The 228850-nt window shown below is 51.9% G+C and carries 228 protein-coding genes, 1 rRNA gene and 2 pseudogenes (1 of these 231 cut by a window edge); 134 read left to right on the plus strand and 97 right to left on the minus strand.

What is annotated here, in order from left to right:
• The 8 genes from EVJ21_RS10530 to dnaA form a co-directional block, all read right to left on the minus strand.
• Window positions 1-64: ribosomal RNA gene (locus EVJ21_RS10530) — 16S ribosomal RNA — on the minus strand; the annotation flags it as partial.
• A gap of 225 nt (window positions 65-289) precedes the next feature.
• A complete protein-coding gene (locus EVJ21_RS10535; protein ID WP_131466034.1) occupies window positions 290-1279 on the minus strand; it encodes an HD-GYP domain-containing protein in 990 nt (329 codons plus the stop codon).
• A 61-nt stretch (window positions 1280-1340) separates the two neighbouring features.
• Entirely contained in the window at window positions 1341-3926 is a 2586-nt protein-coding gene (gene gyrA / locus EVJ21_RS10540; RefSeq protein ID WP_131490457.1) for a DNA gyrase subunit A, read from the minus strand.
• 22 nt (window positions 3927-3948) lie between these two features.
• A complete protein-coding gene (gyrB, locus tag EVJ21_RS10545; RefSeq protein WP_071398677.1) occupies window positions 3949-5877 on the minus strand; it encodes a DNA topoisomerase (ATP-hydrolyzing) subunit B in 1929 nt (642 codons plus the stop codon).
• A 54-nt stretch (window positions 5878-5931) separates the two neighbouring features.
• Complete coding sequence (gene recF / locus EVJ21_RS10550; protein ID WP_070329327.1) at window positions 5932-7050, minus strand: DNA replication/repair protein RecF; 1119 nt, start codon at window positions 7048-7050, stop codon at window positions 5932-5934.
• Window position 7051: 1 nt separating this feature from the next.
• Entirely contained in the window at window positions 7052-7267 is a 216-nt protein-coding gene (gene yaaA, locus EVJ21_RS10555) for a S4 domain-containing protein YaaA (protein ID WP_070329328.1), read from the minus strand.
• Window positions 7268-7401: 134 nt separating this feature from the next.
• Window positions 7402-8541: a DNA polymerase III subunit beta gene (dnaN, locus tag EVJ21_RS10560; RefSeq protein WP_070329329.1), complete on the minus strand. Its 1140-nt coding sequence runs from the start codon at window positions 8539-8541 to the stop codon at window positions 7402-7404.
• Window positions 8542-8738: 197 nt separating this feature from the next.
• Window positions 8739-10112: a chromosomal replication initiator protein DnaA gene (dnaA, locus tag EVJ21_RS10565; protein ID WP_070329330.1), complete on the minus strand. Its 1374-nt coding sequence runs from the start codon at window positions 10110-10112 to the stop codon at window positions 8739-8741.
• A 778-nt stretch (window positions 10113-10890) separates the two neighbouring features.
• Between dnaA and rpmH the strand changes: the two genes are divergently transcribed.
• The 4 genes from rpmH to EVJ21_RS10585 all read left to right on the plus strand — a co-directional run bounded on the left by rpmH (window position 10891) and on the right by EVJ21_RS10585 (window position 13162).
• Window positions 10891-11025, plus strand: a complete 135-nt coding sequence (rpmH, locus tag EVJ21_RS10570) for a 50S ribosomal protein L34 (RefSeq protein WP_083274156.1) — start codon at window positions 10891-10893, stop codon at window positions 11023-11025.
• Between the two features lie 157 nt (window positions 11026-11182).
• Complete coding sequence (gene rnpA, locus EVJ21_RS10575) at window positions 11183-11536, plus strand: ribonuclease P protein component (RefSeq protein WP_070329331.1); 354 nt, start codon at window positions 11183-11185, stop codon at window positions 11534-11536.
• Window positions 11537-11639: 103 nt separating this feature from the next.
• Window positions 11640-12500 (plus strand): membrane protein insertase YidC, encoded by an 861-nt coding sequence (yidC, locus tag EVJ21_RS10580; RefSeq protein WP_070329332.1) that lies wholly within the window; start codon window positions 11640-11642, stop codon window positions 12498-12500.
• A 119-nt stretch (window positions 12501-12619) separates the two neighbouring features.
• Window positions 12620-13162, plus strand: coding sequence for an HdeD family acid-resistance protein (locus tag EVJ21_RS10585; protein WP_131490458.1), 543 nt, complete (start codon window positions 12620-12622; stop codon window positions 13160-13162).
• 18 nt (window positions 13163-13180) lie between these two features.
• Here the strand turns inward: EVJ21_RS10585 and EVJ21_RS10590 are convergent, their stop codons facing one another.
• Window positions 13181-13933: a nucleotidyltransferase domain-containing protein gene (locus tag EVJ21_RS10590; RefSeq protein ID WP_131490460.1), complete on the minus strand. Its 753-nt coding sequence runs from the start codon at window positions 13931-13933 to the stop codon at window positions 13181-13183.
• A gap of 170 nt (window positions 13934-14103) precedes the next feature.
• Between EVJ21_RS10590 and mnmE the strand changes: the two genes are divergently transcribed.
• The 5 genes from mnmE to EVJ21_RS10615 all read left to right on the plus strand — a co-directional run bounded on the left by mnmE (window position 14104) and on the right by EVJ21_RS10615 (window position 19889).
• Window positions 14104-15483 (plus strand): tRNA uridine-5-carboxymethylaminomethyl(34) synthesis GTPase MnmE, encoded by a 1380-nt coding sequence (gene mnmE / locus EVJ21_RS10595; RefSeq protein ID WP_070329335.1) that lies wholly within the window; start codon window positions 14104-14106, stop codon window positions 15481-15483.
• Between the two features lie 15 nt (window positions 15484-15498).
• The gene (gene mnmG, locus EVJ21_RS10600) at window positions 15499-17385 is read left to right on the plus strand and encodes a tRNA uridine-5-carboxymethylaminomethyl(34) synthesis enzyme MnmG (RefSeq protein WP_016509084.1); all 1887 of its coding nucleotides are present in this window, start codon (window positions 15499-15501) and stop codon (window positions 17383-17385) included.
• 4 nt (window positions 17386-17389) lie between these two features.
• Window positions 17390-18106 carry a 16S rRNA (guanine(527)-N(7))-methyltransferase RsmG gene (rsmG, locus tag EVJ21_RS10605; protein ID WP_071398682.1) on the plus strand — a complete coding sequence of 239 codons (717 nt, stop codon included), beginning with the start codon at window positions 17390-17392 and terminating at the stop codon, window positions 18104-18106.
• Window positions 18107-18185: 79 nt separating this feature from the next.
• On the plus strand, window positions 18186-19064 hold the full coding sequence (noc, locus tag EVJ21_RS10610) for a nucleoid occlusion protein (protein WP_070329337.1): 879 nt from the start codon (window positions 18186-18188) through the stop codon (window positions 19062-19064).
• Between the two features lie 42 nt (window positions 19065-19106).
• Entirely contained in the window at window positions 19107-19889 is a 783-nt protein-coding gene (locus EVJ21_RS10615) for a ParB/RepB/Spo0J family partition protein (protein WP_131490462.1), read from the plus strand.
• Here the strand turns inward: EVJ21_RS10615 and yyaC are convergent.
• On the minus strand, window positions 19862-20488 hold the full coding sequence (gene yyaC / locus EVJ21_RS10620) for a spore protease YyaC (protein WP_070329339.1): 627 nt from the start codon (window positions 20486-20488) through the stop codon (window positions 19862-19864). The two genes, EVJ21_RS10615 and yyaC, sit on opposite strands and share 28 nt — an antisense overlap.
• A 170-nt stretch (window positions 20489-20658) precedes the next feature.
• Between yyaC and EVJ21_RS10625 the strand changes: the two genes are divergently transcribed.
• The 19 genes from EVJ21_RS10625 to EVJ21_RS10715 all read left to right on the plus strand — a co-directional run bounded on the left by EVJ21_RS10625 (window position 20659) and on the right by EVJ21_RS10715 (window position 38419).
• Window positions 20659-21597: a mechanosensitive ion channel family protein gene (locus EVJ21_RS10625; protein ID WP_131466042.1), complete on the plus strand. Its 939-nt coding sequence runs from the start codon at window positions 20659-20661 to the stop codon at window positions 21595-21597.
• Complete coding sequence (locus EVJ21_RS10630; RefSeq protein WP_016509068.1) at window positions 21587-21790, plus strand: DUF951 domain-containing protein; 204 nt, start codon at window positions 21587-21589, stop codon at window positions 21788-21790. The genes EVJ21_RS10625 and EVJ21_RS10630 overlap by 11 nt, the downstream gene beginning before the upstream one ends.
• A 153-nt stretch (window positions 21791-21943) precedes the next feature.
• Window positions 21944-23044: a redox-regulated ATPase YchF gene (gene ychF / locus EVJ21_RS10635; protein WP_131466044.1), complete on the plus strand. Its 1101-nt coding sequence runs from the start codon at window positions 21944-21946 to the stop codon at window positions 23042-23044.
• Between the two features lie 130 nt (window positions 23045-23174).
• The gene (rpsF, locus tag EVJ21_RS10640; protein ID WP_016509090.1) at window positions 23175-23462 is read left to right on the plus strand and encodes a 30S ribosomal protein S6; all 288 of its coding nucleotides are present in this window, start codon (window positions 23175-23177) and stop codon (window positions 23460-23462) included.
• A gap of 37 nt (window positions 23463-23499) precedes the next feature.
• A complete protein-coding gene (gene ssb / locus EVJ21_RS10645; RefSeq protein ID WP_131466046.1) occupies window positions 23500-24015 on the plus strand; it encodes a single-stranded DNA-binding protein in 516 nt (171 codons plus the stop codon).
• Window positions 24016-24056: 41 nt separating this feature from the next.
• Window positions 24057-24287, plus strand: a complete 231-nt coding sequence (rpsR, locus tag EVJ21_RS10650; RefSeq protein ID WP_015880232.1) for a 30S ribosomal protein S18 — start codon at window positions 24057-24059, stop codon at window positions 24285-24287.
• Window positions 24288-24437: 150 nt separating this feature from the next.
• Entirely contained in the window at window positions 24438-26429 is a 1992-nt protein-coding gene (locus tag EVJ21_RS10655; RefSeq protein ID WP_070329343.1) for a DHH family phosphoesterase, read from the plus strand.
• Window positions 26426-26869 carry a 50S ribosomal protein L9 gene (rplI, locus tag EVJ21_RS10660; RefSeq protein WP_070329344.1) on the plus strand — a complete coding sequence of 148 codons (444 nt, stop codon included), beginning with the start codon at window positions 26426-26428 and terminating at the stop codon, window positions 26867-26869. The genes EVJ21_RS10655 and rplI overlap by 4 nt, the downstream gene beginning before the upstream one ends.
• A 17-nt stretch (window positions 26870-26886) precedes the next feature.
• Window positions 26887-28239 carry a replicative DNA helicase gene (gene dnaB / locus EVJ21_RS10665; protein WP_070329345.1) on the plus strand — a complete coding sequence of 451 codons (1353 nt, stop codon included), beginning with the start codon at window positions 26887-26889 and terminating at the stop codon, window positions 28237-28239.
• Between the two features lie 173 nt (window positions 28240-28412).
• Entirely contained in the window at window positions 28413-29702 is a 1290-nt protein-coding gene (locus EVJ21_RS10670; RefSeq protein ID WP_070329346.1) for an adenylosuccinate synthase, read from the plus strand.
• 118 nt (window positions 29703-29820) lie between these two features.
• Entirely contained in the window at window positions 29821-30531 is a 711-nt protein-coding gene (gene yycF, locus EVJ21_RS10675) for a response regulator YycF (RefSeq protein ID WP_070329347.1), read from the plus strand.
• Window positions 30532-30534: 3 nt separating this feature from the next.
• Complete coding sequence (gene walK / locus EVJ21_RS10680; RefSeq protein WP_071398690.1) at window positions 30535-32376, plus strand: cell wall metabolism sensor histidine kinase WalK; 1842 nt, start codon at window positions 30535-30537, stop codon at window positions 32374-32376.
• Window positions 32376-33761, plus strand: a complete 1386-nt coding sequence (gene yycH, locus EVJ21_RS10685) for a two-component system activity regulator YycH (RefSeq protein WP_131466048.1) — start codon at window positions 32376-32378, stop codon at window positions 33759-33761. Before walK ends, yycH begins: the two co-directional genes overlap by 1 nt.
• Window positions 33748-34572, plus strand: a complete 825-nt coding sequence (locus EVJ21_RS10690) for a two-component system regulatory protein YycI (protein WP_070329350.1) — start codon at window positions 33748-33750, stop codon at window positions 34570-34572. Before yycH ends, EVJ21_RS10690 begins: the two co-directional genes overlap by 14 nt.
• Before the next feature lie 13 nt (window positions 34573-34585).
• Entirely contained in the window at window positions 34586-35377 is a 792-nt protein-coding gene (locus EVJ21_RS10695) for an MBL fold metallo-hydrolase (RefSeq protein WP_070329351.1), read from the plus strand.
• A 49-nt stretch (window positions 35378-35426) separates the two neighbouring features.
• Entirely contained in the window at window positions 35427-36695 is a 1269-nt protein-coding gene (locus tag EVJ21_RS10700; protein WP_070329352.1) for a S1C family serine protease, read from the plus strand.
• A 37-nt stretch (window positions 36696-36732) separates the two neighbouring features.
• On the plus strand, window positions 36733-36894 hold the full coding sequence (locus EVJ21_RS10705; RefSeq protein WP_070329353.1) for a CxxH/CxxC protein: 162 nt from the start codon (window positions 36733-36735) through the stop codon (window positions 36892-36894).
• 83 nt (window positions 36895-36977) lie between these two features.
• Window positions 36978-37457 (plus strand): 23S rRNA (pseudouridine(1915)-N(3))-methyltransferase RlmH, encoded by a 480-nt coding sequence (rlmH, locus tag EVJ21_RS10710; protein ID WP_016509065.1) that lies wholly within the window; start codon window positions 36978-36980, stop codon window positions 37455-37457.
• A gap of 104 nt (window positions 37458-37561) precedes the next feature.
• Window positions 37562-38419: a DMT family transporter gene (locus EVJ21_RS10715; protein ID WP_070329354.1), complete on the plus strand. Its 858-nt coding sequence runs from the start codon at window positions 37562-37564 to the stop codon at window positions 38417-38419.
• A gap of 260 nt (window positions 38420-38679) precedes the next feature.
• Here the strand turns inward: EVJ21_RS10715 and EVJ21_RS10720 are convergent, their stop codons facing one another.
• Entirely contained in the window at window positions 38680-39771 is a 1092-nt protein-coding gene (locus EVJ21_RS10720; RefSeq protein WP_131466050.1) for an RNA-guided endonuclease TnpB family protein, read from the minus strand.
• 210 nt (window positions 39772-39981) lie between these two features.
• On the opposite strand from EVJ21_RS10720, the gene EVJ21_RS10725 reads away from it, so the two are divergent.
• Together EVJ21_RS10725 and EVJ21_RS10730 are read left to right on the plus strand one after the other, a co-directional pair.
• Window positions 39982-40926, plus strand: a complete 945-nt coding sequence (locus EVJ21_RS10725) for an aldo/keto reductase (RefSeq protein WP_236636583.1) — start codon at window positions 39982-39984, stop codon at window positions 40924-40926.
• Window positions 40927-41201: 275 nt separating this feature from the next.
• Window positions 41202-41795: a DUF4230 domain-containing protein gene (locus EVJ21_RS10730; RefSeq protein WP_236633561.1), complete on the plus strand. Its 594-nt coding sequence runs from the start codon at window positions 41202-41204 to the stop codon at window positions 41793-41795.
• A gap of 85 nt (window positions 41796-41880) precedes the next feature.
• On the opposite strand, the gene EVJ21_RS10735 is transcribed toward EVJ21_RS10730, so the two are convergent.
• Both EVJ21_RS10735 and EVJ21_RS10740 read right to left on the minus strand, forming a co-directional pair.
• The gene (locus tag EVJ21_RS10735) at window positions 41881-42246 is read right to left on the minus strand and encodes an NUDIX domain-containing protein (protein ID WP_131490467.1); all 366 of its coding nucleotides are present in this window, start codon (window positions 42244-42246) and stop codon (window positions 41881-41883) included.
• Between the two features lie 133 nt (window positions 42247-42379).
• Window positions 42380-42643 carry a hypothetical protein gene (locus EVJ21_RS10740; protein WP_131490469.1) on the minus strand — a complete coding sequence of 88 codons (264 nt, stop codon included), beginning with the start codon at window positions 42641-42643 and terminating at the stop codon, window positions 42380-42382.
• 82 nt (window positions 42644-42725) lie between these two features.
• Between EVJ21_RS10740 and EVJ21_RS10745 the strand changes: the two genes are divergently transcribed.
• Window positions 42726-43196, plus strand: a complete 471-nt coding sequence (locus EVJ21_RS10745; protein ID WP_131490626.1) for a peptide-methionine (S)-S-oxide reductase — start codon at window positions 42726-42728, stop codon at window positions 43194-43196.
• Between the two features lie 33 nt (window positions 43197-43229).
• Here EVJ21_RS10745 and EVJ21_RS10750 read toward each other — a convergent pair whose 3' ends face one another.
• Complete coding sequence (locus EVJ21_RS10750; protein ID WP_131490471.1) at window positions 43230-43472, minus strand: hypothetical protein; 243 nt, start codon at window positions 43470-43472, stop codon at window positions 43230-43232.
• Between the two features lie 18 nt (window positions 43473-43490).
• A complete protein-coding gene (locus tag EVJ21_RS10755) occupies window positions 43491-44123 on the minus strand; it encodes an HNH endonuclease family protein (RefSeq protein WP_131490473.1) in 633 nt (210 codons plus the stop codon).
• A 255-nt stretch (window positions 44124-44378) separates the two neighbouring features.
• Here EVJ21_RS10755 and EVJ21_RS10760 point away from each other — a divergent pair, with 255 nt between their 5' ends.
• On the plus strand, window positions 44379-45572 hold the full coding sequence (locus tag EVJ21_RS10760; protein ID WP_131490475.1) for a DUF4317 domain-containing protein: 1194 nt from the start codon (window positions 44379-44381) through the stop codon (window positions 45570-45572).
• Window positions 45573-45871: 299 nt separating this feature from the next.
• Here the strand turns inward: EVJ21_RS10760 and EVJ21_RS10765 are convergent, their stop codons facing one another.
• Complete coding sequence (locus tag EVJ21_RS10765) at window positions 45872-47317, minus strand: DEAD/DEAH box helicase (protein ID WP_131490477.1); 1446 nt, start codon at window positions 47315-47317, stop codon at window positions 45872-45874.
• A gap of 290 nt (window positions 47318-47607) precedes the next feature.
• On the opposite strand from EVJ21_RS10765, the gene EVJ21_RS10770 reads away from it, so the two are divergent.
• Together EVJ21_RS10770 and EVJ21_RS10775 are read left to right on the plus strand one after the other, a co-directional pair.
• Window positions 47608-48690, plus strand: coding sequence for an alpha/beta hydrolase (locus tag EVJ21_RS10770; RefSeq protein WP_201739022.1), 1083 nt, complete (start codon window positions 47608-47610; stop codon window positions 48688-48690).
• Window positions 48687-51464 (plus strand): glycoside hydrolase family 3 C-terminal domain-containing protein, encoded by a 2778-nt coding sequence (locus EVJ21_RS10775; RefSeq protein ID WP_131490480.1) that lies wholly within the window; start codon window positions 48687-48689, stop codon window positions 51462-51464. The genes EVJ21_RS10770 and EVJ21_RS10775 overlap by 4 nt, the downstream gene beginning before the upstream one ends.
• A gap of 90 nt (window positions 51465-51554) precedes the next feature.
• Here the strand turns inward: EVJ21_RS10775 and hepT are convergent, their stop codons facing one another.
• Together hepT and mntA are read right to left on the minus strand one after the other, a co-directional pair.
• Window positions 51555-51962 (minus strand): type VII toxin-antitoxin system HepT family RNase toxin, encoded by a 408-nt coding sequence (gene hepT / locus EVJ21_RS10780; RefSeq protein WP_131441330.1) that lies wholly within the window; start codon window positions 51960-51962, stop codon window positions 51555-51557.
• Window positions 51955-52362, minus strand: coding sequence for a type VII toxin-antitoxin system MntA family adenylyltransferase antitoxin (gene mntA, locus EVJ21_RS10785; RefSeq protein WP_131441329.1), 408 nt, complete (start codon window positions 52360-52362; stop codon window positions 51955-51957). The genes hepT and mntA overlap by 8 nt, the downstream gene beginning before the upstream one ends.
• A 129-nt stretch (window positions 52363-52491) precedes the next feature.
• Here mntA and EVJ21_RS10790 point away from each other — a divergent pair, with 129 nt between their 5' ends.
• From EVJ21_RS10790 to EVJ21_RS10805, 4 genes are all read left to right on the plus strand, one after another.
• Entirely contained in the window at window positions 52492-52983 is a 492-nt protein-coding gene (locus tag EVJ21_RS10790; protein WP_131441328.1) for an LURP-one-related/scramblase family protein, read from the plus strand.
• A gap of 13 nt (window positions 52984-52996) precedes the next feature.
• Window positions 52997-53539: an NUDIX hydrolase gene (locus tag EVJ21_RS10795; RefSeq protein ID WP_131441327.1), complete on the plus strand. Its 543-nt coding sequence runs from the start codon at window positions 52997-52999 to the stop codon at window positions 53537-53539.
• Window positions 53511-53819: a DUF1349 domain-containing protein gene (locus EVJ21_RS10800; protein ID WP_131441326.1), complete on the plus strand. Its 309-nt coding sequence runs from the start codon at window positions 53511-53513 to the stop codon at window positions 53817-53819. Before EVJ21_RS10795 ends, EVJ21_RS10800 begins: the two co-directional genes overlap by 29 nt.
• Before the next feature lie 218 nt (window positions 53820-54037).
• On the plus strand, window positions 54038-56428 hold the full coding sequence (locus tag EVJ21_RS10805) for a carbohydrate binding domain-containing protein (RefSeq protein ID WP_201739021.1): 2391 nt from the start codon (window positions 54038-54040) through the stop codon (window positions 56426-56428).
• A gap of 47 nt (window positions 56429-56475) precedes the next feature.
• On the opposite strand, the gene mprF is transcribed toward EVJ21_RS10805, so the two are convergent.
• On the minus strand, window positions 56476-58974 hold the full coding sequence (gene mprF / locus EVJ21_RS10810; RefSeq protein WP_236636584.1) for a bifunctional lysylphosphatidylglycerol flippase/synthetase MprF: 2499 nt from the start codon (window positions 58972-58974) through the stop codon (window positions 56476-56478).
• A gap of 259 nt (window positions 58975-59233) precedes the next feature.
• On the opposite strand from mprF, the gene EVJ21_RS10815 reads away from it, so the two are divergent.
• A complete protein-coding gene (locus EVJ21_RS10815) occupies window positions 59234-60097 on the plus strand; it encodes a DegV family protein (protein WP_070327997.1) in 864 nt (287 codons plus the stop codon).
• 47 nt (window positions 60098-60144) lie between these two features.
• On the opposite strand, the gene EVJ21_RS10820 is transcribed toward EVJ21_RS10815, so the two are convergent.
• Window positions 60145-60687: a histidine phosphatase family protein gene (locus EVJ21_RS10820; protein ID WP_131490486.1), complete on the minus strand. Its 543-nt coding sequence runs from the start codon at window positions 60685-60687 to the stop codon at window positions 60145-60147.
• Between the two features lie 112 nt (window positions 60688-60799).
• On the opposite strand from EVJ21_RS10820, the gene EVJ21_RS10825 reads away from it, so the two are divergent.
• Window positions 60800-63679 (plus strand): DEAD/DEAH box helicase, encoded by a 2880-nt coding sequence (locus EVJ21_RS10825; RefSeq protein ID WP_131490488.1) that lies wholly within the window; start codon window positions 60800-60802, stop codon window positions 63677-63679.
• Window positions 63680-63699: 20 nt separating this feature from the next.
• Here the strand turns inward: EVJ21_RS10825 and EVJ21_RS10830 are convergent, their stop codons facing one another.
• Window positions 63700-64113: a (deoxy)nucleoside triphosphate pyrophosphohydrolase gene (locus EVJ21_RS10830; RefSeq protein WP_070328000.1), complete on the minus strand. Its 414-nt coding sequence runs from the start codon at window positions 64111-64113 to the stop codon at window positions 63700-63702.
• Between the two features lie 242 nt (window positions 64114-64355).
• On the opposite strand from EVJ21_RS10830, the gene mqo reads away from it, so the two are divergent.
• The 3 genes from mqo to EVJ21_RS10845 all read left to right on the plus strand — a co-directional run bounded on the left by mqo (window position 64356) and on the right by EVJ21_RS10845 (window position 67169).
• Window positions 64356-65855 (plus strand): malate dehydrogenase (quinone), encoded by a 1500-nt coding sequence (mqo, locus tag EVJ21_RS10835; protein WP_131490490.1) that lies wholly within the window; start codon window positions 64356-64358, stop codon window positions 65853-65855.
• A 115-nt stretch (window positions 65856-65970) separates the two neighbouring features.
• Window positions 65971-66459 (plus strand): hypothetical protein, encoded by a 489-nt coding sequence (locus EVJ21_RS10840; RefSeq protein ID WP_131490492.1) that lies wholly within the window; start codon window positions 65971-65973, stop codon window positions 66457-66459.
• A 14-nt stretch (window positions 66460-66473) separates the two neighbouring features.
• Complete coding sequence (locus tag EVJ21_RS10845; RefSeq protein ID WP_131490494.1) at window positions 66474-67169, plus strand: hypothetical protein; 696 nt, start codon at window positions 66474-66476, stop codon at window positions 67167-67169.
• A gap of 30 nt (window positions 67170-67199) precedes the next feature.
• On the opposite strand, the gene EVJ21_RS10850 is transcribed toward EVJ21_RS10845, so the two are convergent.
• The 3 genes from EVJ21_RS10850 to adhP form a co-directional block, all read right to left on the minus strand.
• Complete coding sequence (locus tag EVJ21_RS10850) at window positions 67200-67724, minus strand: CarD family transcriptional regulator (RefSeq protein WP_016510581.1); 525 nt, start codon at window positions 67722-67724, stop codon at window positions 67200-67202.
• Between the two features lie 104 nt (window positions 67725-67828).
• Window positions 67829-68263: a MarR family winged helix-turn-helix transcriptional regulator gene (locus EVJ21_RS10855; RefSeq protein WP_070328004.1), complete on the minus strand. Its 435-nt coding sequence runs from the start codon at window positions 68261-68263 to the stop codon at window positions 67829-67831.
• A 160-nt stretch (window positions 68264-68423) separates the two neighbouring features.
• Window positions 68424-69455 carry an alcohol dehydrogenase AdhP gene (adhP, locus tag EVJ21_RS10860; RefSeq protein WP_070328005.1) on the minus strand — a complete coding sequence of 344 codons (1032 nt, stop codon included), beginning with the start codon at window positions 69453-69455 and terminating at the stop codon, window positions 68424-68426.
• A gap of 192 nt (window positions 69456-69647) precedes the next feature.
• Between adhP and EVJ21_RS10865 the strand changes: the two genes are divergently transcribed.
• On the plus strand, window positions 69648-70391 hold the full coding sequence (locus EVJ21_RS10865; protein ID WP_131490496.1) for a hypothetical protein: 744 nt from the start codon (window positions 69648-69650) through the stop codon (window positions 70389-70391).
• A gap of 48 nt (window positions 70392-70439) precedes the next feature.
• Here the strand turns inward: EVJ21_RS10865 and EVJ21_RS10870 are convergent, their stop codons facing one another.
• Window positions 70440-72224, minus strand: coding sequence for an SLC13 family permease (locus EVJ21_RS10870; protein WP_131490498.1), 1785 nt, complete (start codon window positions 72222-72224; stop codon window positions 70440-70442).
• 190 nt (window positions 72225-72414) lie between these two features.
• Between EVJ21_RS10870 and EVJ21_RS10875 the strand changes: the two genes are divergently transcribed.
• The 3 genes from EVJ21_RS10875 to EVJ21_RS10885 are packed head-to-tail and all read left to right on the plus strand — an operon-like array spanning window position 72415 to window position 74657.
• On the plus strand, window positions 72415-73161 hold the full coding sequence (locus tag EVJ21_RS10875) for a methionine ABC transporter ATP-binding protein (RefSeq protein WP_131490505.1): 747 nt from the start codon (window positions 72415-72417) through the stop codon (window positions 73159-73161).
• On the plus strand, window positions 73154-73816 hold the full coding sequence (locus tag EVJ21_RS10880) for a methionine ABC transporter permease (RefSeq protein WP_131490507.1): 663 nt from the start codon (window positions 73154-73156) through the stop codon (window positions 73814-73816). The genes EVJ21_RS10875 and EVJ21_RS10880 overlap by 8 nt, the downstream gene beginning before the upstream one ends.
• A 25-nt stretch (window positions 73817-73841) precedes the next feature.
• The gene (locus EVJ21_RS10885; protein ID WP_131490509.1) at window positions 73842-74657 is read left to right on the plus strand and encodes a MetQ/NlpA family ABC transporter substrate-binding protein; all 816 of its coding nucleotides are present in this window, start codon (window positions 73842-73844) and stop codon (window positions 74655-74657) included.
• Here the strand turns inward: EVJ21_RS10885 and EVJ21_RS10890 are convergent, their stop codons facing one another.
• From EVJ21_RS10890 to EVJ21_RS10905, 4 genes are all read right to left on the minus strand, one after another.
• Entirely contained in the window at window positions 74658-75071 is a 414-nt protein-coding gene (locus tag EVJ21_RS10890) for a DUF4304 domain-containing protein (RefSeq protein WP_161568956.1), read from the minus strand.
• Between the two features lie 73 nt (window positions 75072-75144).
• Window positions 75145-75981, minus strand: coding sequence for an aldo/keto reductase (locus EVJ21_RS10895; protein WP_071398723.1), 837 nt, complete (start codon window positions 75979-75981; stop codon window positions 75145-75147).
• Between the two features lie 90 nt (window positions 75982-76071).
• Window positions 76072-77034, minus strand: a complete 963-nt coding sequence (locus EVJ21_RS10900; RefSeq protein ID WP_131490513.1) for an HAAS signaling domain-containing protein — start codon at window positions 77032-77034, stop codon at window positions 76072-76074.
• Window positions 77021-77368 carry a PadR family transcriptional regulator gene (locus EVJ21_RS10905; protein WP_035386661.1) on the minus strand — a complete coding sequence of 116 codons (348 nt, stop codon included), beginning with the start codon at window positions 77366-77368 and terminating at the stop codon, window positions 77021-77023. Before EVJ21_RS10905 ends, EVJ21_RS10900 begins: the two co-directional genes overlap by 14 nt.
• 143 nt (window positions 77369-77511) lie before the next feature.
• Here EVJ21_RS10905 and EVJ21_RS10910 point away from each other — a divergent pair, with 143 nt between their 5' ends.
• On the plus strand, window positions 77512-77913 hold the full coding sequence (locus EVJ21_RS10910; RefSeq protein WP_131490515.1) for a hypothetical protein: 402 nt from the start codon (window positions 77512-77514) through the stop codon (window positions 77911-77913).
• 35 nt (window positions 77914-77948) lie between these two features.
• Here EVJ21_RS10910 and ahpF read toward each other — a convergent pair whose 3' ends face one another.
• The 3 genes from ahpF to EVJ21_RS10925 all read right to left on the minus strand — a co-directional run bounded on the left by ahpF (window position 77949) and on the right by EVJ21_RS10925 (window position 81183).
• Entirely contained in the window at window positions 77949-79472 is a 1524-nt protein-coding gene (ahpF, locus tag EVJ21_RS10915) for an alkyl hydroperoxide reductase subunit F (protein ID WP_131490517.1), read from the minus strand.
• Window positions 79473-79484: 12 nt separating this feature from the next.
• Window positions 79485-80048, minus strand: coding sequence for an alkyl hydroperoxide reductase subunit C (gene ahpC, locus EVJ21_RS10920; protein WP_016510347.1), 564 nt, complete (start codon window positions 80046-80048; stop codon window positions 79485-79487).
• A gap of 340 nt (window positions 80049-80388) precedes the next feature.
• Window positions 80389-81183 carry an SRA domain-containing endonuclease gene (locus EVJ21_RS10925; RefSeq protein WP_070328017.1) on the minus strand — a complete coding sequence of 265 codons (795 nt, stop codon included), beginning with the start codon at window positions 81181-81183 and terminating at the stop codon, window positions 80389-80391.
• A 175-nt stretch (window positions 81184-81358) separates the two neighbouring features.
• Between EVJ21_RS10925 and EVJ21_RS15455 the strand changes: the two genes are divergently transcribed.
• Window positions 81359-81820, plus strand: coding sequence for a cation-transporting P-type ATPase (locus EVJ21_RS15455; RefSeq protein WP_201739990.1), 462 nt, complete (start codon window positions 81359-81361; stop codon window positions 81818-81820).
• Entirely contained in the window at window positions 81810-83879 is a 2070-nt protein-coding gene (gene mgtA / locus EVJ21_RS10930) for a magnesium-translocating P-type ATPase (protein ID WP_201739991.1), read from the plus strand. Before EVJ21_RS15455 ends, mgtA begins: the two co-directional genes overlap by 11 nt.
• A gap of 31 nt (window positions 83880-83910) precedes the next feature.
• On the opposite strand, the gene htpG is transcribed toward mgtA, so the two are convergent.
• Together htpG and EVJ21_RS10940 are read right to left on the minus strand one after the other, a co-directional pair.
• The gene (htpG, locus tag EVJ21_RS10935; RefSeq protein WP_131490519.1) at window positions 83911-85779 is read right to left on the minus strand and encodes a molecular chaperone HtpG; all 1869 of its coding nucleotides are present in this window, start codon (window positions 85777-85779) and stop codon (window positions 83911-83913) included.
• Between the two features lie 301 nt (window positions 85780-86080).
• Window positions 86081-86707 (minus strand): TetR/AcrR family transcriptional regulator, encoded by a 627-nt coding sequence (locus EVJ21_RS10940; RefSeq protein WP_070328019.1) that lies wholly within the window; start codon window positions 86705-86707, stop codon window positions 86081-86083.
• Window positions 86708-86829: 122 nt separating this feature from the next.
• Here EVJ21_RS10940 and EVJ21_RS10945 point away from each other — a divergent pair, with 122 nt between their 5' ends.
• Complete coding sequence (locus EVJ21_RS10945; protein ID WP_131490521.1) at window positions 86830-87579, plus strand: SDR family NAD(P)-dependent oxidoreductase; 750 nt, start codon at window positions 86830-86832, stop codon at window positions 87577-87579.
• Window positions 87580-87681: 102 nt separating this feature from the next.
• Complete coding sequence (locus EVJ21_RS10950) at window positions 87682-88311, plus strand: immunity protein Imm33 domain-containing protein (protein ID WP_071398731.1); 630 nt, start codon at window positions 87682-87684, stop codon at window positions 88309-88311.
• 28 nt (window positions 88312-88339) lie between these two features.
• Here EVJ21_RS10950 and EVJ21_RS10955 read toward each other — a convergent pair whose 3' ends face one another.
• The 4 genes from EVJ21_RS10955 to EVJ21_RS10970 all read right to left on the minus strand — a co-directional run bounded on the left by EVJ21_RS10955 (window position 88340) and on the right by EVJ21_RS10970 (window position 91704).
• Window positions 88340-88666, minus strand: a complete 327-nt coding sequence (locus EVJ21_RS10955) for a hypothetical protein (RefSeq protein ID WP_131490523.1) — start codon at window positions 88664-88666, stop codon at window positions 88340-88342.
• Window positions 88667-88834: 168 nt separating this feature from the next.
• Window positions 88835-89545 carry a 23S rRNA pseudouridine(2604) synthase RluF gene (gene rluF / locus EVJ21_RS10960; protein ID WP_071398733.1) on the minus strand — a complete coding sequence of 237 codons (711 nt, stop codon included), beginning with the start codon at window positions 89543-89545 and terminating at the stop codon, window positions 88835-88837.
• 59 nt (window positions 89546-89604) lie between these two features.
• Window positions 89605-90252, minus strand: coding sequence for a C39 family peptidase (locus EVJ21_RS10965; protein WP_131490524.1), 648 nt, complete (start codon window positions 90250-90252; stop codon window positions 89605-89607).
• A gap of 75 nt (window positions 90253-90327) precedes the next feature.
• A complete protein-coding gene (locus EVJ21_RS10970; protein ID WP_131466085.1) occupies window positions 90328-91704 on the minus strand; it encodes a YjiH family protein in 1377 nt (458 codons plus the stop codon).
• A 275-nt stretch (window positions 91705-91979) separates the two neighbouring features.
• On the opposite strand from EVJ21_RS10970, the gene EVJ21_RS10975 reads away from it, so the two are divergent.
• On the plus strand, window positions 91980-92972 hold the full coding sequence (locus EVJ21_RS10975) for an MsnO8 family LLM class oxidoreductase (RefSeq protein WP_131490525.1): 993 nt from the start codon (window positions 91980-91982) through the stop codon (window positions 92970-92972).
• 39 nt (window positions 92973-93011) lie between these two features.
• Here EVJ21_RS10975 and EVJ21_RS10980 read toward each other — a convergent pair whose 3' ends face one another.
• On the minus strand, window positions 93012-93323 hold the full coding sequence (locus tag EVJ21_RS10980; protein ID WP_070328026.1) for a hypothetical protein: 312 nt from the start codon (window positions 93321-93323) through the stop codon (window positions 93012-93014).
• Between the two features lie 155 nt (window positions 93324-93478).
• Between EVJ21_RS10980 and EVJ21_RS10985 the strand changes: the two genes are divergently transcribed.
• From EVJ21_RS10985 to EVJ21_RS15555, 4 genes are all read left to right on the plus strand, one after another.
• Window positions 93479-96673, plus strand: a complete 3195-nt coding sequence (locus EVJ21_RS10985; RefSeq protein ID WP_131490526.1) for an EAL domain-containing protein — start codon at window positions 93479-93481, stop codon at window positions 96671-96673.
• 11 nt (window positions 96674-96684) lie between these two features.
• Window positions 96685-97431 (plus strand): P-loop NTPase family protein, encoded by a 747-nt coding sequence (locus tag EVJ21_RS10990; RefSeq protein WP_131466091.1) that lies wholly within the window; start codon window positions 96685-96687, stop codon window positions 97429-97431.
• Between the two features lie 2 nt (window positions 97432-97433).
• A complete protein-coding gene (locus tag EVJ21_RS10995; RefSeq protein ID WP_131466093.1) occupies window positions 97434-98294 on the plus strand; it encodes an MBL fold metallo-hydrolase in 861 nt (286 codons plus the stop codon).
• Window positions 98295-98388: 94 nt separating this feature from the next.
• The gene (locus EVJ21_RS15555) at window positions 98389-98523 is read left to right on the plus strand and encodes an N-acetyltransferase (RefSeq protein ID WP_255570030.1); all 135 of its coding nucleotides are present in this window, start codon (window positions 98389-98391) and stop codon (window positions 98521-98523) included.
• A 28-nt stretch (window positions 98524-98551) separates the two neighbouring features.
• On the opposite strand, the gene guaC is transcribed toward EVJ21_RS15555, so the two are convergent.
• From guaC to EVJ21_RS11045, 9 genes are all read right to left on the minus strand, one after another.
• A complete protein-coding gene (gene guaC / locus EVJ21_RS11005) occupies window positions 98552-99535 on the minus strand; it encodes a GMP reductase (RefSeq protein WP_070328030.1) in 984 nt (327 codons plus the stop codon).
• A 202-nt stretch (window positions 99536-99737) separates the two neighbouring features.
• Window positions 99738-101792 carry a PAS domain S-box protein gene (locus EVJ21_RS11010; protein ID WP_131490628.1) on the minus strand — a complete coding sequence of 685 codons (2055 nt, stop codon included), beginning with the start codon at window positions 101790-101792 and terminating at the stop codon, window positions 99738-99740.
• Between the two features lie 105 nt (window positions 101793-101897).
• Window positions 101898-103082, minus strand: a complete 1185-nt coding sequence (locus tag EVJ21_RS11015; protein WP_131490528.1) for an MFS transporter — start codon at window positions 103080-103082, stop codon at window positions 101898-101900.
• Window positions 103083-103222: 140 nt separating this feature from the next.
• A complete protein-coding gene (locus EVJ21_RS11020) occupies window positions 103223-104479 on the minus strand; it encodes an MFS transporter (RefSeq protein ID WP_131490530.1) in 1257 nt (418 codons plus the stop codon).
• Window positions 104480-104605: 126 nt separating this feature from the next.
• Window positions 104606-106615, minus strand: a complete 2010-nt coding sequence (locus EVJ21_RS11025) for a catalase (protein WP_131490531.1) — start codon at window positions 106613-106615, stop codon at window positions 104606-104608.
• 112 nt (window positions 106616-106727) lie between these two features.
• On the minus strand, window positions 106728-108812 hold the full coding sequence (locus EVJ21_RS11030; protein ID WP_131490532.1) for a heparinase II/III family protein: 2085 nt from the start codon (window positions 108810-108812) through the stop codon (window positions 106728-106730).
• Between the two features lie 102 nt (window positions 108813-108914).
• Window positions 108915-109565: a hypothetical protein gene (locus tag EVJ21_RS11035; protein WP_131490534.1), complete on the minus strand. Its 651-nt coding sequence runs from the start codon at window positions 109563-109565 to the stop codon at window positions 108915-108917.
• 51 nt (window positions 109566-109616) lie between these two features.
• Entirely contained in the window at window positions 109617-110822 is a 1206-nt protein-coding gene (locus tag EVJ21_RS11040; RefSeq protein WP_131490536.1) for an NAD(P)/FAD-dependent oxidoreductase, read from the minus strand.
• A gap of 98 nt (window positions 110823-110920) precedes the next feature.
• Window positions 110921-114427, minus strand: coding sequence for a chitobiase/beta-hexosaminidase C-terminal domain-containing protein (locus tag EVJ21_RS11045; protein ID WP_131490538.1), 3507 nt, complete (start codon window positions 114425-114427; stop codon window positions 110921-110923).
• 387 nt (window positions 114428-114814) lie between these two features.
• Between EVJ21_RS11045 and EVJ21_RS11050 the strand changes: the two genes are divergently transcribed.
• From EVJ21_RS11050 to EVJ21_RS11070, 6 genes are all read left to right on the plus strand, one after another.
• Window positions 114815-115570 carry an alpha/beta hydrolase gene (locus EVJ21_RS11050; protein WP_131490539.1) on the plus strand — a complete coding sequence of 252 codons (756 nt, stop codon included), beginning with the start codon at window positions 114815-114817 and terminating at the stop codon, window positions 115568-115570.
• 168 nt (window positions 115571-115738) lie between these two features.
• On the plus strand, window positions 115739-117394 hold the full coding sequence (locus EVJ21_RS11055) for a glycoside hydrolase family 13 protein (protein WP_131490629.1): 1656 nt from the start codon (window positions 115739-115741) through the stop codon (window positions 117392-117394).
• 48 nt (window positions 117395-117442) lie between these two features.
• Complete coding sequence (locus EVJ21_RS11060; RefSeq protein ID WP_131490541.1) at window positions 117443-117775, plus strand: hypothetical protein; 333 nt, start codon at window positions 117443-117445, stop codon at window positions 117773-117775.
• Between the two features lie 64 nt (window positions 117776-117839).
• A complete protein-coding gene (locus EVJ21_RS11065; protein WP_016508010.1) occupies window positions 117840-118043 on the plus strand; it encodes a YwbE family protein in 204 nt (67 codons plus the stop codon).
• Window position 118044: 1 nt separating this feature from the next.
• The gene (locus EVJ21_RS15460; RefSeq protein ID WP_016507944.1) at window positions 118045-118212 is read left to right on the plus strand and encodes a hypothetical protein; all 168 of its coding nucleotides are present in this window, start codon (window positions 118045-118047) and stop codon (window positions 118210-118212) included.
• 346 nt (window positions 118213-118558) lie between these two features.
• Window positions 118559-120019, plus strand: coding sequence for an alanine/glycine:cation symporter family protein (locus EVJ21_RS11070; RefSeq protein WP_070328047.1), 1461 nt, complete (start codon window positions 118559-118561; stop codon window positions 120017-120019).
• 45 nt (window positions 120020-120064) lie between these two features.
• Here EVJ21_RS11070 and EVJ21_RS11075 read toward each other — a convergent pair whose 3' ends face one another.
• Both EVJ21_RS11075 and EVJ21_RS11080 read right to left on the minus strand, forming a co-directional pair.
• The gene (locus EVJ21_RS11075) at window positions 120065-120865 is read right to left on the minus strand and encodes a formate/nitrite transporter family protein (RefSeq protein WP_070328048.1); all 801 of its coding nucleotides are present in this window, start codon (window positions 120863-120865) and stop codon (window positions 120065-120067) included.
• Between the two features lie 96 nt (window positions 120866-120961).
• Entirely contained in the window at window positions 120962-121348 is a 387-nt protein-coding gene (locus EVJ21_RS11080; RefSeq protein ID WP_070328049.1) for a VOC family protein, read from the minus strand.
• Window positions 121349-121428: 80 nt separating this feature from the next.
• Between EVJ21_RS11080 and EVJ21_RS11085 the strand changes: the two genes are divergently transcribed.
• The 3 genes from EVJ21_RS11085 to EVJ21_RS11095 are packed head-to-tail and all read left to right on the plus strand — an operon-like array spanning window position 121429 to window position 124704.
• A complete protein-coding gene (locus tag EVJ21_RS11085; protein WP_131490542.1) occupies window positions 121429-122547 on the plus strand; it encodes a GTPase in 1119 nt (372 codons plus the stop codon).
• Window positions 122548-122559: 12 nt separating this feature from the next.
• Window positions 122560-123702 carry a YcjF family protein gene (locus tag EVJ21_RS11090; RefSeq protein WP_016507890.1) on the plus strand — a complete coding sequence of 381 codons (1143 nt, stop codon included), beginning with the start codon at window positions 122560-122562 and terminating at the stop codon, window positions 123700-123702.
• 39 nt (window positions 123703-123741) lie between these two features.
• The gene (locus tag EVJ21_RS11095) at window positions 123742-124704 is read left to right on the plus strand and encodes a 2-hydroxyacid dehydrogenase (protein WP_035385822.1); all 963 of its coding nucleotides are present in this window, start codon (window positions 123742-123744) and stop codon (window positions 124702-124704) included.
• A 48-nt stretch (window positions 124705-124752) separates the two neighbouring features.
• Here EVJ21_RS11095 and EVJ21_RS11100 read toward each other — a convergent pair whose 3' ends face one another.
• The 4 genes from EVJ21_RS11100 to EVJ21_RS11115 all read right to left on the minus strand — a co-directional run bounded on the left by EVJ21_RS11100 (window position 124753) and on the right by EVJ21_RS11115 (window position 127323).
• Entirely contained in the window at window positions 124753-125364 is a 612-nt protein-coding gene (locus EVJ21_RS11100) for a YflT domain-containing protein (protein WP_016507964.1), read from the minus strand.
• Window positions 125365-125377: 13 nt separating this feature from the next.
• A complete protein-coding gene (locus tag EVJ21_RS11105) occupies window positions 125378-125893 on the minus strand; it encodes a YflT domain-containing protein (RefSeq protein WP_131490544.1) in 516 nt (171 codons plus the stop codon).
• A 115-nt stretch (window positions 125894-126008) separates the two neighbouring features.
• Entirely contained in the window at window positions 126009-126830 is an 822-nt protein-coding gene (locus EVJ21_RS11110; protein WP_016507933.1) for a hypothetical protein, read from the minus strand.
• A gap of 79 nt (window positions 126831-126909) precedes the next feature.
• Window positions 126910-127323, minus strand: coding sequence for a methylglyoxal synthase (locus tag EVJ21_RS11115; RefSeq protein WP_071398760.1), 414 nt, complete (start codon window positions 127321-127323; stop codon window positions 126910-126912).
• Between the two features lie 224 nt (window positions 127324-127547).
• Between EVJ21_RS11115 and EVJ21_RS11120 the strand changes: the two genes are divergently transcribed.
• Window positions 127548-129320 carry a mechanosensitive ion channel gene (locus EVJ21_RS11120; RefSeq protein ID WP_131490547.1) on the plus strand — a complete coding sequence of 591 codons (1773 nt, stop codon included), beginning with the start codon at window positions 127548-127550 and terminating at the stop codon, window positions 129318-129320.
• Window positions 129321-129436: 116 nt separating this feature from the next.
• Entirely contained in the window at window positions 129437-130915 is a 1479-nt protein-coding gene (locus EVJ21_RS11125) for an HD domain-containing phosphohydrolase (protein ID WP_131465826.1), read from the plus strand.
• 39 nt (window positions 130916-130954) lie between these two features.
• On the opposite strand, the gene EVJ21_RS11130 is transcribed toward EVJ21_RS11125, so the two are convergent.
• Together EVJ21_RS11130 and EVJ21_RS11135 are read right to left on the minus strand one after the other, a co-directional pair.
• Window positions 130955-131257, minus strand: a complete 303-nt coding sequence (locus EVJ21_RS11130; protein WP_070328058.1) for an AzlD domain-containing protein — start codon at window positions 131255-131257, stop codon at window positions 130955-130957.
• Window positions 131254-131985, minus strand: coding sequence for an AzlC family ABC transporter permease (locus tag EVJ21_RS11135; RefSeq protein WP_131457852.1), 732 nt, complete (start codon window positions 131983-131985; stop codon window positions 131254-131256). Before EVJ21_RS11135 ends, EVJ21_RS11130 begins: the two co-directional genes overlap by 4 nt.
• A 113-nt stretch (window positions 131986-132098) precedes the next feature.
• On the opposite strand from EVJ21_RS11135, the gene EVJ21_RS11140 reads away from it, so the two are divergent.
• Complete coding sequence (locus EVJ21_RS11140; protein ID WP_131457851.1) at window positions 132099-132800, plus strand: CBS domain-containing protein; 702 nt, start codon at window positions 132099-132101, stop codon at window positions 132798-132800.
• On the opposite strand, the gene EVJ21_RS11145 is transcribed toward EVJ21_RS11140, so the two are convergent.
• Together EVJ21_RS11145 and EVJ21_RS11150 are read right to left on the minus strand one after the other, a co-directional pair.
• The gene (locus tag EVJ21_RS11145; RefSeq protein WP_070328061.1) at window positions 132783-133118 is read right to left on the minus strand and encodes an antibiotic biosynthesis monooxygenase; all 336 of its coding nucleotides are present in this window, start codon (window positions 133116-133118) and stop codon (window positions 132783-132785) included. The genes EVJ21_RS11140 and EVJ21_RS11145 overlap by 18 nt on opposite strands.
• Window positions 133119-133197: 79 nt before the next feature.
• Window positions 133198-134037, minus strand: coding sequence for a M15 family metallopeptidase (locus EVJ21_RS11150; RefSeq protein ID WP_131465828.1), 840 nt, complete (start codon window positions 134035-134037; stop codon window positions 133198-133200).
• 207 nt (window positions 134038-134244) lie between these two features.
• On the opposite strand from EVJ21_RS11150, the gene EVJ21_RS11155 reads away from it, so the two are divergent.
• Window positions 134245-134463, plus strand: coding sequence for a hypothetical protein (locus tag EVJ21_RS11155; RefSeq protein WP_016507949.1), 219 nt, complete (start codon window positions 134245-134247; stop codon window positions 134461-134463).
• Between the two features lie 59 nt (window positions 134464-134522).
• Window positions 134523-134990: a hypothetical protein gene (locus EVJ21_RS11160; protein WP_070328063.1), complete on the plus strand. Its 468-nt coding sequence runs from the start codon at window positions 134523-134525 to the stop codon at window positions 134988-134990.
• A gap of 15 nt (window positions 134991-135005) precedes the next feature.
• Here the strand turns inward: EVJ21_RS11160 and EVJ21_RS11165 are convergent, their stop codons facing one another.
• Entirely contained in the window at window positions 135006-136112 is a 1107-nt protein-coding gene (locus EVJ21_RS11165) for a glycerol dehydrogenase (protein WP_070328064.1), read from the minus strand.
• A 382-nt stretch (window positions 136113-136494) separates the two neighbouring features.
• On the opposite strand from EVJ21_RS11165, the gene EVJ21_RS11170 reads away from it, so the two are divergent.
• The 5 genes from EVJ21_RS11170 to EVJ21_RS11190 all read left to right on the plus strand — a co-directional run bounded on the left by EVJ21_RS11170 (window position 136495) and on the right by EVJ21_RS11190 (window position 140277).
• Entirely contained in the window at window positions 136495-137154 is a 660-nt protein-coding gene (locus EVJ21_RS11170) for a type 1 glutamine amidotransferase domain-containing protein (protein WP_071398770.1), read from the plus strand.
• A gap of 110 nt (window positions 137155-137264) precedes the next feature.
• Entirely contained in the window at window positions 137265-137690 is a 426-nt protein-coding gene (locus tag EVJ21_RS11175) for a DMT family transporter (protein ID WP_070328066.1), read from the plus strand.
• An 11-nt stretch (window positions 137691-137701) separates the two neighbouring features.
• Window positions 137702-138373 (plus strand): Crp/Fnr family transcriptional regulator, encoded by a 672-nt coding sequence (locus EVJ21_RS11180; protein WP_083274036.1) that lies wholly within the window; start codon window positions 137702-137704, stop codon window positions 138371-138373.
• Between the two features lie 11 nt (window positions 138374-138384).
• A complete protein-coding gene (locus tag EVJ21_RS11185; RefSeq protein ID WP_131490548.1) occupies window positions 138385-138861 on the plus strand; it encodes a DMT family transporter in 477 nt (158 codons plus the stop codon).
• A 90-nt stretch (window positions 138862-138951) separates the two neighbouring features.
• The gene (locus EVJ21_RS11190) at window positions 138952-140277 is read left to right on the plus strand and encodes a hemolysin family protein (RefSeq protein ID WP_131490549.1); all 1326 of its coding nucleotides are present in this window, start codon (window positions 138952-138954) and stop codon (window positions 140275-140277) included.
• 12 nt (window positions 140278-140289) lie between these two features.
• On the opposite strand, the gene EVJ21_RS11195 is transcribed toward EVJ21_RS11190, so the two are convergent.
• Window positions 140290-141474 (minus strand): M20 metallopeptidase family protein, encoded by a 1185-nt coding sequence (locus EVJ21_RS11195; protein ID WP_131490550.1) that lies wholly within the window; start codon window positions 141472-141474, stop codon window positions 140290-140292.
• Between the two features lie 14 nt (window positions 141475-141488).
• Window positions 141489-141917, minus strand: a complete 429-nt coding sequence (locus tag EVJ21_RS11200) for an NUDIX hydrolase (RefSeq protein ID WP_131490551.1) — start codon at window positions 141915-141917, stop codon at window positions 141489-141491.
• A gap of 138 nt (window positions 141918-142055) precedes the next feature.
• Between EVJ21_RS11200 and EVJ21_RS11205 the strand changes: the two genes are divergently transcribed.
• A complete protein-coding gene (locus EVJ21_RS11205; protein ID WP_131470230.1) occupies window positions 142056-142604 on the plus strand; it encodes a LemA family protein in 549 nt (182 codons plus the stop codon).
• 21 nt (window positions 142605-142625) lie between these two features.
• A complete protein-coding gene (gene htpX / locus EVJ21_RS11210; RefSeq protein ID WP_070328297.1) occupies window positions 142626-143507 on the plus strand; it encodes a zinc metalloprotease HtpX in 882 nt (293 codons plus the stop codon).
• A 36-nt stretch (window positions 143508-143543) separates the two neighbouring features.
• On the opposite strand, the gene nagE is transcribed toward htpX, so the two are convergent.
• Genes nagE through EVJ21_RS11225 form a run of 3 tightly spaced genes read right to left on the minus strand, consistent with a single transcriptional unit; the run spans window position 143544 to window position 146384 of the window.
• Complete coding sequence (gene nagE, locus EVJ21_RS11215) at window positions 143544-145031, minus strand: N-acetylglucosamine-specific PTS transporter subunit IIBC (protein ID WP_131490552.1); 1488 nt, start codon at window positions 145029-145031, stop codon at window positions 143544-143546.
• A complete protein-coding gene (locus EVJ21_RS11220) occupies window positions 145028-145876 on the minus strand; it encodes a PRD domain-containing protein (RefSeq protein WP_131441252.1) in 849 nt (282 codons plus the stop codon). Before EVJ21_RS11220 ends, nagE begins: the two co-directional genes overlap by 4 nt.
• Before the next feature lie 19 nt (window positions 145877-145895).
• Window positions 145896-146384, minus strand: a complete 489-nt coding sequence (locus EVJ21_RS11225; RefSeq protein ID WP_236636585.1) for a PTS sugar transporter subunit IIA — start codon at window positions 146382-146384, stop codon at window positions 145896-145898.
• Between the two features lie 458 nt (window positions 146385-146842).
• On the opposite strand from EVJ21_RS11225, the gene EVJ21_RS11230 reads away from it, so the two are divergent.
• Window positions 146843-148753: an endonuclease MutS2 gene (locus EVJ21_RS11230; RefSeq protein WP_131490553.1), complete on the plus strand. Its 1911-nt coding sequence runs from the start codon at window positions 146843-146845 to the stop codon at window positions 148751-148753.
• 94 nt (window positions 148754-148847) lie between these two features.
• The gene (locus EVJ21_RS11235) at window positions 148848-149555 is read left to right on the plus strand and encodes a hypothetical protein (protein ID WP_131490554.1); all 708 of its coding nucleotides are present in this window, start codon (window positions 148848-148850) and stop codon (window positions 149553-149555) included.
• Window positions 149556-149586: 31 nt separating this feature from the next.
• On the opposite strand, the gene EVJ21_RS11240 is transcribed toward EVJ21_RS11235, so the two are convergent.
• The gene (locus EVJ21_RS11240; RefSeq protein WP_131490555.1) at window positions 149587-150150 is read right to left on the minus strand and encodes a hypothetical protein; all 564 of its coding nucleotides are present in this window, start codon (window positions 150148-150150) and stop codon (window positions 149587-149589) included.
• 143 nt (window positions 150151-150293) lie between these two features.
• Between EVJ21_RS11240 and EVJ21_RS11245 the strand changes: the two genes are divergently transcribed.
• The 5 genes from EVJ21_RS11245 to EVJ21_RS11265 all read left to right on the plus strand — a co-directional run bounded on the left by EVJ21_RS11245 (window position 150294) and on the right by EVJ21_RS11265 (window position 155302).
• A complete protein-coding gene (locus EVJ21_RS11245) occupies window positions 150294-150941 on the plus strand; it encodes a response regulator transcription factor (protein WP_131490556.1) in 648 nt (215 codons plus the stop codon).
• Window positions 150941-152209: a HAMP domain-containing sensor histidine kinase gene (locus tag EVJ21_RS11250; RefSeq protein WP_131465846.1), complete on the plus strand. Its 1269-nt coding sequence runs from the start codon at window positions 150941-150943 to the stop codon at window positions 152207-152209. The genes EVJ21_RS11245 and EVJ21_RS11250 overlap by 1 nt, the downstream gene beginning before the upstream one ends.
• Entirely contained in the window at window positions 152200-152940 is a 741-nt protein-coding gene (locus EVJ21_RS11255; RefSeq protein ID WP_131490630.1) for an AAA family ATPase, read from the plus strand. The genes EVJ21_RS11250 and EVJ21_RS11255 overlap by 10 nt, the downstream gene beginning before the upstream one ends.
• Window positions 152941-153293: 353 nt before the next feature.
• Window positions 153294-154811, plus strand: a complete 1518-nt coding sequence (locus tag EVJ21_RS11260) for a diguanylate cyclase (protein WP_131465848.1) — start codon at window positions 153294-153296, stop codon at window positions 154809-154811.
• On the plus strand, window positions 154808-155302 hold the full coding sequence (locus EVJ21_RS11265) for a hypothetical protein (RefSeq protein WP_131490557.1): 495 nt from the start codon (window positions 154808-154810) through the stop codon (window positions 155300-155302). The genes EVJ21_RS11260 and EVJ21_RS11265 overlap by 4 nt, the downstream gene beginning before the upstream one ends.
• 42 nt (window positions 155303-155344) lie before the next feature.
• Here EVJ21_RS11265 and EVJ21_RS11270 read toward each other — a convergent pair whose 3' ends face one another.
• Entirely contained in the window at window positions 155345-156217 is an 873-nt protein-coding gene (locus EVJ21_RS11270) for an ROK family protein (RefSeq protein WP_131443988.1), read from the minus strand.
• Between the two features lie 136 nt (window positions 156218-156353).
• Between EVJ21_RS11270 and EVJ21_RS15560 the strand changes: the two genes are divergently transcribed.
• The 4 genes from EVJ21_RS15560 to EVJ21_RS11285 are packed head-to-tail and all read left to right on the plus strand — an operon-like array spanning window position 156354 to window position 158457.
• Complete coding sequence (locus EVJ21_RS15560; protein WP_255417728.1) at window positions 156354-156476, plus strand: hypothetical protein; 123 nt, start codon at window positions 156354-156356, stop codon at window positions 156474-156476.
• Entirely contained in the window at window positions 156473-157174 is a 702-nt protein-coding gene (locus tag EVJ21_RS11275) for an ABC transporter permease (protein WP_131465854.1), read from the plus strand. Before EVJ21_RS15560 ends, EVJ21_RS11275 begins: the two co-directional genes overlap by 4 nt.
• Entirely contained in the window at window positions 157167-157778 is a 612-nt protein-coding gene (locus tag EVJ21_RS11280; protein WP_070328084.1) for a class I SAM-dependent methyltransferase, read from the plus strand. Before EVJ21_RS11275 ends, EVJ21_RS11280 begins: the two co-directional genes overlap by 8 nt.
• Before the next feature lie 16 nt (window positions 157779-157794).
• Window positions 157795-158457, plus strand: coding sequence for an NAD(P)H-dependent oxidoreductase (locus tag EVJ21_RS11285; RefSeq protein WP_070328085.1), 663 nt, complete (start codon window positions 157795-157797; stop codon window positions 158455-158457).
• Between the two features lie 38 nt (window positions 158458-158495).
• On the opposite strand, the gene EVJ21_RS11290 is transcribed toward EVJ21_RS11285, so the two are convergent.
• Window positions 158496-159131: a nitroreductase family protein gene (locus EVJ21_RS11290; protein ID WP_131441238.1), complete on the minus strand. Its 636-nt coding sequence runs from the start codon at window positions 159129-159131 to the stop codon at window positions 158496-158498.
• Entirely contained in the window at window positions 159128-159574 is a 447-nt protein-coding gene (locus tag EVJ21_RS11295) for a MarR family winged helix-turn-helix transcriptional regulator (RefSeq protein WP_131490558.1), read from the minus strand. The genes EVJ21_RS11290 and EVJ21_RS11295 overlap by 4 nt, the downstream gene beginning before the upstream one ends.
• Window positions 159575-159754: 180 nt before the next feature.
• Here EVJ21_RS11295 and EVJ21_RS11300 point away from each other — a divergent pair, with 180 nt between their 5' ends.
• The 6 genes from EVJ21_RS11300 to modB all read left to right on the plus strand — a co-directional run bounded on the left by EVJ21_RS11300 (window position 159755) and on the right by modB (window position 165929).
• Window positions 159755-161947, plus strand: a complete 2193-nt coding sequence (locus EVJ21_RS11300; protein WP_131490559.1) for a malate synthase G — start codon at window positions 159755-159757, stop codon at window positions 161945-161947.
• The gene (locus tag EVJ21_RS11305; protein WP_070328089.1) at window positions 161944-162240 is read left to right on the plus strand and encodes a hypothetical protein; all 297 of its coding nucleotides are present in this window, start codon (window positions 161944-161946) and stop codon (window positions 162238-162240) included. Before EVJ21_RS11300 ends, EVJ21_RS11305 begins: the two co-directional genes overlap by 4 nt.
• A gap of 66 nt (window positions 162241-162306) precedes the next feature.
• Complete coding sequence (aceA, locus tag EVJ21_RS11310; RefSeq protein ID WP_070328090.1) at window positions 162307-163587, plus strand: isocitrate lyase; 1281 nt, start codon at window positions 162307-162309, stop codon at window positions 163585-163587.
• Window positions 163588-163735: 148 nt separating this feature from the next.
• Complete coding sequence (gene ric / locus EVJ21_RS11315) at window positions 163736-164443, plus strand: iron-sulfur cluster repair di-iron protein (protein ID WP_070328091.1); 708 nt, start codon at window positions 163736-163738, stop codon at window positions 164441-164443.
• Between the two features lie 110 nt (window positions 164444-164553).
• Entirely contained in the window at window positions 164554-165291 is a 738-nt protein-coding gene (gene modA, locus EVJ21_RS11320; RefSeq protein WP_070328092.1) for a molybdate ABC transporter substrate-binding protein, read from the plus strand.
• Window positions 165288-165929: a molybdate ABC transporter permease subunit gene (modB, locus tag EVJ21_RS11325; RefSeq protein ID WP_131465861.1), complete on the plus strand. Its 642-nt coding sequence runs from the start codon at window positions 165288-165290 to the stop codon at window positions 165927-165929. Before modA ends, modB begins: the two co-directional genes overlap by 4 nt.
• Here the strand turns inward: modB and EVJ21_RS11330 are convergent.
• Entirely contained in the window at window positions 165926-166297 is a 372-nt protein-coding gene (locus tag EVJ21_RS11330; protein WP_131465863.1) for a DUF3221 domain-containing protein, read from the minus strand. The genes modB and EVJ21_RS11330 overlap by 4 nt on opposite strands.
• Window positions 166298-166430: 133 nt before the next feature.
• On the opposite strand from EVJ21_RS11330, the gene EVJ21_RS11335 reads away from it, so the two are divergent.
• The 6 genes from EVJ21_RS11335 (at window position 166431) to EVJ21_RS11365 (ending at window position 172115) form a co-directional block, all read left to right on the plus strand.
• The gene (locus EVJ21_RS11335; protein ID WP_131490560.1) at window positions 166431-167546 is read left to right on the plus strand and encodes an MFS transporter; all 1116 of its coding nucleotides are present in this window, start codon (window positions 166431-166433) and stop codon (window positions 167544-167546) included.
• Entirely contained in the window at window positions 167527-167814 is a 288-nt protein-coding gene (locus tag EVJ21_RS11340) for a hypothetical protein (RefSeq protein WP_141737228.1), read from the plus strand. Before EVJ21_RS11335 ends, EVJ21_RS11340 begins: the two co-directional genes overlap by 20 nt.
• Entirely contained in the window at window positions 167807-170053 is a 2247-nt protein-coding gene (locus tag EVJ21_RS11345) for a molybdopterin oxidoreductase family protein (RefSeq protein ID WP_070328097.1), read from the plus strand. Before EVJ21_RS11340 ends, EVJ21_RS11345 begins: the two co-directional genes overlap by 8 nt.
• A complete protein-coding gene (locus tag EVJ21_RS11350; protein ID WP_070328098.1) occupies window positions 170050-170592 on the plus strand; it encodes a 4Fe-4S dicluster domain-containing protein in 543 nt (180 codons plus the stop codon). Before EVJ21_RS11345 ends, EVJ21_RS11350 begins: the two co-directional genes overlap by 4 nt.
• Before the next feature lie 20 nt (window positions 170593-170612).
• Entirely contained in the window at window positions 170613-171119 is a 507-nt protein-coding gene (locus EVJ21_RS11355) for a QcrA and Rieske domain-containing protein (RefSeq protein WP_070328099.1), read from the plus strand.
• Window positions 171120-171422: 303 nt separating this feature from the next.
• Complete coding sequence (locus EVJ21_RS11365) at window positions 171423-172115, plus strand: Crp/Fnr family transcriptional regulator (protein ID WP_070328101.1); 693 nt, start codon at window positions 171423-171425, stop codon at window positions 172113-172115.
• On the opposite strand, the gene EVJ21_RS11370 is transcribed toward EVJ21_RS11365, so the two are convergent.
• Entirely contained in the window at window positions 172116-172628 is a 513-nt protein-coding gene (locus tag EVJ21_RS11370) for a hypothetical protein (RefSeq protein WP_236633528.1), read from the minus strand.
• 222 nt (window positions 172629-172850) lie between these two features.
• Here EVJ21_RS11370 and EVJ21_RS11375 point away from each other — a divergent pair, with 222 nt between their 5' ends.
• From EVJ21_RS11375 to EVJ21_RS11420, 10 genes are read left to right on the plus strand one after another with little or no spacing between them, the layout of a single operon-like run.
• Window positions 172851-174167, plus strand: a complete 1317-nt coding sequence (locus EVJ21_RS11375; protein WP_131490561.1) for an MFS transporter — start codon at window positions 172851-172853, stop codon at window positions 174165-174167.
• 59 nt (window positions 174168-174226) lie between these two features.
• Window positions 174227-175237, plus strand: a complete 1011-nt coding sequence (gene moaA, locus EVJ21_RS11380) for a GTP 3',8-cyclase MoaA (protein ID WP_131490562.1) — start codon at window positions 174227-174229, stop codon at window positions 175235-175237.
• A 4-nt stretch (window positions 175238-175241) separates the two neighbouring features.
• Entirely contained in the window at window positions 175242-175745 is a 504-nt protein-coding gene (locus EVJ21_RS11385) for a MogA/MoaB family molybdenum cofactor biosynthesis protein (protein WP_131490563.1), read from the plus strand.
• A complete protein-coding gene (locus EVJ21_RS11390) occupies window positions 175742-176290 on the plus strand; it encodes a molybdenum cofactor guanylyltransferase (protein ID WP_131465873.1) in 549 nt (182 codons plus the stop codon). Before EVJ21_RS11385 ends, EVJ21_RS11390 begins: the two co-directional genes overlap by 4 nt.
• Complete coding sequence (locus tag EVJ21_RS11395) at window positions 176290-177525, plus strand: molybdopterin molybdotransferase MoeA (protein WP_131490564.1); 1236 nt, start codon at window positions 176290-176292, stop codon at window positions 177523-177525. The genes EVJ21_RS11390 and EVJ21_RS11395 overlap by 1 nt, the downstream gene beginning before the upstream one ends.
• On the plus strand, window positions 177501-177980 hold the full coding sequence (gene mobB, locus EVJ21_RS11400) for a molybdopterin-guanine dinucleotide biosynthesis protein B (RefSeq protein WP_131490565.1): 480 nt from the start codon (window positions 177501-177503) through the stop codon (window positions 177978-177980). Before EVJ21_RS11395 ends, mobB begins: the two co-directional genes overlap by 25 nt.
• On the plus strand, window positions 177958-178413 hold the full coding sequence (locus EVJ21_RS11405; protein WP_070328109.1) for a molybdenum cofactor biosynthesis protein MoaE: 456 nt from the start codon (window positions 177958-177960) through the stop codon (window positions 178411-178413). Before mobB ends, EVJ21_RS11405 begins: the two co-directional genes overlap by 23 nt.
• A complete protein-coding gene (locus tag EVJ21_RS11410; protein WP_035385838.1) occupies window positions 178410-178637 on the plus strand; it encodes a MoaD/ThiS family protein in 228 nt (75 codons plus the stop codon). Before EVJ21_RS11405 ends, EVJ21_RS11410 begins: the two co-directional genes overlap by 4 nt.
• Before the next feature lie 4 nt (window positions 178638-178641).
• Window positions 178642-179106: a cyclic pyranopterin monophosphate synthase MoaC gene (gene moaC, locus EVJ21_RS11415; protein WP_131441220.1), complete on the plus strand. Its 465-nt coding sequence runs from the start codon at window positions 178642-178644 to the stop codon at window positions 179104-179106.
• Window positions 179103-180113 carry a ThiF family adenylyltransferase gene (locus tag EVJ21_RS11420; RefSeq protein WP_131490566.1) on the plus strand — a complete coding sequence of 337 codons (1011 nt, stop codon included), beginning with the start codon at window positions 179103-179105 and terminating at the stop codon, window positions 180111-180113. Before moaC ends, EVJ21_RS11420 begins: the two co-directional genes overlap by 4 nt.
• Window positions 180114-180147: 34 nt before the next feature.
• On the opposite strand, the gene EVJ21_RS11425 is transcribed toward EVJ21_RS11420, so the two are convergent.
• Together EVJ21_RS11425 and EVJ21_RS11430 are read right to left on the minus strand one after the other, a co-directional pair.
• Window positions 180148-180432 carry an LlsX family protein gene (locus EVJ21_RS11425; protein ID WP_131490567.1) on the minus strand — a complete coding sequence of 95 codons (285 nt, stop codon included), beginning with the start codon at window positions 180430-180432 and terminating at the stop codon, window positions 180148-180150.
• An 89-nt stretch (window positions 180433-180521) separates the two neighbouring features.
• Window positions 180522-181718, minus strand: a complete 1197-nt coding sequence (locus tag EVJ21_RS11430; protein WP_071398801.1) for a LysM peptidoglycan-binding domain-containing protein — start codon at window positions 181716-181718, stop codon at window positions 180522-180524.
• Window positions 181719-181997: 279 nt separating this feature from the next.
• Between EVJ21_RS11430 and EVJ21_RS11435 the strand changes: the two genes are divergently transcribed.
• A complete protein-coding gene (locus EVJ21_RS11435; RefSeq protein WP_131490568.1) occupies window positions 181998-182741 on the plus strand; it encodes a FixH family protein in 744 nt (247 codons plus the stop codon).
• A 34-nt stretch (window positions 182742-182775) separates the two neighbouring features.
• Here EVJ21_RS11435 and EVJ21_RS11440 read toward each other — a convergent pair whose 3' ends face one another.
• Window positions 182776-184401, minus strand: a complete 1626-nt coding sequence (locus EVJ21_RS11440) for an ABC-F family ATP-binding cassette domain-containing protein (protein WP_070328113.1) — start codon at window positions 184399-184401, stop codon at window positions 182776-182778.
• A gap of 132 nt (window positions 184402-184533) precedes the next feature.
• On the opposite strand from EVJ21_RS11440, the gene EVJ21_RS11445 reads away from it, so the two are divergent.
• Window positions 184534-185145, plus strand: coding sequence for a stage II sporulation protein M (locus EVJ21_RS11445; RefSeq protein ID WP_161568957.1), 612 nt, complete (start codon window positions 184534-184536; stop codon window positions 185143-185145).
• 22 nt (window positions 185146-185167) lie between these two features.
• Here the strand turns inward: EVJ21_RS11445 and EVJ21_RS11450 are convergent, their stop codons facing one another.
• From EVJ21_RS11450 to EVJ21_RS11465, 4 genes and pseudogenes are all read right to left on the minus strand, one after another.
• A complete protein-coding gene (locus EVJ21_RS11450) occupies window positions 185168-185890 on the minus strand; it encodes a DNA/RNA nuclease SfsA (RefSeq protein ID WP_131490570.1) in 723 nt (240 codons plus the stop codon).
• A gap of 2 nt (window positions 185891-185892) precedes the next feature.
• Window positions 185893-186339, minus strand: a complete 447-nt coding sequence (locus EVJ21_RS11455; protein WP_131490571.1) for an SACOL1771 family peroxiredoxin — start codon at window positions 186337-186339, stop codon at window positions 185893-185895.
• Between the two features lie 54 nt (window positions 186340-186393).
• Window positions 186394-187632, minus strand: a complete 1239-nt coding sequence (gene pepT, locus EVJ21_RS11460; RefSeq protein WP_131490572.1) for a peptidase T — start codon at window positions 187630-187632, stop codon at window positions 186394-186396.
• Window positions 187633-187747: 115 nt separating this feature from the next.
• Window positions 187748-187873: pseudogene (locus EVJ21_RS11465) on the minus strand (SDR family oxidoreductase); the annotation flags it as partial.
• 296 nt (window positions 187874-188169) lie between these two features.
• Here EVJ21_RS11465 and EVJ21_RS11470 point away from each other — a divergent pair.
• Window positions 188170-189261 carry an RNA-guided endonuclease TnpB family protein gene (locus EVJ21_RS11470; protein WP_131490573.1) on the plus strand — a complete coding sequence of 364 codons (1092 nt, stop codon included), beginning with the start codon at window positions 188170-188172 and terminating at the stop codon, window positions 189259-189261.
• Window positions 189262-189429: 168 nt separating this feature from the next.
• Here the strand turns inward: EVJ21_RS11470 and EVJ21_RS11475 are convergent, their stop codons facing one another.
• Both EVJ21_RS11475 and EVJ21_RS11480 read right to left on the minus strand, forming a co-directional pair.
• On the minus strand, window positions 189430-190104 hold the full coding sequence (locus tag EVJ21_RS11475; RefSeq protein ID WP_070328373.1) for an LrgB family protein: 675 nt from the start codon (window positions 190102-190104) through the stop codon (window positions 189430-189432).
• A complete protein-coding gene (locus EVJ21_RS11480) occupies window positions 190101-190457 on the minus strand; it encodes a CidA/LrgA family protein (RefSeq protein ID WP_070328372.1) in 357 nt (118 codons plus the stop codon). Before EVJ21_RS11480 ends, EVJ21_RS11475 begins: the two co-directional genes overlap by 4 nt.
• Before the next feature lie 151 nt (window positions 190458-190608).
• Here EVJ21_RS11480 and EVJ21_RS11485 point away from each other — a divergent pair, with 151 nt between their 5' ends.
• Window positions 190609-191346 (plus strand): YwqG family protein, encoded by a 738-nt coding sequence (locus EVJ21_RS11485; protein ID WP_131490574.1) that lies wholly within the window; start codon window positions 190609-190611, stop codon window positions 191344-191346.
• A gap of 49 nt (window positions 191347-191395) precedes the next feature.
• On the opposite strand, the gene EVJ21_RS11490 is transcribed toward EVJ21_RS11485, so the two are convergent.
• Together EVJ21_RS11490 and EVJ21_RS11495 are read right to left on the minus strand one after the other, a co-directional pair.
• Window positions 191396-194539: an efflux RND transporter permease subunit gene (locus EVJ21_RS11490; protein ID WP_131490575.1), complete on the minus strand. Its 3144-nt coding sequence runs from the start codon at window positions 194537-194539 to the stop codon at window positions 191396-191398.
• Window positions 194540-194568: 29 nt separating this feature from the next.
• Window positions 194569-195135, minus strand: a complete 567-nt coding sequence (locus EVJ21_RS11495) for a TetR/AcrR family transcriptional regulator (protein ID WP_131490576.1) — start codon at window positions 195133-195135, stop codon at window positions 194569-194571.
• A 227-nt stretch (window positions 195136-195362) separates the two neighbouring features.
• Here EVJ21_RS11495 and EVJ21_RS11500 point away from each other — a divergent pair, with 227 nt between their 5' ends.
• The 3 genes from EVJ21_RS11500 to EVJ21_RS11510 all read left to right on the plus strand — a co-directional run bounded on the left by EVJ21_RS11500 (window position 195363) and on the right by EVJ21_RS11510 (window position 198909).
• Entirely contained in the window at window positions 195363-196433 is a 1071-nt protein-coding gene (locus EVJ21_RS11500; protein WP_131465902.1) for a Fe(3+) ABC transporter substrate-binding protein, read from the plus strand.
• Window positions 196434-196564: 131 nt separating this feature from the next.
• Window positions 196565-198202 carry an ABC transporter permease gene (locus tag EVJ21_RS11505; protein ID WP_131465904.1) on the plus strand — a complete coding sequence of 546 codons (1638 nt, stop codon included), beginning with the start codon at window positions 196565-196567 and terminating at the stop codon, window positions 198200-198202.
• Window positions 198202-198909: an ABC transporter ATP-binding protein gene (locus EVJ21_RS11510; RefSeq protein ID WP_131465906.1), complete on the plus strand. Its 708-nt coding sequence runs from the start codon at window positions 198202-198204 to the stop codon at window positions 198907-198909. The genes EVJ21_RS11505 and EVJ21_RS11510 overlap by 1 nt, the downstream gene beginning before the upstream one ends.
• Before the next feature lie 52 nt (window positions 198910-198961).
• On the opposite strand, the gene EVJ21_RS11515 is transcribed toward EVJ21_RS11510, so the two are convergent.
• The 4 genes from EVJ21_RS11515 to EVJ21_RS11530 form a co-directional block, all read right to left on the minus strand.
• Complete coding sequence (locus EVJ21_RS11515; protein ID WP_131490577.1) at window positions 198962-199408, minus strand: hypothetical protein; 447 nt, start codon at window positions 199406-199408, stop codon at window positions 198962-198964.
• A gap of 105 nt (window positions 199409-199513) precedes the next feature.
• Window positions 199514-200410: a class F sortase gene (locus EVJ21_RS11520; RefSeq protein WP_131490578.1), complete on the minus strand. Its 897-nt coding sequence runs from the start codon at window positions 200408-200410 to the stop codon at window positions 199514-199516.
• Between the two features lie 18 nt (window positions 200411-200428).
• Window positions 200429-201766, minus strand: a complete 1338-nt coding sequence (locus EVJ21_RS11525; protein WP_131490579.1) for a globin family protein — start codon at window positions 201764-201766, stop codon at window positions 200429-200431.
• An 83-nt stretch (window positions 201767-201849) separates the two neighbouring features.
• On the minus strand, window positions 201850-202629 hold the full coding sequence (locus EVJ21_RS11530; RefSeq protein ID WP_131490580.1) for an AraC family transcriptional regulator: 780 nt from the start codon (window positions 202627-202629) through the stop codon (window positions 201850-201852).
• A 123-nt stretch (window positions 202630-202752) separates the two neighbouring features.
• Between EVJ21_RS11530 and EVJ21_RS11535 the strand changes: the two genes are divergently transcribed.
• Window positions 202753-204402, plus strand: coding sequence for a glycoside hydrolase family 13 protein (locus EVJ21_RS11535; RefSeq protein ID WP_131465914.1), 1650 nt, complete (start codon window positions 202753-202755; stop codon window positions 204400-204402).
• A 102-nt stretch (window positions 204403-204504) separates the two neighbouring features.
• Window positions 204505-205011, plus strand: coding sequence for a flavodoxin domain-containing protein (locus tag EVJ21_RS11540; RefSeq protein ID WP_131457933.1), 507 nt, complete (start codon window positions 204505-204507; stop codon window positions 205009-205011).
• Here EVJ21_RS11540 and EVJ21_RS11545 read toward each other — a convergent pair.
• Window positions 204975-206573 (minus strand): glycoside hydrolase family 55 protein, encoded by a 1599-nt coding sequence (locus tag EVJ21_RS11545; RefSeq protein WP_131490581.1) that lies wholly within the window; start codon window positions 206571-206573, stop codon window positions 204975-204977. The two genes, EVJ21_RS11540 and EVJ21_RS11545, sit on opposite strands and share 37 nt — an antisense overlap.
• 265 nt (window positions 206574-206838) lie before the next feature.
• Here EVJ21_RS11545 and EVJ21_RS11550 point away from each other — a divergent pair, with 265 nt between their 5' ends.
• The 4 genes from EVJ21_RS11550 (at window position 206839) to EVJ21_RS11565 (ending at window position 208655) form a co-directional block, all read left to right on the plus strand.
• Window positions 206839-207039: a cold-shock protein gene (locus EVJ21_RS11550; RefSeq protein ID WP_016507985.1), complete on the plus strand. Its 201-nt coding sequence runs from the start codon at window positions 206839-206841 to the stop codon at window positions 207037-207039.
• 125 nt (window positions 207040-207164) lie between these two features.
• Window positions 207165-207578, plus strand: a complete 414-nt coding sequence (locus tag EVJ21_RS11555; RefSeq protein WP_070328358.1) for a pyridoxamine 5'-phosphate oxidase family protein — start codon at window positions 207165-207167, stop codon at window positions 207576-207578.
• A gap of 194 nt (window positions 207579-207772) precedes the next feature.
• Window positions 207773-208276, plus strand: coding sequence for a DoxX family membrane protein (locus tag EVJ21_RS11560; protein ID WP_131490582.1), 504 nt, complete (start codon window positions 207773-207775; stop codon window positions 208274-208276).
• A gap of 82 nt (window positions 208277-208358) precedes the next feature.
• Window positions 208359-208655, plus strand: coding sequence for a DUF3817 domain-containing protein (locus tag EVJ21_RS11565; RefSeq protein WP_021068057.1), 297 nt, complete (start codon window positions 208359-208361; stop codon window positions 208653-208655).
• A gap of 25 nt (window positions 208656-208680) precedes the next feature.
• On the opposite strand, the gene EVJ21_RS11570 is transcribed toward EVJ21_RS11565, so the two are convergent.
• Window positions 208681-209946: an MFS transporter gene (locus EVJ21_RS11570; protein ID WP_131490583.1), complete on the minus strand. Its 1266-nt coding sequence runs from the start codon at window positions 209944-209946 to the stop codon at window positions 208681-208683.
• A 110-nt stretch (window positions 209947-210056) separates the two neighbouring features.
• Between EVJ21_RS11570 and EVJ21_RS11575 the strand changes: the two genes are divergently transcribed.
• Window positions 210057-211247, plus strand: a complete 1191-nt coding sequence (locus EVJ21_RS11575) for a helix-turn-helix domain-containing protein (RefSeq protein ID WP_131490584.1) — start codon at window positions 210057-210059, stop codon at window positions 211245-211247.
• Window positions 211248-211251: 4 nt separating this feature from the next.
• Here the strand turns inward: EVJ21_RS11575 and EVJ21_RS11580 are convergent, their stop codons facing one another.
• Complete coding sequence (locus tag EVJ21_RS11580; protein ID WP_131490585.1) at window positions 211252-212259, minus strand: S66 family peptidase; 1008 nt, start codon at window positions 212257-212259, stop codon at window positions 211252-211254.
• A gap of 64 nt (window positions 212260-212323) precedes the next feature.
• Window positions 212324-212649, minus strand: a pseudogene (locus tag EVJ21_RS11585) (winged helix-turn-helix transcriptional regulator).
• Window positions 212650-212755: 106 nt separating this feature from the next.
• Between EVJ21_RS11585 and EVJ21_RS11590 the strand changes: the two are divergent.
• Window positions 212756-213556 (plus strand): VOC family protein, encoded by an 801-nt coding sequence (locus EVJ21_RS11590; RefSeq protein WP_131465929.1) that lies wholly within the window; start codon window positions 212756-212758, stop codon window positions 213554-213556.
• A gap of 12 nt (window positions 213557-213568) precedes the next feature.
• Here the strand turns inward: EVJ21_RS11590 and EVJ21_RS11595 are convergent, their stop codons facing one another.
• Window positions 213569-214561, minus strand: a complete 993-nt coding sequence (locus tag EVJ21_RS11595; RefSeq protein WP_070328350.1) for a 5'-3' exonuclease — start codon at window positions 214559-214561, stop codon at window positions 213569-213571.
• Window positions 214562-214754: 193 nt separating this feature from the next.
• On the minus strand, window positions 214755-216065 hold the full coding sequence (locus EVJ21_RS11600) for a hemolysin family protein (protein ID WP_070328349.1): 1311 nt from the start codon (window positions 216063-216065) through the stop codon (window positions 214755-214757).
• Between the two features lie 201 nt (window positions 216066-216266).
• Between EVJ21_RS11600 and EVJ21_RS11605 the strand changes: the two genes are divergently transcribed.
• Window positions 216267-217064 (plus strand): glucose 1-dehydrogenase, encoded by a 798-nt coding sequence (locus EVJ21_RS11605; protein ID WP_131490586.1) that lies wholly within the window; start codon window positions 216267-216269, stop codon window positions 217062-217064.
• Between the two features lie 41 nt (window positions 217065-217105).
• On the opposite strand, the gene EVJ21_RS11610 is transcribed toward EVJ21_RS11605, so the two are convergent.
• Window positions 217106-219061: an ATP-binding protein gene (locus EVJ21_RS11610; protein WP_131465933.1), complete on the minus strand. Its 1956-nt coding sequence runs from the start codon at window positions 219059-219061 to the stop codon at window positions 217106-217108.
• Window positions 219062-219256: 195 nt separating this feature from the next.
• Here EVJ21_RS11610 and EVJ21_RS11615 point away from each other — a divergent pair, with 195 nt between their 5' ends.
• Window positions 219257-219577, plus strand: coding sequence for a PadR family transcriptional regulator (locus EVJ21_RS11615; protein ID WP_131465935.1), 321 nt, complete (start codon window positions 219257-219259; stop codon window positions 219575-219577).
• Window positions 219574-220602: a DUF4097 family beta strand repeat-containing protein gene (locus tag EVJ21_RS11620; RefSeq protein ID WP_131490587.1), complete on the plus strand. Its 1029-nt coding sequence runs from the start codon at window positions 219574-219576 to the stop codon at window positions 220600-220602. The genes EVJ21_RS11615 and EVJ21_RS11620 overlap by 4 nt, the downstream gene beginning before the upstream one ends.
• 41 nt (window positions 220603-220643) lie before the next feature.
• Here EVJ21_RS11620 and EVJ21_RS11625 read toward each other — a convergent pair whose 3' ends face one another.
• The 4 genes from EVJ21_RS11625 to EVJ21_RS11640 all read right to left on the minus strand — a co-directional run bounded on the left by EVJ21_RS11625 (window position 220644) and on the right by EVJ21_RS11640 (window position 225007).
• Window positions 220644-221339 (minus strand): LutC/YkgG family protein, encoded by a 696-nt coding sequence (locus tag EVJ21_RS11625; protein WP_131469344.1) that lies wholly within the window; start codon window positions 221337-221339, stop codon window positions 220644-220646.
• Window positions 221336-222739, minus strand: coding sequence for a LutB/LldF family L-lactate oxidation iron-sulfur protein (locus tag EVJ21_RS11630; protein ID WP_070328570.1), 1404 nt, complete (start codon window positions 222737-222739; stop codon window positions 221336-221338). Before EVJ21_RS11630 ends, EVJ21_RS11625 begins: the two co-directional genes overlap by 4 nt.
• Window positions 222740-222741: 2 nt before the next feature.
• On the minus strand, window positions 222742-223479 hold the full coding sequence (locus tag EVJ21_RS11635; RefSeq protein ID WP_070328569.1) for a (Fe-S)-binding protein: 738 nt from the start codon (window positions 223477-223479) through the stop codon (window positions 222742-222744).
• A 238-nt stretch (window positions 223480-223717) separates the two neighbouring features.
• Window positions 223718-225007, minus strand: coding sequence for an NCS2 family permease (locus tag EVJ21_RS11640; RefSeq protein ID WP_131490588.1), 1290 nt, complete (start codon window positions 225005-225007; stop codon window positions 223718-223720).
• Between the two features lie 236 nt (window positions 225008-225243).
• On the opposite strand from EVJ21_RS11640, the gene EVJ21_RS11645 reads away from it, so the two are divergent.
• From EVJ21_RS11645 to EVJ21_RS11665, 5 genes are all read left to right on the plus strand, one after another.
• On the plus strand, window positions 225244-225477 hold the full coding sequence (locus EVJ21_RS11645) for a hypothetical protein (RefSeq protein WP_131444158.1): 234 nt from the start codon (window positions 225244-225246) through the stop codon (window positions 225475-225477).
• Between the two features lie 11 nt (window positions 225478-225488).
• Window positions 225489-226448, plus strand: a complete 960-nt coding sequence (locus EVJ21_RS11650) for a LacI family DNA-binding transcriptional regulator (protein ID WP_131490589.1) — start codon at window positions 225489-225491, stop codon at window positions 226446-226448.
• 67 nt (window positions 226449-226515) lie between these two features.
• Window positions 226516-226800, plus strand: coding sequence for a HesB/YadR/YfhF family protein (locus EVJ21_RS11655; protein WP_016507928.1), 285 nt, complete (start codon window positions 226516-226518; stop codon window positions 226798-226800).
• A 96-nt stretch (window positions 226801-226896) separates the two neighbouring features.
• Window positions 226897-227031 carry a hypothetical protein gene (locus EVJ21_RS15565; protein ID WP_016507966.1) on the plus strand — a complete coding sequence of 45 codons (135 nt, stop codon included), beginning with the start codon at window positions 226897-226899 and terminating at the stop codon, window positions 227029-227031.
• Between the two features lie 97 nt (window positions 227032-227128).
• Complete coding sequence (locus EVJ21_RS11665; protein WP_131465941.1) at window positions 227129-228058, plus strand: manganese-dependent inorganic pyrophosphatase; 930 nt, start codon at window positions 227129-227131, stop codon at window positions 228056-228058.
• A gap of 46 nt (window positions 228059-228104) precedes the next feature.
• Here the strand turns inward: EVJ21_RS11665 and EVJ21_RS11670 are convergent, their stop codons facing one another.
• Window positions 228105-228850, minus strand: partial view of a DUF418 domain-containing protein gene (locus EVJ21_RS11670; RefSeq protein WP_131490591.1) — the 3' portion only. The gene runs 376 nt beyond the window's last position; 746 of the gene's 1122 nt are visible here — the last part of the coding sequence; the start codon falls outside the window, past its right edge; the stop codon is at window positions 228105-228107.

The raw sequence follows: 228850 nt of genomic DNA on the forward strand, positions 1-228850 counted from the left end.
CGACTTGCATGTATTAGGCACGCCGCCAGCGTTCGTCCTGAGCCAGGATCAAACTCTCCAAAGAATTTGATATAGCTCTTGAAAATGACGAAGCTTGCGCTTCAATCAAAACTTGTAAAACTTTTTTTGCCTCATCGTTCAGTTTTCAAAGTTCGTCTGTCGCTCTTAACGACTCATTAATAATATCATCTGTAATTATATTCGTCAACTATAAAAATAAAATATTTTAAAAGAATAATATCTAGCGTATTCTTTCAACGGCACTATATAGAAGGAACACGCTAGACGGTCATTGAAAAGCGACGATTCGAACCTCATCAAGTTGAGACAAATCGTACGTTTCTTGCGTTGGTTCAGCGATCACGACCGGTTGTTCCACGCTCGGCGTGTAACCTTGAATCGTTCCTCGCACACCGCTGCTCAGTAAGACAGTCCGTCCTACATCGTAAAAACCGAGCAGTGTAGCTAAAAGCGTCAACGCTTCCCCATCGTATGCCTCATTTTGCCACATATAAAAATAAGCCTCTTCTGCTGTCAACGCTGACCTGAACGTACGTGGGGCTGTCAATTGGCAGAACCGATCAGCGACGATAAACAACGGTGATGCAGGATGGAGGGCTCGTTCTTCTAGCCGATTCGGAAAACCTGACCCGTCTAAGCGTTCATGATGTTCGGCAATCAATTTACCGACCCTGGCTCTAAGTGTCTGATCTTGCGGTAACATCGCAAACGAGACGACCGGGTGCTGATACAACAGCTCTCGTTCCATTTTTGTGAAATAGCGCATGTGGGACCATTTTCGTATTTTAGCGTAGCTCGCATCTGCGAAATAAGAAGCCACGCCATAATCGAATTGAATGCGGTGTTCATCTCCTCGGTATTTCGATAGCGTCTTGGCTACTAAGGCTCGATAAATCGCATGATGAATCACATGATTTTTTCGAAGTGGTTGATTCGTAAAGAACGTGACGATGGCCGATAGCGGATATTCACGTTTAAACAGTTGATGGACGAATTCAAGCGCTTCGTAAGGGTTGGGGGCAATCCGTTCTTCCCATTGATTGTAATGCCGTTCATATTGGAGCACTTTTGCACATAGTTCGATTTCCTCGTCGCGGGTAAGATGGCGACATTCGACCGGAGCGACATCAATCGCTCCCACCTTTAAAAAACGGAGCAAGCGTAAATGTTCGTTTGTCAGTTTCGTTCCTGCCTCTAACGAAGAAACTGACGTCAAAAGCGTCATCCCAACGTGAACGTTTGAAATGGCAAGTCGCATGCTCATCCCTCCTGATTGTATGAAAAAAGGTCGAACGGAAGCACCGTTCAACCTTTTCGCCTTACTCAGTCTCTTCAGACGATGGGCCAACTTCGGGTGCTTCATCAACAAACCCATTCTCCACATCAACTGTCGATTCCTCTTCTAATTCATCTTCTAATTCATCTTTTTTCAGTTTAGCAATTGTCGCCAAGCGGTCGCCATCTTCGATATTCATGACTTTGACACCGCGCGTGCTACGACCCATTTGCGAAATTGTTTGGGCATCGATTCGAATCGCGACACCGAGCTCGGTCATGAGCATGATGTCATCATCTTCATCGACTACGCGCATCCCGACGACAGTTCCGCGGTCTGTCTTGATTCCGATAATTCCAGAACCGCCTCGACCTTGCGTACGGAATTGTTCCATCGCCGTGCGTTTGCCATATCCTTTTTCCGTGATGATGAGCACGTCTTGCGTCGGGCGTACGATTTCCATCGAAACGACTCGATCATCATCTTTCTTCAGTCGAATCGCACGTACACCGCGAGCGGTACGGCCCATCGAACGGACCTCACCTTCGAGCGGGAAGCGAATCGACATCCCTGCGTGTGTCACGATCAACATCTCGTCATCGCTCTTCGCGAGACGTACGGTAACGAGCTCATCGCTATCATTTAAGCTGATGGCACGCAACCCGTTTTTGTTGATGCGAGCATAGGCAGAAAGCGGTGACCGTTTGACAAGTCCGTGCTTCGTGACAAACACGAGTGACAATTGCTCATCAGCCACTTCTTCTTCTTCTGAACCTTCACCAACGTCCTCAACGATGGCTTTGTCCGCCAAATAGCTATTAAAGTCGACCGGGATCATCGTTTCGACCTTCTCACCCTTATCGACTTGGAGCAAGTTGATAATCGGCATCCCTTTCGCGGTTCGGCTCATCTCAGGAATCTCATATCCTTTCAAGCGGAACACGCGACCGAAGTTCGTGAAGAACAAGATCGTATCGTGCGTTGAAGCAGATAAGAGGCGCAATACGAAGTCTTCGTCATTCGTACCCATTCCTTGTTTCCCTCGACCGCCGCGACGTTGTGTGCGATACGAGTCACTCGGAATCGATTTGATGTAGCCTTCGCTCGTCAGTGCGATCATCATGTCCCGAACTGGGATCAAATCCTCATCCTCAAGCTCGATGATGTCGGTACGAATCACGGTACGACGTGCATCGCCGTAACGCTCTTTGATTTCAGTCAACTCATTGCGAATGATTTCGAGAAGGAGTTCCTCGTCCCCCAAAATCGCACGCAATTCTTCGATCAACGTACGGATCTCGCGATACTCGCCTTCGATCTTCTCGCGTTCAAGACCGGTCAACCGTTGGAGACGCATATCGAGAATGGCTTGCGTCTGCTCTGTTGATAGCCCGAAGCGGGTAATCAACTTTTCACGGGCCTCGTCACCGGTCCGCGTGCTGCGGATGATGGCGATGACTTCATCGAGGTGGTCGAGCGCGACACGGAGACCTTCGAGAATATGCGCACGCGCTTCTGCCTTATCGAGGTCGAACTGCGTCCGACGACGAACGACTTCTTTTTGGTGCTCGATGTAATAATAGATCGCTTGTTTCAAGTTGAGCGTCTTCGGACGTCCTCCGACGAGCGCGAGCATGTTCACCCCGAACGTCGTTTGCATCGGCGTCTGTTTATACAAGTTGTTCAAAATGACGCTTGCGTTCGCATCGCGGCGTACCTCGATGACGACGCGCATTCCGTTTCGGTCCGACTCGTCACGAAGGTCTGTGATGCCCTCGATTTTCTTATCGCGAACTAGGTCAGCAATCTTTTCAACGAGACGTGCCTTGTTCACTTGATACGGAATTTCATGGATGAGGATGCGTTCACGGCCGTTCTTCAACACTTGGATCTCGGCTTTCGCGCGCATCGTGATCGATCCGCGACCTGTCTCATACGCCCGGCGAATACCGCTGCGTCCTAAAATCTCACCAGACGTCGGAAAGTCCGGACCCGGAATGTACTGCATGAGCTCTGAAATCGTGATGTCCGGATTGTGCGTGAGCGCAAGCACGCCATCGATTACTTCGTTCAAGTTATGTGGTGGTACGTTCGTCGCCATCCCGACCGCGATCCCGCTCGTACCATTGACGAGGAAGTTCGGGAAACGGGCCGGCATAACGACTGGTTCTTTCTCTTCACCATCAAAGTTTGCTTGATAGTCGATCGTGTTTTTACCGATATCGCGCACGAGTTCCATCGCGATTTTCGACATCCGGGCTTCCGTGTAACGCATTGCCGCTGCCGAGTCTCCATCGACGGACCCGAAGTTTCCGTGGCCATCGACGAGTTCATAGCGATAACTGAAATCTTGGGCCATCCGGACCATCGTCTCGTAAACGGCTGAATCACCGTGTGGGTGATATTTACCGATGACGTCACCGACGACACGGGCAGACTTCTTGTGGGGCTTGTCGGCACGAATCCCGAGCTCGTTCATCGCATAAAGGATACGGCGGTGAACCGGCTTGAGACCGTCTCGCACGTCCGGGAGGGCACGCGACACGATGACGCTCATCGCATAGTCCATGAACGACGTCCGCATCTCTTGGCTAATATTTATATCCTTGATATTTTCTTGTTCTGCCATTCGTTATTGCCTACCCTTCTTTTTAAATATCGAGGTTTTTCACGTAGTGTGCGTGTGACTGGATAAAGTCACGGCGCGGCTCGACATTGTCGCCCATGAGCGTCTCAAAGACCTCATCTGCCTCGATGGCGTCTTGAAGGTCGACACGAAGCATCGAGCGAGACTCTGGATTCATCGTCGTGCTCCAAAGTTGTTCCGGGTCCATCTCACCGAGACCCTTGTAGCGCTGTACACTATAGCGCGCGTTCTCAGGAAGTCGTTTGATTGCTTCTTGGAGTTCGCGGTCGTTTTGGACGTAAACAATCTCTTTACCATGTTTTACACCGTAGAGTGGCGGCTGGGCGATGTAGACGTAGCCGCTCTCAATAAGTGGCCGCATGTAACGATAGAAGAACGTCAGCAACAGTGTCCGGATGTGGGCACCATCGACGTCGGCATCGGTCATGATGATCAACTTATGGTAACGCGCCTTGCCGAGATCGAATTCGTCGGCGATCCCGGTCCCAAGTGCCGTGATGATTGTCCGGACTTCTTGGTTGGCTAAGATTTTATCGAGTCTTGCTTTCTCGACGTTGATGATCTTACCTCGGATTGGCAAAATCGCTTGGAAATGACGGTCGCGTCCTGACTTGGCTGATCCACCGGCCGAGTCACCCTCGACGATGTACAGTTCAGATTTTGATGCGTCCTTCGATGAACAGTCGGCCAGCTTACCTGGCAACGAGCTGACTTCAAGGATGCCTTTACGACGTGTCATTTCACGGGCGCGTTTGGCCGCGAGGCGGGCACGGGCTGCCATGAGCCCTTTGTCGACGATGAGTCGGCCGACCGACGGGTTCTCAAGTAAGAACTGTTCGAACGTCTCGCTAAAGAGTGAATCTGTCACCGTACGGGCGTCAGCGTTACCGAGCTTCGTCTTCGTCTGTCCCTCGAACTGCGGTGACGGGTGTTTGACCGAGACGATCGCGGTCATCCCCTCACGCACGTCGTCGCCAGAAAGGCTGCCATCAGCCTCTTTCATCAATCCAAAGCGTTTGGCGTAATCGTTGATCGCCCGTGTCAGTGCCGTTTTGAATCCGGTCTCGTGCGTTCCGCCTTCGTGTGTCGGAATGTTGTTTGTGAACGAGTAAATATTGCTAGAGAACCCTTCGTTGTACTGCAGCGCGATCTCTACTTCGATCCCGTCTTTCGTACCGTGTACATAAACCGGTTCCTCGTGGATCGAAGACTTCGAACGGTTCAAATGCTCGACGTAAGACTTGATCCCGCCTTCGTAATAATAGTTTCGCTCGATCGTTTCATCGCCCCGCTCATCTTTTGCGATGATACGGAGTCCTTTGTTCAAGAAAGCAAGTTCACGCAAGCGCGTTGCGAGAAGATCAAAATCGTATTCGAGTGTTTCGTCGAAGATGTCTCCATCTGGGAAGAAACGAACCGTCGTACCGGTCGTGTCTGTCGTGCCGACAATCTCGAGCTCACCTTGAGGTGCGCCGCGTTTGAACGATTGATAGTAAACGTTACCGTTTCGGCGTACGAACACTTCGAGTTTCTTCGACAAGGCGTTAACGACGGACGCCCCGACTCCGTGCAAACCACCCGACACTTTATATCCACCGCCGCCAAATTTACCTCCGGCGTGGAGAACGGTGAAGATGACTTCGACGGCAGGACGTCCTGTCTTTTTCTGAATGTCGACCGGAATCCCCCGGCCATCATCTTCGACAACGACAGAGTTGCCTGGTTCGACCGTCACGGTAATCGTTTCACAATGACCGGCTAGCGCTTCATCAATCGAGTTGTCGACGACTTCCCACACTAAGTGATGGAGCCCGCGTGAACTCGTCGAACCGATATACATCCCTGGGCGTTTACGAACGGCTTCTAACCCTTCAAGCACTTGAATCTGATCGGCACCGTAATCTTGCATTTGTTTTTCGTTTTCGTTACTCATCGGTTTCATTCACCTACTATACATGAATTGGTGTTCATAAGGATTGGTCGTACGTTAGACAGATTCCGTCTCAACTTTACCTTGTTTCACGTGAAACAACTTGGCTTGTTGAATCGTTTCGTGAGCAATTCCATCGATATTGGTCGTCGTAATAATCGTTTGGACTTTCTGCCCCATCGTATCAAGCAGATGGGTTTGGCGATGATCATCTAATTCAGATAAGACGTCGTCTAACAACAGCAGCGGATACTCCCCGACCTCTTCGTGGATCAGTTCAATCTCCGCTAGTTTTAACGACAAGGCCGCCGTGCGTTGCTGGCCCTGTGAACCGAACGTTTGGACGTTCCGATCATTGACGTACAATTCGAAGTCGTCGCGATGGGGACCGAACAGGGTCACACCTCTTCTTCGTTCGTTCTCTCTTATTTTATCAAACTTTTGCCGATACGTTTCAAACATCTGTTCTTTCGTGTGACGTTCTTTTTGAAACGTGTCCGAGACGTATTGAATCGTCAACGTTTCTAAGTTCCGAGTGATTCCTGCATGGATCGGTCCGGCCCATTTCTCGAGTTGATCGATAAAATGGTGGCGCCTGGAGACGATTTTGACGGCAAGCTCAATCAGTTGGTCGGTGAGCACTTCGAGCAATGTCTCGTCCCCACCTTTGATCGACAGTTGTTTTAAAAATGCATTCCGTTGCTTCAGTGTTTTCAAATACTGATTCAAGTCATGTAAGTAAATCGGACTGACTTGTCCGATTTCCATATCTAAAAAACGTCTTCTTCCTTGAGGGCTGCCTTTGACGATCGCAAGATCTTCTGGCGCGAACAAGACGACGTTGAACGCTCCGACGTAGTCACTGAGCCGTCGTTGCTCGAGGTGGTTCAGTTTCGCTTTTTTCCCTTTCGGAGAAAAGCTCAGCGACTGTACCGTTTCACCGGTACGTTTATGGATCCGACCCTCGACGATGGCCGTTTCCGCTTCCCATCCGATCAGTTCACGGTCTTGCGTCGTCCGATGCGACTTTGCGAGCGCAAGTACGTAAATCGATTCGAGCAGATTCGTTTTGCCTTGGGCGTTCTCACCGATGAGAACATTCGTCTGTTCTGAAAAATTTAGCTCAAGGGCTTCGTAGTTGCGGTAGTTTTGCAGTCGAATCGACAATAAGTGCACGTTAGTTCCCCTCGATTTGGAAGTCCCCGTAGCCCTCGACTTCAATCTTGTCTCCGTCGCGGAGTTTACGGCCGCGGCGTTGATCGACCTCGCCGTTCACTTTGATCTCAACGTCTTCCAAAAAGAATTTCGCTTGGCCTCCGCTTGAAATAATATCAGCTAATTTTAAAAATTGTCCGAGTGTTACATACTCGGTCGTAATCGACACTTTTTCCATGTCGTCACTTCCTTTCCTTCATACTTTTCACAAAAAATCGCCATACATATTAGTTTATCGAAAAACGTCGAATAAGGCAAAAATAGGGATGATAAGGTGAAACACCTCATCATCCCCGATTCGCTCCATCTTGATTACGATGTGCGGACTGGCAAAATCAACTGAAGGACACTATCTTGTTCGACCGGACGCAAAATGAACGGGCGCATCGAACCTGTGAATTGAACCTCGATTTCCGTCGCATCGAGCGCACGAAGCGCATCCATGACAAATTTCGAGTTGAACGAAATTTTGAGTTCTTCACCTTCGAGCGATAAGATGCTGACCCGCTCGGACACTTTCCCGACTTCAGGCGAGTGTGAAGAGACTTCGACCGTGTTCGCTTCTTCAGCCACGAACTTGATGACATTGTTGCGATCCGAACGTGCCAACAGCGATGCACGATCAATCGCCTGTAAGAAATCTTTCGCATTCAAACGAACTGCAGTCCGATATTCTTCTGGGATCAAGCGAGACGTATCTGGGTACGCTCCATCAAGAAGACGTGAAAAGAACGAAATGTTTTTCAGACGGAATAGAATCTGTTGGTCCGTCAAGACGATTTCAATCGGCAACTCTTCACGGTCAAGTAATTTTGCGAGCTCATTGAGCGAACGACCCGGCACGACGACGTTTTGGAACGTCAAATCGTCATCTGTTTCAAAACGGGCCCGGCGCAGTGCCAACCGATGGCTATCCGTCGCGACGCATGTCAAAAATCCTTTTTCAGCTGAGAAATTCACACCTGTCAGGACTGGACGTGTCTCTTGCGACGAGACGGCAAAGCTTGTTTGGCGAATGATCGTCTTCAACAAATCGGCCGGAAGATAGAACCGGCGGTCGCTCGCTAGTTCAGGGAGACGTGGATACTCGTCTGGGTCGAGTCCGTTCAGATGGAACTCCGCTTGACCTGATTCGATACGCGTCATGAAGTTTGGTGAGACTTCGAGTGTGACTTCGTTCGTCGGGAGCTTCTTGACGATTTCACCAAGGAAACGGGCGTTCAAGACGACGCTACCGGCACGTTGGATTTGGATGAGTTCGATTCCACCCTCTTCGACCGGGATCAATCGTTCGATCGAAATTTCCGTATCACTTCCTGTGAGCGTCAATCCATCCGCATGGGCTTCAAGTTTTAATCCTGTCAAAATTGGGATCGTCGTTCTAGAAGCAACAGCTTTTGATACATCTTGTACGGCTTGCATGAATACATCGCGCTGAATCGTTAAGTGCATGTGGATAATTCCTCCTAAGTGAAATGAGTCATATAGTTTAATAATAATAGTATTATTTAAGTCATAATAGTAATAAGGGCTGTGGATAGTGGGGATAACTCACTTGAACAACTGGTGTTGAGCCAATCTGCCTGTGAATAACATGTGGATAACTCGGCTTGTTTATCCACAGGATATCCACAGGAGGAATGAGACGGTTACGACAACGCCTTCTTCAATGTTTTAATCGTCTCTTGCATCTCCGGATCATGCTTGAGTAACGTGCTAATCTTCTCATGCGCGTGGATAACTGTCGTGTGATCCCGCCCACCGAACTCTTCTCCGATTTTAGGGAGTGAGCTCTCGGTCATCTCGCGTGATAAATACATCGCGATCTGTCTCGGGAAAGCGAGCGTCTTCGTCCGTTTTTTCGCTTTGAGCTCATCGACCTCGATATTAAAGTGATGACCGACGATCTCTTGGATGTCACGGATGACAATCTTCTTCGCCTCTTGCACCGGCATGATGTTGTGGAGCGCTTCGGCAGCGACATCAGGGTCAATCGGCCGGGCGACGAGCTTCGCATAGGCGACGACGCGGGTAAGTGCGCCTTCAAGCTCACGAATGTTCGTGTCGATTTGATTCGCGATGTAGAGCATGACATCATTGGCGATATCAAGCCCTTCAGCTGTCGCTTTCTTCCGTAAAATCGCGATCCGCGTCTCGAGGTCAGGCGGCGTGATATCCGTGATCAGTCCCCATTCGAACCGAGACCGGAGACGATCTTCTAACGTCGGAATCTCTTTAGGCGGCCGATCGCTCGAGATGACGATTTGCTTTTGATCGTTATGGAGCGCATTGAACGTGTGGAAGAACTCTTCTTGCGTCTGTTCTTTCCCGGCCAAGAACTGAATGTCATCTATTAATAGAACATCGATGTTCCGGTAACGGTTACGGAACTCCTCTGTCTTGTTGTCGCGGATTGAGTTAATGAACTCGTTTGTAAACTTTTCCGACGAAACGTAGGCGATTCGTGCGCCTGGCTTCTGCCCTTTCACGTAATGACCGATCGCATGCATCAAGTGTGTCTTTCCAAGTCCGACTCCCCCATAGATGAAGAGCGGGTTGTAAGCTCTCGCAGGCGCTTCGGCCACAGCCAGTGAGGCAGCGTGGGCAAACCGGTTGCCCGAACCGATGACGAACGTTTCAAAGATATACTTATCGTTTAATTGACCGAGGTTCCCTTCCTCTTTTGATCGTACTGGAACCGGCTGCTCTCTCGTTTCTGTAGCGGCAATCGCTTCTTTTGATCCCTCTGCAGGAGCATACTTGTGCGCTTGCGACTCCTCGATAAAATGAATCTCAAGTCGATTGTTCGTCACTTCCTCAACCGTATCTTGCAGTAATGACAAGTACTGACGTTCGAGCCAAGTGACAATGAAACTAGCGGGGGCGGATACGACGAGTGTCGTTCCCATCAATGAAATTCCTTCCGTTGACTTCAACCACATGTCAAAGCTAGCTTTTGGTGTTCGTTCTTCTTCGTCGATTAGAGATAAAACATTTCTCCAAATCTCGCGAGCATTTTTCAATGAAAGACCTCCTTTACTCACATATTGGCGAAACTTATTCACATGATATACACATTCACTATTCTTATAGTAGAAACTAGGCTTATCCCCAGGAAACAAAAACTGTGGATAACGTTATCCACAAGGTGTTAACTATGGGGATAACAGTTATCCACAGGCTGTGTATATCTCGGAATTGATGAAATATCATCCACGAGTTGTGCACATTTAGTTTAGCAAAATAAAATAGACGTGGCAACGGTTTTTGACATTTATCCACAGATTAAAAAAACAATCCACAGGCACTTATCCACATGCTGTGGACAGTGTGGATAAGCTGTGGATATGTTGTGGATAAACTTAAAGTGAACGAGCCGTCATGAAAAAGTTATGCACAAAAGAGGGAGAAGGAAAATATCGTATTGTTTTTGTAAGAGAAGAAAGTGGAATTTTAAGAAACCGCACGTTACAATTGTTGAAAAAGATGGAGTTATACACATATAAGTGTGGATAAGTAGGTGGATATGTGGATAAAACGGCTTTATTAAGCTATTTGTAAAAGAATGACGGCTCAAATGTAAAGGTTGCGTCTCGTTTAGTCCCCTATTTTATCGATGTCTAGCCTGATCCGTCTAGCTGGGAAGATCAAGTCCATCGCTGCCAACTATTCGTGCCCGATTCGAAAACCTCTTGAAATGCCATTGACAATCGGTAGAACAGTTTATATAATCTTAAAGACTGCCTTAAATGAAACTATAACTTGCTAATAGAGCGTTAACCTTGAGGAGGTGCTTTAACCATGAAACCAACTTTTAATCCTAACAACCGTAAGCGTAAAAAAGTTCACGGATTCCGTTCGCGTATGGCGACTAAAAACGGCCGCAACATTCTTGCAGCTCGTCGTCGTAAAGGCCGCAAAGCCTTGACTGTCTAATAAAAATCAAAAGATTGCCCGGGGAACTGATCCTCGGGCAATCTTTTTTTATCGTCACAGAATCGAACGGAAAAAATCGATTCTCACTCGTTGAAATGAATGGGATATGATATGATGTTAGGTGACGATTTTTGAAGCGAAGGATGGAGTGAGAATTTTGAAAAAAGAATACCGCCTCCAAAAGAATGAAGAGTTCCAAGCGGTGTTTCGCGAAGGACGCTCCGTGGCTAATCGTCAGTTTGTCGTCTACACGCAAAAGGCGGATCAAGCGCATTTCCGGGTTGGACTTTCTGTCAGCAAAAAGTTAGGGAACGCAGTGGAACGAAACCGAATGAAACGATTGATGCGTGAATCGCTTCGCTTGCTCGAACCGAACGTAGCTCCGCATAATTATGTCATCATCGCTCGTAAACCGGCGACGTCGCTCTCGCAAGATGAAGTGACGGAGAGTTTGAAACATGTGTTCAAACGAGCTAAAGTTTGGCAACAGAGACAAGTCGATCGATCATAACAATCCGAGCTCGTTCTTTCATATATAACGCGAACTAATTAGGATTGACCGATAGACGTGTGACGCAACTAAAAGAATCGATACAGAAAGCGTAGGAGGAATTATGAGCAAAAACCTGAAATTAGGATTATTGGCCGTCATGACTGGTGTCATCTTGTTGATGGCCGGATGTGTCGATCCATCGACAATCCAAGGAGAGCCGATCACGGCTGAAACGGAAGGCTTCTGGTCTCAATACTTTGTATGGCCACTAGCATGGTTGTTAAAAGAAGCGGCTTATTTAATCGGCGGCACTTGGCAGTACGGGTATTCGATCATCGTTGCGACGATCATCGTCCGCCTCTTGATCTTACCGCTCATGATCAAGCAGACGAAGAGTATGGGTGCGATGCAAGTGTTGCAACCGGAAATGCTCAAGCTTCGTGAGAAGTATAGCTCGAAAGACCAAGAGACACAGCGTAAACTGCAAGAAGAAATGATGAAGATGTATCAAGACTACCAAATCAACCCGCTCGCAGGGTGTTTGCCAATCTTGATTCAAATGCCGATCTTATTCGCATTCTATGATGCGATTCGTCGGACACCTGAAATCTTTGAAGCAAGTTTCCTTTGGTTCGACCTTGGTGCGCCGGATCCGACGTTCATCTTGCCGATCCTTGCTGCGATCTTGACGTACGCCCAACAAAAAATCTCAATGGCGGGGCAAGAACAAAACCCGCAGTTGAAGATGATGCTTTATATCTTCCCGGTCATGATCTTCGTCATGTCGATCACCCTCCCGGCAGCCCTCTCGATGTACTGGGTCGTCGGTTACATCATCTCAATCATCGTGACGATGGCGATCATGTTGCCGATGCGTGAGAAGATGAAAGTTCAAGCTGAAGCGAAAATCGCTGCGAAAGAAGCAGAGCGCGCGGTACTCGCAGAAGAAGAAAAACAGAACAAAAAGAAAAAACGTAAATAAACGTTGAGGCTGTGGATAAATAATCCACAGTCTTTTTTTATGACAAGAGAAGTATTGTGGATAAAATGCGGGAATAGGATTAAGGACCAATCATCTGAATCAAGAAGGGAGCTTTCCGTATGGAGACGCTGATCAAACGGCTTGAACGTTCGACATTAGTCCAAGCCGGTATTTATTTGGTGATCGGGTTACTGATTTTATTCAATCCGCGCTTTTTCTTTGACGTCATCGTTTATCTCGTCGCCGGTTATTTTGCTGTACTCGGTCTTTGGGTGTTGTTCCAAGGTCTTCGCCAACGAAAAGATGGGTTGCCGCCATCGTTCTTTATGGGGATCGTCTATATCTTGATTGCCTTGATCGTCTTTTTCTTCGCTGAAACGTTAGCCAGCCTCTTGCCGCTCTTCATCGGTTTCTTGTTCTTGTTTGGCGGGCTCATCCGGCTCATTCAAGCCGTTGGTTTTCGCAAGACGATTGCGAGTCGCTGGATGTTCTTTCTATTGAGCAGCTTGTTGTGGATCGGGATCGGGCTACTCATGCTGGCGAACCCGTTCGACAGCTTACTCGTCTTGTTTCAATTGTTCGGCGGCTTTTTAATTGCCGTCGGTCTCATCGAAGTAGTACTCTATTTCACGCTTCGGTCTGCAAGACGCCAGCATGGATGAACGAAGAGCCGCCTGATTTCACAGGCGGCTCTTTTCGCGTTGCAGCAAATTTATGAGAAACGGTCGGATTGTTGCGAACCCTTCGATCGTCTCCAAAAATCGACGTTCCTCCTCTAGGCGAGCGACGTACAGTCGCGCTGCCGTGGCATGTTTTGTCGGGGTCAACGACTCATACCACGCACGCAAATCAATGCGGGCGCGTGCAGCCACGTCTTTCAACCCGAGGACGCTACGATGCGGCTCGTAATGGGCTGCAAGGACGTAGGCGAAATGGTTCATCCCTTGGCGCAACATCTCGACGGCCCAAATGTCGTTTCCGCGGTCGCGTGCTTTCGTATATTGAAAGAAAAACCAAATCGCATCGAAGGCGTGCCCGTATAAGTCATCTGTAGCCAAGGTGAGCGAACGGGGATGATGTTCAAGCCGGTTGCCGGGGTCGAACAGCACCATAATTTCGTCGTGCCCGTTCAACGTCTCCGACGTGACGGTGAACAAGTCGACGTGTAAGAAGTCATCGTAGACGACAATCAGTTGCGGGGCGACGATGTCGATGTCGTCCTCGAGCAAGATTGGACGGTACGCCGACAAGTGCTGGCGCCGTCGGCTTAAAAAGTCAGCGACCTTCTCCGGGGCGACCATGACATAAAGGTCGACGTCCGAATGCTCATCGCCTTCCCCGCGTCCAAACGATCCTTTAAGAAAAATCGCTTGAACGGCTTCGTCTTGCTGTAACACGTCCGTCAGTTTAGAAATGGCCTCACATTGTCTCATTCCGTCGTGCCTCCTTTGGAAATATATTCCGCTATTGTACAAAAGTAAAAGCTGAAAAAGCAACTCGTGATGGAAAGGTCGGACCCTTTCGTTCGAGCTAAATATCGTGTATAGTAGGTGCGTTATGCATATGATAGATAAAGATGTTTGAAGTATGGGAGGGGAAGATTATGCTAGAGTTTGACACGATTACAGCCATTTCGACGCCGATGGGTGAAGGGGCAATCGGAATCGTCCGTTTGTCCGGTGATAAGGCTGTCGAGACGACGGCGAACGTGTTCGCGGGCAAAGACTTGACGGAAGTGGACTCGCACACGATTCATTACGGAAAACTGAAACGGCCTGGCACAGACGAGGTCATCGATGAAGTGATGGTCAGCGTCATGCGGGCGCCGAAGACGTTCACGCGAGAAGACGTCGTCGAAATCAACTGTCACGGAGGAATCGTCGCGGTCAATCGTGTCCTCGAGCTGATCCTCGAACAACCGAACATTCGATTGGCAGAACCAGGCGAGTTCACGAAGCGCGCCTTTTTGAATGGCCGCATCGACTTGTCACAAGCGGAAGCGGTCATGGATTTGATTCGGGCGAAGACCGACCGCGCCATGACCGTGGCGATGTCACAGATGGAAGGTCGTTTGTCGCGGCTCGTCCGCGATTTGCGTCAACTGTTGCTTGAAACGATCGCAGCCGTCGAGGTCAATATCGATTACCCAGAGTACGATGCTGAAGAGATGACGCAAGCGATCGTTGAAGAGAAGGCGGGCGAAGTGAAACGTGTGCTCGAACAACTGCTCGAAACGGCTCGCCAAGGAAAGATTTTGCGCGAAGGTCTCGCGACAGCGATCATCGGACGGCCGAACGTCGGCAAGTCCTCGCTGTTGAACACGCTCGTCCAGGAAACGAAGGCGATCGTCACGGAAATCGCGGGAACGACGCGCGACACGATCGAAGAGTACGTGAACGTCAAAGGCGTTCCGCTCAAGCTGATCGATACGGCCGGGATTCGCGAGACGGAAGACATCGTCGAACGGATCGGTGTTGAAAAATCGCGGAAGGCGCTTGCGGGCGCCGATCTCATCTTGCTCGTCTTGAACGGTCATGAGGGCTTGACGGTCGAAGATGAGGCGCTATTCGAGGCGATTGCCGGCATGAATGCGATTATCATCATCAACAAGACGGACTTGCCACAAAACATGGATTCTTCTAAGCTAGAGAAATTAGCGGCAGGGCGCCCGATTGTGGCTACATCGCTATTATTGGAAGAAGGGATCGATGCGCTTGAAAAGGCGATTTCGAACTTGTTCTTCGCCAAAGGCGTCGAGTCGCAAGATATGACATATATCTCGAACGCACGACACATTCAACTCATTAAACGGACGATCGAGCAAATCGATGAGGCGCTCGGTAGCGCCGGCATGAACATGCCGATTGACATGGTCCAAATTGATTTACGTCGGGCGTGGGATACGCTCGGGGAAATCAATGGGGACACGGTCCAGGAAAGTTTGATCGATCAACTGTTTTCACAGTTTTGTCTTGGGAAATAAGAAGGAGGAAACACTATGGCTTACACGGCAGGCGAGTTTGACGTCATCGTCATCGGAGCCGGTCACGCGGGGATCGAAGCGGCACTTGCGTCGGCGCGCATGGGCGCGAAGACAGCGATGCTCACGATGAACCCGGACATGGTCGGGTTTATGTATTGCAATCCGTCGATCGGAGGTCCCGCTAAAGGGATCGTCGTTCGTGAAATCGATGCCCTCGGAGGCGAGATGGCGAAAGCGATTGACGCGACATATATTCAAATGAAAATGCTCAACACATCAAAAGGTCCAGCGGTGCGTGCGTTACGGGCGCAAGCGGACAAATTCCAATATCAAAATCACATGAAGAAAGTACTTGAAGACGAGCCGAACCTGTTGCTTCGTCAAGCACTCGTCGAGCGTCTCATCGTCGAAGACGGGCAAGTGCGAGGCGTCATCACGAACACAGGCTCGGAGTATCGGGCGAACGCGGTCATCGTCACGACCGGTACGTTCATGCGCGGACAGATCATCATCGGAGAACTGTCTTATGAGAGCGGTCCGAACAACCAAATGCCTTCTGTCGAGCTGTCGAAGCATCTCGAAGAACTCGGGCTTGAACTTGTTCGTTTCAAGACGGGTACGCCGCCGCGAATCGACGGGAAGACGATCGATTATTCAAAAACGGAGATTCAGCCGGGGGACGAGAACCCGTCGCTCTTCTCTTACACGTCGACCGATCTCAATCCGATCGAACAGATCCCATGCTGGCTCACGTATACGAGCGAGCGGACGCACCAGTTGATCGACGAGAACTTGCATCGTTCGCCGATGTATTCGGGCGCGATCAAAGGGACAGGGCCACGCTACTGTCCGTCGATTGAAGATAAAGTCGTTCGTTTCAACGACAAGCCGCGTCATCAAATCTTCCTCGAGCCAGAAGGCCGCGACACGGAAGAAATCTACGTCCAAGGCTTCTCGACGAGCATGCCGGAAGACGTTCAGCACCAGATGCTTCGGACAATCCCGGGTCTTGAGAACTCAGAGATGATGCGCCCCGGTTACGCGATCGAATACGACGCGGTCGTACCGACGCAACTTTGGCCGACACTCGAGACGAAGACGGTCAGCGGTCTGTTCACGGCTGGGCAGATCAACGGGACGAGCGGATACGAGGAGGCAGCCGGGCAAGGTATCATGGCCGGTATGAACGCCGCCTGCAAAGTGCTCGGGAAAGACCCGGTCATTTTGGACCGGTCGCAAGCGTATATCGGTGTCTTGATCGACGACCTTGTGACGAAAGGGACGAACGAGCCGTATCGTCTGCTGACGTCACGTGCCGAATATCGCTTGCTCCTTCGCCACGATAACGCCGATCTTCGCCTCAGCGACATCGGACACGAAGTCGGTTTGTTGTCGGCTGAGCGCCATGCAAATCTTGAAGACAAACGTACAGCCATCGCTGCGGAAGTGAAGCGGCTCCAGTCGCTCGTGATCAAACCGTCTGCTGAAGTGAATGCGATTTTGGAAGAAGTCGGGGCGAACCCGCTCAAAGAAGCAGCACATGCCAACATCTTGTTGAAGCGGCCCGAAGTGACGTACGCGACGCTGACGCGGTTTGCACCGGCTCCGGTCGAAGTGCCGTTCGAAGTAGCTGAACAAGTCGAGATTCAAGTGAAATATGAAGGCTACATCTCGAAACAGCTCGAGCAAGTCGAAAAAATGCGTCGTATGGAAGAGAAGCGCATCCCTGAGAAGCTCGACTATGACGCGATCAGTGGTCTTGCGACGGAAGCGCAACAAAAATTGAAACAAGTTCGTCCGCTCTCGATTGGACAAGCGTCACGTATTTCTGGGGTGAACCCGGCCGACGTATCGATTCTTCTTGTCTATATCGAGCAGGGACAATACGCAACGGTGGAGTGAAACGATGAATCAATCCCAATTTATTGAAGCCTTACAGGCAGAAGGGTTCGAACTGAGCGAGAAACAACTCGCCCAGTTCGAACGGTATTTCGAGATGCTCGTCGAATGGAACGAGAAGATGAATTTGACGGCAATCACGGATAAAGAAGAAGTCTATTTGAAGCATTTCTACGATTCGCTGAGCGCTGCGTTTCATTTCGACTTCACGACCGTCGAGACGGTATGTGACGTCGGCGCCGGGGCAGGATTCCCGAGCTTACCGCTCAAAATCTTGTTCCCGCACTTACATGTGACGATTGTCGATTCGCTCAACAAGCGCATCACGTTCTTGAACGAACTCGCCCTCGCTCTCGAGCTAGATGGCGTCGCGTTCCACCACGGACGCGCTGAAGAGTTCGGGAAAAATAAAAAATTCCGTGAGCAATTTGATGTCGTGACGGCCCGTGCCGTCGCGCGGATGACGGTGCTCGCCGAGTACTGTCTACCGCTCGCAAAAGTCGGCGGAACGTTCGTGGCGCTCAAAGCCGCGAAAGTTTCCGACGAACTTGTGGACGCGAAGAATGCCTTGGCGGTGCTCGGTGGGAAAGTAAAAGCGACACACCAGTTCCTATTGCCAGGAGAGATGAGTGAGCGTAATATCGTAATTGTAGATAAATTACGTAAAACGCCCGGGAAATATCCGCGTAAAGCGGGAACGCCTGCGAAAGAGCCGCTAATCTGAGTATTCTTGTTTCACGTGAAACTAAAAGCAGATTCCAGTGGTGGAATCTGCTTATTTTTTACATAAAGGGGTGCCGACGTTGAAGAAAACATTTGCTAAACTGTTCGGAAGTCGTCAAGAAGTGGCCGTCACGGAAATGACGCAAGTTAAACCGAACGACACGGTCCAAGAAATCGCTTTAGCATTACTTCTTCCAAACCGTTATCAACCGCGTAAAGTATTTGAACCGGCTAAGATTGAAGAGTTGGCCGTCACGATCGAAGAGCACGGATTGCTTCAGCCGATCGTTGTTCGTAAGGCGGAAGGGGACCGCTATGAGATCATCGCTGGGGAGCGTCGTTTTCGTGCGGTCAAATCGTTAGGATGGTCCGTCATTCCGGCTATCGTCCGTGACATGGATGACGATACAACGGCCGCCTTGGCGCTCATCGAAAACTTACAACGCGAACAGCTTAGCCCGATTGAAGAAGCGGAAGCGTATGACCGGTTGTTGTCGATGAAACAGTTGACGCAAGACGCGCTCGCGAAGAGCCTTGGTAAGAGCCAGTCGACAATCGCGAACAAGTTACGCCTCTTGAAGCTGCCGAACGACGTCAAACAATGTTTACGTGACCGTCAAATCAACGAACGACATGCCCGGGCGCTCTTGCCGCTCAAAGAAGAGTTGCTGCAAATTCAAGTACTCACGGAGATCCTTGAAGAAGACTATAACGTCAAAGAGACGGAACAGCGTGTCGCGTTCTTGACGACACCGATCGAAGAAGAAAAACGGAAACCGAAGAAGCAACGCCGGCGGACGAAAAGTTTTGCCCGAGACACTCGAATCGCGATCAACACGATCCGTGACTCGATTGATTTGATCGGGAAAACCGGTATCGAAGTTCAAACCGAAGAAGTCGATGAAGAAGAGTTTGTTGAAATTCGAATCCGAATCCCAAAAGCGCGGCCACAAAAGTGAGCTCGTGCTTTTTTTATAAATCATGAACAAGGAGGCGTCACGATGGAAAAGTTAGCGCTCAAATTTATCCGTCCCAACCCGAACCAACCAAGGAAGCAATTCGAAGCCGAGAAGCTAGAAGAGTTGCGACAATCGATTGAACGGTACGGTGTCTTACAGCCCATCGTCGTCCGTAAGGCGAGCGGCTATTATGAGATCATCGCTGGGGAGCGGCGCTATCAGGCGGCGCGGCTTGCCGGGAAGGAAGACATTCCGGCGCTCGTCGTTACGGCCGACTCGGATCGGGTCATGGAGCTCGCGCTAATCGAGAACATCCAACGGGCTGATTTGAACGCGATCGAAGAAGCGCTCGCCTATGAGCAACTCATGCAGACATTAGGGCTGACGCAACAACAGCTCGCCGCACGTGTCGGGAAGAGCCGGAGCCATGTGACGAACAGCCTCCGGCTCCTGAGACTGCCGAGCGCGGTCCAACACGCGGTCATGGTCGGAGAACTGACGATGGGTCATGCCCGTGCCATCACCGGCATGAAGTCGGAGGCGGCGATGGAACAAATCGCGCGACGTGTCATTGCTGAGCAGTGGACGGTCCGCCGGCTCGAGCGCCATTTGCAAAAAGAGCGCACAGAAAAAAAGACGCTCAAACGCTCAGACTCAGACGTCGAAGCCGTCGAGGCCGTGCTTGCGGAACGTCTTCAAATGGATGTCTCGATTCGGTCACGTCGAAAAGGCGGCGTCCTCGAGTTGAAATATTTTTCGCAGGAAGACTTGGAACATTTGTTGACGCTGTTGTCACCTCAAGATTTTGATTCGTCACGTGATTGACGAAGTCTTGTGAACGCAGCCTCTTCATGGTGGATGTTTCCGATTCGCGAATCGAATTCGACGAATCCGGCGGTGACGAAGCGCGCCAGTTCGTAAACGAGGTGGAGACGCGTGTTTTGTAGAATCATCATCTCCATGAAGCCGCTCACGTTGACGACCGCCTTGATGTTGTATTCGCCGACCGAGGGGAGTTCTTTTTGAACGCCAGCGCCCGGTGCGAGCGGGCCTTCCGAGAAGAAGACGTAACCTACGCTCGATAAGCGGCCGAGGCAGGCATCGATGGCGATGATGAGCGGACGGTGAAAGCGTGTCTGAATCTCATGGAGTGTTTCTACTAGGTTTAATGCGTGGACCGGTTTCGTGAGTGTCCCGTAGACGTGCAAGTTCCGAACCATTTTTTCCTCGAGAAACGTACCGACGAGGGGACCGAGCGAATCTCCGGTCGAACGGTCGGATCCGATGCAGACGAGAACGATCGGACGGTGTGTCTCGCTCGCCAACTGTTCGTGAAGCTGGTCAGCAAAAAGTTTGGATCCACTCCGTTCAGTATGTTCGATGAAGAAAGAGTATGGTTTATGAGGTTTTAGGCGAAACGGCATGAATCTCATCCTCTCTTCTAAGCTGTTTGTGATCTAGTTGCATTTGCGGAAGGATATCGTATTAACCCATTCCCGGAACAAGGAAACTTATAACGTCCGGATGTAGGGTTTGAGAAAAGTCATCAATTGTGGTTTGATGGGTTAGAATATATGACTTTAGAGGTGACAACATGGCTTCACAGAATACAGAAACAGATTTAAGTACGGTGGCCGACGAGACGATTAATAACGTCAACCGCTTCGTCGCGTATTTTCAAGATACAGAGATGTGGATCGCCCTTGGGATTAAGCTGACCGGGGTCGTGCTCATCATCGTGGCGTTGTATGCGGCGACAAGAATATTGACGTCGATGGTCCAGCGCGTTTTCACGTTACGTAAAATCCATGAAGATAACATCGTGGCGCAACGACAAAATGAAACGCTTTTGAAACTGGCGCAAAACACGATCCGTTATGTGATCGGGCTCATTATGATTTTGACCGTACTCGGTCAATTCGGGGTCAATATCGCTGGTTTGATCGCATCGGCCGGGGTCGCGGGTCTCGCCATCTCGTTCGGTGCCCAAAACTTGGTCAAAGACGTCATCACAGGCGCGTTCATTATTTTTGAGAACCAGTACAAGAACGGGGACTATGTGAACTTGAACCAACAAGTCGACGGGACCGTCATTGAAGTCGGCATCCGGACGACGAAACTTAGAGGATTGAACGGACAAGTGACGATCATTCCGAACGGTCAAATCATGCAAGTGACGAACTACTCGCTTGAGAACAGCGTCGCTGTCGTCGATATCGGGGTCGCTTATGAGGAAGAGGTAGAAGGGGTCGAAAAAGCGCTGAAAGAAATCGCGAAAGCGGTCGAGGAAAAGTATTACGATCTGTTCATCGAACCGATCACACTCGCAGGCGTGCAGTCGCTCGGACCGTCGGAAGTCGTGTACCGTCTCATGGCCGAAGTGCCGCCGACGCAACATTTCGCGGCAGGCCGGATTTTGCATAAAGAGTTGAAGGCCGGACTTGATGAGCGCGGGATTGAAATTCCATATCCACGCACGGTCATGATGCCTCCAACCACTTCGACTAAAGGAGCGCCCGAAAATGCAGGCTAAATCGTATGAGTTAAACGATTTTGTAGAGATGAAGAAACCACACGCTTGTCAGACGAACCGTTGGCAAGTCACACGGGTCGGGATGGACATCAGAATCAAATGTCAAGGCTGCGGAGCGAGCGTCTTAATGCCGCGACGTGACTTTGACAAACGTTTGAAAAAAGTGCTTAAACAAGAGAACGCCGCTGAATAAGTGGCGTTCTTCTCTATGTTGCAACCGTGAGTTGCGGTTTAATCGAGGACTATCTATAATTGTGAAGGATGTGACGGTGTGGTGTACTGAACGTACCCACTCCACAGACGGATCAACATTTCCCGGGAAACGCCGGATGAGGAGGAAATATAAGTGGGATTAACAGCAGGAATCGTCGGGTTACCGAACGTCGGGAAATCGACATTATTTAACGCTATCACGCAAGCAGGTGTAGAAGCGGCCAACTATCCGTTTGCTACAATCGACCCGAACGTCGGAGTCGTCGAAGTACCGGACACACGTCTGGACCGGTTGACGGAACTCGTCAAACCGAAGAAGACGGTACCGACAGCGTTCGAATTTACAGATATCGCTGGAATCGTCAAAGGAGCATCAAAAGGAGAAGGGCTCGGGAACAAGTTCCTAGCCAACATCCGTGAAGTGGACGCGATTTGCCAAGTCGTCCGTTGTTTTGAAGATGACAACATCACCCACGTCGCCGGTAAAGTATCGCCGATCGATGACATCACGACAATCAACCTCGAGCTCATCTTGGCGGACCTCGAACTTGTCGACAAGCGCATCACGCGCGTTCAAAAAATGGTGAAGTCAAAAGATAAAGGGGCCGCCCAAGAACTTGAAGCACTCGAGATTGTCCAAGCGGTCCTCGAATCAGAGCGCCCGGCCCGTGTAGCCGAATTGACGGAAGACCAACTCGCGATCGTCAAACACTTCCAACTGTTGACGATGAAACCGATGCTTTACGTCGCGAACGTGAGCGAAGACGAAGTCGCAGATTCGGACAACAACAAGTACGTGCAAGCCGTACGTGAACACGCCGCGACGGAAGATGCGAAAGTGATCGTCATCTGCGCGCGCATCGAGGAAGAAATTTCTGAGCTTGAGCCAGAAGAGCGCCTTGAGTTCTTACAAGACCTCGGGATTGAAGAGTCTGGCCTCGATCAGCTGATCCATGCCGCGTACTCGACGCTAGGTCTCGCCACATACTTCACGGCAGGTGAGAAAGAAGTCCGTGCTTGGACGTTCAAACAAGGGATGAAGGCTCCTCAGTGTGCCGGCGTCATCCATTCGGATTTTGAGCGCGGATTCATCCGGGCAGAAGTCGTCTCGTACGAAGACTTGTCGGCTGCCGGCAACATGGCACTCGTCAAAGAGCAAGGCAAGTTGCGTTCAGAAGGTAAAGAATATGTGTTCGAAGATGGCGACGTAGTCACGTTCCGCTTCAATGTTTAAGACATTTCCTTGAAACGTATTGTAAAATGCAAATAAGTTTGATATTATATTATGACGTGAGTAAAACAATTGTTTGCTCCTTGCTCCTGCAACCGGTAGGAGCCGCTAGTCCAAGAGGAGGTGAAAGATAATGCGTAAATATGAACTACTTTACATTATCCGTCCATCAGTTGATGAGGAAGCTAAAAAAGCGTTGGTTGAACGTTTTAACAACGTCATCACTGAAAACGGAGGTACTGTTGAAAAAACAACAGATATGGGTAAACGTCGTTTCGCTTACGAGATCAACAAAATGCGCGAAGGATACTATGTTCTTCTTAGCATCACTGCTGAACCTAAAGCGATCCAAGAAACAGAGCGTCTCATGAAGATCTCTGATGACGTTGTCCGTCAAATGACAACTAAAGATGAGCGTTGATTCTTGACGCTTCATATTGTGAAAGGGGAGCTTTGAGATGATTAACCGAGTTGTGTTAGTTGGTCGATTGACACGCGATCCAGAAATGCGTTATACGCAGAGCGGAATCGCCGTAACTCGCTTCACTCTCGCTTGCGATCGTCCATTTACTGGACAAGATGGGAAGCGTGAGGCGGACTTTATTGATTGTGTCGTTTGGCGCAAACAAGCAGAGAACGTGGCGCAATATTTGAAAAAAGGCAGCATGGCCGGCGTAGACGGTCGCCTTCAAATCAGTAGTTACGAGGGTCAAGATGGCCAACGTCGTTACCGGGCAGAAGTCGTAGCAGATAGCGTACGCTTCCTTGAACCACGCGGTGCCTCAGCGCAACGTGATACAGCACCAGCGGGAGATGTTTTCGGTGGTGGTGAGTCAAGTGGATCAGGATGGGGCGCAGCCGCTTCTTCGACTTCATCTCAGTCCTCAAACCAATCTTCAAACAAAGGTTTTGAAGCAGATCCGTTCTCGGGTGGCGGCAAAATCGACTTATCGGATGACGATCTACCATTTTGATCGCGTCGATTCGAAACTAAACTAATAAAGGAGGTCTTCACATGGCACGTCGTCCAGGAGGTCGTCGTCGTCGTAAAGTATGTTTCTTTACGTCGAACAACATCACTCATATCGATTATAAAGACGTAGAATTGCTCAAGCGCTTCGTTTCAGAGCGTGGGAAAATTCTTCCACGTCGTGTGACTGGTACTTCAGCGAAATACCAACGTCCACTTACTGTCGCTATCAAGCGTTCACGTCAAATGGCTTTGCTTCCATACGTTGCAGAGTAATGTTTGACACACGGCTTATCCTTTGGGGTAAGTCGTTTTTTTGTTTTCTGTCTCCACGTAGGAGTGTAAGTGAAACCGGCAGATATGGTATGATAGAGCAGAAACCATTTAGACATCATGAGTGCTCGGCACTCATTTTAGGAGGCACACATGCACAGTGGTGAAGCAATAACATCAGTGAAGAACCAATACGCACGTTACGCGATTCCGTATGTGATTGGAATGCTCGTTTCGTTAGGATTGGCGTTCTACAGCATTGTGGCGGCAATCACCCTGTTCGTGGGCACGCTGATCTTCTTCACGTATCAGCAAGTGACGATCCGGCGAGAACGCAAAGCGTGGGAACGTTATGTCCACTCGCTCTCACATCGGATTGAGGATGTCGGCAAAGAAGCGCTCACGAGTATGCCGATCGGGATTCTAATATTCGATGAGACCCGGCGCATCAGTTGGTTCAATGAACAGTCCCGACTCATCTTTGAACTTGAGATGGAACTGGGCATCTCGATCGACTCGATTCATTCGGCCTTTACGGAGTTGATCGAGGAGGAAGAGGACGAGGCGACGATTGAAGTCGGGGACCGTGTATACCGTGTCTTGTACAATAAGGAATATCAAACGCTGTACTTGTTCGATATGACGGACGAGGCGGAGATTGAACAGAAGTACTCTGAAACGCAGACAGTGATCGGCGTCCTCTACTTAGACAACTACGATGAGATGTCGACTGCTGTCGATGAACAGGTCCGCAGCGAAATCAACCGCCGTGTGACCGTTCTCTTGAACCAGTGGGCGCAAAAATATCACATTTATATGCGGCGGACGGCTGCCGACCGGTTTTTCCTCGTCATGAACGAACGAACGCTCTCGGAACTCGAGAACAATCGCTTCTCGATTCTTGATGAGGTACGGGAAGCGACGAAGGAACATAAAATTCCGCTCACGCTCTCGATCGGTATCGGCTGCGGCGAGACGACGCTGACCGAACTCGGCAACTTGTCCCAATCGAGCCTCGATTTAGGGCTCGGACGCGGTGGTGACCAAGTCGTCGTCAAACGTCATAACGGAAAAGTCCGCTTCTTCGGCGGCAAGACGAATCCGACCGAGAAACGGACGCGGGTACGTGCCCGCGTCATCTCGAACTCGATGCGTGATTTGATTCGAGAGTCGAGCCGTGTCCTCATCATGGGACATAAAAACCCGGACATGGATTCGCTCGGCGCATCGATTGGAATCATGAAGCTCGCTGAGTTTGTCGGTCGTGAGGCGTACGTCGTCATCCCGGCCGGCGAGACGAGTGTCGGGATTCAACGGCTCGTCCATGAAGTCGAGAATGATGAAGACTTGTACAGCCGCTTTTTGACGGAGTTTGAGGCGCAACCGCTCATCGATGACCAAACACTTCTCGTCATCGTTGACACGCATCGTCCCTCACTCGTCATCTCACGGGATCTTTTAGACCGGGCCGAACGAGTCGTCGTCATCGACCATCATCGTCGCGGCGAAGAGTTTATCGAGGACCCGGTGCTCGTCTACATGGAACCTTACGCGTCGTCGACGTGTGAACTCGTGACAGAGTTGATTGAATATCAAGCGGGTACCCGCAAACTGTCGATTTTAGAGGCGACGTCGCTCCTTGCCGGAATCATGGTCGATACGAAAGGGTTCACGCTCCGGACCGGGTCGCGGACGTTTGATGCCGCTTCATTCCTCCGGATTCAAGGAGCGGACACCGTGCTCGTCCAACATTTCATGCGGCAAGACCTCGATTCTTATATCGAACAGTCGCATATTCTAGAGAATACCGACATTTATGCAGGCGGTATGGCAATCGCGGTCGCTTCAGACGACGAGGCCCATCATCAAGTGTTGATCGCCCAATCGGCGGACCAACTCCTGAACATGGAAGGCGTCAAGGCGTCGTTCGTCATCGCCATCTTGCCAGACGGTCGGACCGGGATCAGTGCCCGTTCGCTCGGTGACGTCAACGTTCAAGTCATCATGGAGATGCTCGACGGAGGCGGCCACTTGACGAACGCGGCCACGCAGTTGAACGTGGGTCGCGACGAGGCGAAGCAGCTGTTAAAAGAAGCGATCGATCATTACACGACAGATGAAAACGAGGGAGAGGAATCGGAATGAAAGTCATTTTAAAAGTAGATGTTAAAGGTCAAGGACAGGCAGGGGACGTGAAAAACGTCGCCGATGCTTACGCAAAAAACGTACTCTTCAAGCAAAACTTGGCAGTCGAGGCGACACCAGGCAACTTGAAGGCGTTTCAAGCGAAAGAACGCCGTGCCGAGGAAGCAGCCGAAGAAGAGCTGAAAGCCGCGCAACAGTTGAAAGACAAGCTTGAAAAAGAGACAATCGTCGTCAAGACGAAATCAGGCGAAGGCGGCCGTGTCTTCGGCTCGGTAACGAGCAAACAGATTGGTGAAGCGCTCAAGGGGATGGGCTACAAGATCGATAAGCGTAAAATCGAACTTGAACATCCGATCAAAGCGCTCGGTTTCACAAAAGTGCCCGTGAAGTTGCACCATGACGTCACGGCACTGTTAAACGTACATGTTCAAGAAGCTTGAAGGCGAGGTAGAAACGAATGAGTGATGCGATTCAAGTCAATACTCCGCCACATAGCGTTGAGGCGGAACAAGCCGTCCTTGGGGCAGTTATTCTCGATTCTGACCGGCTGATCACGGCCTCGGAACGAGTCGACCCGGACGACTTTTATCGTGTCAGCCATCAACGGATCTTCGAAGCGATGCTGAAGATCAACGACCGCGGGGAACTCGTCGACTTGGTCACGCTCAGTTCGGAGCTCCAATCACAAGGAATCCTCGATGAGATCGGTGGATTGAACTACTTGGCCGAAATCGCCGAGGCGGTTCCTGCCATCGGGAACATCGGGTACTATTTGAACGTCGTCGATCAAAAGGCGGCGCTCCGGCGTCTCATCCGGACGGCGACGAATATCGTCTCGGACGGATACGAGCGTCAAGACGAAGTCGATGCGGTGCTATCTGATGCCGAGCGAAACATTTTAAAAGTTTCGCAACGGAAAGGCCAATCGAGTTTCCATTCGATCGGTTCGGTTTTGTCGGATGCCTATTCGACGATTGAGAAGCTGCATCAATCGAGCGGTGAGATCACGGGGATCGCGACCGGCTTTAGTGACCTCGACAAGATGACGGCCGGGTTCCAGCGTAACGACCTCATCATCGTGGCTGCCCGTCCTTCTGTCGGGAAGACGGCCTTCGCCCTCAACATCTCGCAAAACGTCGCGGTTCGTACGGGCGAGAACGTCGCCATCTTTAGTCTTGAGATGGGTGCTGAACAACTCGTCATGCGGATGCTCTGTGCGGAAGGCAATATCGACGCGCAGCGTCTGCGGACCGGTCGACTCGAGTCTGAGGACTGGGGACGGCTATCGCTCGCGATGTCGTCGTTATCACAGGCCGGTATCTTTATCGACGATACACCAGGTCTTCGCGTCAACGAGATTCGGGCCAAATGCCGCCGCTTGAAGCAAGAGTACGGTCTCGGCATGATCATGATCGACTACTTGCAGCTCATTGTCGGGACCGGCAAACCGGGCGAGAACCGGCAACAAGAAGTCTCTGAGATCTCGCGTACGCTCAAAGCGATCGCCCGGGAACTCCAAGTACCGGTCATCGCCTTGTCGCAGCTCTCGCGTGGCGTAGAGAGCCGTCAAGACAAACGGCCGATGATGTCGGATATCCGGGAATCCGGAGCGATCGAGCAAGATGCCGATATCGTCGCCTTCTTGTACCGGGACGACTATTACGATAAAGAGAGTGAAGATGCCAACACGATCGAGATCATCATCGCCAAACAGCGTAACGGTCCGACCGGGACGGTCAAACTCTCGTTCCGGAAAGAGTACAACAAGTTCGTCAACATGGAGACGCAAGCTTTCGCACCACCGATGTGAGATCGGTGGTGTTTTTTTGTAGAATCGGGGAAATAGTAATTGAATGCGAGTCAATAACGAACGAAAGGGTAATACATAAAATTATCGTTCGGTATTAGGTTGACTTTCTGAAGTGGCAAGTGTACACTTACCAATGGTTTGAACAGAACGTTTATCTACAAGGAGGATTCATTATGTCATCAGTAGTCGTAGTGGGAACGCAGTGGGGCGATGAAGGAAAAGGGAAGATCACCGATTTCTTGTCTAAACAAGCCGACGTCGTCGCGCGTTATCAAGGGGGAGACAACGCTGGTCATACGATCGTCTTCAATGATACGAAGTATAAACTTCACTTGATTCCATCGGGGATCTTCTATTCGGACAAGACATGTGTCATCGGGAACGGAATGGTCGTCAACCCGAAGTCACTCATTACAGAGCTTGCATACTTACATGAGCGCGGCGTGAGCACGGACAACCTCCGCATCTCAAACCGGGCCCACGTCATCTTGCCGTATCACCAGCTTCAAGACAAGCTTGAAGAAGATGCGAAAGGTGACGCGAAAGTCGGGACGACACTCAAAGGGATCGGCCCTTGTTACATGGACAAAGCGGCACGGATCGGGATCCGGATCGCTGACCTGCTCGACAAGGAAGTGTTCGCCGAGAAACTGAAGACGGTCCTCGCAATTAAAAACCGGATGTTCGTCAAGATGTATGAAGTCGACGCGGTCGAGTTCGATGATATCTTTGAAGAATACTATGCGTATGGCCAACAGTTTGCCAAGTACGTGTGTGATACATCGGTCGTGTTGAACGATGCGCTCGACGAAGAACAGAAAATCCTATTCGAAGGCGCACAAGGTGTGCTGTTAGACATCGATCACGGGACGTACCCGTTCGTCACATCGTCGAACGCGGCGTCAGGCGGGGTATCGAGCGGTGCCGGAATCGGACCTTCGAAGATCGACCACGTCGTCGGCGTCTGTAAAGCGTACACGTCGCGCGTCGGAGACGGCCCGTTCCCGACCCAGCTCGATGACGAGATCGGTCACATGATTCGTGAAGTCGGTAAGGAGTACGGTACGACGACAGGACGTCCGCGCCGTGTCGGTTGGTTCGACTCGGTCGTCGTCCGCCACTCGCGTCGTGTCAGCGGCATCACTGACCTATGCCTCAACTCGATCGACGTGTTGACAGGTCTTGAGACGCTTAAAATTTGTACGGCGTACGAGTACGAAGGTAAGCTCCTCGATGAGTACCCGCCTAACTTCCGCGTCCTCGAGAAGTGTGAGCCGGTGTTTGAAGAGCTCCCGGGCTGGACGGAAGACATCACAGGGGTTCGCAAGTTCGAAGACTTGCCGGTGAACGCACAGCGCTATGTCAAGCGCATCGAAGCGTTGACGGGCATCGAACTGTTGACGTTCTCGGTCGGACCGGCGCGTGAACAGACAGTCATCTTGCGTGACATCTACGAAGCATAAGACTAAGAGCCCTCGCGGCTCTTTTTTCATTTCCGTGGAAATGGACCACGCTTTCTAACCCATTGAAAAAGAGTTACAATAGGACGTGTACGTTTAACGATAGAGGAGGACTCACTGAATGGATCGTACGATTTTAGTGGTAGATGACGAACAACCAATCGCTGATATATTGAAGTTTAAACTTGAAAAAGAGGGCTATGTCGTCCACGTCGCTTATGACGGGGAAGAGGCACTCGTGAAAGTCGAGGAGGTCAAACCTGATTTGATCTTGCTCGACATCATGCTCCCGCTCAAAGACGGCATGGAAGTGTGTCGTGAAGTGCGTAAGAAGTATGATATGCCGATCATCATGTTGACGGCGAAAGACTCAGAGATCGACAAAGTACTCGGCCTCGAACTCGGCGCCGACGACTACGTCACGAAGCCGTTCAGCTCACGCGAGCTCTTAGCCCGCGTCAAAGCGAACATGCGTCGTCACGCGACGGCACCGGCTGTCGAAGCGAAAGGCGCCAACGCGAACGATATCGTGATCGGTGACTTGACGATTCATCCGGATTCATACATGGTCACGAAACGCGAAGAGAAGATTGAACTGACGCACCGTGAATTCGAGCTCATCCATTACCTGGCCCAAAACATCGGCCAAGTGATGACGCGCGAGCATTTGCTTCAGACGGTGTGGGGTTACGACTACTTCGGAGACGTGCGTACGGTCGACGTTACGGTCCGCCGTTTGCGGGAGAAGGTCGAAGACAGCCCGAGCACGCCGACGTATATTATTACGCGCCGCGGTGTCGGGTACTATTTAAAAGCGGGAGAAGAAGACTAAACGATGAAACGGACGAACTTCTTTAAATCTATCCAGTGGAAGCTCGTCGTCATCTATGCGCTGCTCATCCTTGTTGCGATGCAAGTCATCGGAGTGTACTTCGTACGCTCCCTCGAACGACAATACATCAACAACTTCTCGCAGTCGCTCGTCGATCGGGCCAACCTTCTGAGCTACAACGTCAGTGAAGGGATCGCATCGAACGGCGGTGACTCGACTACTGATCAGCAGTTGAACCAGGTACTGGATCAACTGCTGTCTGAGTTTACGGAGAGCACGACGCTAGCTGACGATATTCGCGAAGTCCAAATTATCGACACGAACAGTGTCGTCCGGGCGACTTCGAACCAAAACAACCAAAGCCTCGTCGGACAACGGACGGCGAGTTCGTTCATTCAAAAATCGTTCGCGACAAGCGGTGCGCAAGAGACGCTCGTCTATGAGGACTCGAACGAGCGGATGCGCGTCGTCGCCGTCCCGATCAAATCCGAGGTCGATGGGACGACGACCGGGATGATCTATATCGAGGCGTCGATGCAATCGATTTACAACCAGATGGAGCAAGTGACGAGGATCCTTGCGACCGGTACACTCATCGCCTTGATCATCACGTCCATCCTCGGAATTTTGCTGTCACGGACGATCACGCGGCCGATTGCGGACATGCGTCGTCAAGCCGTCGAGATGCGAAAAGGAAACTTCTCGCGGAAAGTTAAAGTCTATTCCGACGATGAGGTCGGGCAACTCGCCTACGCCTTTAACGAACTGACCGACGAACTGATGGAGGCGAACGCGACGACCGAGGCCGAACGACGCCGCTTGACGAGTGTGTTAGAGAACATGTCGGACGGTGTCGTCGCGACCGACCGTTCGCTCCGCGTCATCCTCATGAACGACCAGGCCCGCGATATGATCGGTGTCGCCGAAGAAGAGGCGATGGGGTCGAACCTGCAGAGCCTGCTCGAGTTTGATGATGAGATCGTCATCCCGGAAGACGGGACGATGCCGGCGAAATTGATCGATCTCAGTACGGACGAAGAATTGTTCCTCGTCCGCGCCTACTTCTCACCAATTCAAAAACATAGCGGTCCGATCACTGGTCTCATCGTCGTCTTGCACGACGTGACCGAGCAAGAGCAAGTCGAACAAGACCGCCGTGAGTTCGTCGCCAACGTCAGCCACGAGCTGCGGACGCCGCTCACGACGATGCGGAGCTATCTCGAAGTGCTCGCCGAAGGCGCGTACAAAGATGATGAGCTCGCACCGCGGTTCCTTGAGACGACTCAAAACGAGACCGAACGGATGATTCGTCTCGTCAACGACTTACTCCAGCTCTCGAAGATGGACAGTAAAGAGTATACGATGCAAAAAGTGAAGTTTGACTTCATCCAATTCTTCAACGATATCATCGAGCGCCATGAGATGACGAAAGGCGAAACGATCCAGTTCCGCCGGAAGCTCATGAAGCGTCGCGTCTACGTGCACGCCGATCAAGATAAGATGACCCAAGTAATCGACAACATCATCACGAACGCGGTCAAGTTCTCGCCAGAAGGCGGGACGATCACGTTCCGGACGATGCTGCGGGCGAAACGTCTCGTCATCGGTATCAAAGATGAAGGTGTCGGAATTCCGAAGTCGAACTTGAAGAAAATCTTTGAACGGTTCTATCGGGTCGACAAGGCCCGAGCGCGAAATATCGGCGGGACCGGACTCGGTCTGTCGATTGCCAAGGAAGTCGTTTCAGCCCACGGTGGCGACATTTGGGCGGAGAGCGAGTTTGGACGTGGGACGACGATTTACTTCACCATCCCGTTCGATACGATCGTGGAGGTGAATGACTGATGGGACGAAAACGTTTCTGGGCGAAGCCAGAGCTGGTGAAATCGCTCGTCTTGCTTACCTTGATCGTCACGTCCATCGTCCAAACGGTCATCCTTTGGGATTACCATCCGAAGTATCAATCGGTCCAATCCGAGACCCAAGTGGCGACGGTGGACGAGTCGCTGCAACGTCAGGCGAGGCAAATTATTGTGCCAACCCAGACGGTCGTCCACGAGAACAACGCTGTCTTTGCGACGAAGAACACGCCGAAGCAAATCGCTCGGGTCATTCGCGACGCATTCGAGGCGAACGAGTTTAAACCGCTCGCCGCCAAAAACGTACCGAGCTTGTATGCCGGTGTCAACGAGGCAGTTGAACTGATTTTACCGGAACCATACTATGCGGACACGCTCAGTTACATTCTGCCCGGGTCTTACAGCCTGTCAGGGAAAGTACCGCAACGGGCGCTCATCTTCATGGACGACAACGTCTGGAAAGTCCGGGCGATCATGAGCGATCAGTCGCTGTGGGAAGGTCGGCTCTCTAAAGCCGGACAAGGGGACGTCAACAGTTTGTTCTTAAAAGATTCGAACCGTGCGATGCAACGGGTCACGTACACGGACGAGCGGGTCAACTATATCCCGGTCGTCGGGCCTGAGATGAACGAGCTGTTCGCGTATGACGTCTCACAAATCCAAATCTCGGCACGCCTTGATTGGATGCGCGATACGTTCTTCCCTGGTGACCCGAACGTTCAAGAAGTCGATCCAGCGAGTTCGATCGGCGCACTCACGAACGGGATCAGCGTCGCCGAGTATGACGCGACGTTGAACGCGAGCCGCTATCGCAACTTGTCACGCAATAGCACCGAGCGCGAGTCGGCGATCGGGCTTGATACGATCGTCGACTTCGTCAACTTTCATGGCGGCTGGGTCGATGAGACGTCAGAGAGTCAAGGTCTGTCCCTTCGTTTCGATGCGATCACACCAGCGAACAAAGGCTTTGAGACGACCGTGTTTCGGTTTCACGTGAAAGGGCACCCTGTCTTTAGCCAACGTGATGCGTTTATCAACAACGATGCGATCGACTTATCCACACTGCGCGTTGAAAACGACGGGGCACAAGTCCGGTCCATCACGCGTCATCATCTCGAAATCGACCGGTTGATCTCGGTCGGGACGACACAGCTTGCAGACGGGCAAGACGTCATCGATACGCTCGTCAACGCAGACCGGTTCGAAAACGTGACTGAGATTCGTCTCGGTTATGAGATCGAATACAATGAAGACGCGAGTCGTTACGTCACGTTCTCCCCGAACTGGTTCGTCCGTGAAGCCGGGAGATGGATCCCTTACGACAAGCCGGAAGATTGGACAGAGAGGATGATGTACCGTGGATTGGAGTAAAGCGAAAACGATTTTAATCTTCGCCTTCCTCGCGCTGAACATCTACTTGTTGTTCCAGCTCTTGACGGAAACGTGGGCGACCGAGGTTGTGACGAGCGATAACACGTCAATCGCCCAAATCTTGGACCAACGTGACGTCGACGCATCGAAATTGCCACGGATGGGACGGGATATTGGTTATTTGACCGGCTCGTCTGAGCAGATGTCGGCGTCGATGATCACGAAAAATCGTGAAGTACAATTAGCGACGACGCTCGACAACATGCAGCTTGAAGTCGAGCTCAAACAAGCCGTCCCACTCGACGAGAACGACTTGCGGACGACGGCGTCGACATTCGTCACCGATTACGTGCCGTTCGGGTCAGAGTACGCCTACTGGCGGTTTGACCAAGAGACGCGCCAACTCGCGTTCGTTCAGACGTATGAAAACAATAAGATTTTCTCGAACCCGGAAATCGAGGCGGACACGGAGACATATATCGGTCCGTCCCTGTTATTGCTTCAATTGAATGAAAACTACGAAGTGACGGACTACAAGCAGCGCCATTTGACGAACTTGTCGTCGAAATCGCAAGACGACCTCGTCTTGACGGCGAGCGAGGCGATCTCACAACTCGCGGCCCGGAAGTACTTCCAGCCGAACCAAGAGATGCGCGCCATCAACACCGGGTTTTATAGCTTACCGCTCGATAGTTCCGGCAGTTTGATCATCATGCCGCCGCTCTGGTCGATCGCTATCGACGACAACGTATATTTCGTCAATGCCATCGATGGGACGGTCGAACGGGTTGAATTTAATTTAGAAGACTGAAAGGAGTGATCGAGTGACTTTACGCTACAGTGTGCTCGCGAGCGGTTCGACCGGTAACGCGCTCTATATTGAGACGGACCGGGCGAAATTGCTCGTCGACGCCGGATTGACCGGCAAGGCGATGCAGCAACGCATCACAGACATCGGCCAGTCGTTCGAGGGTATCGACGCACTGCTCGTCACACATGAGCACTCCGACCATATTAAAGGAGTCGGGATCCTCGCCCGAAAGTACAACTTGCCGATCTACGCGAACACGAAGACGTGGGCAGCGATGGAAGACAAAATCGGGAAGATCGATCCGGCCTTGAAGTTTCATTTCGAGGTCGGTGACGTCAAACAGTTCGGGGACATCGAGATCGAGTCGTTCAACGTCAGCCACGATGCGGCCGACCCGATGTTTTATCAGTTCGCCCATGACGGCAAGCGGCTGGCCCACATCACCGACACCGGGTACGTCTCGGACCGGATGAAAGGGCTCATCCGCGGCGCGGACGACTTCATCTTTGAGTCGAACCATGATGTCTCGATGCTACAGATGGGTCGGTACCCGTGGAGCGTCAAACGGCGCATCCTCGGGGACTATGGCCACGTCTCGAACGAAGACGCCGCCATCGCGATGAGCGAGGTCATCGGTGAGCGGACGAAACGGATCTTTTTGGCCCACCTCAGTAAAGACAACAATATGAAAGAACTCGCGCAGATGAGCGTCGCACAGACGCTCGGCATGCGTGACGTCGATCTTGGACGCATCAAATTGCATGACACCGACCCATTAATCCCATGTCCGCTCGTTTCTTTATAAGCGAACTTGGGAAAAGACAGGTAACACTGTCCTGAAGGGGGGGCGCGTCGTGAACGAAGAGAGACACCATGAGTATGAACCTCAAGACGTCGAACCTTTAGAGCACGAAGCAGCATCAATGAACGATTCACCATCGACTTATCCATCCCGAAGCGAGTGGCGTCCAAAGCAAGAGGAACACGTGCGCCATAAGCCACGGCTGAATGTAAAACCGTTATTACTCGGAGGGGTTGGCGGATTCTTAGGAGCGGCGTTATTCTTTTTCGCGATGATGCTCTGGGATTCGCCGACCTCTCGTTTTGTTACAAACGAGCTGGTCCGTACCGAGCAAGCCGTCACCGTCACGGAGTCGGACATCACGGCCGCCGTCACGGGCGCGAAGACGTCCGTCGTCAGCATCACGAACATCCAGCGTGCCTTCACCTCGGACTCGCAATGGGAGGCCGGTGCGGGCTCTGGTGTCGTTTATAAAGTCGACGGGGACACGGCGTACATCGTCACGAACTTCCACGTCATCGAGGAAGCGGACGAGATCAACGTCGCCTTCGCGGACGGGCAAGTCGCACCGGCCACGATTTTAGGAGAAGACCCGCTCAACGACTTGGCGGTCGCCTCCGTGAAACTTCCGGAGAATATCGACGTCAATCCGATCGTGCTCGGCGATTCGACGGTGCTACAGGCCGGCGAGACCGTGATGGCGATCGGCAACCCGCTCGGCGTCTTTTCAAACTCGGTCACGCGTGGTATCGTCAGTGGTGTCGAACGGACCGTGCCGGTTGATACGAACGCGGACGGTCTCATGGACTATAACGCCGAAGTCATCCAGACCGACGCCGCCATCAATCCCGGCAACTCAGGCGGGGCACTCATCAACATCCGCGGTGAGCTCGTCGGCATCAACTCGATGAAGATCGCCGAAGCGAGCGTCGAAGGGGTCGGCTTCTCGATCCCGGTCAACGTGGCGCTACCGGTCATCGACATGCTCGAGCGTGACGGACGGGTGACACGGGCTCAGCTCGGCGTCACGATCCAAGAAGTCATCGCCGTCCCGGGCAATGTCCGGGAAGAATACGGCATCAGTTTTGACAAAGAGGACGGGGTGTTCGTCGAAGCGATCACACCCGGTAGTCCGGCCGAACAAGCGGGGCTTCGCGTCGGGGACGTCATCACGAAGATCGGCGACCGTGAGATTAAACGTTACGTCGATTTACGTGACGCTTTGTACCGAGACGCCGCGGTCGGGGATAACATCGTCATCGAATATACACGGCGAGGCAAGGCAGAAACGACCGAGGCCACATTAACAGAAGCAACGTAAAGGAGCGGCGACGCTTCTTTTTTAAGGAGGAAAATTTGTGGAAAAAAAAGTATGCAAGGAACATGTTGAAATCGCTTTAGACATCATTGTCGATGAGACGGGGGAGTACCCGTTACTCGAAGAACTATCCACAAGTGGACAAGTCAAATGTGAGTTCTGCGAAGCCGACGCAACATATGTTGTGTCAAGCAAAAAATGATTGTCAACATGTGGATTTGTGGATAACTCTGTGGATAACCCTATGGATAACTCCGAAAAAACTGTGGAAAAAGGAAGAATTGGATGAATATTTCAATTATCACGGTCGGCAAATTAAAAGAAAAATATTTGAAACTAGGAATTGCGGAGTACACGAAGCGTCTGTCGGCATACGCGAAAGTGCATGAAATCGAGGTTGCGGACGAGAAAGCGCCCGAACATTTGAGTGAAGCCGACATGTTTCTAGTAAAACAAAAAGAAGGCGAGCGGATTTTGGCGAAAATCAGTCCGGACACGCACGTCATCGCTCTCGCCATCGATGCCAAGCAGCGGACGAGTGAAGAATTCGCCCGTGAGCTCGACAAGTTGGCAACGTACGGCAAGAGCAAAATCGCCTTCGTCATCGGTGGGTCGCTTGGCTTATCCGACGACGTCATGAAACGGTCGGACGATACGATCTCGTTCTCGAAGATGACGTTCCCGCATCAATTGATGAAGCTCGTCTTGTGTGAGCAGATTTACCGGGCGTATCGGATCAATCGGAATGAACCGTACCATAAATAAATGAGAATTTAGTCGTAAACTGCACCAAAATCAAGTTATAAATTTTTGATTAAAAGGTATAGTTACCTCCACATAGATTAAATGAGGAATGTGGAGGTAATAATATGCTTAATAAGGGCCTGTTGTTAGTGGCTTTATCGGCAATTTTATGGGGTATCTCCGGTGGACTTGGCAGTTTTTTAATGGATAAAGGTTGGGACCCTTTGGTCGTTTCTTTTTACAGAGGAACTGTAGGGTTAATATGTCTTCTAATTTGGTTTGCATTTCGACCAGTCCGGTTAAACAAGCGTTTATGCCTTTGGGCCGTCGTAGCAGGCATTGGGATAGTAGGAAACTTTGTTTTTTACTTTGTTAGCATCTCAGAATCAAGCGTCGCCGTAGCGGCGGCCTTGATGTACACGGCACCTATCTTTGTTCTCCTTATCTCGTTTATATTTCATCTGGAAAAACCGTCTCTCTTCAAATTCATAGCAATCGCTTTCGTGATGGTTGGTGTCGTCTTGCTGACGGAAGTTTACAATGTCGGCTCTGATCAGGTTACAACGATTGGACTTCTAGCGGGCCTAGGCGCTGGACTATCATATGCGTTGTTTATTTTTGGTTTTAAATATGCTTCAAAGCATGGAGAACCACAAGGGATTTTGGCAATCGCTTTTCTTACGTTTACGTTCATCATGTTGTTCTTCACAGATTTGAATGAAGCAGTATCCGTCATTTACTCACCAGACTGGTTCTGGATGATTCTATTAGGGATCTTTGGTGCGGGTTTATCCTTCTTTTTATACGTAGTAGGTTTGGAGAAAACGTCGCCAACTTCAGCTTCTGTTATTGCCATGGTCGAGCCAGTCACTGCGTCCTCTTTTGGATTTTTTCTCCTCAGTGAAACACTCAACGTTGTTCAACTATGTGGAATGGCGATCATATTGATAACTGTGACCGTCTTAAGCGTGAAGAAAGGCTAGAGTGAATTCATAGACATCGTAGCCGTCGCTAGGAGTTATCTGAAGTAATTATGTGTATTGAAACACCAAAAATCAGTCACTATAATAAATTGAAAACCCACATTTGATGATAACTCTTTCTAGACAGAAAGGTTGGAAGGGTGAACTACTCACCACTTATTTGCTTCGCAACTTGAAGTGGGAGCTTCTTGGGAAGACCGTGCTTTGACCAGCCACGGTTGTGGACCAAGCTCGTCGGGCAGTCCCTACCCTGGAGTGTTTCAGTCGGCGAGGCGCAACAGGTTGAGGCTCGCGTTGACGTCGCGGTCATGGTGCGTGCCGCATACGGCGCATGTCCACTCGCGGACGTGCAGGTCCTTCTTGCCGCCGTTCTCGCCACAGGCCGAACAAACCTGGGTCGAGGCGAACCACGGGTCGGCCTGGATCAGTGTGCGGCCGTGGAACCTGCATTTGTAGGCGAGCTGGCGGACGAACTCGCCCCATCCGGCGTCCCCGATCGACCTCGCCAGGCGGCGGTCCTGCATCATCTCCCTCGGTTTCAGCGTCTCGACGACGACGACTTGGTTCTCGTCGACGATGCGTCGTGACAGCTTGTGGAGGAAGTCATGTCGGCGGTTCCGTACCTTTTCATGCTTTTTGGCCAATAGGAGCCGCGCCTTCTCGCGGTTCCGGCTGCCGGGCTTCTTGCGGGAGAGCGAGCGCTGCGCCCGTCTCAGCCGTTCCTCGGCCTCGCGCAGGTTGCGCGGGTTCGGGACCTTCTCCGTCACGAGCGCGTCGTTCGTCATGACGGCGAAGTGCCCGAGGCCGAGGTCGATCCCGATCTTGTGCTCGGCCGGGACCCAGGGCTCGTCGGGCTGCTCGACGAGGAGCGACACGAAGAACTTGCCCGTCTTCGTCATCGACACGGTCGCCGAGCGGATCTCGCCGTCGAAAATTCGGTGCTGTGTGAAGCGGATGAACCCGACCTTCGGGAGCCGGACCCGGTCCCCCTCGATGCGGATCGTGCCGTGCTGGTTGTTCGTCGTGTAGGAGGCGCGCGATTTCCGTCTCGACTTGAACACCGGGAAGCCGGCCGTCCCGGCGAAGAACTTCGCGAACGCCGCGTCGAGGTGAAGCTTCGCGTTCGCGAGCGCGAGGCTGTCCGCCTCGGCGAGGAACGGGAACAGGGGCTTGTACGAGGCGGGTGTCGGCAGTTTTCGCTTCGGGCCGGTCCCAGCCTTCGCCTCCTCGTGGATGGTGATGCGGTCCTCGAGCAGCTTGTTGTAGACGAAGCGGGCGCAGCCGATCGTCCTGACGAGGAACTCGGCCTGTGCCGCCGTCGGGTGGAGCCTGTATTTGTAGCCCTTCAGCATGTCTCCGCCTCCTCTCGGCCGATGATCGTGATGAACGTCTTCCTCATCCGATACCCGCGGCGGGGGAAGGGAAATCTGACGGAATCACGAACTTCTGTTCGTCATATCTGTCACAGGGGTGGCCAAGAGGTTTATGTACGGGCGATTCATCTCCCACCTACGCTGGGCTTCGCCCCAGACGCTTAGAGGTGGGAGAATTCTCGCTTAATTATGTTAAAAATGAAAAAACGACCATTGGGACATTCAGGGATTGAAGTATCGGAGATCGGCTTTGGAGCATGGCAGTTAGGTAATGAAAAAGACTGGGGCAAGATGACGGATGAAGAAGCGATCCATTTAGTGGAACAAGCAATGGATGAAGATTGCACGTTTTTTGATACGGCACCAAACTATGGAGCCGGGAAAAGTGAAGAGTTGATCGGAAAAGCCGTTAGAGGAAAACGAGATCAAGTCGTCATTAGTAGTAAGGGCGGCCATCATTCAAATGGAGAGCTGAACTTTGAACCAGAGCAGTTACGGTTATCTGTCGAAAGTAGTTTACGCAGATTACAGACCGATTATTTAGACTGCCTCTTACTACATAATCCTCCGTTCTCAACGCTAACTAGTGAATCTCCGCAGTTTGAGTTACTAGAACAGCTAAAAGCTGAAGGGAAAATTAAATCGTATGGGGCTTCGGTTGATACGGGAAAAGAAGTGACCGAATTAATCAAGCATACCGACAGTCAGGTGATTGAGGTCATGTTCAATATGTTTCATCAGGAACCAGCCGAGTCAATCAAGCTGGCATACCAACAAGGCGTCGGAATCATTGCCAAGATTCCACTCGATTCAGGTTGGCTAACTGGAAAGTATGATCGTTATAGTAAATTTAGCGGGATTCGGGACAGATGGAGTAAAGAAGAAATTCAGAGAAGAGCTCGATTGGTAGAAAAAGTTCGTCTCATTCTTGGAGAAGAACGCTCGATGGTACAAGCGGCACTCCAATATGTTCTCTCTTTCGAAGAAGTGTCTACCACCATTCCTGGGGCGAGAAATATTGCACAACTGCAACACAATATTTCTGCATCAGAAGGTGAGCTGTCGATGAAGGTGTTAAATGAGCTCCATAAACTATGGGAAGAAGAAATAAGTGGTTCGAAGCTGCCGTGGTAATTGAAGAAGGTCGGCGGATGTGTCGGTCATATCGGATCAATCGGAATGAATCATAGCATAAATAAACGAAATGGCGGACAGATTTACAATTACGATATCGTAGATCTGTTTTGGCTGTTTTTAGCTAAAGAATAATTCTGCATTGATTTAAACAAACCTCATAAAATCTATTTTAACTTATTAAAATTTGTATTTATTTATAAAAGATAAAAAATGTATACTTGATATAAGGATAAAAATTACATATTTTATGAGGAGATATGAACGTGAAAAAAATGATGGTAACGAGTCTGGTTTTAGTGCTGATTATTGTAATAGCCGGTTCGATTATTCTATTCCAATTTAAACCGTTTGAACTCACAACGAATAAGAGCTCTGATACATCTTTAGTTCAGGACAAAATCGTAGAATTGTCAGAACTGGCAACATTGAAATATGAATATAGCCAAGTCATTGTGAGTCGAACTAATAGAGAGGTTTCTCTTGTGGGATTATCGGACATAAAATTTGCTGAAGCAATTAGGCTAATTGAGTATTCTGGGTATTTGAAAGCAGGGACTGATTTCTCCAATATTCAATTGTCATACGACGATGCAGATGACCGCATGTTAGTACGAGTTCCAAAATCTAAAATTCTTGATAACGTTGCCGAAACTGAGAAAGCTAAAGTAGAAGATGTAAAAGGTAATATTTTTTCAGACTATCCTACTCAGACGATATTTGATGAGATCAATGCTGAGAAAGAAAAGGTTGAAAAGAAAAAGGTTGATCAGGGATTCTTAGAAGAGGCAGACAAAGCAGCGGAAAAATTATTGACTTCTTTTTTGAACTCTAACGGATATGAGAATGTTACGGTTAAGTTTTATTAAAATACAAACTAACTTCATAAATGTATTAATGCTCACGCTAAAAGGGAAATCTACGTTGTAAGTGTAGATTTCCCTTTTTTATCTATCATTTTTCATCTACTAAGAGCGCCAACAATGGAGCTGTAAAGTTATCAAATTTAGCCTTGTCATTAAGTGAAATCCAGGCTACATCAATAATGTCGTTATTAACTTCATTATCCAAGTCAATGCAAAGGTCTCCGCTAATAATTTCCGCAACGAAAGTGTATTTGCTTGAGTTTTTAAATAGTAGTCTATTTATTTTCACATCGTATCCTGTTTCTTCTTTTACTTCTCTGATACAAGCTTGTTCATGAGTTTCAGTTCGTTCAACACCACCGCCAGGAAAATTCCAAACAATATCTCCTCTTTGAACGTATTGCTTGACCATCAAAACTCTATTTTCTTGTATTACAACGGCTTGAGCAATCATCATATTATCTCCTTTTGGCGAGCAAGTTTTAACCGATTTACAGTTGTATAACTTGATTTTTGACATGCTGAAATAAGATTTTCTCGACTTTTCTTTAATTAAGTAGCACAGTTCTTCCATATTTATTTGATGTTTAACGGACTCGTCGGATGTTTTGAACCGTAATCAATCCAAGTACTATGATGGCAGTGAGACCGAAAAACGTTAACATGAAATAGAGAGGAGCTCCCGTCGTTCCGATAACGACCTCGTTTTGAAGCATTTCGACGTTGTTCGCTTGTGACACGATGTCAGGCTCATACCGGGCCGTCCGAATGAGTCCGATTGTGAACGTTCCAACGAAGTAAAGCAGGTGGAGCAGGGTAGATATGAGAACCCCAAGTTTGATTGTTTTCAAAAGGACACTCCTTTTTGTAAAATCATGTATAACGATAGTATAGCGAGGATTTCCTGAAACTTACAGATGGGGAGTGAGGACAATCGAGACGATTTACTTAGCAGGAGGTTGCCTATGGGGCGTCCAGGCGTTCATCAAGACGCTACCTGGTGTCATTGAAACGGAAGCTGGACGTGCGAACGGGACGACGAACACGCTTGATGGGGACTATGATGGCTACGCCGAATGCGTCAAAACAACGTTTGACCCAGAAGTCGTTACGATGGATGAATTGATGGATTACTTGTTTGAGATCATCGACCCGTATAGCGTCAATCGTCAAGGCGAGGACGTCGGGGAGAAGTATCGGACCGGTGTCTATAGCGAGGATCTTCGGCATGTGGATGCGGCCCGTGCGTTTATCCACAGACGGCGTGATGTCGACCGGATTGCGCTCGAGGTGTTGCCGCTCACGAACTACGTACGGAGTGCGGACGAGCATCAAGACCGGTTAGAACGCTGTCCGGACGATTATTGCCATATCCCGCAAACGTTGCTCGATAAATACAAATAAGAGCCGACACAGCGTTGTGTCGGCTCTGTTTCGTTAATCGCGTGTGAGGACGTTGACGAGCAACTGATGCACGACGTCATGGTCGCGCACGTCATGCAGTTTGTAGTCTTTCCCGGGCAATGTGTACCATTCGGCCGCCCCGACGTATGTGATGGCGAGTTCGAGCGTGCCGTCTTCCTGACACGTCGTCCGTAATTCGAGTTCGCCGCTGATGACGCCGACTTCTTCAGTCATAACGCCATGTGAGGCTTTAAATGTAGAGGAATGTTGATTCATAGCAGACTCCTTTCTGAATCAGTAAATGCAAGCGTTGATGGCGGTTTGAAGGGCCGCTTTCTCCGACGACTGCAGGCTTAGTCCCCAACGGCTCTTCGTCTCGACCCACATCTTCGCATAAGCGCAGCGTGCCCCGGTCCGTGTCGGCTGCCATGTTGACGGATCTTGGTCACCTTTTGAGCGGTTCGAGCTAGCTGAGACGGCAATGAGCTGCGGGCCAGTTAAATCGTTGGCGAAACTTTGACGTTTCGTCGTCGTCCAACTGTTCGCGCCTGAACGCCATGCTTCAGCCAAAGGTACGACGTGGTCGACATCGAGGCTAGATGGCGACGTGAATGTCACCCCATCATAGTAACTGTACCATGACCCTGACGTGACCGGGCAGTCGCCGACGTAGGAGTCCGCGTCGCGTTTCAAGACGATTTGACGTGTATCACAACCGTTGCCTTGACCGCTCCAGTGCGGGAACAAGTCACGGCTATAACCGGTCATCGTACCTTCAGTCTTGACCGTTAACGCGTTCAGCTTCGTGAGGGCGTTCGACTTCGACGGGATGCCCGGCGGGAGCGCCGAAGCGGTCGGTGTGGTTAAGTGAAGCGACGTGACGACTAGAACGATGGCGAACAAAGAACTGATGCATTTTTTGAGCATGTTTGTGCCTCCTAGTATGTATGACGACTGGGTGAATCACATCCAGAATTGCTTGATGCACATCGAATATACATGGCGAAACATGAAGAAATACTGAAATTTACAAAAATGAATCAAAAGATTAGAAAAGTTGAGGTTTTAGACATAAGACATGACATCAGACGTCCCGGCTTTAGAACTACTGACATACGCGCGAGCAACAACTATTGGTATAATGAAGTCGGTTTGTAGTCAAGAACGAAGGAGTTGGGACAGATGAATCAAAAAGATATCGCGGCAATCCGCAAGCATTTCAAGTTGAATGCGGAAGCGGTCAAAATCGCTGAAATTTATAATATTTATATCCGCCAAGACAGTAACGAGATCTTTCACGAAGAGATGCGTTCGTTCCCGTTTTTGGAGCAAGAGCATCAGGAACTGTTTTTGACGAGTTTTAAGAAAGTACTCGGCGGCAAGCTCGACGAGAAGCTGTTTGAAGTGAAGTTCCAGACGCCGGAAGCGGGGCAGACGGACCATACGCAAACGTTGTTGTACAAAGGATTGAAAACGGAAGACACAGAAGACTGGGCAGCCTCGATGCAGAAAGTCGCATTAAAGATGGTCCAAGACGCTCCGTTTGAGAAAGATGTCGTCGTCACGTTTATTCGCTTCCAATACAATAAACCGACACGTCGTCATTCCGAAGAGACGGAAATCGACATGCGCGACGAAGTATACACGTCGCGGTTCATCCTCGGCAGCATCAACCAGACCGAACTGCCGAAACAGTCGCTCGTGTTCGACTTTATCGAGCGGGAGTACAAATCGAACGTCTTCATCAATCCTGTCATCAAACTCGACGCACCCGTCGGCGGTTTCTTGTTCCCGTGTTTCACCGACAACGCGGCCGACGTCAACCATATCTTGTATGCGGCCCAGAAGGCGCACCAACCGGACTTCCGTTTCATCGAGAATGTGTTGAACGGCACCGAGATCGTGACGGCCGTCGAAGAGAAGGCGATGTTCGAAGAAGTCGTCAAAGCTGTCATCGGCGAAGAAGTCAACTTGGCGACGCTTGCGACGGTGTATGACGAGATCAATCAAATCATCGTCGCCGAAGCCGAGCGCGAAGAGGAAGACCAGACGGTGCCGATGATGGATGCCCGCACGGTCGAGATCGTGTTGAAAGCGAGCGGCGTCGAGGACGTAACGACAGAAAAAGTCGAAGCGGCGTTCCAGCAAGTCGTCGACGACCGGCAGTACGAGATGAAGGCGAGTAGCGTCATCCCGAAATACACGTCGAAATCGATCAAAATCAATACGAAAGTGGCCAACATCGCCATTAGTCCGCAAGACTTGAAATATGTGAAGCAAGTGAACTATAAAGGGAGACCGTGTCTATTGATCGAAGTAGAAGACGACACGGAGATTGAGGGGTTCAAGTTGATCTCTGAAGAACTGCTCGACTAATTCATTCTGGTTGAAGGAAATCGATGGCTCCCGACAGATCGGATTGAACATAGGCTGGTAGCGTTCAATAGATGGATGTTCTACATTAGAGAAGATAAAGGCTCAGGCGCAATCGCCTGAGCTATTTTTATGACAATCAGGTGAGGAAGGTTGAATTCAAGACGTGTTATCGGTATGATTCTGTTGAAAGCGTTCTCTCGAAACCGTTATTTTTTTACTGTTTTCCGAAAGCGCTTTCGATAACGTGGTCAAAACACAAAAAGGCCCGGAGAAATCAAACTCTCCGAGACCTGGATTGGTTATTTATGTGCTTTACTCACTTTTAGCTTTTTGCCTTTAATCGGTGTCGACTCCATCGCCTGGAGGACGACTGAGCCTTTCCCGTTTAAGATGTCGACGTACGTCATCTGATCGGTGATCGTAATGATGCCGATGTCTTCAACGGTCACACCTGGGATTTTGGCGATCGTGCCGACGAAGTCGATGGCACGGAGTTTTTTCTTCTTCCCGCCGCTGAAGTGAAGCTTCAGGATGTCTTGGTTGATGCGCGCTGTCTTGTTGTTACGGACGACGCGTCGACCGCTCAACTTCTCTTCGAACGCCGCTTTGCCGCGAGCGACTTGTGCTTCGGTCGGGGCGTCCATCGTCGGAATCTCGAACTTGATGAACGCTTCGATGGCGCGAACGAATTTACCTTCATAAGGAGTCGCGAGCGTAAGGGCTTTCCCTTTGTTACCGGCGCGGCCTGTCCGTCCGGTCCGGTGCACGTAGCTCTCTTTTTCCATCGGGACGTCATAGTTGATGACGAGATTGACGTTATCGATATCGATGCCGCGTGCCGCGACGTCTGTCGCTACGAGATAACGGAAGTTGCCCGTCTTGAACCCTTCCATGACGGCGAACCGGTCTTCTTGCTCAAGTCCACCGTGGAGCCGTTCACAAGAATAGCCGGCCTTATCGAGCTCGCCATACACGGTGTCGACATGTTCTTTCGTCCGGCAGAAGATGAGACAGCTGTCAGGATTTTCGACGACAGTGATGTTTTGTAACACCGACAACTTGTCTTCATTGCGGACTTCGATCAAGCCGTGCTCGATCGTCGAGGCCGTGACGCCAGCAGACTCGATCGAGATGCGGGTCGGCTCGTTCATGTGTTGTTTGCACAGACGCTCGATGTCGTTCGGGAACGTGGCCGAGAACACCATCGTCACGCGGTCGGTCGGTAGCTTTTGAATGATGGCTTCGACGTCGGCGAGGAAGCCGCGGTTCAACATCTCGTCCGCCTCATCGATGATCAAGTACTTGATCTGGTCCAAGACGAGCGTTTCGCGTTCGATATGGTCCATGACGCGTCCCGGTGTCCCGACGACGATATGCGTCTTCTGTTTCAAGTCTTCACGTTGTTTTGAGAACGGTTCTTTCCCGTAAACGGCAGTCGCCTTGATTCGTTTGAAGCGGCCGATGTTCGTCATGTCTTCCCGGACTTGGACGGCGAGCTCGCGTGTCGGTGTGAGAATTAACACTTGTGGTTTGTTTTCTTCCCACGCGATCATTTCAGTGATAGGAATGCCGAATGCGGCCGTCTTGCCGCTCCCGGTCTGCGCTTTAACGACTAAATCTTGGTGCTCAAGTGCGAGCGGGATGACTTTCTGTTGCACTTCTGTCGGTGCCACGTACTTCATGATACCGAGTGCGCGTTGGATGTCTTCACTTAAGCGGTAGTCCGCAAAGTTTGGTTGATTCATATGTTTACCTCGTTTTCGTGTAAGAAACTTCTGTTGTAGAAATTTTCATTAGCAATTTAGTTTACGTCTCATTATACACGAAAGGGAGCGGTTCGTCGTTCATCCGTGAAATCGAGCGAGAGCGAAGGGGGAGAGGTCGAACTGACTTTTACCGTCTAACGCTAGTTACGTCAACACTTCACCGATGATACTGTCGAATTTGAAGCCGTGTCTGAAAAAGTAAGATTTAAGTCAACAGGTAAAGTTGTCATCAGCAAGGTAGCGGTGATTGAGAAAGGAGCATTCAGTTCATGTCGACTCAAAGTAACTCATACGAACGGTTAGTTGACGAGTTAAGTGCAGTACATATTCGTGAGACGATTGATGGCGTCGAGACGACAATCAAACCGATCCCGGACTTAAACAAACAAGGCGACCTCGACCCGCGTGTGTTGGCGAACAAAAATCAACACGTAACGGGCGATGAGACACCGGCACCGTTTGACCTTGAGGCCGTCCGCGCAAGTATGGGCTGGCCGAACCGTGACGTGACGACACGTCCGATCACGACGGAATCAATCTCGATTCCAAGTCTTGAAGGCGACATCCCGGCCCGACTCTATCGGCCCGAGTCAGACGAGCCGTTACCGGCCGTCCTGTTCTTCCATGGCGGCGGCTTCTTTGGCGGGACACTCGATACGGTCGAGAACCCGTGCAAAGCGCTCGCTGAGAAAGCGAACGCGGTCGTCGTCTCGGTCGACTATCGGCTCGCGCCGGAGCATCCGTTCCCGGCTGGCTTACATGATTGCTTTCAAGCGGTCAAATGGGTATACGACCAGGCCGATGAGCTCGGGGTGTTGCGAGACAATATCGCCGTCGCGGGCGACAGTGCCGGGGGAAATTTGGCGACCGGCTGCTGTTTACTCGATCGTGCGCAACAGACGAGCATGATCAGCTTCCAGGCACTCATCTATCCGGTCGTCAATTTAGGTTCGGTCCCGACAGATGATTACGCATGGGACATCGCACAATACGATATCCGACATCATCACGACTTGATTCGCGGGATGGTGCTAGCGTTCAGCGACGCGGATTCGATGTTCAACAACATTTATTTACAAGGTGCGACCGACGTGACGCATCCGCTCGTATCGCCCTTGTTGGCGGACGACTTGAAGAACCTCCCGCCCGCGCTTATCGTGACGGCGGAGTACGATTATTTGCGCTTAGAAGGCGAGGCGTATGCGCGGAAACTCGCGCGCGACGGCGTGAAGACGAGACTGATCCAATACCGAGGGATGGACCACGCCTTCATCGATAAAATCGGGGACTATCCGCAAGCTGAAGACTGTATGAACGAAATCGCAAACGAAATGAAGGAGCTGACAACATGAAACTTTACACTTTGAACTGGGATACGTATAAACAACTGGCGCGAACGGCGGTCGCCGAAGGGGCTGTCCTCTTAAAGAACGAACAGACGCTGCCGATCCAGGCGGGGACGACCGTGTCCGTGTTCGGCCGCAGCCAATTCAATTACTATAAGAGCGGGACCGGCTCAGGTGGGATGGTCAACGTCTCCCACGTGACGAGTCCGCTCGAGGCGCTCCAAGCGAGTGAAGGCATCCAGCTGAACGAGTCGCTCCTTCAGACGTATGAGGCGTGGGTCGAAGAAAACCCGTTCGACAAAGGTGTCGGCTGGGCCGGGGAACCGTGGTCACAGCCGGAGATGGCCGTCACGGACGCGCTCGTCGCGGAAGCGGCAGCCAAGTCAGATATGGCGCTCATCATGATCGGGCGTACGGCGGGTGAGGACCGTGACAACACGGCCGACCCGGGCAGCTACTTGTTGACCGAGATCGAGCACGAGTTGATTGAGAAAGTGTCGAAGGCGTTTACGAAGACGGCCGTCGTCTTGAACGTCGGCAACATCATCGACATGAAGTGGGCGACGGACTATGAGCCGAGCGCGATTCTTTACGCATGGCAAGGGGGATTAGAAGGCGGGACGGGACTCGTCGATGTACTCACAGGCAAAGTCAGCCCGTCCGGCAAGTTGACAGACACGATCGCCCGGTCGATTGACGACTATCCGTCGACGAAAAACTTCGGTCATGCCGACAAAGGAATTTATCAAGAAGATATTTATGTCGGCTATCGCTATTTCGAGACGTTCGCGAAAGACGAGGTGCTCTATCCATTCGGTTTCGGGTTGTCGTATACAAGTTTCAGCACGGAAGTCGTTGAAGCGAGTGAACAGAACAGTTTGATTACGATCAACGTCGCGGTGACGAACACCGGGGCAGTTGACGGGAAAGAAGTCGTGCAACTGTATGTCGAGAAGCCGCAAGGCGTCCTCGGTAACCCGGCGCGCGCCCTCGTCGCGTTCGATAAGACAGGTCTGCTTGCACCAGGAGAGCGGCAAACGCTCGAATTCTCCGTCCCGGTCACGGACTTTGCGAGCTATGACGATCGTGGCGTCACCGGACACGCATCGAGCTTTGTCTTAGAAGCAGGGACGTACCGGATTCACGCTGGGACGGACGTCCGTTCAGCTGTCGCGGTCTTCGACTATGAGCTCGCCGAACTACAAGTCGTCGAGACGCTCAGCGAGAACATGGCGCCGGTCACACCGTTTGACCGCATCAAGCCGGTCGCAAGCGGTCAAGGATATGAAGTCAGCTATGAAGAAACACCGCTGCGCCAGGTTGACGTCGAGGCACGTTATCTCGCCGAACGTCCGATGCAGCGCCATCAGACAAGCGACAACGGCTTGAAGCTGACGGACGTCTATCACGGGAAAGCCGAGCTTGAGACGTTCCTCGACCAGTTGACGGATGAGGACCTCGCCTGTATCGTCCGCGGACAAGGCATGAATTCGCCTCGCGTGACACCAGGGACGGCCGCCGCGTTCGGCGGCGTGTCGGACCGTTTGAACGAGCTCGACATTCCGGCCGCTTGTTGCGCGGACGGTCCGTCTGGTATCCGGATGGACATCGGCACGAAGGCGTTCGCGTTGCCGAACGGGACGCTGTTGGCGTCAAGCTTCAACGTGGCGTTGATCGAAGACCTGTTCGAGATGACGGGACTCGAGATGCGGAAAAACCGCGTCGACACGTTGCTCGGACCAGGGATGAACATCCATCGTAATCCGCTTAACGGACGGAACTTCGAGTACTTCTCGGAAGATCCGCACGTGACGGGCAAGATGGCGATCGCCCAGTTGAACGGGATGCACCGCGTCGGCGTGACCGGTACGCTCAAACACTTCAGCGCCAACAACCAAGAAGCGCACCGCCACGACATCGACTCGGTCGTCTCGGAACGGGCGTTACGCGAGATTTATTTGAAAGGGTTCGAGATGGCGGTCAAAGAAGGCAAGGCGACGTCGATCATGACGACGTACGGTGCCGTCAACGGCGTCTGGACGGCCGGGCTATATGATCAGAACACACGTGTCCTTCGCGACGAGTGGGGCTTTGAAGGCATCGTCATGACCGACTGGTGGGCGAAAGTGAACCACCATGAAGATGAGCCGGCGAACCGTCAGAACACGGCGGCGATGGTCCAGTCGCAGAACGACTTGTACATGGTCGTCGACCGTCCGGATACGAACTCGTTCGACGACAATACGGGAGCGGCACTCGCTGCCGGTACGTTGACGCGGGCGGAACTGTTGCGGAGTGCGGCGAACATTTGCCGCTTCGTCTTGCAGTCTCCGGCGATGGAGCGTCTGCTCGGGCTTCATGACGGTTCAGTCGAAGTGATCGGACTCGACGAAGAAGCAGGACAAACGATCGATTTCGATGTGACGTATCAGCATCTTGCGAACGGAGAGAGCGTCAGCTTGATCGACGCGGACACATCGACGGGGAACACACACGTCTTCGCCGTCTCGGTCGATGAGACGGGCACGTACGACGTGACGATCACGGCCCGTTCAGAAGCAGGAGAGCTCGCTCAAATGCCGGTGACGCTATTTGCGAACAACATCCCGGGTCCGACGTTCACGTTTAACGGAACGGGCGGGGAATGGGTGACGCAGACGAAGCAACTGTTCTTCTTGAACCAACACAACTACTTGCAACTCTACTTCACACTCGGCGGTCTCGACGTGAAAGACATCACGTTCACGCTCGCTGACTCGTTCAGCATGAAGAACGGATAATTGGAAAACGCCGTCTCGGAAACGAGGCGGCGTTTTAATATACTTTTAAGGATTACTGTGGTGATTCATGGCACTGAGAAGCCACGATTGTCACACATCCAGTTGCAGGATAATTTTTGTGAACGTTTTAAAATCATCGATGTGCTTTTCGAGAATCGCTTCAAGAATTTCGAGTTGGAGTGCTTGGTAGTCGTGGACGGCGATATTACGGAATCCGACCATGTTCATGAGCGTCTTCGCTAAGGCATTATCAATGATACCTGCTTCCTCGAGCATGATGAACCCGTCCCGGCTCGCTTTGGGTACGCCCAACTTCTTTTGACTGACTAGGTACATCGCGATATCGATACTCGCTTCACAGGCGCGTTGGATGTTGAGAATGATACTGTCTTGCTTCGTGAAATCGTTTAGGTGATCTGGATTATCGTCATACACGTCATGGATTCGCTGAAGACAGCGCTCGATTGTCGTCACTTTGTTCAACACAACATCATTCATCGAATACACTTCCTCTAGCTTTGATTTCTTTCAAGACGATGTCTCGTTGTTCGTTCAATTCGGCATACATCCGAAAGGCTTTCATCTGTTGTCGCGTAAATTCGTTCTGATCTTGAATCGATAATGGAACGCCCTCTGAGAAAATTTGCATGGCAAAGACGGTGTCGACTTCACGGATATCGATCAAGTCGACGTCTCGCCCGCATAGAAGCGCTAATTCGCTCGCCAAGGCAAAGCGATTATATGGTGAGAGTCGCTTCTGACCGAAGTATGCTAAATCGACATCACTATCCTCACGATCTGTTCCTTTGGCGAATGACCCGAACAACAAGATGAAATCCGCGTCTGTTTCACGTTGAAGCGTTTCAATGATCGTTTGTCTTACTTTTTCAGAAATCATACTCTCACCTCCTCATTTCATTATACGCTCTCGAGTATAAGCCTGAACATTTATTCAATCATAAAAAACGAACCATAATCGGGTAAAGAGCCGTATAGAGAATAACACGTAAAAAATGGAGGGATGATAATGAACACGCTTTACATGAAACAGAAAGTCTTCAGCTTGCGCGGACGGTTCACGATCAAGGACGCGGATGAAAACGATATGTATTTCGTCGAAGGGAGCTTTATGAAGCTGCCGAAGTCGTTCACCATCTCGGACAAGGATGGGCGCGAGATCACGACCATTACGAAAAAGACGTTCAGTTTCTTACCGAAGTTTTACGTCGACGTCGAGGGCGAAGAGACGATGACGATCTCAAAAGAGTTCACCTTCTTCAAACCGCGTTATACGATTGACGCAGCAGGGATTGAAATCGATGGCGACTGGTGGGATATGGACTTCGAGGTGACACAGAACGGGCAAGTCATCGGCAGCGTCCAGAAGAAATGGTTGTCATGGGGCGACACGTATGAGATTCAAGTGATCGACGAGACGATGGAGGACATGCTCATCTCAATCGTCGTTGCCATCGATTGTGTGAAATCAGATCAAGCGGCAGCGAGTGCGGCCACATAAAGGAGATTGAACGATGGAGTTTTGGGACGTCTATAACGTTGACCGAGAAAAGACAGGGCGGACGTGGCAGCGGGGCAATCGTCTCGAGAATGGCGATTACCATCTTGTCATCCACGTCTGTATCTTTAACAAGCAAGGACAGATGTTGATTCAACAGCGCCAGACGTTCAAAGACGGCTGGTCAAACATGTGGGACATCACGGTCGGCGGCAGTGCCACGGTCGGCGATACGAGTCAACAGGCGGCGATGCGCGAGCTTGAAGAAGAGATCGGTCTGACACTAGACTTAAAAGATACGCGACCACATTTGACGATCAACTTTGACGAAGGGTTCGACGACATCTATCTTGTCGAAATGGATGTCGATTTGAATAAGTTGACGCTTCAAGAATCAGAAGTGCAGGCGGTGCAGTGGGCGGATGAGGCGACCATCCTCGACATGATCCGATCAGGAGAATTCATCCCGTACCACGAACCGATGATTCCACTTTTGTTCGCGATGCGAGGCCAATGGGGAGGAATCAATCATGTGGCAGCAGTACACGTGGATCAATGAGCCGAAAGCAATAAATGTACGGGAGAGACTTACCTTCGAGACAGAAGCGGACACCGATTTTTGGCGCAATACCCACTACGGTTTCAACCGGATGACGGCGCACGTCCTGTTGACGGATGTGTCGACCGAACAGTTCACGTGTCGCGCGACTGTAGAGATGAAGCCGAGCCATACATACGAACAGGCTGGCATTTTGTTGTATGTGAATGACGACCATTGGCTCAAGACGTCGATCGAATACATTCAGGATTTTCAGTCACATTTTCAGATTGGACAGTGAGGAAAACCTAAGCATCGACCTGATTATGGGTTGGTGTTTTTTATGTGTCATTTTCATTTCACTTCAAGAAAATGGTTGAATCTAGGTAGGCGAAAAAATTATAATAGACATAACGAAAGCGCTTTCGGAAAACGCTTTCAATGTTCGTGCGTTGTTAGAGGAGAGGCAGGTACGACTGGAGTGTGTCTGCCTTCATTTATGTCAAAGGAGGAATTTTGATGAAGAAATGGGTAGCACTTGCTCTCGGTACCGGACTTGTCTTGTCAGCCGCACAAGGCGCATATGCCGAAAAGCCAGAGAAAAAAGACAATACGAAATGGAAGCTAGTCTGGGCGGATGAGTTCAGCAAGAAAGAGATCGACCAGGCAAAATGGAATTTCGATACGGGGAACTGGTTGAAAGATAACGACGGCAATCCGGTCGCACCGGGTTGGGGAAACAATGAGAAGCAATTTTATACGGACAAAAACGAAAACGCTTTCGTAAAAGACGGCAAGCTCGTCATCCGCGCCAAACGGGAACAAACGATGGATGAACTCGGGACGTATGACTTTACGTCGGCGAAGCTGACGACGAAAGGCAAGTTCAGTAAAACATACGGTCGCTATGAGATGCGGGCAAAACTACCGACAGGGAAAGGCTTGTGGCCGGCGTTTTGGATGTTGCCGGAACAAGACCGGTACGGTGCCTGGGCATCGTCTGGCGAAATCGACATCATGGAATCATGGGGCAGCCAGCCTGACAAAGTCGCTGGGACGATTCACTATGGCGAGAACTGGCCGAACAACAAATATACAGGCAAAGATTATCACTTTGAAGAAGGTGACGGCATCAATCAATGGCATACATATGCCGTCGAGTGGGAGCCTGGCGAGTTGCGCTGGTACGTTGATGGAGAGCTCTATCAGACGCAAAACGACTGGTACTCGAAAGGGTTGAACCAGGCGACGAAGTACAGCTACCCAGCGCCGTTTGACCAAAACTTCTACCTCGTGATGAACTTGGCCGTCGGCGGTTGGTTTGACGGGGATGTCGATGCGACGACACCGTTCCCGGCCGAGATGGAAGTCGATTACGTTCGTGTCTTCGATTTGAAAAACCGCGATTACCGTGAAGCAGTCGAACCAGTCTATACGGACGAAGAAATCGTATTGCCGGACGGAGCGAAACAACCGTCTGAAGACGGAAACCTCGTCTACGACCAAGATTACACGGAGCCGATCACGACCGTGACGAACGGTTCGCAAGCGCTCGATCCGACGTACTGGAACTATGTGGCCTTGCCAGACTTTGGCGGCGTCGGGACGGTTGATGTCATCGAACAAGCAGGCTCACACTTTGCCGACATCTCGATCACTCAAGCCGGCAGTCAGCCATATTCGCACCAATTGATTCAAAACGTCTCACTCGGTAAAGGCGGCCACTACAAAGTGACGTTCGACGCGAGTGCCGATTCGGCCCGTTCGATCGCCGTGAAAGTCGGCGGCGGACCAGACCGCGGCTACGCGAAATATTCGGATGAAGGTTCATTCGATTTGACGACAGACGTACAGACATATTCGATGACGTTTGATATGGCGGAAGACACGGATCTCGCGGCACGTCTCGAGTTCAATGTCGGACTCAGCACGGCCGGCGTTCAAATCGGGAACGTCCGTGTCGAACAGACCGAGCGTGCAGCGCTAGACCCGAACGCTACGAAACCAGCGCTCGGCGACGGGAACTTGGTCTACAACGGAACGTTTGACCAAGGCGCGATGGACCGCTTGACATACTGGCAGTTCGACCCGGGCGCAACGAAAGGGACGGCTACAGTTGACGAGAAGTTGCGTCACTTCAAGTTCGTGACGAACCCGAAAAAGGGCGAACCGGCAACGCTCGTCCAAAACGGGATTCAACTGACGGAAGGTCATGACTACGTGTTGCGCTTTAAAGCGAGAGCGGAACGCATCAAAGCACTTCAAGTCGGTTTGAATGGAGCGGACGGCAACGCGTATCTCCCGCTTCAAGACGTCGCGTTGACGCGCGAGTTTGAAACGATCGAGATCCCGTTCACGATGGGACAAGCGACAGACCTGTTGAGCCAGCTCCAGTTCGTGCTCGGCTCGGCGAAAGGCTCGATTGAGCTTGACGACGTCAAACTGTTCGATGTGACACCGATCGCGATCGACCCGTCTCCGCTGAAGAACGGATCGTTCACGGACGGGTTGACACATTGGGGCTCTTACGTGCACTTCGATGCGCAAGCCGCGGTTGAAGCGGTGAACGAAGCCGCTCAAATCTCGATCGGGCAAGAAGGACAGGAACCTTGGAGCGTCTTGCTTGAGCAAGGCGGTCTCGAACTGCACCAGGGACAGACGTATGTCGTCCGTTTCGATGCTTCTTCGACAGTCGCGCGCAACATGGAAGTGACGGTCGAGAACGCGGCGTACACACGTTACTTGAGCCAAATCGTTCAAGTCGGACCTGAGACGAAAACGTATGAGTTTGAGCTCACGATGGGTCAAACCGATATGACAGGATTGAAATTCTTGCTCGGACGCACGGACGGTTCGCCGCTCGGCGCGCACGATGTGAACATCGATAATGTCAGTGTGACAACGAAATAATGTAAACAAGGAGCGTCTCGACATTTTCGAGGCGCTCCTTTCGCGTGTCATTGAACGTTTTTTCGACTGATGAGCCGGGCCGTGCGCAACAAGGAAGGCAGGAGCGTCCGTCGTTGCCGGAACGCCAAGTAGCGGCCTTCCCACGTCGGTTTGAACTTGTTCTTAAATTGCCTTAACCCACTGAACGGATAAATGTAGCTGATGTTCTCGAAGATGTCCGCCGCGATCCGCTCGGGCCAGTAAGCGAACGTATGCTCACCGACCGATGCGAGTGGGGCGACTCCGAGCCCGACATCGGCATACTCATTCTCCCGCGCCCACTCGATTACGTGAAGAATCAGTACTTCGATTGAGCCGGGCGGGGCGTCACAACACGAGCGCATCAAGTCAATCGATACGGTACCATGCCCGCGGAGCAGCGTGATGAAGGCGACAATTTGCCCATCGACGTCCTTCAGCAGCGCCGTCGGATAATGGGATAGGGACTGCTCGTTGAAAAATCCGAGCGAGAAGCCTTTCTCACTGCGATTACCGATCCATTCTTCGGAAATATCTTTTAACGAGGTGATGATCGCCTCGTTCGGTCGCGTGATCACGTCCACGGTAAAGCCTTTTTTTATGAACTGGTTGTTTAGGGAGCGCATGTTCGCGCGCTTTTTACCTGTCAGTGAGAACGTATCGACATTGATCGTCGCCTCTTCGCCGAGCTTGAAAAACGTGAAGCCAGCGTCATGCAGGCGCGGCATCCAGTTCGGTGTGGCTTGATAGAACAACGGGACATAGCCGAGATGATCGGTCGCCTCAATGAACTGAATCAACAGCTCGGAGGCGGCACTCGTCTCACCTTGTATGTCTCCTAAAACGATTGCGTGATTACCAGATAACGCGAACAACAGGCAGGCGTTGTCATCAGGCCCATAATAGACGCGCTTGTCATTCATGTAAGCCAAATCAAACGTGTGTGATGTCGCATGCGTCGTCTGGAACCGTTCAAAGCGCATCGGTTCGAACGCCTCACCAAGACGGGGACGCTTCAGACGGTTAAACAAGACGAACAGGACACTCAATAGCAGGCCTGATATCATAACAGCACTCACGCTTAACAGGGCAGCTTGATCCGGTTCAAAGAAAATCGTGTCGCTTTGACTGAATGACTGGAGCAAAATCGCATGTGTCCCGACATATAGACTGACGTACAACACGTTTCGGAAGAAGCGGCTGATGGTCAGGATCGAGCGATACCGCGTGTGCTGGTTTCGGGTCAGCCAAACGAACAAGGCAAATCCGACCACGACCAACGCTTCGAACAAATTGAACCCGCGTGCGAATATACCAAGCGTCGCGAAGAAGAACGACACAGCCGTGATCCACAGCACCCGTTTCGTGCGGATATACATGCCGTAGGTGCTCACTAACGTCAGGAGTCCGGCAACGAACAGACAAAGCGTCCCGATCCATTGCATCCAAGGGGCTGTCACATAAAGCGGGGCCACACTCGGGAGCAGCGTTTGAAACCAGAGGACGAGACTCGTCATCAAAGCGATCAGACTGCCGGCGATCCGACCGGTCTTGGCGAGTGTCCGCAACACGGTGCGCCAGACGACCGTCCCGATTTCATACGATGAGCCGATGATCGGTTTGTATTCGATTTGTTTGACGACCTGGTCCCCGAAGGCGATCGCGGCTAAAAACAAACCAATCATGAACGGGACGATGAAGTAGACGAACCGATAGACGATCAAGGACGACAACACAATCTCTTGGTTGATGCCGAGCTGCGTCATCCCGACCAAATACAATAGATCAAATGAGCCGGCTCCGCCTGGGACGAGTGAAACGACCCCAACGATTGTGGCGACGATGAATACGCCCAGCATACTAGCAATCGGGGCGTCCCCGCCGAGGAGATACAAGGCGTACAAGGCGACGAGTCCTGCTGTCACCCATTCCGCGAATGATGTGGCGATGTAGCCGAGTAACGTCGACCAGCTCAAGTTCGATCGTTTGCGGGTCATATAGATGTAAAGTGGCAAGACGGCTAGCGTTGCCAGCAATATGGGCCAAATCCACTGCTTCGTCGATATCAGCGTTGTAGCCGGAAATAGGCCGGAGAGGACCCCGATCGACAGTAGAGACAGTCCGCTGATCAGCGTCGGTGTCATCCAACCGATAGCCCGGAGCAGTCGCAATGTATCCGTGTACGGACGATACAGCGAGGTCCTGAGTGCGATGCCGATGACGCCGCCGAACCCGAGCATGCCGTTCATCGAGTTGGTGATCCAAGCCGCACGAAGCAGCTTATGGACCGGGATATGAACGTTCAATGAGCGGAGTAAAAAGTAGTCGTATCCGGTCATCGTCAGGACAGCGAGCAAGCCAAGAAGGATCAAGCTGGATTGTTCGAATCCTGTCAGTTTTTCTAACGCCGAGAAGGCGGCTGCGAGCGATAAGTTTTGTAGTTCTTGCCCGCTCTGATAAAGAATCAAGCCAATCAATAGGAATGGAACCAACCATTTCAGCTGCTTCCAAGAAAGTCGTTTTTGCATCATGTCTTCTCCTTACGGCTACAAGCTTAGTGTTAGCATTATATGCTGTTTTGCATGTGAGGAATAGTGAATCCTGTAGTGTATACGACCCGAATTCGCACATCGATTCAAAAACATGAATAAGTCGCACATTGAGCCTAGTAAAAAAACATCAAACCCTCTATATTTGGTACACTAAAGGTGTCCTGTCTTGACGTCTTAATCGGCGTAGTGAACTAGGACGATTCCCGTCACCTTAGGAGACAATTTGGAGGATACTATGATTAAATTACTAGCCGACTCAACTTGCGATTTATCAGACGACATTTTAGCAAAATATGATATCGGTGTAGCTCCGCTCATCATCACGATGAACAATAAGTCGTATGAAGACCGCGTCGATATTCAGCCCGATGAGTTTTACGGAATGTTGGAAGCGTTACCGGAATTTCCGACGACGGCGATGCCGAGCCCGGCGACGTTTTTGAAGCTGATGGAAGATGCCGTCACGGCCGGCCATCACGAAATTTTATGTATCTGCATGTCGAGTGGGACGAGTGGTTCGTATCAATCGGCCGTGCTCGGCAAAGAATATTTTGAAGAGGCGCATCCGGATTCGACGGTGAAGATTCATATCGTCGATTCCCGTTCGATGAGCCACGGCAGCGGTTGGTTACTTATGAAGAGCGCGCAGATGCGTGAAGCGGGTGCGACGTTCGAGGAACTCGTCGACTTCAATGAGGCGTATAAGATGAAAGTGAAACACTTCTTGTCGGTCGACGACTTGGATCATTTGATCAAGAGTGGCCGTATCTCGAACGCGAGCGCGATCATCGGCAAGCTATTGATGGTCAAGCCGATCATGAGCATGAAGAACGGGAAAGGTGCAATCGTCGCCAAAGAACGCGGAACTCGGAAAGTGCTCAAGCACTACACGGACGAGTTCATTAAACGCTACGACAAAGACGTCACGAACTTCATCATCATCGGTTATACATCGGACCAAAAAATCGCTGAGAACTTGAAAGTGAAAATCCAAGCCGAATCGGACTTCGAAGGTGAGATTTATCTGATGCAGATGGGTGTCTCAGTCGGGACGCACGTCGGTCTAGGCGCCATCTCGATGTTCTTTGTGGAAAAGTGAAGCAGTGAAGCCGTCTCGTGATGAGACGGTTTTTTCTGTGGATAACGTTATCCACAGGCAGGGTCTGACCAGACGCGTTTGACTGAAAAAAAGTTATCCACAATTTCCAACTGATAGACGTCCGGATTACTAAGATTCCGCCACGTCTCGAAATCAAACTGGTTATCCACATGTTGTAACAAGAGCGCGAGCAGATTGCCGTGCGTCACGAGAATCGTTGGACCGTTTATTTGAGTGACGACGTCCAAAATCCGAGCAGTTGCGTCTAGGCCCGATTCAGCTTCGGGTAACTTGAACGAAGGCTTGTCGAACGAGTGGCGGAGTAGGTCGAACCAATCAGCCCGTGGTTCGAGCGAGAGGATACGCTCACGAAGCTTCGGTTCCTGTTCAATCGTTAAGTTCCGCTCGTTAGCGACAGGTGTGATTGAAGCGACGGCCCGAGTGTAATCGCTCGAGATGATGCGCTCGATCGGGACGTCTTGAAAGAAAGCAGAAAGGTCGAGCGCTTGCTGTTCACCGGCTTCCGTGAGCGGAGCGTCCGGCTCTTGACCGGTGGCCGAACAGTGACGGACGAGGTAGATGGTTGGCATGGTGGATTCTCCTTGATCATTTTTGATGAGAAGATAATAATGAAATATATGTAAAACGATTTCATGTAATAGGAATTATTTCAATTTATTATAATTCAAGATGGAGGATTAAATGAGCCATTTTACAGACCAATTAAAAAATTCATTGGAAAAAGGGTTTCTTGATAAGAATCATCATCATATCAGCCCATTTAAACCAGAGCTACTCGTCAATGAGAAGAGCAAGCGGCAAGACGTCTTAACTTCTTTGACGGATGAGTTAAAAGTATGTCGGTCCTTTTTATTTTCTGTCGCATTCATCACCGAATCGGGGTTAGCGACACTAAAATCGACGCTCTTCGACTTACATGAAAAAGGAATTCGCGGAAAAATCATGACCTCGACGTATCAATTCTTCAACCAACCAAAAGTCTTTAAAGAACTACTTAAGCTTCAAAACGTTGACGTCCGCATCGCCGAAGTTGAGGCGTTTCATTCAAAAGGTTACATTTTTCAGCATAATGAATACTACTCATTAATTGTTGGAAGTTCCAATCTGACGTCTGGAGCGTTAAAAACGAATTATGAATGGAATGTAAAATTGACATCTCATGAGAATGGGGAAATTGTTGAACACTTTTTACTACAATTTGAGGACATGTGGAATGAGTCAATTCCGCTGACGGCAGAATGGATTACGGCATATGAACGAGTCTATCGTCCGATCTTCGGTGATCGGGTTGCCGAGTTTCCAAGTCGGTATGATGTGAATCGAATCGAAGACGCGTTACGAGTAGAGCCGAATTCGATGCAGCTCGCTGCCTTAAACGGAATCGAAGCAGTTCGTGCCCAAGGAAATCAGCGTGCCCTCGTCGTTTCCGCTACAGGTACAGGAAAAACATATTTAGCCGCTTTTGATGTACGCCGTTATCATCCGAATAGAATGCTGTTCGTCGTTCACCGAGAGCAAATTCTTCAAAAAGCAAAAGCAGATTTTCAAAGAGTAATTGGCGGGAAAGACGAAGACTTTGGTATCCTTTCGGGTTCAAGCCGAGCAACGAATGCTAAATATATGTTCGCAACGATTCAAACGATTTCAAAACAAGAGACGTTGAATCAATTTGACCCGGATACGTTTGACTATATTTTGATTGATGAAAGTCATCGCGCCGGTGCGAATACGTATCAACGAATGATTGAGTATTTTACACCGCGATTTTTACTTGGTATGACGGCAACTCCTGAGCGTTCGGACGGATATGACTTGTTTAAACTGTTTGACTACAACATTGCGTATGAAATCCGATTACAAGAAGCGCTTGAAGAAGATATGCTGTGCCCGTTTCATTATTTTGGGGTGACAGACCTTGCGGTGAGTGGAAATCAAGTTGAAATGGATATGTTTAATCAACTCGTTTCATTAGAGCGAGTTACACGAATTGTGGAAAAAATTGATTACTACGGATTTTCTGGAGAACGTTTGTGCGGATTGATGTTTTGTAGTTCAAAACGAGAGGCAAAACGATTATCTGAAGAATTGAATCGGCGTGGATTTAGAACTTGTGCATTAACTGGAGATGATTCACAAGAGAAACGGCGACTTGAAGTTGCGAATCTTGAAGAAGGGCGCTTAGATTATATTCTGACAGTTGATATCTTCAACGAAGGAATTGATATTCCAAGCATTAACCAAGTCGTTATGCTTCGTCAGACAGAGTCGAGTATTGTTTTTGTTCAACAGTTAGGACGAGGATTGCGCAAACATGACTCGAAACGGTATGTCACAGTAATCGATTTCATCGCAAACTATAAAAATAACTATTTAATTCCGGTTGCTTTATCGGATGACCATTCTCAAAATAAAGATTCGATTCGACGGAAAGTGATTGATCGTAGTTATATGTCTGGAACATCGACAATCAATTTTGAAGCAATTGCAAAAGAACGTATTTATGAATCGATTAACCAAGCAAGATTAACGGATTTAAAAGTATTGAAGGAAGCCTATCAAAACTTAAAGAACCGTTTAGGCCGTACACCAATGCTTCTTGATTTCATCGAAAATCATTCGATGGATCCAATTGTCGTGGGAACGAAAAAGGGGCACTATGGAGAACTGTTAAATACAGTAGAGCGTGATCTTCCGAATCTTCCACATTCTCATTCGCAAGTATTATTGATGGTGACTCAAGAGTTATTATCAGGGAAACGAGTTCATGAAGTTTTGTTGTTACAAGCACTTCTACACCGGAAGACAGTGACAAAACAAGAGTTTATGAACTTGCTACTTGAACAAGGCGTTCGTTGTGATGAAGCAACGTTGCAATCTTTAGAGAATGTATTATCGTTAGGATTTTTCAAAGATGCAGATCAATTGAAATACGGAGGTCACCCGCTCATTACATTGGAAAATGAAGCGTATCAGTTGTCTTCGCACTTACAGTCGCTATTAACAAATGAATGGTTCTACCGCTTGTTTAACGACGTGTTACAGTCTTCGCTCGCAAGAAGTGAGCGTTACGATCAAACTAAACCTTTGACAAGACTTGAGAAATATACGAGAAAAGATGCGTGCCGGCTTTTGAACTGGGATAAAGAAGAGCAATCAACGATATACGGCTACAAAGTTAAACATCAAACGTGTCCGATTTTTGTAACGTATCATAAAGGTGAAGACGTGGAAGCAAGTGTGAACTATGGAGATACATTTATCAATCCTGAAGTATTCCATTGGTTTACGAGAAGTCGCAGAACAACTAAGTCAGAAGAAGTTATTAAAATTGTAAATTCGAAACAGCGAGACATCGACGTTCATCTGTTTGTGAAGAAAGATGACGATGAAGGTGGAGATTTCTACTACTTAGGAGAAGTGACCCCGGATCTGGAATCAGTTCAAGATACGACAATGCTGAATCAAGATGGACAGGAATTGCCCGTAGTAACGATGAATTTACTTTTACAGGAAAGCGTCGATCAACAAATCTACGACTACCTTCATGAACAAACGCATTGAAAAAAGCCGAGACGTGTTTTTTACACGTTCTCGGCTTTCGTCGTTTGATTGATGACGTCATTTACGGCAGGGATATCTGCTGGCGCCCAGACGAGGGAATGTAAGTTTTCTCGTTTCAACCAGATCAAAGCGTCATGTTCCGTTGCAACCGGAGTGCCTGACTTCAATTCAGCACGCAGTGAAATTAATTGAATGATAAACGTCTCATATTCATGAACGTGTTCATTAATCACTTCATGTGCTGTGATTTCACAGTTTAACTCTTCAAGAATTTCTCGCTCAAGTGCTTCTTGTAGATTTTCACCAGCTTCGACTTTCCCACCAGGAAACTCCCACATATTTGAGATAAGCATATCGGTTGAGCGAAGCGCGCACAAAATCTCTTGGTTCTCATTTTCGATTACAGCTGCTACAACTTTTACTTTTTTTTTCATACTTCTGACCTCGCTCTGTTCGTTTAGTTGCCTTCATCATACCATTCGAAACAAAGTGTGACGTCGGCGATTTCCGAAGTGTAAACTCGATAAAAAGTTTCATCTCTATTTTCACTACTTAACCCTTATCTTTCATCACAAAAGCGTTATAATCAGTATAACGATTACAAAGAAACGATCGGCGAATGGGGATTTACTGAATCGTTTCATACACAAATCCAGGGGAGAAGGATGGGGTTTTCATGAGCAGTGTCCAAAAGAGAACAGACGTCATTTTGATTGGTGCGGGAATTATGAGCGCGACGCTCGGGTCGCTCTTTAAAGAGCTCGTACCGGAGTGGGAAGTCAAAGTGTTCGAGAAGCTCGCAAGCGCAGGGGAAGAAAGCTCGAACGAATGGAATAACGCAGGAACGGGGCATGCCGCCCTCTGCGAGTTGAACTATACGACCGAGAATTCGGACGGCACGCTCGACATCTCAAAAGCGATTAACGTCAACGAGCAGTTCCAAATCTCGCGCCAGTTTTGGGCGCATCTAGTGAACAAAGGATTGATCCAACAACCGGAAGACTTTATCCGCTCGATCCCACATATGAGCATGGTCCAAGGGGAGAAAGATATCCGCTTCTTGAAGAAACGTTTGGAAGCGCTAACAAATAATCCGTTGTTCGATGGTATGGTCTTATCGGACGATCCGGAGCAGTTGCGCGAATGGATGCCGATCGTCATGGAAGGTCGCACGATCGATGAGCCGATTGCCGCGACGAAAATTGACTCAGGGACGGACGTCAACTTTGGCGCGCTGACGCGGGTGCTGTTTGACCATTTGACGAATCATGATGTCGAGGTCAACTACAAGCATAGCGTCGAGGACGTGACACGATTGCCAGACGGGCTATGGGAAGTGAAAGTGAAGGACATCGAGGCGAATACGATCGAGACGCATACGGCGCCGTTCCTCTTTATCGGCGGCGGTGGCGGCAGCTTGCCGCTGTTGCAAAAGACGGGTATCCCGGAGTCGAAGCATATCGGCGGATTCCCGGTGAGCGGGTTGTTCCTCGTCTGTAAAAACCGTGACGTCATCGAGCAGCACCACGCCAAAGTATACGGCAAGGCGAAAGTCGGCGCGCCGCCGATGTCGGTGCCGCATCTTGATACACGTTACATCGATGGACGGAAAGAGCTCTTGTTCGGACCGTTCGCCGGCTTTACGCCGAAGTTCTTGAAGACAGGCTCGAACCTCGACCTCATCCAATCGGTCAAACCGTACAACGTCGTGACGATGCTTGCGGCCGGGGCGAAAGAGATGCCGCTCACGAAATATTTGATCGAGCAAGTGCTCTTGTCTCACGACAAGCGGATGGACGAGCTCCGTGAGTTCATCCCGACCGCGAAAAACGAGGATTGGGAAATCGTCGTCGCCGGTCAGCGTGTGCAAGTCATCAAAGACACGCCAGCAGGCAAAGGCACGCTCCAATTCGGGACAGAAGTCGTCAGTGCGGAAGACGGTTCGGTCGCGGCGCTCCTCGGTGCGTCACCCGGTGCGTCGACTGCCGTCCACGTCATGTTGAAAGTGCTCGAGCAGTGCTTCCCTGAGCAGTTGCCGGAATGGGAGCCGAAAATCAAGGTGATGGTGCCATCGTACGGCGTCTCGCTCTCAGACCATCCTGAGCTGTTCAAGACGATCCACGAATCGACGGCAATGGCGCTCGGCTTGAAAGAAAAGGGTGTCGTGCACAATTGAATCGGTTGAAGCGAGAATGCGAAAATATTCTCGCTTTTTCTTTTGAATTGCAACATTAAAAAACCATATATTGGTTATAAATAAAAGGTGAATACCATCATGTAGGAGGTAGAGGGTGGATAAAATCAAGCTTACACAGTGGGAAAGAAAAAAGTATGGTGCTTATCTCGAACACCTGCGAAAATATCCGGACAGTTACGAGTATTGTGTCCTCCCTCATTACGAAGACTATATGGAGACGGCGAAGACGGAATGCGTCCAAATGGGTGATTGCTATGCTGTCCTGATGAAACAAGGGGATCATTATGTTTTGGTCGCCATATTGTTTGATGTCGAGTCGGAAGTCACAGAAATATTGGAGTGGCTAGATCATACAGAAGTCCGGTGCCTTACGCCAACAACGGAGACAGTGATCGTTCGAGACGCATCCGAGATCTTGGATGAAGTAAAGTTCAAAGGGCAGCCGCTTTTGCTGATTGTGAAAGGGACTCAAACATTTTTAATTGATCCAGAAGACTTGAACGAAGTGACGGAAGCTTATGACCAGTACAACAAGATTAACAATACAGGATTAGCTGAAGATGTGACTTTACAGACTGATTGAGAGGAGACCGGGGCATGTGTTCAGTTGAAGTGTTAAAAAGTTGGGTCGAATGTGCGCCCCATCCCTACTATTTCCGACCGTTCGTCAGTAAATCCCCGAGTTCAAAAGGCAACGTCTTCATCGTTGGCATCAATCCAGCGACGCCGATGCATAAGGACGACTTTACAAGTGCTGAAGAGTATATCGATACATTTTGTCATCGAGAGCAGTTTTTAGAGCGCGTGAAGACGATTCGCCGTTCGCAAGGGAAGACGGACTTATCACGCACGCGGATCGGCTTGAATAAATTTGTCGAAGATTTAGAGCTGAGGGCGAATGGAGAAGTTGAAGTGATTGAGACGAATATGAACGCCTATCCGACGAGACGAGCGAAAGATTTGCTTAGCGTAAATCCTGACTTGATTCAGTATGGGAATCGAGTGTTCCGAGAATTGTTCTTCACTTATCGACCGAAAGTAATTATTGTCCATAGCAAACAGGCACTCGGCGAACTGCTCGGTTTGCTTGAAGAGGAGCACATGGTTCCACGTCAGACATTCAATCGAAACCTTCGACTCTGCGACTGGATTGCAAAAGGCCCGATTCCATTTACATACCGTGACGGTGGAATCGGGACGGTGCTATGCTCGAAGCATTTTATGTACCACGGGAACTTAGGGATGAGCTTCCAACCGTTGAAGGAACAAGTGTTACAGGCGTTCAGACAATAAAAAAAGACCGCTTCATATAGAAGGGTCCAATCAAGTGGCGGCAACAGGTTCAGCGCTCAAATAAGCGGCAATCTGTTGATCGATGACTTCTTCCGACAAATGAAGCGCGAGTGAAAGTTCTTTCACAAGAATCGTTTTAGCGTTTTCCAAAATCTTACGATCCTGTTCATATAACTTTTTGTTCAACGAAACTGCTTCGGTTTGTCTCCGAGCAAGTGTGTTGATGACTTGAGCGATATCGTGACGGTTGCCCGAATGAACGACATGCAAGAATTCGCGGTTCCGGTTATTCGGATGGGGATTCCATTCGACACCAGGAGAGCGGAACGATTCGAGGATCTCTTTTGCTTCTTTAGCTTCCAAGAGTGTCAACATCATGACTTTGTCACTATCGACCGGAATACTGATCTGTAGCTTCTGCGCGTTGTTGATTGGATGGAGCGTATAGTACGACTTCGTCTCACCTGCGACCGTCATATCGGAAATTTCGTCAATGCGACAAACTCCGTGGGTCGAATAGATGATTAAATCATCAATTTTGAACAAATCGATCACCTCTTCCTAATATCCATTATAGAGGTAATTGATGTAAATTGTCAACCCGGTTGACATTGAAGGCCGCACAGACGGAAAAAACCTCTTCTTATGATGAGAAGAGATCACAGTTTCCAGTCGGTTTGGAGCAACGTCTGCAATTGATTAAACGCATCGTCGCCAAGTGTCGTGGCAATTTTTTGTTCGAGATCGGCTTTTAGCGCCTCGTTTTGTTCATAACAGCGGATACCGAGGTCGGTCAGCTGAATGCATTTGTCTTTTCGGCTCGTCGGGTGGTCGGTCACCGTGACGAGCTCTTTTGTCTTCAAGTTCTTGATCAGTTTATGGATCGCCTGGCGTGACACATGGACGTTCCGTGTCACTTCGGAGATGGTCGGATTCTTTCGGTAGATGCGGGCGAGGATGTACCATTCCGAGTTGGAGATGTAAATATCATGTTGTTCGTTCCATGCCCGTTCGCTAATGCGTCGGATTTGATCGTGGCGCTCACCGAGCAAATCCAAAAGGTGCGTTGGCGTAAGTTGTTCGTATGGAGTCAAATTGGTCACTCCTATTCTGTTTTGTCGTTCCTAACTATACAAAAGCGGATAGGGCGCGTCAATGCGCTAGTATCTCAAGTTCAACTGAACAGATGATCATGTCATACGATGACCCGGTTTAGACGCCAGTAAAAAAACGAGACCAAATGGCCTCGTTTTTTTACTGGCATTCTTTATTTTTGAAATCGATGACCATTCGTCCTTGAATTTTACCTTGTTCCATCTCTTCGAAAATATCTTGGACTTCGTGGAGGCAACGTTTCTGGACGACCGGTACGACTTTTCCTTCGGCCCCGAACTGGAAAGCCTCTTCTAAGTCTTTACGTGTACCGACGAGTGATCCGACGACTTCGATGCCATCGAGGACGAGACGTGGGATATTCAAATCCATTGTTTCAGACGGAAGTCCGACCGCGACAACTTTTCCACACGCTCTTACAGCGTCGACCGCAGAGTTGAAGGCTACTTTTGAAACGGCCGTGACGACCGCTGCATGTGCGCCCCCGAGTTGCTCTTGGATGATTTTGTCCGCAGCGCCCTCTGTCACTGGATTGATGATCATATCGGCGCCGCTGTCTTTAGCGAGTTTGAGTTTGTCGTCATTGATGTCGACTGCGACGACGTACGCATTGAACACGTGTTTGGCGTACTGAATTGCCAGGTTACCAAGACCACCGCATCCGTAGATGACAACGATTTGACCTGGCTTCACATCAGCCACTTTAATGGCTTTATACGTCGTGACACCGGCACACGTGATACTCGAAGCTTGTGCCGGATCGAGTCCGTCTGGTACTTTGACAGTGAAATCGGCCATTACGATACTTTGCTCGGCCATCCCGCCATCAACGCTATATCCAGCGTTTTGTACGTGGCGGCAGAACGTTTCGCGTCCAGTCGTACAGTACTCACAACGCCCGCAGGCATGATACATCCAGGCGATACTGACGCGGTCTCCGACTTTCAAACTCGTTACGTCGTCAGCAATTTTTGAAACGATCCCGATGCCTTCGTGTCCGAGTACGCGGCCTTGGACATCACCGAAATCTCCCGCGGCAACGTGTAGGTCCGTGTGACATACGCCACAATACTCGACGTCGACAAGCGCCTCTCCAGAATTTAGTGGGCGCAACTCCTTTTCAACCACTTCGATATTCGCTTTGTTAGATGAATTGACTACGACTGCTTTCACTTTATCCCACGCTCCCCATCCTAATTATAGGTAATTAAAGATATGTAATTACCAAACTGACAAGAAAAGAATAGCATAAAAAAGGGAATGGAAACGCTTAACTAAAGGCGAAGTCTTGTCGCTTTCATGAACTTTTTTCACATAATGATTTTGGGGAACAGGATAAGACAGAACACGAAAGGAGGATGAATCGTGCCGACACGAACCGACCTGTTTCAAGCCTATAAACAGAAAATCATTGAGCTTCCTGACATGGACGAAACGACGTTGAAGAGCGAGATGTTCCTTCTTGAGGAAGACCCGAAGAAGCAATTGACCATTTATTATGCCCCGTTCGAATACATCAATCCGAACGCTAAAGTCGTCATTGCTGGCATCACGCCGGGTCTCTATCAAATGCGACAGTCGTTCGAGGCGATCCGCGACTTGGCTGACGCCTCGGATGAAGCAGCGCTCCAGGCCGTCAAACAGCGCGGCAGCTTCTCAGGGCCGATTCGGAAGAACTTGGTGACGATGCTCGACGACTTGGACTTGCATCACCATCTCCAAATCGAATCGACGCTCGACTTGTTCGGTGAGGCGAACCATCTCGTGCAGAACACCGCTGTGTTGCCTTATCCGGTCTTCTATAAAGGCAAGAACTATAACGGTTCGAGTCCGGACATGTTAAGAACGGAGCTGTTCCGTTCATACGTCGAGGGAAGTTTCGCCGACGAGATGACCGTCCTCGAAGATGCGCTCATTTTACCGATGGGTGTCAACGTGCGTCGGGCCGTCGAGACGCTCGTCGCTCGAGGACTCATCGCACCAGAACGTGTCGTGAGCGGGTTTCCGCATCCGTCAGGCGGAAACGGACACCGACATCGTATCTTCGCTGAGAACCGTGATGCGATGCGGTCTCATATCGCCGACCATTTCAAGCGGCACCCGATTTAAATGCACAAAAGGCAGAAAGCGTGATCGCGCGTTCTGCCTTTTCGAATGTTACATATATAATACGTAAATCATCATAACCGAGACAACAAGGAAGAGGAGGCTCATGACTCCTCCGGCCTTCATATAGTCCGCGTTGCGGTAACCACCCGGTCCCATGATGAAGGCGTTGACTTGATGGGTCGGTAAAATGAACGAGTTCGAAGCCGATATCGCGACAAGTAGCGCGAGACCGATCGGATCGATGTTGAACGTATCGGCCATCATCAGAACGAGCGGGACGAGTAAGACGGTCGCTGCCACGTTTGACATGAAGAGTGAGAAGAACATCGTGATGATCCCGATGATGAATAGAATTGCGAGCGTGCTCCACCCGCCAACGAGATTGACGATGGCATCCGCCGTATAAGCGGCAGCGCCACTCTTTTCAAAGGCTATACCGAGCGGGATGAGCCCGGCTAGTAAGAACACGGTCTTCCAGTCAATGGCTGGGTAAATCTCATCTTTCGGGATGACACCGAGTAAAATCATCAGCAGGGCTCCCGTAAAGAAGCTGAGCGACAGTGGAAAACCGAGAAAGACGAGACCGAGGGCGACGATGATTGAAAACAAGGCTGGCTTTTTCTTGTTCTGCTGTGGTGCGAGTTCGGGTGCTTTCACATCGCTTAAAATCGCGACTTCGCGACCGTTCCGCAAATTGATCAAATCTTTCCAACTGCCGTAGACGACGAGTTGCATGCCGGCTTCGAACGGGACGTTTTCCAGTTTTGTCTGCGCACCGTCGCTTCCGACGATGGCAAGCGGCTCAAGTCGGAAATTTTTCCTGAAGCCAATATCGCGGAGCGTCTTCCCGATGAACGGCGACGTTGGCGGGATGATGATCTCAGCGAACCCGCTCTCGTCTTCGTTTTCAAGAGAAGCGAAGTATTCGAGTTCAGGTTTGATGGTCAGTTCATAATCGGCCGCGAAGCGACTGATCGCCTCGTCCGTTCCGAGGATGGCGAGCGTCTGCCCGATGGCGAGGCGAGTCTTACGCCAAGGACCATAGACGTGGCTCTCACCTTCGCGAAGTGCGAGAATGTTGACCCCATACGTCGACCAAATATCGAGTTGTTCAATCGTTTGTCCGGCAAGGCGAGCGTTGACGTCGAGCTCATGGATATCGGTCGTCAATTGATGCGTTTCTTCCATGAAAGAAGCACTCGTCGTCTGCGTTTCCCCGGACGCTTTCGGCAAGACGAGGCCACCCGCGAAGTAGAAGTAGAGGATGCCGGTCGCGAGCAAAACGAGACCGATTGGTGTGACAGCGAACAAGTTTAAAGCGTCAAACCCGGACTCGGTCAACAAGTCGTTCAAGATGATGAGCGGACCCGAAGCGACCATCGTCAGTGTGCCCCCGAGAATGGCAGCGAACCCCATCGGCATGATCAGCTTGGAAGCCGGGATGTTGGCATTTTTACTGATCCGCTTCAAGGCCGGTAAAAATAAGGCGGCCGCGCCGATGTTTTGCATGAACGCCGAGATGAGGCCTACGGTTGTCGATGTCGTTGCCATGACGTTCTTTTCTTTGACCCCGACTCGTTTCGTGATAAATTCTGCGACGACGGTCATGATGCCGGAACGTTCGACACCGTAACCGATTAACATAACCCCGATGACAGAAATGACAGCGTTTGACGCGAATCCAGAAAATGCCTCATTAGCCGTAATGACACCGGTCCATGGCAAGATGACCATGATCAAGACGGCGACGAGGTCGGTCCGGAGTTTATCGGTGACGAATAAGACGATCGCTAGCGCCAAGACAGCGAAGGTCAATAATATTTCGGTAGTCATTCATATACCCCCTATGGTATTTATTAATTTTATTATAAGTGTCTAGAAGGCGGAAAGTGAAGTAAAACGTACTTCAAGCTCAGACCGAACCATTATGACGAGCCGCCTCAACTGACAATCGTCCTTTAGTTCGCTAAAATGGAGAACGGTTATCATTCCACTTTTCCAGTATGAAAGAAAGGGACGGTCTATGATCACGTTAACGAATGTAAGCAAACAGTTTGGTCGTGACGAGGCGGTCCGTGACGTCTCGCTTCAGATTGAACGAGGCGAGGTATACGGTATCATCGGTGCGAGCGGTGCCGGCAAGTCGACGCTGCTGCGCCTGATGAACTTGCTCGAGACGCCGGACGCAGGGACGGTCACGGTCGATGGGAACGAACTGACGAGTCTATCGAGCCGGCAACTCCGCGAACAGCGACACGTCATCGGGATGATCTTTCAACAGTTCAACCTCGTCGGCAACAAGACGGTATATGACAACGTGGTCGCCCCGCTCAAACTGGCCGGGCGACCAAAAGCGCAGCACGAGGAACGGGTGCTCGAATGCCTCCGCTTCGTCGGGCTCGAGTCGTTCAAGGACAAGTACCCGGCCCAGCTGAGTGGCGGGCAAAAGCAACGCGTCGCCATCGCCCGGGCGCTCGCGAACGAACCGCACGTCTTGTTGTGTGACGAGCCGACTTCGTCGCTCGACCCGAACACGACGGCCGAGATCCTCGGCGTGCTGAAGTCGATCAACGAGGCGCTCGGTGTCACGATCGTCATCGTCACCCACGAGATGGACGTCATCAAGCAAGTGTGTGACCGCGTGACCGTCATGGCGGATGGATCGGTGTATGAGACGCTCGGTCTCGTCCCGCGTGGTGTCCCGGAAATCGACAACAATCCGGCCTGGTTCGTCAACGAGTTGCGAAAGGTGGGTGAGCCGGATGCCTGACGTGCTCGTTCAATATCAGACCGAGATTTGGCGCTCGATCGGTGAGACGTTCATCATGGTCGGCGTCTCGATCCTCGCCGCCGTCCTCGTCGGCTTACCGCTCGGGACGTGGCTCTACTTGTCCCGGAAAGGGCAGTTGCTCGAGAATCGGGCCGTCTTCTCGGTGCTCAACTTGGTCGTCAACATCGTCCGCTCGTTCCCGTTCCTGCTCCTCGTCGTGTTTTTGATTCCATTTACGCGGCTCATCATCGGAACGGCGCTCGGGACGGCGGCAGCGACCGTACCACTCGCGATCATCGCCATCGCCCACTACTCTCGTCTCGTCGAGCAGTCGCTCCTAGACATCCCGCGTGGCGTCGTCGAGGCGGCCGTATCGATGGGGGCGTCGATCAAAGACGTCATCTTCAAGTTTCTATACGTCGAGGCCCGGTCCGGACTCGTCCTCGGGCTGACGACGTCGATCATCAGCTTCATCTCGTACTCGACCATCATGGGGGTGGTCGGGGGCGGCGGCATCGGCGACTTCGCCATCCGCTACGGCTATCAACAGTTCAAGACGGAGCTGATGCTGTATATGATCTTCATCATGCTCGTCTTCGTCCAGCTGATCCAGTTCACCGGTACGACGGTGGCCCGGGTCATCGACAAACGCTAATCATCTATAGAAAGAAGGAAAATCAATGAAAAAATTAATGGCACTCTTCGCCTCACTTACCCTCGTCCTCGCGGCGTGTGGAACTGACAACGAAACAACGACGGAAACACCGTCAAACGAGCCGCAGACGCTCAAAGTCGCCTCGCTCATCCCGCCGATGACCGACATGCTTGAGATCGCGAAAGACCAGCTCGCGGAAGACAACATCGAACTCGAAATCGTCGTCCTCGGCGACAACGTGCAACCGAACACGGCGCTCGCGGCGAAAGAAGTCGATGCGAACTTCTTCCAGCACGTCCCGTACATGGAAGAGTTCAACCGCAGCAATGACGCCAACCTCGTCCTGATCGAACCGATCTATTTCGCCAACTACGGCGTCTACTCGAAAGAGTACGACAACATCGACGACATCCCAGAAGGCGCGACGATCGCAATCGCGAACGACGTCTCGAACATCGACCGCTCACTCTCGCTCCTCGCGCAGCATGACGTGATCAACCTCGGGGAGAAGACCGGCTCGTATTACACGCAAGCGGACATCACGGACAACCCGAAAAACCTTAAGTTCGAAGAGGTCGACCTTCTCATGCTCGCGCGTGCCTATGACGACGTCGACGCGGTCCTCATGACACCGGCGTACGCGGCACCGCTCAACCTTACGCCGAAGAGCGACGCGCTCTTGACGGAAGGGGTCGAAAACGACTTCGCCATCACGCTCGTCGCCCGTGAAGACAACAAAGACGATGAAGCGATCCAGAAACTCGGTGAAGCGCTCACGAGCGACGAAGTCCGTGCGTTCTTAGAAGAGAATTACGACGAAACGGCGATCCCGGCGTTTTAATTAATTTTGCGCCCAACGTGAATAGTCTTGTTCAAACGAATCAATGACTTGGTGCGCCACGCGTATATAGTCTTGTTCCAACTGAGCTGATTCGTAAGAGAACCAAATACCGTCTTCATATGGAGAATGACTGCCTAGTCTTCGTCGCGCGTCGACGTCGACATCGTAGGCGGTCATTTTTTGTGGGCTGATTTGTTCTCCCCAAGGTGTCAGAAAAACAGTGGCTGGAGCTTGAGCCAACACGACAGTGAACGAGCCACCATGACGATTGAATTGAAAGGTGACTAAATCCATTTGGTCTGATTGAACGCGCCGAAAGTGAGGAAACGAGCCTTTGAATTGATGCGACCGTAAATAAGGAACTACCACTCGTTTCAGGATGACAATCATGTTTTTTCGTTGTTGTGATAGCATAAGATTCTCCTTTGAGTGGTTTAGTTCGAATATATAGAAAAACAGGATTGAGCGCACGCTCAATCCTGTTTTGTTAAAACTCTTCATACTCTCTCGGGTCTTGGTTGTCGATGCGGCCATCCGGTTTCGTCAACGCATTGATGGTCTCCATCTCGTCCTCGGTCAACTCGAAGTTGAAGACGTCGAGATTTTCTTGTTGGTGTAGCTCGCTCGACGAACGCGGGAGCGGGATGACGCCAAGCTGGATGTGCCAACGCAGGATGACTTGCGACACCGTCTTACCTTTTTGGTTGGCGAGCTCGGTGATCGTCTCATCATGGATGACGGTCCGGGCCCGGCTGAGCGGACTCCACGCCTCAGTGACGATATCTCGCTTTTTGTCGGCTTGACGTTGCTCGACTTGGGAGAAGTAGGGATGGAGCTCGATTTGGTTGATGACCGGTGTCTCACCCGTCTCTTCGATCAAGCGATCGAGATGCTCAGGCATGAAGTTCGAGACGCCGATCGAACGGATCCATCCGTTCTTTTTCGCTTGGATGAGCGCGCGCCATGCCTCGACGTATTTATCTTGCTTCGGGTTCGGCCAGTGGAGTAAAAATAAGTCCCAATAGTCGAGGTTGGCCCGGTAGAGCGACTCTTGAATCATATTGAGGGCCTCATCATAATCGAAATATTGACCACGCAGTTTCGACGTCAAAAATAACTGCTCACGCGGGATACCGGACTGCCGGACTGCTTCCCCGAGCGCGCCTTCGTTGTCGTAGCGAATCGCTGAGTCGATGAGACGATAACCGTTACGGATCGCGCTCGTGATGGCGTCAACACCGGTCTCGCCTCGTAAGAAGACGGTGCCGAGTCCGATAGCTGGAATCTCGTAACCGTCGTGTAGTTTGATGGTCGGAATGTTCATAAAATGCCTCCTCCGTGGAAATACGTTCTCTTCTCGGCTATTCCACTTTCCTGGGGAATGAAACGTTTGAATGCGAGATGAGTATTTCAATTAAGGACGAAACGCTTTATAACATCCTTCAATCAAATCGATGAGACAGACGACGACGACGGTCAGCACTATGCTCCATACACCCCATTGTGTGAGTGTCGTGAGAGCGATGCTGGTTCGTTCGGCTAGGAGAGCGAGAGCTTCCGATGAAATGAGCTCTGGTTGCAGCAGAATCAGTGCCGTCACTCCAATCCATAGAACGTTCAAGGCTACATTCCATAGGGCGAGCGGTTTCGTCCAATAGCGCACAATCCATTTATAAACTCCAATTCCGATGTCAAAGACGGCTAGCGCAATTACGAACGGGAAAAGTCGATCCAATATTTCCGGGTTAATGAGGGGGAATGTCTCTCCGTCAATTGATAAGCGGATCCATTGATCAGTGTTCACATAGAGCATCAGCAAGACAACGACCATAACAAAATCAAATACGATTGAACTGAGGGGGATGAACTTTGTACGTGGTTTTACGTTCTTTAATTTTTCTGGTGACCATTTCGATAAAGGGACATCTCCTTCTGGGGAAGCCCGCTCGATGATAAAGAAGACAAGCGTAATCCAGAAGAAAGTCTGAATCACGACTTCGAAGATTGCAGAGCTGATTTGAACCAGTCCTTGGATGATGAATTGTACCCATGATGATTCAACATTCGCATCAGCAAGATAAGCGATAGTTGCGAGAATAATCGAGAGTGTGATAGCAATTGGCAAGACGGTCTTCAAAATACTCACATAGCCTGGGAATAGGGCTGGACCAATTAAATGGAGCGGGCGATTGGCATACCGTGCGGCCAGTATGCTCGGGTCACCTAACTGACGGAGGGCCTCCAAGAGAGCTTTCTCGGACGGATCGTCTCCCGTCATATCATCAATCGTGGACTCGAGTTCAAGCGCAACATCTTCTCGCATCGACTCAGGGATTCGAGACGTCACTTCTGCAATATACACATCACGAAGGTTCATGGTCGTTTCCTCCTTCTATCAAACGGTTTAATGTGAGCGACATCTTATTCCATTCCGCATACAACTCCTGCAACATATCCGTTCCCTCTGCGCTGAGGACGTAATATTTGCGAGGCCGGCTCTCAGTCGTATCCCACGAGCTTGTCACGAGCCCTTGCTTTTCAAGCCGCCTTAAGAGCGGATAGAGCGTGCTTTGATCGATGCTGACATCGGCATCGAGAAGCGCCTGAACAAGTGAATACCCGTACTGTGGTGTCTTCAGTTGACTCAAGACTGCAATCGTCAAGGTGCCTCGTCGTAACTCGGTCATCAATGAGGCTTTTACATCAGACATCTCTTTGCCTCCTTCGATTCTTTTTATACTGTATATTATACACTATAGTGTGATGTACAACAATTATGAATAAAAGTATTAGGAAACCGGAATTCAGTTGCCTATTTTCCTGTTTTTGGGATAATTGGAGTGAGGTGATTGGGATGAAATGGTGGTGGGCGCTTGGTTTGGCAGTGACGGTTACGTTACTTTACGTGAATGACGCGTGGTACGGAGGTGCGGCGACATTTGGTGTGCCGATCGGTTGGATGATTTCGATATTGATTTTAGTGAAGCTCACGTATCCGAGACGTAAAGTATGGTCCGCATTTGTGAGTGTGTTTTTAGTCGGCGCTACAATCGTACTTTCGATTCCGACTTACTCGGTCGCTGCCGCGGAACAAGAACTGTTCACAACGTACGGGAGTGTCACTTATACGGAAAGTGTGCGAACGAACGGGGACGAATGGAATCCGTTCACCCCAACTGTCGCTTATGTATTTGAAACGGAAACGGGGGAGTCGATCCTGTTCATCCCGGATACTGGGAAGTCGTTTGAACTATAAAAAAACTCGTCCCCACGTGGAGGACGAGTTTTTCGTTAGTTGCGGATCATGTAGTCGAAAGCACCGAGTGCGGCTGTCGCACCAGAGCCCATCGAGATGATGATCTGTTTGTAGGCACTGTTCGTGCAGTCGCCTGCCGCGAACACGCCTGAGATGTTCGTCGAACCGTGATGGTCGACGATAACCTCTCCGAAGTTGTTACGTTCGACCGTATCGAGCCAGTCCGTGTTCGGGACGAGGCCGATCTGGACGAAGACGCCTTCAAGTTCGACGTGATGCGTTTCGTTCGTCTCACGAGACATGTACGAGATCCCGTTCACTTTATCCGTACCCGTGATTTCGGTCGTCTGGGCGTTCGTGACGACGGTCACATTCGGGAGACTGTGAAGACGGTTTTGAAGTACTTGGTCAGCTTTCAGTTCAGATGCGAACTCGAGTACCGTGACGTGCTTGACGAGGCCGGCGAGGTCGATGGCCGCTTCAATCCCAGAGTTACCGCCGCCGATGACCGCGACACGCTTGCCTTCGAAGAGTGGACCGTCACAGTGTGGGCAGTAGGCGACACCTTTGTTTTTAAACTCGGCTTCGCCTGGGACGTTGACGTTGCGCCAGCGTGCCCCTGTCGACAAGATGACACTCTTACTCTTCAGAATCGCGCCGTTTTCAAGTTCGACTTCGACGAGGTCTTTCTTCTCAAGGCGCTTCGCGCGTTGAAGATTCATGACGTCGACGCCATATGCTTTCACGTGTTCCTCTAAGCTCGCGACGAGTTTTGGACCTTCCGTGTACGACGTGCCGATGAAGTTCTCGATGCCCATCGTGTCCATCACTTGACCACCGAAGCGTTCAGCGACGATGCCGGTACGAATGCCTTTACGAGCTGCGTAAACGGCCGCACTTGCACCAGCCGGACCACCACCGATGACGAGGACGTCATACGCTTCTTTGTCTTCGAACGCCGAAGCATCAGGACCTGTGCCGAGTTTCGCCAATATCTCTTCGAGTGACATCCGTCCGTTACCGAACGCTTCTCCGTTCAAGAAGACGGTCGGGACGGCCATGATTTCTTTCGCTTCGACTTCTGCCTTGAACGCGCCGCCGTCGATCATCGTGTGTGAGATGTTCGGGTTGAGCACGCTCATGACGTTAAGTGCTTGGACGACGTCCGGACAGTTATGGCAGCTGAGGCTGATGTACGACTCGAAGTGGTACGTCCCTTGGATGTTTTGGATTTGCTTGATCGCATCTGCGTCTACTTTCGGCGCTCGGCCGCTCACTTGGAGCAACGCGAGGACGAGTGACGTGAACTCATGACCGAGCGGGATCCCGGCGAAGACGATGCCCGTCTCTTCAGACGGACGGTTCACGCTGAAGCTCGGTGTGCGTTCGAGCGTGACGTTTTCGACGGAGATACGTGATGACATGCTTGCGAGCTCATTGACGAGGTCGAGCATCTCTTTAGAGACCGCGTCGTCGCCAGCGCTCACACGGAGGACGACATCGCCCTCCATGAGCTGCAAGTATTGATCCAGTTGTTGTTTAATATCTGCTTCTAACATGGAATCCGCTCCTTACAACTTGCCAACGAGATCGAGGCTTGGACGAAGTGTCGCTGAGCCTTCTTCCCATTTCGCTGGGCAAACTTCGCCTGGGTTGTTGCGGACGTATTGTGCTGCTTTGACTTTGTTTACGAGCGTGCTCGCGTCACGGCCGATGCCGCCTGCGTTGATTTCAACAGTTTGGATGACGCCGTCTGGGTCGATGATGAACGTACCGCGGTCAGCAAGGCCATCTTCTTCGTTCAAGACGTCAAAGTTGCGTGAGATCGTGTGTGACGGGTCGCCGATCATGATGTATTCGATCTTGCCGATTTTCTCTGACGTTTCGTGCCAAGCTTTGTGCGTGAAGTGTGTGTCTGTAGACACTGAGTAGACTTCGACGCCGAGGTCTTTCAATGTCGCGTATTCGTTTTGAAGGTCTTCAAGTTCAGTCGGGCAGACGAATGTGAAGTCAGCCGGGTAGAAGCAAACGACGCTCCATTGACCTTTAAGGTTGTTGTCTGATACTTCGAGGAATTCTCCTGTTTGGAACGCTTGTGCTGTGAATGGTAAGATTTCTTTGCCGATTAATGACATGGGATATGTCCTCCTTGGGTTTTTACTCTAGCGGAATTGTATCTCTACTAGAATAATTATAATGTAATACTAATTTCATATAACTAGGCGAAATTGTCAAGACGTATGCATGCTGCCTAAAAGGTTGATCTATCAAGGTGTTTATGTAAAATCGCATCATAACAGTAAAGAGAACGGTTACATGAAAACTGCTAATTTGTTTTTTTAAACTCATATAAAATGAGTAGAACAGTTATTGGTTAAAAGAGTAAAGAAGAGATTAAGCGCTTCATTCTCGTAAATAATCAACATTTTATCAATTGCATACAAAAAAACCTTATCCAGATTGGATTAAGGTTCGTCAAGTTGTTAACTTATGAATCAGTTGTTTATTATAGTCCGCTCCGTCTTTCCCTTTGTGCATGCGAGCGTGGCAATTTGGGCATAATGCAGCCACTTGATCGGGACGTGATAATCCATCATCTGATTCTTTATATAAAGAATGGAGTTCGAGATAAGGACCTTCTTCTGTTTCAAACGGGGCTTGGTTTCCACAAGCTTCACAGCAATTATTTGCCCGAGCCAGCACAGCGTAATAAAGAGCTGCTGTTTGTTCGCGAACTTGTAATTTTCGAGCTGGCATACTTAAACCAGTAGCTCGTTTCGGATCACGTAAAGCAATTTCATTTAACTCTTCAACGGTTTTATAGCGCATAGTTGATGCAAAATGATGGGCTTCTTCTTGAACAACGTGTAGCGGTTCGAATGCAAAAACGATTACTTCGCGCTGGTTATGGTGTTTATCAATTCCGAATTGAATGTCGTAACCGATTAAAATAAGTTGATCCACGAAGCGATAACTACCTTTTCCAAGTGATTCGAAGAGATAGACGTCTTCTCCATTTTCGATATGGTTTAGAAGAGCTTTGTTTCCAAAAGAAAAAGATTGGTTTCCTTCCTGACCCTCACCACTGTAATAATATAAACCGTCGTCTTCACTCCAGCCATTCTTGTATCCAAACTCTTCATCCATCCCGCTATCAAAAATAAAGATTAGCTTATGTTTGTTCGGAGTACTAATTCCACGTTGACGACTCCCGCCGTATTGATCGTGAAGGACAGAGCGTTTGTATAGTTTGTTTTTTTCGAACAGCATATGTCACCTCGTTTGTTTAGTTGTTCTACAATTATCCTGCTCAATTGTATCATGTCTATTTGTGATCCTGTTTGTAGGATAAACGAAAACAAATCAAGCATCTCATCTAAAAACGGGAATACAACTCATGTAGCCACGTCCATATTCATTTTCATTATGAAAGAAGGCAACGGTCATGAGAGATGTCCAGACAGATGAATATTGGTCCCGTCCTTCTATTGACTTAATCCAAGCACTCGACTCATCAACTCACGGTCTCAGTTCTACTGAGGCCAAGCGTCGTCAAGTCGAATTTGGATTAAATGCGCTCGCCAAAGAACGCCGCTTTACCCGGCTTGCGTTATTGCTTGGACAATTTAAAAGTCCGATCATCCTCATTCTGCTCGGTGCGACGCTCATCTCGGCACTGACGGGTGACTATATCGATGCGGGCATCATTCTCACAATCATCTTGGCGAGTGCCGTCCTCAGTTATTTTCAAGAATTTCATGCGAGCAAAGCGGTTGAAGAATTGCGTGACAAAGTGAAAGTCCACGTCTTAGTTTGGCGCGACGGCAACTTGATTGACGTGCCTGCCATTGAATTAGTACCCAGGCGATGTCGTCGAACTGTCAGCAGGGAGCTTGGTGCCGGCTGATGGGATTCTTCTGACGAGTGAGCATTGTTTCGTCAATCAGTCGATGCTGACCGGGGAGTCGGGTGCGGTCAAAAAACAAGTCGGCGTGACGGCGCCTGACCAGTCGTTAGAACAACGCTTCAACTGCGTCTATATGGGAACAAGTATCCAAAGCGGGAACGCGGTGATGCTCGTCGTTCACACGGGACGGACGACCGAATACGGTGAAATCGCGAAGCGATTGACGCTCCGCCCTCCGGAGACGGAGTTCGAACGAGGAATCCGTCATTTCGGTTATCTGTTGACGCGCATCATGCTCGTGCTGACACTTGTCGTCTTCGCCATCAACGTTTGGTTCGAGCGGGATGTCATCGACTCGCTCTTGTTTGCTGTGGCGCTTGCGGTCGGTATCACACCGCAACTTCTCAGTGCCATCATCAGTATCACACTATCCCAAGGGTCACGAGCAATGGCGCAAGAAGGGGTCATCGTTCGCAAATTGACCGCCATCGAGAACTTTGGGGGCATGGACGTACTATGTACGGACAAGACGGGGACGCTGACGGAAGGACAAATTCGAATCGACGATGCAGTCGATGCGAGCGGTGTCTCCTCGGACGAGGTGTTCCGAGCCACCTATTTGAACGCCACGCTCCAGACGGGAATGAAGAACGACTTAGACGATATGATTCGCCGCCACCGCCAGATCGACGTGGCGGCAGTGACGCGTCTCGGGGAAGTCCCGTTCGACTTCATGCGAGAGCGCTTGAGCGTTATCGTGCAAGACGGGCAGGACGTTCGCATGCTGGCGAAAGGTGCCTTCCATAGTGTGCTCGATACGTGTGACCATGTATGGAAGCACGCGACGAGCCACCCGCTCGACTCGTTCGCGCGAATGGAGCTAGAAGTTCAATTTGAAAACTGGAGCGCCCAGGGCATCCGGGTGCTCGGGGTTGCGGAAAAACGAGTGACGATTCGTGACGAGTACAGTGTCGACGATGAGACCGGTATGACGTTCATCGGTTTCTTGCTCATATTCGACCATCCGAAAGCTGATGTCGCCGAAACGATCCGTCAACTTGCCTCACACGGTGTCGACCTCCGGATCATCACAGGCGATAACGCTTCGATCGCACTTCACACCGCTGAAGCCGTCGGTCTGCAAGTCACCGGTATCCTGACCGGGAAAGATTTGGTTCGAATGTCGGACGAGGCATTGTGGCAAAAAATCGAGACGACGACACTCTTTGCCGAGGTCGACCCGAACCAAAAAGAACGGATTATTTTGGCGCTCAAGAAAAACGGGCACGTCGTCGGGTACATGGGTGACGGAATCAATGACGTACCGGCGCTCCATGCGGCCGACGTCAGTCTGACGGTCGAGAATGCGGTCGATATCGCCAAAGAGTCGGCTGATTTGGTACTCGTTCGAAAGAGCCTGCGCGTCTTGCTGCGCGGTATCGTCCTCGGCCGGACGACGTTTGCGAACACGCTCAAATACATTATGGTGACGACGAGCGCCAACTTCGGGAACATGTTCAGCATGGCCGGGGCCTCGTTGTTCTTACCGTTTTTGCCGCTGTTACCGAAACAGATTCTCATGATCAACTTCTTGAGCGACTTCCCGGCCCTGGCCATTTCACAAGATAGAGTCGACACCGAGGATGTGCGTGTGCCCAGACGATGGGATTTGAAAGAAGTGCGGCGCTTCATGATCGTCTTCGGACTCGTCAGTTCCTTATTCGACTACACGGTGTTTTTAGTGTTGATCGTCTTATTCAATGCGAACGAGTCCGTGTTTCAAAGCGGTTGGTTCGTCTTCTCGATTTTGACCGAGCTGCTCATCTTGATGATCATGCGGACACGCCGGATTCTGTATCACAGTCGTCCGGCTCCGATCCTCTTATTCGCGTCGATCCTTGTCGGTGCGGTCGCGATTGTCGTGCCTTATTTGCCGAACGCGTCGCTGCTCGGCCTCTATCCGTTACCGTTCCCGATTCTATTCACGTTACTCGGGCTGCTGGTCGGCTATGTCTTGCTCAACGAAGCGGTGAAACGCTGGTTTTATCGGGAAAAATAAAAAGACAGAGGTCGCCCTCTGCCTTGATTCATCATTCTGCCATTAACGCACATACTGCATTCGAATACGCTACCGGATCTTCAAGCGGCAATCCTTCGATGAGGAGTGCTTGCTGGTAAAGAAGATCGGTATATTGTTTCGCTTTCGCCTCGTCTTCCGTGTAGACGCGTTGCAACGTCTGGAAGATGGCGTGGTCGGCGTTCACTTCGAGCACTTTTTCTGCTTTCATGCCGCCGCCGTTCGGCATCGTGTTCATGATCTTCTCCATCTCGATCGAGACGTCACCTGCGACCGTCAAGCAGACCGGGTGCGACTTGAGACGAGTTGACGCGCGCACTTCTTTGACGCGATCGCCGAGCTCGGTCTTCATGAAGGCGAACAAGTCTTTATTGTCTTCATTGAGCGAATTCGCCGCCTCATCGTCGAGACCGAGGTCACCGCTCGCAACCGACTTGAACTCTTTGTCTTCATATGACTGGAGCACTTTGATAGCGAATTCGTCGATTTCTTCTGTGAAGTAGAGGATCTCGAAGCCTTCTTCTTTCAAACGCTCCGTTTGCGGGAGAAGATCGATACGATGGATCGATTCGCCCGTCGCGTAATAGATGTACTTCTGGTCCTCTTTCAAACGCTCGACGTATTCTTTCAGCGAGACGAGCTTTTTCTCGTTCGACGAGTGGAAGAGGAGCAAGTCCTTCAACTCATCCTTCGCGGCGCCGAACTGGTCGTAGACGCCGAACTTGATTTGGCGGCCGAACGCGTCGAAGAACTTCTCGTAGTCCTCGCGCTCATTCTGAAGCATCTTCTCGAGCATGCCTTTAATTTTCGACTTGACGTTCTTAGCGATGACGCGCAGTTGGCGGTCCTGCTGCAACATCTCCCGGGAAATGTTGAGCGACAAGTCTTCCGAGTCGACCATCCCTTTGACGAAACCGAAATAGTCCGGCAATAAGTCAGGCGATTTCTCCATGATCAAGACGCCGTTCGAGTAGAGCTCGAGCCCTTTCTCGAACTCTTTCGTGTAGTAGTCGTACGGGACCGTCGATGGGATATAGAGGATCGACTGATAGCGGATCGAACCGTCGACGTTCAAGTGGAGATGTTTGAGCGGCTCGTCGAAACCGTAGCGCTTCTCGTGGTAGAACGCCGTGTAGTCCTCGTCCGTCAGTTCGTTCTTCCGCTTGCGCCAAATCGGGACCATACTGTTGATCGTCTCTTCTTCGACATAGTCCTCGAATTCTTCCGAGTCGTCTTTTGGACGGTGTTTCGTCACGTCGAGTTTGATCGGGTAGCGGATGAAGTCCGAATGCTTCTTGATGAGCGAGCGGACCTCATATTCCTCTAAGAATGAAGAATACGTATCGTCTTCGGTGTCGGCTTTCAAGTGCAGGACGATCTCGGTTCCGATCTCTTGTTTAGACGTCGGCTCAATCGTATAGCCGTCGATGCCGTCTGACTCCCAAAGATATCCTTGGTCACTGTCGACGGAACGGGTCCGGACCGTCACACGGTCGGCGACCATGAACGCCGAGTAGAAACCGACGCCGAATTGACCGATCAAGCTGTGGTCTTCTTCCATCTTCGTCGCCTGCTTCATCGCGAGCGAACCGCTCTTGGCGATGATCCCGAGGTTCGATTCGAGTTCGTCTTCCGTCATCCCGATCCCGGTGTCACGGATTGTGACGGTGCGTGCGTCTTTGTCGAGTTCGACTTTGACGAAATAATCGTCCTTGTTGAAGTCGATCGCCTCGTCCGAGAGGGCGCGGTAATACATCTTGTCGATGGCATCACTCGCGTTCGAGATGAGCTCACGCAGGAAGATGTCCTTATGTGTATAGATTGAGTGGACCATCAACTCTAAAATTCGTTTCGATTCGGCTTGAAACTGTTTCTTTGTCATGACCGTTCTCCTTTGTCGTTCGATTTTGGCACTCTGTATATAAGAGTGCTAACACTCTTCATTATCTTAATTTTTGGAGAGATGTCAAGGCGGATGAAAACAAAAGATTGACGACGAAGCATCATTCGAGTATTGTTGAGTACATGCGATGAGCTGGTCTATGTAAGACGGCGGACATTCCTTCGGGAGCACGTTGTGGAGCGTGGTTCGACGCGGTAGACTTTTCGAGAGCACCTCTTTAGAGAGGTGCTCATTTTTTTTGCCTAAACATCAAGCCCCTTCAACTGCGAAGGGGCTTTTGTCATGCCCGCACGTAAGCGAGCAGCATCTCTTTCAAGACACGTTGTTGGATCATTGGGTCGATATCTTTCTCTAAATAGCTGATGTGCGACTTCAAGATGATGTTGTTGCCGAACGTGCCGAACGCGTTGATGACGGTGATGACCGTCTCTTTCACGTCGATATCGTGACGGAACGACCCGTCCGTCCGCCCGTCTTGGATGAGCGGCTCGAGCGTCGCCATGATTTGGCGCTGCAGTTCGATATAGCCGTCGATTCCAGGGAGCGGGGAGGCGACGAACGAGGCGTAGCTCTCGAACGCCTCGCGGAATCGGGAGTGGCTCGTCTGACGAAGCTGTTGCCCAAGCAAATAATCGAGTATTGCTTCTAGTCTTGAATAGGCGTCACCGGGACGCGCCGTCAATTCCTTGAAGACGTGCAACGTCGGCGTCAAGTTATGGACGGCGGCCGCAACGATCAGTTGGTCTTTTTTCGGGAAATAGCGGAACAGCGTCGCCACCCCGATGTTTGCAGCGTCGGCGATGTCCTGCATTTGGACGCGCTCAAACCCGTCTTTCAAAAAAAGTGTCTCAGCTTGATCGATGATGTGATTCAAGCGATCTTCTTTATTTTGTTGTCGTTTGTTCATCTAATCACCTCTTTGTTGTCTCGTCATTATAACGTGTTCAGGCAGTTTCGTTGAGAAGTGAATGTGCCTCGTTTATTATTATGATAGTTAGACTATCATAATTTAAGAATGGAGAGAATTCAATGCGGTTACAGGGGAAAGTTGCGGTCATCACAGGTGCAGGCAGTGGTATGGGAGAAGCGACAGCGAAATTGTTCGCAAAAGAAGGGGCGACGGTCGTCGCGACCGACATCAATCTTGAAGCGGTAACGAGCGTTGTCGAGGCGATTCGGGTGCAGGACGGGGAGGCGCTTGCGATTCGCCATGACGTGACATCACGTACAGATTGGGAGAAGGTTTACGCAGAAGTCCAAGCAACGTGCGGCAAGCTCGACATTCTCGTCAACAACGCTGGCATCGCGCTCGCTAAACCATTTTTACAGCAGACAGAAGACGACTGGGCGCGGACGTATCGCATCAACATCGATGGCGTCATGCTCGGAACACAATATGCGATCCCGCTCATGGAGAAAAATTACGGCGGCTCGATCGTCAACATCTCATCAATTTCGGCGTTGACCGGTATGGCCGGAGCAGGAGCGTATACAGCATCGAAAGGTGCGGTCCGCTCGCTCACGAAAGCAGCAGCCGTCGATTACGGCAAACATAACATTCGCGTCAACTCGGTCCACCCGGGCTATATCGTCACGCCGATGAGCGCGCCACATATGGAGCATCCGGACTATAAACAGCATTTCTTGAATCAAGTCGCCTTACCAAATTTAGGGACGGCACATGAGGTGGCGGCAGCCGTCTTGTTCCTCGCGTCAGACGAGGCAAACCATATCACCGGCATCGAGCTCCCGGTCGATGGGGGCGTCACGGCTAAATAAAAAAAGAAATTCAGTTCTTGAATGGACTGAGTTTCTTTTTTTATGCGACGATAGCTGTGCTAGACTGATATTCAAAAGGAATGATTATGAGGGGGAGACTAGATGGACTGGTATTTGGACAATGTGGAATCCTTACATAAAGAAGCGCCATACACGTTCTATATTCCGAGCAAAGAAGTGTTAAATCAGTTGAAAGTCGATGACTACGTGAAATTGATTTTTACGACTCAAGTTGCTGAAGCTGACGGGTATCGTGGTGAACGCATGTGGGTTCAAATCACAGCAATCGACGGCAATCGATTTGAAGGTGTGCTCGACAATGAGCCGGATCGCTTACCGATAACCCCGGGTACGATCGTGTCGTTCGGGATGGAGCACATCAGTCAGACTGAACATGAGGACCCCGATGCAGCCAAATGGGATTATTACTCCGATACGCTCGTGACAGTCAGCGCGGACGTGTTAGAACGAGAAGAATTTCATTTTATGTTGCGCGATGAGCCGCACGGAGAAGGCGACTCGGGTTGGTCGTTTTTAAGCGGCTACGAAGATGATGCGTACTTAAGTGATGCGGACAACTTTTACATCGTGTCAATCGGAGTCATCTTGAATATTGATGACTCGATCCTACGAATTCTTCAACAACCACCGCTTTGTGCGTATGAACGGGACGAGGCCGGGAAGTTTCAAGAAATTCAAGACTATGATTGGGATGGGTATTTGAATGGCTAACAAAAAGGAGCATCGCGCTCCTTTTTGTCTACTCTAAAACCCCAATCAGTTCCATGACGAGCAGGACGAACAATCCTGAACCGAGAACGGCCGCGAAGAAGACGAGGACGGCGTACTCTTTTTGTTTCAAGATGGCCCACCAGCCGGTCACGAACGCCCCGAGTCCGAGTACGAAGAACGTGGTCATGTAGCTAAGTCGAAGCATGTGTGCGGCGTTGTCGCTCCAAAGCGTTGACGTGAACGTCGTGTCGAAGTTGTCGAGCAACAAGAACGGCACGTACATGGCGAGGAACAAGCCAATGAGAATGATCGACCACTTGCCGACCGAGGTGCGTGGGAACAAGGCGCCATTCATGACGATTCACCTCTTTTCCGTTACAAAATCATCTGTATAGAACTATTCCCGTTTTGGTGAACGTTTGACTATTTTTCGCCTAAACGACATGAGATCGTCGGAACTAGAGAAACGATTGTCTTTCTCTATGAACGCTAACAAGCCCAGACAAAAGCGTCTGGGCTTGTTTTAGTACCACTCTTTCGGTTCGTAATTCAATTCGCGGAACAACTGCTCGCGCTCTTTTTTCGATAGGTCGCGCCATTGTCCGGGCGGGAGCTTGCCGAGCGTGATGTTCATGACGCGCACGCGTTGAAGGCGGTATACCTCGTAACCGAGCGTCTCACACATACGGCGGATCTGGCGGTTCAGTCCTTGCGTGAGCGTGATGTTGAAGTCGAACTTCGACAGCGGATGAACTTTACACGGTAACGTCTTCTGGCCGAGGATTTTGACGCCCGCTTCCATCTGTTCGACGAACTCTGGTGTGATCGGCTTGTCGACCGAGACAATGTATTCCTTCTCGTGCTCGCCCTCGGCGCGAAGAATTTCGTTGACGATATCGCCGTCGTTCGTCATCAAGATCAGACCTTCTGAGTCTTTATCGAGCCGGCCGATGTTGAAGATGCGGAGCGGGTGGTTGACGAGGTCGACGAGGTTGCCTTTGACTTTCTTCTCCGTCGTGCTCGTGACGCCGACCGGCTTGTGAACAGCGATGTAGACGTTGTTGCGGGCGACGCGGGCGGCTGAACCGTTGACGAGTACTTCGTCACCTGGGTTTACTTGGTCCCCGATTTTCGCTTTCTTCCCGTTGATCGTGACCCGCCCTTCTTCGACGAGACGATCGGCTTGGCGGCGGGACGCCTTGCCGGATTCACTAATAAATTTGTTAATACGCATGGTTACACGTCCTTATGAAATGATACTTCACTATACCGCATTTAGAGGGGGGATCACAATTACTGTCCGCTAGGAGGAAGGACGCGGGTGATGCTGCCCCAAAAGTTGAACTCGTTGAAGTCGATATAACGGATATTCTGTGAGCGATTGTCGAGCACCTCGAGCAAGACGACGTCCGGGAAGCCGGGCTTTTTAAAGATCATATAGCCGATTCCCGTAACGGAATGATTTTTATAAAATCCGTTCGCCATGTTCAAAATGAACGGTCGACCGGCGGCCAGTTCCCGTTCGAACGTCGACCACTTCCATAAATAGCGGGAACTCCCGTGCCCAGCATAGCCATAACGGAACCAGAGTTTTGTGATGATCGCACTGATTCGTGTCGGCGGTGTCCCTTTCTCGTCTTTGAACTGATGGGCGAGGGCGATCTCGCGCGCGTCTTGTTGGAGTTGAAACACGTCGTCAGGGATGTTGGGATAGCCGTGGTCATGGTAATAACGGAAAATGGCCGTCATCGATGTGAGGGTACAATTATTCTTCCCACCGTTGAACGCTTTTTGAAGCAACGCCGGGACCCCGTCGACCCGTTGCTTAGATTTCACCGTCCAATGTCCATGATAGCGGTCGTTCACATACGCTTCCGGGTCGATGATGCCGGCATAGCTTTTTTTCGCAATCTCGAGCTGTCCGGCGTAATGATGTTCCATGGCGCACCCCTCCCTTTTCTCCATTATACAAACAACGCCTCTTCTCAGGGAAATATGAGAAGAGGCGTTCTGTCGTCAAAATACCAAGTGGGCGATCCCGACGACGATCGGGAGCGTGATGAACGTCCGGAGCAAGAAGATGAGGACGAGGTCGAAGAATGAAATCGGAAGTTTCGACCCGAGGAGCAGTCCCCCGACTTCCGACATGAAGATGAGCTGCGTGACCGATACAGTGGCGATGATGAACCGTGTCATCTCGCTCTCGATACCGCTGCCGAGCACGGCTGGCAAGAACATGTCGGCGAAACCGACGACCATCGTCTGAGCGGCGGCTTCCGCCTCCGGCACTTGCAACAGCATCAGAATCGGTTCGAACGGTTTGCCGAGAATCGTAAATAGCGGCGTGTACTCAGCAGTGATGAGCGCGATCGTCCCGACGGCCATGACGATCGGCAAAATACCGAGCCACATGTCGAGCACGTTTTGGAAACCGTCTTTCAACGTGGCGACGAAGCTCTTGCTTGAGCGTGACTTGAGCAACGCTTGACGGAGTGCCCATTTCGGCATCGAGACGTTGGCCGGTACCGGCTCTTCCGGTTTCAACTCGGTCTCTTCATATGGGGTGTCGGCTTTTTTCGACAACGGATAAATTCGTGGCATGATGAGTGCTGCGACGATACCTGACACGACGATGGCGCCGTAATATTGTAAGAAGTAAGCATCGAGCTCCATATACGACAAGATGACGATTGTGAACGTGATCGAGACGACCGAGAACGTCGTGGCGATGACGGCGGCCTCCCGTTTCGTGTAGTAGCCGTTCTCATATTGTTTCGTCGTCAACAGAATCCCGATCGTCGCGTCACCGACCCAAGATGCGAGCGAGTCGAGCGAGGCCCGGCCCGGCAGTTTGAAGAGCGGGCGCATCACTTTGATGAGCATCGTCCCGACGAACTCGAGCAGGCCGAAGTTCAATAGGAGCGGCAGCAACATGCCGGCAAATAAGAACGTCGCGAACAAAATCGGGATCAAATCATACAGCAACAGGCCACCCGTGAACTCGGAGGTGATCATCTCCGGCCCGATCACGAGCAGCGTCATCACCCCGGCAATCAGACCGACGACCCGCATCCCGAACCAGAACGGCGTGACGTTGAACAGTGAATTGAAGTGTGGCCGCTCAAGGACGAACGCCGGTTTGGCCATGTACGTCCAAAGCGAACCGAGCACGGAAATGCCCATCATGATGACGGCGAGTGTCGGAACGACATCACCGATCAAACCGATCAACTGGTTTGACAAGAGAGCGACCGGGATGGTGAATCCGTCATCGGTCGGGATCGGCACGATGAAAAACATGAGACCGATTAAAGAAGGAATCAAAAATTTCAAAAAGTCGTTGGTCGTGAACGATGTCCCGTCTTGGCCAGGCTTGTTTGGTGTCTGATTCATGTTAGTTACCCCATTTCCCCGAAATAGTAGTTGGCGCATATCACCCGCATGTCCCCATCATGCGTTTCGTGATTTGCTATGAAGGAATCGCATCTTCTCGTTCATTATAAAGAAGGGGTTACGTGCCTAGCAACAATCCGTTGTAATTTTCTGAAAAAAGACAGCGTCACGATGAGCGGACTATTCGTATTGTCAAGTCGACTTTAGTATGATGACGGCGAGTCTTACAAAATCGAGATGTTCAACATATATACTATAAGGAGTGGATGATAACGATGAGATTAAGCGTCCTCGATCAAGCGCCGGTGACGTCCGGCCATACGTCAGAACATGCATTACAGAGCGCCGTCGAACTCGCCCAAGTGGCAGAAGAGCTAGGGTATTACCGGATGTGGATGGCTGAACACCACGGTGGCATGTCGTTCGCGAGTTCGGCCCCGGAAGTCATCGCGGCCTATATCGCTGCGAAGACGGAACGAATTCGTCTGGGGTCGGGCGGCATCATGATGATGCACTATTCGCCGCTCAAGATGGCCGAAGTGTTCAAGACGCTGAGCGCACTCGCACCAGGTCGAATCGACTTTGGGGTCGGCCGGGCCCCGGGTGGCGACGCCAACGCCATCTACGCGATGTCGCAAGGACAGAAGCCGATGATGGACGGACTATATGAGAAATTGCAGACGACACTCCAACTGATCAACGATGAGACGCCGGAAGAACGGTGGTACAAAACGACGCCGGCCGCACCGACCGGGGTGACGCTCCCTGAGGCTTGGCTGCTCGGGTCAAGCGGCAACAGCGCCGTCCAAGCCGGCCGCATGGGCGTCGGCTACTCGTTCGCCCAATTTTTTAACGGGGAACTGAGCAAAGACACGCTCGACACGTACCGGCATCACTTCACACCGTCAGCGTTCATGGAGAAGCCTGAAATCAATGTCACGTATCTCGTGACGACGGCCGAAACGGAGGAAGAGGCGGAATATTTGGCGCGTCCGTCCGACTTGTCACGCCTATTCCTGATGAGAGGGCAGCTGCGTCAACTGCTCAGACCGGAAGCGGCCAACGATTACCCGCTCACCGAAGTCGACAAGATCCACATCGCCAACAACCGGGCCATCCATCTCGTCGGGACGCCAAAACAGATCGCGGCGCAATTGCAGGACGAGTCCGTGCAGTATGGCTTTGACGAGGCGATGATTTGCAGTATCCAACATACACAAGCACAGCGATTGAACGTCTACCGTCTGCTCGCGAAAGAACTCCTCTAACGAAACGCTCCTTCTCATATCGGGAAGGAGCGTTTTAGATTAGCGGAACAGTTGCATAAGCACGAACAAGGCGACGAGTCCGCCGAGAGAGACAGTAAAGAAGACGGCGACCGAGCGTTCGTGGTTGCGGAGGATGGTGTATAGACCGACGACGAACGCACCGAGGGCAGCGGCGATGGCTGACATCGAGAAGACGACACCCCATGTGTTATCGAACAAGGTGTCGAAGTTGAACGGTTGACCCGACTGGACGATGAGAGCAGAGACGACTAAGAGCAGAAAGACGGCGAGCAACAGGACAACGGACCATTTCCCTGGTCGCGTCTGTGGATAGACGTTCCGACTGAGCATGACGGTTCACCTCACTTTTCATCTAAACTCATTTACCTATACCCGATTTTTTTAGCTATTTCCAAAAATACTTTCCCTTTTTTTGAACGGTTTTATGAACAAGTCAGCGTAAAAGTTCTAAACTAAAAGAAATGGAGATTGTATGGAGGTAAAGTATGCAACAGATGAAGGCCGATCCACATTATTTGTTTGATGTATTCGTTCGCTTGTATCGAATGGTCTTTTTGATGGAAGTGACGCCGAAAGGGTATCGTTACGTCCGTGTCAGTGAGCAAGGGAAGCGCGCGTCGTCGCTTCCGGACGATGTGAGCGGTCGCTATTTGCACGAGATGTATGCGCCGGACGTCGCGAACGAGTTGATTTTGCACTATGATGTGGTCGTTTCGTCTCGTGAGCCGGTCTATTTCATGTCAAAGATGAACATAGAAGCCAACACCGCACGCTTCGCCTCATCCATGCTCATGCCGCTCGAGGACGCCACTGGAGAAGTGCGCTACGTTCTCGGTTTGACGACCGATTTGTCGGAAGATGCGGAGATGAAGCTACTCAGCAGCATCGAGAACATCGATTATTTGACGGGCATGCCGAACTTGATGAAAGTGAAGCTCGAGCTTGAAAAACTGTTCGCCACACGAGAGCGTGAGGAAGCGACGAGCGTCATGCGCTTCCATATCAACCGTTTTAAGATCATTCTGTCGCTCCAAGGGGTGGAGCGATCGCAACGTTTAATCAAAGAGATGACCCGTCACTTATCTGACTTGCTGCCCAAGGGCTCGATTATCGGCCGCGTCGACGGGGAAGATTTCATCGCTGTACTGCCGCATACCTCGATCGAGACAGCATACATGCATGGGGAACGTTTACTGGCGACAATCGCGGATTACACGTACCATGTTGCCGAGACCGAGTTCACCCTGTCCGGCTGTCTCGGTATCAGTTCTGGCAGTGAAGACGCCGACCAAGTGATCATGAACGCGTCGACGGCATTGCTAGAAGCAAGGCAAGCCGGTAAACAGATGATTAAAGTGTATGAGAAAGACGATTATATGCAGCATTACATCGACGAGATGACGATTGAGATGGAACTTCACAAAGGATTGAAGGCAGGCGAACTCGGCGTCGTCTATCAGCCGAAAGTAGACTGTCGGAATGGCGCCGTCCATTTCGAGGCGCTCGTCCGCTGGAAGAACACCGTGCTCGGAAACATTTCACCTGAAACATTCATCAAAATTGCGGAGCAGTCACTGTTGATCGAGGACATCACTGAGTTCGTGTTCGAACGCGTCTGCCGCGATTTGAGCGATCGACCCGGGCTGTTCAACGGCCGCCGTGTCGCGGTCAACTTGTCCCCGGTCTTGTTCCGTCAAGACTACGTCCAAAGCAACCTGATCCCGCTTCTTAAAACGTATGGTCTCTCAGCTGATCAGTTCGAGTTCGAGATCACGGAACATACGCTCATGCAGGAACCGCTCATCGGGATCCAGACAGTCGACTACTTGAAGGCGGCGGGATTCCGCATCTTGATTGATGACTTCGGCGTCAGCTATTCGTCACTCAACTATTTGAAGATGTTCGACATCGACGGCATCAAGATCGACCGGTCGTTCATTAGTCAGCTCGATAAAGACAACGGATTAAAAGAATATGAGATCGTCAAACTGATTGTCGCACTCGCTAAAAAACTGAACTTAGCAGTCACGGCGGAAGGTGTCGAGACGGAAGCACAGTACCGTGCAATCCAGCGGCTCGGATGCGACGACGTGCAAGGCTATTTCTTCAGCCGGCCGCTCTCGCTCTCTAACCTCGAGCCGGCACTTGAGACAATCGTCTGTCAATACGAGGCGCTGCGGTTAGACGGCTCGGACCGGTCCAAGTTAGCGGCACGGTTCGATGAGACAGAGGCCGAACGATTGAAAACAATCCTTCGGCTCGAAATTTTAGATACCCCGCGGGAAGAACGGTACGATCGCATCAGCCGACTCGTCGCGAAGACGCTCGAGATGCCGATCGCGCTCATCTCGATCCTGACAACGGACCGGCAGTGGATCAAATCGTGCCAAGGTACTAATTTCGAAAGTCCACCCCACATCGATCGGAAGTGGACGCTATGTGACCGCGTCGTGACCGGTCAGGGATCCCTCGTGATCGAAGACGTCAAAACCGCGGAGGCGTTGAGTGAGAATCCGTTGCTCGAAGGGATCGGCTTTTATGCGGGTGTGCCGCTTATGACGAGAAGCGGACACGTCATCGGAACGCTCTGCGTCACCGACGGAGTGCCCCGCTCGTTCGAGCATGAGGCGGTGCAGACGCTTGAAGATTTTGCGCGTTGGGTGATGGCCGAAATTGAATTGACCGAACAGGCACGTGCCCAAGAGCGGCGTCAACAGACACTCGAGTCGCTGTACGAGGTGACGGCCATCCAAGCCCCGTTTGCTGACAAGCTGAAGCGAATCCAAGAAGTGCTCAGGGAGTGGATCGGTTATTCGCATGCCGTCATCTTCTCGACAGAATCACGCCAGCGCGTCCTGTCCGCCGATGGGGATGCCTGGATCGATTGGACGGACGAGCGACTGCAGCACGTTCATGCGCTGACGACGGTCGGGCATCAAAAATTGAAACGTTCGGAGCTCGTCCTCGAAGGGGTCGAATTCGCATCGATGATCAGCTTGCCGTTATCAAACGAAGGCAAGACGTTCGGATGGGTCGTCTTCCTGGCGGAGCAGGGCAGTTTAAACGATGTCGCCGATGCGGTGGCAATTCATGAGATGACGGACACGATCTTACTCGTGACCCGTTGGATGGAGAACGAGATTCGCCGAGAGCGTAAACATCAGGAAGTGATCGAACTCATCACAAAAGACGGGCTGACGAAACTGTCGAACCGTCACTCACTCATGACGGACTTGAGACAGACGATGAATCGGAAACGGCCGGTGGCGCTCCTGTTCATCGATTTGGATGATTTCAAGCGAATCAACGATACGCACGGTCATCTCGTCGGCGATGAAGTGCTCGTCGAAGTGGCGAAACGGATCGGATCGTTCAGTCACATGCATGCAGGGAAAGCGTACCGGTTTGCCGGGGATGAGTTTTTGATTGTCATCGAGACAGGTTCGGAATCGCTTGAAGAAGCCGTTTTTGACCAACTATCGACCGTGATTTCCCGGGAAATAACGGTCGGGGACGGATTGGCACTACATCTCTCGGCCAGTATTGGTGTCGCATATTCTGATGCTAGTTTGTCTTCCCTCGACACGCTCATCCATCACTCGGATGCGGCGATGTATATCGCTAAAAACGGGGGCGGGGATGGCTATTACGTATACGATTCGTATCAAGAGAACAAGTAGGGGGAAGTCACATGGGAAAACTTTGGTTAGTTGAAGGGTTGCCTGGAAGTGGGAAAACAACTTTCGCTGAAAGGCTTGCTGTAGCTATTCCGAGGGCTAAGTTTTATTCCGAGTCAGACGAAAGTCATCCGGTCGATGTCCATGCAGTCAATTGGGTGAAATCGTTTGACTATGCGAATGGTGAGGTCATCGATCAAGATGATGGTGGAGTGTTCGTACGCTTCGGTTCTGAGGAAGAAGTGCTGGGCACGGACGTGTACGAGTTGCCGTTCGAACAACACGTCACGCTCATGCTCGGGCGTTGGAAACGATTTGTCGAGCTGGCACAGCAACACGATACATCATATATATTTGAATGTGTGTTGCTTCAAAATCCTTTCACCATCGGGATGGTAGCGCAAGACGTATCGAATGAACAAATAGAAAGCTATATCATGAAAGTGGCGGATTTGATCAAACCGCTTGAACCGACAGTGATTTATTTAGAAACGGAAGACGTTCCTACCGTCTTTAGTAATGTTTTTGCGGAGCGATCGGAACAATGGAAGCAAGGATTTGTTGACTATTATACGTCACAGACATACGGGACCAATCGCGAATTATCCAATATTGAAGGGACGATTGAGATTTTGCTTGAACGGCAACATCGGGAATTGAACTTGCTCAACCAATTGCCGTCGCGGACGATTCGAATTGTAAATGATGATCGAAGATCTTTTGATATCCTTAAAACACTGACCGAGAAAGGAGGACGATGACGATGCAAACGCTAGAGCGTTATTCGGACTGCTTTTGGTACATGACGCCAGTCGCTGAGACCGACCGGCCAATCATCGGCGCAGTCGTCGGAGATCGGCATACGCTCATGATTGATGCAGGGAACTCGGAGGCTCACGCCAACTTGTTTTTGGACGCCTTGGCCGAGCGGGGAATCGAGCGTCCTTCGCTCGTCGCTTTGACACATTGGCACTGGGATCATATTTTCGGTCTGTCCGCGTTACGAGATGCGGTATCGATTTCGAGTGTGGCGACGAAAGCGCGTATCGAACGAATGATGCCGTACAAATGGGATGACGACTCGCTCGACGAACGCGTCGAGAGCGGAATCGAAATCGCGTTTTGCGCCGATGCGATTCGGCTCGAGTTTGGAGATGTTCGTTCGATGCAGGTCGTTTTACCGACCGTGACGTTCGATGATACAGTAACGCTCGACCTTGGTGGGGTCCACGTCTTGTTGAAACACGTCGGTGGGGATCATGCTGCCGACGCGGTTGTGGCTTACGTGCCAGAAGAGAAAGTGCTATTTCTAGGGGACGCGCTCTATGCGAACCTCTATGCCTCATCTTGGAGGATGACCGCAGTCGAGACGTTACGGTTATTGAGCGTCCTCGACACGTTCGAGGCTGAGGCGTACGTCTGGTCGCACGGGCACGTAGCGACGCGAGCGGAATATGAGAAAGACCGTGATATGCTTCGACGTTTAGCCCAGATTTCTCTCGATTCCCCTGGAAATAGAGATGCGATCACGTCTCAGTATGAACAGATTACTGGTCGAGAGGTTGACGAAGAGGAGCAAGAGCTGATCACCTTCTTCGTGAATGGATCGAACGGTGAGACGTGATGGAGATTAAACGGATTCACGATGAGGATAAGGTATTTCAACAATTGTTGACGAGCCGATTGCAGGTCGCGGAAGGGGACTTGGAGCAAGACAAGTGAAACTGACGACGTTCTCATTCCAGGCGAAAGCGTTTTATGAACGTTTCGGCTACGAGGTGGCCGGCGTCCTCCGCGACTATCCCTCGGGCTCTGACTACTACATGATGACGAAACGTTTGATCGATGCATGAAAAAGGCGACTCGCGCGAGTCGCCTTTTTCAGTACACTTTATCCCCGTTGAAGATTGAGTTTTTCACCATGACGTAATCGACGGTACGTAACGCGTCGAGATTGTTCCCACCCGAGTATGAGATGGCCGACTGGAGGTCTTGCTCCATCTCGGTCAACGTGTCTTGAAGCGCCCCTTTGTGCTCGACGAACACTTTCTTGCCTTCGACGTTTTTCCGTTCCCCTTTTTGGAATTCAGAAGCCGACCCGAAGTATTCTTTGAGCAGTTTCCCGTCCTGCTCGAACGTCTCCCCCGGAGACTCGTCGTGACCGGCGAACAGTGAGCCGATCATGACCATCGACGCCCCGAAGCGGACCGATTTGGCGATGTCGCCGTGCGTGCGGATGCCCCCATCCGCGATGATCGGTTTCGTCGCCGCCTTGGCACACCAGCGGAGCGCGGCGAGTTGCCAACCGCCTGTCCCGAAGCCGGTCTTGATTTTCGTGATGCACACTTTGCCCGGTCCGATGCCGACTTTCGTCGCGTCCGCCCCGGCATGCTCGAGCTCACGGACCGCTTCCGGTGTCCCGACGTTCCCGGCGATGACGAACGAGCTCGGAAGATGCTGTTTGATGTGTTGGATCATCCGGATGACCGCGTTCGAATGGCCGTGTGCGATATCGATTGTGATGAATTCTGGTGTATGTCCCGCTTCGGCGAGCTGTTCGACGAACCGATACTCGTCTTCTTTCACGCCGACACTGATTGACGCGTACAGGCCACGTCCGTGCATGTCTTCGATGAACCGTAGCCGCGTTTCCGGATTGAACCGATGCATGATGTAGAAATAGCCGTTCTCAGCGAGCGAGAGCGCCACGTTCTCATCGATGATCGTCTGCATATTCGCCGGAACGACCGGAAGGCGGAACGTGAGGCCGCCGAGTGTGACGCTCGCGTCACATTCCGAACGACTATCGACGACACATTTTGCCGGAATCAATTGAATATCTTCATAATCAAACACTTTATCCATCGTTTGCACCCCTATTTACGAACATTTTAATTGAGTTGTCTAGAAATACTTCGCCCATTCGGTAATGTAACGCATTTTTTGATGAAAGTCAAAGGGATGTATCGAAAAAATGTATATTTTCAATACAATAACGTTATTTATATTCTTAATGTTCGTGTTTAGGCTAACTACGTTAATGTTTCACGTGAAAAAAGACCGCTAGTCAGCGGTCTTGAAACATCACATATCGGTTGCGGCCGTTCGACTTGGCTTCATAAAGTGCGAGATCGGCTTGCTTGAGCAATCGTTTCTTTGTCATGCCTGATTGGTAACGAGCGACACCGACACTCGATGTCGTGACGAACGTGTGGCCTTCGATCTGCCACGGGTGCTGGAGCGAAGCAATCAGCTTGTCCGCGACCCGGTCAGGTGCTGACAAATCGGTATAGCGGATCAATACAGAGAACTCGTCGCCGCCGAAGCGGGCGATCACGTCTTGTTTCCGTAGCGCCTGGGTGAGACGGAGTGAGAACTGTCGCAGCAGCTCGTCACCGACGTCATGTCCGAGCGTGTCGTTGATCTGTTTGAAATGATCGATATCGAGCGAGAGGATGGCCAGCTCCTCGCCGTCCTCTTCAACCCTCGAGAGTGCCTCTTCTAAGTAAGCCAAGAAGTAACGGCGGTTCGGGAGCTCGGTCAGCGTATCGTGGTAAGCTAAGTGTTTCAGTTGTTTCTCGAGTACTTTACGTTGCATGATCTCACGGGTGACCGTTAAATAGTGCAGCAACGTCGCTTCTTCATAGATAGCCTGAATCTTCGTCTCGAGCCAAATCCATCTGCCATCGTGGTGGAGGTGACGAAACTCGAGCGTGAGCGGCTCACTGCCGGCCGTCATCGCTTTGAGCTGTTGTCTCGTCGGCGTGACGTCTTCCGGGTGGATGAAGTCGAGCGTATTCTTGCCTTCGTAAACCGCAGGCGCATAGCCGAGGACGCTCTGGTGGGACGGCGAGGCGTAGCGGACACGGCCGTCGCGCTCGAGGATGCAGACGAGGTCGCTCATGTTTTCCGTGATCAGTCGGTACTGCGTCTCACTTTGGCGTAACGCCCGTTCCATCTCTCGTTTCTCGGTCACATCACGCAGGACGGTCATCACGGCGGTCGCCCCTTCATAATCAATCAATAGACTGCCGATATCTACGTGTAAGTGCTGACCGGACGGCGTGACAAGGACGATTTCCGTGTCTTGGACAGGATCACCGAGCTGCAAGGCAGAAAGGCGTTTCCTCGTCACCTCATGGTATTCGGCAGCGATATATGTAAAGATGGATTCGCTCTCGATATACGTCTCCCCGATCGTCTCTAACGCCACGGCGTTCGCATATAAAATTAGGCCGTCTTTATGGACGATGATCCCTTCTGGAATCGTCTCGATGAGCTGGCGATAGCGTCGCTCGCTCTCTTGTAAAGCTCGTTCGGCGGTCTTCTCCGGCGTATGATCGATGATGATGGCGAACAGGCCGGTGATGTTGCCGCCGATCTCGATCGGGATGTTCAAGACGGCGAGGTCGAGCGCTTCACCCGTCTTATCATGCGCCGTGACCCCGTACTTGTGGGGCTTTCCGGATAAGGCGAACTGGAGTCCCTCGCGGACGAGCGGTTGTTCCGAGTCCGGCAGCCAGTCGAGGAACGAACGGTTGATGAAGTTGGCCTCGCAATAGCCGGTGATGTTTGTGACGGCAGGATTGATCGACTTGACCCGAAGTTCGGGGTCGAGCACGAAAATGCCGTGTGGCGAATAGCGGCGCAACGACTCATGCTGGTCACGTAAAATCGATAGCTCGAGCTCACGCCGTTTCCGCTCCGTCACTTCCCGAACGACCGAGATGACGTGGGTGCAGGCACCGGATTCGTCAAATACCGGCGTCACTTCCGACTCGAAATAATGAAGCGGCAACAAGATCACATCTTGGTACTCGAGTGTTTCTGAGTAGAACGAATCAGCGAGGCGGCAGTCTTCATAGACGATGCTCTTTCGTGCGCGAATCGCCTCGTCATAATGGTGGGTGATGAGTGCGGCCGTCTCGGCCGGAACCATGTCGCCGACACACTTTCCGACGTCAGCGTCTGTCCAACCGATGGCCTGCTTCCCCGGCTCGTTCACAAATACATAGCGATAGGTCGAACCGTCCACTTCCATGAAGAACACAAAATCCGAGATTTTGTCGAACGTCTGGAGCAGGATGGAAGAATGGTGTTGGATCGTCTGGTCGGCGCGCATAATGTCCCTCATTTCAGTCGAATTTTTGACACGTCATTCTTATATTACAACATTCATAAAAAGATGTGTGAACATTCCAAAAAAGACAGGACTGTGAAAGTCCTGTCAGGCAGCTTGTTTGAGACGGTCCCGTTCTTGACGGCCGTTCATCACGTAATACAAGAAAATCGTGAAGGCGACGACCCCGGCGAGCAACAGATAGATGGTAGAGAAACCGGTCAGCGGGATGAGTAGCCCGATGAAGTAGGGACCGAAGCCGAGCCCGGCGTCGAGGGCGATGAAGAACGTCGACGTCGCCATCCCCATCCGTCCAGGTGAGGCCGCCTTGACGGCGATGGCCTGTGTACCGGACTGAATATTGCCGAAGCCGAGCCCGATCAACGCGCCGGCGAGTAAAAGGCCCAAAGCGCTCGTCGCTTGGCTAAGGACGAGCAGCCCGACCGCGAAGATGAAGATGGCCGGATACATGACGACGTTGGCGCCACGCACGTCCATGAGCCGTCCCGTGATTGGGCGCGACAACAGGACGGAAATCGAATAGACGAGGAAGAAGACGCTCGCCGCTTCGACGAGGTCGAGTTCAGTCGCGTAAAAGTTGATGTAAGACAAGACGCTCGAAAAACTGAGCGCGGCGATCACGATGATGAGCGCGATCGGTAACGCCTTCGGCTCGACGAACGCCTTAAGTGACAATCCGCGAACGATTTCCGGATTGTCGGCCTCGGGAACGGTGACGAACAAGGCGCTCACTAAACTGACGACGCCGACGACGAGACAAGCGATAAAGATGGTCGAGAAACTCGTATATTGGCTCATCAGCAAGCCGACGAACGGGCCGATGGCGGTGGCGAGCGTCGAGCTCATGCTGTAGTACCCGATACCTTCACCTTTCCTCGCTCCGGGAATGATCTGTGCGACGATCGTGCCGGTCGCTGTGCTCGATAAACCCATGCCGAGACCGTGCACGAAGCGGGTGAACAGTAGGAAGCCGACGCCGAGGTCGACGAAATAGAGCAGGATCGTGGCCGTGAAGAAGGTCAGCCCGATCAACAGCGTCTTGCGCCGTCCGATTGAATCGATCAATCGTCCGATGAACAGCCGGCCGACGAGCGTACCGATGATGAAGATCCCAGTCACGAGACCGGCCTCACTTGTCGTCGCGCCGTACGTCGCAACGGCGTGGACACCGATCGTTACCATGAGCAAGAAAAAGATGAGCGTCAAGAAGAAGTTGACGAGCGAGATGATGAGGAAGTCTTTCGTCCATAATTTTTGTGCGGTCAATTGCATCGGCGATGATGCCTCCTTATTTGTTTGAACCTAAATAGTTAGTAAACATAACTAAAGGAGTATAGCAAATTGATGAGAGCTTGTCAGAGACGACGCATTGTGCATGAAAAACCGATTCGCGTGAGCGGATCGGTTTTTCATTAGATCAAGTGGTGGCGGTACCAGAGGACGATCGGTACGAGAACGAGTGAAACGATTCCACCGAGCAGTGATAGCGTCAAATAGCTCGACTGGGAGGCGATGATACCTGACAGCATGCCGCCCGAGGCGCCGGACAAGGCGATCCAGACGTCGACCGATCCTTGCGTCTTCGCTCTCGTCTCGGGTGTCGTCGCATCGACCAAGATGGCCGTCCCACTGATGAGACCAAAGTTCCAACCGACACCGAGCAAGACGAGACCGACGATCAACAAGAACAGCGAGTCGGCCGGTGCGAACGCCGCGACGACGCCTGCGAAGAATAACGTCACCCCGGAAGCGATGGCCATGATTTCACGGCCGACTTTGTCGACGAGCACGCCGGTCACGAGCGAGGGTAAATACATCGCGCCGATATGGAAGCCGATGACGAGACCGACCGCGCTCAGTTCATGGCCGTGTTGCCGCATGTGGACAGGTGTCATCGTCATGATGGCGACCATGACGATTTGGCTGAGCACCATGACGAAAGCACCGACGTACACACCAAGACGAGAGTGGACTTCTTCGGGTTGACGTTGCGTCGCGTCTGTCGATTGCTTCCGTTTCGATTCGATGGCTCGGGCGACGAGGAGCGGGTCAGGGTTCAAAAACACGATCAAGATGAGACCGGCCACGAAGTAGGCGGCTCCCGCGAGTAAAAACGGACCAGAAAGCGTCGGGATGCCGATGGCGTCAGCAACCCGCCCCATCGGTTCGACCAAGTTCGGTCCGGCGACGGCACCGAACGTCGTCGATACCATGGCAATACTGACCGCGGTCGCCCGTTCGGTCGCATTCGCCAAATCCGTTCCGGCGTAACGGGCCTGGAGGTTACTCGCCGTCCCGGCCCCGTAAATAAGGAGCGACACGAACAAGAGCGGTACGCTCTCGAACGCGGCGGCAAAGATAACACCGAACGCACCGAGGGATCCCGTCAAGAACCCGGTCGCGAGTCCGAACCGGCGTCCGACCCGTTGCGATATCATCCCGATCAGAAACGCGGCGCCGGCAGAGCCGAGCGTGAACAGCGCCGTTGGGACACCCGCATACGCATCGGTCCCGAGCAGGTCGCGGGCGAGGAGCGCCCCGACGGTTATGCCTGCGGCGAGGCCGGCACCCCCGAAAATTTGAGACAGCACGACGACGAACAACGTCCGTTTATACAGACGGCGTTGTTGCTCGGTGTCGGTCACATATGAATCAATCTTATTTCGCATGACACGATTCCTCCTCCATCAACTTATACCCCACCTAGTATAACGTTTGCAGGCGTGGAAAAGAAGGGTGGACAAAAAAGGACTCGACTCGAAAATACCGAGTTGAGTCCTTCTGTTCGTGAATCGTCAAGCGCGGTCCCAGAACCGGGCTTTGGCAATCCCGTCGATGAACGTGTCGAATCCGTCGAGACTGTGCTGTTTGAACGTGTAGACGCCAGGTTGGTCCGTCTTGACGCGGCACTGATCGAGCACTGAATCATCGTGTAAGTGCAAAGCGAGCGGCTTGAAGTGTTTATACGTGTTCTCGATAAACTCGAGGACGTCGTCTTCGACCGAACTCGCGGCGCTGACGAGGAAAGCGGCGTCGAACAGGCTCGAGTCGACCGTATCGTACGTCTCTTTCACTTTGAGGTCACCGAGCGTGTACGATTTCTTCCCGACGAGGCTATAGTTCACTTTTTTGTCGGCGAGTGCTTGGACCCACGCCTTCACTTGCGCGGCATCGACATCACCGGCGAGAAGGACGGCGACGCTCTTCGTATCCGGTTTCGAGATCGTGTCCGCCATGCTGAGGGCAGGCGATGTTTTGTCCGAGACGACTTCGTTGTTCTCGGCAGGCAGTGCGACGCCTAAGTTGTCGGCGACGACCGAGGCGAGGTGACGGTCGATCCGGTTCAACAAGTCGACGGCATTTTCTTTCACCATGTCTGATTCACACTTGCCGAGCTCGAAACTGTAGGCGTCTTGAATGTGCTGCTTTTCGACCGGGGTCATGCTGTTGTAGAACATTTTGGCTTGTGAGTAGAAGTCGAGGAAGCTGTCGCTGCGGCCACGGACTTTGTGACCATCGACTTTCTCTTGGTAATGCTCAAATCCACCTTGGTCGACCGGCACAGGTGCCGGCTGATTGTTGTTGAGCGCGTTTTTATGGTAGCTCGTCTGGCCTTTATGGACCGACATTTGATGCATGCCGTCGCGTTGATTGTTATGGAACGGACAGACCGGTTTGTTGATCGGGATCTGATGGAAGTTCGGTCCGCCGAGACGTGATAGCTGTGTATCTGTGTATGAGAACAAGCGCCCTTGCAGGAGCGGGTCGTTCGAGAAGTCGATGCCGGGAACGATGTGCCCTGGATGGAATGCGACCTGTTCGGTCTCGGCGAAGAAGTTATCGACGTTCCGGTTGAGCGTCATCTTCCCGACAAGTTTGACCGGGATCTCTTCTTCCGGCCACAGTTTGGTCGGATCGAGGATATCGAAGTCGAACTTGAACTCGTCTTCGACTGGGATCATCTGCAGTCCGAGTTCCCATTCCGGGTAGTCGCCTTTATCGATCGCCTCATACAAGTCGACGCGGTGGAAGTCGGCGTTTTTCCCGACGGCCTTTTGCGCCTCGTCCCACACTTGCGAGTGGACACCGAGCTTCGGTTTCCAATGGAACTTGACGAAATGGGCTTTCCCTTCCTTGTTGACGAGTCGGAACGTGTGAACGCCGAACCCTTCCATCATGCGCAGGCTGCGCGGGATGCCGCGGTCGCTCATCGCCCACATCACGTGGTGAGCCGCCTCATGGTTTTGGCCGACGAAATCCCAGAACGTGTCGTGGGCACTCCCGCCTTGCGGGACTTCCGTGTGCGGTTCAGGTTTCACCGCGTGGACGAGGTCCGGGAATTTGATGGCGTCTTGGATGAAGAAGACCGGCATATTGTTTCCGACGAGGTCATAGTTGCCTTCGTCCGTATAAAACTTCGTCGCAAATCCACGGACGTCACGGACCGTGTCGCCGGACCCACGCGAACCTTGTACCGTCGAGAAGCGGACGAAGACAGGCGTCACTTTCGCAGGATCGTTCAGGAAATCCGCTTTCGTATAGTCGGCAAGTGACTCGTATACTTGAAATTCTCCGTGGGCACCGACGCCGCGCGCGTGAACGATTCGTTCAGGAATCCGTTCATGGTCAAAGTGCGTCATTTTTTCACGGAAGTGGAAATCTTCGATGAGCGTCGGTCCCCGAAGCCCCGCTTTGAGCGAGAACTCATCCTCCGCCATCTTCAGTCCTTGGTTCGTCGTCAGTCCTGCTGTTTGTTCATTGTCGATCGTATGTTGTTTCAACTGTTCTTCTTTTTTATTCCCCATCATGTTGCCTCCCCATAAGTATATGCTCTCCCGACGTAAGCCGTGATTGACCTACTTTACGGTTTTTCCCTAACGCTACGAGAAGAAACCCCCATTTTAAAATGGGGGTCGGTTAGCGCAGCATCGACAACGTCTTCGTCGTTCCATCTGATAAGGTGTATCGGACGATATAGTGGCGGGAGGTCGTCTCCATCTTGTAGGAACTGATTTTCGTCGGTTTTTCCCCGATGTGAAGGAGTGTCAAGTACGTCACACCTTTCCCGCGCTTCGTTGTCGCGACTTGATTCCGTTGTTGCCAATCGTAATCGCGGTACGAGACGTGGCTCGACCCGACGGCGAGTTTTGGAATCGAGCCGACCTCAAGTTGCAGGAGATGGAGCGAGCGGCCAGCCGCGTCTTTGAAGTAAGCGTATCGACTGCCACTCGCCACCCGGTGCAATCCGACACCGAGATGGAACCGCTGGACGAACGATTCGGTCACCGGACTCGTGACCCGGTCATAGACGAGCACCGTCCCGTCACGGTCATAGGCGAGACGCCGAGTGTGCGACATGCCGTTCCCGATCAATTGGCTCGTCCCGGAAGCCGTCCACTGAATCGAGGAGGTCCCGACCGACGTGATCTGGCTTCGTCGCAAGTTGCTCGGGATCAATCGGAAGCTTTGCCCGGCAACGTGAACCGTATTGTGAGCAGCGGCTTGGAGCACGACGTTCCGTTCAGGACGCTTCGTGTACGCATAACGTCCGCTCTCGACTAGGAAATCGCGGCCGTAACCGTACAAGTCGATGGACAGGTCGTCAGCATGTTTATGGATGTTGCTATGGTAACCAGCCGTCATCGTCACTTGGACGGCGTCTTGGAACGGTCCGGAGCGTCCTCCCCAATGTTGCCTGAAGAATGCGTATTGGTTGGACAGTCGGCCTGCCTTGACCGTAGGCTGCACTCCGGCCTTGCCTCCCGTCATCGCATAGAGGAGGTGGGGATACCGTTCAATGTAAGGGATGGCGTTCGTCCGGTGGGTGATGGACGGTGTGTCGCCGAACATCGGCAACGTGCCGTTCGGTTTGAGCATATACGTGAGCGCCACCGGCATGTCTTTCACGTCACGCATTCGACTCGACAGCTCAAAACGGTTCGCCGACGCCCAATCATTGAAGCGGGCGAGTGTGTCATATAGATAGATTTGATAGTAGGGTGAGTGTTCGAGATGGACGCCGTCCGCACTTAAACTATGGTTCAGTTGTCTCGTCAGGCGGGTTGTGGCGAGCCCTCGCCAAGCCGCAGAGCGGTCAAAGGATCGATGCGTCTCGGCAACGGCCGAGAGCGCCATGTCTTGAAAGATACCGTGGTTGTTATTCGGTTTATAAAAGCTCGTCTTCGCCAAGAGCGTCGCGTGTTCATAAAGTGTTTTCGCAAACAGTTGTGAGAACGCTGGGTCAGTATTGACGCGCGATGTCCGGAATACGTTCCAAAAATTGAGCAAATGGAACGTACGGATTGCGGTACCGTGGTCATGGTAAGGCCATGGGTGGCGCGTATAGGCAGAAATCGGATATTGCTTCGTCCAGCTCGAGATGATTCGCTTCCCGTAACGGAGATACTCATCTTGTCCGGTGGCGGCGTAAGCTTGCGTCAGTTGGTTAAGTGTCGTGAAATAGTGGATTTGAAACTTGAATGAGTTTGAATCGACGTTTGGGACGTACTTGTCGAATCGATATGTATCAATATTTGGGACGCGCAACTGATGGGGTGGTGATGGGATATACCAATTCCCCTTTATGGCGGCGTCGGCTCGGGCGATGGCAGTCGAGTCTTTAAGCTCGTCGTAATAGTAGGGGATGTGTCCGCGCGTCAGCGTCCTCATGTATTCGTGAATAAGCCGTGTGTTTGCCGAGTCCGCAATCGCGGTTAACGATAGGTTCGTCGAAATCAGTCGTCCATCTTGCTTCCTTACGTACCAGGTCGTTCTTCCGTCAACGAGGCGATAGTAGGCACCCGATGTCGTGACGGCTCGAAATATTTTCGTGCTTTTTAGCGTCGTCTTCGGGATGAGTGTCTTGCCTGAAAATTGATAAAGTATGGTGCCGGCGGAGACGCTAACTTGATATGGGGCTGGTGTCGCAGCTTCGACGTTTTCGGGTGAAATACTGATGTTGATCAGGAACAATAAAACCAAGACGATAACGGAGCGTCTCATAAAGTGTCGTCCTTTCTGGAGCACGATTCAGCAAAAAATCCCTGCCCCATACAGTTAGCCGTTGGGGGAGGGAAGTCCTGCTTGTTCAGTGAACGAAAGGTGTCACAACGCTGCCCAAACGCTCTGCTTCAAAACGATATGCTGCACTTTTTCAGGCTCGAGATCGTATTTCGTCGAGATGGTCCGGGTCACTTTTGCTTTCAAATCAGGGTCGTTGGATTGTTTCGCCTCGTAAATCTTGTTCCACTCTTCCCAGACACGTACCTCGCCTTCAGATAGTTGGCCGGTCCATTCTTTCTCGCGAAGCTGCCAACCGAACACCATGTCGTCGTAGTCGCCGGCCTCGACCGTCTCGGCGAGCGACCAGTCGCCTCCTGGCGCGTAGACGGCCTGACCGAGGGGAGAGTCCGTGCCAATATACGCCTCGTGATCATAAAAACGGATCAATGCGGCTTGGAACGTGTCTCGTTCGGTCACCTCACTCATGACGTCATGGCTGATGGACTGGAGCGTCTCGACGTCAGGACGTCCGTGGACGACGACATCGTATTCATAGCGGACCGCGTCATCTTCATGTATCGGTTTGCTCGCTTCAATCGTATAAGTTGCTTCGTGCTGAGACATCTGCTCAGTTTTGTCTTTCTGTTTCGGCGGGTCATTCGGCCACACGTAAGCGGTGAACGCGATGGCAGGGACGAGCAGCAGTGCTCGTCTCAGACGATATACCCACTGCGGTTGTCGTTTCGATTTCATGGTTATCACTTCCAATCTTATGTATGAAAAAATCCCCTGATCGCCAGGGGATTAACGCGTCCGATCTAATCGTACGAGCCGGGCATCCGAATTGTCGATGCCGCGCACTAAATCACTCAAGATTTTAGAACCTAACATGCTGTAAACCGTACCGTTGCCGCCATACCCGAGCAGGTAGAACAGGTTTTTCCGGTCCGGGTGTTCCCCGATGAAGGGCAGGTGGTCGATCGATTCACCGAACAGAGCTGCCCAAGCGTATTCGACTGTCAAATCGTACATCGGGAACAGTGCCGCGACTTCTTGGCGAATCCGCTCGGCCCGGTTATGAATAAGTGCCTCGCTATGAGGTGTCTCTGGTTTTTCCTCGTCGAGGCCACCGGCGATGATCCGGCCATCGACCGTCGTCCGTAAATACAGGTAAGGACGTTTCGTCTCCCAAATGAGCGCCTGCCCGTCCCAATCCTTGAAATCCTTGATTGGGTTCGTCGCGATGGCGTAGGAACGATTGAGCTCGATGCGATGGGTGTCGAGCAGTGGTGCCGGCCCGTAACCGGTCGCGAAGATGACATGCTTAGCCTTGAACGTTGTTTCAGGCGTCAACACGAGCCAGCCGTCTCCGTCAGGCACGACTTCCGTCACGTCCGTCTCCTCGAAAATCGGAACGTCGTTCATCGATAGGTGGCGAACGACTTGACGGCTGAGCGTGAGCGGGTTGACTTCAGCATCGCCTTTTGTGATCAGTGCGGCCGGTTTATCAAATGGGAACCGGTCTTGGAGTGCCGTTTGATCAAGCCATTCAGCGTCAAACCCGTGCTTGGTGAGCATCTCATATTCACGTTTCAGTTTGGAGACATCTGCCTCCTCGCTCGCGAAGCAAAGGCTGTCGCGTCGGATGTAGACGTCTTTTGCATCGACGGTCTCGGCGACCTCGTCGAGCGCATCGACCGCCTCCCTACATAATTTATAGAAGCGGACGGCATCGACTTCCCCGATCTGATCAGCGAGCTCATGCAACATGATGTCGTTTGAATACTGGATGAGCCCAGTGTTCGCCGCCGTGCTTCCGGCTCCGACTTTCCCTTTGTCGAGGACGGCGAAGTCGATGCCGTCCTTATAAAGCGTGTAAGCCGTCAATGTGCCGGACATGCCGGCTCCGATGACGAGCACGTCGTACTGTTCTTTTTGGATCGGCTTTTGTAAGACGATCTGTTCCGACTCAGTGATCGGCCAATATAAGTTCCCGTTGTGCATTTCCATGACGTCATCCTCCGATAATCAGCATCTTCTTCTTAATCCCCGAATTTTGAGATTGAAAACGCAAAAAACCGCAGACGAGATGTCTGCGGTAGCGTTCGTTATTTTTTGACGACAACTGTTTTAGCAGATGCGCCTTTCGTATACGTGATGCGTTTGACGTTCTCGGCACCACGAATTTCTGCAAGGTTCGTTCCGTCGACGATGACTTCTTTGACGGTCGCGCCTTTGAAATCGATGATGGCACCGGCTTGTTTCGGCTTCACTTGAACGACGACGTTCTTGAGCGGGTCACCCGTCAATTCCGTGTAAACGCCGCGCACGAAGATGCCGTTCTTAAAGTTCGTGCCTTTACCGATCGTCACGCCGATGTAGTCGTCTTGAAGGACAAGACGGGCAGCCTTATTGTTCTCGACCGTGTAACGTTTCACATCGACAACGGGTTCTGGTGTGAGGTCGATTTGCGCGAGGACCGGATCGTGGTCACTGGCCCGGCCTGACATCTCTGTGAAGTCGGCGTTGACGTGGATCATATCAATCTCGGTCGTAGCGGCCAAACGGTTCGACACGAGGATGTGGTCGAGCACTTGCGAGTTGCCTTGGTAGACGTATGAGTAACGATCGACGGCAGGTACTTTCTCGACCATGTTCGTCATCAAGTCACCTTTGAAGATTTGAAGCGCGTCTGAGAACTCGAAGTCGTTGAAGTCACCGAGAGCGACGACGTTCGCATCCGGGTTATCGGCTTTCACGTCCGCTACGAAGTTGTGGACGAGTTGTGCGATTTTTTTCCGTTGCACTTCACTGCCGAGCACGACTGGTTGTTGTGAACCGAAGAAGCCGGTGTCGCCGCCTTTTGAGTTCCAATGGTTGGCGATGACGACGACGTTCTCACCTTGGAAGTCGAACTGGGCCGCGAGCGGCTTACGTGAGCTGTTGAATGCTGGGTCGAGTGGCGCGATTCGGCCCGGGTTATGTGTCAACTTGCCGTTTTCGTAACCGACGGCCGTTGTCGCGTCACCAGCAGGGATGCCTTCCGTGAGCGAGACGCGTTCCGGATTGTACAAGAAGCCGACACGAATGTTGGCGTTCGGTGCGCCGCCATCTTGATTGTTCTCCGGATCGATGTTGACGTACTTGTACGACTTGCCGCCGATCGAGACGATATCATCGATCAAGCGTTGATAGCTTTGGTCAGCTGCAGCATCTCCTGTGCTTTGACCGTTGTTGTCTTGAACTTCGGTCACGCCGATGATGTCCGGGTTGTTCAACTCTTCGACGAACGCTTTCGCCAGTTTGAGCGCCTTCTCGTCCGACGTCTCCTTCACGTTGTTCGAGAAGTTCTCGAGGTTGTAAGAAGCGATCGTCAACTTGTCTTCTTCTGCCTCGATGAATGTCGTCTCACGCTTAGCATCACCTTTGACAAAGGCAGCTTTCATCTCATCGAGACCTGCTTGAATTTTGTAGTTTCCATATGAATAACCGACGACACCGACGATTGGTCCGTTGAAACGGTCACCGGTCGCGACATCGAACTCACGCGCTTCTGCGTTCGGTTCGAGACGGAACTGGATACGTTCCGGGTTTGCGTCATCTTTCTTCAAAAGGATTCCTCCGTTGAACGTCTCGGTAGGCGTGCTTTCGAGTACGGTCACGAGGTCACCGTTTTGTTGCGGCGACACCGATTTGAGATTTCCGGTCTCGACGCGCATCCCTTCGAGGCTTTCCCAGAAATCGATGGCGTCTTTGTCTGGATTGAAGACGGCGAGGGCGTCGCTGTCGATAAACTCGGTCGGCAAGTTCGACTCGTCAATCTTCACTGGCGTCGGGAGTGTGACATCACTCTTGACGACACTGACACTGCCGTTACGCGTATCAATTTGCGTCATCTTCATGTCCGTCTGTTGGCGATCGCTATACCCTTCAATCGCGTATTCGCTGACGACACCTTTCACGCTGACGAGGTCACCGACTTGGATGCCGGCGATCGAACGTCCGCCGTACAAGATGATGCCTTCTGACGTGCGTGCGTCTTGGTCGGCTTCCATGTCCGGTGTTTGAATGTAGTAATAAGTCGTACCCATCGAGACGAACGTGTACGTGACGATTCCTTCGACGCCTTCGACCGTTTGGCCGTTCATCGGTGACGTGTGGCTCGCGCCTTGGATGTCATGGATGCGGATCTTGTCCGTGATCTTATAGTCGTACGTTGTCACAGCGCTGAACGCATCGCCTGATTTGACGGTGACTTTGAGTGTCTTCGTTGCGTCGATGCGAACAGGTGCCGTATAGAGCGTCCCGTTCACTTTCGGGTCCGACCCATCGAGCGTGTAGTAAATTTCAGCGCCCGCAGTCGTCGTCGAGAGCGTCACGTCTTGTGGCCCGACGAACGTTCCTGCGCCTGGCTTCGCCGTTGCCGGACGGAGTACCGTCGGGTCGATGGCTGTGTCAGCCGCATCACGTGGGATGATTTGATAGGTGTTGTCGAACTGTTGGACGATCCCGGTGATTGATGCGTAGTTGACGTCCGTCTGTAAATCGAGAACGCCGCGTTCGTCACGGACGACAAATTCCTTCGTTCCGTCTGTCGCCGTCAAGTTCTGACCGCTGCCTGTTAGTGTGACGTTCTTCACGGTCACGAGTTCAGACTCGACGTCCTCATTGATCTGTTCGCCTGTGAGAACTTGCGCAGCTGGGACGCTCGCCGTTTGTTTCGAGACGACGACCGCATTGTTTAATTGAAGGAGCTCACGGTATGAACCGATCGCACCTGTGACGACGACTTCATCGCCGACGTTGACCGCGAGTGATGTCGGACGGACTGAGAGGCCGCCTGTCGCGTCTTGGATTGAAATCGTATTGGCGAGTTTTGCCGTGACGACCCCTTTAATCGTGACCGTCTCGCCTTCAGCTTTCGTGCGGGCATCATTGATCGAAATTGGTGCCACTGGCGCCGGTGGTTCTACCGTTCCGCCATCGCCGTATACGACACCTTGGAACGTGTGCGACCCGAGGTTCGTGAACGTATCGATTGGTTGTGAGTTCCATTCCGCCGCTGGGTCGAACGCATCCGTACCGTTAGCATCTCCGGTCGTGACCGTATCTTTACGAATCAACGTCTGGTCAGCGGTTGCGACGCTTGTTCCCCATTTTGTGCCCGGGTCGACACCGATTTGACCGAAGACGTCGAGCACAGTGTCACCTTTTTTCAAGACGAGCGTGTCATCACCGTTAAAATTTGTCACGCCGCTCGTCGCATTTGATTTTGCCTTGAGCGCTTCACTCGCACTGCCGTTGACGATGACATACGTGCCACCCGGTTGGAGGGTCCCCGTCAAGTTGAGCGTCGTGCCAGGAGCCGTCCCGCCGTTTGAATACAGTTCGAGCTTGTAGGCAGAGAGGTCGATGGCTGAATCGGTTCCGTTGAACAATTCAATCGCTTTGTTGTTGCTTGAGCCTTCAATATACTCCGAGATGAATAAGTCTGCTGCGTTCAACGTTTCGGCTTGTACGTTTGCCGCGATTGGCGTCATGCTGCTGACGATCAGTCCGGCTGATAAAGCGAGGCCGGTCATTTGTTTGAGTGAACGTGCTTTTGGTTTCCCCATGTTGTAGTCTCCCTTTGGTATGTAGATGGCCGATACGATTTCCCAATTCGTTTGGTCACTTGTTGAGCGTTTAGCCCCCTCCTAGTCAATACAAGAAATGATAGCGCTTACATTAATCGACTGGTGTCTATGAAAATGGCTCGTTACGACTCCATCGATTGGTGTATTTGACTATCATTTACCAACTTTGCAACTACATGTTAAACATAACCAAGCAGACGTCAGAACTCAATCTCCTTTTCACGAAGTTCATATTACATTTCGATGACAAGGTAATGAGTTTTTGGATTTTTCCCTTTTAGGTTGACGACAAGGCCATGAACTCTTACAATTCATTAATACAAATTAAGTGTATCGGTTAACTGTGAATTAATAGGGAGGAAACGAATGACGACGACTACTTATCCGGTCATCCCGGGAGCGGGGACGTTTTATTATGAAGGGAATCAAACCGGGATATTATTATGTCACGGTTTTAATGGGACACCACAAAGCGTGCGCGATGTCGGGATCGACTTGATGGAAAAGGGCTTCACGGTGTATGCCCCTCGCTTGACGGGGCACGGGACCGACCCCGAGGACTTTAGATGTTCGACGAGCAAGTGCTGGTATGAGAGCATGGAAGCAGGTATCCGCTTCTTGCGCGAGCGATGTCGCCACGTCATCGTCGTCGGACAATCGATGGGCGGGACGCTCGCCTTGAAAGCCGCGCTCGCCGGCCTTGCCGACGCCGTCATCACGATCAACGCGGCGTTGTCTGTACCGGGCTACGCGTGTCATGCGGCTGACGACGTCTGTCGCTTCATCGACGAGGACGAGCCGGATATCAATGCAAATGACGTGTATGAGATCGTCTACGACAAAGTACCGACGTCGGCCATTCGCGAATTGCTCGCTTTGATCGAGGAAGTTCGGCCTCGTGTGTCGGACGTAGTAGTTCCGACGTGCGTCATCCATTCCGCTGTCGACCACGTCGTCCCGCCGGAAGATTCGATGTGGTTGTATGACAAGATTCAGGCGCCGAAGCAGCGTATCGTTTTGGAGCAATCGTACCATGTGGCGACGATGGACCATGATCGCGGTCGATTAGCCGACGCGATCGGTACGTTCTGTGAACAAGTGACGACGGTTGAACAAATGTAGTCTCTAAGACTGCATTTTTATTTGCACTTCTTTGCAAACGCTTGCACTAATGATATTGTAAGATTAGATTTACCCAAACAGTGGTATGTACCTTCATTGATACTAATCGTAGGCTTAGGAGGAATTTGGCGTATGGAGACGGCGTTCAGACAAAGTGAGAAGCAAGGCATCGCCCGGGCATGGTGGAAAGAAGCCATCGCCTATCAAATATACCCACGCAGTTTCAAAGATTCGAACGGGGACGGCATCGGCGACCTCCGTGGCATTATCGAAAAGCTTGATTACTTGGAAGACCTCGGCATCGATGTGATCTGGCTCTGTCCGATGTACAAATCACCGAACGATGACAACGGCTATGACATCAGCGATTACGAAGACATTATGGAAGAGTTCGGGACGATGGAAGATTTCGATGCGTTGCTGAGCGCGGTCCATGCGCGAGGGATGAAGCTATTGCTAGACCTCGTCGTCAACCATACGTCAGACGAACATCCATGGTTCGTCGAATCGAAAAGTTCGAAAGACAACCCGAAGCGGGATTGGTATATATGGCGAGACGGATCAGAAGACGAGCCACCGAACAACTGGGCCAGTATTTTCGGCGGCTCGGCCTGGGAATATGACGCGGCGACCGAGCAGCACTACCTTCACGTGTTCTCTAAAAAACAGCCTGACTTGAATTGGGAGAATGAAGAAGTGCGCGGTGCGGTCTACGATATGATCAACTGGTGGCTCGATAAAGGAATCGATGGGTTCCGGGTCGATGCGATCAGCCACATTAAAAAGATGCCGACCGAGACGATGTTGCCTTCCCTGGATGGCAAACGTCACGTCACGGCGTTCTCGATGTATTCAAATATCGAGGGGATCCACGAGTATCTCCAAGAGATGAAGCGCGAGACGTTCGCCAAGTACGATATCATGACGGTCGGCGAGACGAACGGGATCGAGCCGAAAGCGGCCGACCTGTGGATGGGACCTGGAAACGGGGCGATGAACATGGCGTTCCATTTCGACCACGTCGATATTATGCGCAAGTCCCGGCTCGCCCCGCTTGACGTCGTCGAACTGAAACTTATTTTTGACAAGTGGCAACAAGGGTTGCTTGAAACAGGGTGGAACGCCCTCTATATCGAGAACCATGACATGGTGCGTGCCGTCTCGCTCGTCGGGGACGAGAACCACTATTGGCGTGAGAGTGCGACCGCGCTCGGGATGATGTACTTCTTCATGCACGGGACGCCGTTCATCTATCAAGGGCAAGAAATCGGTATGAAGAACGTGCCGTTGCCATCGATTCACGACTACGATGACGTCGCGACAAAGAACGAGTACTTCGAACGGATCGCGAACGGGATGAGTGAAATCGACTCGATGCAACACGTGTGGGGGACGTCACGCGACAACGTCCGGACGCCGTTGCAATGGGACGCCTCGCCGCACGGCGGCTTCTCGTCAGCCACCCCGTGGATGCCGATCCATGCCGAATATGAGACGTTGAACGTGGAAGCACAGTCTAAAGACGTGAACTCGATTCTGTCGTTCTACAAGGCGATGATCCGTCTACGCCGAGCCGAGGAGACGTTCACGTATGGAAGTTACCGTGATCTCTTGCCGGAACATCTGCAAGTATTCGCGTATGAGCGCAAGTTCGAGCAACAATGCTTTTATGTGCTCGTCAACTTGACGGCGAATCCGGCCGAGACGACGCTGCCTGGTCTTGACGAGGCGACGCTCGTCTTGACGAATGAGGTGGACCCGGAACCGATCGAGCAAGACACGTTCATGCTGAAGCCGTTTGAAGCCCGGTTATATCGCTTATAATGACGAGACACCTTCCATTCGGGAGGTGTCTTTTAGGAGGGGATCAGTATGCATCAGATCGAACTCGGGAACGACGACGTCACGGTTCGATTCATCATTGCTGAGGCTAATCGTACGACGCTAAAACTCGTCCTCGCTCGCGACGCAGAAATGGTCCGGACGGCTGACTATGTCTCGTTTGGACGAGACCTTACCGAGGCGTATGAGCAATTGAGTGGTAAGGCCCAACTTCAAAATGAGAGCGGCCGGACGATTTTAACGATTGCGTTCAACAGGGGACGGGTCGATGTCTCAATCGCGTGGGGACAAGGCGTGACGACGTTTGTGACCGATCAAAGTTATTTGACGAAAACGCTTGGTCAGATCGGACCGTTTGAATAGACTGTGACAAATGCGGGAAAAGAGCATATGATAGAGGTTGACTATACGGAAAGGGGTGTCGGGTATGGATGGTAAGAAACGCGCGGACATTCGCCCAGGACTCCACGTCCAGATCGTCCTGAAACAAGATCAGCGGAGCGGGAAGTTGACGAAAGGCGTCGTCAAAGACATTTTGACGAACTCGCCGAGTCACCCGCACGGCATTAAAGTACGCTTAAACGATGGACAGGTCGGTCGGGTAAAAGTGATCGAAGCTGGAGGTGAATAATATGAGTGAAAAGAAATTGAGTTTCCAAGAGGCGATGAAGCAAAAACTCGCCGAGAAGAAACAGAACGAAACGAAAGTGCCGACAGGACTTCGTGGGACGAAGCAAAAACCGTTGACGAACCAGTTGACGAAAAAGCCGAACAACCAGAAGAAACGGACCGGCGTATAAACCAAGCAGTTGCTCATGCGAGCGACTGTTTTTTTGTTGGGGTCAATCAGGAGATGCATCAATGAAATGGCGATCGTTGAAGTCATGCAGATGAAGCTTCTTTAAAAAAAGTGAAACCTTAAATCAAATAACGAAATAAAAATGATGATTTATTCATTCTTCCAAAATAGCATGTAAGCGCTTTAAGTGTCGGTTTTTCAGTCTTTTTGTCGTGTGTCATGTGAATTTTTTGTGAACTCACCTATAAAAAAATTGTTGCTAATTGTCAGAATCTTTGTATAATTCAGAACTAAGACATCATAAAAAATCTTCAACTTAGATTTCCACAACAGGGAGGAACTTATTCATGGAAGCTGTACAAAACTTGTTACAAGGAAGCGTCGACTTTTTAAACAACATCTTATGGTCGTACGTGCTTATCGTCGGATTGATTGGGGCCGGGATTTACTTTACGGTCAAGACAAGGTTTATGCAGTTCCGCTACTTAAAAGAGATGTTCCGTGTCGTCACAGAAAAATCGGACGCCACAGATAGTAAGAGCATCAGCTCGGCGAAGTCGTTCTTCATCGGAGCGGCAACGCGAATCGGGACTGGTAACTTGGCAGGGGTCACGGTCGCGATCACACTCGGTGGACCGGGAGCAGTGTTCTGGATGTGGATCGTCGCCCTCGTCGGTGGCGCTACCGCGATGATCGAGAGCACGCTCGCTCAAGTGTATAAAGTAAAAGACGACGTCGCATACCGCGGCGGTCCAGCTTACTACATTGAAAAAGGGCTCAACAACCGCGTCCTTGGTATCATCTTTGCAGTATTGATCGCATTCACGTTCGGTCTTATCTTCAACTCGGTACAATCGAACACGATCGCAGCAGCGTTTGATAACGCGTTCGGTCTCGAAGCTGCAGTCGGTGGCGCTATCCTCGTCGTCTTGACAGGACTCGTCATCTTCGGTGGCGTCCGACGGGTCGCGAACTTCTCGGCAATCGTCGTACCGATCATGGCTGTCCTTTACTTGATCGTCGCTCTTTATGTCGTCGTCGTGAACATCACAGAAATGCCAGCCGTCCTCGGCATGATCTTCAAGAGCGCGTTCGGAATCGAGCAAGCGTTTGGCGGTTCGGTCGGTGCGGCTATCATGATGGGTGTCCGTCGTGGTCTCTTCTCGAACGAAGCTGGTATGGGTTCGGCACCGAACGCAGCAGCGGCAGCAGAAGTGTCACACCCGGCGAAACAAGGTTTCATGCAGACGCTCGGTGTGTTCTTGGATACGTTGATCGTCTGTACGGCGACAGCGGCTATCGTCCTCCTTTCGGACAGCTACGCGGCTGGTAACGGTGAAGGGATCGCACTCCTTCAAAACGCGTTGGCTGAGCAAATCGGTGCTTGGGCACCTGGCTTCATCGCTGTCAGTGTCCTCTTGTTCGCATTCAGCTCGATCGTCGGTAGCTACTACTACGGTGAGACGAACATCGAGTTCATCAAGAAGAGCAAAGGCGCTGTCTTCGGTTTCCGCCTTCTCACAATGGGCTTTGTCTTCCTCGGTTCGGTCGCGAGCCTTGGCTTCGTTTGGAGTCTCGCCGACTTGTTCATGGCCGGTATGACACTCATCAACTTGGTCGCCATCTCGCTTCTCGGCGGTGTTGCCTTCAAAGTACTTCGTGACTACGAAGAGCAACGGGCCCAAGGTCTCAACCCACGCTTCTCGGCCCGTAAGCTCGGCATCGAGAACACGGAATGTTGGGACGTCGACGAGGACGAAGTCGCAGAAGGTGCGGTTCAAATCGCCGCTGCCGATTCGTCAAAATAATCATTTACGCAACAACAGGGGCCCTGCATCGGGGCCCCTGTCTTTTTATGCGTTCTGGCGGAGCGTTTCCACGTTCGCCGTCCCAGGTTTTGCGTTCAAATGGAGGTACGTGCCGGCGACGAACAAGGCGCCCCCGACGATATTGCCGAGTGTGGCAAACAGTAGATTATAGAGTGCGAGCCCGATGTTGATGGCTTCAGACGGCACATAATAGAGGGCCAGCCCGAAGATACCCATGTTGGCGATCGAGTGCTCGAAACCGGCGGCGAAAAAGACGACGACCGGGAGCATCGTCAACATGATTTTGGCGACGTCGTTTTGCGTCTTGAGCGGCATGAAGATGGCGATACAGACGAGTACGTTACAAAGAATTCCTTTTAAGAAAATGGCGAGTGCGTCACCGCCCATCTTTTTAGCAGCTACGACTGCGAGCAAGTGGTCACTATTCATGTCACCCATGCTGTGGGCGCCGATGACGAGGATCGTGAGCAACAGCGCGCCGACCAAGTTGCCGATCCAGCTGATGCCCCACACTTTGACAAGATCGCTCCATGCGACACGTCCACGCTTCGCACCGGTATACAAGTACATCGTGTTGCTCGTGAACAGCTCTCCGCCCATCCAGACGATGAAGACGAGTGCGACCGAGAAACTCATGCCGGCAAACAGCATCGTCCCTGGTACGTCGATGAACATGTTTCCGACCGTAAATGCGAAGACGACTCCGATTCCGATCAAAAAACCGGCGACGAGCGAGCGAAGTGCGTATTGACCGAACGAGTGATGAAGGAGCGTCGCTTTTTTATGGGCGGCTTCTTCCATATAATCGATAACTTGCTTTTCCATTTGAATAAGACCTCCTTTAGACAACTTAAGTCTAGGAGGTCTTAAAAAAGTTTGCAATTGTTTTCACAAACTTTCGATAAGGGGATTTGTATCCGTTCACATCGTCGCCACGAGTTCGACTTTGATGCGATCCGGGTCTTCGAAATAGAGCGCGACGTAGTTCGGACCGCCCGCATACGGAAAACGGTCGGCGTACAGCTCATTGAAGCCGTAACGGGACAAGCGGCTGCGAAAAGATTCGAGTTGCTCCACCGATTCAGCGTGAAAGGCGAGGTGGTTCAGTCCTGTTCGCTTCCGATGGTACGAGGGTTCGAGATATGCCGGTTCGGTTTGAACGAAGACGAGGTACGTCTCACCATGACGATAACTTTTTCCGTGTTCCCATTGTTGGTATACCGTATACCCAAGCTCTGTGAGGAGCCAGTCCCAAGCGATTAAACTTTTGTTCAGGTCAGAAACATAGAGCTCTACGTGGTGAAGCATGCGTCTCATCCTTCCGTCGGACGTTTCAAAAGCGGCCGTTTAGTATAATGGTATTATACAACGACTGCAGGGGGAACCATATGGACAACACGGGGCTTGTCTCGAACATATTGATCGCGGGAAAAACAGGCGTCGGCAAGAGCGCCTTCTTGAACTATATTTACGGACGTGACGTGGCCGTGTCACGGGCGGGCAGCCCGGTGACGGCAGAAGGCCTGCACGAATACGAGTATTACGATCTTGAACGCGGGATCTTGTTCCGCTTTTTTGATACGTGGGGACTTGAAGCCGACCGGTCTGAAGAATGGCATGAAGCGGTCATCGCCGTCGTCAATAAGCGGGAAGGGGCACTCGACATCGCTGACTGGTTCCACACGATTTATTATTTGCTGTCGATCAACTCAGGTCGTGTCGAAACGTATGAGCTCGAGTCGATTTTGAAGCCGCTTTATGCGAAAGAGAGCAACGTCACCATCATCTTGACGAACTATAATCCGGACAGCGCGATGAACGTGGAGAAAGCCGAGGCGATGGAAGACGTCTTGATGCGAGAACTTGGCATCGACCGCGACGCCATGATCCGGGTGAACAGTGTCGAAAAAAAGCTGCTGAGCGGACAAGTCGTACCGACGCTCGGTTATGAGACGGTCTGGCAGCGGAACCGAACGAATCTTTGGCAGGACGTCGAGCGGAAATTGCCGCTCAACTTGACCCGGCATTTATTAGACGAGCTTGAAGCGTGGCGCGACCGCAGTTACCGTTCGGCTGAAAAAATTCGGATGATCACCCCGCAAGCGATGATCAGCTGGAAAGCGCGTCAAATCGAAAAAGATTTGGAGAGCACGCTCGAACAGGCCGCGCTCACGACGGAAGAAGCGATGGCGCAGGGGGTCCGGCATTATATTCAACTGATGGAGCGCTATCCGCTCGTCGGCAAAAAAGCGGACGTCGGATTCAAGACGCGCCGGGTCGAACTCGGCTTTGATTATTCATTTAAGCGGACGATTCGAAAGATGGTGCTCGGGATGATTCCTGGCATTCATTTTATTTACTGGGCGTTCAAGCGCCGGACGGCGGAGCGAGGCATAAAGAAAGCCATCAACCAACAGTATGAGGCGGTCAGGCAAGCAATCGTTCAAGACGTACAACGAGGGTTCGAGAACGAGATGAAACAGCTTGGGCGTACGCTCAAGCAATGAGGAGGAAGTCATATGGAGAAAAAAGTGCCATTTAATTTAGATGCGTACGATTTGAAAGAGGAGTTAGGTCGCCTGCGGGGAGAAGTCAAAAAACCAAATATTTTAATCGCCGGTGCGACCGGTTCTGGGAAGAGCTCGGTCGTCAACCATGTGTTTGGTCGCGATTTGACGAAAGTGGCGGCCGGAGAGCCGGTGACGCGTGGGATCCACCAGTTCATGAGTGATGACATCGCGATCGTCCTCTACGATAGTGAAGGGTACGAGATCGGAAGTGAGCGCCAACAGGCGTATGCCGACGAAGTCATCGGCTTCGTCGAACGGGCGCAGACGAAACCTGCGGCCGAGCAGATGCACCTCGTCTGGTACGCCATCAACGCCTCGATGAAACGGGTCACACCGCTCGATCGGACACTGATCAAGCGGTTGAACGACGTCACTTCGGTCGCTGTCTTATTGACGCAAATCGATCAAGTCGACATGGATGAATTGACGGCGCTGCGAAACGAATTAGCTGGAGTCGTACCGGAAGACGCAATTTTTCAGGTAAGTGTCGCCGATGAGTTATTGAACGACGCCGAACTTCGGGACCACCTTGACTGGGAGCGTCTCGTCACATGGTCGGTCGAACAGCTCGACCAGTCACTTCAAGAAGGGTTGCTCATGGAGATTCACGCGGAGAGCGAAGCGATGCTCAAGCTGAAACGGAAGAAGGCGAACCGGATCATCTCGGGCTATGTCGCGAGTGCTGGGACGGCCGCTGCCGTGCCACTCCCGTTCGCGGACGCCATCGCGTTGACACCGATCCAAGTGACGATGAGCGTCCACTTGTTCCGTTATTGGGGCGTCAAAGCGAACGATGACATGTTGAAAACGTTGATCGGCAGCACGATCATCCCGCAAATCGGACGGACGCTTTCGAAGACGCTCTTGTTGAACGTCATGAAGTTCTTCCCCGGTGCGAACGTGGCGGCGAGCGTGATCAATGCGACAGTGGCATCCGGCATCACCTGGGCGATCGGCCTTGCCATCAATGAAGTCGCGTATCGCAATGCGATGGATTCTTCGAAGACGATCGAACAACTGCTCAACAGTGACTTTAGTTCATTGTTCGATCAGTTCATAAAAGAGAATCCGATGACGAAAGACAAATCGTGATTCGAAGTTTGTTACGATGAGATAATAGGGGGAATGGATATGAAGAATCGGATTTACATTACACGACGTCTGCCAGAAGAAGCAGTGGCGCCGCTGCGAGACAAGTATGACGTCCACATGTGGGACGAAGAGGCGGTGAGCGTACCGCGTGACGTCTTGTTGAAAGAAGCAGCATCGGCTCATGCGCTATGGACGATGCTCAGCGACACGATCGACCGCGAGTTGATTGAACAAGCGCCTGACCTTAAAGTCATCTCGAACTTGGCCGTCGGCTACAACAACATCGACATCGAAGCGGCAAAACAGCACGGCATCGTCGTGACGAACACACCGGACGTCTTGACCGAGACGACAGCGGACCTCGCGTTCGGGCTCATGATGATGACCGGGCGCCGGCTCGGAGAGGCAGAACGTGATCTGCGGGCGGGAGAATGGAAATCATGGACACCGATGGGCTACGTCGGGATGGACCTGTATCAAGCGAAGCTCGGGGTCATCGGGATGGGACGCATCGGCGAGGCGGTCGCACGGCGGGCCCGCGGTTTTGACATGGACGTCTTGTACCATAACCGGACGCGCCGTCACGAATCGGAGTCGATGTATGGATTCGTCTACGCCGAACTCGATGACTTGCTCGAGCAATCCGATTTCGTCGTCGTACTCGCGCCGCTCACCGAACAGACGCGCGGCATGATCGGCGCCGACCAGTTCGCCAAAATGAAAGACACGGCTGTCTTCATCAACGTCGCCCGTGGCGAGATCATCGATGAGTCGGCGCTATACGAGGCGTTGAAAGCAAACAAGATTTGGGCGGCGGGGCTTGACGTGTTCGCGAAAGAACCGGTGGCGATGGACCATCCGCTCTTGACGCTTCCGAACGTCACGACGCTCCCGCATATCGGCAGCGCTACGATCAAGACGCGCCTCTCGATGATGGCGCTCAACCGAGAAGCCATCGTCAACGTACTTGAAGGGAAAGAACCAAAAAATCGTTTGACGTAAAAAAAAGAGGAACCTGACGCCATGTGTCAGGTTCCTCTCGTCTGTCCATTAAAAGCGGCGAATGTTGTCTGGATCTTCAACATCGTTACGTAACGCGCGGTCATCGAGCCCGCGAAGCTTCGCTTCTTTATCGTTCAGTTTGGCTTTTTCATCAAGTGTGTCTTGTTCTTGATCGACGGCCCGGTTCGGGTTGTCTGGTGCGGATTCGTTGAACGGCTTCGAGTCAACTTCCAAACCGTCAGCGGTATGATGTCCTTGATGGCCCGTATCGTGCTTCGACTCGGTGTAAGGCGTTGAATCGATCGTCAAACTTTCATTGTGACGGCGTTCGTAGTCTTCATCGACATAGATCAAAATCTTGCCGGCCTCGACGTCACTATAATGACGGTTGACTTCTTCTTCGCTCAGCCCCATGTTGCGGAGCCCGGCGTGAACGTCTTCGTGGCCACTCAAGAACGAACGGACTTTATCGAACCAACCTGTATCGTGCGAGGCCTCGGTGTGAACGTCCGTTTTACGGCGCAAAATCGAGACGCTGTCCTCATGTTTGGCGACGACGTAAATATCTGAGTCTTTGTATCCTTTGACACGTAGCTCTTCGATTTTTCCTAGAGCTGATTCTTGCGTGTCGTACATGCTAATAAATCGTTTCTCACTCATGGTTGTCTCCTCCTTATAATCGACGATGGTCTTCTAAGCCGGAATGTCCCCGTACAATCGGATCTTCTTTCGTGCCACGAGGTTTTTCATCATGATCGTTGAACGGTTTGGCGTCGAATGCAATCCCGTCTGCCTTTTCCCCTTTATCATGGTCGAGCTCACTGTCTTTTTTATACATATTCGGATAGCGCTCGTACGAATGCTTATCGACGTAAAGCAACAGTTTGCCGTCGTCGATGGCTGAATAGTATTCCTCCGCCTCGGCATCGCTCAAGCCCATGTTGCGCAGCTCATCGCGAATTCGGTCGCTGCCGTGCAGGAACGCTTTGACGCGGTCTAACCAATTGACATCTCGAATCCCAGCCTCGGCGTTCACATCGGTGTGATAGCGCAATGCGGAAATTTCCCCGTCCCGCTTGGCTACAACGTGCATGTTCTTCTCTGCTTCCCCGGCTTTTGTGAGTTCGTTCACTTTGTCCATCACTTCTTGCTCGCTATGAAATAACCCAATCATTTTACGGTCTGACATGGTCTGCCCCCTTTATCATCTCGTCGTTCGATTAAATTGACGTCACGCTATTAGTAATTTCCGTTCTGACGAATGTTCAAACAAAAAACGCCATCTCACCTGGAGACTGGCGTCATTAATAATAAATTGTCATCGTATCGTTCCCGAGATGGCAACGCGTGCTCTTCCAGACAAACTCGATGAGTGTCCACAGCGCCATGAAGCCGCTGATCGCTAACAACATGATCGCATAGAGTGGCGTCAATTGAATTATAAACGACCAGCCGAGAGTGAACAGGAGCGGTTGGATCAAGATCACGAAGCCGACATATACGAGAATGATGAGCAGTGCGAACAAGATGCGCCGTCTGATCGTCTGAAAGTGGTGACGGAAGCGCGTCAGTAAACCGAAGACGGCACCGGTCAGTAAGACCGGCAGCACGAAGGCCAAGTAATCGAGCGGATACGAGGTCGTCGGTGCACTGAACAGCCGCAGACTGAACAAGTCGTCCATGACGAGCAACAGGTTGGCGTAAGCGAACGCGAGCACCATGCCGAGTAGCCAGCCGAACTGGTTCCAAATGCGGCGAGACGATTTGATCGCCTCGATCTTTGTGTAGGCGAGAAACGAGACGTCACGCTTTTCGATGTCTTGGAGTTCGAGCTGCGTCTCGTTCAACCGCTCGACGGCCCAGTCGAACTCACGGTTCGCTTGCACCTTCTCATGCATTTTAAGTTCGCCCGACTGCTCGATGATCGAACGGTAACGGCGACGATACTCGTCGTTCGTTTTTGGTTTTTCAATCAAGAACATCGCATAGGCGCGTGGGTCTTGACTCGTCAGGCCGTCGAGGGATTGACCGCTTCTTTCTGCTTGTTGAATATACCCGGCCAAGCTGTTGAGCAAGCGCTCCGCTGTTGACTTGTCGTCTAACAGTTCAGACAGATGCGTTCGCACTTGTTCGTAAAATTGCTGTACGGTCGGGTCGTTCGATACATGTGGGTTCAGGACAATTCCTCTCTTCTATATAAAATGGTCATACAGGCGGTTCGTCGTTATGGGAAAGTTTGAGCGATTCAAAGTCGCCTTGTTCGATGCTGCGAATCAAGATTTCACTTCCGCCCATGTTTGTGGCGAGCGGGATCGAGTAGACGTCACAGAGGCGCATCAATGCACTCACGTCCGGCTCGTGTGGTTGGGCGGTCAACGGGTCGCGGAAGAAGATGATCATATCCATCTCTCCACGGGCGACCGAGGCGCCGATTTCTTGGTCACCACCGAGCGGTCCCGACTTAAAGCAATGGACCGGAAGTCCCGTCGCTTCAGCGACGCGTTTTCCGGTCGTTCCCGTCGCAAACAAATGATGTTTCTCTAATATGTGAGAATAAGCTTTGACGAGTACGATTAAATCATCTTTTTTCTTATCATGGGCAATCAGGGCGATGTTCATCTTGACTCCTCCTTAAAAAGACTTCTTCTTAATTCGTATCATATTTGAACTAGAAAGACACGTCTTGTTTATTAAGGTAAAATTTTCCTAGAAAATCATTTTTCCAGTTAATATTTATTTCGGGATAAAAATTGTCTATGTTTAGGGAGATGAAAATGTTGGTATTTATACAGAGAGTCACATAAATAATAATCATTTCAAAAGAGATTGGAGGAAGATGTCGGATGAACGATACAACGTACAATTTCAACACGTTCATGTCTTGGTTACCAGAGCTCTTGCTTGCACTTCTTGTCCTTGTCGTCGGTTTTATTTTGGCAAAAGTTTTGGAAAACGTGACACGTAAAGCGCTGCGTAAAGCACGCCTCGACGATCGTGTTGGTGTCAAACAAGAAGGGGAGCCTGATAAACCCGGAAGAGAAGAAAAGCGGTGGACACCTGAACGAATCATCGCGAAAGTCGTCTTCTTTGGAGTATTACTTCTCGCATTCTTAATCATCTTTGAATTTATGAACGTGCCAGCGATCACGCAGCCGTTTAGTCAAATCTATGAAGGCTTCTCAGGTTTAATTACCGGAGTCGTCAAAGCAGGTCTCATTCTACTCGTCGCCTGGATTATCGCGACGCTCTTGAAAAAAGCGATTCAAATGGCGGGTCATCGCCTCAACTTGAGCAAGTTGATGGAGAAGACAGGTCAGGAGTCGACAAGTGTCAACCAGACGAAATGGGTCGACACGGTCGCAAACATCGTCTTCTACTTGGTGTTGTTGCTAGCACTTCCTGCCGTCCTTGACGCGCTCGGTCTCCGAGGCATCAGTGGACCGTTTGAAGACTTGTTGAACAGCTTCCTCGCCTTCATTCCGAAACTCGTCGCAGCGGCACTCATCTTTGCGATCGGTTATATCGTCGCGAAAATTGTCCGCGATATTTTGACGAAGTTCTTGGAAGCGGCAGGACTCAACAAGTTTGCCGAGAAACTTCACTTGGCAGATTACGTGAAAGGGTCAAGCCTGGCGAAAGCGGTCGGTACGGTCGTCTTCATCTTGATCATGATCCCGGTCACAATCTCAGCACTTGAGGCACTCGACATTCGAGGCATCTCAGACCCTGCCATCTCCATGTTGAACAATGTCTTGGCCATGATCCCGAACATCATCGTCGCAATCGTCTTGATTCTCGCTGGTGTGTTCGTTGCCAAATGGCTCAAAGGGGTGGTCGTATCACTTCTTGAGAATTTGGGCGTCAACTCGCTCGCAAGCAAGATGGGTCTCGGTGGACGTTCGACATCATCGACGTCGATTGCTCAAGTAATCGGTACGATCGTTCAAATCATCATCATCTTGTTGTTCGTGTCGGAAGCCCTGCAAGTCGCTAACCTCGACTTCATGGCCTCGCTCGCAACTGCAATCTTTGCTTACTTGCCGATGGTCATTGCAGCCATCATCGTCTTGGCGGTCGGTTTCTGGCTCGCCAATATGGCAGAGCGTCTCGTCGGCAGCGTGCTCGTCGATGCGTCAGGTCAACCGAGCGTACTACGCCACGTCGCGAAGTATGCGATTCTCGGGATCGCCTTCTTCATGGCCATCAGTCAGCTCGGCATCGCACCGATGATCGTCAATACGGCGTTCCTGCTTATCCTCGGTGCTGTCGCCCTTGCGTTCGGCCTTGCCTTCGGTCTCGGTGGACGTGAAACAGCAGCTCGCTACTTGAAAAAAGCTGAGAAGAGCATCGACGAGACGGAAGTATCAAAAGAGGGTCTCGAACAAGAGAAAGCACAAATGAATCAAGAAGCCGAAGCTGCGAAGCGACAGGCGAAGCAAGGTATCGATCAGTCGAAACGTGAAGCGGATCAAACGAACCAAGAGTTGAAACGTGAAACGAATCGGACAACGGATGTGACGAACGTGGACGGTCCAGAACCGAACCCGTTCCATGAAAACATCACGCCAGAAGATAACCGTTCACCCGACGACAACGAAGGTCCACGTCGTCCATAATCAGTGAACTGAGCGAGTCTCTCTAGTGAGAGGCTCGTTTTTTGTGTTGTGAAAAAGGGTGATTTTTGGTCGATAAACAGAATGAGAGAAGTCGGTGAAGAATAGGAGGGGTCAAAGTGTTTGAACGCTTTCAAAATACGTTAATTATGAATTATATCATCGGTTCAGGGATCGCGGTGTTCGGTGTCGGGGGTCTGTTCATCTTCCAAACGCTCGAACTGTCCCGTGCTGAAGTGATATCTTTATTTGCCATCATGGCGGTGTCAGGTGTGGTCATGATCAGTCTCGAATTACTGATATATCGGCGTCACATCCGGCCGATTCGGAATGTCTTTCGAAGTGAGGCGCCTAGTTACGAAGCGCTTCAACAGGCGTTCGATCAGACGAGTCACTTTCCGACGTTGACGGTGAAGCGCATACTAGGACCTCATTTATTTGGTCTTTCAGTGCCGGCCATGAGCTTGACCGCATTGGCGATTCAACAAGACTGGATCAATTTGCCGTACCGTTTGATTGGAATGGCGGCTTTTGGGGCGGTATTGATCGCGATTTTACATGCGCTCATCGAGTTCTTTTTGACGTATCGGTCGGTCGAGCCGTTGTTGCTTCATTTACAAGATCAAAGTGAGCAACTGTACGATACACCGCTCCAGGCGTCGTACCAGTCAATTAGCGTCCGGACGAAGCTTTTGATCAGTATGCTCGTCATCGGGGTGTTTCCGGTCATGTTGTTCATTCTCGCTTCGGGCGTCCAACTGTCGACCGTCGAGCAAGTCGACGCATATTGGCGTTGGGCCGGGTTGATCTTGGTCGTGATCGTCGGTGTCGCGACGTTCAGTAGCCTGCTCCTATACGACAACATCAAACGTCCGCTTGCCACGTTGACACAAGGGATCGAACAGCTCGATGCCGGCGAGCTGAAACCGATCGACAACCCGTACGCTGATGAGTTTTCGCAGCTGGTGAACGGGTTCAATCAGATGGTGAAGAACGTCAATGAACGTGAAGAAGAAAACGATCAACTGCTGAACAGCTTGTTCGTCTTGTTCGCGGCTACGCTCGACGCCCGTGATTCCTACACGGCCGGCCATTCGGAACGGGTTGCCGCCTATTCTGTCGAACTGGCATGTGCGTTAGGTTGGCCGCAGGCGCAGATTGAGCTACTCCGAAAATCGGCGTTGCTTCATGATATCGGGAAGATTGGGATTCGTGACGACGTTTTGTTGAAAGAAGGAAAGCTGACAGACCACGAGTTCGCCCAAATTCAAGAGCATCCGACAATCGGGATTCATATTTTGAATCAGATCACGTTGCCGGTCTCACTTCAGCCGCTCATGGCGGGTGTACGGTCACACCATGAACGAATCGACGGGAACGGCTATCCAGACGGATTGTCCGGTGAAGCTATCCCGCTCTTCGGCCGTATCATGGCGATCGCTGACGCCTACGACGCGATGACGTCAGACCGTCCGTATCGGCAAGGGATGCAAGTCGAGAAGGCGCTGTCGATTTTAGAGAGCGGGCGTGGCACCCAATGGGACGCGGCGTTCGTCGATGTGTTCGTTCAGCTGCGCCGTGAGGCGTTGTCCGCCTAAACGATAACAGGGCTGTCTCCGCGGAGACAGACCTGTTTGTCAGATGAACGTTTCGACGACGTACACCCCGAGGATGCCGCCGAGCACGACGAGCATCAAGTTGACGCGCAGCAAGGCGAGCATCGTGGCGAAGACGCCTCCGGCCAAGGCTGACGACAGGCTGCTCGTCGAATAGAGGATACCCGGGAAAATCAAGCTCGCGAGCACGGCATACGGCGTGAACAACAAGAAGCGCTTCAAGAGCGGCGGTAACTTCAAGTCGCGCAGCCAAAGGAGCGGCACGAGCCGCGGGACGTACGTGACGAGCGCCATAGCGAGGACGAGCAGGAACAGACTGATCATGTTACGCCCTCCTGTTCATAAAGCAGGGCGCCGACCCCGGCGGCGACGATTGTCGCGATGATGATACTCAAACCCGATGATAGCGGAATGAACGGGGCGACACCCCAATAGAGCACGACTTGGGTCACGACGGCAAGCGCCGCGACGACGATGACCGGTTTTCGCGTAAGCGATGGGACGAGCAATCCGATGAACATGGCGTACAAGGCGATGCCCATGCTCGCCTGGACTGACTGGGGGAGACCGAAAGCGAGAAATACGCCGATCCATGTCCCGACGTTCCAAGCGAAAAAGGCGATCAAGTTCAAACCGAGGACAAAATGGCCACGTGTCGCTTCGTTCCGAGTCGAGGCGACACTGAACGTCTCATCGGTCACCCCGAACGCGATGGCAGCCAGGAAACGGTTCGAGGTTGTTTCGATCCGTTGCGACAGCGAGGCCGACATGAGGAAATGGCGCAAGTTCAAAATGAACGTCGTCAAGACGATCTCCCAATACATCGAACCGGCCATGATCAATTGAATACCGATGAATTGGCTCGCACCGGCAAAGATAAATAACGACATGGCCAACGTGATGACGTTTGGCATGTCGAACGATTTGGCGAGGAGACCAAACGCGATCGCGATCGGAATATAACCGACCGCGACCGGGATACCGGCGCGCATCCCGGAGCGGAACGCGTCTTGGTTGGATAAGGGAGTAGCTTGCTGGATCGGGGTCGCCATCGGCTCTCCTCCTTTCAAAATAGGTGATGTCCATTCATTCGAGACGAAGGAATGGTTTCCTGCTCAAACGATTAAAAAATAGGGTATAGATAGGCGATAAGGAGAGTGAACATATGAGTCGAGCCGAAGAATTTATCGCATCGTACCACCGAATTGAAGATTATTTGAGCCGCGAGATGGGAGACGGACAACATTTTAGCTTCAGCAACATGGTCAACCGTCTCGCCAAGCATAATCCGATCATCGAGCGGTATAAAGAAGATTTGCACCAAATGAGTCAGCTACGCAATGCGATTGTCCACGAACGACGAGAGCCTGATTTCATTATCGCCGAACCGCACGACTCGATCGTCGAGTTGATGCTCGAAGTGGAGCGGGAGCTGTTGCACCCGCGTCAAGTCATCCCGCTGTTTCGTAAACTCGTGACGACGTTTAATGCCGATGACGCGTTAGTCGAGGTGCTCGGTGAGATTCGGGATAAAAACTATTCCCAGTTCCCGGTCTATAACACTGACGGCTCGTGGCGTGGTTTATTGACAAAAAAAGGAGTGACCAGCTGGCTCGCCGAGACAATCGACGGCCCGCACGTGTCACTCGAGGGCGTTCAAGTTAAAGACGTACTTCATCACGATCCGCACCTTCGTCGTTACCGTTTCGTTGCGAAGGAGACGTCTGTCATCGAGGCGCATCAACATTTCATCAACATGAAAGACGGTGTGCGCCTCGACGCGCTCTTGATCACCGAGACCGGGGAAGAGAGTGAACCGCTTCTCGGTATCATCCGACCGCAAGATATTTTATACGTGATCGGTTGAGGCCATGTGCTCGATCGCGACCTCGTATTGGGTGACGGTATTTCCGAGGACGACGGGCTTCACTTCAGACGTGCCGTCGTCCCGTTTTTTATGGGCGTGTTTATAGGCACCGCTGTCGCGCCAGTTTTCAAAGCTCGCAGCGTCGCGCCACGTCGTCATGATCACGACTTGATCTTTCGTTTCGTCAGACGTATCGGTCAACACTTGCATGCGGATAAATCCGTCCATCGTCTCGATTCCTTTTGTCGTTTGGAACCGGGCTTTGACCGCATCGACTTTCCCTTTTTCAACATCTAGTTTGTTCATCACAATCCACATCGAGATGTCCTCCTCTGCAAATTCGTACACGTCTAGTATACATGGGGCACCTCGCTTCCTAGCGACTAGATGCTCGGACTTAGTGTTTGGCCCACCAGTCTTCGAACGTCCAGTTGTTTTGCTTCATCGTCGTCGCTTCCTTCACACCGACGTAGCGGAGATGCCACGGCTCATAGTTGTAGCCGGTGATCTTTTCTTTCCCTTTTGGATAGCGAACGATGTAACCATAGCGGTGCGCGTTCTGGATCATCCATTTGCCTTCAGGTGTCTGATCGAACGAGGCGTATAGTCCCATCCGCATCTGTTGACTCGTCATATCGACGGCAAGCCCGGTTTGGTGCTCACTGTGGCCGGGACGAGCGACATACATCGAGGCATAGGCCGTGCCGCGAGCGTTGACCCAATAATTGTAGAGTGATTTTTGCGTGGCGTAGGACCGGTACGCGCTCAATGCGTAAAGCGTGTGTCCTTGTTTTCGGCCGTCATAGTAGAGACGAGCGAGCGCGTGCGCCGCCTCGGCAGCCATGAGCGTCCGTTCGCTTCCTTTCGCATAGACGGTCGGGATGGTGAGCGTGACGAGTTGACTGGACCGATAGGACGCGGACAGGCCATGTTGCTTGTTGACGAGCCGCAACCGCTCCGTTGACGTGAGTTTCGGGATACCGGCCTTTAGATTGCTCGATGGTGTGAAGTAGCGGGTGCTCCCGATGTAGACGTTCGACCAGCTTCGATTGTACGTTGTGTAACGGACGGGTGTGTTTGTGAGGAGTGTCTTGGCGACCGGTGACGATTGCATGGCCCGCCAGTATAGTTTCGTCGTCTTGATCGTGTAGCCGGGCTGAGGCGACGGGGTGGCGGCATAAGTAGACGAGGCGGTGAAGACGAGTACGAGGATGAGCAGCAGGCGGATGAGTTTCATTAGGACGACCCCCTTATGCATGGATAGTTTTCCTTTCCCTTTTTTTGAAATGATGAAAAGACGAGTGATTAGGGAATACTCAAACGACAGTCTCCGTCTCGTGACCCGATAGATGTACTGCCCCAGCCCGATGTGCCGGGGGGCTTAAACGAAGTAAACTGATTGTATAGAGAAGAACTGTGCAACAGAAGAGAGGAGTGGACGCATATGGAACTTATTTTTGGCTTACCGTTGTTATTGCTCGTCCTATTCTTTGCCTTTTTGTATTTCAATATCAAAGGGTTATCGAATATGTGGAAAGACTACAACCGAACGAAATCGATGATCCCGCTCGGTTTTTTCATCATCGCGATCCTCGGAATCTTTACCGGGGTTTGGACGTGGCTCGTCATTTTGATCTACTACGCCGTTCGTCCGAAAGAGTGACTTGACACCGTGTGCGAAAGCGCATGGTGTTTTTGGTATACTGGGGACGAGGTGTTGTCATGGAGAAGTTGATCAAGGCGTGGTTCATCATCACGCTCATCACATTTATGTTATTCAAGCTCGGTGAAACGATGACGGCCGCCTATACGGAGCCAGCGGGCGAAGGAAACCCGTACGTGCTCGTCTTGTTGGTTGGCTGGCCGTTCGTCTTGTTGTTCATTTGGATCACCGTCCGGCTCGCCAGGAGAACGGTCGCGTCGGTGAACGGTCTCGCGCGGGTCGGTCTCTTCGCCGGGAGCATATTGATGGCGGGGATCGGTCTATACGTGAACTTCGGGCAGGCAAGTTCGTTGCGGGACGGGATACGAGCTTCTGAAAATGCGGCGTACGCATCGGGTTGGAACCAGTTCACGAACATCATTTACGCGAATCAACTGACGTTTTTCGTGCTGACAGTCAGCTGTATGGCGCTCGGCATCGTCGTCTCATTCGTAACTTCAACTAAAGACGAGGAACAGCTCAAGTAGCCGTTCCTCGTCTTTTTAGGTCAGTTTGCTTTGGTAGAGGCGGGCGTAACGGTCGGCGGCGATGATGGCGTCGGCCACATCTTCAGGCGACACGTCGAAACCGCTATGAATCGTTTCCCCTTCAGCGGTCGCTGCTTGACCGACTTTCAAGATATCTTCTCGTGACGCGTCTTTTAGTTTCACGTCTTCGAGTGTGACCGGCAAATCGAGCGCCATGTAAAGGGCGACGTACCGTTCGAACTCGGCTTGCGTCCGTCCTTCAAGCGCGAGCTGGACGAGTGTCCCGAACGCGACTTTCTCACCGTGCGTCAAATGATGGATCTCCCCGTCTAAGGCGGTAAAGCCATTATGGATGGCATGGGCTGCCGCCAATCCACCGCTCTCGAAACCGAGACCGCTCAATAGCGTGTTCGCTTCAACGACATCTTCAAGCGCCGGCGTGACGACTTTTGCTTTTACCGATTCATAGGCCGGAATCCCATAATCGAACAACACTTCTTCACAGCGCTTGGCGATCGCTTCGGCGGCGATCGTCGGGACGCCGCCTGCCATCGTCTTGCCACCGAACGCGAGGACACTCCGGACCTCGACCCACGTCGCGAGCGCGTCGGCGATCCCTGAGGCGAGGAAGCGGGCCGGGGCCTCGGCGATCAGTTTCGTGTCAACGAGGACCAAATCGGGATTCTTCTTATAAAACCGGTAGCTCTCAAAATTACCTTCATCCGTATAGATGACCGAGAGGGCACTCGTCGGGGCGTCAGTCGAGGCGATGGTCGGCACGATGACGATGCGGGCATTAAGCGCATCGGCGACGGCTTTGGCCGTGTCGAGCGTTTTCCCGCCGCCCATGCCGATGACGAACGCCGTCTCGTTTGCTTCTGCCGCCTTGGCGATCCGTTCGATCTCGTGGCGTGACGCCTCCCCGACAAAGTCGGCTTTCTCGGCGTTCACACCGCTCGACGTCAACGAGGCGGTCACCCGTTCCCCGATCAAGCTCCAGACGATATCGTCAGCGATGAGAAGTGCCTGTGAACCGAAATGCCCGACATACTCTCCGATCCGGTCAATCGTATTCTTGCCTTGCACATACTTTGCGGGACTGATGAAAACGCGTTCTGACATATTCAACATCCTTTCTCAAATGAATGTGGCGATAGGACAACATGTGTCTGTTCCCGATTTAAGGCGTGTTTCAAACGAACAATCATGTGACATCTCAGCGAAGCGAGGTCACATGTTCGTCCACATTCCACCGAGTACTACGAGGACGACAATCAAAGCGGCGACAGCGAGAAATCCCCATTCAAGTATCGATTTGGTCACGATGGTTCCCTCCTGATGACTGATAATCCGAGTATAACGAGTTCAGACGCCGTTCCTGTTTCAAAAAAATGACCAGGTCAAAAAAAGAGTGACGTCTCGTCGTGTCGAGCGTTCGATGGTTTGAATCGAACCACAACGGGAACATTTAATTCGTATGCTTATTTCAGAAGGAGGAAATCACATGTCTAAACACGTACTGATCGTCACGACATCTGCCAATAAATTAGAGAACGGCCACGAAACAGGGTTATGGCTCGGGGAGTTCGCTGAACCGTACCTTTTGTTCGAGAAACAAGGCTACAAAGTAACGATTGCTAGTATCGAAGGTGGAGACGTGCCAATCGATGCGAACAGTCTAGAAGACGGATTACCGGAAGAAATCTTAAATACGAAAACCTTGTTGAAAGATACGGTCCGTCTTGATCAAGTAGCGGATGAGACATATGATGCTGTCTTCCTTCCAGGCGGACACGGGACAGTCGTCGACTTCCCAGGAAGCGAGACGTTACAGCGTGTCGTTCGAGACGTATACGAGAGCGGCAATATCGTTGCAGCTGTCTGTCACGGCCCGATCGGCCTCGTCAACGTCAAGTTGAGCAACGGCGAACCACTCGTGAAAGGTAAGCGCGTGACTGGATTCACGGATGCTGAAGAAGTCGAGATGCAACTCGATTCAGCTGTACCGTTCTTGTTAGAGACGGCACTTCGTGAGAAGGGCGGAGATTTTGATAAAGCCGACAATTGGGCTGTCAACGTCGCCGTCGATGATCGCCTTGTCACGGGACAAAACCCGCAGTCTTCTGAGCAAGTCGCGGAAGAAATCGTGAAAATTTTAGGATAATGATGCGAACGACCTAGGTCTTGACCTAGGTTGTTCTTTTTTTTGGACATATGTCCTTTTCAAGCATTTTATTCTCGCGTACAGTCAGACGAGGAGAATAGGAGGTAAGTATGGGAATCATTTTTGCAGTACTCTCGGGCACGTTCATCGCGTTACAAGGCATCTTTAACGCAAAGCTTGGTTACGCAGTCGGGGCCTGGTTGTCCGTCACGATCGTCCACTTTGTCGGACTCATACTCGCTTTGGGCATTTATGCGTTCAAACGTGATGCAGACATGACGGCGTTCCGGCGTGTGCCATGGTATTACAGTTTAGGTGGGTTGTTTGGCGTCTTCGTCGTCTTTGGAGAGCTGACGGCCATCCAGCGACTCGGTGTGACGTGGGCAATCTGCGTGTTGCTCGTCGCCCAATTGATCGGGGCGTTCCTTATCGATTTGAACGGTTGGTTCGGGGTGAAGAAGAAGCCTGTCAATCAAGGTCAGATCATGGGACTCGCCTTGATGGTTGTCGGTATCGGGATTTACACATTCACGTGAGGAGGGGTGACATGGGGGTTGAAGCTGCGTTAACACGCCTTAACTGGCACCATCTTTTTTCAACGGAGACACTCGCGGCGTCGTCGATCGTGACATTTCCAACCGGTGCGATGTTGTGTGCGAACGATCAAACGATTGAGTCGTTGTTCGTCGTTTTAGAGGGACGCGTCAAAATTTATACGTTGAGCGAGGAAGGGAAACTGAGACTCTTGCGGTTGAAGACGGCGCCGTCTTTGATTGGCGATATTGAGTACGCCAGCGGCCGGGACGTCCTGCATACGGTCGAAGCTGTAGGGGCGGTCACGTGTCTGCGCATCCCGTTTGAAGCGCTGCGGACGCATAACCGGACGATCGAGTTCACGGAACATCTTCTCCGCGGGGTGTCGGAAAAGTTATTTATTGAGGCGAACGCCTCCTCGAATCATCTGATGTCGACGCTTGAAGAGCGGTTAGCAGGCTATCTCGTCTCACTCAGTGCGTCAGGAAATGAGTTGTTCCAACAAGAGATGAGTCAGTTGAAACGGAAGGAAGTCGCCGAATGGCTCGGGACGAGCTATCGCCACTTGAATCGGACGCTGCAAGCGTTCGCGGACGAGGGACTCGTCGAACGGAGTCGGACGAAAGTGACGATTCTCGATGCGAAACGATTAAACGAACGTGCCAATGGCATGGTGTATGAATAAGGAGGCAGTTCATGTTAGTAGGAATCATTTGTTCAGCGGTGGCTGGCGCGTTCATCAGTGTACAAGCGGCAGTCAATGCCAAAATGAACGTGTATTTAGGAGCTTGGGCGACGACCGTGCTCGTCTTTATCGTCGGATTCATCGGCTCGCTCGTCCCGCTTGCACTTTTCGGCGGAAACATCCGCGGCGTGTTCGACATTTCACCGATTTATGCGCTCGGTGGTTTGCTCGGTGTCGGTGTCGTATTTTGTGTGATGCGCAGCATCCAAATGCTCGGCCCGACATTATCCGTCTCGATCATTCTCGTGTCCCAGTTGATTTGGGCACTCGGCGTCGATCTCTTCGGGGCGTTCGGTATGCCGCGGTTATCACTGTCACCAGGCCAAATCATCGGGTTGATGATCTTGCTACTAGGCGTGATTGTATTCAAACAAGCTCAGGCGGCAGCAATCGAACATCAAGCGACGGAACAGGCTACTTCACAATGAAGTGGCTTTTTTTGTGAGCAAAACGGGTACAGGTGGATAATGAATCTCTGATATGATGAGATGGAGTAGTACGAAATATACGTAGAGGTGATGAAACAAGTGGATTCTTCCATAGTAATTGATTTAATGATCGTCATATTTTTGATCGTGTTGAACGGGGTGTTCGCGATGACTGAGATCGCGCTCATCTCGTCGAAACCGGCAAAACTTGAAGTTGAGGCGAATCGAGGCAAACGCAGCGCCAAGATTGCGCTCAGACATTCAAAAGACCCGACAGACCTGTTGTCGACCGTCCAAGTCGGGATCACATTGATCGGGATCATCAACGGGGCTTACGGGGGCGCGCGTTTTTCAACACCGCTCGCTGAACTATTTGCACAGCTCGGAATGAGCGCGCAGTACGCGCCGACGGTCGGTTATGTCGTCGTCGTCACGATCATCACGTATTTGTCGCTCATCATCGGAGAACTTGTCCCGAAACGGATTGCGCTCGTGTCACCTGAACGGGTGACGATGTCGATCATTCCGGCGCTTGACCTGTTCAGCAAAGTCATGCGCCCGTTCATTTGGATCTTATCGAAATCGACACTGTTCTTGTTCAAATTGCTCGGCTTGAAAGCAGAGCAGTCGAGTGGGGAGACCGAGCTCGAAATTAAACAGTTGTTGTTCGAAGGGGCGCAGCAAGGGGCGTTCGCCCATGAAGAAGTGCAACAAGTCGAGCGCGTCTTCGCTTTCCACGACCAGTTGATTTATGAACTGATGCAGCCGCGGACGATGCTCGAATGGGTCGACCTCGAGGATGACATGGACGATATTAAAAAATCGATTTATGAGAGTAAACACAACAAACTTCCAGTCGGACGCGATTCGCTCGACGAGTTCGTCGGCTACATCGATGTCCGTGATATTTTAACGCTCGCGACGTTGCGTGAGCCGTCACAAATTTTAAAACGCATTAAGCAGCCGCTCATCGTGCCAAAGCAACGCGAGGCCAGCCAAGTGCTGCAGATGATGCAAAAGAACGGCGTCGAGATCGCGTTCGTGCTCGATGAATACGGTGGTTTCCTCGGTATGGTCACGTTGTTCGACATACTAGAAGAGATCGTCGGAGAAGTGATGATTGAAGAAGAGACGCCGGAAGTGGTCCGCCGCGCGGACGGGACATACTTGGCGGATGGCTTGCTCGGGATTGAAGATTTGAAACGGACGTTCGGGATTCGAGATAATCGTTTCGATGAGGGCCGTAATTCGTACCACACGCTCGCAGGGCTCGTTATTTACTCGCTCGGTGACTTCCCGAAACGCGGAGACATCGTCGAGGCGTACGGGTTACGTTTCGAAGTCGTCGATATGGACGGGAAACGTGTCGACCAAGTTCTCGTGTCGATGTTGTCAGAAACGCCAAACGAAGACTGATGCCTTAGGGCGTCAGTCTTCGTTTTTTTGTGTGTTCCATATTTCGAACGCTGCGCGCATGAGGACGCGGGCGGTGTTTAGCATGGCCCGTTCGTCCACATCAAAGCGAGGATGGTGATGAGGGAAGACGGCGCCGACTTCAGGATTGCCGGCCCCGGCGAAAAAGAAGCTGCCGGGAACATGTTGCATGTAGTAGGCGAAATCTTCTCCGACCATGAGCGGAGACATCTCGATGACGCCGGCTTCACCGACGACGCGAGCTGCACTTTGGCGAACATGCTCCGTCTCGGCGTAATGATTGATGACGGGAGGATAGCCGCGGATATATTCGAGCTCATACGTCGCCTCGCTCGCCGCGCAGACGTGGGAAATGGTGCGCTCCATCTCTGTGATGATCCGTTCTTGTGTTTCTAGCGTGAACGTTCGGACTGTCCCCGATAACTTCGCTTCGTCAGCAATCACGTTGAACGCCTGGCCCGCGGTGAACGTGCCGACGCTTAAGACGGCCGGTTCGAGCGGATCGGTGCGACGGCTGATGACTTGTTGCAACTGACCGACGACGTTCGCACCGACCATGACGGCATCGACCGTATGTTGCGGAATCGCGCCGTGGCCGCCTTTCCCTTTGATCGTCAGCTCGAAGCGGTCGGCTGCGGCCATGATCGGACCTGCTTTTACTCCGATCGTGCCGTACGGGAGCGGCGTCCAGATGTGAGCGCCGAAGATGTAGTCGACGCCGTCCAAGCAGCCGTCTTCGATCATCGGTTCGGCTCCTCCGGGCGCGAGTTCTTCCGCAAACTGATGGATGAGAACGACGTCTCCCGGCAGGTCGGTCTCACTCAAGGCTTTGGCGAGCACGAGCAGTGTCGCCGTATGGGCGTCATGGCCGCACGCATGCATCGAACCGTTCACTTTTGAGCGGTACGGCACGTCTTTCAAGTCTTGGATCGGCAAAGCGTCAAAGTCGGCCCGGAAGGCGATGGTTGGTCCGTTGCCGCCTCGAATGCGTCCGACGACGCCGTTGCCGCCGACGCTTTCGCGGACTTCGAGGCCGAGCTTGCGCAAATAAGTGGCGATCGTTTTTGGTGTCTCCTGTTCTTCAAACGACAGTTCGGGATATTGGTGAAAATGGCGTCGAAGCGACACCATCTCGTCGTACAGTTCCGCCAATCGTGAATCGAGGTCAGTCACAAGCATGATTTGCACTCCTGTCAGTTGATCATTTTTGGTTGAAGAAAGGCCCATACGTCATGTGAATCCAGATCGTCAAGAATTGGACGATGTAATAACTTTTGTGCTTCGTCAGCCGTTACCCATCTGGCGTCACTATGTTCCTCGGAGAGGGTGACGGTTGTCACGATCGGGTGAGCCAAGTACGTCATGATGACGACTTGGCGATTCGGGTCGGTCAAAAACGTCGTAGCGTACAACAATTGTTGGACCGCGACACACAAACCGGACTCTTCGAATACTTCTCGTTCAAGGGCATGTTCGAGCGTCTCGCCAAAGTCAAGTTTACCGCCGACGAGCTCCCATGTGCCGGGATTGACCTCGTCATCGGCTGCCCGTTTGATGATGAGGAGGTGGTCGTCTTGCACAATTACCGCTTTCACGGCAACAACGATGGTAGGAACGGACATTGTGACACTCCTTTGCATGAATTCGTGAGGGAACCCACAGTAGATATGAACCATTTTCTACATATTACCTAAGTTATGCTTATGGTATACGACGAAAGGGAATTAATACAGAAGTAAATCATGAAATGAGGTGTTGAAATGGGTTGGATTATCGCAATTGGTATCATCGCCGTCTTGGCGGTCATCTATTTTTCGATGTACAACGGACTTGTCAAATATCGAAACTGGGTCGACGAGTCGTGGGCACAGATCGACGTTCAGCTGAAACGCCGCTACGACTTGATCCCGAACTTGGTCGAGACGGTGAAAGGGTATGCGAAGCATGAACAAGAGACGCTCACGAAAGTCGTCGAGCTACGAAACCAGCTTGGCTCGAAGACGAGCCGTCAAGAACAGATGGAAGTGAACGATCAACTGAGCGGTGCGCTCAAAAACTTGTTCGCGCTGCGCGAGGCGTATCCAGACTTGAAAGCGAACGAGAACTTTATGATGCTTCAAGAAGAGTTGACGCAGACAGAGAACAAAGTCGCTTACTCGCGACAGCTGTATAACAACACGGTCATGAAATACAATACGAAAATCGAATCGGTCCCGACGAACATCATCGCTTCCGTCCATAAGTTCGAAAAACGCGACATGCTCGAGGCGCGCGAAGAAGAACGCGAGAACGTTCGCGTCTCATTCTAATGGATTGGAGTGGCGACGATGATTCTGTATGAACAAATCCGCAAGAATAAGATTAAAACCGTGTTCATCGTGGCTGGATTCGTCCTCCTCGTCTTAGCCGTCGGGGTCGTCATCTCGTATTTGAACTATGGCGATCCACTCCCGGGGCTCATCTTCACTCCTGTGTTCTCGTTGTTTTACATCGGGATCGTCATCATGTCGAGCACGAATATCGTCATGAAGATGAATCACGCCCAAGAGATCACATCGGTCGAACAACATCGTTTCTTATGGCACACGGTCGAGAACATGGCGATGGTCGCCCGTGTCCCGATGCCACGGATTTTCATCATCAATGACCCGTCACCGAACGCGTTCGCGACCGGGCTCAAACCCGAGAAGGCGGCGGTCGCCGTGACGACTGGTTTAATGGATCAGTTGACCCGCGAAGAACTCGAAGGTGTCATCGCCCACGAGGTCGCGCATATTAAAAACTATGACGTCCGCCTGGCGACGGTGACGCTCGCCCTCGTCTCCGTCATCGCCATCATGAGTGACATCGGCTCGCGGATGCTGTTTTTCCGAAGTATCGGTGGACGGCGGGACAACAACCAAAATCCGATCTTTATGATCGTCGGGCTCGTCCTGTTGATTTTAGCCCCGATCATCGCAACGCTCGTCAACCTGGCTATCTCGCGAAATCGTGAGTTTTTGGCTGATGCGAGCGGAGCCGAGCTGACGCGGAACCCGGACGCACTCGCTTCGGCGCTCGAGAAGATCGCTAACGTCAAAACGCCAGTGAAAGAGGCGTCACGGGCGTCGGCATCACTTTATTTTTCGGATCCTATGAAGAAAAAGCTGAGCGGGCTGTTCTCGACACACCCGAATCCGGAAGAACGCATCAAACGACTACGAGGCATGTAAAAAAAGCCACCTCCATAGCGAGGTGGCTTTCGTTCGTCATCCGGCGCGGTTGCTCCGGAGTTTTTCAATCTCTTCGAGGACGAATTGAACGTTCGTCCCGACGATGACTTGAATATGGTTCGGGCTGACGACTTTAATTCCTGGGATGCCCGCTTTCTTAATTTGCGTTTGATCGACCGTGTCCATGTCTTTGACGTCGACACGGAGACGTGTGACACACGATTCGATACCGGTGACGTTTTGGTCACCACCGAGACCGTCATAAATCATGGCTGCCATCGCAGAGTACTGACCACCTGCTGCAACTGGTGCCGTTTTCGTTTCACCTTCAGGCGCTGTTTCTGCCGCGACTGCATCAACCTCTTCGTCCGACTCGCGACCTGGCGTTGCCAAGTTGAGTTTGACAATCATGAAGCGGAAGATCGTGTAGTAGATGGCACCGAAGACGAGGCCTTGGACGAGCAACATATACGGCTGGTTCGCAAGCGGTAGCCGTGAGCTGAGGACGAAGTCGACGAGACCGGCACTGAAGCCGAACCCGGCCGTCCATTGGAATGTGGCAGCGATAAAGAGTGACACGCCTGTCAACACAGCATGGACAAGGTAAAGAACTGGTGCGAGGAACATGAACGAGAACTCGAGCGGTTCCGTGACACCTGTGAAGAATGAAGCGAACGCTGCGGCGAGAAGGAGCGAGGCCGCTTGTTTTTTACGTTTCGTTTTCGCAGTGTGATACATCGCTAGGGCTGCTGCCGGGAGACCGAACATCATGATCGGGAAGAATCCAGCTTGATAGCGTCCAGTGATCCCTTTCTCACCTTCACCGGACCAGAAGTTACCGATATCGTTGATGCCGGCAACGTCAAACCAAAATACCGAGTTGAGGGCGTGGTGAAGACCTGTCGGGATCAATAGACGGTTGAAGAATCCATAAAGTCCAGCACCGATTGCTCCCATTTTAGAGATTGTTTCACCGAATCCGACGAGTCCTGTGTAGACGACCGGCCAGACGAAGTAAAGTGCGACCGAGACGAGAATCATCGAGAACGCCGTCATGATTGGGACGAGACGCTTGCCGCTAAAGAAGGCGAGGGCGTCAGGTAACTGAACGTGACTAAAGCGGTTATACATGGACGCGGCGACGAGACCTGACAAGATCCCAACGAACGCGTTAGCGATTTTGCCGAACGCCGGGTTGACGGCTTCGACGTCTACACCTTGGAATAATGCGACTGTTGCTGCTGATAAAAGTGTCGTGACCGTGAGGAAAGCGACGAGACCACTGAGAGCGGCTGAGCCGTCACGGTTTTTCGCCATACCCAGGGCGACCCCGACAGCGAAGAGAATTGGAATGTTATCGATGATGGCTGCACCGGCTTTGATGAGGAAGGCGGCGGCGATGTTTTCAGAACCCCAGCCTACCGGGTCGATCCAGTAACCGATGCCCATGAGGATGGCCGCTGCAGGAAGTACCGCAACCGGCAACATGAGCGAACGTCCGAGACGTTGTAAAAAGTTCATCATTGTAAATGTCCTCCTTTTTGATGGTGTTGATCTTGCAGGCGTTGAATGTGGAGCGTGATGTAACCAAGCTCTGACTCGGGCAAGACGATGCCGTATAAGTTTTCCATTTCAGTTGCGACGTCAGACGCACACGCGTAAGCGGACGAGAATTTTGTTTGAATCATCTGAAGCATGTCCTCGTCGATCGTGTGATGATCGTAATGGTTGACCCGATCCATGACAAATCGTAAATGGGTTAATAAGCGTTGATAGGATAAGTCATCTTCTTCGATAGATAGGTCGAGTCGTCGTGAAATCGATTGAATCATGTCTCTTACGATCGTCGTCTGTTTGACCGTCTTGCGCAAATCACCTCCTTTCACTTTGAGTGTATGGATATGGAGCGCGATGAAGGCCGCTTCGTCTTTCGGCATCTTCAACCCGATTTTGTCCTCGATCAGTTGCAGCGCCCAGAGCCCGATCTCATATTCGTTGCGATACAAGATTTTGATCTCGTTCAACAGCTTGTTCCGAAGCGAGATCCCTTCTTCTTCACGCTCGATGGCAAACGAGATATGATCGGTCAGGACGACGTGGATGTGCTCATTGAACGTCGTCTCGAGCCGCTTCTCCGCATGCGTGATAATTTCTTCGGAAATGGTGAAGTGGTCGACCGGGATGCGGCTTAAGAGCTGTTGAAACTTATCGTTTTCCGACATGACGAATAGTTTTTCGATTTTATGCGGATTGACGATGTCGTTGCGCCCTTTTTTAAAGGCGACGCCTGGTCCGATGGCAATCTTTTCTTCACCTTCGTCTGAGACGATGACCGCGTTGTTGTTTAAGATTTTTTTGATTTTTAACATGTGTCCTCCTATCGAGGAGTCATTGTTCCGCTTGAGCGACGACAGTCTTTCCGGAAAGCGAGGGCCCGCCCGCGTGGAACGAGTAGGGGTGAGGTAAGTCGCTTCCGTTCGTGACGATCATCGGAGTGACCGTGTCCTTCCCGGCTTGATGAATCCGCTTCAAGTCCGCTGTCAACAAAGGATGTCCGACGTCAACATGGTCACCGACAGTGACGTGGACTGTGAACGGGTCTCCTGAAAGTTCGACCGTGTCGAGTCCGACGTGAATCAAAATCTCAGCTCCGTCTTCCGTCCGGATGCCGATGGCGTGCTTCGTCGGTGCGACTTGGACGATCGTTCCATTAGCCGGTGCGACGACTGTTCCGTTTGTCGGCTTAATGGCGATTCCGTCGCCCATCATCTTCTCGCTGAAGACGGGGTCGGCCACTTGCTCAAGTGGAATGATGTCTCCTTCCATGGGTGCATAAAGTGTCAGTGTATGTCTCTTCATCCACTTATTCAATAACATGTTCACTTCATCCTTTCCTTGCGAAAATGATTGTGAAAAAACAAAACAGGCATGGAGTATAGACGGGTGGCGTGAGCCTTTCGTCTTACCCCATGCCTGATCGAATCAGTCACATGTGATCAATATTTGTTTCTTCTGTCTCAACATAGCACGCTATCTAAAAGAAGACAAGACCTAATTTGTAAGCGCTGTCTAAAAAATGTACTTATTCTGAAATTTGTTGTATAGTGAAGACGAATCTTAAGTGAAAGGTGTTGCATGTTGATGAGTGAGGTCGTATCTGCCTAACGAACTGAAAAACGTAGGATGACGCGTGTTTTTGTCATGCCTTCATGTTCTGTTACGGATACCGCCCATCATAAACTGCCAGACACCGGTCTGTCTTTTTGCGTTGGTCGTCATCGACCGACGCTTTTTGTTTGCGCGGTATCTCCACCCTATTTTAAGGAGAGATCACCATGAACGAACAAACGTTAGAAAAACTACAATATACTGAACTCATCCAACGAGTCGAACGCTACTGCATCAGCGGGTTCGGTCGCAAGTTGCTCAGAAATCAACAACCGACGAGCCATCTACAGACGGTGAAGAAACGACTGCAAGAGACGTCGGAGGCACGAGCGATCCTAGACGCCTCGTCGCACGTCCCGTTCATCGGGGTGTCCGACATGGAACCGCTCATCGGGAAAATCAGTCGTGGCATCCAACTCGAAGCGGGTGAACTTGAAGCCGTCGCTGAATTTTTCCGCGGAGCCCGCAAACTGAAACGATTCATGGCCGAGCAGACGTTCTTTGCACCGTTGTTATCTCTGTACGCGGACGAGATGAGTGAAAGGCGCTCGATCGAAGAAGAAATCGTTCGGTCGATCCGGGCCGGACGCGTCGTCGATGAGGCGTCAAAAGAACTGAAACGGACTCGGAAGCAAATCGATATTCTCGAAGGACGGATCGAGGAGCGGTTGACTAAATTTTTGAAGAGCGCGGCCAACCGTGAAGCGATTCAAGACGCGTTTGTGACGAAGAAGCAGGACCGATTCACGATCCCAATTAAGGCGTCGTACAAACATAAAGTCGCCGGGACGATCATCGATACGTCGAACCGGGGGACGACCGTGTTCATCGAGCCGGAAGCGATCAGCAAGCTGAACGCGGAACTCGCCGTCAAACGGACCGAGGAAGCGGTTGAAATCTATCAAGTGCTCGCGACGCTGACCGGTATGGTAGCCGAAGCGTTACCGGCGATTGAGACGACGCTCGACGTCATCGCCCAGTACGACATGGTATTCGCCAAAGGGAAGTATAGCCAGACGATCGAAGGAATTTCGCCACGCGTGAACGGGACCGGGAAAATTCGTTTGCGACAAGTCCGGCACCCGTTGCTTGATGGGGCGGTCCCGCTCGACTTCTCGCTCGGCGAGACGTACCGCGGACTCATCATCACCGGACCGAACGCCGGCGGGAAAACGGTCGTCTTGAAGACGATCGGCTTGCTTACTTTAATGACCATGAGCGGTCTGCACATCCCGGCTCATCCCGATACGGACATCTCGACGTTTGACGACGTGTTCGTCGATATCGGTGACAATCAAGACATGGGTTCTGCCCTCAGCACGTTCTCGGCCCACATGAACAACGTGGCGACGATCATGCAGCGGGCCGGCAAGCGATCGCTGCTCTTATTTGACGAAATTGGGAGTGGGACCGAACCGAACGAAGGCGCGGCGCTCGCCATCGCGATTTTAGAAGAGGCGTACAAGCGCGGCTGTCTCGTCGTCGCCTCGACCCATTACGGGGAAATCAAAGCGTATTCCGAGGCGCATCCGGACTTCATGAACGCGGCGATGCAGTTCGACCCGGACACGCTCGAGCCGAAGTATCGGTTGTTGATCGGTCAGTCCGGTGACAGCAACGCGCTGTTCATTGCCCGGAAAATGAAGCTACCCGAAGCGATTTTGAAACAGGCGTCACGTTATATGAAAGAAAAAGTATATGACCAGACACTCGTCGACACTTCGAAGCTGACACAAGAAGTGGTGAACGCGAAACCGGACCTGATTCAGCAATTTGAAAAAGGAGATCGCGTTCGGTTACTCGAGACGAATCAAGTCGGGCTCGTCTATGCGACGGACGATTCTGGGCGACAGGTCACGGTTTATGCAGAAGGGACGTTCAGCGACCATCCGTTGCGACGCGTCCGGTTTGAAGCGCAGGCGGTTGATCTCTATCCGGCGGGTTATGACATGGAAACGTTGTTCGTGGATTATCGAGAGCGCAAAGAGGCGCATGATTTTGAGCGTGGCTCGAAGAAAGCGTTGCGTCGTGTTGAAAAAGAGATTCGGGCACGGCAACGCGCCGAACGTGGAGACTAAAAAGTGTATGACCGCCAGCGCTCGGGTAAGGACCAAGGACCGAGAGTCATGACGAAACGTCCGGCTGTCGGGTAATGTGTCGGAGGTGGACTAGATGTTTTGGTTAAGCTTGTTGTTTGCCATCGGATTTGCCTTGATTCACTACTTTTCAGGTCAACTGATTCACGTGCGTGAGAAGCCACGGAGCCGCTTCTTGTCGCTCGCCGGTGGCGTCGCTGTCGCTTACGTGTTCTTGCATCTCTTGCCTGAACTGAATGAATACCAACGCGAGCTCGAAGGACATCTCGGGAGCGGCCTGTTCGCCTCGATCGAGAACCATATCCTCATCGTTAGTATGTTCGGTTTGGCCGTTTTTTACGGATTAGAGCGATTGGCGTCCCAAATGAAAAAACGAGATGAAGGAAGCGTGTTTTGGATTCATATGGCGCTGTTCATCTTTTACAACTTTAGCATCGGGTATGTGCTCGCAGAGAGTGAGTTCGACACGATATGGGCGATGACGCTCTACTTTCTCGCGTTAGGGATTCATTTCATCACGGTCGATCAAGGGTTGAGACACCACCATCAACAGTTATATGACGAGCGGGGACGGTTGTTGCTTTCACTCGCGGTGCTCGTCGGCTGGAGTGTCGGGGCGTTTTCAGCGCTCCATGAAGTCACGCTGTCGATGATTGTCGCCTTTTTAGCCGGTGGCATCATCTTGAACGTCATGAAAGAAGAGTTGCCCGAAGAGCGTGACAGCAGTTTTCGTGCCTTTGCCGTCGGGCTCATCGGATACGCGCTACTTTTATTGGCCATATGAAAAGGCAACCAAATCTCGGTTGCCTTTTTGCTTACAGTGAATTTGTACTCTGATTTTCTACATTGTCATCTGTTGAAGGTGTATTGTCGTCTTGGTTTGGACCACCGAATTGGCCACCGTGATGCGATCCGTGACCGTGTCGACCTCTGCCTCCCGGTCCTTGCATGTCTAGATCGTCATAGCTTGTCACGTCGGCGAATCGCTCCTCATGTTCAGCTAAAATCGCGTCGGCTTCCGCTTGCGTCAAATTACCGTTCTCGACCGCTGCATCAAGTTTCACTTCGTGTGAGGCGATGATCGCGTCAATGAATGCGTCGACCGTGATGCCTTTCTCTTCCGCGAGCTCAGGAAGCGACTGTCCTTCTTCACGTGCCGCTTCGACCTCGGCTTCGCTCAAACCGAGCGCCTCAAGCAACGCCGCTTGTCCGGCTGCCCGGTCTCCGAACATGCCGTGTTCACCGCGTTCGCATTGCGTCGAAGCTTCCGTCGATTCTGTCGTTTCAGTTGTCGTCGTCTCGTTCGTGGCTGCATAGACGCCTGTGCCCGAGACGGCAAGCAGACCGGCCAAAGCGAGTGCTAATTTTGATGATTTCATGTGTATCTCCTCCTTTTACTACCTCAAGTGTAGATCTTGCCCGCCGGCAAGTTGTGAGGGAGTTGCAAGGTTTTTGCAAATTGTATTTGGGAAACGATGGGATGCTTTCTTGATGCGATATAATGTGAGTGGAGGCGATACAGATGAACGTGCTCGTAGTGGAAGATGAACAGAAGCTAGCGGACGGGATGGCCCGTTTTTTGACGTACGCGGGCTTTACTGTCAGCGTGGCGAGGACACTCGCCGAGGCGAAACGACTGCTTGATCAGCCGTTCGATGCGGTCCTGCTCGACGTTCGCCTGCCGGACGGGGAAGGATGGACGCTCATTCCGAGATTACAGACACTTCAGCCGCGGCCGGCCATCGTGGTGACGACGGCACGCGGGGAAGCCGATGACCGGGTGTTCGGTCTTGAGCTCGGTGCTGACGACTATTTGGTCAAACCGATTGTCTTGAAGGAGCTCGAGATTCGATTGAAGCGTCTCGTCAAGCAGACGGATGGCATCGTGTTCGGTGATCTGAAAGTGGATGAAAAATCACGGACGGTGACGGAAGACGGGAAACCGATTCGATTGGCCAATAAGGAGTACGAACTGCTGCTCTATTTCATGAAGCATATCGGGGAAGCGCTTGACCGGAACCGATTGCTCGACGACGTGTGGGACTATACGTTCGTCGGTGACACGAGGACGGTCGACACGCACGTTAAACAGCTCCGCGACAAGTCCAAGACGATCAAACGGCAGTTGAAGACGGTGCATCGGGTCGGTTATCGATTGGAGGACGTGTGATGAACCGGTTGATGAAAAAGTTGTTGTGGACCGCCATTCTCCCGCTCGTGGTCATGGCCGTGCTCACGTTCGGGCTCACGTCGCTCTTGATCGGCCGCTTTGCCGAGACGGAAAGCTACGCCCAGCTCGAGCGTGAAGCGGACATCGTCTATGACGCATTAGCTGAAGGGCGAGGCATACCGGGACAGCTCAACGTCCTCGTGTTTCAAGACGGCGAACCGATCGATCTTGACCGAGGCGGACGGATGCGGCGACAGATGACACCGACGCTGAACCCGGACGCATTAGCGGCACGCGATCAAGTCAGCGTAAACGGGACGCGTCTCTTGACGTTTTTACGAGAAGAAGGAGACATTCAAATCGTGACGTATACGAATGCGCCGCTAGCGAATCCCCAGTTCCGTCAAATCTATATGATTCTCGGGAGTGGCTTCCTGCTCGCCCTCGTCGCGGCGATAGGCGTGACGTATTGGATGGGGCGGCGCTTGACGTCACCGCTCGTCCAATTGAAACAAGCGGCAACGGCGATCATGGCAGGAACACACACAATCAACTTGCCGCCGGTCACAGACGATGAAATCGGTGATTTGACGGAAGCGGTCGATCAGATGAATCGTGCGCTTCAAGAAAAAGAGACGCTGCAAAAGACGTTCATCTCTGGGGTCACACACGATGTTCGGACACCGCTCGCCATCGTTCGCAACGAGGCAGAGATGCTCGAGCTCGGCGTCGTCAAGCCAGAAGACGTCTCATCGACAGGACGGAGCATGACCGAAGAAGTTGACCGGATCGATCGTCTCGTCACGCAGATGCTCGAGTACTCGAAGTTATCGTCACGAAGTCTGCCGCTCCAAATCGAGCCGATCCGATTGGACGGACTCGTTCGTGAGACGGTGGCACGAATGGAAGACTGGTTCCGGCATAAACAAGTCACCGTCCAACTCGAACTCGAAGCAGTCACGCTACAAGCCGACCAAACGGCGATGGAACGGGTGTTGTCCAACTTTCTTCATAACGCCTACCAGGTGAGTCCCGACGGTGGCGTCATCACAATCAGAATTGTCGGAAACCGACTCGAGATCGAGGATCAAGGTCCGGGGCTCGATGATAGGATGCGTGCGAGCGTATGGGATATGTACGTCAAAGGTGACCGGTCGAACGGACACGGTCTTGGACTCGCCATCAACAAGTTGTTGCTTGAAGCGCAGCAACTCAATTACGGGGTCGAATCAAACGAGGGGGCGATTTTTTGGATCGAATGGGATTGAACTTATTTTTACGAGGTGTCCGCTTAGAACGAGATCGGATCGAAACGCCAGGGTATCCGTTTTCGCTCCCGATTTTTGAAGCGTTTGACGAATTGACGTTGACGAAGCCGGTCACGTTTTTAGTCGGGGAAAACGGCAGCGGCAAGTCGACGTTGATCGAAGGGATGGCGATTGCCGCCGGATTCAATCCGGAAGGCGGGGCGACGACGTTCCGCTTTGAGACCGAGTCGACGCATAGCCCGCTGTTCGAGGCGTTGCGCCCAATTCGTAGTGCGTATCGCCCGAAGGACGGTTTTTTCCTCCGGGCCGAGACGGCGTATCAGCTATCAAGTTACGTGGACGAAATAGCGCGATCGAGTCCAGACCCTGAACGATTTTACGAATCGTATGGCGGTCGCTCACTCCATGAGCAGTCGCACGGGGAAGCGTTCTTGTCGCTCATGCTCCACCGTTTCCGGGGCGCGGGCCTCTATATTTTAGACGAGCCGGAGGCCGCGTTGTCGCCGATGCGTCAATTGACGATGCTCGCCCGGATGCATGAGCTCGTGCAGGCCGGGAGCCAATTCATCATCGCGAGCCATTCACCGATTCTCATGTCGTATCCGGACGCGGCGATTTTGGAAGTCGAGGCGGGGCTCGCGCCGACGACGTTCGATGAACTCGAACACGTCCGGGTCATGCGCGACTTTTTAGCGGCACCGGAGCGGATGCAACGGATTTTATTTGAATAACAAAAGGCGGCCCCGGCCGCCTTTTGTTATGACTTCGTGATTTTCCGCAACAAAATGATCGCGACGCTGACACCGGCAGCGATCAGCATGTACGTCCCGATCGATGAGAGCGTGTCTATCCAAAAATCCATTAGGTTTCCACCTCACTTGATTCGGTTAATTGCTTCCATCATTTCACGTTACTGTGCTAAAGTACACGAAATAATGATGTAAAACAAACGTTGAAGTCTATTGGAAAATCTTTCAATAAACTTAAAAGTTTGGTCAGTAATTGGGCGAAAACTGTCCCACGTTTGAATAATCGCTCTATAATAGACGTGTAGAGATGATTATTGACGAAATGAGGGGTAGCGATGGTATACGGTTTATTGATTGTTGGCATCGTCCTGATCACACTCGTCATCAACGTACTGCGCTTGATGACGACCCCATCTTTGAACCGTTGGCTACTCGTTGGGGCGAGTAGCCTTGTCGTGATTTGGCATGGGATTCTGTTCGACTTTTATGATTTACATTGGTCGGTGCTGCTACTCATCGCGACCGGCCTCATCTGTTTTCAATGGACGGGCATGGTGACCGCCATTCTTGTCGGTTGGTTGCTCGTCTATAGCCAATCAGGAGATTTATCGTTTCCGTTGTTGCTCAGTTATATCTTTTTCGGACTCGGTGCCGCGCTTTTGTTCGGTTATATTAAACAATTGAAACGGGAACGATCGGATCGGTTACGGATGTTGACGACAAGCTCTCGTCAATTGAACGTGTTTCGTGAAGTCAGCTTCACGATGCAAGATACGCTCGACCCGGACCGTCTCCTCCAGACGATTTTGACGTCGGTGACGGCAGGTCATGGGCTCGGCTTCAACCGCTCGATCATCTTTTTTGCCGACCCGGAAAAAGACAGCATTTACGGTGTCATGGGGACGGGACCGATGAATCCCGAAGAAGGGTATCAAATTTGGGAAGAAATCACACGGCAACATTATGACCTTCAACGATTGATTGACGAGAAAGAGACGGACTCGACGCAAGACGAGCAATTGAACGAGCGAATTCGCAAAATGACGTTCCCATTTAATTCCAATCATGTGTTTAAACAGACGCTCGACTCGGGCCGACCGCAACACGTCTATGCGAGCATCACCGATGATGCGGTCCTACGACTATTACATACAGAGTTACAGATGGATGAGTGCACGATCTTCCCGTTACATCATCAAGGTATCCCGTACGGATTGCTCGTCATCGATAACGTCGTCAACAAGAAGCCGATCACCCCTCAAAAAATCGATGGGGTTCGGCCCATCGCGGAACAGGCATCGCTTGCGTTGCATCAGACGACGCTTTATCAACGGATTGAGACGCTCGCGCTCCGTGACGGACTGACTCGTTTGAAGAACCATCGCTCGTTCGAGCAAGATTTGGATGTATTGTTCCGCGAATGTGATGAAGACGAACTGTCGCTCATCGTCATGGACATCGACCACTTCAAACATTATAACGATACGAACGGTCATTTGGCGGGGAACGAACTGTTGACGCGACTCGCGAGCGTCATTCGCCGAAGTGTACCCGACGAACAGATGGCGTATCGGTTCGGCGGCGAAGAGTTTGTCGTCTTGCTCCCGCGATTCGATGAGATCGGAGCGACGTACGTGGCCGAAACGATTCGTTCAGCCGTGCTCGGTACAACATTCATGCATGGGAATCAACAACCGGGTGGGCAGTTGACGCTCAGTTTTGGCGTCGCCTCGAAGCATACGCTTCGTGATCAGACGGTCGAACAGTTGATTGAATGTGCGGACCAGGCGCTTTATGCGGCCAAGTCACGCGGGAAAAATCAAGTCTGTCGCTGGGAAGGGGTGACGCTATGAGTGAGTTTAGCGTCATGATGATGGCGGTCGCCTTTATCGGGACCATCTTGCTGTCGAGCCGGTACTGCTATCTATTCATCTTACGTCACATCGCCAAGCGTGAGGCGGCGGCATTGCACGTTTCGTTACAAGACGTCTCGTTCTCGTTTGATCAGATGGTGTACTTTATTGCCTTGCCGACGACAATTCCCGAAGTAAGGGACGCGATGAAAGACGAGCTCATCATCGAGCCGTATTACGAGTCGCACTTCTTTCCTGACGTGAACGGGATACAAGTCTCCGTTAAATCGGGACAGGAAGTGATCCCGATTACGTATTTGCCAATCGATGACTTCAGTTTACCGATCTTAGATCGCTATCTAGAGACGCGGAAAATCGATGAGCGGACGAACCGCATCATTCGCGCCCACGTGATTGTTCATGATCGGACGCTCCAAGCGATCCGGGACGAGGTGTATCACCACTTGCATGAGGACCGCATCAGACAATAGAAAACAGGGTTCCTTCACCAAGCGGTGATGGAAACCCTGTTTTTAGTTCGTTAAAAGGTGGAACCGGACAGCACCAATCAAGTTGGCCTCATTGAAGTGGGCGCACGTCTCGACGTCGATCCGGAACGTACCGAACGAATCCGTGAGCGCATCGAGGTGACGCTTGATGCCGTCACGGACTTCAGGCCGCCGGCTGATGCCGCCACCGATCAAAATCCGTTCCGGGTCGAGCCCGAACTGGAGATTGTAGAGTCCGATTGCATTCCAACGATAGAAGTTTTCGAGTTCCTCATGGATACGTGAGTCCGATTGAAGGTCGAACACGTCTTTGCCGGTGAGGGGCAGTCCGAGGCGATCACTGCACCGCTTCACGAGAACGGCCGTCGCACCGACTTTACTCCACGTGCCGTCCGGGTGGGGGGCATTCGGGTCAAGAATCCAATAGCCGTACTCGCCGCCATGGAAGTGTGAACCGACCATGACTTCGTTCGAGTCGATAAAAGCACCACCGACACCTGTGCCGATGACGACTGTCGCATAACGTTTCAAAGAAGCGGCGGCCCCGGTCCATCCTTCGGCGAGCGCTGCCGCGTTCGCGTCGTTTAGGACGGTGACGGGTAAGTCGTACTGGTCTTGAAACGGCTCGAGGAAAGGCTGTTCGTGAATGTAGGGGAGGGCGGTAACGCCGTGAATCACCCCGGTCGACGAATCGACGGCGCCTGGAGCGCTAAAGGCGATTCCTTGGATTGGTCCCGCGGCTTGCGTGTTGTTCACGATTGCATCGATCTGTTCGAGAAATGCTTTCCACGTCTTAGGGGTCGGGACGTGGTCGTTCGACAGAAGTGTCCCATCAGTTTGGACGACTCCGTATTTGATACTCGTACCACCGATATCGATGGCTAGATAATGTTGCATAGTACTTACTCCTTTACGGGGGATTTTGTTGTCAAGGCTATGTTTGGGGCATGGTATGATAGATAGACAAGAACACATGCTTATCCACATTAGCGCACCATGCCAAATGATGCAAATCGGTCGCGAGGAGGTTCACATGGATGTTCATATCGGGAACGCCGGTTTTGAGACGGAAGCGGCGAAACGACAGCTGCGCGACTCGATTCAATCGGTAAGCAGGACGTTGTTTGAAATGGTTGAACATGTGGCCGTGCGATGACAGCTCGGTATTTATTGAAGCGACGCGTGATGGACCATGCGGCCAAGCGTTGGAACACGTGGCGGCTCAGATTGTACGTCGTGTTTCCGCTCTTTTTCTTTCTCGGTTATCAGTATATCTTGTTCTGGCAAGGTGGTCTTGATTGGGTCGGCGACGTTTCGGCGTTCGTTTGGGCGGTGCTCTTCCTGCTCCTTGTCGTCAGCGATACGTTTTTCATTTGGGTCGAACGAGCAGATGTCACGCGAAGCACCGGCGATGCGCTCATCAAGGTGTTGAAGCGCTATTCGCTGTCCTATCATATCGTTAAGCTGATCATTAAATATGGTGTGGTCGTTTCGTTGTTTAGGCCGGTGCTCGTCGATTGGGGATGGACACATGCTTCAATTTTGTCATTCTTCTTGTCGGTTCTCCTAATCGCTTGGCTCCATATGTGGACTCAGTATCAGTTACAGATTAGGAGAAGCCATTGGATGTTGCGGGTTAGCGTCACGATCATCGCCATGATTTGCCTATATGCGTTCCTTGACGGCCGTCCGCTCGCGGCAGTCGTCTTCGGCAGTGGTTTCGTCGCACTGGCACTTTATGCCGGGGAAGGTTGGATGTCGCGTCAGCCGTACCTTGATCGCGAAATCGACTTGGCCGAGGCGTTGCATGATTCATTCTTCCAAAAAATCAAGAAGGGACACTTTCATGACTGAACAACAATATGAACGACTGCTACAAATCGAGACGGTGAAGCCTCAGCAAGGCTTCCCGACCTCGGTCGAATACCATCGCTATGAGCCGACCCCATATGCTGCGCTCGACTTGTTACGCGACGCCTATCCGCTCGAGCCGACGGACACGGTCGTCGACTTTGGATCCGGGAAAGGGAGGTTGCCGTTTTATCTCGCCTACACGTTCCGTGTCCGCGCCATCGGGGTCGAGATGGATGGGGGCTATCACGAGGAGGCGCTTCAAAACTGGGTCAACTATACGAAGAAGCATCGGTCGCGTGGGAGCGTCCAGTTCGAGTGCGCGTATGCCGAACGGTTTATGATCCCACCTGAGGCGAACCGATTTTATTTCTTCAACCCGTTCTCGGTTCAAGTGTTCCGCCAAGTCGTTGCCAACATCCTCGACTCGGTCGAGCTCTCGCCGCGTCCGGTCGATATCATCCTCTACTATCCGTCCGACGATTATTTACACTTTTTGAATGATGAGACACCGTTCCGTTACGTCCAAGACGTCCGATTGCCGCTGAAGAATCTTCATGAACGGTTTCTCATTTATCGATTTGATATGATGGAGTCATCTTGGTAATGGGGAGTGGATTTGAGTGAAGAAAAAAGATATTTTAGAAGCGTACCGTTGGCGTCAAGCGACGAAAGAGTTCGACGCGGACCGCAAGATTGATGAAAGCGACTTTGAATTTATCCTGGAGACGGGACGGTTGTCACCGAGCTCATTCGGCTTCGAGCCGTGGCAGTTCGTCGTCGTCCGCCGCGAAGATTTACTTCAAAAAATCAAAGACAACACGTGGGGCGCTCAAGGACAAGCGTTGACGGCGAGCCATTTCGTCTTGATCTTGGCCCGGACTCCGCAGGAAATGCGCTATGATTCGGACTATCTGCGCCATATCATCACGGGCGTCCAAGGACGGACCGAGGATGAATATGCGCTCCGAATCAAACGAGTGCAGGAGTTCCAAGAACAAGATTATCGTCTGTTAGACGACGAGCGAGTGTTCCAAGAGTGGATCAAGCGCCAGACGTACATCCCGCTCGGCAACATGATGACGGCAGCAGCCCAAATCGGGATCGACTCATGTCCGATCGAAGGGTTCAACCAACAACAGATTGATGAACTGTTGATTTCAGAAGGTGTCATGGAACGCGGGGCCTGGTCGCTCTCGGCCATGGTCGCGTTCGGTTACCGGGCTCGCGATTTCGCGCCGAAGACGCGTCGCGACTTCAACGAGGTCGTCAAATACATCGGATGAAAAAAAGCTCAATCGCCTCGACGCGATTGAGCTTTTGCTTATTTCCAGTCTGTGATGCGGTCGATTGGGAAACGGACCGACGGGTAACCTTCTTCCGCGGCTTTGCCGATCGAGAGGAGCATGACCGGGAGGTAGCGTTCTTTCTCGAGACCGAACGCTTCGGCGATATTCTTCTTATCGTAGCCGCCGATCGGGTTCGTGTCGTAGCCGTGGGCACGGGCGACGAGCATGAGCTGCATCGCGACGAGGCCTGAGTCGAGCAAGATGCTGTCTTTGATCATTTCGTTCGGTGCGTCTTTGAAGATGCCTTTGATCATGTCGACTTGGCGGTCGCGGACTTCAGGAGGCATCAGGCCGCGCTCGACAGCCGAATTGAAGATCTCTTCCGTGTAGTCGGCCATTTGGTAGTCGGCGAAGATGGCGATGACAGCCGATGACGTCTCGACTTGACGCTTATTGAAGCTCGCGAGCGGGAGGAGTGTCTCTTTTCCGGCGGCGCTGTCGATGACGACGAAGCGCCATGGCTGAAGGTTGAGCGAAGACGGTGCTGTCGTCGCTTCCTCGAGGATTTGTGTCATTTCGTCTTTCGAGATTTTGACGCTCTCGTCATAGACGCGAATCGAACGGCGTCCTTTTACAATCTCCATAAAGTCTTTCTGTGTTGTCGTGTTCATATTAGGGTCTTCCTTTCGTGTTGAATGTTGTGTTGTAACGTATTTAACAGGTCGAGCAAATGTTGTTGCTCCTCTACCTTCATGTTTACAAAAAGTCGGTCCGATAAGCACTTCTTTTGCTCGGTCCAATGTGCAATTTTGTCGCGACCGAGCTCGGTCAAGTCGACGTAGATGACGCGATTGTCTTGAAGACATCGTTCACGGGCGATCAGCCCTTGCGTCTCGAGTTGTTTCAAGTGACGGGTGATGGCCGCGTGATCGACATCGACGCGCTGTTGCAGCTCGCGTTGGCGAAGTGGACCGACGTGATTCAAGTTGCTCAAAATATCGTATCGGGTCAGGCTCAGGCCACCCATTTCGGTATCGAACAGCTGGCTGAGTTCTTTTTGTACAGTGATGACGTTGTAGAGAATTTGGTCGCTAGGCGAACAAGATTCGCGCATCCATAACCCTCCTTAACTAATTGATGACTCAATCATTGATGGGTCATGTAATTCATCCTAACGTGTTTTTCGATTGCCGGCAAATAAAAAGTTTAAAAAAACCTGTTGCCAAACTGTTATATAATAGTCTATATTAAAGTCAACTGATATATAACAACGAATACGGGAGGATGTGAAGGCTTGGAACAGTATACACAAGTAGGAACTTATCGCGTACATCAGGAGCTCCTCGACTTCGTCTCGGCTCATGTATTGCCAGGAGCAGAGACGGGGCATCAGTTTTGGCAAGGAGTCGAGCGCATACTAGACGAGTTCATTCCTCGAAATGAGGCGTTGCTTCACGAACGGGAGTCGTTTGAGCGACTGTTACAGAAGTGGTACAGCGAACAGAAACAAGACTTTGACCTTGTCAGCTACGAACGCTTCCTCCAATCGATCGGCTACATCGAACCGGTCGTCCCTGATTTTAGTATCGACGTCTCAGGTGTCGATTCGGAGATCACACAGCAAGCCGGACCACAGCTCGTCGTCCCGCTCGACAATGCACGCTATGCACTGAACGCGGCGAACGCACGCTGGGGAAGTCTTTATGACGCGCTGTATGGAACGGACGTCATCGATGAAGCGGACGGAAAAACGAAGTCGGCCGGCTACAATCCGGTCCGGGGCGAAGCGGTCATCGCTTACGCCAAACAATACCTCGACGACACGTTCCCGCTTCTAACGGGTTCGCACCGGGACGCGGAAGGATACGCGGTTCGCGCCGATGAACCATACGCCATCATCAACGGACAAGACGTCCCGTTCAGCAATGACTGTTTCGTCGGTTACGTCGGGAATCCGGACAGTCCGACGAGCTTAGTGCTCGTCCATAACGGCCTCCACGCCGAACTGAAATTTGACCGGAACCATCCGATCGGCCGCACGGATGGGGCAGGGCTCACCGATATCGAACTCGAGTCTGCCTTATCGGCCATCGTCGACTGTGAGGACTCGGTCGCAGCCGTCAACGCTCGGGACAAGGTCCACCTGTACAAAAACTGGCTCGGACTGATGGACGGCACGCTCGAAGCGACGTTCACGAAAGGCGGCAAGCCCCTCAAGCGCCAACTGAATGAAGACCGCCGCTACACAGGCAGAAACGGACGAGACGTCGTGCTGCCGGGACGCTCTTTATTGTTCATTCGGAACGTCGGTCACTTGATGACGACAGATTTGATGCTCGACAATCAAGGAAGGGAAGTACCGGAAGGAATCCTTGACGGCATCTTCACGTCACTGATCGCGAGCCGTCACCTCGACTCAAAACGGAACTCGCGGGAACGGTCAATCTACATCGTCAAACCGAAAATGCACGGTTCAAAGGAAGTCACGTTCACGAACGACTTGTTCGACGCGATCGAAGACGTGCTCGACTTGCCGCGCCATACGCTCAAAGTCGGTGTGATGGACGAGGAGAGACGGACGTCGCTCAACTTGAAAAACTGCATCGAACGCGTGAAGGGGCGGATCGTCTTCATCAACACCGGTTTTCTTGACCGGACCGGTGACGAGATCCATACGTCGCTCACGTTCGGGCCGATGCGCAAGAAAGGCGAGATGAAGACGTCGGCTTGGCTCGATGCCTACGAACGCTTGAACGTCTTGACCGGACTCGCGGCCGACTTCTATCAACAAGCCCAAATCGGCAAAGGGATGTGGGCGATGCCTGATAAGATGCGCGACATGATGCGGGAGAAAGTCGCCCATGCTGAGTCCGGCGCGACGACCGCCTGGGTCCCGTCGCCGACGGCCGCGACGCTCCACGCGCTCCATTACCATCAAGTGGATGCGTTCCGTGTCCAACGGGAGTTGGTGCAACGATCGTTCGATATCGACAGCGAACGGAAACGCCTGCTCGAGATTCCGCTCGCGACACGCGTCTATACAGACGATGAAGTGAGGGAGGAACTCGAGAACAACCTGCAAGGGCTGCTCGGTTATGTCGTCCGCTGGGTCGAGCAAGGTGTCGGCTGCTCGAAAGTGCCGGACATCCACCATATCGGGTTGATGGAGGACCGGGCGACGCTCCGCATCTCGAGCCAACACGTGGCCAACTGGCTCTATCACGGTGTCTGTACGAGTGAGCAAGTCGAAGCGACGATGTACCGGATGGCTGAAGTCGTCGACAAGCAGAACGCGGCCGACCCGAACTACCGGCCAATGACGCCGGACGTGACCGACTCGATCGCGTATCAAGCAGCAAAAGACTTAGTGTTCCAAGGAACGGATTCGCCAAGCGGGTACACGGAACCGATCTTGCATCGCCGCCGCCGTCAGTTTTTGACACAGTCGACACTTGAATTGAACTTAAAAGGAGGAGCATCATCATGACAACGAAAAAAATCGAAAGCGAACAGTTAATCGAACGTTGGGTCGTCCGCCGCATCGTCTCTGGAGAGTCGACAGCGACGCTCGCCAATACCGCATTCGTATATGGCAACGACTTGATGCGCCTCGTGCTCGATCGGACGGACGGTTCGCTCCAAATCATGAAAGAACCGGTCGAGGAAGTCGTCGTATTCCGCAAACCAGAAGAGCGGGACGAGGAAAACGTCTGCCGCAGTTGTGGGATGGAACATTCGACGTTCAAGTCGGCACTCGAATGCTGCGCCTACTTGGATTAAGTTTGCAACATCTGTTATATAACAATTTAATTAAAACAAAACTAATATAATACAGGAGGAATAACAATGAATGAACAACGCATGCAACTCGAGAAGGTTTTTCAGTCGGAACGGTTTGACGGGGTCGAGCGTCCGTACGGAGTCGACGACGTCATGAAGCTTCGTGGATCGGTCTTGATCGAACATACGCTCGCGACGAAAGGGTCGGAACGTCTGTGGGACCTGCTCCACAAACGGGATTACGTCCACGCGCTCGGGGCGCTCACCGGAAATCAGGCGATCCAACAAGTGAAGGCGGGGCTTGAGGCCATCTACTTAAGCGGCTGGCAAGTCGCCGCTGATGCGAACTTATCAGGGCATATGTATCCGGACCAAAGCCTGTACCCGGCCAACTCGGTACCGAGCGTCGTCAAGCGAATCAATCAGGCGCTGCAACGGGCCGATCAGATTCAAACGGCGGAAGGGAAAGGGGATACGCACTGGTTCGCGCCGATCGTCGCCGATATGGAAGCTGGGTTCGGCGGTGTGCTCAACGTCTTCGAGCTGACGAAAGCGATGATCGAGTCTGGTGCGGCCGGTGTCCACTTAGAAGACCAGCTGTCTTCGGAGAAAAAGTGTGGTCACCTCGGCGGTAAAGTATTGCTCCCGACGCAAACGGCTGTGAAAAACTTGATCGCGGCGCGCCTAGCAGCAGACGTCATGGGCGTATCGACGATTATCGTCGCCCGGACGGACGCGCATGCGGCCAACTTGATCACAAGTGACATCGACCCGATTGACCATCCGTTCATCGTCGGCGACCGGACGCCGGAAGGCTTCTACCGGACCGAGGCCGGCATCGAGCAGGCGATCGCCCGCGGTCTCGCCTATGCTCCTTACGCCGATCTCGTCTGGTGCGAGACATCGGAACCGGACTTGCAAGAAGCACGCCAGTTCGCGGACGCAATCCATGCGAAGTATCCTGGAAAAATGCTCGCCTACAACTGTTCGCCTTCGTTCAACTGGAAGAAGAAGCTGTCTGACGACGAGATCGCGACGTTCCAACAAGAGATTGGGGCGATGGGCTACAAGTTCCAATTCGTCACACTCGCCGGGTTCCATTCGCTCAACTTCGGCATGTTCGAGCTCGCCCGCGGCTATAAAGATCGTGGGATGGCAGCATATTCTGAGTTACAACAAGCCGAATTTGCGGCCGAACAACACGGCTACACGGCGACGCGCCATCAGCGTGAAGTCGGCACCGGCTACTTCGATGAAGTCTCACTCGTCATCTCGAGCGGACAGTCGTCGACGACCGCGCTCGCTGGATCGACCGAGGCGGAACAGTTTGAAACGCCATCACATTGACGAACGCCCCTTGAAAAAGGGGCTTTTTTTGTGTGTCTAAATATGGAACGAGGCGATTTTAGTTGCTTAAATGTGACGTATTTCACATTTTTAAAGTTGAACGCTTGCTACGCTGAACATGTCAAAACGAACATGGAGGTTATGACAGATGACACAAACATTCACGAGCGACACGCACGTATCTGAAATCGTCAAGCAATGCCCGCAAGCAGCAGACATTTTTAAACGGAATCGAATCGATTTTTGTTGCGGAGGCAATCGACCGCTCGCTGAAGCGACAGACAAGTCGAAACGATCGACGGAAGATATTTTAGAAGAAGTCAACGCGCTCTATCGACGCAAACAGGAGATGAACGAAACGAGCATCGATTGGGATGCAGCTTCGTCTTCGGAATTGATTGAGCATATTATTTATAAGCATCACCAATTTTTGACGGATGAATTGCCACAGCTCACACCATATGTGACGAAAGTATTCCGCGTGCATGGACAAAACCATCCACACCTTGGACGCATCCATCAGTTGTTCAATCAATTGAAAGTGGAGCTTGAACAGCATATCGTCAAAGAAGAGATGGAAGACTTCCCGATGTTGCTTCGACATGAGTCGGCACCGACGGCTGAGACGGAACGTGAGATTATGACCATTTTAGAAGCGCTCGAGTCGGAACATGCAGCGGCCGGTGACATTTTGAAAGAACTTCGTCACATTACGAACGACTATACGCCGCCTGAAGGTGCGTGTGGGACGTATCGACTCGTCTACCAACGTCTAGAGGCACTAGAATCAGATACGTTCGAACACATTCACCTTGAGAACAATGTTTTGTTCCCGCGTGCACGTACGCTTGTCTGACAGATACAATTTACACCTCCATCACGTGGAGGTGTATTTTTGTGACATTTGATACAGAAGGAACGCGAGTCAATCGCTACGATAAAGGAGAAGCAAAGGAGTGATCAATCATGAAGCGGGTGAGTGGAGTCATCGTCGGGGTAGCGGTCGTCCTGTTATTGAGTCAAATCTGGTCAAGTCCTTCTGGCGCCCATGACGAGACCGTGACGATTTTAGCGGCGGCGAGTTTAGGACCAGTCCTAGAGCATGTGGAACGACAACTTGAAGCCGAACTCGGCGACGTCGACATCCGCGTCGTCACGAACGGGAGTGGCGCCTTACGATCCCAAATCAATCACGGGTCTCCGGCTGACATCTTTTTAGCCGCTAGTGAGGAGGATGTCGACAAGTTGCAGGTGCCCGTGTTAGACCGGGATGCGTTCTTGAAAAACGAGTTGTGGTTTGTGACCCCAAAGGGAAAAAGTTGCACGAGTGAGTGGCAGGAATTGGAGTTGTGCGCCCGAATCGTCATTGGAGACCCGGTGAACGTTCCGGCAGGCCGTTATGCGAAAACGGCGTTGGATGAAGCGGAAGTATGGGGACAGGTGAAATCTCGGATTATCTTTGCCCAAAACGTGAGACAAGTGCTTACGCTCGTCGAGCAAGGGGATGCGAATGGGGGATTCGTGTATAAAACAGAGCTGACAGAAGGTGTCGCAGCGATTCAAGCCGTCTCGCTTGAAGCGACCGGCATCATCTCCTATCCGGCTGTCCGTTTGACGCATGGTCCATATGTGCGTGACGTATATGAGCGTTTATTCGATGACGATATTCAAGCGATTTTTTTAGCAAAGGGGTTTTCTAAATGACGCAGTCCCCACTGCAACTTACTTTCGAAGTCGGGTTTATCGCGACGATGCTTGCCTTCGTCCTCGCGTTCTGGGCCGCCTATCTCATGCATCATCGCCAGTTTAAAGGGAAATGGTTGCTCGAGACGCTATTTTTATTGCCGCTCATCTTGCCGCCGACCGTGATTGGTTTATACGCGTTGATCGTTCTTGGCAACAACGGGATCGGGGGACTGTTGCCGGTTACCATCTTGTTCACGAAACAAGCGAACATCATCGCCTCTGCCTTGGCGGCTTTCCCGCTCGTCTACCAGACGATTCGGCTCGGGTTAAAACAGTTGGATGCGGAATGGTACGAGGCCGGTCGCGTGCTCGGTGGAACGGAACGTCAATTGTTCACGTATGTCACGATTCCGCTTCTTTTACCCGCTTTGACGAGCGGATTCGTCCTCGGATTTGCCCGTTCGATCGGGGAATTTGGTATCACGATGATGATTGCTGGGAATATTCCGGGCGAGACGATGACGCTCGCCACAGCGATTTATATGGCCACGTTAAACGGGGACATGACCCAAGCGCTCATTTGGAGCGGATGGTTGGTCGGCCTGGCGTTTTTAGTCTTGTGGCTGAGCGAACGTTACGGAAAGCGTCAATATTAGTCGAGCACGTCGACTTTTTTCACATAAGATCGGTTCGGAGTGTTGAGAATGCTCGGACCGGTCTTTTTCCAAATGTGAACGTGGTCGCCGACCTCAATCTGTTCGAACGTTGCCTTCACTTGAAATTTGAACCAGCTCACGTTTTCAGGGTCGGCTCGTGCGAACAACGCATCAGCGGTTAGTTTTGCCTCGTCCGCACTTATGCCGCTGATGATGAGGGCGGTGCGGTCAGATTCATTCACTTCGATCACATAGCCTTCGACGTCCGGTTCGGTCGTCGCCCGGTTGGCGAAGACGAAACCGATGGAAAAGACGACGAGCATGGCCGTGATGGTCAGAAACAAAAATATTTTAATAGAAGATTTCATAGCGTGCGCCTCCTTCGTTCATTATTCTGTCACGTCTCGAATCGCTTATCTGTGAAAAAAGTAACAGTTAAGTCTAGATGTCATCTTTATGATGAAACTATGAAGTCGTTCGGAAAGAGAAGGGGGAACACATATGACTGATCGTCATTTTTATTCGACCGCCGCGAAGTGGTCGTTCGTAGGATTTACCGTCTTGGTGCTCTCGACGTGGGTTGCCTCGGCAGGATTTGAGCATGTGGATATGGCGTTGTTTGGTTATTACATTGCGGCCGTCATCTGTATGATCGGGATGGTCGTCCGGTTGACGTTATTCTTTGCCCGGCCGGCCACCTCGCAAGTGTTGAAGCGAAGTCTCAAACAGATGAAATCAGAAAAGAAGCGGGCCAGTAAAGCGATCGCCGCGACGACGGTCAACAACATCGTCTTGCAGAAATTTATTTGGGAGCGTGGATGGTACCGCTGGACCCAGCATATGTTAATCGCTTGGGGATGCCTCGGATCGTTCGCCATCACGTTCGGTTTGACGTTCCAATGGATGCGTTTTGATTTGATCGACATCGAGACGTATCAAATCGTCGTCTTTAATCTTCCGACGATCAAGATGGCCGCTCACGGGCTGTTCGCCGAGATGGTCTATAACGGCTTGAACATCACCGCGCTCATGCTTTTAGTCGGGGTGCTCATGGCGCTTTATCGCCGCATCAACGATCAAGACGTAAAAGTGACACAGCGGTTCGAGTTTGATATTTTGCCGCTCCTCATGTTGCTCATCGTCACTGTATCGGGTTTGTTATTAACTGTTTCGTACGTGTTCTTCGGTGGATTTATCCATCATGAGCTCGCCTTGTTCCATCAATTGACGGTCATCATCTTTTTATGTTACTTCCCGTTCGGCAAGCTGTTTCACTTACCGGTCCGCCCGATGGCTGCTAGTGTACCGATGAACTATCGGGAAGTCGAAGCGGACGAGACACGCGTCTGTGCCGGATGTGGCACACGCTATGCGACGGACAATCAAGTCGAGGACGTCCAGGCGATTCTAAAAGCGCAGACGATCCAACTCGGTTTGCGGGATGGGACACAACTGTCTGACTATTGCCAACCGTGTCGCCGTTCGATGCGCGTGAAGATGCAGTTGAATTTAATGAACGGTCAGTTGCCGACACACCCGGTCGATACGAACACGGGCATGTCGATGCCGGGATTCGGGCGCCCAAAGGAGACGAAAGATGAGACACCTGTGCGTTAAATGCGGAGAACCGATGGGTACGCATGAAGAGATCGAACAAGTGAAACAATTGCTCGAAGGGTCGGATCAACTCGTGAAAGTAGACGAGGCACACACGGTCCAAGATCTCTGTCATGCCTGTCGTCGTCGGGCCCGTCTCGATTCGGCGTTAGGACGGTCTGGAAGTGACGGAATGCATTATCCGCTTCAAACGATCAACGGCTATCACGTCAGTGGATTTTCAAAACGAAGAGCGGAAACGTTCTATGGAGGGGAAGACGATGAGTGACTTTTTAACGTCGCCAGAAGTACAAAATTTAATCAAACCGGGCGAGAAATTGATTACGACCCATTGTTGCTACTGCGGGATGCAGTGCGGCATGCACATTCGCGTCGATGAGAAGACTGGGGCCGTCAAAGGGGTTGAACCCCGCTATGATTTTCCGGTCAACAAAGGAAAGCTTTGCCCGAAAGGGGTCACTGCCTATCAGACGATCGAGCACCCAGACCGCATTTTGACACCGCTCATCAAACGGAACGGAAAGTTTGAACAAGCGACATGGGAAGAAGCGCTCGACGTGATTGAAGAGAACTTCAAACGGATCCAACGGGAGCATGGAAAAGATGCGGTTTCCGTCTTCGGTGGTGTCTCGATGACGAACGAAAAGTGTTACCTCGTCGGGAAGTATGCTCGCGTAGCGCTCGGGACACGGTTCATCGACTATAACGGACGTTTCTGTATGTCGTCGGCTGCCGGCGGATTTTTGAAGACGCTCGGGATCGACCGCGGGGCGACGCTGCCGTGGACCGAGTTTGAGCACGTCGACACGTTCTTCGTCGCCGGTTCGAACATCGCCGAATGTCATCCGACGACGACGCAACATATTTGGAAAGCAAAAGATAAAGGGGCCAAGATCATCGTGGCCGACCCACGCGAGATTCCGATGGCACGCGTGGCCGACGTCCACCTCGATTTGAAACCGGGAACGGATGCGGCGCTCGCGATGGGGTTGCTCAACTTCCTCGTCGAACACGACTACGTCGATCAAGCTTACGTAGACGAACGCTGCGATAACTACGAAGAGTTGAAGGCGTCGGTCCGGGACTGGTCGCTCGAACGAACGAGCGAAGTGACTGGGGTCGCGATCGAAAAAATTGAAAAAGCTGGTCATATTTATGGGAAGAGCCCACGATCAGTCATGTTGTTCGCTCGTGGTGTCGAGCAACAGTCAAAAGGGGTCGACAACGTATCGCTCTACACATCGATGGCACTTCTGCGTGGCATGATCGGGAAATTCGCCTCTGGCGTTGCGACGATGACCGGACAAGGCAACGGACAAGGTGGGCGCGAGCACGGACAAAAAGCCGACTTGTTGCCAGGATACCGCAAACTCACCGACCCGAAAGCGGTCGAATATGTGAGCGGGGTCTGGGGCATCGATCCTTCCGAAATGCCGAAACCAGGCGTTTCCGCGTTCGAGATGTTTGATGAAATTCAAGCTGGGACGATCCGAGCGATGCATCTCATGTGCTCGAACCCGGCCGTGTCGGCACCGAACCTTCCATACGTCTGGGACAGTTTCAACAAGCTTGACTTCTTCGTCGTCAGTGACTTCTTCATGTCCGAATCTTGTGAGTTCGCGGACGTCGTGTTGCCTGCTTGTTCTTGGGCGGAAGATGAAGGGACGACAACGAATTTAGAAGGACGAGTGATTCGGATTCGAAAAGTCCGTGAACCGCTCGGAGAGTCGCTCCCAGATTGGGAAATCATGAAACGAATCGCGGAACGAATGGGCCGTGGACAATACTTCCCGTACGAAACACCGCTTGAGATTTGGGAAGAGTTCCGGATCGCCACGAAAGGCGGACCGGCTGATTATTCCGGTATCACGTGGGATCGGATCGACAACGAATACGGCGTGTTCTGGCCGTGTCCGTCCGAAGATCATCCTGGTACACCGACGATGTTCAAAGAGCGCTTTGGGACGGCGAACGGGAAGGCGAATCTACCGGTCGTCACGTATCGTCCGGCGGGAGAATACGCGAATGAAGAATATCCGGTCACGCTCACGACAGGTCGGGTCGTCTTCCACTACCTTACGGGGAACCAGACACGACGCATCGATTTCTTGAGCACGATGTCAAAACTGCCGTTCGTTGAGATTCATCCTGAGCTCGCATCAAGCTATGGTCTTCAAACGGGAGACAAAGTCGAATTGAAGACACGCCGCGGCTCCATGATCGTCGAAGCACGTTTAACAAAAGCGATTCGAAAAGACACGGTCTTCGTCCCTTACCACTGGGGCAAAGAGCTCGCGATCAACCAATTGACGAATCCGTGCCTTGACCCGATGTCACGCATGCCCGAATTCAAAGTATGTGCGGTTAAAATGAAAAAATTGCCGGCTAACACCCCGCTGCACGTTAACCCGTTGACGGTTCCACTCGGTTCGAGCGTGCCGTTCATGGCGGACCATGCGATTGCGACGAGCTGTCACATCATGGATGAGGAGGTTCCTACAAAATGAATAAGGTCATGTATTTAGAATTTGAACGCTGTATCGGCTGTCGGGCCTGTCAAGCTGCTTGTCGGGAATGCGGGGACCACGATGGGCTCGAGCGGAACTACGTTGACTACATCGATTTCTCGGAGAGCCGTCAGACGTTCCCGATGATCTGCATGCAATGTAAAAATCCGGCCTGTGCCCAGGTCTGCCCGGCCAATGCGATTCAAATCACGCCAGAAGGCGTCGTGTTGTCCGCTTCGGAAGAAAAATGTATCGGCTGCCGCAACTGTACGTTCGCCTGCCCGTTCGGGATTCCGAAGTTCGATTTTGAGAAGAACAAGATGTACAAGTGTGACATGTGCTATGACCGCTCAAAACATGATATCGCGCCGATGTGTGCGTCTGTTTGTCCGTCGGATGCGATTCGCTTCATCGATCATGACGAGATGATGCAATTGCGCCGCCAGCGCGTGCAAATGAACATGATTGAAGGGAAAAAACCATCCCAAGACGATAAGTGGAATTACGTCCCTGAATTCTTTGGCGTCTATTCCGACTGAGGAAGAAAGGAAGATGACTTATGTCAAAAGAACCAAAAGACCGGGAACGCTTATCCGGACTCGTTGATAACTTGAGCCGAGCTGACGATGTGAAATTGAATCGCCGCGCCTTCATCAAGTCGACGTTCGGTGCCGGCATCGCGCTCGGTCTCGCGACAATCCCGTTCAATATCGCAACTTTCGTCCGCAGCGAGCCGAGAACCGACCGTCAGTTCATCACGACGGTCGAGGCGCTCGAACAGGGAAAATCGCTTGAATTCGAATATCCGGGCACGGAACCGTCACTTCTCGTCCATTTGAAAACCGGCGAATTTGTCGCCTATAATAATAAATGTACGCATTTACAGTGTCCGGTGTTCTATGTGGAAGAAGAAGACGTGCTCTTATGTCCATGCCACCGCGGTTATTTTAGCGTCGACGGTCAACCGCAGTCAGGACCGCCACAGCGAGAACTTCCTAAAATCTTGCTTGAGATCGAGAACGGGAAGATCTTTGCGGTCGGAAGAGAGATTCATCATGGGGCCTAAAGTATGGAGTTTAATCGGTCTTGTCATTTTATTGGCAACGAATATGGTTCTATTTCAATATACAATCGAAAGCTATATGGTGTATGACCACGCCTCGATGCGTCTATTCATGAGCATCGCCATTATAAATGTCGGCTTGATTATATTGTTATATCGATATTGGAAGAAAATTGAATATAGTGATAAATAATAACCTGCCCTTTGAAGCGCTTCCAAATGTTGATTGCGTTTCAAAGGTATTTGTGTTTAAAATGAAGTCAAGCTTCTAAATTGCACAGGTTTTTTTTAGGAAGGTCGGTGGAAATGACTCACTCTAGTAAAACGATGGTGCTCGATGAAACGAAAAAATTGGCCCATCGGATCATCCATGTTCCAAAAAATGGTTTCTTGTTTCGGGAGCAGGAGGATGCGTCTGAATTTTATATTGTAAAAAGCGGACTGATCCAAATCTCGAAATTGACCGAGAACGGGAAAGAGTTGACGTTACGTTGTTTGAGTGCGGAGGCTTGTTGCGGAGAATTGACGCTATTCGCGATCGAACCAAGATATTTATTCAACGCGAAAGCGTTAGAGGATAGCGAGATTTATGCCGTCAAAATTGACCGGATTGAAACGATGATTTTATCGTCAAATCCTGAGTTTGTTCGCGAGTTCATGATTATGATCAATGAACATATGCGGAAACAACATACAAAATTCCGAGACTTAGTATTGAACGGGAAAAAGGGAGCGCTCTACTCGACGCTCATTCGGATGGCGAACAGTTACGGGGTTGAAGTGGAAGATGGAATTCTCATCGATTTGAAACTCAAAAACCAAGAGCTCGCCAACTATTGCGGCACATCGCGTGAACGCGTGAACCGTATGTTGAACGAGCTCGCGCAAGACGGCGTCATCTCGTTGCCGTCTCGTCAAATCATCATCCATGACCTAGCACGGTTAAAGCTACTCAACCATTGTGAAGACTGTCCCGTCTCGGTCTGTGTCATCGATTGATCACATGACGGCGGCAAGCGCTAGCTCGCCTTCGAAATGTTCTAATCCGTCGGCCTCGATTGTGCAGGCCGATACATAAAACGCACCGTCTTCAACCAGTTCGTAAGACCGGAGTACACCTTCGGCAAGTTTGACGCCGTTTGCGCGGACCTCAACGACGACGCCTTCCATCGAACGGACACGGGCGGCTGCTAAAAAGTCTAGCCAGCGTTTGAACTGGCGGTAGACGGTTACCGTCGTCCCGTCTCTTAAATAGCCAATGACAGCTTTTGAATCCTCAATCGTTACGTCGTGGTGGGTATCGATTCGAACGAGCAAGTTGTGAAGTGCCTCTAGCTCTTCCATCGGGCTTTCGAGTGGAAACGTCAGCTCGATCCCGTCCTCTGTAAACGTAGCTTCGGCAATCGACGTGCCGAAGACACGAAACACGTGGGCACCGTCTTGACTATAGAAATATGGTTGCAGCGCCAGTCGAACCTCTGGTGTGCATTGAATTTGAATCAGATGTGACATCTTCATCCCTCCTCTATTCCTTATCGTAAGGAATTGGGGAGGGATTTTCTGTGTTCAATGTCACAGAAACAAAAAGAAGAAGATATTGTCACAGATTGATGACAGGGCAATTAAAACTATCAAAATGCGAAATAAGTGTGAAAGAAGGCACACTTTTTTTATAGGGGGGTCGATAGGATGGGATTAGGGTACGAATTGAACCGTTAAGAGGAGGAATAGACAATGCAACAATTAGACAAAGGATCGCACGCGCTCGCCGAGTGGACGCCAGAGGATGCAGGGTTTTGGGAAGGGACGGGAAAACAAGTCGCCAATCGGAACTTGCTCGTCTCCGTTCCGGCATTGACACTCGCGTTTATCGTCTGGCAGATGTGGTCGGTCGCGGCCGTTCAATTGAATTCAATCGGGTTTAGCTTTACACAAGGTCAGTTGTTCACATTGGCCGCACTACCTGGACTCGTCGGGGCGACGTTGCGCTTTTTCTATACGTTTGCGAACAGTATATTCGGCGGAAGGAACTGGACGATCTTCTCGACGTCGGTGCTGTTGTTGCCGCTTCTCGGCATCGCTTACGCTGTCCAGAACGTGAACACACCTTATTGGATATTCATGATTTTAGCCGCCCTCTGTGGCCTCGGAGGTGGGAATTTCTCTTCTTCAAACGCTAACATTGGTGCGTTTTATCCGAAAGCGAAAAAAGGAACGGCGCTTGGCATTAACGGAGGTATCGGAAACTTGGGTGTCTCGCTCGTTCAATTGATCACTCCGCTCGTCATTACGACAAGTATTTTCGGGTTCATCGGCGGGAACGCGCTTGTGACGGAGACCGGTCAACAGATTTGGCTACAAAACGCCGCGCTCCTCTGGGTCGTCCCGACGATTGTGTTGGCTCTCTGTGCGTATTGGTTTATGGATAATTTACCGACCGCACGCCAGTCGCTCCGTGATCAGGCGAGTGTATTCAAAGAAAAGCATTTCTGGATTCAAACGTTGCTCTATACCGCTGCATTCGGCTCGTTCATCGGCTATGCGGCAGCATTCCCGATGATTTTGAAGTTGAAATTCCCTGAATCGGATTTGATGGCGCTTGCGTTTCTAGGAGCGTTCCTCGGCGCATCTTCGCGCCCGTTTGGAGGCTGGATTAGCGACAAGGTCGGAGCGGCCAAGGTGACGCTCGTCGTGTTCGGTATCATGGCGCTCGGGACGATATCGGTCATCATGGCCATCACGAACAACAACTTGACGATGTTCTTCTTGTCGTTCGTCGTCTTGTTCATTGCGACCGGCCTCAACTCAGGTGCGACGTTCGCGATGATCCCACACGTGTTCGTGGCGACGAAAACACCAGCCGTTGTCGGGTTCTCGGCAGCATTCGCGGCATATGGAGCGTTCTTCATTCCGAAGATGTTCGGTTGGTCGCTTGAACTCGTCGGCTCATTCAACGGTGCGCTGTTCGTCATGCTCGGACTTTATGCGATTTCGATCGCGACCACGATTTACTACTACTTGCGAAGCGGGGCTGAAAAACCGATTCGCTGACAACCGAGGAAGGGACTTTGATAGTCCCTTCTGTCGTTGATTGACAGAGAGGATGAATCATGATGACACCATGGACTGATCGACGGAGACGACCGTTAGAAGATTTACGCATCTCGGTCATTGATAAATGTAACTTCCGTTGCCGCTATTGTATGCCGGAAGAGGCGTTCCGCCACCATCAATTCTTAAAACGAGATGAGCTGTTGTCGTTTGACGAAATCGAGCGGTTCGTTCGCATCGTTGCGCCACATGGTGTGAGAAAAATTCGTTTGACTGGGGGCGAACCGCTGCTCAGGCCAAATCTTGATGAGTTGATTCGCCGCCTCCGCAACGTCACGACGATCGAGACGATCGGTTTGACGACGAACGGCGTCTACTTGGAGCGAATGGCTAAAGTATTGAAACAAGCCGGGCTCGACCGGGTTAACGTCAGTCTTGATGCCTTGTCGCCCGAGACGTTCGGGATGATGAACGGTCGGGGCACGTCACCGGAGGCAGTCCTCCGTGGCATTGATGAGGCGAAACGGCAAGGTCTTGAAGTGAAAGTGAATATGGTCGTCCGAAAAGGATGGAACGATCACGAAGTCGCGCCGATGGCCGCTTATTTCAAAGAGCGAAATATCACGCTCCGATACATCGAATTCATGGACGTCGGCACGGCGAACGAGTGGAACGTCGAGCATGTCGTTTCTTCCGAATCGATTCTCGAGGTGTTGAAACAACGAAATGGATTACTCGAACCACTTGCACCTGAATCACTAGGAGAAGTCGCACAACGTTACCGTTACACCGATGGAGCGCAAGTCGGTTTCATCTCATCGGTCAGTCAACCGTTCTGCGGGACGTGTACGCGAGGCCGCCTGTCGAGTGACGGTAAATGGTATACGTGTCTTTTCGCTGAAGACGGGACTGATATTCGTGAACTGCTCCGCAGCGGGGCGAGCGATGATCTCATCGCCATGACACTGAAGATGGTGTGGGAAGTACGCGACGACCGTTATTCAGAAGAGCGAACACGGACAGGGAATCGGACACGCAATCGTATTGAAATGAGTTATATCGGAGGATAGAGACATGCAAGCACACAATCACGCACATCAAAACATGAAGAGCGTCAAGGCAGCCATTTTAACGATTTCAGATACACGCACGCTCGATACGGACGTGTCTGGCGAACATATTTGCACGTTATTAAAAGAGAACGCGCACACGGTCACATATCGTGAGATCACAAAAGACGATGCGACAGAAATCGAAGCGGCCGTCAAACGAATGGTCGACGAAAACATGGACGTCATCTTGACGACCGGCGGTACGGGTATTACAAAACGTGACGTCACGATTGAAACGATCCGGCCGCTGCTCGACCGCGAAATGGTCGGCTTTGGTGAGTTGTTCCGTCATGTCAGCTTCACGGAAGACATCGGTCCGGCTGCGATGTTGTCACGGGCCTTGGCTGGACGCATTGGAAATACCATCATTTTCTCGATGCCAGGTTCACGCGGAGCCGTCGATTTGGCGATGACACGATTGATTTTACCTGAACTTTCGCACGTCGTCTGGGAAGCGACGCGATGATTGGAATCGTCTTGGCAGGGGGCCGGTCGCGCCGGTTCGGATCTCCGAAATGGCAGGCCCGTTATCAAGGCGCCTCGTTTGAAGAACGAGCCAGGCAGACGCTCGTCTCGACGACGACAGCACAATGGAGCGTCGTACCAGCTGGCATGGTGACCGACGATTATCAGCTTGAAGATACTTTCGAATGGCGAGGCATGGGACCGCTCGCCGGCATCGTCACCGTGATGCGTCAAAAGCCTGACGACTGGTACGCTGTCTGTGCGTGTGACACGCCACTGCTTCCTTCAGAAGTATATGAGCGGCTCGCCTTAGAACGAGATGGTCGCCCGGTTGTCGCTGTTGCGGACGACAGACTGCATCCGCTCATCGCCTTGTATCCGCGGTCGATGTTACCACGATTTGAAGACGCGTTAAGACGAGGCGAGCGGGCGGTCATGCCTCATGTAGCAGCCGCGACGATCGTCACGTTTGATGAACGGGATTGGTTTAAAAATGTGAACACACCGAGCGAATATGCGGCGGTGCTACGGAAGGAAGTGGACTGATGGAGAAGGTATCGACGTTGTTTCGCAAACCGCTCGCAATCGATGAAGCGATATCACTCGTCCGAGAAGCGACGGGTGAGCCCGCAATAGAGACAGTCATGCTGCATGAGGCGAATGGACGTATTCTCGCGACGGACCTCATCGCGACGCATGACGTCCCAGCCTTTGATAAATCGCCGTATGACGGTTTTGCCGTCCGAGCTGTCGACTTGATGTCAGCGAGCCGTGACGAGCCGGTGACCTTGTCCGTTCAATACGTGCAAGGAGCGGGGCACGTCGGCCCACCGCTGTTAGACGGTCACGCCATCCGCATCATGACGGGTGCTAAAATCCCAGACGGGGCAGACGCGGTCGTCATGCTCGAAATCGTTCAGGCGGATGAACAACGAGTAACGTTCAAACGTCCTGTCCGAGATAAAAACATCTCCTATCGTGGGGAAGACGTGGCGACCGGTGCTCATATCGTGAATCGTGGCACCCGTATCAACCCCGGCATCATTGCCTTGCTCGCGACGTTCGGCTACGAGCGGGTCGAGGTGTTCACAAAACCGTGGATTACCGTGTTCGCGACAGGGGATGAACTCTCCGAACCAGGGGAGAGAAAAGCTGAGGGTCAAATTTACAATTCCAACGCCTATATGATTCTTGCTCAGATCGAGGCGCTCGGCGGGAAAGCGGTATATGGCGGGATTCTTCCCGATACGTTTCCCGCGACGAAACATGCGATCGAAGAAGCGCTACACACGAGTGACGCCATCGTCACGACGGGTGGAGTGTCGGTCGGAGATTTTGACTACTTACCGGACGTTTACGAAGCACTCGGTGCGTCTGTATTGTTCAACAAAGTCGGGATGCGCCCGGGGTCCGTCACGACGGTCGCGAACGTCGAAGGCCGATTGTTGTTCGGGTTATCCGGGAATCCGTCCGCTTGCTTCGTCGGTACGGAATTGTTTGTCGGGACATATATGAAGACGCTATATGGACAAGCCGAGCGTACGGTCGTACAGGCGGAACTCGGTGTTGATTTTTCGAAACCGAATCCGTTCGACCGGTTCGTACGTGCCCATGTGACGATTGATTCGACCGGACACGCGGTCGTTCATCCGAGCGGAAAAGATAAGTCGGGTATCGTCTCCTCACTCGCGTCATGTAACGCGTTGATCCATCTACCGGGCGGGACGAGAGGATTTCAGAAAGGGGACATGGTACGATGTCGAATCATCGATCAACTTTGACGATCTTGCAAGTGGTCGGCTATCAAAATAGCGGAAAGACATCGTTCGTTTCCGAGCTGACAGAACGGTTGTCGGCGACGGGGTTCCGTGTCGGGGTGATCAAACACCACGGACATGGAGGGGCGCTCGACCTGCCAATGACTGACTCGCATCGCCACGCCCTAGCCGGAGCCGTGTTATCGAGTGTGATCAGTGAGAACGGGACGTTCATCGAGTGGAAAGCCGTCGACACGTTTGAATTACTCGTGAATTGGTATGAAGCGCACGTCGATGTGCTGCTCATTGAAGGCTACAAGCAGAAAAACTATCCGAAAGTGGTACTCGTTCGAGAAGGTTTTGAACAACCGGTCAACTTGACGAATGTGATCGCAATCGGTGATTCCGTGAAAGACCGGAATCGCTTGATGAGTTCGGTGGAAGGGTGGATGGCATATGAACTGGTATCAAGTGAATGAACGTCCCCTCGAGCCGATGGCACTCTACGAAGCGGTCCGGCACCGAAACGTCGGGGCCGTCGTCCTGTTTATCGGAACGGTAAGGGAGATGACCGGAACGAAACAGACCGAACTGCTCGAGTACGAATCCTACGTGCCGATGGCCGAGAAAATGCTCGAACAAATCGCGAAAGAAGTCGATGAGCGTTGGCCTGGCGCTTTAACTGCGATTCATCACCGAATTGGCCGGCTCGATATTTTGGAAGAAGCAGTCGTGATTGCGACAAGCTCGGCCCACCGCGCCGACGCTTACGAGGCGAATCGGTACGCAATCGAACGAATTAAGGAAATTGTCCCGATTTGGAAACGGGAGCACTGGACGGATGGCACGAAATGGATCGGAGATCAAAAAGAACAGCAGCCTGGACGCCCGGAAGGAGTGACGCTTAAATGATTAAAGTATTATGTTTTGCCCACGTGGCAGAAGAATTGTCAGTTCGATCTTATACAGTTCCCGCTCCGCAAACAATCGCTTCCCTGCGCAAAGGATTGTCGGACAGGGGCGTGTCGGGTGCAGAGCGTCTCATGTTCGCGGTCAACGAACGCTATGAGACTGACGAGTATGTGGTCGAGGCCGGCGACACGGTCGCTGTGATCCCGATGGTGAGTGGAGGGTGACACGATGGAATTGACGCATATGAATGGACAGGGACGAGCGTGGATGGTCGACGTCTCAGGAAAAGAAGAAACGACGCGAACTGCTCGCGCCCGGACATCAGTCGAATTGAGTAGTTCGCTCAAACAGCTCATCACAAACGGCGGGCTTGAGAAAGGTGACGTCCTCGCTGTGGCGCAAGTAGCCGGAATCATGGCCGCCAAAGAGACGAGCCGGATCATCCCGATGTGTCATCCGCTCGCCTTGAAGAAAATTGATTTAACGTTTGAATGGGACGGCACCGATCTCATCATCGAATCATTCGTCAAAACAAAAGGTGATACCGGTGTCGAGATGGAAGCATTGACGGCCGCGACGATTGCGGCGTTGACCGTTTACGATATGACGAAAGCCGTCGATAAAGGCATCGTCATTGGACCGACCTATTTGCTCGAGAAGCACGGCGGGAAGTCAGGAGACTATATCCGATGACACACCTGTCGGAACGTTATGCACGGCAAGCCCGTTTTCATGGAATCGGGGCGGACGGGCAAGCGGAACTGATGACAAAGCGCGTACTTGTCGTCGGTCTCGGTGCGCTCGGTGCGGCTGTGTCCGATCAGCTCGTTCGGGCCGGTGTCGGACTCGTCATCGTCGACCGGGATTATGTGGAAGTGACGAACCTGCAACGGCAAACGCTGTATACGGAACAAGACGCGACAGCGGAGACGCCGAAAGCAATCGCTGCGCTTGAGCGGTTGCGAGCAATCAACGGAGACGTTGAAATCGACGCGCACATCGCCGACGTCTCGTGGGACTGGCTTCGTCCCTTGCCTCACGTCGACCTCGTCTTGGACGCGACGGACAACGTCGAGACACGTCTGTTGTTGAACGATTTCGCGCTCGAGCGAGGCATTCCGTTCTTGTTCGCTTCTTGCGTCGGGGCGTATGGCATGAACTATACCGTATTGCCGGGTGAGGCACCTTGTCTCCGCTGTCTCATGCGCCACTTGCCGCTCGCTGGGCAGACGTGTGCGACAGCCGGAGTCGTGGCGCCAATCGTCCACCACGTCGCGAGCCGGCAAGCTGTCGAGGCGTTGAAATATTTGACGGGGCGACATGAGAAATTGGAACGTCGACTTTTGATTGAGGACTTATGGGAAAATCAGTCGCAACGACTCGATGTCGAACGGCTTGTCGACGCGGCGTGTCCGTCGTGCCAACAGAACGAGTATCCGAGTCTCGTCTCGAACCGGCAACAGACGGCTCTTCTATGCGGACGTGATGTTGTTCAAGTTCGTCGGTCGATCGAAGGACTTGAGCCGATCGCGAACCAACTTGAGCGCGCTGACATCACAATGAAAAAGACGCCATTCACGTTAGAATGGCGGTGGCGAGGTCACCGGATGCTCTTATTCAAAGATGGTCGGGTCCTCGTCCACGGTGTCAACGACCCGCATGTTGCGGTCGCCATGGTCGATGAGTGTCTCGGTGCATAAAAAAGATGTCCATCGAGGCCGATGGACATCTTTTTTATGCGGCTGTTTTTGCATACCGATTCTTTCGAAGAGAACGATACGTCTCAACCAATGCGATACAAGCACCCGTGATCACAATTCCAATCCAAGTCATATTTTCGTTATTCGCTATTTCGTTCTCGTTCGTCACTCGAAAAATTTCGATATTAGCGAATGTGATTGGATCTCCGGTCGTTTGCGCATCGGAATAACCTAGCCAAATCACAGTAAAGAAGATAACGGTAGATAACCCGATTCCGATTACTGTTTCGATTCCAAGACGTAGCATCGTTCGTCCCATTTCAATTTCTCCCCTCAATGAATGGATGAATCATTCTTAATTTCCATTTACGAGGCGTTTGATAAAAAAGTTTCATACATTACACTTGCTCAGCGTGGAATCGTGAGCACTTGACCGACGCTGATCAAATTGATGTTCGTGATGTTGTTGGCGGCAGCGATTTTGGCGACGGTCGTATTATATGTCGTCGCAATCTTATAGAGCGTGTCGCCTGACTTGACGGTATACTTCACGGTCGTCGCTGGCGGAGGAGTGACGGTTGTTCCTGGGATGACCAGGACTTGACCGACGCTGATCAGGTTGATGTTGGTGATGTTATTGGCAGCAGCGATTTTGGCGACGGTCGTTTTGTACAGTGTCGCAATCTTGTAGAGTGTATCGCCTGCTTTTACCGTATATTTGACAGTCGTCGTTGGGGGTGGCGTGACGCTTGTTCCTGGAATGACGAGCACTTGACCGACACTGATCAAGTTGTAGTTCGTGATCTTGTTGGCGGCAGCGAGTGCAGCGACTGTGACGTTGTAAGCCCGAGCGATGCTATAGAGCGTGTCGCCTGATTTGACAGTATACGTTTTAGAGGTTGAAGTAGATTGGTAAGCGAGCAATTGGGAAACTGTCACGAATTTGTAGCCTTTTGCTTTCAGTTGCGAGATCATCGTCGGCAAGGCGAGCGGTGTGCCTGGCGCACCAGCACCGGTGTGCATGAGGACGATCGATCCTGGTTTGATGTTCGTTTGGACTTTCGTATTGATTTGGCTAGCAGTGAGTCCTTTCCAGTCAATCGTATCGATGTTCCATTGGATCGTATAAGCGTAGCCGGCAGCGCCGACACCGCTCAAGACGGCGCTGTTCACGGCGCCAAACGGAGCCCGGAAGATCGGTTTTGTCGTTTTGCCGGTCAGTGACTTAACGATTGCTTCGGTACGGTCGAGTTCGGTCTTCATTTGAGTGGCGGTCAACTGGGTGAAGTATGGGTGGCTGTACGAGTGGTTACCTACTTGGTGACCTTTAGCTGCGATGTTTTTAATGTATTGAGGATGGTGGTTGGCGCCGGTTCCAGTCAAAAAGAAAGTGGCTTTGACGTTGTTCTTGGCAAGTATGTCCAAAATCTTGTTCGTATTCGCACCATCCGCTCCGTCATCAAACGTCAACGCCACGACTTTACTCGTCGTGTTCACGCTCGTTATGAACTTCGAAGCAGCGGCATCAGCTGATTTTGGATAGGTGACTAACGGTGCCAGCAGGATCAACAAGGCCATCAATAACCGTACAAATTTGCTCTTCATTTTTCCTTTCGCCTCCATTCTTGGTGTATGTATCTTGGTGTCAAGGCTTTCCATATATTGAGCTGTGTATATATTTTATATACCCCGTTTTGTTCCGAAACACGTTATAATCCTAAAAATAGGCAAAGGAATTTTTGGATAATGACTCTCAAATTTTGTGTTCAATTTATGAGCGGAAGACGTGGTAAATATCACAAAATCATCACACAATTCCTGAAAAAGGATGATATCATGAACAATGTGTGAAACGTGTAAGCGATTAACTAGGGGGGATTCATAATGAAACAAACAGTGAAACGAATCGGGATGGCGACAGGAATAATCGGTCTGTTCGTCCTTGGGGCATGTGGGACAGAAGAGGCGGACAATGCGACGGAGACGGTGCAGTCGATGGAGCCCGTCGAAGCAGAATTGAAAGTACCGGCGACAGCGGAAATAGATGAAGCGGTCACATTATCGGTTCGCGTCACGCAAGACGGTACAGGGGTCGATGATGCGGACGAGATCAAGTTCGAAGTGTGGAAGAACGGCGCCAAAGAAGAGAGTGAGATGATGAAAGCTGCGCTCACAGAAGACGGGGTCTATGAGACGGAAGCAACGTTTGCGGATGAAGCGGTCTATACGGTCCAAGTCCACGTGACGGCGCGGGCGATGCATACGATGCCGACAGCGAACGTGACGGTCGGTCATCCAGAAACGGAAGCTGAGGCTGAATCAGACCATCACCAACACGCCGGGGCTGACATCACGCTCGATCCAAAGCAAGTGACGGCGAATGAAGCGAGCCCGTTCACAGTCAACGTTGAAATTGACCATGAGGCGCTGACAGGTGCGGACGTTCAACTTGAAGTATTCAAAGACGGTGCGGATAAGCACGATTGGGTGAAGCTTGAGGAAACGGAAAACGGAAGCTATGCGGGTGAGCATACGTTCTCGGAGACCGGTACGTACAACGTCCAAGTCCATGTGACGAAAGGACACGACATTCATGAACACGTCATGGAGACAGTCGAAGTCAAATAAAAAATCGATCGGCGCATGCGCCGATCGATTTTTATTATGCGTTTTGGTAAAGTGATTCGACTTGTTGTTGAAGCGATTCGTTCTCGAGAAACTGGTCGTACGTCGCTTCTTTGTCGACAATCCCGTTCGGCGTCACTTCGATGATGCGTGTCGCAATCGTCGAGATGAGCTGATGGTCATGTGAACTGAAGAGGAGTACGCCTTTGAACGTCTCGAGTCCGTTGTTGAGAGCTGTGATCGATTCGAGGTCCAAGTGGTTCGTCGGATCGTCAAGGACGAGCACGTTCGAGTTCGAGAGCATCATCTTCGAGAGCATGCAACGAACTTTCTCTCCCCCTGAGAGGACAGACGCTTTCTTCATGACTTCTTCGCCAGAGAAGAGCATACGGCCGAGGAAACCACGGAGGAACGTATCTGACTCGTCAGCTGGCGAGAACTGGCGTAACCAGTCCAAGATGCTCTTATCTGAGCCTTCGAAGTATTCCGAGTTGTCTTTAGGGAAGTACGATTGGATCGTCGTCACGCCCCATTTGACCGTACCCGTGTCTGGCTCCATCTCACCCATGAGGATCTTGAAGAGTGTCGTGATGGCGACGTCGTTGCGACCGACGAAAGCAACTTTGTCCATCTTGTTCAATGAGAACGTGACGTTGTCGAGTACTTTGACGCCGTCGATCGTCTTCGAGACGTTGTCGACGTACAAGACGTCATTTCCGATTTCACGTTCCATCGAGAAACCAACGAACGGATAACGGCGTGATGACGGACGGATGTCGTCCAGTGTGATCTTATCGAGCAACTTTTTACGCGATGTCGCTTGACGCGCCTTCGAGGCGTTCGAGCTGAAACGGGCGATAAAGTTTTGGAGCTCTTTGATCTTCTCTTCTTTTTTCTTGTTCTGGTCGTTGGCCATGCGCGATGCGAGTTGGCTCGACTCGTACCAGAAGTCGTAGTTCCCGACGTACAGCTGAATCTTACCGAAGTCGAGGTCAGCCATGTGCGTACAAACTTTGTTCAAGAAGTGACGGTCGTGGGAAACGACGATGACTGTGTTCTCGAAGTTGATCAAGAACTCTTCGAGCCATTGAATCGCTTTGATGTCAAGTCCGTTCGTCGGCTCATCGAGGAGCAAGATGTCTGGCTTACCGAACAACGCTTGGGCAAGGAGTACCTTGACCTTCTCGCCACCCGTGAGCTCGCTCATGAGTTTATGGTGCGACGCGTCAGTGATTCCAAGACCTTGAAGCACCGTTGCGGCTTCCGACTCGGCTTCCCAACCGTTCATCTCAGCGAATTCACCTTCGAGTTCAGCGGCACGCATGCCGTCTTCGTCAGAGAAATCTTCTTTCATATAGATTGCATCTTTTTCTTTCATGACTTGATACAAGCGCTCATGGCCTTTGATGACTGTTTCAAGCACAGCCTGGTCTTCGTACGCATAATGGTCCTGTTTGAGGACGGCGAGACGTTCGCCAGGTGAGAAGCTGACGTCACCCGTTGACGTCTCTTGCTCACCGGCAAGAATTTTCAAGAATGTTGATTTACCGGCACCGTTCGCGCCGATCAAGCCGTAACAGTTGCCTGGTGTGAACTTGATGTTCACGTCTTCGAACAACTTACGGCCACCGAATTGAAGACTTACGTTATTTACTGTAATCATGTATAGAATACCTCGTTTTTCTGATTTGTTTACGACGTGTATTGTATCACGTTTTTTAAAAACGCGCAGTCGCGGGTAAATATGAAACAAATGTGGAACGGATTCGTATGAATGGATAAGGGGGAATCGTTCATGAAAACATCACTATCGATCCGCGAGGCGTGGAACGACTACTACCGCAAAGATTTCGTCCGACTGTTGCTCGTGTTCTTCGTGACAGGCGTCGTCTCGTATTGGTTATTCCGCACGTTCATCGCGGCCGAACAAGTCGACGAGATTTTAGCCCAACTCGGCGAATCGTTTGAAGCGAGCGGGCTGACGTTCGACTCGAGCGCACGCGACACGATGATCGCCTTGTTCGTGAACAATACACGTGTCACGTTGCTCGCCTTCTTACTCGGGATGATCCCACTCTTCATCCCGTACGTGTTCGTCGTCATCAACGCCGCCGTCATCGGTCTCGTCGCCATGCTCGTCGGTTTCACGGGCGAGTCGGTCATTAAAGTGCTCGTTCTCGGGATTTTACCGCACGGCGTCACCGAAATCTCGGCGATTCTGCTCGGGGCGGCGATGGGACTGTCGCTCAACCGTCATGTATGGAAGAAGTTACGAGGAAAAGAGACGGACGTCACGTTCAAAGCGCTATTGCTCGCAGGGATCAAGACGTTCTTATTTATCGCGGTCCCGCTCCTCGCTGTCTCCGCTGTCATCGAGGCGTACGTCACGCCGCTCTTGCTACAGTAAAAGTCATCGCAGGATGGCTTTTTTAATTGAAGTAATGTGTCGTCTCGAGACAGCGCAGCGGGGTAATTCCTTCTAAGGTGACTTCGCAGTTCAACTGCCAGACTTCGAACCCGTCCACGATCGCGTCACGAATCCGTTGGCGAATCAAAGCGTCGTGTCTCCGCTTCGGATTGCCGGTGAAGATGGGCGCATCATATAAGAAGACATACAATAAAACGGCCCGTCCTGCTTGTGGCAACGTCGCGATCAGTGTTTCAAGATGACGGATGAACCGTTTCGTCTCGACAGGGGTTTTCCTTGCGTTTCCTTCAAAGCGAGGGAGCGGCGTCACGAACAGTTCCGTCAGCGGTGTTTTCACTTCCATGTAGACTGCATCGACTTTGAAATCGAGGCGTGAACCGCCTGACACGATTTCACGTTCGACCCGTTCTAGAGACGGAAAGACCGGCAAAGCGTCCGCTTTCAAGAGATGTTCGACGTAGTCGTTGGCCCGTCCTTGATGGATGCCGATCCAGCGCTTGTCCCGGTCAATCGAGATGGCTTCCACCGTGAAAGAAGTATGGCGTCGCAGATTGTTTGCCGCCGAAACGAGGCAAGGCACACCGTCGAAGACGAGATCACCGATTCGCCCTGTGACCGGACAGTGGCACGCGACAATCTTGTCATCGAGCAACACGTCCATGACGAAGCGGTTGCGCCGCTTGACGATCACCCCTTCTTTTAACGGTCGTTCAAATCGGTACATCGTCAGCCCGTGCGGACGACCGTCGTGTCGAGCTCGAACGTCACGTTGCCGGCCAAGGCGCGTGAAATCATACAGCCGTCTTTCGCTTTCTTAGCAATCCGTTCGACGAGCGTGATATCCCGGTCGGTCGCCGCAGCGCGGACGTTTATCACGGTTTTATAACGGATCGTCTCGTATGTGAACACGCCGTTCGTCACGTCGACGATACCTTCGGCGTCGATCGTGATGCCTTGATGGGAAAGATGGCTCCGTCCAAGCATGGCCGCGAGCGTGATGATATAGCACGTCGCCGCAGCTCCGAGGAGCATCTCATCGGGATTCGTCCCGATACCAGGTCCGTCCATTTCCGGGGGAATCGAAATTTGCGTCTTCAACCGTTCGGCCTCGATCGTGCCGACGTCGTTACGTCCGCCAGTCCAGTCAAGGTTCATGTGAAACGTATGCTTCATAAAAATCGCCTCCAATGTCTCTAGTGTAGAAGAGAATGATTGGAGGCGCATGTGTTATGCTCGCGCGCGTTCGGCGAACGTGCGGAGCGTCTGGATAATGACGTGTGTCGCTTTTTCCATATTGTTGACGGAGACGTACTCGAACTTGCCGTGATAGTTCTCGCCGCCAGTGAAGATGTTTGGCGTCGGGAGACCCATATACGACAGTTGCGAGCCATCGGTCCCGCCGCGAATCGGTTCGATTACCGGTTCGATCCCGAGTTCGCGCATGACGTCGGCGACGGTGTCGACGATGTGTTTGACCGGCTCGATCTTCTCGGCCATGTTGTAGTACTGGTCGTCCATCTTCAAGTCGATGCGTGCCTCGCCGTATTTTTGTTTCCATTCGGCGACAAGTTTCTCGAGCAAGACTTTCCGGGCTTCGAACTTCGTCCGGTCGTGGTCGCGGATGATGTATTGGAGAACTGTCGTCTCGACATCACCCGAGAATCCGTTCAAGTGGAAGAATCCTTCATAATGGCTCGTATGTTCCGGTGCCTCGTCGGCCGGAAGGCGGTTATGGAACGCCATCGCCAGTTTCATCGAGTTGACCATCTTGTTCTTGGCGCTACCCGGGTGGACGTTCGTGCCGTGGAACGTGACGGTCGCTCCGGCAGCGTTGAAACTTTCATACTGAAGTTCGCCAAGCGGACCGCCGTCCATCGTGTAGGCAAAGTCGGCGTTGAAGCGGGCGACGTCGAACTTATGTGGTCCGCGCCCGATTTCTTCGTCCGGTGTGAACGCAATCCGGACCGGTCCGTGTGGGATTTCCGGATGCGCCAGTAAGTATTCGACCGCCGTGACGATTTCCGCCATGCCGGCCTTATCATCGGCACCGAGCAGCGTCGTTCCGTCCGTCGTCATGAGCGTATGGCCGACGTAATCATCAAGTTCGGGGAAGTCACGCGGTGACAAGATAACATTGAGTGCCTCGTTCAAGACGATATCGCCACCCGCGTAGTGTTCGACGAGTTGCGGATTGACGTTTGTGCCGGTAAAATCGGTCGCCGTATCGACGTGAGCGAGCAGCCCGATCGTCGGCACGTCATGGTCGACGTTACTCGGCAACGTCGCGAACAAGTAGCCGTATTCGTCGGTCTCGACGTCTTCGAGCCCAATCGCCTTCAGTTCGGCCTCGAGATGGCGAATCAAATCCCATTGTTTCACCGTCGACGGCGTCGTCTCACTCGTAAAGTCAGATTGCGTGTCAATTTTGGCATACGTCATCAACCGTTCAATCAATTTTGCTTGCATAAAAAATACCTCCCCATATCGTTTCTCATCCGTTTTAGTGTAGCACGGGAACCGTTTGGAGAAGTATCAAAATTGTTTGAAAAATGGACAGGCGACCGAAGCGCCTGTCCATCGTTTACTGGATGATGACACCGCCGTCAATGACGAACTCGGCGCCCGTGAAGTAACTCGACTCGTCTGAGGCGAGGAACAAGACGAGGTTCGAGACGTCGGCCGGCTTTCCGATTCGTTTAAGCGGCACCGCCCGTCACAAGCGCGACTCCACCTTGTACACGTTTCATTGTCCTTCCTCCTTTTCAAAAAAGAAAGCAACCGTCTTCTTTAACATCATTAAGCGAGAATTCTCCCACCTCTAAGCGTCTGGGGCGAAGCTCGGCGTAGGTGGGAGATGAATCGCCCGTACATAAACCTCTTGGGCACCCCTGTGACATAATTACGAACATAAGTTCTTGATTCCGTCAGATTTCCCTTCCCCCGCCGCGGGTATCGGAATGGGAAGAGAATCATCCTGACGCCGGGTGTGAAGGAGGGACAGACATGCTGAAGGGCTATAAATACCGGCTCTATCCGACGGCGGCACAGGCCGATTTCCTGGTCCGGACGATCGGCTGCGCCCGCTTCGTCTACAACAAGCTGCTCGAGGACCGCATCAAAATCCGCGAGGAGACGAAGGCGGGGACCGGGCAGAAGCGGAAGCCGCCGACGCCGGCCTCCTACAAGCCGCTGTTCCCGTTCCTCTGCGAGGCGGACAGCCTCGCGCTCGCGAACGCGAAGCTGCACCTCGACACGGCGTTCACGAAGTTCTTCGCCGGGACGGCCGGCTTCCCGGTGTTCAAGTCGAGACGGAAGGCGCGCGCGTCCTACACGACGAACAACCAGCACGGCACGATCCGCATCGAAGGGGGCCATGTCCGGCTCCCGAAGGTTGGATTCATCCGCTTCACACAGCACCGAATCTTCGACGGCGAGATCCGGTCGGCGACCGTGTCGATGACGAAGACGGGCAAGTTCTTCGTGTCGCTCCTCGTCGAGCAGGACGACGAGCCGTGGGTCCCGGCCGAGCACAAAATCGGGATCGACCTCGGCCTCGGGCACTTCGCCGTCATGACGAACGACGCGCTCGTCACGGAGAAGATCCCGAACCCGCGCAACCTGCGCGAGGCCGAGGCGCGGCTCAAACGGGCGCAGCGCGCGCTGTCCCGCAAGAAGCCCGGCAGCAGGAACCGCGAGAAGGCGCGGCTCCTATTGGCCAAGAAGCACGAGCAGGTCAAGAACCGACGGCACGACTTCCTCCACAAGCTGTCGCGACGCATCGTCGACGAGAACCAAGTCGTCGTGGTCGAGACGCTGAAGCCGAGGGAGATGATGCAGGACCGCCGCCTGGCGAAGTCGATCGGGGACGCCGGATGGGGGGAGTTCGTCCGCCAATTGGAATATAAGGCTAGGTTCTATGGACGGACACTCATCCAGGCCGACCCGTGGTTCGCCTCGACCCAAGTCTGTTCGGCCTGCGGCGAGAACGGCGGCAGGAAGGAGCTAGACGTCCGCGAATGGACATGCGCCGCATGCGGGGCGCTCCATGACCGCGACGTCAACGCGAGCCTCAACCTGTTGCGTCTCGCAGACTAAAACACCCCAGGGCAGGGACTGCCCGACGCGCTTGGTCCACAACCGTGGCTGGTAAAAGCATGGTCTTCCCAAGAAGCTCCCACTTCAAGTTGCGAAGCAAATAAGTGGTGAGTAGTTCACTTATAATATGAGATGTCACATATTATGAAATATTTTGAACGATTGGCATTAGAAAAGGATAGGGAGCAACAACGGCAACAAAAACGACGTGAAGATGGCGGTCAGTCCCATTGCGGCACCACCGGTCGCGCCTGAGAGCGGATGTTCGGTCGCGGCTTGGGCTGTCCCGATGCCGTGGCTGATCGTCCCGAGGGCGAGTCCGCGCGTGAACGGGTCGGTCACGTTGAACATAGATAAAATCACTGGGCCGAGCATGGCGCCAAGGATGCCGCAGGCGACGGCGACCGAAGCGGCGAGCGCGGCGTCACCTTGTAACTGTCGTGCCAGCTCGAGCGCAATCGGCGAGGTCACCGATTTGACGGACAAGGCGAGCAAGACGTGATCCGTCAACTTGAGTGCGGTCCCGAGACCGACAGCGACGAAAATCGTTGATAACGTCCCGAGCACGATGGCACCGAGCGCTCGTTTAGCCCGAGCGAGCAGGATCGGCAAGTTGCGATAGAGCGGCAAACCGAGCGCCACTGTCGCCGGCCCGAGCAGTGTCGTGATCGCATCTTTCGCCGGCGCATACGTGTCGTACGTCTGTCCAGAGACGAGCAATAACAAGATGAGCGTGAGCGTGCTCAAAAAGACGACGTTCGTGAACGGGGACGCCCATTTGAATGACAGCTTCCGGCTCAACATATAGACGGCAATGGTAATCAATATCCAGAAGACGGTCATGACGCCTCACCGTGTTTTCCGGAAACGAGCGCCGTCACGACGAGGCCGATCGTCATGCTAATGATCAAGGCGAGGAAGAGCGGAACGCCTTCCGCCTTTAAGAGCGAGCTATACGACATGAGCCCGACGGCAATCGGGATGAAGAAAAAGGCGAGGTGCTTCGTCAAGAAACCGGCGCTATCTTCGATCCATTCGACGCGGATGATCTTGGTCATCAATAAGAGCAGTAATAGGACCATGCCGATGACGCTCCCTGGCACTTTTAAAGCGAGCACGGCGACGATCCAATTCCCGAGCGCGCTCAAGCCAAATAAGAGCGAAAGGCCGATAATCCATTTGATAAGACGTTGCATGTGATTCATCCTTTCGCATATACATTCAAAACGTATGAATTCTCTCAAACTTTATCATCTAGGTCAAGATGGAGGCTATGACAAAAAAGATAACGGGTACATATGTTCGGGGTGGTATAATGAGCTCACTACTAACAAATGAGGTGTATTTATGGAACAAACGGCAGTCGAACGGTTCATTCAAGAACATCAAATCAAAAATGGGGCAGACGTCTTGAACGCGTTCCAACAACGAATCAATTTGAGTATGGTGCCTCGAACGACACGACAAGAGGTGGCGATTGGCCATTCGAAATTTGGTGGTTATCCAGATTTACCGATCGGGTCGGACCATCCTGGAGAGAACTTGACGTTTTTGGCGCAATTTCGCTTAAGCGACTTTGCCGGCTGTGAGTCGGTCGAGGCGCTTCCAAAAAAAGGATTGTTGTCTTTCTTTTACGATATGGAAGAACAACCGTGGGGCGACAAGGACGAACGTCATCTTTGGCATGTTGTGTACACGGAAGACACAGACCTTGAACGTGTCAAAGTCGGGGAGGCGCTGAACGAACGGGGGGTCTCGTTTGATGAATCATACGCACCGAACGTTGATGTGCTCGCCCATCTATTGAATGACGATCAGTTCGAGGCGTTCGAAGAGCTGATTGACGATGAGGAATTTCACGCAATCGGCGGTCATCCGAACGCAATTCAAAATGATGTGTTCGAAGAGGTTCAGGACACATATGGTGACCGCTTCAAGCGGCCGTTCCTGCTCTTCCAAATGGATTCGTCAGAAGAGCTCGATATCATGTTCGGCGATGTCGGGATTCTTTACTTTTTGATTCCGACAGAGGCGCTTCAGGCCAAACGATTCGAGGAGACCGAAATGATCATGCAATGTTACTGAACACAACAAAAAGAGATTTGACCGGCTCTCGGTCAAATCTCTTTTTGAATTATGCTTGTTGTTTCTTGCGGAATCGAGCGAAGAACTCATAGACGATTGGGACGATGAGCAACGTCAGTAACGTCGAACTTGTGAGTCCGCCGATGACGGTGACACCGAGACCTTTCGAGATGAGTGCGCCGCCTTCGAGTCCGAGGGCGAGTGGTGATAAGGCACCGATTGTCGCGAGCGCCGTCATAAGGATCGGACGGAGTCGCGTACCGGCTGCTTCGAGCAACGCTTCACGCGTCGATAGACCGGCTTCTTCTTTATGAATGACGCGGTCGATCAAGACGATCGCATTTGTGACGACGATCCCGATCAACATGAGCGCACCAATCAAAGCAGATACGGAAATCGTTTCTCCCGTGATCAAGAGGGCGACGAGTCCGCCGATGATCGCATAAGGGAGCGAGAACAATACGACGAACGGGGTGATGGCACCGCCGAACGTGACGACGAGCACCAAGTAGACGATGGCAATGGCTGCGAGCATCGCAAGGCCGAGCTGCGTGAACGATTCTTGAATCTGTTCTGTCACGCCGCCGACGTCATACGAGACTCCCGTCGGGAGATCGATGTCAGAGACACGTTCTTCGATGGCGGCCGACGCTTCCGTCGCCTTGTCCGTGCTAAGTTCGACGCTGACGGTAGCAAGGAGCTTGCCGTCGCGCTGGACGAGCGTGTCCGGCGTCGTGCCTTCTTCGACTTCGATGAAGTCTGAGATTGGGCGCGGCCCGAACGGCGTCGTCACTTCTTGCGCTTGCAAGTCTTCAATGCTGTCATACGTGACTTGTTCCGTCGGGATGATGACGTCGAGCTGTTTGTCATCGATCGTCACACTGGCGAGCGGACTGGCCTGTGCTTGGAACTGACCGATCGTTTGAGCGAGTTGAGCGGCCGAGACGCCAGCTTCAGCTGCTGCTTGTTGATCGACGTTGAACGTGTACTGGACGTATGACTCACGAAGATCAGACGTCGCTTGGCGGACGTAGTCCGTCTCTTCTTCGATCGTCTCGATGAATGTCGGGACAATCGCTTCAAGATCTTCGAGCGAGTTGGCGTAGACGTTATACGTCACACCGCTCGTTCCGGCACCGCCGGCGAAGTTTTGTTCTTTCCATTCTCCGCCTGAGGCAAGTTCGTTCAATTGTTCGATGTCTGTCAATTTGACGTCGGCAAAGTCTTCTGTGTCCGGGTCGTACTGGACGATGAAGATCCCTTGCTTGTTATTCCCCGGGTTGAGCGGGTTTTCGCCACCGACCGTGAACTGGACGTCGGTCGCGTTCGGCTGGTCTTCCATAAAGTACGTCTCGGCGATCTCAGCAGCCGCGATCGAGTCGTCAAGCGTCTGTCCGGGTTCCGGGTCGAACGTGACGAACAGCGTTTTTTCCGAATCTTGGTTCAAGAAGTTGACCCCGATGGCTGGTACGAGGGCAAAACTGCCGATCAAGAGAAGTGTCGCGAGTCCGAAGACGACGAGCTTGTGGTTGAGCGACCAGTTGAGCACACCGCGGTACCATTCGGCAAGTTTACCGGGTCCTTCTTCCGGCTTCAGCTTGTCACGGTTTTTAAAGAACGAATCGGCCATCATCGGTACGACCGTGATCGCGACGAGGAGCGAAGCGAGCAAGGCGAAGACGACGGTCAAGGCGAACGGCAAGAACAGTTCGCCGACGAAGCCGGTCACGAAACCGAGCGGCAAGAAGACGGCGATCGTCACGATTGTCGATGACGCGATCGGGACGAACACTTCTTTCGTCGCGGCGATGATCAACGCTTTGCCGCGTAACGGTTCGTTCGGACGAGTGAGTCGACGATAAATGTTTTCGATGACGACAATCGAGTCATCGACGACGCGTCCAATCGCGACGGTCATCGCCCCGAGCGTCATGATGTTGAGCGTGATATCGAGTTGCTTCAAGACGATGAGCGCCATCAAGAGCGATAGCGGGATCGAGATGACAGCAATGATCGTCGAACGGAAGTTACGAAGGAACACTAAGATGATCAAAATAGCGAATAGACCACCGAGTAACGCCTTCGATACCATCGTCTCGACCGATTCTTCAATCGGCTGACCTTGGTCGAGTGTGATTGAGACGTTCGCCGTATCATATTCGGCCTCAAAGTCGTCTAAAATCGTTTTGACGGCGTTGACGACGTCGACGGTGTTCGCGTCTTGTGTCTTCGTCACTTGAATTCCGATCGAACGTTCTCCGTTCGACCGCGAGATTGATTCTTCGATGCCGCGGTCTTCGATTGTCGCGAGTTCGCTTAAAGCGACGGTCGGGACTGTTGTCGGCACATTCGCAGGTGGGACTGTGCCAGGGACTTCGCTTGGCAACTCAGGTGTCTCGCCAGCCGGGAATCCACTTGGCGTCCCTGGGGCGGTCGGTTCAGCTGGAGCTGGTGAGTACGGGATTTGCAGGTCGCGGAACGCTTCGAGCGTCTCCGACTTCCCGTCGATGACGACGGCCTGTTCCGTATCCCCGAGCTCGTACAAACCGAGCGCGATACGGGCATCGTTTGCTTGAATCAACTGTTTGACCGCATCTTCTGTCAAGTTGTATTCGGCAAGTGCGGCCTCGTCGAAGCGAAGCTCGACGCGACGGACTTCTTGACCGGCGATTTGGACGAGCTGGGCACCTTCGACACCTTCAAGGGAAGGTTGGAGCTCGTCTTCGACAAGTTTTGTCAACTCAGCCAAATCGAGGCTTTCATCTGAAACGGCTGCACCGACGACCGGGAACGCGTCGAAGCTGAGGCGTGACACTTGCGGGTCTTGGACGGACTCTGGCAGCTCGACGTTGCTGAGTGCATCTTTGACCTGTTGTTCGGCTGCTTCCATATCCGTGCTGAAATCATAATCGATTTGAATGTTCGAAGCGTTTTGGAACGAAGACGAACGGACTTGTTCGACACCGTTCAAACTCTTCAAGCGATCTTCGAGCACGGTGCTCACTTCGTCGAGCACTTGTTCAGGGGAAGCACCGGGATAAATCGTCGTCACCGAGACGGTCGGTGTCGTGATGTCAGGCAGTGTCTCTAGTTTCATCGTCAGGCCGGCAAAGATTCCGGCGGCCGTTAAGATGATCGTCATCAACCAAACTGCGAACTTGTTGTTGACGGAGAAGGTCGTGATCTTTTGCATGGGGTTCATTTCTCCTCTAATAAATTAGTCTAGTTTCCCGAATCGATGTGTCGGGCGCGCTCGATGAGTCGAGCGATAATGTCTTGTTTTAAAGCGGTAGGGGGGACGCCGACATTGAAGTGTTCGGACATCATCATCCCTTCAAGGGCATAGCGGATGATCATCGTCTCGACGGGATCGCTCGTCTGTTGAAATTCGGCGAAGAACGTGTCGAGGTCATGCTTCCAACGGTCGGCGTACGCTTGATCGACGGCGAATAACGTCAAGAAGGCGATCATCTTCTCGGCATCGATATGAATTGGCGAGCGTTCCGGATAGAGTTTCGTCTCATCAAATAGGCGGACGAACGCCTCGACCGGACCGTGGCCGTCAGCCTGAAGTGATTCGTATAAATCGTTTTGTTCGGTTTGAAGCCGTTCGACGATGGCGGTCAAAAGCGCTTCTTTCGACGGATAATGATACAACAGGCCACCTTTTGAGACACCAGCGGTCTTTGCGACTTCCTCTAATGTCAGTTGGTGCACTCCGTGCTCCATGATGATCTCGGTCGCGGCATCTAACAGTTTTTGTTTCGTGATAGTTGATCGGTTTGTCATTTCGTCACTCCTTTCTGTACCGACCAGACGGTCTTTTCAATTCAACTATAGGCGCCTCGTCATTTTGAAGTCAAGAAATGATATCGTCAAAACTGTTAAGTTATAAACACATAACTAATGGTAACGTTTTCAAAAAAAGGTTGACATGAGAATGATTATCATCGATTATAGTGATTGAGAGTAATTATCATTACCAACAAAGAGACTAAAACATGGGGGAAATATAAATGAACAAAAAGTACATGGCACTTGGACTTTCGGCAGCACTTACGACATCACTACTCGCGGCTTGCGCGAGCACGGAAGAGACGACTACTACAGGGGACAATGAGACGGCAGAAGAATCAAAAGTCGTCAACGTCTACTCGAGCCGTCATTACGATGTCGACAAAGAGCTCTACAAACAGTTCGAAGAAGAGACGGGCGTGAAAGTCAACGTCGTCGAAGGAAAAGGTGATGAACTTCTTGAACGTTTGAACACAGAAGGTGAGAACACGGAAGCGGATCTCTTTATTACTGCTGACGCCGGGAACTTGCACCAGGCAAAAGAAGCAGGGCATCTTCAAGCGGTCGATAGCGATGTGCTTGAGTCGAACATCCCAGAAAAATACCGTGACACGGACAAAGAATGGTTCGGTCTCACAAAGCGTGCACGTGTCATCGTCTACGCGAAAGATCGCGTGAAGCCGGAAGACTTGTCGACGTACGAAGCGCTCACGGAAGAACAGTGGAATGGGAAAGTGCTCGTTCGTCCATCTGAAAACATGTACAACATCTCACTCCTCTCGTCATTCATCGAAGTGAACGGCGTCGACCAAGCGAAAGAATGGGCAGAAGGCATGGTCAACAACATGGCGCGTGACCCACAAGGGAACGACCGTGACCAAGCGAAAGCCGTCGTCGCCGGTGAAGGTGATGTGGCCATCATGAACACGTACTACATGGGTCTCATGCTGAACTCAGAAGACGCGGAAGAGAAGAAAGTCGCTGAAGCGCTCGGTATCTTCTTCCCGAACCAAGACACGACAGGTACGCACGTCAACATCTCTGGAATCGCGATGACGAAAGCGGCGAAGAACTCTGACAACGCGAAGAAACTCATGGAGTTCATGTCTGACCCGTCAGCGCAAGAGCAGTTCGCAAGCGCCAACTACGAGTACCCGGTCAACGAATCGGTCGAGCCGAACGAGCTCCTCAAATCATGGGGTGAGTTCAAAGAACAAGATATCAACCTATCTGTTCTCGGTGAAAATCAGCAAGAAGCCATCCGCATCTTCAACGAAGCTGGTTGGAAATAAAACGACTTCGGCTTGAACGCATGTTCAGGCCGAAGGTTTTTGCGTTTCCTGACAGTCTAAAGGTATTACCGGGACGATGAAACTGATATGATGGGACAGGAAGTAAATGAAAGAAACGGGAGCTGTAAGACATGAACTGGTATGCAATCAAACGACAACTGAATGGATGGTCCATCCTGAGCTTTATCGCGTTGTCGTTTATCGTCTTGCCAGGAATCGTCGTCTTAGTAGAACTGTTCGCACCGGTCAATGACAATTGGCAACACATCCGCGAATATCTGCTGCCGACGTACGTGAGGAACACGTTGTTCATCATGCTCGTGACCGGTTTCTTGACGACCATCATCGGAACGAGCCTCGCTTGGTTCGTTACGGTGTATGACTTCCCGTTACGGCGATTCTTCAAATGGGCGCTCATCTTGCCGCTCGCAATCCCGCCGTATATCGGTGCTTACACGTATCATGGCATCTTGAACTACACTGGCGTCATCCAGACGACGCTGCGCAACGAGTTTGGCATCACCGTGGATCAGACGTACTTCAATATCATGACGATCCAAGGGACGATCTTCATCTTCACGTTGTTCTTGTATCCGTACATTTATACGATCACACGCGCGTTCCTACACAATCAGTCGTCGTCGATGATCGAGAACGCCCGCATCCTCGGACGCGGGTCGTGGGATATCTTCTTCACCGTCGTCATCCCGATCTCGCGCGTCGCCATCATCGGCGGTGTCAGTCTCGTCTTGATGGAAGTGTTGAACGACTACGGCGTCGTCAAATACTTCGGGATCCAGACGTTCAGTACGGCCATCTTCAGCACGTGGTTCGGTATGAAGGACACGTCTTCAGCGCTAAAACTTGCCGGCACGCTCATGATCATCGTCATCGCCATCTTGATGGGGGAACGACTCGTCCGAGGCCGCAAGCAGTTCAGCTATGCGACGACAAAAGTGAAGCCGCTCAAGCCAAGACCGTTGAACGGCTGGCATCGTTACGCCGTGTTCGGTTACGTGGCGACGATCTTCGGCATCGCCTTCGCGATCCCGTTCATCCAACTCGTCGCTTGGACGTTCTTGACGTTCGAGCAAGTGTTCACGGCTGAATTTTTCCGCCTCGTCTGGAACACGGTGAGCGTCGCCTTTATCGCGACGATCATCATTCTCGTATTCGCACTCATTATCGCCAACTATACGCGGTTGTTCCCATCGAACATGACGCGCGTCATCTCGAAAGTGACGACGCTCGGCTACTCGATCCCGGGAGCAGCCATCGCCATCGCTGTCATCACGTTGTTCTTACTATTAGACGAATGGGTGCTAAAAGTAGCGCTCGCGCTCGATCTCGGACAGACGTTCGTGTTCCGGACGACGCTCATCATGCTCATCTTCGCCTACGTCATCCGTTTCCTCGCCATCGGTTACAACTCGATCGAGAGCGGATTTGAGAAAGTCGGGAAGTCGTTCACGGAAGCGTCACGCATGCTCGGTTGGGGCACGGTTCAGACGTTCTTCCGGGTCGATATTCCGATGATCAAAGGGGCGATCATGAGCGCGTTCATCCTCGTCTTCATCGATATTATGAAAGAGTTGCCGCTGACACTGTTCTTGCAGCCGTTCAACTTCTCGACGCTTGCGACGCAGGCGTTCAAATATGTCAGTGATGAGAAGATTCACGAAGCGGCGCTCGCGTCGATCGTCATCGTTCTCATGAGCGGATTGTTAATCTTTGTGTTCCATAAGGTGCTTGATAAGGAGGCCGACTAATGTTTGTTCAAATCAACGATTTACACTTCAGCTATAAAGGTGCAGAAGCAGAGACGATCAAAGGGTTCTCGCTCTCGATCACGAAAGGCGAAATCGTATCCCTCCTCGGCGACAGCGGTTCGGGGAAAAGTACGATCTTGCGCCTCATCGCCGGTCTCGAGATGCCAAATCAAGGCGTCGTCGTCGTCAACGATTGCGTCTGTTGTGACGACTGCCAGTTCATGCCGCCCGAACAACGCGGCGTCGGCATGGTGTTTCAAGACTATGCGCTCTTCCCGCACATGACCGTTGAGAAGAACATCCGCTTCGGCCTCCATAAGCTCAGCCGGAAGGAGCGGAACGAACGGGTCGAGGAGATGCTCACGCTCGTGAACTTATCTGAGTTCCGGCATCGCTACCCGTATGAGCTGAGCGGCGGTCAGCAGCAGCGTGTCGCACTCGCGCGTGCGCTCGCACCGAAGCCGTCCCTCTTGATCTTAGACGAGCCGTTCAGTAACTTGGACACGTCGCTCCAACACCGGATCCGCGACGACTTGCGCCGTCTCCTCAAACAGACGGGCACGACGACGATCTTTGTCACGCACGACGAAGAAGACGCGGAAGCGCTCGCCGACCGCATCGTCTATCTCGGAGAAGGCAAAATTAAAAAGCAGGTCATGACGGAGAACAACAAGACGTTCAACCCGCAGATTCCTTGCTTTGTGTAAGTACGGCGCACTCATTGATCAAAAATGGGTGCGTCTTTTTTTGTGAAGTTCATTACTCAAAAAATCGATTGTCTAAATCGGACAGATGCTCCTGCCAATCCGACCAGTAGGACTGGAGTGATGTGATCAATCCATGCCCACCAAAGCTAATTGTACTTTCGTGGGACGCATAAATGATCCAGTTCATTTTTTGGTCAAACCAATAGCGTTCTAAATAACGACCTTCATAACAAGGATCTAATGAAGCGGTGTCGATTTGCCATAGTGTACGGTCCTCATGCAGTTCAAATATAAGCTCCGTCCCTTGGTCCCATACCCATTGGCGGATTTCTTCGATTTTTTGATCAACATCTTCAATATAATCGCTGTCGAATGCAATCACATCGAGTCGAGGAGAAGTGGAAAGAGGGTACCAATAATACGAATCGTTCACACCCCAAATGGTGCGAATTCTTCTCTTTAACTGATTTGCGAATGGTTGTGAAAGTCGAGTCCTCATGACTTGAAACTCCTTATCCTAAATCTATGTATTTTTTGCTACATTCACTATATATGGAAAACAGAAAAAATGCCCTTAGATTTTTTATCCAAGGGCGTTTCGTGTCTACTTCGCTGTCTGAGACGGCTTCGACTCATTTCCAAGCCGGTCGATCGCCGTCACGTAATACGTTTCCTGCTCGTTCGTGACTTCAACACTCTTCCGGGCGTGTGACGGGACGCTCTCGATACGTGTCGCGTTCCCGTCGTTGACTTCATAGACACGGTAGCCGATGACGGCATCGTCACGGACCGCGTGCCATGTGAGCAAGTTACCGCTTAACGTGACGTTCGTCGGGGCGTCGAGTTCGACTGTCGACTTGATCTCGCTATCGACAAGCTCCGTGTAAACGACGAAACGTTGGTCATAACCGCCGTCCCCGAACGTACCGGAACACGTGATCAAGTTCAAGTTGCGATTTGACGTGGTGCCAAAAATCTCGTCGATCGGGGCATTTTTCGTGTCATAACTCTCTGTTTTTGTGACACGAAATCGCAGCGTGTTGCCGTTCTCGTCGATAATCGTCACGTCATCGCCTGTCTTCAGTTGATCGAGTTCATAAAAGACGGCGGGCCCCGTCTTACTATCAACGTGTCCGGCGACGACGGCGTTGCCTTTACTGCCTGGTTTGACACCAGGTTCGAACCAGCCGACTTGATTCTCGTCAACGGGTACGCCCATCTGTCCGTTATCGAGCACGCCGACCTGTTCGATCGCGGTGTCGACATTGATGCTCGGGATTTGAATCTGGACAGGTGTCACGGCTTTAGTGCTTTCCTCTTCCTCGGCTAAACGAAGTTTCTTCACCTCTTCCTGTAGAAGTGAGAATTCAGCCGATAAATCTGGGCTCTCCTCTATTTGTTTTTCTTCTACAGGTGGTGATGACGATTCTTGAGCGCTCGTCCACGACCAGAAGCCAAAACAAAATAGAGAGAGCGCCAAAAACAAATGGCGCTTGTTCATTGGGCTCTCTCCTTTAGTTTATTGTTCTGATACTTTACGGTTGCGAAGCGTAACAAAGGCGAGCATGATTCCGCCGAGTATAGCTAGGCCAGCGTAAAGGGTATTCATTGATTGTGCTTGTGCACCACCGAGACCTGTTTCAGGCATCTCTGCAGGCATTGTCGTTTCAGCGAACTTGTCAGGCATTTGTGTCACGATCGCGTTACCGAGTGTTTCACCAACACCGAACATGAACGCGTATCCTTCACGGAATGACATCCAAGCTGCTTCTGCGTCACCGGCGACATACTGGTCGAACGTTTGAAGCACGAGTGCCTCATGTTGCATGATCGCTTCTTGACCGGCCGCTTGTGGCAAGTTGCCTTCTGTCGCTGCGTCAAGGAACGTGCTGAAGTCGACAGCGAACTGATCGAGTTTCATGCGTGCTTCTTCAATCTTAGCTTCGTCGCCTTCAAGTGTTGCCGCGACGATGTCACCTTGTGCTGTGATGTGATTACCGTTCCATACTTTTTCAAACTGAGCCGCGCCTTCTTCACCGTAGACCGAACCGATGGCAGCTTTGAAGTCGAGCGTGTTTTGATCTTCAGCCCAGCTGACGTAGTCGAAATCTTCCGCTTTGTCATAGCCTTTTTGCATGCCGATCGCAGCGAGAGCGAAGTGTTCACCGGCGAGACTGTTCAATGTCGAACGAAGCTCGACGGCTGGCGTGTCAGCTGGTGTCGGGAACTTGTCAGGCATTTGCGTGACGATCGCTCCTGAGAGGGCCTTACTGATGTCGAACATGAGCTTGTACCCTTCGCGGTACGTCATGTATGCCGACTCGTAGTCACCGGCGACGTAGTTATCAAACACTGAGAGAACTTGGTCTTCGTGAAGTTCAAGGACGTCAGCGGCTGCTTCTTTCGGTAAGTTGCCTTCTGTCGCAGCATCGAGGAATGTCGAGAACTCTTCGACGAACTCATCGACTTCGGCTTCAGCATCGGCACGAAGTTCTTTGTCGTCTGACTTGGCAGCTTCGACGAAGTCAGCCGAGTAGTCGTTATGGCCGGCGAAGATGTCTTCGAACTGAGCCGCGCCTTCATCACCGTAGATTGAGGCGATGGCTGGCGTCATGTCAAGCGCGTTTTGATCGAGTGCTTTCATTGCGACTTCGGCATCCGGTGCCCCGTCGTAAGCTTTCATCATCGATGTGACGGCTAAGACATAATGCTCAGATAGTAATTGGTCGAGCGTGGCACGAAGGTCTCCAGCTGGCGTGCTCACTGTTGGCGCCTCTGCTGCCTGTGCGTTCAATGGTACGAGTAACCCCAGTGCCAGTGCCGGTGCTACAAATTTGTTCATTGTTTTTTTCTTCATGTTCAATCGCTCCTTTTTTGTGAGTGGTTGTCGTTGTTTACACCCATCTAACGGAGCGATTCAAAAAATGGATCACTTTTTGATTATTTTTTTTCGTTTTTTTGTTGAAGTGTGCGGTAAACCCCTGGTGCGACGCCATATTTCCGTTTGAAAATCCGATGGAAATAAGGATACGTTCGAAACCCGGACAGCTCGGCGATCCGTTCGAGCGAATGTTGCGTATACCGCATTTGCTCTTCGGCGAGCTGAAGCCGGATCGTGTGCGCGTACTCGATGATCGTCATCCCGGTCACTTCCTTAAAGAGATGCACGGTCCGCGATACGCTCAAGTCGACGGCAGCGGCGACGTCGGCAATTTTGAAGTCGGCGGTGACGTTTCCTTCTATATAACGCATCATGCGAGACACGACCGGGGGACGTACATTCGTCCGGACGTCTCGCATCGACCGGTCGAGCATGAGCAGAAGCGCCTCGATCAACTTCTCGATCAACGCAGTGCTCTGTTCATCGGTCGGTCGTCGTGCCTCTTCCGTGACGTGTTGCCAAAGCGACAGGAGGCGAGGGTCAATCGAGATCGTGGTGAGCCGTGAGCGGGTAGTCGTCGACCACCAGGTGTCGAGCGTCGGACCAGCGCAGAACAAATGATAGTCGCCACTCGCCGGGGTATCGATATTCAACTCATAGTAGTCACCCGGTTTGACGAGCAACAGATCGCCGGGGTACGCGACGTATGTCTCCCCGTTGACGAGGATTCGGGCCGACCCTTCAGTCTGCAAGCGGATCAAGTACGTGTCCAACCGGTTGGCGAACGGAAAAGTATATGCTGCTGTGTGATACGAATAGCCACAAAAGCCGATTTCCATCGAATTACTCCTTTATAATAGCAAGATTGTGCATATTTTAATCATATCATGGATAGGCACAGGCGGCGGGACAAGGTACGATGATGACGTCAGATCTGAACCGATGATGAGGAGGAGACTTTTATGAAACAATGGTGGAAAGAAGCGGTCGTCTATCAGATTTATCCGCGCAGCTTTAACGACTCGAACGGGGACGGAATCGGGGACATCCCGGGCATCACGGAAAAGATGTCCTATTTGGCTGAACTCGGGATCGACGTCATCTGGTTGTCACCGGTGTACGATTCGCCGAACGATGACAACGGCTATGACATCCGCGACTACCGTGCGATTATGGATGAGTTCGGGACGATGGACGATTTCGATGCGATGCTCGAAGAGGCGCACCGTCACGGCATCAAGATCATGATGGACCTCGTCGTCAACCATTCTTCCGATGAGCACCAATGGTTCATGGAGTCTCGGTCTTCGAAAGACAGCCCGTACCGCGACTACTACATTTGGAAAAAAGGCGAGAACGGTCAGCCACCGACGAACTGGGGGGCTTTCTTTGGCGGCAGCGCGTGGGCGTACGATGAAGCGAGCGACGAATATTATCTGCACTTGTTCAGTAAGAAACAGCCCGACTTGAACTGGGAGTCGGAGACGCTGCGCCGCGAAGTGTACGATTTGATGGCTTACTGGCTCGACAAAGGCGTCGACGGTTTCCGGATGGACGTCATCAATATGATCTCGAAAGACCAAAGCTATCCGGACGGGAAGACGCGCGGGACGGGCTACGGAGACGGAACGCCGTTCTTCTTCAACGGGCCGCGCATCCATGAGTTCATGCAAGAGATGAATCGTGAAGTGTTGTCGAAGTACGATACGATCACGGTCGGGGAGATGCCGGGTGTCAGTGTCGACGAGGCGAAGCTATACACCGGTGAAGACCGTGACGAGCTCAACATGGTGTTCCATTTCGAGCACGTCGACGTCGGCAACGGCAGCTTTGGGAAGTGGAATCCGACTGACTGGAAGCTGACGGAGTTGAAGACGATCTTCTCGCGTTGGCAAGAAGGACTCGAGGAAGAGGGCTGGAACAGCCTATATTGGAGCAACCACGACCAACCGCGGGCGATCTCGCGATTCGGCAACGATTCGGATGAGTACCGGGTCGTCTCTGGCAAGATGCTTGCGACACTCCTGCACATGTTGAAAGGGACGCCGTACATTTATCAAGGCGAAGAGTTCGGCATGACGAACGTCGCGTTCGACTCGATCGACAAGTACCGTGACATCGAGACGCTCAACGCGTATCGCGATTACACATCGAACGATTTGTTGACGCACGAGGAGATTTTCCGCGGCATCCACGCCCGCGGACGCGACAATTCGCGGACGCCGGTCCAATGGTCGGCTGACGCGCAAGGTGGGTTCACGACCGGTACGCCGTGGATCGATGTCAATCCGAACTACGTCGACGTGAACGCGGAAGCGGCACGTCTTGATCCGAATTCACTCTTCCATTACTACCGTCAGTTGATCGCGCTGCGGAAACAGAATCCGGTCGTCGTCTACGGGAAGTATGAGCTGTTGCTCCCTGAAGACGAAGCCGTCTACGCGTTCACGCGGACGCTCGAAGGAGAGACGTGGCTCGTGCTGTGCAACTTCTCTGCTGAAACACAAGAACGGACATTGCCGTATGACGTCAAAGACCGTGTCATCGGCAACATGGAGCCGATCGAACCGTTCACGCTTCGTCCGTACGAGGCACAAGTGTACAAACTATGACAAAAAACTCGCCCAAGCGGCGAGTTTTTTTCAAGCGTATAGTATTCTCCAAACCATTCGGGAATAGGAAGAGTAGACTCTGACTTAAAAGGGGGAAACGAGATGAAGACGTTGATTGCGTATACGTCACGATATGGTACGAGCGAGAAAGTCGCCCATCTTTTGGCCGCACGGTTGTCCGGAAACGTCCACGTTCAAAACTTGGTCGATGAGCCAGACGTCGATTGGGCAACGGTCGACCACGTCATCGTCGGGGGATCGATCCGGATGGGGAAAGTCCAAGACGAGCTGACCGACTGGTTGAAGCAAAACGAAGTCCAATTGCTCGAACGTCCGCTCGGATTGTACTTGTGCGCCGGCACGCCGACCGCGGCGGAGCGGCAACGTGAGCTCGAAGGCGCGTACGGGGAACATTTACGAGCACACGCCTACTTCGTCGAAGTCGTCGGCAGCGGCTATGACTTTGAGCGGATGGGCTTCCTCGACAAAGCCATCGTCCGGATGATGGCCAAACAGACGGTCAGTTCGCTCAATTTGGACGAAGCACGGTTGAATGAGCTCGTCGAGTCGGCTCAAGCGTCACTTCGCACCCGATCTGAGAAACCATAAGCGAATAAGTCGTGCGCTTCGACCGGGCTACTCGTGGAGATGAGGACATCTCCACTTTTTTGTTCGCCTTCGATGTGTTTTAGCACGACGTTAGCGAGCTGTCCGCCGATCTTTACAGAGATCGGGGCCGAATTCCGGCACGTGACATCTTCGATTGTGACGTGATCGGTCCGGTTGTCGCCGCCGAACAGTTCGATGTCGGCGCGGCTGGAAACGAACCCGCTTGTGGCGATCCGTTTTAATTGAACGTTCCGAGACTTATACTGGACGGCGAGCGCTGGATGTCCTGTATAATCACAGGACGGGTCACCGATGGCCGTAAAGCCATGGATCAATACGTCTTGATACGCCGATATGACGAGGCTACGGGGCGACGACTTGGCGTATAGCTTCGAGCGTACCGGTTCAATCGATAGTAAATTCGTCCCTGAGATGAACCGCGCCGTCTTCGACTCGGGATCGTCGGCTAAGTGGTGTCCGATGTGGCGAAAATTGAAGGACCGGTTATCACGATACGAGACGTGCCCAAAAATATGGACGTCATGGGCGGCCGAGGACGTACCGTGGGCTTTCACCTCGACGCCTCCAAAACAACCTTCCGTCATATTGTTGACGAGCACGACGTGACGCGAACCGTCATCGACCTCGATGCCGTTTGAATTGGAGAAGCCGTGGGCGTGCGTACGTCCGTGCGGGTGATGACAGTAGCAGTTCGTGATGTAGATGGCGTCGCTATGATGCGTCGTGATGCCGTCGTCCCCATAATTCGTCGCCTCGCAGCGGTCGAGCCAGATGTAGCGGCTGCCTTTTTTGGCACGCAACCCGTCCCCGAGGTAATGGTAGTGAGGGGCGGTGATATCGAACGCGTGCAGCCCGGCACCTTTGGCGGTGACGTGATGGACCCAGGCGAATTTGACGTGGGCGAATGTCAACGCGCTCGAAGCCGTGTCTCCACTCGACGTCCGATCGACGTCGCCAAGGCGCTCGACGTTCCAGTCGAGCGTCAGATGGGCGACCTCGATGTGATGGTTCCCATAAAACGGTGTCGCATTTCGCAGCAGCCGGCGATGCTTCGGTGTGCCGTCGGCCAAGCGTAATACCGTGTCCTGCTGTCCCGCACCTTCGAGCACGCAGTTCGAGGGGATCCGGACGCCACGGACGATATAGACACCGGCCGGCACGTGGACGTGGCGGTTCGACCGAAGCGCGAGCCGGAATGCGAGCGTGCAGTCCGTCTTGCCGTCCCCGACGGCCCCGTAATCGGTCACGTCGACGTGATGGCGTGTCGTCTGCAGTAAATTCAAATGTTCCGCGTCGAGACGACGCATCCAGACGGGCCGGACGAGATCGTCGACGACCTCGAGCGGGAGTGCACTCGTCACCGGTGTGATTCGTTCCGTCATCGGCAAGTGGGAGCGGTACGACTTCGATTGGTCAGGATAATGGTCGTGTCGCGTCGCTTGATGCCAAGCGAGCGTCTCCGTCAATAGCTCATCTGTCGACCAGGCCGCGTGACGGGCGATGGTGGCAGCGATATGCGTGCGGTCAATTTGATTCATCATATGAGTCGTCCTCCTAACGTTCACTACATGTGATGTACCCGTTTTGAAATTATTTTTAGCAAACCGAAGTATTTAGTAGACAGAAGCATTTATCCATGGTATATTACATATGTGCTTAATTAAGAATAGCTGGAAACATAATTCACAATCGCTTGGGATTATTTTTCATGAAAGATAATCCAACAAGTTTTGTGCTTTTTTTTGGTCAGTTTTTTCTAGTAAGGCACTACTAGAACGCACAGCGTTTATTTCAGGAGGGTTCATTATGAACACAGGTAAAGTAAAATGGTTTAACTCAGAAAAAGGTTACGGCTTCATCGAAATGGAAGGCGGAGACGACGTATTCGTACACTTCTCAGCAATCCAAGGCGACGGCTTCAAGACACTTGAAGAAGGCCAAGCAGTAACTTTCGAAATCACTGACGGAGCTCGTGGCCCACAAGCTTCTAACGTTGAAAAAATCTAATCTTCCTTTCTAAGGAATTTTATAACCTGCTCGCTTCGGCGAGCAGGTTTTTTCGTGTCTTCGTGTTTAATCAAGTGCCGCAAGGGAATGATTATACGAGTGACTATGATAAGGGGGCTTTAAAAATGGATGCTAAAACAACGGCACAACAAATTCTAGATGCAAGCAACGTCGGAACGATGGCCACGGTATATAAAGGGAAGCCGCACAGCCGATACATGACGTTTTTCCATGACGGTCTGACACTCTATACGGCAACCTCGAAAGATACGGATAAAGTCGATGAGTTGAAGAACAATCCATATACGCACGTCTTGATCGGCTACGACGGGGACGGGGTCGGCGACACGTATCTAGAGATTTTAGGAGAGACGTCGGTGTCTGATGACGAGTCGATGAAAGAAAAAGTGTGGAACGAAAAACTTGAGGGCTGGTTCGACGGCCCGGATGATCCAAAACTCGTCATTTTAAAAATCTCACCGCAATCGATGCGTGTGATGAATAAAAAAGGCCAACCGCCACAACAAGTTGATCTTTAAATCAGTGGAAGCAATGTCTCGAGCAGACGTTGCTTTTTTTGGTGCAATTTCCAAAAAGTGACTGACCTGTGACACACATATGACCGAAACGTGAACTATTGTCTCAAGCTATGTGAAAACATGAACATGGGTGATATATTGTGAATGTAATCACATATAAGCCATCATTCAACCATTCAAAAGGAGGAATTATCATGTTCACAAAGTTTTGGCAAAACCACAACATCGCAACCGGCATCTTGACGGTGTTACGGATCTGGCTCGGCTATCAATGGCTCACAGCCGGATGGGGTAAAATCACGGGCGGCTTCGGATCAGGCGGTTACCTTCAAAACGCAGCTTCACTCGCGACGGGAGATCACCCGGCGGTCGCCGGATGGTGGGCAACATTCCTTGAAAACTTCGCAATCCCAAACGCAGCACTTTTCGATATCTTAATTCCGTATGGTGAGTTCTTGGTCGGTCTCGGTCTCTTGCTTGGTGCCCTCACACGCAGCGCGGCTTTCTTCGGACTCGTCATGAACATGGCGTTCTTATTGTCAGGGACGGTCAGCACGAACCCGACGATGTTGATCGTATCGGTCTTGATTCTCGTCGCGGGCTACAACGCAGGCAAAATCGGCGTCGATGGTTTGTTCCTCCGCCGCTTCGTCGAAACGAAAATTGCGCATCGTTCACCAAATCGTCAAATAGCCTAACGACTTTCTAACGTTCTCCTGTGACAAACTTCACCTCTATCGGCTACGATGAACGTAGCATCGATTAAAAAGGAGAACGGATATGAACGCAACTCGATTCAAATGGCTCGGTTATACAGAGGGGATGTCATTCCTGCTCTTATTGTTGATCGCAATGCCGCTTAAGTATTTGGCTGGCATGCCGCTAGCCGTCAGCATCGTCGGTGCGGCCCATGGTTTCCTGTTCGTCGCTTACGTGGCGGCAGCGGTTTACATGGCGTGGCGCTTCAACTGGGGCTTCAAAGTGTTAGTCCTCGCGGTCATGGCTTCGGTCATCCCGTTCGGACCGTTCTTGTTAGAGAAACGAGTCCTTCCATCAACAGAGAAGACATCGAACTGAAAAACGTTCGATGTCTTTTTTTCGTTCATTGATGTGTCGGCGCGCTTTCGACTTCAGCCAGTACCGTCGCTTTTTCAGCCGCGATATCGTGACGGATGCGATGCATCGCGAACAGCGTGATCGAAAGCAGGCATACCATGCAAATCGCATAAAGTGACGTGACCGACATCCATTCGCTCAATAACCCGAACGACACGAAACCGAGCGGGGTGATCCCCATCGCGAGCGATTCGAGGACGCCCATGACACGACCGAGGTAGCTTGGTTCCGTGTTCGTCTGCAAAAACAGTTGGATGGGAATATTGATGCGGATGATGAAGAAACCGCTCAACAAAGCGAATCCGGTGAGGAAGACGATGGCGGGTGTGACCGAGAAGTCGAAATAGAGCGGGACGGCCGGGCCGATAAAGAGGCAACCCATGACGATAAGCGATGTGCGGACCGTCGCTAGACGATACTTGATCTTAAAGAACGGCAGCGCGTGGGCAAGTGAGGCGACTAAAAATCCGACTGCGAACATACTTTCCAAAAAGCCGAACTGGAGCGGGCTGACCCCGATCTGCTGCAAGGCGGCAATCGGGAATAGGACTTCTGAAGCGACGAAGAAGAAGTTGAGGAACGCCGCAAGAATCGTCAGCGTCCATAGCACGCGTTGGCGTTTCAAATAGCGGAAACCGGAGCGGACGTCGTCCCACGTCGATTGATCGGTGGAGACATGTTCATACGCTTGGAATGTGAGACGTGAGGCGAACAGGGCGGCGATGAGGAACAAGAGGGATGAGCTGAACAAGAACGCTGAAATCGGTAATAGCTTGAACAGCGCCCCGGCTAAAAGTGGCGTGCCAATGCTTGAGACGGAAATGATACTTTGGATGAGCGAATTGGCGCGTTGAAGCCCGTCTTCGTCGAACAGGAGTGGAATCGAACTCGTCAACGTGACCGACAAGAAAGTGGAGACGATAGAAAGCAGACATGTAATAATCAAGAAAGCAGGGACGCCGAACGTCCAAATGAGGCTCGCGGCCCCGGCCAAGAAGAACAATAGCCCGTTGAGCGATTCCATCGTGATGATGACGCGTTTTCGGTTCAATTTGTCGGCATACGCACCGGCAAACGGCGATAATAGAACACGAGGCAACGTCCCGGCCAGTAAGACGAGGGCGAACTGGAGCCCAGATCCGGAAGTCGTCAGCACCGTCAATCCGGCGACGAACGTGAATAGACTGGAAGCGAACAACGACATGAATTTCCCGAGCAACAACACGTGCAAGTTCGAGGTAGAAGTAGTCATACATAGTCTCCTTTGCAATTAAGTTCAATGTGATTTAACATTATAATAGACGACAAAGAGAGATTTGTAAACAATAAGTTCAATTAAATTTAACTTTTAAGAGGTGTTCTATGATTGGACAACGGATTAAGACGTTACGAAAAGAAAAAAAGTTGACGCAAAGTCAACTCGCAGACGGCATCATCACGAAATCGATGCTCAGTATGATTGAGAACGGGAAAGCCGAAACGTCGATGCGCAGTCTGCGCGAGATTGCCAAGCGGTTGGACGTGTCGGTGCAGTCGCTCTTAATTGATCCGAGAGAGGCGGACTTGCAACAAATCGTGGAAGAAATTGAATACGTGCAAGGGACGCTCGACTCCTGGTCGGACGAGGCCGTCCAAAAGGCATTGTTGCCTTACGTGGAGTTGGACATGAATTCAGTATGGCAAGGAAAAGCCTACACGTTGCTCGCGGACAGCGTATTCAATAGTGGAGACGAACAAGAGCTATTGGATTTGTACGATCGTGCCATCGTGGCGTTCGAACGGCTCGAAGAGAAAGAAGAACTGATTATGGCACGTATCAGCCAAGCCTTTTATCTACTCATGTGGAATCGTTTTGACGAAGCGATTGAACGGATTGATACGCTTGAATTGCTCGATTCAAGAAGTATGAAGACAAAAACGCGCGTAGAGTTCAGTATGCTCATGGTGTTTCGAAATATGTTATATGAAGATGATTTACAGGATTCGATTCGTCGTCTTGAAGGCACGCTCGATTATATGAAACGGACGAAAATGTACTACCGGGTCGATGATGTGTATCGAACGATTGCGATTTGCGCTCTTTATTTAAAAGACGAAGCGGTGATTGTTGATGCGTTGAAAAAAGCAAAACAATATACGGACTTCACAGGAGACGTGTCAATGCAGATCCGTTTAGCCATGACGGAAGCTTTATATGCAATTGATTATCGGAATCTGAAACATTTGAAGGAACAGATTGAAGTCATGGAGCGACTTTTGGAAGGCAAAACAGAGTTTATTGCTGCTTTAGAGATGAGCCGAGGCGTCTATCATGCGCTGAGCGGTGATACAGAAGCGGGACGCCAATCATTCTTAAGCTTGTTGGAGCACCATGACAACTGGGCAAAACATGGATTTGTCGATCAAGCGATTTATTTCGAAGGGTTACTGATTGGGACGGATTGCGGTTGCGGCGAAGACTGGGTACCGATGATTGAGCGAGAAATCGCTCGATTCCCTGAAGGCCGTTTTCGTCGCTATTTAAGTTCGATGGTCACAAAAATCAAGGGCTGAATCCTCAGCCCTTGAACGTTTGAATGAGCGTGCCTTTCCCGTCCTCGACTTGAATCGAGGCATGGGCACCGTTAATGAGTGTCAGTTGTGGTGGCACGTGCCCGCAGTCGATGTCATAAATGATGGGAACGTTGAGTAGTTCCTGTAGTTCAGCGTAGACGTCTTCTGCCGTATAACCTTGTACCGGTGGTTGGGCATCGCTGCGACCGAACAAGATGCCTGTCGTATGATCAAACCAACCGGCCCACTTCATTTGAAGCAGGGTCCGTTTGAGTGCCGGTACATCCATCTCGGCGTTCTCGAAATACCAAAGAATCGGTTCATCGTTCAAATGAGTCTGTTGGAACTGAGCGACGTCACCGTAAGGCGTCCCAATCGTATGCAAGAGGACGTCGATACAACCGCCGAGCAGACGACCGGTCGCTTCCATCCCACCGAGTGATTTCCATACAGTCGGCTCGGTCAAATGGTAGACGCATGGACTCGGATTACCGTGCTGCCATTCTTTTTGAAATTGCTCTGAAGACAGTTGAATGACGGTCTCGCCGTGTTTCGTCGATAAGACGTCGAGCCAACGCGAACTCGTCGCATCCCACGATTCCCCGCGCAGATCGACAAGGTTCGTCCCGTGAGCCGAGGCGATGCCGGTCTTGAGCGTGTAGACGAATAAAAATAAGCTGACGTCAGAGTAGCCGAGCATCCACTTCGCTGGGAGCGTGTCCCAAGCGATTTTATCGAGTAGCTCGAGCAACAAGACGCCGCCCCATGGCGGGATGATCAAATCGACGTCCTCATCGTGGAACAGTCGAGTCATCTCTTCGGCACGCACTGCGGCCGGCGCCGATTTTGCTTTGTGTTGTGTCCAAACAGACGGTTCAAATTGAAGCGTGAAGCCGTGGCGTGCGAACGTCGTCTCGGCGTCGTGAAGTAAACTATGACGCGCGGCTGGTACTCCGGACGACGGGGCGGTGACGCCGACGTGGCGGCCGGTGAGCTGTGGATAACGAATCATGAGATCCTCCTGTGGATAAGTGATGGGCGGTAATACGGAAATGAGTTATCCACATGTGGACAATTTATTTTTGTTGCATGCGCGCAGCGTGCTTCATGCCCCAAGCGTTCATCGTCTCGAGTACCGGGATAAGCGTCTTGCCGTACTCGCTCAACTGATAGTCGACGCGCGGCGGGACTTCCGGATAGACGGTACGGAGATGATATCTTGCTCTTCTAAGTCACGCAACTGGGCTGTCAAAATCTTTTGGCTAATGTTCGGGAGCGAGCGTTTCAGTTCACTGAACCGGAGCGTCCCGCCGTTGATGAGCGCGAGTAAAATCGATGGTTTCCATTTACCGGTGATCAGTTCGAGTGCGGTATCGACTTCACAGCTTGAGATCATCGTCATGAGTCTCACTCCTCTCTAAGTATCCTTTCGGTAACTATACCACCTTTTTGTGCCGTCTTCTGCAAACGGGATACGGCATGTATAGTAAAGAGAGAGGTGAGAAAACATGATTTTAAAAAATATCCAACTCGGACCGGTCACGCTCCGAGTCAGTGAATTAGAAAACATGAAACAGTTTTACGAACAAGTCATTGGAATGGAAGTACTCGAAGTCGGTATCGACCGCGTCACGCTCGGTGCGTCGAATGCGCCGCTCGTCATCTTGCATGAAGTCAAAGGTGTGCGTCCGAACCGAAAGGCGGCCGGCTTGTTCCACATGGCAATCTTGCTTCCGGACCGCGTCGAACTCGGACGCATTCTCCGTCATTTGATCGAGCGACGGATTGAAGTCGGTCAAGGCGACCATTTGGTCAGTGAGGCGTTTTATTTGAACGATCCGGAAGGGAACGGCATCGAGCTGTATGCTGACCGGCCACGTGAGAAGTGGGAATATGAAGCGAACGGTCACGTGAAGATGTCGACCGATCCGGTTGAGTACGAATCGATGCTTGAGGCGGCAGCCGACCGTCCGTTCACAGGTCTTCCTGTTGGGACGACGATGGGACACGTTCACTTTAAGGTACGTTCCCTCGAAGCGGCGAAATTATTCTATCAACATCGACTCGGGTTTACCGTCACGACCGATTCATACCCGGGCGCACTGTTCCTCGCGGCCGACGGGTATCATCATCACATCGGTGCGAACGTCTGGGCCCGTCCGACTGAACCGATGAACGACGAGGCGGGACTTGAAGCATGGACGCTTTTTGTCGACGCTTCGACGAACCACGAACTCGGAGGGACGACGTCGGAATGGTCGCTCACCGACGACGATGGGATTACGGTCAATATAAAAAGCGTGGACTAATGTCCGCGCTTTTTAACGTGCTGAAATTTTCTTTTGACTCGAATCAAACGAGAGGCGAATGCCGCGTTTTTGATACGCTTGTTCGACCCGTTTTGAATTGATGCTGAGCTCAAGATGAGCCAGTTTCAAATGTTCAAGTTCTGGCACCGTGACATCGAGACGGACGAGCTCCATGTTGCGCTCGGCTTTTTTGCGTGTACGTCTCAAGTTACGGGGCACTTCCTCTGACGTCAGTGCCGCGATCGTTTCATTGATCAGTTGTCGTTTATCGCCTTTGACGCTAAGCGCCGTGTAAAGCTTATCGAGCGAACCGAAGCGTTTGATCAACTGTACCGATTGACTTTCGTCAAGGCCGGCTACAGGTGGGATGCCGTCTGAACGGTCTCCCGTCAACGCTTTGACCGCTGAGAGCTGTTTCGGCTTCAATCCTTCGTACAACGCTGCAATCTCCTCAGGACGAATCTCGAGATGTCGCTTGAGTGGGAGCGGGCGGTTGTCTTGGATATCACAACGAGCTTGCATTTGCTGAAGCTCCTGTGTTTGAAGCCATACTGTGATACGTGGGCTCACGAGCTGAAGCAAGTCTTTATCCTTCGTCATGATGACGACAGGCGCGCTGCAGCTGAACTTCCGAGCGATGTGGGCAATCAAATCTTCTCCCTCATAGCCTTCGACTTGATATTGCGGGATTCCGCTCTCTTCAAGCAATTGGCGCATGAGTTCCATTTGAGCCTTCAACTCGGGTGGTGTCTGGCGACGGCGGCGTTTATAGCCAGGATAAAGCTCGCGACGCCACAATGTTTCACGTGAGACGTCCCATACGACGACAAAATGAGACGGACGATGTCTGCGTAGAATCGTCCGGATGAGGCCGGTCATACCGATGACGGCACTCCGATCGTTTTTAGATACCTCGCGTCCTTTTTTCGTTCGGCTCGCGGCGGCACCGTAGTAGGCACTGGCCAGCATGGAGTTTCCGTCAATTAAAAATAGTTTACGTTCCATGCGTAACCTTCTTTCTGTAGTTGTTGGACCGAACATTAATGAACTGTTCGGTGATGTTGTGTCAATGAGTGACACGCACTCAAATTAGCAACATATGTGCAGTATATCACGACAAGCCTTGAAAATATAGCGACAGTTCGAGCGTCAATCGAAAAGCCCTCCCTAATGTTCAAGGGAGGGCGGTCAAAGACACTTAGTCCATTTCGGCTCGAAGCTGGTCTTTATGCGCAAGAATCAAGTCGACGAAGACGATGCGGTGATTGTCGATCTCGCGGACGATCAGTTCGTGCTCACCTGGCAGGATGAAGCGTTCGCCGGTGCGTGCATTCGCTTTTTGCGAGAGGACGAAACCACCGATCGTGTCGACGTCATCCTCGATCTCAATGCCGAAGCGCTCTTCGATCTCTTGCGTGAGCACGAGACCAGACAAGCGATAATGGCCTGGATTGACTTCAGTGATCTCGGCTTGTTCGTCCCGGTCGAACTCGTCGCGAATCTCACCGACGATCTCTTCAAGGATGTCTTCGATTGTGAGCAGGCCGGCGGTGCCGCCGTACTCATCGATGACGAGACACATCATCGTCCGTGCGTTCTGCATTTTCACCATCGCTTCTTGGAGCGGTGTGAATTCCGTGACGAGCGGTAACTGATGGATAAACGATTCAAGCGGGGCGTCACTCTTGACGAGTTGGGCCGTGAACACTTGTTTGGCGTTAATAAAACCGAGCACGTCATCGCGGTCACCGTCTCGTGTGACCGGATAGCGCGTATATTGATGCTCTTGGACGGTCGCGATAATCGTCTCGATCGAGTCTTCTTCATCGATCGTCACCATATTCATCCGCGGCACCATCGCATCTTTTGCAACACGTTCATCAAACGAGAAGATATTTTGAACGTAAGCGAGTTCGTTCTCGTTGATTTCGCCACTTCGAAAACTCTCCGTCATGATAATTTTGAGTTCTTCTTCCGAGTGCGCCGTCTCTTGCGCCGTCGTCTTGACACCGAACAAGCGGAGCGTGAGCCGGGCCATACTGTTGAGCACCCGGATGAACGGATACAACAGCTTCGTGAAGAAGTAGAGCGGCCGGGCGACGAGCAGCGTCAATTTCTCGGCTTCATGTACGGCGAGCGTCTTCGGGACAAGTTCGCCGATGACGACGTGTAAAAAGGCGATGAGCAAAAAGGCGATTAAGAACGACAGGAATGTAGAAACCGACGGCGAGACGCTCAAGCGGTCGACGAGCGGTTGAATCATTCCTTCGATTTGATCGGCACCGATCCAACCAAGGCCGAGCGCGGCGAGCGTGATGCCGAACTGCGAGGCGGATAGCGAGTCATCGAGGTTCTCGATCACTTTTTTAGCGACGGACGCTCGTGAGTTTCCTTCTAAAACGAGTTGGTCGAGCCGTGCGCTCCGGACTTTGACGATTGAAAATTCGGCCGCCACGAAAAAGGCGGTCATGAAGATGAGAAAGGCGACGATCAATAAACTGAGTAACATGGGACTGTCCAAAAATTCCCCAAAAAATCGGGGATTCACCTCCATAAGAATAAGTTTGTACGTTTTTCAGGCGAGTCCTGAAAACGAATAGTTTGTTTCAGTATAGTAGATTTCCCATAAATATTCAAAAGACAGCCCGAAAGGTTTCATGAAGAGGAGAATACGGGAACTACAAACCGAGAAGACGAAAGGGGAAACGACATGGCAAACTATCCAGAACTTCAAGGGAAAGTCGCAGTAATCACAGGTAGTTCAAAAGGAATCGGGCGAGCGGTGGCCGAGCGCTACGCGAAAGAAGGCGTCAACGTCGTCTTAAATTACAGAAGCAGTGAAGACGAGATGAAGGAAGTCATCCGCGGCATCGAGGCGGCTGGAGGTAAAGCCGTCGCCGTCCAAGGTGACGTCGCCGAAGAAGGGCTCGCTGAGAAGATGATCGAAAAAGCAGTGTCTGAATTTGGACAGATGGACATTTTCGTCAACAACGCCGGTGTCCAAGTCGAAGCGAAAACGCACGAGATGGAGCTCGACAACTGGAAGAAAATTATCGATACGAACCTGACCGGGACGTTCCTCGGGGTACGGGCCGCACTCAAGTATTTCGTCGAGCATGACTTGAAAGGGAATATTATCAACATGTCCTCGGTACACGAGGTGATCCCGCGCCCGGGCTATACGCATTACGCAGCGAGTAAAGGCGGGGTCAAGATGTTCACGAAGTCGGTCGCGCTCGAATATGCGCCGAATCAGATTCGGGTCAACGCCATCGCTCCTGGTGCGATCGACACACCGATCAACGAAGAGACGATGCAAGATCCGGAAGAGAAGACAGGGCTCGAAGCGCTCATCCCGACCCATAAGATCGGGCGACCTGAACAGATTGCTGCGGTGGCAGCGTGGCTCGCGTCAGACGAATCGTCTTACGTCACGGGCACGACCATCTTTGCTGACGGTGGTTTGTCGCTCTATCCGGCATTCGGTCCAGAAAACAAAGTTCAATAACATAAGGGATGGCTCGCCCGAGGCGAGTCATCCCTTATTGTTTAGCCGCTCATTTGATCTTCCTCGATATATTTCGGCAAGACGATCGTGAACGTCGATCCGAGACCGACACGTGAGTCGACCCGGATCGTCCCATCATGCCCTTCGACAATCTCTTTACAGATGGCAAGACCGAGTCCGGTGCCACCGATCTTCCGGCTGGCCGAATTGTCGACGCGATAAAACTTGTCGAACAGTTTCGGGAGCGCTGAAGTCGGAATTCCGATGCCAGAGTCCGTGACGGAAATTTCGACGCCGTCCGACTGGTCATTCGTGACGGACACCGCAACTTTTCCGCCGTTCGGTGAATATTTGATCGCGTTATGGAGCAGGTTCGTGAACAGCTGGCTGAGCCGGTTCCGGTCCCCGTACACGAGGATGTCGTTATCACATTCAAACGATAAGTCGTGGTGTTGACTCGCGCCTTGATGGACGGCAATCGTTTCTGCCAAAATATCGTACAAGCTTTCGGGCTCGTTTTGATACGTCTGTTTACCTGACTCCATCCGCTGAACATCGAGTAAGTTGGAGATTAAATCCTCGAGACGGAGCGTCTCTTGATGAATCATCCCTAAATATTGATCGGTCCGTTCAGCCGGCATCGTCCGGTAGCGCATAAGTTCGGTAAACCCGATGATGCTCGTGAGTGGAGTGCGCAATTCATGAGACACCGTCGCGACGAGTTCTGTCTTCAAGCGGTCAACCTCGGTTTCTTGCGTCACATCCCGGAAGACGAGCATCGTACCATGGCGTGTGCCGCGCAAATGAATCTTTTCGGCGTACATTTGGATGAACCGTTCTTCTTGATTCATTGAGAACGTCACGCTCTCTTCCATCGCTTCACCGTCGAACGCTCGGCGCATGAACGAGAAGAACGAGTCTTTTTGATCGACTTGGAGACCGAGTTCTTCAAGGTCGGCATCAAGCCGATAAAGGTCCGTCTCGTTTTGCTTCGTGATGGCCTGATTGAACATGACGAAGAGCGCCTGGTTGGCGAGTTTCTCATGCGTCGTATGTTCGACATAAATGACGGCGTCACGGATTGAGTGCAAGAGCCGCGCGGTCTTCTCACGCTCTTCTTCGACTTGATAACGTTGCGACGACAGCGACGACGCCATTTGACGGAACGATTCGGTCAGTTGCCCGACCTCGTTCCGAGTCGATACCAAAACAGGGATGGGTATGACTCGGTCGTCGGTGAGCCGTTCGCTGTTCGTGATCAACTCTTGCAGTTGATCGGTCAACCGTTTTACGTAAGGCCGAACCGCAATGAAGAGGACGAATAGTACCGCGAGTAGTGACAGGAGCCAAAGCACTTGCGCCCATTTCGTATGGGTGGCGAGCTGTGCACGGAGTTGGTTTTCTTCCGCGTTCAATACGTTGCGGTATTCGGTGAACACCGTCTCCATGTCGACGATGCTCGCGCTCATGTCAGCCGCGCTCTTCGCATTGATCTTGAACTTCCGATCGGCCTGAGCTTCGGTTTGAGGCGTCACTTTCCCGAGCGTCGGCATTTGCAGGAACGGCTCGGTGACCGTACCTTCCCGTTTCGCAACGACGTAACGCTCGAGGCTCGGCATGACGCGTTGTTGATAGGCTGAGAATAACGCTCGGGCATCCCCCGCATACGTCTGTTCTTTTTCTGTGACCGCGTTCGTTTCGAACCAGGCGGTCTGTGTCTCGATCAAGACTTGTTTCTCTTTGACGCGGGCAAGTAACTCCTCGTCACCGAGGAGGACGTAACCGCGCATCTCATATTGCATCGACTGCCATGTCTCGAAGAGCTCGGTCGCATTCGTGCGACGTTCGCTGACGTTCTCGAGCGATGAAGTCGTCTCTTCGATTCGATTTTCCGTATATACGTATACGGCGAGTGAGGTGAGGAGGATCAGTCCAATGAATAAATAGAAGACGAATAAAAACTGCCTTCCGATCCGCTCGTCAATCCAAGCTTTCATAGGGACCGTTCCTTCCTGGAACTACATACATTCCGGCTGTGACAATTATTTTACTACGAGTGTCGTTCCCCTATTGTACAGATTTCTGCAGCGATATACCACTTATCGAGATGCAGTAAACACGTTAGCTAATATCTATTGAATAGTAGTGAATGATATGCTATTGTTTAATGAACAGTAGAGGAGGCGAATCGATTGAACCCTCAATTTAAAAAAGGGGTCTTAAACTTGTGTGTACTTGCACTCGTCGAGACGAATGACCGTTACGGTTATGAGCTCGTCCAAGCAATCTCGGCAAGAGTTGCCATCTCGGAAGGGGCGGTCTATCCGCTCCTCAGGCGACTCACGTCGGAAGGCTACTTCACGACGTATTTGAAGGAGTCGGTAGAAGGACCGCCACGGAAGTACTACGCCATCACGGAGCAAGGGAAGGTCCATCTAGACGAATTGCGAGCGGAATGGGAATCATTCACGACCGGAGTCAACGAATTGATCAAAAGGGGAGACGACAAATGACAGAAGAGCAGTATTTAACTGAACTCGAACGGTTGCTCATGGGGATCAGCATCATCGATCGGGTCGATATTTTGCGGGACGTTGCGGAATACTTTGCGAGCGGGCGACTCGATGGGAAAAGTGACGAAGCGATGGCCGAGGAGCTCGGGACACCGAACATGCTCGCCTCAGAACTGCTCGTGTCGGTCGATTCGATTGCGGCGGAGCCGATTGCGCCGCCTGCCATCGTCAAGAGCCCAAACGTGGCGTTTCAACACGTCTCGATTCGCGTTCAAAATGCGCACGTGAACGTTGTACCGTCCGCGGACGGCTATGCCTACGCGACACTAGAAGATGAGACCGAACATGGCGTCAAGATGGATATCGTCAACGACACGCTCGAGGTGCGGATCGAGTCGGAACGCCGCTTCGGACTGTCCGACTTGTTCTCGTGGTTCGGGACGAAAACACCGGTGTTGCATGTCGAGTTGCCGCGTCACACGTATGAGTCGGTCCGTCTGAACAATCGGCACGGCTCGAGTGACGTCCGTGAGGTGCGAGCTGCTTTGATTGAGGTCGAGAGCGAGAACGGTCGCATCAACGCGAGTGAGGTCCGGGCCGGTCACGGGACGGTGCGCTCGTCAAACGGGAACGTCTGCCTGACGATGAGCGCGGGCCAAGACTTTGACGTTCAAACATCGAACGGTCGAGTCGAAGTGAGAGATTCTGTCATTGAACGTCTCACTCTGCAATCGTCAAACGGTCGGCTCGACATCGTCGACGTGGACGGCGCAATCAAGGCGAAGTCGTCAAACGGACGTATCGATTGTGTGATTGATGCGATTGAACATCCGCTTCGATTGAAGACGACGAACGGAAAAATCGAACTGCGTCTGAAGCAAGAGCCGAGCGACACCGTCATCCGCGCCAAGACGAGAAACGGCCAACTTGACATATTTGGGCATCGGACGAACGAGCGGACGTTCGGGGACGGTGCGCTTGAAGTCAAACTGACGAGCACGAACGGCAGCATCACCGTCGAATAAAGAATAAACGAAAAAACTCGCCGTCGTGGCGAGTCTTTTCGTTAGAGATCATGTACGAGAACGTAGGCGACACGGACCGGTCCGTGGACACCGACGATCAAGTTCATCTCAATATCGGCCGAGTTTGACGGGCCCGAGATGAAGTTGACGCCTTGCGGTGAGGCGAGCTCGCCGTTGCGATCGAGTTCGGCCAGTTGTTTCGCCGCTTGCGTCATCCGGGGCACGAGCACCGATTTCGGGATGATGGCGATGTGATCTTGTGGCAACAAGCTGATCGTCCGCGATTTTCCGGGGGCCGCGTATTGGACGATGGTCGCACTTTCAGCGAGTGCTTGGTCGGCAATCGTGATCCCAACGTCAGCTTTCACGGCAAGGGCGCGGCTGTCATCCGGACGCGCGGCATCCCACCAGTCGAACGACCGGCTCGTTTCGGGTGCCCATTCCTTAATGCGTGCATCGTCCTCGGCGATAATCGTCTTGCCGTCGTATCGTTCGAGGAGAAGACGGAGCGTGTCATCGAGATGAGTCGACTCACATTCGACGACGTCGGTATGAATGCGCGTCGCGACCATACGGAACGTCTCGAGGAGTTCCTCTGTTGAAGCGTCTTTCAACACCTCGTCTTGCGGACGGTGCTTGTATACTCGTTTCGGAGGCGTCAAATCGACGTCGCGTCCGAGTTGTCCCGCGATCCGCTTTAAAAAGTCTTCACGGTTGGTGATCGTTCCTGGATTCATTGTGCATTCCCCCGTTTCTTAAACCAGTCGCGGACCGTCTGTTTGGCCGGCTGCGGCAAGTCTTTCGAGTCGGTCCAAGCCGGTAAGCCTTTGTCGATTTGCCCCGCTGTCGCAAACGGGGACGACGCGAACGGCGCGATCTGTTCGGCCGCCTCGAACAAGAACGGGCTCGATGATGTGACGGCGAAGCCTTTCATGGCGATGCGTTCGACGAACGGCGATTTTTTCTTGTCTTCGACGATGACGCGGCGATGCTCGATCAACAGTTCATGGAGCGGGATTTTGACCGGACACGCTTCCGTACAGGCACCACAAAGGCTTGACGCATACGGCAGTTCTTTATAGTTCTCGTAACCGTCGAGCAGCGGGGCGAGCACGGCGCCGATCGGTCCCGGATAAATCGAGCCGTAGGCGTGGCCGCCGATATGGCGATAGACAGGGCAGACGTTGATACATGCCGCGCAACGGATACATTGGAGCACGGACTGGAACTGAGTCCCGAGAATGCCGGACCGCTTGTTGTCGACGATGACGAGATGGAATTCTTCCGGGCCGTCGACTTCACCGACGCTTTTCGTGCCGGCGAACGTCGTGATATATGACGTGAGCCGTTGACCGACCGCGCTCCGGCACAACATGTTGACGAGCACTTCGAACTCTTCGTAAGACGGGACGACCCGCTCCATCCCCATGACCGAGATGACGGTGTTCGGGAGTGACGTGACCATCCGCCCGTTACCTTCGTTCGTGACGAGACCGACGGCGCCGCTCTCGGCGATGGCGAAGTTACAACCGGTGATGCCGACCTCTGCTTTCAAGAAGTCTTTGCGCAGCTCACGGCGCGCGTAGCGGCCGAGCTCGGTCGGGTCGTTCGTTCCGTCGTAGCCATGGGTCGTGAACGTCTTGTGGACATCGTTCCGGTCTTTGTGGAGCGCCGGTGCGACGATGTGCGACGGTGGGTCGTTGTCGAGCTGAAGGATCCATTCCCCGAGATCCGACTCGACGACCGTACACCCTTCTTCGTGAAGCGCCTCGTTCAACCCGATCTCCTCGGTCACCATCGACTTCGATTTGACGACGTGTTTGGCGTCTTTTGCGCGCACGACTTCGCGGATATAGCGGTTCGCTTCCTCCGGCGTCTCGGCGAAGAAGACGTTGCCGCCCCGCTTCGAGATATTCTCACTCAACTGGTGTAAGTAATAATCGAGATGCTCGAGCACGTGCTGGCGAATCTCTTCCGAATGGTCGCGGAACGCTTCCCAATCCCCGAGTTCCCCGGCCGCGTTCAAACGTCCGTCGCGCAGGCGGTTTTGCGCCGAGCTGACGGCTTGGCGCATGAACGGGTTATCGATCCCGTCTTTCCGCCGATCTTGAAACTTCTCATCTAACCGAATCCCCATGCTCATGCTTGTTTCACCCCTTCGTTCAACACTTCCGCGATATGCATCACCTTGATCGGATGCCCTTGTTTATGCAGGCGCCCCCCGATGTTCATCAAACAAGACGCATCAGCGCCGATCAACACGTCGGCCCCTGATTTTAAAATCGACTCGACTTTCTCGTCGACCATCTGTACCGACACGTCCGGCATCTTGACCGAGAACGTCCCGCCGAAGCCGCAACAGTTATGTACCCCTTCGAGTGGGACCATCGTCAACCCATCAACGTTTTTCAACAACTGTCCCGGTGCCGCCTCGATCCCGAGCAGGCGCGTCATATGGCACGAGGCGTGATACGTCGCTTTCGCCGGGAATTTCGCCCCGACGTCTGTCACTTCGAGCACGTCGACGATGAACTGCGTCAGTTCGAACGTCTTCGCCGCATGGGCTTCAGCCCGCTCTTTCCAGACAGGATCGTCTTTGAACAAGTGCGGATAGTCGCGCATCATCATGACACACGAGCCGGACGGTCCGACGATATAGTCGGCGTCCGCTTTCTCGAACGTCTCAATCATGTGTTTGGCAATCTTTTTCGTCTCTTCATGGTAGCCGCTGTTATAGGCCGGTTGACCGCAGCACGTCTGCTCGAACGGGAAGCTGACGTCACAACCGAGATGTTCTAATAGTTCGACCGTCGCTTGTCCTACCGATGGGAATAACGTATCGGAGAGACAAGTGACGAACAACGCCACGTTTGGCATGTCCATTCCTTCTTTCCTGATTTTAGTCAAATTCGAAAACGGTTTCACAGTTATTATTCCATAACAAATGAGCACAAAACAGAAAAATGGAATCATTTTCTCAAAAAAATGTAAAATACTGTCTAATTGAGAACTAAATGATAATGAATACATATTCATGAAGAAACTGCTATACGACAGTGATTCCCTGATTAATAACAGAAAAACCCTCGTCGGGAACGAGGGTTAAAGTAAAGTATTATAGGAAAAACATTTCCAAAATAAACAATCCGGCGAACAAGTAGATGAGCGGGTGGACCGTCTCTTTGTTCATCGCCTTGAAGATCGGGTAGAGGATGAAGCCGAAGGCGATCCCACGTTCGATACTGCCTGAGAGCGGCATGATGAGGATCGTCATGAACGCCGGGAAGTATTCACTGAAATCTGTCCAATCGATATAGCGGACGTTCGTCAGCATGAGTGCGCCGACGATGATGAGGGCCGGCGCCGTGATGGCGGCGACACCTGAGATCGCACCGATGAGCGGACTAAAGAACAACGTGAGACCGAACAAGCCGGCGACGACGGCTGTCGTCAGTCCGGTCCGTCCACCTTGGGCGACACCTGCGGCCGACTCGATGTAGGCCGTCGATGGACTCGTTCCGACGAGTGAGCCCCCCATCGTTGCGAGTGAATCAGCGAACAAGGCCCGGTGCCCGTTCTCGATCGTCCCGTCTTCTTTCAACAAACCGGCTTGCTTGCCGACACCGACGAGCGTTCCCGTCGTGTCGAACAACGTGACGAGGAAGAACGACAATACGGCCCCGAATAAGCCATATTGGATGACGTCAGAGAAAGCGGTGAGCGGGTTGACCATCAACCCTTCCGGTAGCGTCGGCATCGCCGTCACGCCTTCGATTTTCAATAGACCCATGAAGTAGGCCGCGATCCCTGTGAGCACCATCCCGATAAGAAGGGAACCCGGGACGTTACGTGAGAACAGAAGCGCCGAGACGATCAGCCCACCGAGGACGAGCAAGACGCTCGGTGACGACAACTCCCCGAGACGGACGAGGTTCGCTTCATCCGCGACGATGAGTCCAGACAGCTTCAAGCCGAGCGAAGCGATGAACAACCCGATACCGGTCGTGATGGCGTGCTTCAATGAAGCGGGGATCGCTTGAATCAGTTTCGTCCGGATCGGTGACAGCGACAAGATCAGGAAGAAGACCGACGAGACGAAGACGACGCCGAGCGCGGCTTCGGGTGCAATCTGTTGTTGCGCGACGAGTGTATAGGCGAAGAAGGCGTTCAAGCCCATCCCAGGTGCGACCGCGATCGGCAGGTTGGCATAGAACGCCATCAATCCGGTTCCGATCAAGATGGCGATGATGGTCGCCGTGAACGCCTGGGCGAACGGAATGCCTGCGTCGGATAAAATCGCCGGGTTGACGACCGAGATGTAGGCCATCGTGACGAACGTCGTGATGCCGGCCATCACTTCTTGTTTAACGTTCGTTCCCTGTTGCTGTAAACGGAATAAGTTCATTAGAAAGACTCCTTATAAGTAGTAATTTCCGAACATTAACTGTCCGGTAAAGTGGAATACACGTTATCAACTTGTTGACTATACGAAATCGAATCGACATCGTCAATGATTTCGAGTTAAAAAACTAAAAAATTTCTCATTTTAGCGTTTAATGTTCGGAATTAGAGATTATTACTAAAGTGCTTGCTCTGAAACGCGTTTCAGAATGTACGGTAGAGTCAAAGGAGGGAAGCCTGATGAATCCGACGACGTGGAAGGCTTGGTGTAGCGGGATCGTCTATGAACTGGTCATCAATCAATTGTACACACCGTTCGGACGCATGTTGTGCGCCCAGTTTCAAGATGAGTTTCTTCATTTATCCGTCGAAGAACGGTTTCGTCTCGCCCAAGCGATTCGGCGACAAGTGATGGCAAGAGATGACAGTCGGTCAGTAGAATGGGTACACTATATGGAAAGACTGACAGATTGAGGTGAGGCGGGATGGCGAACATTCGAGATATCGCGAAACAAGCGGACGTGTCGGTGACGACGGTCTCGCGGGTGATTAATGAACATCCATACGTTTCAAAAGAAAAGCGACAGCGTGTCCATGCGGCGATGGCAGAGCTTGGCTATTTACGGAATCAGCAGGCGCTGACGCTGTCGACTGGGCGCACGCAGCGATTCGTCGTCGTGTTGCCGTATATGGACCATCCGTACTACGGACTGTTCGTCAACGGACTCGCGAAAGCGGCGCTCGTGAAAGGGTATCGTCTCGTCATGTGGCAGACCGAGTACAAGCTTGATCAAGAGCGGCAAGCACTCGACTTACTGAAGCATCGTGAAGTCGATGGGGCAATTCTGTTGTCGCATGCGATGTCGTTCGAAGAATTGGAGACGTACCGTAGTTTCGGCCCGATCTCGGTCGCGACGGTCGGTGCGCCTGAGACGATTTCCTCGGTCCATGTCGACCATTACGCGGCGTTCGTCGCCGGATTGCATGTGTTAACGCAAGCCGGCTATGAGGATATCGGTATCGTCTTATCGCGGCAGTCTAGTCCGAGCTCAATCGCGCGTCAGCGGGCCTACTTCGATGAAGTGGCGTCCGCGCGTGAGCGATGGGTATGGACCGGTTACTTGACGAGTGAAGACGGGATCCGCTTAGCGGCAGAGTTCCTTCAACGAAAAGAGCGTTCCCGCGCGCTCTTTTTGTCGTCCGATTACGTCGCGCTCGGTTTTTTAGGGGAGATGCGCCGGCGTGGCGTCCGCATACCGGAAGACGTCGCCATCCTCGGGTTTGACGGCCACCCAATCAGCCAGGCGTTCGGTTTATCGACGATGCACGCGCCGCATGAAGAAATCGGTCGCGCCTTGTTCGACGTGACGTTCGATGAGATGGACGGCGGTGCGGTTAGGACGCAAAGTCTGACCGTCACGTATCTTTCGGGCACGACACTCTAGGCAACTTCCTCGCTCGCTTTTTGAGAAACGATTAGAATGAAGACAGAAGTCGAGAGGAGGATGTTACATGAAGATCAACGTGACGGAAGAAGCACTCCAATTTTTTAAAGACGAAATGGAAGTCGAGGCGGGACAGACGGTTCGTCTGTTCGCCAAATACGGGGGTTCGACTGATTTGACGCACGGGTTCTCGGTCGGTGTCATCACAGAAGAGATCGATAACGCCGTCGTCGAGACGAACGCAGATGGAATTCGTTTCGTCGTCGCCGAGCAGGACGAATGGTTGTTCCAAGGACAAGACGTCAACGTCGAGATCCGCGGGGATGAAGTCGTGTTCGTCCAAGCTGACTGACATGACAGTTTGTTTACGGATGTGAGACATCCGTTTGACCGCGTCAACCTCGGGGAACAGTCTACGACAAGACTCAGTACCGAAAGGATGAGACAGATGTCAGACAAAGACAAACGTGAACAAGAAGAACAAGAGAAGTTGAACCGGGACCAACCGGATATCTCGCACGAAGAAGATTCAAAAGGTGATCATTCGGACCTCGAAGAGACAGACGAAGACGAACAATCGTGAAGAGCCGAGTCTAGGCTCTTTTTGTTTTGGAATTGAAAGAATGGGGATTGACGGTATAATGGATAAGGGAAAACTACAACAGTGAGGAGAATGCATCATGAGTACAGTACTTGTCTTCGGACATAAAAATCCAGATACGGATACAATCTGTTCGGCGCTCGCTTACGCTGAACTGAAAAAGAAATTAGGCATGGACGCCGAGGCGGTCCGTCTCGGTGAGGTGAACGGGGAGACGCAATACGCGCTCGACCACTTCCGTGTCAAGGCGCCGCGCCTCGTCGAACGTGTATCGGACGAAACGAGCTCGGTCATCTTGGTAGACCATAACGAGTTCCAACAAAGTGCGCCCGACATTGCTGACGTACGCATTTTAGAAGTCGTCGATCACCACCGTATCGCTAACTTCCAAACGGCAGACGCACTCTACTACCGGGCGGAGCCGGTTGGCTGCACGGCGACGATCTTGCTCAAGCTGTACAAAGAACACGGTGTCGAAATCGCATCTGACATGGCCGGATTGATGCTATCGGCGATCATCTCGGACTCGCTCTTGTTCAAGTCACCGACATGCACGGACGAGGATGTCAAAGCAGCGAAAGAGCTTGCAGACATCGCCGGAACTGACGTCGAGGCGTACGGTCTCGAAATGTTGAAAGCAGGAGCCGACTTGAGCCAGAAGACGGTGCCTGAACTCATCTCGCTCGACGCGAAAGAGTTCGCGATGGGCGACTACCGCATTGAGATCGCCCAAGTGAACACGGTTGACGCGAACGACGTGTTGAGCCGTAAAAGTGAAGTCGAGGCGGCGATGGCTAAGACGATTGCTGACAAACAGCTCGACTTGTTCGTCTTCGCCATCACGAACATCTTGACGAATGATTCAGAAGCACTCGTTGTCGGTGCGAAGCATGATTTGTTCGAACAAGCGTTCAACGTCGAACTGTTAGACGGCCTTGCGACACTTCCTGGCGTCGTATCACGTAAAAAACAAATCGTTCCTGTGTTGACAGCAGCGGCGACGAACTAAGAAATGAGAAAGGCTCGAAGCGAGATGCTTCGAGCCTTTCTGCATGCTATGATACTTTCTTCTGAATCCCGTACGTCCCGATCCGCCATAACTTCTCGAACGGTCCGTAGCGATGCGATTTGAGCCACCACATCGAGAAGAACGTTTGGGCAATCAAAATCGCGATGCTCAAGAACAATCCTTCAGTGAGCGACAGACGTCCGTAATACCCGAGCGCGATGACGGGAAGGACGACGACGAGCGTGTGCGTCAAGTAGTTCGTCAGCGCCATCCGGCCGAGCGCCTGGAGCGGACGGAATGTGAGTCCTTTCCGGACGGCGACGGTGAACAGACAGACGTACGTCGTCGCGAGCAGTTTTCCGGAGATGAGGACGGCTGCTAGATTCGTCCAGTAGTAATCGCCGCCGCCGTAACGATGCCAAAGGATGACCCCGAAAAACGGCAAGGCGAGAACACTGCAAATGATGGCCGTCCGCGTCAATCCTTGAAGCGTCCATGTGAGCAGCTTCCGCTCACGCCCGATATAGAGACCGAATAAGAATAGGCAAAAGATTTCAATCCCGACAAGCAGAGAGTTTGAGATCGCGCTAAAGATCTCGACGTCGAGCCGGTAATCGAACCAAGCACCAAAACCGGCGTTATACGCGGTCGGGAACGGATAGCCGGGATTGAAATACCCCGTCGTCCACTCCATCAAGACAGATGAGCCATAGAACAAGAGAAAACTCCCGATCAACAAACTCCACGCCCACGTCAAAATCGCGCGGTTGCTCAATCCATAAAACAAGGGGA

The sequence above is a fragment of the Exiguobacterium sp. SH0S2 genome, from assembly GCF_004337185.1.
Classification (GTDB): domain Bacteria; phylum Bacillota; class Bacilli; order Exiguobacteriales; family Exiguobacteriaceae; genus Exiguobacterium; species Exiguobacterium aurantiacum_A.

Bases quoted from the DNA above. Each gene is read 5' to 3' on its own strand.
- EVJ21_RS10535 (WP_131466034.1), bottom strand. From the start codon at position 1,279: ATGCGACTTGCCATTTCAAACGTTCACGTTGGGATGACGCTTTTGACG.
- gyrA (WP_131490457.1), bottom strand. From the start codon at position 3,926: ATGGCAGAACAAGAAAATATCAAGGATATAAATATTAGCCAAGAGATG.
- gyrB (WP_071398677.1), bottom strand. From the start codon at position 5,877: ATGAGTAACGAAAACGAAAAACAAATGCAAGATTACGGTGCCGATCAG.
- yaaA (WP_070329328.1), bottom strand. From the start codon at position 7,267: ATGGAAAAAGTGTCGATTACGACCGAGTATGTAACACTCGGACAATTT.
- dnaN (WP_070329329.1), bottom strand. From the start codon at position 8,541: ATGCACTTAACGATTCAGCGCGATGTATTCATGCAAGCCGTACAAGAT.
- rpmH (WP_083274156.1), top strand. From the start codon at position 10,891: ATGAAACCAACTTTTAATCCTAACAACCGTAAGCGTAAAAAAGTTCAC.
- yidC (WP_070329332.1), top strand. From the start codon at position 11,640: ATGAGCAAAAACCTGAAATTAGGATTATTGGCCGTCATGACTGGTGTC.
- EVJ21_RS10585 (WP_131490458.1), top strand. From the start codon at position 12,620: ATGGAGACGCTGATCAAACGGCTTGAACGTTCGACATTAGTCCAAGCC.
- EVJ21_RS10590 (WP_131490460.1), bottom strand. From the start codon at position 13,933: ATGAGACAATGTGAGGCCATTTCTAAACTGACGGACGTGTTACAGCAA.
- mnmE (WP_070329335.1), top strand. From the start codon at position 14,104: ATGCTAGAGTTTGACACGATTACAGCCATTTCGACGCCGATGGGTGAA.
- mnmG (WP_016509084.1), top strand. From the start codon at position 15,499: ATGGCTTACACGGCAGGCGAGTTTGACGTCATCGTCATCGGAGCCGGT.
- rsmG (WP_071398682.1), top strand. From the start codon at position 17,390: ATGAATCAATCCCAATTTATTGAAGCCTTACAGGCAGAAGGGTTCGAA.
- EVJ21_RS10615 (WP_131490462.1), top strand. From the start codon at position 19,107: ATGGAAAAGTTAGCGCTCAAATTTATCCGTCCCAACCCGAACCAACCA.
- yyaC (WP_070329339.1), bottom strand. From the start codon at position 20,488: ATGCCGTTTCGCCTAAAACCTCATAAACCATACTCTTTCTTCATCGAA.
- EVJ21_RS10625 (WP_131466042.1), top strand. From the start codon at position 20,659: ATGGCTTCACAGAATACAGAAACAGATTTAAGTACGGTGGCCGACGAG.
- EVJ21_RS10630 (WP_016509068.1), top strand. From the start codon at position 21,587: ATGCAGGCTAAATCGTATGAGTTAAACGATTTTGTAGAGATGAAGAAA.
- rpsF (WP_016509090.1), top strand. From the start codon at position 23,175: ATGCGTAAATATGAACTACTTTACATTATCCGTCCATCAGTTGATGAG.
- ssb (WP_131466046.1), top strand. From the start codon at position 23,500: ATGATTAACCGAGTTGTGTTAGTTGGTCGATTGACACGCGATCCAGAA.
- rpsR (WP_015880232.1), top strand. From the start codon at position 24,057: ATGGCACGTCGTCCAGGAGGTCGTCGTCGTCGTAAAGTATGTTTCTTT.
- EVJ21_RS10655 (WP_070329343.1), top strand. From the start codon at position 24,438: ATGCACAGTGGTGAAGCAATAACATCAGTGAAGAACCAATACGCACGT.
- rplI (WP_070329344.1), top strand. From the start codon at position 26,426: ATGAAAGTCATTTTAAAAGTAGATGTTAAAGGTCAAGGACAGGCAGGG.
- dnaB (WP_070329345.1), top strand. From the start codon at position 26,887: ATGAGTGATGCGATTCAAGTCAATACTCCGCCACATAGCGTTGAGGCG.
- EVJ21_RS10670 (WP_070329346.1), top strand. From the start codon at position 28,413: ATGTCATCAGTAGTCGTAGTGGGAACGCAGTGGGGCGATGAAGGAAAA.
- yycF (WP_070329347.1), top strand. From the start codon at position 29,821: ATGGATCGTACGATTTTAGTGGTAGATGACGAACAACCAATCGCTGAT.
- walK (WP_071398690.1), top strand. From the start codon at position 30,535: ATGAAACGGACGAACTTCTTTAAATCTATCCAGTGGAAGCTCGTCGTC.
- yycH (WP_131466048.1), top strand. From the start codon at position 32,376: ATGGGACGAAAACGTTTCTGGGCGAAGCCAGAGCTGGTGAAATCGCTC.
- rlmH (WP_016509065.1), top strand. From the start codon at position 36,978: ATGAATATTTCAATTATCACGGTCGGCAAATTAAAAGAAAAATATTTG.
- EVJ21_RS10715 (WP_070329354.1), top strand. From the start codon at position 37,562: ATGCTTAATAAGGGCCTGTTGTTAGTGGCTTTATCGGCAATTTTATGG.
- EVJ21_RS10720 (WP_131466050.1), bottom strand. From the start codon at position 39,771: ATGCTGAAGGGCTACAAATACAGGCTCCACCCGACGGCGGCACAGGCC.
- EVJ21_RS10725 (WP_236636583.1), top strand. From the start codon at position 39,982: ATGTTAAAAATGAAAAAACGACCATTGGGACATTCAGGGATTGAAGTA.
- EVJ21_RS10730 (WP_236633561.1), top strand. From the start codon at position 41,202: ATGATGGTAACGAGTCTGGTTTTAGTGCTGATTATTGTAATAGCCGGT.
- EVJ21_RS10735 (WP_131490467.1), bottom strand. From the start codon at position 42,246: ATGATTGCTCAAGCCGTTGTAATACAAGAAAATAGAGTTTTGATGGTC.
- EVJ21_RS10750 (WP_131490471.1), bottom strand. From the start codon at position 43,472: ATGAATCAACATTCCTCTACATTTAAAGCCTCACATGGCGTTATGACT.
- EVJ21_RS10755 (WP_131490473.1), bottom strand. From the start codon at position 44,123: ATGCTCAAAAAATGCATCAGTTCTTTGTTCGCCATCGTTCTAGTCGTC.
- EVJ21_RS10760 (WP_131490475.1), top strand. From the start codon at position 44,379: ATGAATCAAAAAGATATCGCGGCAATCCGCAAGCATTTCAAGTTGAAT.
- EVJ21_RS10765 (WP_131490477.1), bottom strand. From the start codon at position 47,317: ATGAATCAACCAAACTTTGCGGACTACCGCTTAAGTGAAGACATCCAA.
- EVJ21_RS10770 (WP_201739022.1), top strand. From the start codon at position 47,608: ATGTCGACTCAAAGTAACTCATACGAACGGTTAGTTGACGAGTTAAGT.
- EVJ21_RS10775 (WP_131490480.1), top strand. From the start codon at position 48,687: ATGAAACTTTACACTTTGAACTGGGATACGTATAAACAACTGGCGCGA.
- hepT (WP_131441330.1), bottom strand. From the start codon at position 51,962: ATGAATGATGTTGTGTTGAACAAAGTGACGACAATCGAGCGCTGTCTT.
- mntA (WP_131441329.1), bottom strand. From the start codon at position 52,362: ATGATTTCTGAAAAAGTAAGACAAACGATCATTGAAACGCTTCAACGT.
- EVJ21_RS10790 (WP_131441328.1), top strand. From the start codon at position 52,492: ATGAACACGCTTTACATGAAACAGAAAGTCTTCAGCTTGCGCGGACGG.
- EVJ21_RS10795 (WP_131441327.1), top strand. From the start codon at position 52,997: ATGGAGTTTTGGGACGTCTATAACGTTGACCGAGAAAAGACAGGGCGG.
- EVJ21_RS10800 (WP_131441326.1), top strand. From the start codon at position 53,511: ATGTGGCAGCAGTACACGTGGATCAATGAGCCGAAAGCAATAAATGTA.
- EVJ21_RS10805 (WP_201739021.1), top strand. From the start codon at position 54,038: ATGAAGAAATGGGTAGCACTTGCTCTCGGTACCGGACTTGTCTTGTCA.
- mprF (WP_236636584.1), bottom strand. From the start codon at position 58,974: ATGCAAAAACGACTTTCTTGGAAGCAGCTGAAATGGTTGGTTCCATTC.
- EVJ21_RS10815 (WP_070327997.1), top strand. From the start codon at position 59,234: ATGATTAAATTACTAGCCGACTCAACTTGCGATTTATCAGACGACATT.
- EVJ21_RS10820 (WP_131490486.1), bottom strand. From the start codon at position 60,687: ATGCCAACCATCTACCTCGTCCGTCACTGTTCGGCCACCGGTCAAGAG.
- EVJ21_RS10825 (WP_131490488.1), top strand. From the start codon at position 60,800: ATGAGCCATTTTACAGACCAATTAAAAAATTCATTGGAAAAAGGGTTT.
- EVJ21_RS10830 (WP_070328000.1), bottom strand. From the start codon at position 64,113: ATGAAAAAAAAAGTAAAAGTTGTAGCAGCTGTAATCGAAAATGAGAAC.
- mqo (WP_131490490.1), top strand. From the start codon at position 64,356: ATGAGCAGTGTCCAAAAGAGAACAGACGTCATTTTGATTGGTGCGGGA.
- EVJ21_RS10845 (WP_131490494.1), top strand. From the start codon at position 66,474: ATGTGTTCAGTTGAAGTGTTAAAAAGTTGGGTCGAATGTGCGCCCCAT.
- EVJ21_RS10870 (WP_131490498.1), bottom strand. From the start codon at position 72,224: ATGACTACCGAAATATTATTGACCTTCGCTGTCTTGGCGCTAGCGATC.
- EVJ21_RS10875 (WP_131490505.1), top strand. From the start codon at position 72,415: ATGATCACGTTAACGAATGTAAGCAAACAGTTTGGTCGTGACGAGGCG.
- EVJ21_RS10880 (WP_131490507.1), top strand. From the start codon at position 73,154: ATGCCTGACGTGCTCGTTCAATATCAGACCGAGATTTGGCGCTCGATC.
- EVJ21_RS10885 (WP_131490509.1), top strand. From the start codon at position 73,842: ATGAAAAAATTAATGGCACTCTTCGCCTCACTTACCCTCGTCCTCGCG.
- EVJ21_RS10890 (WP_161568956.1), bottom strand. From the start codon at position 75,071: ATGCTATCACAACAACGAAAAAACATGATTGTCATCCTGAAACGAGTG.
- EVJ21_RS10895 (WP_071398723.1), bottom strand. From the start codon at position 75,981: ATGAACATTCCGACCATCAAACTACACGACGGTTACGAGATTCCAGCT.
- EVJ21_RS10900 (WP_131490513.1), bottom strand. From the start codon at position 77,034: ATGAACCTTCGTGATGTGTATATTGCAGAAGTGACGTCTCGAATCCCT.
- EVJ21_RS10905 (WP_035386661.1), bottom strand. From the start codon at position 77,368: ATGTCTGATGTAAAAGCCTCATTGATGACCGAGTTACGACGAGGCACC.
- EVJ21_RS10910 (WP_131490515.1), top strand. From the start codon at position 77,512: ATGAAATGGTGGTGGGCGCTTGGTTTGGCAGTGACGGTTACGTTACTT.
- ahpF (WP_131490517.1), bottom strand. From the start codon at position 79,472: ATGTTAGAAGCAGATATTAAACAACAACTGGATCAATACTTGCAGCTC.
- ahpC (WP_016510347.1), bottom strand. From the start codon at position 80,048: ATGTCATTAATCGGCAAAGAAATCTTACCATTCACAGCACAAGCGTTC.
- EVJ21_RS10925 (WP_070328017.1), bottom strand. From the start codon at position 81,183: ATGCTGTTCGAAAAAAACAAACTATACAAACGCTCTGTCCTTCACGAT.
- EVJ21_RS15455 (WP_201739990.1), top strand. From the start codon at position 81,359: ATGAGAGATGTCCAGACAGATGAATATTGGTCCCGTCCTTCTATTGAC.
- htpG (WP_131490519.1), bottom strand. From the start codon at position 85,779: ATGACAAAGAAACAGTTTCAAGCCGAATCGAAACGAATTTTAGAGTTG.
- EVJ21_RS10940 (WP_070328019.1), bottom strand. From the start codon at position 86,707: ATGAACAAACGACAACAAAATAAAGAAGATCGCTTGAATCACATCATC.
- EVJ21_RS10945 (WP_131490521.1), top strand. From the start codon at position 86,830: ATGCGGTTACAGGGGAAAGTTGCGGTCATCACAGGTGCAGGCAGTGGT.
- EVJ21_RS10950 (WP_071398731.1), top strand. From the start codon at position 87,682: ATGGACTGGTATTTGGACAATGTGGAATCCTTACATAAAGAAGCGCCA.
- EVJ21_RS10955 (WP_131490523.1), bottom strand. From the start codon at position 88,666: ATGAATGGCGCCTTGTTCCCACGCACCTCGGTCGGCAAGTGGTCGATC.
- rluF (WP_071398733.1), bottom strand. From the start codon at position 89,545: ATGCGTATTAACAAATTTATTAGTGAATCCGGCAAGGCGTCCCGCCGC.
- EVJ21_RS10965 (WP_131490524.1), bottom strand. From the start codon at position 90,252: ATGGAACATCATTACGCCGGACAGCTCGAGATTGCGAAAAAAAGCTAT.
- EVJ21_RS10970 (WP_131466085.1), bottom strand. From the start codon at position 91,704: ATGAATCAGACACCAAACAAGCCTGGCCAAGACGGGACATCGTTCACG.
- EVJ21_RS10975 (WP_131490525.1), top strand. From the start codon at position 91,980: ATGAGATTAAGCGTCCTCGATCAAGCGCCGGTGACGTCCGGCCATACG.
- EVJ21_RS10980 (WP_070328026.1), bottom strand. From the start codon at position 93,323: ATGCTCAGTCGGAACGTCTATCCACAGACGCGACCAGGGAAATGGTCC.
- EVJ21_RS10985 (WP_131490526.1), top strand. From the start codon at position 93,479: ATGCAACAGATGAAGGCCGATCCACATTATTTGTTTGATGTATTCGTT.
- EVJ21_RS10990 (WP_131466091.1), top strand. From the start codon at position 96,685: ATGGGAAAACTTTGGTTAGTTGAAGGGTTGCCTGGAAGTGGGAAAACA.
- EVJ21_RS10995 (WP_131466093.1), top strand. From the start codon at position 97,434: ATGCAAACGCTAGAGCGTTATTCGGACTGCTTTTGGTACATGACGCCA.
- guaC (WP_070328030.1), bottom strand. From the start codon at position 99,535: ATGGATAAAGTGTTTGATTATGAAGATATTCAATTGATTCCGGCAAAA.
- EVJ21_RS11010 (WP_131490628.1), bottom strand. From the start codon at position 101,792: ATGCGCGCCGACCAGACGATCCAACACCATTCTTCCATCCTGCTCCAG.
- EVJ21_RS11015 (WP_131490528.1), bottom strand. From the start codon at position 103,082: ATGCAATTGACCGCACAAAAATTATGGACGAAAGACTTCCTCATCATC.
- EVJ21_RS11020 (WP_131490530.1), bottom strand. From the start codon at position 104,479: ATGCGAAATAAGATTGATTCATATGTGACCGACACCGAGCAACAACGC.
- EVJ21_RS11025 (WP_131490531.1), bottom strand. From the start codon at position 106,615: ATGGGGAATAAAAAAGAAGAACAGTTGAAACAACATACGATCGACAAT.
- EVJ21_RS11030 (WP_131490532.1), bottom strand. From the start codon at position 108,812: ATGAGACGCTCCGTTATCGTCTTGGTTTTATTGTTCCTGATCAACATC.
- EVJ21_RS11035 (WP_131490534.1), bottom strand. From the start codon at position 109,565: ATGAAATCGAAACGACAACCGCAGTGGGTATATCGTCTGAGACGAGCA.
- EVJ21_RS11040 (WP_131490536.1), bottom strand. From the start codon at position 110,822: ATGGAAATGCACAACGGGAACTTATATTGGCCGATCACTGAGTCGGAA.
- EVJ21_RS11045 (WP_131490538.1), bottom strand. From the start codon at position 114,427: ATGGGGAAACCAAAAGCACGTTCACTCAAACAAATGACCGGCCTCGCT.
- EVJ21_RS11050 (WP_131490539.1), top strand. From the start codon at position 114,815: ATGACGACGACTACTTATCCGGTCATCCCGGGAGCGGGGACGTTTTAT.
- EVJ21_RS11060 (WP_131490541.1), top strand. From the start codon at position 117,443: ATGCATCAGATCGAACTCGGGAACGACGACGTCACGGTTCGATTCATC.
- EVJ21_RS11065 (WP_016508010.1), top strand. From the start codon at position 117,840: ATGGATGGTAAGAAACGCGCGGACATTCGCCCAGGACTCCACGTCCAG.
- EVJ21_RS15460 (WP_016507944.1), top strand. From the start codon at position 118,045: ATGAGTGAAAAGAAATTGAGTTTCCAAGAGGCGATGAAGCAAAAACTC.
- EVJ21_RS11070 (WP_070328047.1), top strand. From the start codon at position 118,559: ATGGAAGCTGTACAAAACTTGTTACAAGGAAGCGTCGACTTTTTAAAC.
- EVJ21_RS11075 (WP_070328048.1), bottom strand. From the start codon at position 120,865: ATGGAAAAGCAAGTTATCGATTATATGGAAGAAGCCGCCCATAAAAAA.
- EVJ21_RS11080 (WP_070328049.1), bottom strand. From the start codon at position 121,348: ATGCTTCACCACGTAGAGCTCTATGTTTCTGACCTGAACAAAAGTTTA.
- EVJ21_RS11085 (WP_131490542.1), top strand. From the start codon at position 121,429: ATGGACAACACGGGGCTTGTCTCGAACATATTGATCGCGGGAAAAACA.
- EVJ21_RS11090 (WP_016507890.1), top strand. From the start codon at position 122,560: ATGGAGAAAAAAGTGCCATTTAATTTAGATGCGTACGATTTGAAAGAG.
- EVJ21_RS11095 (WP_035385822.1), top strand. From the start codon at position 123,742: ATGAAGAATCGGATTTACATTACACGACGTCTGCCAGAAGAAGCAGTG.
- EVJ21_RS11100 (WP_016507964.1), bottom strand. From the start codon at position 125,364: ATGAGTGAGAAACGATTTATTAGCATGTACGACACGCAAGAATCAGCT.
- EVJ21_RS11105 (WP_131490544.1), bottom strand. From the start codon at position 125,893: ATGTCAGACCGTAAAATGATTGGGTTATTTCATAGCGAGCAAGAAGTG.
- EVJ21_RS11115 (WP_071398760.1), bottom strand. From the start codon at position 127,323: ATGAACATCGCCCTGATTGCCCATGATAAGAAAAAAGATGATTTAATC.
- EVJ21_RS11120 (WP_131490547.1), top strand. From the start codon at position 127,548: ATGAACGATACAACGTACAATTTCAACACGTTCATGTCTTGGTTACCA.
- EVJ21_RS11130 (WP_070328058.1), bottom strand. From the start codon at position 131,257: ATGATCAGTCTGTTCCTGCTCGTCCTCGCTATGGCGCTCGTCACGTAC.
- EVJ21_RS11135 (WP_131457852.1), bottom strand. From the start codon at position 131,985: ATGGCGACCCCGATCCAGCAAGCTACTCCCTTATCCAACCAAGACGCG.
- EVJ21_RS11140 (WP_131457851.1), top strand. From the start codon at position 132,099: ATGAGTCGAGCCGAAGAATTTATCGCATCGTACCACCGAATTGAAGAT.
- EVJ21_RS11145 (WP_070328061.1), bottom strand. From the start codon at position 133,118: ATGTGGATTGTGATGAACAAACTAGATGTTGAAAAAGGGAAAGTCGAT.
- EVJ21_RS11150 (WP_131465828.1), bottom strand. From the start codon at position 134,037: ATGAAACTCATCCGCCTGCTGCTCATCCTCGTACTCGTCTTCACCGCC.
- EVJ21_RS11155 (WP_016507949.1), top strand. From the start codon at position 134,245: ATGGAACTTATTTTTGGCTTACCGTTGTTATTGCTCGTCCTATTCTTT.
- EVJ21_RS11160 (WP_070328063.1), top strand. From the start codon at position 134,523: ATGGAGAAGTTGATCAAGGCGTGGTTCATCATCACGCTCATCACATTT.
- EVJ21_RS11165 (WP_070328064.1), bottom strand. From the start codon at position 136,112: ATGTCAGAACGCGTTTTCATCAGTCCCGCAAAGTATGTGCAAGGCAAG.
- EVJ21_RS11170 (WP_071398770.1), top strand. From the start codon at position 136,495: ATGTCTAAACACGTACTGATCGTCACGACATCTGCCAATAAATTAGAG.
- EVJ21_RS11175 (WP_070328066.1), top strand. From the start codon at position 137,265: ATGGGAATCATTTTTGCAGTACTCTCGGGCACGTTCATCGCGTTACAA.
- EVJ21_RS11180 (WP_083274036.1), top strand. From the start codon at position 137,702: ATGGGGGTTGAAGCTGCGTTAACACGCCTTAACTGGCACCATCTTTTT.
- EVJ21_RS11185 (WP_131490548.1), top strand. From the start codon at position 138,385: ATGTTAGTAGGAATCATTTGTTCAGCGGTGGCTGGCGCGTTCATCAGT.
- EVJ21_RS11190 (WP_131490549.1), top strand. From the start codon at position 138,952: ATGAAACAAGTGGATTCTTCCATAGTAATTGATTTAATGATCGTCATA.
- EVJ21_RS11195 (WP_131490550.1), bottom strand. From the start codon at position 141,474: ATGCTTGTGACTGACCTCGATTCACGATTGGCGGAACTGTACGACGAG.
- EVJ21_RS11200 (WP_131490551.1), bottom strand. From the start codon at position 141,917: ATGTCCGTTCCTACCATCGTTGTTGCCGTGAAAGCGGTAATTGTGCAA.
- EVJ21_RS11205 (WP_131470230.1), top strand. From the start codon at position 142,056: ATGGGTTGGATTATCGCAATTGGTATCATCGCCGTCTTGGCGGTCATC.
- nagE (WP_131490552.1), bottom strand. From the start codon at position 145,031: ATGATGAACTTTTTACAACGTCTCGGACGTTCGCTCATGTTGCCGGTT.
- EVJ21_RS11220 (WP_131441252.1), bottom strand. From the start codon at position 145,876: ATGTTAAAAATCAAAAAAATCTTAAACAACAACGCGGTCATCGTCTCA.
- EVJ21_RS11225 (WP_236636585.1), bottom strand. From the start codon at position 146,384: ATGTTATTGAATAAGTGGATGAAGAGACATACACTGACACTTTATGCA.
- EVJ21_RS11230 (WP_131490553.1), top strand. From the start codon at position 146,843: ATGAACGAACAAACGTTAGAAAAACTACAATATACTGAACTCATCCAA.
- EVJ21_RS11235 (WP_131490554.1), top strand. From the start codon at position 148,848: ATGTTTTGGTTAAGCTTGTTGTTTGCCATCGGATTTGCCTTGATTCAC.
- EVJ21_RS11240 (WP_131490555.1), bottom strand. From the start codon at position 150,150: ATGAAATCATCAAAATTAGCACTCGCTTTGGCCGGTCTGCTTGCCGTC.
- EVJ21_RS11245 (WP_131490556.1), top strand. From the start codon at position 150,294: ATGAACGTGCTCGTAGTGGAAGATGAACAGAAGCTAGCGGACGGGATG.
- EVJ21_RS11250 (WP_131465846.1), top strand. From the start codon at position 150,941: ATGAACCGGTTGATGAAAAAGTTGTTGTGGACCGCCATTCTCCCGCTC.
- EVJ21_RS11255 (WP_131490630.1), top strand. From the start codon at position 152,200: ATGGGATTGAACTTATTTTTACGAGGTGTCCGCTTAGAACGAGATCGG.
- EVJ21_RS11260 (WP_131465848.1), top strand. From the start codon at position 153,294: ATGGTATACGGTTTATTGATTGTTGGCATCGTCCTGATCACACTCGTC.
- EVJ21_RS11265 (WP_131490557.1), top strand. From the start codon at position 154,808: ATGAGTGAGTTTAGCGTCATGATGATGGCGGTCGCCTTTATCGGGACC.
- EVJ21_RS11270 (WP_131443988.1), bottom strand. From the start codon at position 156,217: ATGCAACATTATCTAGCCATCGATATCGGTGGTACGAGTATCAAATAC.
- EVJ21_RS15560 (WP_255417728.1), top strand. From the start codon at position 156,354: ATGGATGTTCATATCGGGAACGCCGGTTTTGAGACGGAAGCGGCGAAA.
- EVJ21_RS11275 (WP_131465854.1), top strand. From the start codon at position 156,473: ATGACAGCTCGGTATTTATTGAAGCGACGCGTGATGGACCATGCGGCC.
- EVJ21_RS11280 (WP_070328084.1), top strand. From the start codon at position 157,167: ATGACTGAACAACAATATGAACGACTGCTACAAATCGAGACGGTGAAG.
- EVJ21_RS11290 (WP_131441238.1), bottom strand. From the start codon at position 159,131: ATGAACACGACAACACAGAAAGACTTTATGGAGATTGTAAAAGGACGC.
- EVJ21_RS11295 (WP_131490558.1), bottom strand. From the start codon at position 159,574: ATGCGCGAATCTTGTTCGCCTAGCGACCAAATTCTCTACAACGTCATC.
- EVJ21_RS11305 (WP_070328089.1), top strand. From the start codon at position 161,944: ATGACAACGAAAAAAATCGAAAGCGAACAGTTAATCGAACGTTGGGTC.
- aceA (WP_070328090.1), top strand. From the start codon at position 162,307: ATGAATGAACAACGCATGCAACTCGAGAAGGTTTTTCAGTCGGAACGG.
- ric (WP_070328091.1), top strand. From the start codon at position 163,736: ATGACACAAACATTCACGAGCGACACGCACGTATCTGAAATCGTCAAG.
- modA (WP_070328092.1), top strand. From the start codon at position 164,554: ATGAAGCGGGTGAGTGGAGTCATCGTCGGGGTAGCGGTCGTCCTGTTA.
- modB (WP_131465861.1), top strand. From the start codon at position 165,288: ATGACGCAGTCCCCACTGCAACTTACTTTCGAAGTCGGGTTTATCGCG.
- EVJ21_RS11330 (WP_131465863.1), bottom strand. From the start codon at position 166,297: ATGAAATCTTCTATTAAAATATTTTTGTTTCTGACCATCACGGCCATG.
- EVJ21_RS11335 (WP_131490560.1), top strand. From the start codon at position 166,431: ATGACTGATCGTCATTTTTATTCGACCGCCGCGAAGTGGTCGTTCGTA.
- EVJ21_RS11340 (WP_141737228.1), top strand. From the start codon at position 167,527: ATGAGACACCTGTGCGTTAAATGCGGAGAACCGATGGGTACGCATGAA.
- EVJ21_RS11345 (WP_070328097.1), top strand. From the start codon at position 167,807: ATGAGTGACTTTTTAACGTCGCCAGAAGTACAAAATTTAATCAAACCG.
- EVJ21_RS11350 (WP_070328098.1), top strand. From the start codon at position 170,050: ATGAATAAGGTCATGTATTTAGAATTTGAACGCTGTATCGGCTGTCGG.
- EVJ21_RS11355 (WP_070328099.1), top strand. From the start codon at position 170,613: ATGTCAAAAGAACCAAAAGACCGGGAACGCTTATCCGGACTCGTTGAT.
- EVJ21_RS11365 (WP_070328101.1), top strand. From the start codon at position 171,423: ATGACTCACTCTAGTAAAACGATGGTGCTCGATGAAACGAAAAAATTG.
- EVJ21_RS11370 (WP_236633528.1), bottom strand. From the start codon at position 172,628: ATGTCACATCTGATTCAAATTCAATGCACACCAGAGGTTCGACTGGCG.
- EVJ21_RS11375 (WP_131490561.1), top strand. From the start codon at position 172,851: ATGCAACAATTAGACAAAGGATCGCACGCGCTCGCCGAGTGGACGCCA.
- moaA (WP_131490562.1), top strand. From the start codon at position 174,227: ATGATGACACCATGGACTGATCGACGGAGACGACCGTTAGAAGATTTA.
- EVJ21_RS11385 (WP_131490563.1), top strand. From the start codon at position 175,242: ATGCAAGCACACAATCACGCACATCAAAACATGAAGAGCGTCAAGGCA.
- EVJ21_RS11390 (WP_131465873.1), top strand. From the start codon at position 175,742: ATGATTGGAATCGTCTTGGCAGGGGGCCGGTCGCGCCGGTTCGGATCT.
- EVJ21_RS11395 (WP_131490564.1), top strand. From the start codon at position 176,290: ATGGAGAAGGTATCGACGTTGTTTCGCAAACCGCTCGCAATCGATGAA.
- mobB (WP_131490565.1), top strand. From the start codon at position 177,501: ATGTCGAATCATCGATCAACTTTGACGATCTTGCAAGTGGTCGGCTAT.
- EVJ21_RS11405 (WP_070328109.1), top strand. From the start codon at position 177,958: ATGAACTGGTATCAAGTGAATGAACGTCCCCTCGAGCCGATGGCACTC.
- EVJ21_RS11410 (WP_035385838.1), top strand. From the start codon at position 178,410: ATGATTAAAGTATTATGTTTTGCCCACGTGGCAGAAGAATTGTCAGTT.
- moaC (WP_131441220.1), top strand. From the start codon at position 178,642: ATGGAATTGACGCATATGAATGGACAGGGACGAGCGTGGATGGTCGAC.
- EVJ21_RS11420 (WP_131490566.1), top strand. From the start codon at position 179,103: ATGACACACCTGTCGGAACGTTATGCACGGCAAGCCCGTTTTCATGGA.
- EVJ21_RS11425 (WP_131490567.1), bottom strand. From the start codon at position 180,432: ATGGGACGAACGATGCTACGTCTTGGAATCGAAACAGTAATCGGAATC.
- EVJ21_RS11430 (WP_071398801.1), bottom strand. From the start codon at position 181,718: ATGAAGAGCAAATTTGTACGGTTATTGATGGCCTTGTTGATCCTGCTG.
- EVJ21_RS11435 (WP_131490568.1), top strand. From the start codon at position 181,998: ATGAAACAAACAGTGAAACGAATCGGGATGGCGACAGGAATAATCGGT.
- EVJ21_RS11440 (WP_070328113.1), bottom strand. From the start codon at position 184,401: ATGATTACAGTAAATAACGTAAGTCTTCAATTCGGTGGCCGTAAGTTG.
- EVJ21_RS11445 (WP_161568957.1), top strand. From the start codon at position 184,534: ATGAAAACATCACTATCGATCCGCGAGGCGTGGAACGACTACTACCGC.
- EVJ21_RS11450 (WP_131490570.1), bottom strand. From the start codon at position 185,890: ATGTACCGATTTGAACGACCGTTAAAAGAAGGGGTGATCGTCAAGCGG.
- EVJ21_RS11455 (WP_131490571.1), bottom strand. From the start codon at position 186,339: ATGAAGCATACGTTTCACATGAACCTTGACTGGACTGGCGGACGTAAC.
- pepT (WP_131490572.1), bottom strand. From the start codon at position 187,632: ATGCAAGCAAAATTGATTGAACGGTTGATGACGTATGCCAAAATTGAC.
- EVJ21_RS11470 (WP_131490573.1), top strand. From the start codon at position 188,170: ATGCTGAAGGGCTATAAATACCGGCTCTATCCGACGGCGGCACAGGCC.
- EVJ21_RS11475 (WP_070328373.1), bottom strand. From the start codon at position 190,104: ATGACCGTCTTCTGGATATTGATTACCATTGCCGTCTATATGTTGAGC.
- EVJ21_RS11480 (WP_070328372.1), bottom strand. From the start codon at position 190,457: ATGCAACGTCTTATCAAATGGATTATCGGCCTTTCGCTCTTATTTGGC.
- EVJ21_RS11485 (WP_131490574.1), top strand. From the start codon at position 190,609: ATGGAACAAACGGCAGTCGAACGGTTCATTCAAGAACATCAAATCAAA.
- EVJ21_RS11490 (WP_131490575.1), bottom strand. From the start codon at position 194,539: ATGCAAAAGATCACGACCTTCTCCGTCAACAACAAGTTCGCAGTTTGG.
- EVJ21_RS11495 (WP_131490576.1), bottom strand. From the start codon at position 195,135: ATGACAAACCGATCAACTATCACGAAACAAAAACTGTTAGATGCCGCG.
- EVJ21_RS11500 (WP_131465902.1), top strand. From the start codon at position 195,363: ATGAACAAAAAGTACATGGCACTTGGACTTTCGGCAGCACTTACGACA.
- EVJ21_RS11505 (WP_131465904.1), top strand. From the start codon at position 196,565: ATGAACTGGTATGCAATCAAACGACAACTGAATGGATGGTCCATCCTG.
- EVJ21_RS11510 (WP_131465906.1), top strand. From the start codon at position 198,202: ATGTTTGTTCAAATCAACGATTTACACTTCAGCTATAAAGGTGCAGAA.
- EVJ21_RS11515 (WP_131490577.1), bottom strand. From the start codon at position 199,408: ATGAGGACTCGACTTTCACAACCATTCGCAAATCAGTTAAAGAGAAGA.
- EVJ21_RS11520 (WP_131490578.1), bottom strand. From the start codon at position 200,410: ATGAACAAGCGCCATTTGTTTTTGGCGCTCTCTCTATTTTGTTTTGGC.
- EVJ21_RS11525 (WP_131490579.1), bottom strand. From the start codon at position 201,766: ATGAAGAAAAAAACAATGAACAAATTTGTAGCACCGGCACTGGCACTG.
- EVJ21_RS11530 (WP_131490580.1), bottom strand. From the start codon at position 202,629: ATGGAAATCGGCTTTTGTGGCTATTCGTATCACACAGCAGCATATACT.
- EVJ21_RS11535 (WP_131465914.1), top strand. From the start codon at position 202,753: ATGAAACAATGGTGGAAAGAAGCGGTCGTCTATCAGATTTATCCGCGC.
- EVJ21_RS11540 (WP_131457933.1), top strand. From the start codon at position 204,505: ATGAAGACGTTGATTGCGTATACGTCACGATATGGTACGAGCGAGAAA.
- EVJ21_RS11545 (WP_131490581.1), bottom strand. From the start codon at position 206,573: ATGATGAATCAAATTGACCGCACGCATATCGCTGCCACCATCGCCCGT.
- EVJ21_RS11550 (WP_016507985.1), top strand. From the start codon at position 206,839: ATGAACACAGGTAAAGTAAAATGGTTTAACTCAGAAAAAGGTTACGGC.
- EVJ21_RS11555 (WP_070328358.1), top strand. From the start codon at position 207,165: ATGGATGCTAAAACAACGGCACAACAAATTCTAGATGCAAGCAACGTC.
- EVJ21_RS11560 (WP_131490582.1), top strand. From the start codon at position 207,773: ATGTTCACAAAGTTTTGGCAAAACCACAACATCGCAACCGGCATCTTG.
- EVJ21_RS11565 (WP_021068057.1), top strand. From the start codon at position 208,359: ATGAACGCAACTCGATTCAAATGGCTCGGTTATACAGAGGGGATGTCA.
- EVJ21_RS11570 (WP_131490583.1), bottom strand. From the start codon at position 209,946: ATGACTACTTCTACCTCGAACTTGCACGTGTTGTTGCTCGGGAAATTC.
- EVJ21_RS11575 (WP_131490584.1), top strand. From the start codon at position 210,057: ATGATTGGACAACGGATTAAGACGTTACGAAAAGAAAAAAAGTTGACG.
- EVJ21_RS11580 (WP_131490585.1), bottom strand. From the start codon at position 212,259: ATGATTCGTTATCCACAGCTCACCGGCCGCCACGTCGGCGTCACCGCC.
- EVJ21_RS11590 (WP_131465929.1), top strand. From the start codon at position 212,756: ATGATTTTAAAAAATATCCAACTCGGACCGGTCACGCTCCGAGTCAGT.
- EVJ21_RS11595 (WP_070328350.1), bottom strand. From the start codon at position 214,561: ATGGAACGTAAACTATTTTTAATTGACGGAAACTCCATGCTGGCCAGT.
- EVJ21_RS11600 (WP_070328349.1), bottom strand. From the start codon at position 216,065: ATGTTACTCAGTTTATTGATCGTCGCCTTTCTCATCTTCATGACCGCC.
- EVJ21_RS11605 (WP_131490586.1), top strand. From the start codon at position 216,267: ATGGCAAACTATCCAGAACTTCAAGGGAAAGTCGCAGTAATCACAGGT.
- EVJ21_RS11610 (WP_131465933.1), bottom strand. From the start codon at position 219,061: ATGAAAGCTTGGATTGACGAGCGGATCGGAAGGCAGTTTTTATTCGTC.
- EVJ21_RS11620 (WP_131490587.1), top strand. From the start codon at position 219,574: ATGACAGAAGAGCAGTATTTAACTGAACTCGAACGGTTGCTCATGGGG.
- EVJ21_RS11625 (WP_131469344.1), bottom strand. From the start codon at position 221,339: ATGAATCCAGGAACGATCACCAACCGTGAAGACTTTTTAAAGCGGATC.
- EVJ21_RS11630 (WP_070328570.1), bottom strand. From the start codon at position 222,739: ATGGGGATTCGGTTAGATGAGAAGTTTCAAGATCGGCGGAAAGACGGG.
- EVJ21_RS11635 (WP_070328569.1), bottom strand. From the start codon at position 223,479: ATGCCAAACGTGGCGTTGTTCGTCACTTGTCTCTCCGATACGTTATTC.
- EVJ21_RS11640 (WP_131490588.1), bottom strand. From the start codon at position 225,007: ATGAACTTATTCCGTTTACAGCAACAGGGAACGAACGTTAAACAAGAA.
- EVJ21_RS11645 (WP_131444158.1), top strand. From the start codon at position 225,244: ATGAATCCGACGACGTGGAAGGCTTGGTGTAGCGGGATCGTCTATGAA.
- EVJ21_RS11650 (WP_131490589.1), top strand. From the start codon at position 225,489: ATGGCGAACATTCGAGATATCGCGAAACAAGCGGACGTGTCGGTGACG.
- EVJ21_RS11655 (WP_016507928.1), top strand. From the start codon at position 226,516: ATGAAGATCAACGTGACGGAAGAAGCACTCCAATTTTTTAAAGACGAA.
- EVJ21_RS15565 (WP_016507966.1), top strand. From the start codon at position 226,897: ATGTCAGACAAAGACAAACGTGAACAAGAAGAACAAGAGAAGTTGAAC.
- EVJ21_RS11665 (WP_131465941.1), top strand. From the start codon at position 227,129: ATGAGTACAGTACTTGTCTTCGGACATAAAAATCCAGATACGGATACA.